At 69.6% G+C, this 230686-nt stretch carries 196 protein-coding genes, 2 tRNA genes and 13 pseudogenes (2 of these 211 cut by a window edge); 113 read left to right on the top strand and 98 right to left on the bottom strand.

The window, feature by feature from the left end:
• The 23 genes from F0344_RS04780 to F0344_RS04890 form a co-directional block, all read left to right on the top strand.
• A protein-coding gene (locus F0344_RS04780; protein ID WP_185297574.1) for a hypothetical protein crosses the window boundary here: on the top strand, positions 1–170 show its end. The gene continues 1420 nt to the left of window position 1, outside the view; only the last 170 of its 1590 coding nucleotides appear in the window; the start codon falls outside the window, past its left edge; it ends in the stop codon at positions 168–170.
• A 388-nt stretch (positions 171–558) separates the two neighbouring features.
• A complete protein-coding gene (locus tag F0344_RS04785; protein WP_185297575.1) occupies positions 559–1452 on the top strand; it encodes a hypothetical protein in 894 nt (297 codons plus the stop codon).
• Between the two features lie 56 nt (positions 1453–1508).
• Positions 1509–1694 (top strand): hypothetical protein, encoded by a 186-nt coding sequence (locus F0344_RS04790; protein WP_219732110.1) that lies wholly within the window; start codon positions 1509–1511, stop codon positions 1692–1694.
• 66 nt (positions 1695–1760) lie between these two features.
• Positions 1761–1946 (top strand): hypothetical protein, encoded by a 186-nt coding sequence (locus F0344_RS04795; RefSeq protein WP_185297577.1) that lies wholly within the window; start codon positions 1761–1763, stop codon positions 1944–1946.
• A 1-nt stretch (position 1947) separates the two neighbouring features.
• Entirely contained in the window at positions 1948–2100 is a 153-nt protein-coding gene (locus F0344_RS04800; protein ID WP_185297578.1) for a hypothetical protein, read from the top strand.
• Entirely contained in the window at positions 2097–2291 is a 195-nt protein-coding gene (locus tag F0344_RS04805; protein ID WP_185297579.1) for a hypothetical protein, read from the top strand. The genes F0344_RS04800 and F0344_RS04805 overlap by 4 nt, the downstream gene beginning before the upstream one ends.
• Positions 2292–2495: 204 nt before the next feature.
• Positions 2496–3230: a recombination directionality factor gene (locus F0344_RS04810; RefSeq protein WP_185297580.1), complete on the top strand. Its 735-nt coding sequence runs from the start codon at positions 2496–2498 to the stop codon at positions 3228–3230.
• Positions 3231–3467: 237 nt separating this feature from the next.
• Positions 3468–3758, top strand: a complete 291-nt coding sequence (locus tag F0344_RS04815) for a hypothetical protein (protein ID WP_185297581.1) — start codon at positions 3468–3470, stop codon at positions 3756–3758.
• 251 nt (positions 3759–4009) lie between these two features.
• The gene (locus tag F0344_RS04820) at positions 4010–4357 is read left to right on the top strand and encodes an HNH endonuclease (RefSeq protein WP_185297582.1); all 348 of its coding nucleotides are present in this window, start codon (positions 4010–4012) and stop codon (positions 4355–4357) included.
• A gap of 54 nt (positions 4358–4411) precedes the next feature.
• Positions 4412–6844 (top strand): phage/plasmid primase, P4 family, encoded by a 2433-nt coding sequence (locus F0344_RS04825; protein WP_185297583.1) that lies wholly within the window; start codon positions 4412–4414, stop codon positions 6842–6844.
• A gap of 105 nt (positions 6845–6949) precedes the next feature.
• The gene (locus F0344_RS04830; RefSeq protein WP_185297584.1) at positions 6950–7456 is read left to right on the top strand and encodes a DNA cytosine methyltransferase; all 507 of its coding nucleotides are present in this window, start codon (positions 6950–6952) and stop codon (positions 7454–7456) included.
• A gap of 55 nt (positions 7457–7511) precedes the next feature.
• Positions 7512–7997: a DNA (cytosine-5-)-methyltransferase gene (locus F0344_RS04835; protein WP_185297585.1), complete on the top strand. Its 486-nt coding sequence runs from the start codon at positions 7512–7514 to the stop codon at positions 7995–7997.
• A gap of 52 nt (positions 7998–8049) precedes the next feature.
• Positions 8050–9924, top strand: coding sequence for a DNA polymerase (locus F0344_RS04840; protein ID WP_185297586.1), 1875 nt, complete (start codon positions 8050–8052; stop codon positions 9922–9924).
• Positions 9925–10368: 444 nt separating this feature from the next.
• Positions 10369–11541 (top strand): sigma factor, encoded by a 1173-nt coding sequence (locus F0344_RS04845; RefSeq protein ID WP_185297587.1) that lies wholly within the window; start codon positions 10369–10371, stop codon positions 11539–11541.
• A gap of 238 nt (positions 11542–11779) precedes the next feature.
• Positions 11780–11866: transfer RNA gene (locus F0344_RS04850), tRNA-OTHER, on the top strand.
• Positions 11867–11900: 34 nt separating this feature from the next.
• Entirely contained in the window at positions 11901–12308 is a 408-nt protein-coding gene (locus F0344_RS04855; protein WP_185297588.1) for a hypothetical protein, read from the top strand.
• Positions 12305–12679 (top strand): hypothetical protein, encoded by a 375-nt coding sequence (locus F0344_RS04860; RefSeq protein WP_219732111.1) that lies wholly within the window; start codon positions 12305–12307, stop codon positions 12677–12679. The genes F0344_RS04855 and F0344_RS04860 overlap by 4 nt, the downstream gene beginning before the upstream one ends.
• Positions 12680–12974: 295 nt before the next feature.
• The gene (locus F0344_RS04865) at positions 12975–13220 is read left to right on the top strand and encodes a hypothetical protein (RefSeq protein WP_219732112.1); all 246 of its coding nucleotides are present in this window, start codon (positions 12975–12977) and stop codon (positions 13218–13220) included.
• Between the two features lie 271 nt (positions 13221–13491).
• Complete coding sequence (locus tag F0344_RS04870; protein WP_219732113.1) at positions 13492–13767, top strand: hypothetical protein; 276 nt, start codon at positions 13492–13494, stop codon at positions 13765–13767.
• Between the two features lie 65 nt (positions 13768–13832).
• Positions 13833–14009, top strand: coding sequence for a hypothetical protein (locus F0344_RS04875; protein ID WP_185297589.1), 177 nt, complete (start codon positions 13833–13835; stop codon positions 14007–14009).
• Between the two features lie 1411 nt (positions 14010–15420).
• On the top strand, positions 15421–16278 hold the full coding sequence (locus F0344_RS04880; protein WP_185297590.1) for a peptidase C14: 858 nt from the start codon (positions 15421–15423) through the stop codon (positions 16276–16278).
• Between the two features lie 101 nt (positions 16279–16379).
• Positions 16380–16748 carry a DUF732 domain-containing protein gene (locus F0344_RS04885; RefSeq protein WP_185297591.1) on the top strand — a complete coding sequence of 123 codons (369 nt, stop codon included), beginning with the start codon at positions 16380–16382 and terminating at the stop codon, positions 16746–16748.
• A gap of 122 nt (positions 16749–16870) precedes the next feature.
• Positions 16871–18112: a helix-turn-helix domain-containing protein gene (locus F0344_RS04890; protein ID WP_185297592.1), complete on the top strand. Its 1242-nt coding sequence runs from the start codon at positions 16871–16873 to the stop codon at positions 18110–18112.
• A 1072-nt stretch (positions 18113–19184) separates the two neighbouring features.
• Here the strand turns inward: F0344_RS04890 and F0344_RS04895 are convergent.
• The 3 genes and pseudogenes from F0344_RS04895 to rsgA form a co-directional block, all read right to left on the bottom strand.
• The gene (locus tag F0344_RS04895; protein ID WP_185297593.1) at positions 19185–19514 is read right to left on the bottom strand and encodes a hypothetical protein; all 330 of its coding nucleotides are present in this window, start codon (positions 19512–19514) and stop codon (positions 19185–19187) included.
• A gap of 108 nt (positions 19515–19622) precedes the next feature.
• Positions 19623–20111, bottom strand: a pseudogene (locus tag F0344_RS04900) (bifunctional transcriptional activator/DNA repair enzyme AdaA); the annotation flags it as partial.
• A gap of 75 nt (positions 20112–20186) precedes the next feature.
• A complete protein-coding gene (gene rsgA / locus F0344_RS04905) occupies positions 20187–21359 on the bottom strand; it encodes a ribosome small subunit-dependent GTPase A (RefSeq protein WP_185297594.1) in 1173 nt (390 codons plus the stop codon).
• Positions 21360–21717: 358 nt separating this feature from the next.
• Between rsgA and F0344_RS04910 the strand changes: the two genes are divergently transcribed.
• Positions 21718–22218 carry a DUF5949 family protein gene (locus tag F0344_RS04910; protein WP_185297595.1) on the top strand — a complete coding sequence of 167 codons (501 nt, stop codon included), beginning with the start codon at positions 21718–21720 and terminating at the stop codon, positions 22216–22218.
• A gap of 140 nt (positions 22219–22358) precedes the next feature.
• On the opposite strand, the gene F0344_RS04915 is transcribed toward F0344_RS04910, so the two are convergent.
• The 6 genes from F0344_RS04915 to F0344_RS04940 form a co-directional block, all read right to left on the bottom strand.
• Positions 22359–22769: a rodlin gene (locus tag F0344_RS04915; protein WP_185297596.1), complete on the bottom strand. Its 411-nt coding sequence runs from the start codon at positions 22767–22769 to the stop codon at positions 22359–22361.
• A gap of 119 nt (positions 22770–22888) precedes the next feature.
• Positions 22889–23089, bottom strand: a complete 201-nt coding sequence (locus tag F0344_RS04920; protein WP_185297597.1) for a hypothetical protein — start codon at positions 23087–23089, stop codon at positions 22889–22891.
• 222 nt (positions 23090–23311) lie between these two features.
• Complete coding sequence (locus F0344_RS04925) at positions 23312–23722, bottom strand: rodlin (protein WP_185297598.1); 411 nt, start codon at positions 23720–23722, stop codon at positions 23312–23314.
• Positions 23723–23909: 187 nt separating this feature from the next.
• A complete protein-coding gene (locus F0344_RS04930; RefSeq protein ID WP_185297599.1) occupies positions 23910–24200 on the bottom strand; it encodes a hypothetical protein in 291 nt (96 codons plus the stop codon).
• Between the two features lie 277 nt (positions 24201–24477).
• Positions 24478–24711: a chaplin gene (locus tag F0344_RS04935; RefSeq protein ID WP_185297600.1), complete on the bottom strand. Its 234-nt coding sequence runs from the start codon at positions 24709–24711 to the stop codon at positions 24478–24480.
• A 227-nt stretch (positions 24712–24938) separates the two neighbouring features.
• Positions 24939–25340, bottom strand: coding sequence for a rodlin (locus F0344_RS04940; RefSeq protein WP_185297601.1), 402 nt, complete (start codon positions 25338–25340; stop codon positions 24939–24941).
• 409 nt (positions 25341–25749) lie between these two features.
• Between F0344_RS04940 and F0344_RS36460 the strand changes: the two genes are divergently transcribed.
• A complete protein-coding gene (locus tag F0344_RS36460; protein WP_374940062.1) occupies positions 25750–26484 on the top strand; it encodes a chaplin in 735 nt (244 codons plus the stop codon).
• Between the two features lie 155 nt (positions 26485–26639).
• On the opposite strand, the gene F0344_RS04950 is transcribed toward F0344_RS36460, so the two are convergent.
• Positions 26640–27863, bottom strand: a complete 1224-nt coding sequence (locus F0344_RS04950) for an acetyl-CoA C-acetyltransferase (RefSeq protein ID WP_185297603.1) — start codon at positions 27861–27863, stop codon at positions 26640–26642.
• A 175-nt stretch (positions 27864–28038) separates the two neighbouring features.
• Positions 28039–28941 carry a LysR substrate-binding domain-containing protein gene (locus F0344_RS04955; RefSeq protein ID WP_185297604.1) on the bottom strand — a complete coding sequence of 301 codons (903 nt, stop codon included), beginning with the start codon at positions 28939–28941 and terminating at the stop codon, positions 28039–28041.
• 130 nt (positions 28942–29071) lie between these two features.
• On the opposite strand from F0344_RS04955, the gene F0344_RS04960 reads away from it, so the two are divergent.
• The 4 genes from F0344_RS04960 to F0344_RS04975 all read left to right on the top strand — a co-directional run bounded on the left by F0344_RS04960 (position 29072) and on the right by F0344_RS04975 (position 32901).
• Positions 29072–30019, top strand: coding sequence for a CoA transferase subunit A (locus tag F0344_RS04960; RefSeq protein ID WP_185297605.1), 948 nt, complete (start codon positions 29072–29074; stop codon positions 30017–30019).
• Between the two features lie 34 nt (positions 30020–30053).
• Entirely contained in the window at positions 30054–30833 is a 780-nt protein-coding gene (locus F0344_RS04965; RefSeq protein WP_185297606.1) for a CoA-transferase subunit beta, read from the top strand.
• 37 nt (positions 30834–30870) lie between these two features.
• A complete protein-coding gene (locus tag F0344_RS04970; protein ID WP_185297607.1) occupies positions 30871–32403 on the top strand; it encodes a 3-hydroxyacyl-CoA dehydrogenase in 1533 nt (510 codons plus the stop codon).
• Between the two features lie 105 nt (positions 32404–32508).
• Complete coding sequence (locus F0344_RS04975) at positions 32509–32901, top strand: VOC family protein (RefSeq protein WP_185297608.1); 393 nt, start codon at positions 32509–32511, stop codon at positions 32899–32901.
• On the opposite strand, the gene F0344_RS04980 is transcribed toward F0344_RS04975, so the two are convergent.
• Both F0344_RS04980 and F0344_RS04985 read right to left on the bottom strand, forming a co-directional pair.
• Positions 32841–33665: a DUF6597 domain-containing transcriptional factor gene (locus F0344_RS04980; protein WP_185297609.1), complete on the bottom strand. Its 825-nt coding sequence runs from the start codon at positions 33663–33665 to the stop codon at positions 32841–32843. The two genes, F0344_RS04975 and F0344_RS04980, sit on opposite strands and share 61 nt — an antisense overlap.
• A 14-nt stretch (positions 33666–33679) precedes the next feature.
• The gene (locus F0344_RS04985) at positions 33680–34741 is read right to left on the bottom strand and encodes a YihY/virulence factor BrkB family protein (protein ID WP_185297610.1); all 1062 of its coding nucleotides are present in this window, start codon (positions 34739–34741) and stop codon (positions 33680–33682) included.
• Between the two features lie 104 nt (positions 34742–34845).
• On the opposite strand from F0344_RS04985, the gene F0344_RS04990 reads away from it, so the two are divergent.
• From F0344_RS04990 to F0344_RS05055, 15 genes are all read left to right on the top strand, one after another.
• Positions 34846–36483, top strand: a complete 1638-nt coding sequence (locus F0344_RS04990; protein WP_185297611.1) for an acyl-CoA dehydrogenase family protein — start codon at positions 34846–34848, stop codon at positions 36481–36483.
• Between the two features lie 282 nt (positions 36484–36765).
• Positions 36766–37974: a GAF domain-containing protein gene (locus F0344_RS04995; RefSeq protein WP_185297612.1), complete on the top strand. Its 1209-nt coding sequence runs from the start codon at positions 36766–36768 to the stop codon at positions 37972–37974.
• 128 nt (positions 37975–38102) lie between these two features.
• Positions 38103–39347 carry a M23 family metallopeptidase gene (locus tag F0344_RS05000; protein ID WP_219732114.1) on the top strand — a complete coding sequence of 415 codons (1245 nt, stop codon included), beginning with the start codon at positions 38103–38105 and terminating at the stop codon, positions 39345–39347.
• 85 nt (positions 39348–39432) lie between these two features.
• A complete protein-coding gene (locus tag F0344_RS05005; protein WP_185302522.1) occupies positions 39433–40029 on the top strand; it encodes a GNAT family N-acetyltransferase in 597 nt (198 codons plus the stop codon).
• 131 nt (positions 40030–40160) lie between these two features.
• Positions 40161–40244, top strand: coding sequence for a putative leader peptide (locus F0344_RS36720; protein ID WP_316248393.1), 84 nt, complete (start codon positions 40161–40163; stop codon positions 40242–40244).
• Between the two features lie 115 nt (positions 40245–40359).
• Positions 40360–42057, top strand: coding sequence for a nitrite/sulfite reductase (locus tag F0344_RS05010; protein WP_185297613.1), 1698 nt, complete (start codon positions 40360–40362; stop codon positions 42055–42057).
• The gene (locus tag F0344_RS05015) at positions 42054–42233 is read left to right on the top strand and encodes an IS1 family transposase (protein WP_185297614.1); all 180 of its coding nucleotides are present in this window, start codon (positions 42054–42056) and stop codon (positions 42231–42233) included. Before F0344_RS05010 ends, F0344_RS05015 begins: the two co-directional genes overlap by 4 nt.
• A complete protein-coding gene (locus F0344_RS05020) occupies positions 42230–42946 on the top strand; it encodes a phosphoadenylyl-sulfate reductase (RefSeq protein WP_185297615.1) in 717 nt (238 codons plus the stop codon). The genes F0344_RS05015 and F0344_RS05020 overlap by 4 nt, the downstream gene beginning before the upstream one ends.
• Positions 42946–43515 (top strand): adenylyl-sulfate kinase, encoded by a 570-nt coding sequence (gene cysC, locus F0344_RS05025; RefSeq protein WP_185297616.1) that lies wholly within the window; start codon positions 42946–42948, stop codon positions 43513–43515. Before F0344_RS05020 ends, cysC begins: the two co-directional genes overlap by 1 nt.
• Entirely contained in the window at positions 43512–44447 is a 936-nt protein-coding gene (cysD, locus tag F0344_RS05030) for a sulfate adenylyltransferase subunit CysD (RefSeq protein ID WP_185297617.1), read from the top strand. The genes cysC and cysD overlap by 4 nt, the downstream gene beginning before the upstream one ends.
• A gap of 1 nt (position 44448) precedes the next feature.
• Positions 44449–45801 (top strand): sulfate adenylyltransferase subunit 1, encoded by a 1353-nt coding sequence (locus F0344_RS05035; protein WP_185297618.1) that lies wholly within the window; start codon positions 44449–44451, stop codon positions 45799–45801.
• A gap of 273 nt (positions 45802–46074) precedes the next feature.
• The gene (locus F0344_RS05040; RefSeq protein ID WP_185297619.1) at positions 46075–47190 is read left to right on the top strand and encodes an aliphatic sulfonate ABC transporter substrate-binding protein; all 1116 of its coding nucleotides are present in this window, start codon (positions 46075–46077) and stop codon (positions 47188–47190) included.
• A 50-nt stretch (positions 47191–47240) separates the two neighbouring features.
• Positions 47241–48032 (top strand): ABC transporter ATP-binding protein, encoded by a 792-nt coding sequence (locus F0344_RS05045; protein WP_185297620.1) that lies wholly within the window; start codon positions 47241–47243, stop codon positions 48030–48032.
• Positions 48019–48897 carry an ABC transporter permease gene (locus F0344_RS05050; RefSeq protein ID WP_185297621.1) on the top strand — a complete coding sequence of 293 codons (879 nt, stop codon included), beginning with the start codon at positions 48019–48021 and terminating at the stop codon, positions 48895–48897. Before F0344_RS05045 ends, F0344_RS05050 begins: the two co-directional genes overlap by 14 nt.
• A gap of 7 nt (positions 48898–48904) precedes the next feature.
• Entirely contained in the window at positions 48905–49663 is a 759-nt protein-coding gene (locus F0344_RS05055; RefSeq protein WP_185297622.1) for a sirohydrochlorin chelatase, read from the top strand.
• Between the two features lie 13 nt (positions 49664–49676).
• Here the strand turns inward: F0344_RS05055 and F0344_RS05060 are convergent, their stop codons facing one another.
• The 7 genes and pseudogenes from F0344_RS05060 to F0344_RS05090 all read right to left on the bottom strand — a co-directional run bounded on the left by F0344_RS05060 (position 49677) and on the right by F0344_RS05090 (position 54603).
• Entirely contained in the window at positions 49677–50309 is a 633-nt protein-coding gene (locus F0344_RS05060) for a mycothiol-dependent nitroreductase Rv2466c family protein (protein ID WP_185297623.1), read from the bottom strand.
• A 99-nt stretch (positions 50310–50408) separates the two neighbouring features.
• Entirely contained in the window at positions 50409–50792 is a 384-nt protein-coding gene (locus tag F0344_RS05065; protein WP_185297624.1) for a nuclear transport factor 2 family protein, read from the bottom strand.
• 192 nt (positions 50793–50984) lie between these two features.
• Complete coding sequence (locus tag F0344_RS05070; protein ID WP_185297625.1) at positions 50985–52187, bottom strand: S8 family peptidase; 1203 nt, start codon at positions 52185–52187, stop codon at positions 50985–50987.
• A 334-nt stretch (positions 52188–52521) separates the two neighbouring features.
• Entirely contained in the window at positions 52522–53730 is a 1209-nt protein-coding gene (gene mgt / locus F0344_RS05075) for a macrolide-inactivating glycosyltransferase (protein WP_185297626.1), read from the bottom strand.
• Between the two features lie 51 nt (positions 53731–53781).
• Positions 53782–53943: pseudogene (locus F0344_RS05080) on the bottom strand (sugar ABC transporter substrate-binding protein); the annotation flags it as partial.
• Between the two features lie 5 nt (positions 53944–53948).
• Entirely contained in the window at positions 53949–54182 is a 234-nt protein-coding gene (locus F0344_RS05085; RefSeq protein WP_185297627.1) for an excalibur calcium-binding domain-containing protein, read from the bottom strand.
• A gap of 1 nt (position 54183) precedes the next feature.
• Positions 54184–54603 (bottom strand): Ig-like domain-containing protein, encoded by a 420-nt coding sequence (locus tag F0344_RS05090; RefSeq protein ID WP_185297628.1) that lies wholly within the window; start codon positions 54601–54603, stop codon positions 54184–54186.
• 169 nt (positions 54604–54772) lie between these two features.
• Between F0344_RS05090 and F0344_RS05095 the strand changes: the two genes are divergently transcribed.
• On the top strand, positions 54773–55417 hold the full coding sequence (locus F0344_RS05095) for a hypothetical protein (RefSeq protein ID WP_185297629.1): 645 nt from the start codon (positions 54773–54775) through the stop codon (positions 55415–55417).
• A gap of 63 nt (positions 55418–55480) precedes the next feature.
• Here F0344_RS05095 and F0344_RS05100 read toward each other — a convergent pair whose 3' ends face one another.
• On the bottom strand, positions 55481–55642 hold the full coding sequence (locus F0344_RS05100; protein ID WP_185297630.1) for a hypothetical protein: 162 nt from the start codon (positions 55640–55642) through the stop codon (positions 55481–55483).
• The gene (locus F0344_RS05105) at positions 55635–55889 is read right to left on the bottom strand and encodes a hypothetical protein (RefSeq protein ID WP_185297631.1); all 255 of its coding nucleotides are present in this window, start codon (positions 55887–55889) and stop codon (positions 55635–55637) included. Before F0344_RS05105 ends, F0344_RS05100 begins: the two co-directional genes overlap by 8 nt.
• Before the next feature lie 316 nt (positions 55890–56205).
• Here F0344_RS05105 and F0344_RS05110 point away from each other — a divergent pair, with 316 nt between their 5' ends.
• A complete protein-coding gene (locus F0344_RS05110; protein WP_185297632.1) occupies positions 56206–57072 on the top strand; it encodes a phosphotransferase enzyme family protein in 867 nt (288 codons plus the stop codon).
• A gap of 49 nt (positions 57073–57121) precedes the next feature.
• On the opposite strand, the gene F0344_RS05115 is transcribed toward F0344_RS05110, so the two are convergent.
• Positions 57122–57850: a 3'-5' exonuclease gene (locus F0344_RS05115; protein WP_185297633.1), complete on the bottom strand. Its 729-nt coding sequence runs from the start codon at positions 57848–57850 to the stop codon at positions 57122–57124.
• A 100-nt stretch (positions 57851–57950) separates the two neighbouring features.
• On the bottom strand, positions 57951–59183 hold the full coding sequence (locus tag F0344_RS05120) for an SAV2148 family HEPN domain-containing protein (RefSeq protein ID WP_185297634.1): 1233 nt from the start codon (positions 59181–59183) through the stop codon (positions 57951–57953).
• 346 nt (positions 59184–59529) lie between these two features.
• Here F0344_RS05120 and glgX point away from each other — a divergent pair, with 346 nt between their 5' ends.
• Entirely contained in the window at positions 59530–61689 is a 2160-nt protein-coding gene (gene glgX, locus F0344_RS05125) for a glycogen debranching protein GlgX (RefSeq protein ID WP_185302523.1), read from the top strand.
• A 101-nt stretch (positions 61690–61790) separates the two neighbouring features.
• Positions 61791–64199 (top strand): malto-oligosyltrehalose synthase, encoded by a 2409-nt coding sequence (gene treY, locus F0344_RS05130; RefSeq protein WP_185297635.1) that lies wholly within the window; start codon positions 61791–61793, stop codon positions 64197–64199.
• On the opposite strand, the gene F0344_RS05135 is transcribed toward treY, so the two are convergent.
• The gene (locus tag F0344_RS05135; RefSeq protein ID WP_185297636.1) at positions 64102–65199 is read right to left on the bottom strand and encodes a cytochrome P450; all 1098 of its coding nucleotides are present in this window, start codon (positions 65197–65199) and stop codon (positions 64102–64104) included. The two genes, treY and F0344_RS05135, sit on opposite strands and share 98 nt — an antisense overlap.
• Positions 65200–65344: 145 nt before the next feature.
• Between F0344_RS05135 and F0344_RS05140 the strand changes: the two genes are divergently transcribed.
• Positions 65345–65515, top strand: coding sequence for a hypothetical protein (locus F0344_RS05140; RefSeq protein ID WP_185297637.1), 171 nt, complete (start codon positions 65345–65347; stop codon positions 65513–65515).
• Positions 65516–65867: 352 nt separating this feature from the next.
• Positions 65868–67226 (top strand): IS4 family transposase, encoded by a 1359-nt coding sequence (locus F0344_RS05145; RefSeq protein WP_258050223.1) that lies wholly within the window; start codon positions 65868–65870, stop codon positions 67224–67226.
• Between the two features lie 38 nt (positions 67227–67264).
• Here F0344_RS05145 and F0344_RS05150 read toward each other — a convergent pair whose 3' ends face one another.
• Positions 67265–67831 carry a DUF1707 and FHA domain-containing protein gene (locus tag F0344_RS05150; RefSeq protein WP_185297638.1) on the bottom strand — a complete coding sequence of 189 codons (567 nt, stop codon included), beginning with the start codon at positions 67829–67831 and terminating at the stop codon, positions 67265–67267.
• A gap of 149 nt (positions 67832–67980) precedes the next feature.
• On the opposite strand from F0344_RS05150, the gene F0344_RS05155 reads away from it, so the two are divergent.
• The 3 genes and pseudogenes from F0344_RS05155 to treZ all read left to right on the top strand — a co-directional run bounded on the left by F0344_RS05155 (position 67981) and on the right by treZ (position 71479).
• Positions 67981–68556 carry a GNAT family N-acetyltransferase gene (locus F0344_RS05155; protein WP_185297639.1) on the top strand — a complete coding sequence of 192 codons (576 nt, stop codon included), beginning with the start codon at positions 67981–67983 and terminating at the stop codon, positions 68554–68556.
• A 75-nt stretch (positions 68557–68631) separates the two neighbouring features.
• Positions 68632–69537 (top strand): annotated as a pseudogene (locus tag F0344_RS05160) (GNAT family N-acetyltransferase); the annotation flags it as partial.
• A 181-nt stretch (positions 69538–69718) separates the two neighbouring features.
• Complete coding sequence (treZ, locus tag F0344_RS05165; protein ID WP_185297640.1) at positions 69719–71479, top strand: malto-oligosyltrehalose trehalohydrolase; 1761 nt, start codon at positions 69719–69721, stop codon at positions 71477–71479.
• Between the two features lie 28 nt (positions 71480–71507).
• Here treZ and F0344_RS05170 read toward each other — a convergent pair whose 3' ends face one another.
• Positions 71508–72638: an aminopeptidase P family protein gene (locus F0344_RS05170; protein ID WP_185297641.1), complete on the bottom strand. Its 1131-nt coding sequence runs from the start codon at positions 72636–72638 to the stop codon at positions 71508–71510.
• Positions 72639–72876: 238 nt separating this feature from the next.
• On the opposite strand from F0344_RS05170, the gene F0344_RS05175 reads away from it, so the two are divergent.
• A complete protein-coding gene (locus F0344_RS05175) occupies positions 72877–73749 on the top strand; it encodes a DUF1963 domain-containing protein (RefSeq protein ID WP_185297642.1) in 873 nt (290 codons plus the stop codon).
• A gap of 233 nt (positions 73750–73982) precedes the next feature.
• Here the strand turns inward: F0344_RS05175 and F0344_RS05180 are convergent, their stop codons facing one another.
• The 3 genes from F0344_RS05180 to tdh are packed head-to-tail and all read right to left on the bottom strand — an operon-like array spanning position 73983 to position 77254.
• Positions 73983–74912 carry a LysR family transcriptional regulator gene (locus F0344_RS05180; protein ID WP_185297643.1) on the bottom strand — a complete coding sequence of 310 codons (930 nt, stop codon included), beginning with the start codon at positions 74910–74912 and terminating at the stop codon, positions 73983–73985.
• A 60-nt stretch (positions 74913–74972) separates the two neighbouring features.
• A complete protein-coding gene (locus tag F0344_RS05185; protein WP_185297644.1) occupies positions 74973–76166 on the bottom strand; it encodes a glycine C-acetyltransferase in 1194 nt (397 codons plus the stop codon).
• Positions 76167–76225: 59 nt separating this feature from the next.
• A complete protein-coding gene (gene tdh, locus F0344_RS05190) occupies positions 76226–77254 on the bottom strand; it encodes an L-threonine 3-dehydrogenase (protein WP_185297645.1) in 1029 nt (342 codons plus the stop codon).
• A gap of 409 nt (positions 77255–77663) precedes the next feature.
• Here tdh and F0344_RS36725 point away from each other — a divergent pair.
• A pseudogene (locus tag F0344_RS36725) lies at positions 77664–77780 on the top strand (family 16 glycoside hydrolase); the annotation flags it as partial.
• A gap of 140 nt (positions 77781–77920) precedes the next feature.
• Here F0344_RS36725 and F0344_RS05205 read toward each other — a convergent pair.
• From F0344_RS05205 to F0344_RS05215, 3 genes and pseudogenes are all read right to left on the bottom strand, one after another.
• Positions 77921–79084: a CU044_5270 family protein gene (locus F0344_RS05205; protein WP_185297647.1), complete on the bottom strand. Its 1164-nt coding sequence runs from the start codon at positions 79082–79084 to the stop codon at positions 77921–77923.
• Complete coding sequence (locus tag F0344_RS05210) at positions 79081–79707, bottom strand: RNA polymerase sigma factor (RefSeq protein ID WP_185297648.1); 627 nt, start codon at positions 79705–79707, stop codon at positions 79081–79083. Before F0344_RS05210 ends, F0344_RS05205 begins: the two co-directional genes overlap by 4 nt.
• 611 nt (positions 79708–80318) lie before the next feature.
• Positions 80319–80855: pseudogene (locus F0344_RS05215) on the bottom strand (GNAT family N-acetyltransferase).
• A gap of 336 nt (positions 80856–81191) precedes the next feature.
• Between F0344_RS05215 and F0344_RS05220 the strand changes: the two are divergent.
• Together F0344_RS05220 and F0344_RS05225 are read left to right on the top strand one after the other, a co-directional pair.
• Positions 81192–81265 (top strand) — tRNA-OTHER (locus tag F0344_RS05220).
• 169 nt (positions 81266–81434) lie between these two features.
• Entirely contained in the window at positions 81435–81941 is a 507-nt protein-coding gene (locus tag F0344_RS05225; RefSeq protein ID WP_185297649.1) for a hypothetical protein, read from the top strand.
• Positions 81942–82152: 211 nt separating this feature from the next.
• Here the strand turns inward: F0344_RS05225 and F0344_RS05230 are convergent, their stop codons facing one another.
• Together F0344_RS05230 and F0344_RS05235 are read right to left on the bottom strand one after the other, a co-directional pair.
• The gene (locus tag F0344_RS05230; RefSeq protein ID WP_185297650.1) at positions 82153–82434 is read right to left on the bottom strand and encodes a hypothetical protein; all 282 of its coding nucleotides are present in this window, start codon (positions 82432–82434) and stop codon (positions 82153–82155) included.
• Between the two features lie 2 nt (positions 82435–82436).
• Entirely contained in the window at positions 82437–83495 is a 1059-nt protein-coding gene (locus F0344_RS05235) for a vWA domain-containing protein (protein ID WP_185297651.1), read from the bottom strand.
• A 232-nt stretch (positions 83496–83727) separates the two neighbouring features.
• On the opposite strand from F0344_RS05235, the pseudogene F0344_RS35430 reads away from it, so the two are divergent.
• The 4 genes and pseudogenes from F0344_RS35430 to F0344_RS05250 all read left to right on the top strand — a co-directional run.
• Positions 83728–84095: pseudogene (locus tag F0344_RS35430) on the top strand (GNAT family N-acetyltransferase); the annotation flags it as partial.
• Between the two features lie 45 nt (positions 84096–84140).
• A pseudogene (locus F0344_RS05240) lies at positions 84141–84849 on the top strand (carbon-nitrogen hydrolase family protein).
• Positions 84850–85250: 401 nt separating this feature from the next.
• On the top strand, positions 85251–86537 hold the full coding sequence (locus F0344_RS05245) for an LAETG motif-containing sortase-dependent surface protein (protein ID WP_185297652.1): 1287 nt from the start codon (positions 85251–85253) through the stop codon (positions 86535–86537).
• A 218-nt stretch (positions 86538–86755) separates the two neighbouring features.
• Complete coding sequence (locus F0344_RS05250) at positions 86756–87307, top strand: AAA family ATPase (protein WP_185297653.1); 552 nt, start codon at positions 86756–86758, stop codon at positions 87305–87307.
• Positions 87308–87425: 118 nt separating this feature from the next.
• Here F0344_RS05250 and F0344_RS05255 read toward each other — a convergent pair whose 3' ends face one another.
• The 6 genes from F0344_RS05255 to F0344_RS05280 form a co-directional block, all read right to left on the bottom strand.
• On the bottom strand, positions 87426–88199 hold the full coding sequence (locus tag F0344_RS05255) for a class I SAM-dependent methyltransferase (protein ID WP_185297654.1): 774 nt from the start codon (positions 88197–88199) through the stop codon (positions 87426–87428).
• A 104-nt stretch (positions 88200–88303) separates the two neighbouring features.
• Positions 88304–88849 carry a TetR/AcrR family transcriptional regulator gene (locus F0344_RS05260; RefSeq protein ID WP_185297655.1) on the bottom strand — a complete coding sequence of 182 codons (546 nt, stop codon included), beginning with the start codon at positions 88847–88849 and terminating at the stop codon, positions 88304–88306.
• 10 nt (positions 88850–88859) lie between these two features.
• The gene (locus F0344_RS05265) at positions 88860–89447 is read right to left on the bottom strand and encodes a sugar O-acetyltransferase (RefSeq protein WP_185297656.1); all 588 of its coding nucleotides are present in this window, start codon (positions 89445–89447) and stop codon (positions 88860–88862) included.
• Positions 89448–89522: 75 nt separating this feature from the next.
• Positions 89523–90734 (bottom strand): glycosyltransferase, encoded by a 1212-nt coding sequence (locus tag F0344_RS05270; RefSeq protein ID WP_185297657.1) that lies wholly within the window; start codon positions 90732–90734, stop codon positions 89523–89525.
• Between the two features lie 86 nt (positions 90735–90820).
• On the bottom strand, positions 90821–91291 hold the full coding sequence (locus F0344_RS05275; protein ID WP_185297658.1) for a hypothetical protein: 471 nt from the start codon (positions 91289–91291) through the stop codon (positions 90821–90823).
• Positions 91292–91335: 44 nt separating this feature from the next.
• Positions 91336–91800, bottom strand: a complete 465-nt coding sequence (locus F0344_RS05280; protein WP_185297659.1) for an ATP-binding protein — start codon at positions 91798–91800, stop codon at positions 91336–91338.
• 468 nt (positions 91801–92268) lie between these two features.
• On the opposite strand from F0344_RS05280, the gene F0344_RS05285 reads away from it, so the two are divergent.
• From F0344_RS05285 to F0344_RS05300, 4 genes are all read left to right on the top strand, one after another.
• Positions 92269–93219 carry a MarR family transcriptional regulator gene (locus F0344_RS05285; RefSeq protein WP_185297660.1) on the top strand — a complete coding sequence of 317 codons (951 nt, stop codon included), beginning with the start codon at positions 92269–92271 and terminating at the stop codon, positions 93217–93219.
• A 139-nt stretch (positions 93220–93358) separates the two neighbouring features.
• Positions 93359–94210 (top strand): helix-turn-helix domain-containing protein, encoded by an 852-nt coding sequence (locus tag F0344_RS05290; RefSeq protein ID WP_185297661.1) that lies wholly within the window; start codon positions 93359–93361, stop codon positions 94208–94210.
• Positions 94207–94452: a DUF397 domain-containing protein gene (locus F0344_RS05295; RefSeq protein WP_185297662.1), complete on the top strand. Its 246-nt coding sequence runs from the start codon at positions 94207–94209 to the stop codon at positions 94450–94452. Before F0344_RS05290 ends, F0344_RS05295 begins: the two co-directional genes overlap by 4 nt.
• Before the next feature lie 121 nt (positions 94453–94573).
• Positions 94574–96988: a GTPase-associated protein 1-related protein gene (locus tag F0344_RS05300; RefSeq protein WP_185297663.1), complete on the top strand. Its 2415-nt coding sequence runs from the start codon at positions 94574–94576 to the stop codon at positions 96986–96988.
• Positions 96989–97154: 166 nt separating this feature from the next.
• Here F0344_RS05300 and F0344_RS05305 read toward each other — a convergent pair whose 3' ends face one another.
• The 20 genes from F0344_RS05305 to F0344_RS05400 all read right to left on the bottom strand — a co-directional run bounded on the left by F0344_RS05305 (position 97155) and on the right by F0344_RS05400 (position 126713).
• Positions 97155–98039: a peptidoglycan-binding protein gene (locus tag F0344_RS05305; protein WP_185297664.1), complete on the bottom strand. Its 885-nt coding sequence runs from the start codon at positions 98037–98039 to the stop codon at positions 97155–97157.
• Positions 98040–98066: 27 nt separating this feature from the next.
• On the bottom strand, positions 98067–99638 hold the full coding sequence (locus F0344_RS05310) for a DUF6519 domain-containing protein (RefSeq protein ID WP_185297665.1): 1572 nt from the start codon (positions 99636–99638) through the stop codon (positions 98067–98069).
• A 77-nt stretch (positions 99639–99715) separates the two neighbouring features.
• Positions 99716–101911 carry a hypothetical protein gene (locus F0344_RS05315; protein WP_185297666.1) on the bottom strand — a complete coding sequence of 732 codons (2196 nt, stop codon included), beginning with the start codon at positions 101909–101911 and terminating at the stop codon, positions 99716–99718.
• Positions 101912–101933: 22 nt separating this feature from the next.
• Positions 101934–105713: a putative baseplate assembly protein gene (locus tag F0344_RS05320; RefSeq protein ID WP_185297667.1), complete on the bottom strand. Its 3780-nt coding sequence runs from the start codon at positions 105711–105713 to the stop codon at positions 101934–101936.
• On the bottom strand, positions 105710–108952 hold the full coding sequence (locus F0344_RS05325) for a baseplate J/gp47 family protein (RefSeq protein ID WP_185297668.1): 3243 nt from the start codon (positions 108950–108952) through the stop codon (positions 105710–105712). The genes F0344_RS05320 and F0344_RS05325 overlap by 4 nt, the downstream gene beginning before the upstream one ends.
• Positions 108949–109332 (bottom strand): GPW/gp25 family protein, encoded by a 384-nt coding sequence (locus tag F0344_RS05330; RefSeq protein WP_185297669.1) that lies wholly within the window; start codon positions 109330–109332, stop codon positions 108949–108951. Before F0344_RS05330 ends, F0344_RS05325 begins: the two co-directional genes overlap by 4 nt.
• A complete protein-coding gene (locus F0344_RS05335) occupies positions 109323–109664 on the bottom strand; it encodes a hypothetical protein (RefSeq protein ID WP_185297670.1) in 342 nt (113 codons plus the stop codon). The genes F0344_RS05330 and F0344_RS05335 overlap by 10 nt, the downstream gene beginning before the upstream one ends.
• Before the next feature lie 21 nt (positions 109665–109685).
• Positions 109686–110213 carry a phage baseplate assembly protein V gene (locus tag F0344_RS05340; RefSeq protein ID WP_185297671.1) on the bottom strand — a complete coding sequence of 176 codons (528 nt, stop codon included), beginning with the start codon at positions 110211–110213 and terminating at the stop codon, positions 109686–109688.
• Positions 110214–110274: 61 nt separating this feature from the next.
• Positions 110275–111414, bottom strand: coding sequence for a hypothetical protein (locus F0344_RS05345; protein WP_185297672.1), 1140 nt, complete (start codon positions 111412–111414; stop codon positions 110275–110277).
• On the bottom strand, positions 111407–111790 hold the full coding sequence (locus F0344_RS05350; RefSeq protein ID WP_185297673.1) for a hypothetical protein: 384 nt from the start codon (positions 111788–111790) through the stop codon (positions 111407–111409). Before F0344_RS05350 ends, F0344_RS05345 begins: the two co-directional genes overlap by 8 nt.
• Before the next feature lie 5 nt (positions 111791–111795).
• Positions 111796–112482, bottom strand: coding sequence for a hypothetical protein (locus tag F0344_RS05355; RefSeq protein WP_185297674.1), 687 nt, complete (start codon positions 112480–112482; stop codon positions 111796–111798).
• The gene (locus tag F0344_RS05360) at positions 112479–113189 is read right to left on the bottom strand and encodes a hypothetical protein (protein ID WP_185297675.1); all 711 of its coding nucleotides are present in this window, start codon (positions 113187–113189) and stop codon (positions 112479–112481) included. The genes F0344_RS05355 and F0344_RS05360 overlap by 4 nt, the downstream gene beginning before the upstream one ends.
• 35 nt (positions 113190–113224) lie before the next feature.
• Entirely contained in the window at positions 113225–119575 is a 6351-nt protein-coding gene (locus F0344_RS05365; protein ID WP_185297676.1) for an eCIS core domain-containing protein, read from the bottom strand.
• Positions 119572–119859, bottom strand: coding sequence for a hypothetical protein (locus tag F0344_RS05370; RefSeq protein WP_185297677.1), 288 nt, complete (start codon positions 119857–119859; stop codon positions 119572–119574). Before F0344_RS05370 ends, F0344_RS05365 begins: the two co-directional genes overlap by 4 nt.
• A complete protein-coding gene (locus tag F0344_RS05375; protein ID WP_185297678.1) occupies positions 119850–121925 on the bottom strand; it encodes an ATP-binding protein in 2076 nt (691 codons plus the stop codon). The genes F0344_RS05370 and F0344_RS05375 overlap by 10 nt, the downstream gene beginning before the upstream one ends.
• Before the next feature lie 30 nt (positions 121926–121955).
• Positions 121956–122810: a DUF4255 domain-containing protein gene (locus tag F0344_RS05380; RefSeq protein ID WP_185297679.1), complete on the bottom strand. Its 855-nt coding sequence runs from the start codon at positions 122808–122810 to the stop codon at positions 121956–121958.
• 3 nt (positions 122811–122813) lie between these two features.
• Entirely contained in the window at positions 122814–123551 is a 738-nt protein-coding gene (locus F0344_RS05385) for a hypothetical protein (RefSeq protein ID WP_185297680.1), read from the bottom strand.
• On the bottom strand, positions 123544–124302 hold the full coding sequence (locus tag F0344_RS05390) for a T4 family baseplate hub assembly chaperone (protein ID WP_258049677.1): 759 nt from the start codon (positions 124300–124302) through the stop codon (positions 123544–123546). The genes F0344_RS05385 and F0344_RS05390 overlap by 8 nt, the downstream gene beginning before the upstream one ends.
• Before the next feature lie 8 nt (positions 124303–124310).
• On the bottom strand, positions 124311–124835 hold the full coding sequence (locus F0344_RS05395) for a phage tail protein (protein ID WP_033300128.1): 525 nt from the start codon (positions 124833–124835) through the stop codon (positions 124311–124313).
• 27 nt (positions 124836–124862) lie between these two features.
• Positions 124863–126713, bottom strand: a complete 1851-nt coding sequence (locus tag F0344_RS05400; protein ID WP_185297681.1) for a phage tail sheath C-terminal domain-containing protein — start codon at positions 126711–126713, stop codon at positions 124863–124865.
• A gap of 544 nt (positions 126714–127257) precedes the next feature.
• On the opposite strand from F0344_RS05400, the gene F0344_RS05405 reads away from it, so the two are divergent.
• Positions 127258–127719, top strand: coding sequence for a hypothetical protein (locus tag F0344_RS05405; protein ID WP_185297682.1), 462 nt, complete (start codon positions 127258–127260; stop codon positions 127717–127719).
• Between the two features lie 37 nt (positions 127720–127756).
• Here the strand turns inward: F0344_RS05405 and msrB are convergent, their stop codons facing one another.
• The 4 genes from msrB to F0344_RS05425 form a co-directional block, all read right to left on the bottom strand.
• Positions 127757–128164 (bottom strand): peptide-methionine (R)-S-oxide reductase MsrB, encoded by a 408-nt coding sequence (msrB, locus tag F0344_RS05410; protein WP_185297683.1) that lies wholly within the window; start codon positions 128162–128164, stop codon positions 127757–127759.
• A 10-nt stretch (positions 128165–128174) separates the two neighbouring features.
• Positions 128175–129569: a UDP-N-acetylmuramate--L-alanine ligase gene (gene murC, locus F0344_RS05415; RefSeq protein ID WP_185297684.1), complete on the bottom strand. Its 1395-nt coding sequence runs from the start codon at positions 129567–129569 to the stop codon at positions 128175–128177.
• Positions 129570–129609: 40 nt separating this feature from the next.
• A complete protein-coding gene (locus tag F0344_RS05420; protein WP_185297685.1) occupies positions 129610–130062 on the bottom strand; it encodes an indole-3-glycerol phosphate synthase in 453 nt (150 codons plus the stop codon).
• 213 nt (positions 130063–130275) lie between these two features.
• Positions 130276–131091: a pyrimidine reductase family protein gene (locus tag F0344_RS05425; RefSeq protein WP_258049679.1), complete on the bottom strand. Its 816-nt coding sequence runs from the start codon at positions 131089–131091 to the stop codon at positions 130276–130278.
• A gap of 37 nt (positions 131092–131128) precedes the next feature.
• On the opposite strand from F0344_RS05425, the gene zapE reads away from it, so the two are divergent.
• The 4 genes from zapE (at position 131129) to F0344_RS05445 (ending at position 135241) form a co-directional block, all read left to right on the top strand.
• Positions 131129–132223 carry a cell division protein ZapE gene (gene zapE, locus F0344_RS05430; protein ID WP_185297687.1) on the top strand — a complete coding sequence of 365 codons (1095 nt, stop codon included), beginning with the start codon at positions 131129–131131 and terminating at the stop codon, positions 132221–132223.
• An 85-nt stretch (positions 132224–132308) separates the two neighbouring features.
• Positions 132309–132734: an OsmC family protein gene (locus F0344_RS05435; protein WP_185297688.1), complete on the top strand. Its 426-nt coding sequence runs from the start codon at positions 132309–132311 to the stop codon at positions 132732–132734.
• A 132-nt stretch (positions 132735–132866) separates the two neighbouring features.
• Entirely contained in the window at positions 132867–134243 is a 1377-nt protein-coding gene (locus F0344_RS05440) for an alkaline phosphatase PhoX (protein ID WP_185297689.1), read from the top strand.
• A gap of 101 nt (positions 134244–134344) precedes the next feature.
• Positions 134345–135241 (top strand): polysaccharide deacetylase family protein, encoded by an 897-nt coding sequence (locus tag F0344_RS05445; RefSeq protein WP_185297690.1) that lies wholly within the window; start codon positions 134345–134347, stop codon positions 135239–135241.
• A 41-nt stretch (positions 135242–135282) separates the two neighbouring features.
• On the opposite strand, the gene F0344_RS05450 is transcribed toward F0344_RS05445, so the two are convergent.
• Both F0344_RS05450 and F0344_RS05455 read right to left on the bottom strand, forming a co-directional pair.
• A complete protein-coding gene (locus F0344_RS05450; RefSeq protein ID WP_185297691.1) occupies positions 135283–135468 on the bottom strand; it encodes a hypothetical protein in 186 nt (61 codons plus the stop codon).
• Between the two features lie 121 nt (positions 135469–135589).
• Positions 135590–136267: an AIM24 family protein gene (locus F0344_RS05455; RefSeq protein ID WP_185297692.1), complete on the bottom strand. Its 678-nt coding sequence runs from the start codon at positions 136265–136267 to the stop codon at positions 135590–135592.
• Positions 136268–136351: 84 nt separating this feature from the next.
• Here F0344_RS05455 and F0344_RS05460 point away from each other — a divergent pair, with 84 nt between their 5' ends.
• The 6 genes from F0344_RS05460 to F0344_RS05485 all read left to right on the top strand — a co-directional run bounded on the left by F0344_RS05460 (position 136352) and on the right by F0344_RS05485 (position 143116).
• Positions 136352–137098 (top strand): peptidyl-tRNA hydrolase, encoded by a 747-nt coding sequence (locus F0344_RS05460; RefSeq protein WP_185297693.1) that lies wholly within the window; start codon positions 136352–136354, stop codon positions 137096–137098.
• A 130-nt stretch (positions 137099–137228) separates the two neighbouring features.
• Positions 137229–137975 (top strand): DUF4142 domain-containing protein, encoded by a 747-nt coding sequence (locus F0344_RS05465; protein WP_185297694.1) that lies wholly within the window; start codon positions 137229–137231, stop codon positions 137973–137975.
• Between the two features lie 111 nt (positions 137976–138086).
• The gene (locus F0344_RS05470; RefSeq protein WP_185297695.1) at positions 138087–139415 is read left to right on the top strand and encodes a DUF692 domain-containing protein; all 1329 of its coding nucleotides are present in this window, start codon (positions 138087–138089) and stop codon (positions 139413–139415) included.
• Positions 139412–140461 (top strand): TIGR04222 domain-containing membrane protein, encoded by a 1050-nt coding sequence (locus F0344_RS05475; protein WP_185297696.1) that lies wholly within the window; start codon positions 139412–139414, stop codon positions 140459–140461. Before F0344_RS05470 ends, F0344_RS05475 begins: the two co-directional genes overlap by 4 nt.
• A 103-nt stretch (positions 140462–140564) precedes the next feature.
• A complete protein-coding gene (locus F0344_RS05480) occupies positions 140565–141359 on the top strand; it encodes a TIGR04222 domain-containing membrane protein (RefSeq protein ID WP_185297697.1) in 795 nt (264 codons plus the stop codon).
• 101 nt (positions 141360–141460) lie between these two features.
• On the top strand, positions 141461–143116 hold the full coding sequence (locus F0344_RS05485; RefSeq protein ID WP_258049680.1) for an alpha/beta hydrolase: 1656 nt from the start codon (positions 141461–141463) through the stop codon (positions 143114–143116).
• Positions 143117–143148: 32 nt separating this feature from the next.
• Here F0344_RS05485 and hemQ read toward each other — a convergent pair whose 3' ends face one another.
• Together hemQ and hemG are read right to left on the bottom strand one after the other, a co-directional pair.
• Positions 143149–143877 (bottom strand): hydrogen peroxide-dependent heme synthase, encoded by a 729-nt coding sequence (gene hemQ / locus F0344_RS05490; RefSeq protein ID WP_185297698.1) that lies wholly within the window; start codon positions 143875–143877, stop codon positions 143149–143151.
• Between the two features lie 4 nt (positions 143878–143881).
• Positions 143882–145345 (bottom strand): protoporphyrinogen oxidase, encoded by a 1464-nt coding sequence (gene hemG, locus F0344_RS05495; RefSeq protein ID WP_185297699.1) that lies wholly within the window; start codon positions 145343–145345, stop codon positions 143882–143884.
• A gap of 126 nt (positions 145346–145471) precedes the next feature.
• Between hemG and F0344_RS05500 the strand changes: the two genes are divergently transcribed.
• The 3 genes from F0344_RS05500 (at position 145472) to F0344_RS05510 (ending at position 149456) form a co-directional block, all read left to right on the top strand.
• Complete coding sequence (locus F0344_RS05500) at positions 145472–146467, top strand: DUF4349 domain-containing protein (RefSeq protein ID WP_185297700.1); 996 nt, start codon at positions 145472–145474, stop codon at positions 146465–146467.
• A gap of 53 nt (positions 146468–146520) precedes the next feature.
• Positions 146521–147903, top strand: coding sequence for an FAD-dependent oxidoreductase (locus F0344_RS05505; RefSeq protein ID WP_185297701.1), 1383 nt, complete (start codon positions 146521–146523; stop codon positions 147901–147903).
• Between the two features lie 194 nt (positions 147904–148097).
• Positions 148098–149456 (top strand): IS4 family transposase, encoded by a 1359-nt coding sequence (locus tag F0344_RS05510; protein ID WP_258050223.1) that lies wholly within the window; start codon positions 148098–148100, stop codon positions 149454–149456.
• 178 nt (positions 149457–149634) lie between these two features.
• Here the strand turns inward: F0344_RS05510 and hemE are convergent, their stop codons facing one another.
• Positions 149635–150708, bottom strand: coding sequence for a uroporphyrinogen decarboxylase (hemE, locus tag F0344_RS05515; RefSeq protein WP_185297702.1), 1074 nt, complete (start codon positions 150706–150708; stop codon positions 149635–149637).
• Positions 150709–150799: 91 nt separating this feature from the next.
• On the opposite strand from hemE, the gene F0344_RS05520 reads away from it, so the two are divergent.
• From F0344_RS05520 to F0344_RS05540, 5 genes are all read left to right on the top strand, one after another.
• The gene (locus tag F0344_RS05520; RefSeq protein WP_185297703.1) at positions 150800–151459 is read left to right on the top strand and encodes a DUF3000 domain-containing protein; all 660 of its coding nucleotides are present in this window, start codon (positions 150800–150802) and stop codon (positions 151457–151459) included.
• 208 nt (positions 151460–151667) lie between these two features.
• Positions 151668–152330: a response regulator transcription factor gene (locus F0344_RS05525; protein WP_185297704.1), complete on the top strand. Its 663-nt coding sequence runs from the start codon at positions 151668–151670 to the stop codon at positions 152328–152330.
• 119 nt (positions 152331–152449) lie between these two features.
• Positions 152450–153724 carry an HRDC domain-containing protein gene (locus tag F0344_RS05530; protein WP_185297705.1) on the top strand — a complete coding sequence of 425 codons (1275 nt, stop codon included), beginning with the start codon at positions 152450–152452 and terminating at the stop codon, positions 153722–153724.
• A 318-nt stretch (positions 153725–154042) separates the two neighbouring features.
• Positions 154043–155263 (top strand): thiolase family protein, encoded by a 1221-nt coding sequence (locus F0344_RS05535; RefSeq protein ID WP_185297706.1) that lies wholly within the window; start codon positions 154043–154045, stop codon positions 155261–155263.
• A complete protein-coding gene (locus F0344_RS05540; RefSeq protein ID WP_185297707.1) occupies positions 155260–157392 on the top strand; it encodes a 3-hydroxyacyl-CoA dehydrogenase NAD-binding domain-containing protein in 2133 nt (710 codons plus the stop codon). The genes F0344_RS05535 and F0344_RS05540 overlap by 4 nt, the downstream gene beginning before the upstream one ends.
• Before the next feature lie 88 nt (positions 157393–157480).
• Here F0344_RS05540 and F0344_RS35435 read toward each other — a convergent pair whose 3' ends face one another.
• Positions 157481–158224 (bottom strand): hypothetical protein, encoded by a 744-nt coding sequence (locus F0344_RS35435; RefSeq protein ID WP_258049681.1) that lies wholly within the window; start codon positions 158222–158224, stop codon positions 157481–157483.
• An 894-nt stretch (positions 158225–159118) separates the two neighbouring features.
• Here F0344_RS35435 and F0344_RS05550 point away from each other — a divergent pair.
• Positions 159119–160219, top strand: coding sequence for an LCP family protein (locus F0344_RS05550; RefSeq protein ID WP_185297708.1), 1101 nt, complete (start codon positions 159119–159121; stop codon positions 160217–160219).
• A gap of 39 nt (positions 160220–160258) precedes the next feature.
• Positions 160259–160690: an NTP pyrophosphohydrolase gene (locus F0344_RS05555; RefSeq protein ID WP_185297709.1), complete on the top strand. Its 432-nt coding sequence runs from the start codon at positions 160259–160261 to the stop codon at positions 160688–160690.
• On the opposite strand, the gene F0344_RS05560 is transcribed toward F0344_RS05555, so the two are convergent.
• The 9 genes from F0344_RS05560 to ngcE form a co-directional block, all read right to left on the bottom strand.
• Positions 160683–162164, bottom strand: a complete 1482-nt coding sequence (locus tag F0344_RS05560; protein ID WP_185302527.1) for an amino acid permease — start codon at positions 162162–162164, stop codon at positions 160683–160685. The genes F0344_RS05555 and F0344_RS05560 overlap by 8 nt on opposite strands.
• 293 nt (positions 162165–162457) lie before the next feature.
• A complete protein-coding gene (gene dxs, locus F0344_RS05565; protein ID WP_185297710.1) occupies positions 162458–164386 on the bottom strand; it encodes a 1-deoxy-D-xylulose-5-phosphate synthase in 1929 nt (642 codons plus the stop codon).
• Positions 164387–164589: 203 nt separating this feature from the next.
• Positions 164590–165867, bottom strand: coding sequence for a sugar ABC transporter permease (locus tag F0344_RS05570; RefSeq protein ID WP_185297711.1), 1278 nt, complete (start codon positions 165865–165867; stop codon positions 164590–164592).
• Positions 165864–166652 (bottom strand): ATP-binding cassette domain-containing protein, encoded by a 789-nt coding sequence (locus tag F0344_RS05575; RefSeq protein ID WP_185297712.1) that lies wholly within the window; start codon positions 166650–166652, stop codon positions 165864–165866. Before F0344_RS05575 ends, F0344_RS05570 begins: the two co-directional genes overlap by 4 nt.
• Positions 166653–166935: 283 nt before the next feature.
• Positions 166936–168048 carry a substrate-binding domain-containing protein gene (locus tag F0344_RS05580; RefSeq protein WP_185297713.1) on the bottom strand — a complete coding sequence of 371 codons (1113 nt, stop codon included), beginning with the start codon at positions 168046–168048 and terminating at the stop codon, positions 166936–166938.
• A gap of 120 nt (positions 168049–168168) precedes the next feature.
• Positions 168169–169368 (bottom strand): ROK family transcriptional regulator, encoded by a 1200-nt coding sequence (locus F0344_RS05585; protein ID WP_185297714.1) that lies wholly within the window; start codon positions 169366–169368, stop codon positions 168169–168171.
• 185 nt (positions 169369–169553) lie between these two features.
• Positions 169554–170489: a carbohydrate ABC transporter permease gene (locus F0344_RS05590; protein WP_185297715.1), complete on the bottom strand. Its 936-nt coding sequence runs from the start codon at positions 170487–170489 to the stop codon at positions 169554–169556.
• A 14-nt stretch (positions 170490–170503) separates the two neighbouring features.
• Positions 170504–171436: a carbohydrate ABC transporter permease gene (locus tag F0344_RS05595; RefSeq protein ID WP_185297716.1), complete on the bottom strand. Its 933-nt coding sequence runs from the start codon at positions 171434–171436 to the stop codon at positions 170504–170506.
• 36 nt (positions 171437–171472) lie between these two features.
• On the bottom strand, positions 171473–172921 hold the full coding sequence (ngcE, locus tag F0344_RS05600) for an N-acetylglucosamine/diacetylchitobiose ABC transporter substrate-binding protein (protein WP_185297717.1): 1449 nt from the start codon (positions 172919–172921) through the stop codon (positions 171473–171475).
• 588 nt (positions 172922–173509) lie between these two features.
• On the opposite strand from ngcE, the gene F0344_RS05605 reads away from it, so the two are divergent.
• The 3 genes from F0344_RS05605 (at position 173510) to F0344_RS05615 (ending at position 178976) form a co-directional block, all read left to right on the top strand.
• A complete protein-coding gene (locus F0344_RS05605) occupies positions 173510–177328 on the top strand; it encodes a GH92 family glycosyl hydrolase (protein ID WP_258049682.1) in 3819 nt (1272 codons plus the stop codon).
• Between the two features lie 315 nt (positions 177329–177643).
• Positions 177644–178276 carry a hypothetical protein gene (locus F0344_RS05610; protein ID WP_185297719.1) on the top strand — a complete coding sequence of 211 codons (633 nt, stop codon included), beginning with the start codon at positions 177644–177646 and terminating at the stop codon, positions 178274–178276.
• A 52-nt stretch (positions 178277–178328) separates the two neighbouring features.
• Positions 178329–178976 (top strand): class F sortase, encoded by a 648-nt coding sequence (locus F0344_RS05615; RefSeq protein WP_185297720.1) that lies wholly within the window; start codon positions 178329–178331, stop codon positions 178974–178976.
• A gap of 111 nt (positions 178977–179087) precedes the next feature.
• Here F0344_RS05615 and F0344_RS05620 read toward each other — a convergent pair.
• A pseudogene (locus tag F0344_RS05620) lies at positions 179088–179327 on the bottom strand (histidine phosphatase family protein); the annotation flags it as partial.
• Between the two features lie 633 nt (positions 179328–179960).
• On the opposite strand from F0344_RS05620, the gene F0344_RS05625 reads away from it, so the two are divergent.
• Positions 179961–180386, top strand: coding sequence for a hypothetical protein (locus F0344_RS05625; protein ID WP_185297721.1), 426 nt, complete (start codon positions 179961–179963; stop codon positions 180384–180386).
• Positions 180387–180467: 81 nt separating this feature from the next.
• On the opposite strand, the gene acnA is transcribed toward F0344_RS05625, so the two are convergent.
• Entirely contained in the window at positions 180468–183191 is a 2724-nt protein-coding gene (acnA, locus tag F0344_RS05630; RefSeq protein ID WP_185297722.1) for an aconitate hydratase AcnA, read from the bottom strand.
• 729 nt (positions 183192–183920) lie between these two features.
• On the opposite strand from acnA, the gene F0344_RS05635 reads away from it, so the two are divergent.
• The 7 genes from F0344_RS05635 to F0344_RS05665 all read left to right on the top strand — a co-directional run bounded on the left by F0344_RS05635 (position 183921) and on the right by F0344_RS05665 (position 190383).
• Positions 183921–184331 (top strand): VOC family protein, encoded by a 411-nt coding sequence (locus F0344_RS05635; RefSeq protein WP_185297723.1) that lies wholly within the window; start codon positions 183921–183923, stop codon positions 184329–184331.
• 233 nt (positions 184332–184564) lie between these two features.
• On the top strand, positions 184565–185026 hold the full coding sequence (locus tag F0344_RS05640) for a helix-turn-helix transcriptional regulator (RefSeq protein ID WP_185297724.1): 462 nt from the start codon (positions 184565–184567) through the stop codon (positions 185024–185026).
• 10 nt (positions 185027–185036) lie between these two features.
• Positions 185037–185663 carry a glyoxalase gene (locus tag F0344_RS05645; RefSeq protein WP_185297725.1) on the top strand — a complete coding sequence of 209 codons (627 nt, stop codon included), beginning with the start codon at positions 185037–185039 and terminating at the stop codon, positions 185661–185663.
• A 91-nt stretch (positions 185664–185754) separates the two neighbouring features.
• Positions 185755–186213 (top strand): pyridoxamine 5'-phosphate oxidase family protein, encoded by a 459-nt coding sequence (locus tag F0344_RS05650; protein ID WP_185297726.1) that lies wholly within the window; start codon positions 185755–185757, stop codon positions 186211–186213.
• Between the two features lie 191 nt (positions 186214–186404).
• The gene (locus F0344_RS05655; protein ID WP_185297727.1) at positions 186405–187934 is read left to right on the top strand and encodes a helix-turn-helix domain-containing protein; all 1530 of its coding nucleotides are present in this window, start codon (positions 186405–186407) and stop codon (positions 187932–187934) included.
• 1040 nt (positions 187935–188974) lie between these two features.
• Positions 188975–189358 (top strand): transposase, encoded by a 384-nt coding sequence (locus F0344_RS05660; protein WP_185297728.1) that lies wholly within the window; start codon positions 188975–188977, stop codon positions 189356–189358.
• 20 nt (positions 189359–189378) lie between these two features.
• Positions 189379–190383 carry an IS3 family transposase gene (locus F0344_RS05665; protein ID WP_185297729.1) on the top strand — a complete coding sequence of 335 codons (1005 nt, stop codon included), beginning with the start codon at positions 189379–189381 and terminating at the stop codon, positions 190381–190383.
• Between the two features lie 32 nt (positions 190384–190415).
• Here the strand turns inward: F0344_RS05665 and F0344_RS05670 are convergent.
• Positions 190416–190955 (bottom strand): annotated as a pseudogene (locus tag F0344_RS05670) (IS5 family transposase); the annotation flags it as partial.
• A 180-nt stretch (positions 190956–191135) separates the two neighbouring features.
• Here F0344_RS05670 and F0344_RS05675 point away from each other — a divergent pair.
• Positions 191136–191928 (top strand): annotated as a pseudogene (locus F0344_RS05675) (transposase); the annotation flags it as partial.
• On the opposite strand, the pseudogene F0344_RS36730 reads toward F0344_RS05675, so the two are convergent.
• From F0344_RS36730 to F0344_RS05690, 3 genes and pseudogenes are all read right to left on the bottom strand, one after another.
• Positions 191928–192095: pseudogene (locus tag F0344_RS36730) on the bottom strand (group II intron maturase-specific domain-containing protein); the annotation flags it as partial. The pseudogenes F0344_RS05675 and F0344_RS36730 sit on opposite strands and share 1 nt — an antisense overlap.
• A complete protein-coding gene (locus tag F0344_RS05685; RefSeq protein ID WP_185297730.1) occupies positions 192092–199465 on the bottom strand; it encodes a type I polyketide synthase in 7374 nt (2457 codons plus the stop codon). The gene F0344_RS05685 and the pseudogene F0344_RS36730, both read right to left, overlap by 4 nt.
• A gap of 709 nt (positions 199466–200174) precedes the next feature.
• Complete coding sequence (locus F0344_RS05690; RefSeq protein ID WP_185297731.1) at positions 200175–200465, bottom strand: Atu4866 domain-containing protein; 291 nt, start codon at positions 200463–200465, stop codon at positions 200175–200177.
• Positions 200466–200697: 232 nt separating this feature from the next.
• Here F0344_RS05690 and F0344_RS05695 point away from each other — a divergent pair, with 232 nt between their 5' ends.
• Positions 200698–201453, top strand: a complete 756-nt coding sequence (locus F0344_RS05695) for an Atu4866 domain-containing protein (protein ID WP_185297732.1) — start codon at positions 200698–200700, stop codon at positions 201451–201453.
• Between the two features lie 150 nt (positions 201454–201603).
• On the opposite strand, the gene F0344_RS05700 is transcribed toward F0344_RS05695, so the two are convergent.
• The 7 genes from F0344_RS05700 to F0344_RS05730 form a co-directional block, all read right to left on the bottom strand.
• A complete protein-coding gene (locus F0344_RS05700) occupies positions 201604–202029 on the bottom strand; it encodes an OsmC family peroxiredoxin (protein ID WP_185297733.1) in 426 nt (141 codons plus the stop codon).
• A gap of 474 nt (positions 202030–202503) precedes the next feature.
• Positions 202504–203175, bottom strand: coding sequence for a response regulator (locus tag F0344_RS05705; protein ID WP_185302528.1), 672 nt, complete (start codon positions 203173–203175; stop codon positions 202504–202506).
• 149 nt (positions 203176–203324) lie between these two features.
• Positions 203325–205397: a sensor histidine kinase gene (locus F0344_RS05710; protein WP_185297734.1), complete on the bottom strand. Its 2073-nt coding sequence runs from the start codon at positions 205395–205397 to the stop codon at positions 203325–203327.
• 221 nt (positions 205398–205618) lie between these two features.
• Positions 205619–205918: an Atu4866 domain-containing protein gene (locus F0344_RS05715; protein WP_258050241.1), complete on the bottom strand. Its 300-nt coding sequence runs from the start codon at positions 205916–205918 to the stop codon at positions 205619–205621.
• 179 nt (positions 205919–206097) lie between these two features.
• Positions 206098–206955 carry a helix-turn-helix transcriptional regulator gene (locus tag F0344_RS05720; protein WP_185297735.1) on the bottom strand — a complete coding sequence of 286 codons (858 nt, stop codon included), beginning with the start codon at positions 206953–206955 and terminating at the stop codon, positions 206098–206100.
• 220 nt (positions 206956–207175) lie between these two features.
• Positions 207176–208708: an HD domain-containing phosphohydrolase gene (locus F0344_RS36465; protein WP_185297736.1), complete on the bottom strand. Its 1533-nt coding sequence runs from the start codon at positions 208706–208708 to the stop codon at positions 207176–207178.
• Between the two features lie 113 nt (positions 208709–208821).
• Positions 208822–210216 (bottom strand): amidohydrolase family protein, encoded by a 1395-nt coding sequence (locus tag F0344_RS05730; RefSeq protein WP_185297737.1) that lies wholly within the window; start codon positions 210214–210216, stop codon positions 208822–208824.
• A 701-nt stretch (positions 210217–210917) separates the two neighbouring features.
• Between F0344_RS05730 and F0344_RS05735 the strand changes: the two genes are divergently transcribed.
• From F0344_RS05735 to F0344_RS05755, 5 genes are all read left to right on the top strand, one after another.
• Positions 210918–211331: a nuclear transport factor 2 family protein gene (locus F0344_RS05735; RefSeq protein ID WP_185297738.1), complete on the top strand. Its 414-nt coding sequence runs from the start codon at positions 210918–210920 to the stop codon at positions 211329–211331.
• A gap of 165 nt (positions 211332–211496) precedes the next feature.
• Entirely contained in the window at positions 211497–212564 is a 1068-nt protein-coding gene (locus F0344_RS05740) for a methyltransferase (RefSeq protein WP_185297739.1), read from the top strand.
• An 807-nt stretch (positions 212565–213371) separates the two neighbouring features.
• Positions 213372–213689 carry a hypothetical protein gene (locus tag F0344_RS05745; protein WP_185297740.1) on the top strand — a complete coding sequence of 106 codons (318 nt, stop codon included), beginning with the start codon at positions 213372–213374 and terminating at the stop codon, positions 213687–213689.
• Positions 213690–213733: 44 nt separating this feature from the next.
• Positions 213734–215311, top strand: a complete 1578-nt coding sequence (locus F0344_RS05750; RefSeq protein WP_185297741.1) for an alpha/beta hydrolase — start codon at positions 213734–213736, stop codon at positions 215309–215311.
• A gap of 202 nt (positions 215312–215513) precedes the next feature.
• Positions 215514–216428 (top strand): aldo/keto reductase, encoded by a 915-nt coding sequence (locus tag F0344_RS05755; RefSeq protein WP_185297742.1) that lies wholly within the window; start codon positions 215514–215516, stop codon positions 216426–216428.
• 147 nt (positions 216429–216575) lie between these two features.
• On the opposite strand, the gene F0344_RS05760 is transcribed toward F0344_RS05755, so the two are convergent.
• A complete protein-coding gene (locus tag F0344_RS05760) occupies positions 216576–217286 on the bottom strand; it encodes an SDR family NAD(P)-dependent oxidoreductase (protein WP_185297743.1) in 711 nt (236 codons plus the stop codon).
• A gap of 103 nt (positions 217287–217389) precedes the next feature.
• Here F0344_RS05760 and F0344_RS05765 point away from each other — a divergent pair, with 103 nt between their 5' ends.
• The 7 genes and pseudogenes from F0344_RS05765 to F0344_RS36475 all read left to right on the top strand — a co-directional run bounded on the left by F0344_RS05765 (position 217390) and on the right by F0344_RS36475 (position 226392).
• A complete protein-coding gene (locus F0344_RS05765) occupies positions 217390–218232 on the top strand; it encodes a helix-turn-helix domain-containing protein (RefSeq protein WP_185297744.1) in 843 nt (280 codons plus the stop codon).
• Between the two features lie 616 nt (positions 218233–218848).
• Positions 218849–219088: a helix-turn-helix domain-containing protein gene (locus tag F0344_RS36470; RefSeq protein WP_308460888.1), complete on the top strand. Its 240-nt coding sequence runs from the start codon at positions 218849–218851 to the stop codon at positions 219086–219088.
• 927 nt (positions 219089–220015) lie between these two features.
• Positions 220016–220798, top strand: a pseudogene (locus tag F0344_RS35455) (NPP1 family protein); the annotation flags it as partial.
• 66 nt (positions 220799–220864) lie between these two features.
• Complete coding sequence (locus F0344_RS35460) at positions 220865–222382, top strand: GDSL-type esterase/lipase family protein (protein ID WP_258050242.1); 1518 nt, start codon at positions 220865–220867, stop codon at positions 222380–222382.
• Between the two features lie 294 nt (positions 222383–222676).
• Positions 222677–225346, top strand: a complete 2670-nt coding sequence (locus tag F0344_RS05780; protein ID WP_185297746.1) for a phosphatidylinositol-specific phospholipase C domain-containing protein — start codon at positions 222677–222679, stop codon at positions 225344–225346.
• 450 nt (positions 225347–225796) lie between these two features.
• On the top strand, positions 225797–226225 hold the full coding sequence (locus F0344_RS05785; protein WP_185297747.1) for a hypothetical protein: 429 nt from the start codon (positions 225797–225799) through the stop codon (positions 226223–226225).
• Positions 226226–226263: 38 nt separating this feature from the next.
• Positions 226264–226392 carry a hypothetical protein gene (locus F0344_RS36475; RefSeq protein WP_308460889.1) on the top strand — a complete coding sequence of 43 codons (129 nt, stop codon included), beginning with the start codon at positions 226264–226266 and terminating at the stop codon, positions 226390–226392.
• 430 nt (positions 226393–226822) lie between these two features.
• Here F0344_RS36475 and F0344_RS05790 read toward each other — a convergent pair whose 3' ends face one another.
• From F0344_RS05790 to F0344_RS05800, 4 genes and pseudogenes are all read right to left on the bottom strand, one after another.
• Positions 226823–227395, bottom strand: coding sequence for a sigma-70 family RNA polymerase sigma factor (locus F0344_RS05790; RefSeq protein ID WP_185297748.1), 573 nt, complete (start codon positions 227393–227395; stop codon positions 226823–226825).
• A gap of 493 nt (positions 227396–227888) precedes the next feature.
• A pseudogene (locus F0344_RS35465) lies at positions 227889–228118 on the bottom strand (peroxiredoxin); the annotation flags it as partial.
• A gap of 387 nt (positions 228119–228505) precedes the next feature.
• Positions 228506–228652, bottom strand: a complete 147-nt coding sequence (locus F0344_RS05795) for a hypothetical protein (RefSeq protein WP_185297749.1) — start codon at positions 228650–228652, stop codon at positions 228506–228508.
• A 337-nt stretch (positions 228653–228989) separates the two neighbouring features.
• Complete coding sequence (locus tag F0344_RS05800; RefSeq protein WP_185297750.1) at positions 228990–229220, bottom strand: hypothetical protein; 231 nt, start codon at positions 229218–229220, stop codon at positions 228990–228992.
• Positions 229221–230170: 950 nt separating this feature from the next.
• Between F0344_RS05800 and F0344_RS05805 the strand changes: the two genes are divergently transcribed.
• A complete protein-coding gene (locus F0344_RS05805) occupies positions 230171–230563 on the top strand; it encodes a hypothetical protein (protein WP_185297751.1) in 393 nt (130 codons plus the stop codon).
• Between the two features lie 5 nt (positions 230564–230568).
• Positions 230569–230686: the beginning of a nucleotidyl transferase AbiEii/AbiGii toxin family protein gene (locus F0344_RS05810; RefSeq protein ID WP_185297752.1), read on the top strand. 491 nt of this gene lie beyond the right edge of the window; the window shows 118 of its 609 coding nt (coding positions 1–118); it begins with the start codon at positions 230569–230571; its stop codon lies beyond the right edge, outside the window.

Below are 230686 nucleotides of genomic sequence, written 5' to 3' on the forward strand. Positions count from 1 at the left end.
CGCGGAAGCTGTTCGAGACGGCGGGCAAGCGTCAGGCGAAGCTGACTGCCGCTCAAAAGCGCAAAACGAAGGCGGAGCTGTACACGCTCATTCGCGAAATGGTGGACACGTTCGGGCTGGATTACAGCGCCCTTGCGCCGGCTGAAGAGACGGAAGCCGAGAACGGGTGACCGACGAAACTCCGGCGGAGCACGAAGCTTCCGCATCTGCTGAGGTGGCGCAGTGCGCGCGTGATGGACACTGCGGGTGCTGGGACTGGAACCCGTCCGGTGTCGTCTGCTGCGGGTGCGGCACCGTGAAGCCCTGAGCAGCCTTCCCAGCCCTTAGAAGCCCCGTTGGTCTCCACGTACCGGCGGGGCTTCGTCACGTCCAAGCTCAGCGCCACGAGCCTTGACCTGGGGCGAGTGACGGAGTGACGGAGTTGTTCATTTTTCAGATTCACAACAACACCTATAAGAGCTAACCCCGGATCGGCTTCACTTCGTCACTCCGTCACCCGGTCCGCTGATCGGTATCTCACTCCCTTCGTACAGGTACACACCTACGAAGGGAGCGACCTTGCCGAAGGTTCGCACTGTTTACCGTGGCGGAAGCCGTTTCTACGTCCACCCTGAGGACCGGGAACTTGTTCACCCGGGCGTGACGTCCATCCTGGGAATGTCTGCAAAGCAGAACTTCCTAGCTCCGTGGCAGGCGAAGCTGACTGCCGAACTCGCCGTGGACTCCATCGACTTCATTGCAGACATGGCGGAGCGCGACCGTGAAGGCGCCGTGGATTATCTCAAGGGCGCTGCCCGCCGGTACACCAAGGTTCGCGCCGACATCGGCAGCGAGGCTCACGACATGTTCGAGCGCATGATTCGCGGCGAAGGCGGGCTTGCGGAGAAGCACCCCGCCGGCTCACCCCGCGCCGGTCAGTTCCGGGTTCGCGTCGCCCCCGACATGGAGCCCTACCGGCAGCACTTCGCGGAGTTCCTTGAGGCAGTCAACCCGGAGTTCGTCCGCGCTGAAGACGTGGTTTGGTCGGACACGTACGGCTACGCGGGTTCGTTTGACGTCTGGCTTTACGTGTGGCTGGACGAGAACGGCTACCCGACTCCTGACCGTTCCGGCACGCGTCACCTGATCCTTGGTGACTGGAAGACGGGCAAGAACACGTACCCGGACGTTGCGCTTCAGCTTGCTGCGTACGAGCGCGCCGACTACGTCATTGACCCGGACGGCAACCGTGAGCCCCTGCCGGAGTTCGACGGTTCGGCGGTGCTCCACATCACTGACGAGACCTGGGCGTTCAAGCCGGTTGTGACCGATGACGATGTCTTCGCCCAGTTCCTGCGGCTGCGCGGGACGTTCGAGTGGGACCGGGGCATGTCGCGGAAGGTGCTCGGCAAGCCGATCGCGAAGAAGACCAGCGGGAAGCTTGTCACCGGTACCCAGCGAAGGGCGCGCTAATGGCGGAACGATTCTTCCGCGTGCTACCCGGACGGTATCCGCTCCGGAACAGTGAAGTGCGCGTTCAGTTCCGGGAGCGTCGGCGCTTCGGTTCGGTGCTCGTGGACGAGATGCGTGCGTGGGTGGACGACACCCCGGACCCGAAGGCAGTGGTTGACCGCACGAAGCGTGCCATCATCCAGCGGCTTGCCCGCGATCTAGCCGTGAACGACTTGATGGGAGACACCCCGTACAAGCCCTGAGGGCGCCGGCCGGGTCTCTCACTCCCTTGATGGTGCCTGACAGCGACTCACTGAAGGGGCGCAGCGATGGCAAGCACAACAGGCACCATCAAGGACGCGTACGCGTTCGGCGGAAGCGTGACGCTGCATATGAACCCTGTGTACTGCGACGTGTCCCGGCCGTTGGCTGCGGGGCTGACACCTGACGAAGCACGGCTGTTGGGTCTCAAGCTCATCCGTCTGGCAGACACGGCAGAGAAGCAGGAGTGGTGACGTGACCCGCGAAGAAGCGCTTATCAAGGCGACCGACCACGTAGCCAAGCTTGCGACGAACGCGCGCGGCTATCAGGACGTCACCCTTGTCCAAAAGGTTGACGCTGTGGAACGGCTTGCCCGTTTCCTGATCGGAGAGGAAGACGCGGCATGATGGCGTTCCACAAGTCCACGCAAACCCCGTTCTGTGTGTACTTCACGCGGGAGGAAGCGGAGAACATCGCCAACGAGTGCGCCGAAGCCCTCAGCACCGCCTACCGGTTCAACACCCAACTCCCTGAGACGCAACGACTCTTCACCAAGCTTCGGGCACTGCTGGACAGTCCGGATAGGAAGCGCGCCTAGGCGTCGCTGAGCGTCCGCCGCAAGCAATCCTGACCAACTCCCCCACGCCTGCCCCTCAGTGCCTCACGCGGGCGCTGGGGGGCTTTCGTGCGTTCTGAGGCCCGTAGGTATCTCACTCCCTTACGAGTTCTCGGAAGAGCACATCGGTTGCCCGGGACGTGGCAAGTTCCGTCCCGGGCACCCTTCAAGAGGGAGCGGCCCTACATGGCGCGTAAGAGCATTTGGGCGAAGGACGAAGAGAACAAGCCGGCGGAGCGCAAGGTGTACACGGATGACACCGTGGGCCGACTCCACAACGGTTGTACGGAGTGGGACGAGACGAAGAAGAAGCACCTTCCCGTTTCGCTGGAGAAGTGGCGCGTCTCGACCGGTGACAAGGTCGTGGCTGACGCGGTCGCCCAGCTCTTCGGCGGTACTCCCGTGGAGAACGAGGAGAGCACTTCCGAGAACTTCATCGACGTTTTCACGGACGCGAAGAAGGTTCCGGTGATCATCGAACAGGAGGGGATCTATTGGGACATGAAGCAGTGGATCAACGGCAAGCTCGTGCACCACTGCGACGGCTTCAACTTCCTGTCTCACCCCCGGGACGAAAAGCTTGTGGGCGCGGAGTGCGGTTGCCCCGTGCTCTTCGCTGACCGGAAGCAGGCAGCAGACGACTACCAGGGGCCGAACCCTTCTATCAAGGTGACCTTCCGGTTTGCCGACGATCCGGAGCTTGGTCTTTTCTCTTTCCAGACCGGATCGTGGACGCTCTTCAAGATCATCCACGAGTCGGAAGGCGCGCTTGAGGACGTAGGCGAGACGGCTACCGGCGCGCTTGAGCTGGAGTACGTGGAGTACACCGCGAAGAAGGGGAAGATGCGTGGCAAGCTCGTCACGTACACGAAGCCGGTCATTCACATTGGCCGCGCGTACAACGATGCGATTGCCGAGTGACCGCCGAACTGACCACGTTCCGGGCGCCCGACGTTCCTATTGAGCCGTTCAGCTTCGCGGCGCGGGACTGGGACGAAGGGCGCGCGGGGGCATCCCTGCTCAGCCGCGTAATGGGTGGCGCGAGTGACGAAGCCGTTCGGGCTCCGCTTTGGCAGTACGCCCCGTACATGCGTCCTGCTGTGCTGGGTGAGCGTCGGCGCCGCTTCGGAGTGCAGGAAGCGACCGGTGACCCGGAGTATGTCTAAGCGCGGAACGGTCACTGACTACGCGGGCGAAGCCCTGTACCGGGGTGACCTGATCAACTACGCGTCGCGACGTGAGAACGGCGTGCGTGCGTCTGACGCGATCATTCGCGCGATCTACTTCGTGCGCGTTGAGGGGCGCAAGTTCCCCATGCTCAAGGTTCAGCCGACCGGCACGGACAGCGGGTTTGAGCCCCGCAAGAGTCTGCGCATGGAGCACGTGGCGACAACGCATGTGCGGTTGCTGCGCAGCAACGTGACCGGCGAACAGAACGAGAACACCTAGCAAACCGAAGAGCCCCGGGCGGAGCAACGAGCTTCGTACCGGGGCTCTTTGTCGTAATCACGAGATTGGGTCAGGTATGGCAACTCTGGTAATCGGCCCGGAGAGCGCCCCCGCGTTGGGAGACGTGCGCGCCCTGGGTACGGGGGACGTCGCGCTACTGCGGACCGGGGCAGATGAGCGGGAAGACTGGGGGCGCTACCTTGACGCGCTCTCCGCCGCTGTAACCCGTGGCGCTGAAGTGTGGTGGCGCCGTGACGCATGACGCGAAGTGCCCGTGCGGCCCGTGCAAGGCGAAGCGCCGCAAGGGATACATCAAGGACTACTACCGGAAACTTCCGAAGGACAAGCGGCACACCCTCACGCACCGCAAGCGCGCCCAGGACTACGGCGTTGAACACGAGCCGTACAGCCGCACAGAGATCATGCGCCGATGGGGCTACCGCTGCGCCTACTGCGACGCACGGGCCATGCACCTGGACCACGTCCACCCGCTCAGCAAGGGGGGCGCCGACAAGGCTTCCAACATCCTGCCTGCGTGCGCCGGCTGCAACTTGAGCAAGGGCGCGAAGACGCTTGCCGACTGGGCGCTGACGTTCTAGCGGGTATCTCACTCCCTTAGGGCTCCACGAGACACCGACGAAGGGAAGACGCTCGTGGAGTTCGCGGCCATTTTGGGCAAGTTCGATCAAGTGACTGAGGAAGCTGACGGCGGATATCTCGCGGTCTGCCCCGCACACAACGACTCGCGTCCGTCGCTGCGTATTTGGCGCGGAGACGATGACAAGGTGCGCATGACGTGCCGTGCCTCGTGTGAGACGAAGGACGTGATCAAGGCGGTTGGCCTTCCCTGGGCTGCGCTCTTCAACGCCACTGGGGAAGGCAACACCGTTCCGCGTGAGGCTCCGAAGCTCGTAACGGGCGTTCCGGTGACGAAGCTCCGCATGTGGCTGGACAGCCTGTACGTCAACTCTGTTGGCGACGCGGCGGATTACGCGGCTGACCGATTCGGGCTCACGCTGGACGACTTCACTCGGTTGGAGCTGGGCGCATCGGTTGCCGTGGCCGACCCGTACGCTACGCCCGACTTCATTTCTCAGTCGTTCGCGCGCTTTCCGCGTCTCGTGGTCCCCCTGACCGGTTTCGATGGAGTCACACGCGGCGCTCAGGGGCGAGACCTTAGCGGCAAGTGCCCGGGGCGTTGGCTGTCCCTGAGCAACCCTGAGGGGCAGCGCTGGGCACAGTACGGGGTCTTTCGCGGAGAGTCGGGTTACGGCGCCGTGATCGTCTCTGAGGGCCCTGGGGACGGGCTTACGTCCGTGGCTCTGGGATACGACGCGGTGTGCATTCGGGGTGCTGCTTTGGCGGGATCTCCGGACCTGTTGGCGGAGCTTGCCGAAGGGCTGAAGGGTTCTCAGGTCATCGCGGCTGGGGACAACGACGAAGCGGGACAGCGCTTCAACCGGGCGTTGGCTGACGGGTTGAAGCCGTACGGCATCGACGTCTACGCGTTGCCCATTCCTGACCTGGGCCCGAAGACGGACGTGACGAAGTGGCGGGAAGCGAACCCGGACATCTTCGCGCCTGCCTTTCACGCTGCGGTCAAATCGGCTCAGCCCGTCATTGACCGGGCGGTTGCTGAGGCAGCGCACCGTAAGGCGGAAGTTGCTCAGCGCACGGGGGCAACGGTCGTGTCCAGTGATCAGGGCGCCGACGCTGCCCGCATCCTGGGTGAGCTTGCCGCAACGTACGGCGAAGAAGCCGACGCGATGAACGCCTATGCGCTCGTGGCGTTCACGGAAGGCCGGATCAAGCACGCAACGGGGCTGGGCTTCTTCGTGTGGGACGGGGTGACCTGGGTCAAGTCGGCCACGCGCGTTCGGCAGGAGATTCACGCCATGGGTGCGGCGCTCGTGCTGGCAGGCTTCGTGAAGGAGTCGCGCGGCTTCACGTCAACGAGCAAGATCAATAACCTGTTGGAAGAGCTGCGCAGCGTGCCCAGCGTGTACGTGGACGCTGAGGAGTTCGACGCGAAGCCCCACCTGTTGAGCTTCGCTAACGGCGTGGTGGACCTTCGTACGGGCAAGCTCCGCGCGCACGACAAGGAAGACATGCTTACCGTGTCTCTCCCCCTGGACTATGACCCGGACGCGAAGGCTCCGCGCTGGGAACAGTTCATCGCGGAAATCTTCCCGGGCAACCCGGATCTCATTGACTACGTTCGCCGGCTCGTGGGCTACGGCATTACGGGGAACACGTCGGAACAGTGCTTTGCGGTGCTCTGGGGCAAGGGCGCCAACGGCAAATCCGTCTTCACGGAGACGCTGACGGACGTGTTCGGGCGCATCACGTCCACCACTCCGTTCGCCACGTTTGAGGACAAGGGCAACGGCGGGGGCATCCCGAATGACCTTGCTGCCCTTCGCGGTGCGCGTCTCGTTATGGCGTCCGAAGGCGAGTCGGGCAAGCCCATGTCGGAAGCCGTCTTGAAGCGCGTGACGGGCAAGGACAAGGTAACGGCAAGGTTCCTGAGGCAGGAGTTCTTTACCTTCGCGCCCACGTTTTTGATCATGCTCGCCACGAACCACAAGCCGAAGTTTCGGTCTCAGGACGAAGGGCTTTGGCGAAGGGTGAAGTTGATTCCTTTCGCCCGGTACTTCGCGCCGAACGAGCGGGATTACGACCTTGACAGGAAGCTTCGCGCTGAGGCCGCTGGGATTATCGCGTGGGCCGTGCGCGGGGCAGTCGAGTGGTACGCCCAGGGGCTTCGCGACCCGGACAGCATCACGGCAGCAACACGTGAGTACCGCGCGACGTCAGACGCTTTGGCGGGCTTCTTCCCGGGCGTGCTCGTTGAGGACGAGTCCAGCACGATGGCGGGCGCCGACGTGTACACCACGTACGTGGATTGGTGCGCCGAGGAAGGCTTGAAGGCTTCCGAAGTGTGGTCGCGCAAGGCGCTGTACGGAGCGATGGAAGAGCGCAATGTGATGAAGAAGAAGACCAACAAGGGGATCTCTCTCGTGGGCATCCGGCCGGCTGACGCACCTGCCACCGCTGCGGGTCCGGGGATCTTCGCGAAGAACTAGCACCCGGGGCCCTGACCTAATCACGCGATTGGGTCAGGGCCCTTCGCGCGTTCCGCACCCAGGTATCTCACTCCCTTAGGGCCAGACAACAAAGGGAGAGACAACGTGAGCATCCTCGAACTCTGCGCAGGCTACGGCGGGTTGGGAATTGCCGTGGAAGCGCTCACCGGAGACAAGGTCACGGTCGTCGCTGAGGTCCACAAGGCAGCGTGCGAAGTCATGGCGTACCGGTTCCCCGACGCGCCCAACATCGGAGACGTTCAGTACGCCCCGTGGGAAGCACTGCGCGGCGAAGTAGACACGATCACGGCGGGCTTCCCCTGCCAAGACATCAGCAACGCGGGCAAGCGAGAGGGTATCAAGGGTGAGCGTTCCGGGATTTGGTTCAACATCGCTGACGGAATTCGGATCATTCGACCGCGATACGTCTACTTGGAGAACGTCGGAGCGATCCGAAATCGGGGACAAGCAGCGGTGCTCAGTTCGCTTTCCGAAATCGGGTATGACGCGGTCTGGACGGCTATACGAGCTAGTGACATTGGAGCCCCGCACGAAAGGCTTCGTTGGTTCTGCGTTGCCACTCCTTCCGACCCCGACAGTATCGGACGCTAACCGGGGGCCCGATTTCGCGAAGGCAGACCGGCCCGGAGCTGGGGGCGATGACCTTGTGACAGCGATTGCGCGACTGTTCCCGCGTGATCGGGCGGACGTGCTCTTTAAGACTCCCACCGCGAACCTGGGCCGGAACGGCAGCGCGCAGCACCCGGACAAACGCAAGGCGGGCGGACACGGCCCGACCCTGGAAGACGAAGTTGTGTTCCTGCTGAACGTCACGCCTGAGGATGAGTTGCCCGATGACGGGCCGCACTCTCCTGCCGAGTGGTGGGGACCGTTCGCGCGCGCGGTGTATCGCTGGGAGCTGATCCGGCAGACAGCCGCGCCGGTCCCGGTTGTGCGTGGTCCCCGTGGCGGGGTGAAGCTCTCCCCCGATTTCGCTGAGTGGTTGATGGGGCTTGACCCGGGCTGGGTTACGAGCGTTCCGGGGCTTACGCACGCGGAGAAGTTGGAGCGCATCGGCAACGGCGTGGTCCCGCATCAGGCTTTCTACGCGTTCCGGGAGCTGAAGAAGACGTTGGACGCGCGCGAAGACTGACGAGTATCTGACTCCCTTCCTGGCTTGCGAGAGCTGGGAAGGGAGTTTTTTCATGATCACGTACTCACACGGGGTTAACGGTGAGCCGGTAACGATCTTCGTTCCCGAAACGGACGGCGACCTTCGCACCTTCATGGACTGGGCGCGAAGTCAGCCGGTTTTGGCGCTGGATACCGAGACGACCGGCCTTGACATTTTCGCGTCCGGCTATCGGCTGCGCACAGTCCAGTTCGGCACGACGCGTGAAGCATGGGTCATCCATTACGAGCTTGGTGGAAGGTTCGTTGAGGCAGCGCAGTACATCCTGAAACGCTGCCCGCGCTTCCTGATCCACAACGCGCCCTTTGACTGGCTTGTGTTGGATGCGCACGCGAACATCCCGCTTGAGTCGATGGCTCCGCGCACGACGGATACGAAGATCAAGGCCACCTTGATTGACCCGCGTCAGCCTCAGGAAGGCGGCATTGGGACGGGTCTCAAGCCTCTCAGCGCGCACTACGTGGACCCTCAGGCCCCGGACACTCAGGGCGACTTGACGGCCGTGTTCCGCTCGCTGGGGCTGACGAAGGCAACGGGTTGGGCGGGCATCGACCTTCGGCATCCGACTTACAACTTGTACGCGGGCTTGGACGTGATCTATACCGCGCGCCTCAACCCGGTTCTTGACGCGGAGCACGAGCGTCTAGGGGTCCGGCCGGCGCTCGTGGACTACGAGCACGAGATTGCCCACATGTGCGCCCACATGCAGCGCGCGGGGCTCGTGCTGGACCTTGAGTACGTGGACACGCTCCGCCGAATGCTGCGCGAGGAAGAAGAGAAGTACCTGACGGTTGCCGCCCGGTATGGCGTGGACTCCGTCAACTCCGGCGCCCAGGTCTCGGAAGCGCTGCTTGCTATGGGCGAGACGCTGACCGAGCAAACAGACGGCGGTGCCCTCAAGGTCGATAAGGCCGTGTTGCTGCCGCTCGCTGACCTTGACCGAGACTGGGTGAGCATCGGTGCGCGGGCACCAAACCCCCTTGCGGAAGCGGTACTTAGGGCGAAGCGCGCCGGTAAATGGGTCACTTCGTACGCCGATAAGTTCGCGGCCAACGTGGACCCGAACGGGTGCATTCACCCGACAATCAACACCCTTCAGGCACGCACGGGCCGCATGTCCATCACGGGGGACTTCGCCGCGCAGACACTGCCTTCGTCCGATTGGATGATCCGGCGGGCTGTTGTCGGGGACCATCCGGACCACATCTTCGGCAGCGTGGACTTCCAAGCCATTGAGATGCGCGTGTTGGCCGCGTTGGCTGACGTGAAGCGCATGAAGGCTGGATTTTGCGATCCGGACCCGGACCCAACGCTTTACCCGGACGGGTTCGACATCCACATGTACACAGCGCGGCTCATCAAGGGCGCTGCTGCCACGGGGCGGGATCGGAAGGTCTTCAAGGGGGCGGGCTTCGGCAAGGTCTACGGGGGTGGGATCTCCACGATTGCGCGGCAGACCGGAGCGACGGAAGCGGAGATTGCGCGTGCTGTTGCGGAGTACGACCGTGTGTTCCCGGAGATCAAGCGCGCGTCGTCGCGTTGGCAGCGGGAAGCACGCGCAACGGGCATGGTCACGGTCTCTGTCACCGGTCGCCGGCTGCCGCTTGACCGCCACCGCGCGTACGCCGTTGTCAACTACCAGTGCCAGTCAGCAGCTCGTGACGTGTTGGGCCAAGCCATGATCAACATGCGGGACGCGGGGCTCTTGGAATACATGAAGCTCCCCATTCACGATGAGATCGTGTTCAGCGCCCCGAAGTCGGACGCAAAGGACATTGCGCGCGAGTTTGAGCGCTGCATGACCATGGACCTGTACGGCGTTCCAGTCACGGCGGAAGCCGATCTAGGAGCGCACTCGTGGGGCTCCCTGTATGGCGCTGCCGCGTAGATCCAACCGTTCCTTCGGCGTGTCGGTCTCGCGCCGGTAACGATCGGAACCTGATCACGTGATTAGGTCTGACACCCCGCCTAAGCCCCGTTGCCTGTAACTCAAAGGTAACGGGGCTTCTGTCATATGCCGCACCCGTACCTCTCAAGGATGAGAAGCCGGTTACGCCTTCGAATCCACGGCAACTTCCCGCCGGCGCCGCAAGTCTCCCCCGGTACTCCAACAGAAAACGAAGGTCGTCACGTGACGATGTTCGGGCTATGTTCGAGGTGTTCGACAGACCGGAACTGATCAACCCCTGTCGGCAAGAGTCAGTGACCTGAGGTCACTTTCGCGTGCTTTGTGCTGCGCGGAATCTTGCCGTGGACGGTTGTGACTCCGGTCTCAGCTCTCCCAGGTCTCTGACTCCCTTACCCGGTTTCAAAGACCTGAGGGAGAGCCACAATGCTTACTTTCGCCACCATCCAGCGCGCCCAGAACAACGACCTTGCCGCCTGCACCGAAGTGATCCGGCACAGCGAAGAGCGCGTGATGATGCTCGCCACGAAGGCCGCTAACCGCATGGCGCCGCACGGTGGGGCAGGCTTCGCGAACTACCGGGAAGAGTTCGCCCAGGTCGCCCGCGTGGCGGTGTGGGAAGCCCTCAGCCGCTTCACGGACGAGACGGTTGAGGCGTTCGAGCGCTTCAGCTTCACGAGCATCAAGACGAAGCTTCTTGACGCGGTGCGCGCTGAGCGGAACGGCGGAGCTGGGGCGGACGAGAACGCCGTGAAGACCTTCGCGGCCATGGTGGAAGCAGCGGAAGGCGACGTCTACGCGGCAATGAAGATGTGCCAGACGTTGCCCCCCGCCGGTCGTCGTCTGAGCCCGGACCGTGCCGACGCTGCCCGCCTTGCCTGGCCGGGTGCCGTTTCGATTGACCGCCCGTTGGGTGGCTCGAACAGTTCCAGCGTGATGGCCAACTCGACCCTTGCGGACTTCCTGCCCGCCGTTGCCGACGAAGAGCCGGACGGTGAGATTCGCCCGAAGGTTGGCCACGGTGCAGCCCTGGAAGCGCTCCGCGTCCTCAAGCGTTACTGCCCGATTGGCCTCAGCCGCATGACCCCGGGCGAGTTTGCCGCGAATTTGCCCGCGCTCGTGGAGTCGCTGGAAGACGTCGTCACACTCCCCCGTGACCCTCAGACGCGCCGCTACGTGCTGGACGCGATGCGCGTGCTCCGCTCCGCTGTCTCCACCGCCACTGAAGGCGTCCTTGCCGATGACCTTCGGGACGTCAGCGACGACCGACGCGCCGAAGGTGCCGAACGCAACCACCGCGTCAACGCCGTACTCGACTCCATGGGCGCCAATCAGCGCATCGTCTTGCAGCACAGCTTCGGTATCGGGGGAGCTTCGGACTTCGGGGACGGAGACGAGACCGACCGCGACGGCATGACGGAAGCCCTGGGCATGACCTGGGTCAACGTGAAGGCGCACCGGACCAAGGGATACAAGGCGTTCGCGAAGCGCTACGTTGCCGCGCTCAAGGTTGCGGGCGAAGAGATCAAGGCTGCCGTTCTTGAGGCTGCTGCTGCCGCGAAGCTCACGAATCAAGGGCGGAACGGAACAGGTATCTGACTCCCTTACGGACCAACGAAGAAGAAGCCGACAACGAACGGGGCGCACGCCATGCAGACGTTTCCTCTCCCCACGGGCCACACGGTCACCACTCAGCGAGTCGGCAACGACATTGAGTTTGTGACGCGGGGACTGACAGGCAACGTGATCAGCAGCGTGCGCCACTCGTTCGCGGAGTCGGTCCCGCTCATCAAGCGCATGATGCGCGCGGTTTGAGGGACGGGGCTTCGGCCCCTTAGCCCCGGTAGCTCAGCGGCAGAGCAACCCAACCTAGGGCCCGTAAGGGTGCACGGGGAGCGCGCCGGTTCGAATCCGGTTCGGGGCACGCAAGACACAGCAACGACACGAAGGGGGCGCACATGCGCGTTTGGAGAGTTGCCCACGAGAACGCCCGGACTTCCGGATTCCCCGCCGGCCCTTACGCGTACGGCGGTGCGCTGGACGAAGCTACGGCGGAGCGAATCGATTCGATGCGCTGGGACCACTGCGGAACACGCCACCCTTGCCCCCGGGACGACAGCAGCCTTGGGGACATCGCGGAGCGCGAACGGTGCGGGTTCAACTCGCGCGAGGCGCTTGACGGCTGGTTCGACGGCTGGACGAAGACGCTTTCCGAGTGCGGGTTCCGCATCTGGGTTTACGACGCGCCCGATTGGGCTTGCCGCGTAGGGGAGCACGGACAGACGCTCTTTGTCGCGGACGAAGCCGTTGAGGTACGGACGGAGCCCTTTACGTGGGCTGTCGAACAGCTCCCCCTTCCCGCGTGAACAGCTACCGCATGACTTACGCAATGCACAAATTTCAGCAAGGCATCATGACGATAGGAGAGAACAACATGCAGGTCACCAACGAGACGAAGGCTGTTCTGATCGCGGACAAGGGGCGCGTGGTCGGCTTCGTGAAGTCCAACGAGCCGGGAAAGATCAGCCTTGCCGTCCCGGCTGACCGTGCCGTGATGACGCCGGCTCAGGCCCGACAGCTTGCCGCGTGGCTCATCGGGGAAGCGGAGAAGACGCGCGAGGCAGAAACTCAGGAGCAGCGCGCAAAGCGTCTGTACGGCGCCGCTGAGGCACGGCGACAGGCTGAGATCCGGGCCACTCTGGGCGGTTACCCGCGTCGGGGTCCGCGTGCCTTCTGAGCCGAAGGCGCCGCGTCCTACCGCCTCGTACAAGCGCGCCGAAGCCATGGCGCACCGACAAGACGCATGGCATACCGCGCAAGCACTGCTTCGCAAGGGTGATTGGTACGAAGGCGTGACGCCGGAAGACGCTCTTGCTCTTGCTCGGTGGCTTGCTGACGGCAACACCGACTGAGGACCGTGGGCCCGAACCTGATCGCGTGATTGGGTTCGGGCCCCGCCCATGGGGAGACATGATTCGCAGAATGATGGCGCGTGCGCAACGTGCCCAGGTGCGAAGACGCGAAGAGCGCGCGTGGCTCAAGGCGTGGCGGGACGGATGACACCTAACCCCTTCCTGCCCCTGAGCCCCGCTGCTGTCGATGTGCTGGACGACATGATTGACGCGTGGCGAGACAAGGACCGGCACGGCGAGTTGGTCAGCGAACAGGGCTACGGCCCGAAACGACTTGCCGCCTTCAACGAGCTGAGCGCCCTGATAGGCGACGCATGGCAAGCCCGCGTGAACTACCGAGACGTAGAAGAGAGCGACGACGCATGAAGAAGATGACTGCCGCCCTTGCCGTGTCCGCTGTCCTGGGCACTGCCGTACTGACCGGCTGCGCTGACGACAAGACGGAGTGCCAGACCTTCACGACGGTTGCGGCTGCTGCTCCGGCTCCGCGTCCCGCCCCTGCCCCCCGTCCGGCTCCGGCCCCGAAGTTCAACAAGCCGACCACGCCGAAGACTCCGCCTCGCACCGTGACCCCGGGACAGCCGGCGCAGCCCAACACACCCCGCACGACCACAACTTGTTGGGAGCGCGACGACCGTTGATCCTTGCTGTCCTTGTAGACCTTCCGGAGCACAACCCACGCGTCCGCCGCATCAAGAGCGTGTTTGAGGATGCGTGCTGGGCGCTGGACGTGGCGCCGGAGTTCGTTGACGTCACGTCGTACGACTCGCGCGCTGGACGCATAGACACCGTGCCCACCGTGTACGTGTACGACGCTGCCGACCCGTACGGAGAGCCGCTAGCCGAGCATCGGGGCGCGTTCACCGCTGATGACATCACAGGGCTACTTCAAAGGGGTGCGGCCCTAGCTTGACCTCATCACGTGATTACCTTAGATTCTTCCTTGTCAGACACCACAGCGAGGAAGGGCCGGGAATCATGTTCCGTCACCAGTGCAGCGAATGCGGCAAGACCGACTACCGACTCATCGCAGGAAGCGTCTACGGCTGCCCCGCCTGCAACAAGCGCGTCACGGCCGGAGACTTCCAGCTTGACGAAGGTGAGAGCATCGCCACGGACAGCGCGGGGTATCTCGTGATCCTGCTGCCCGCCTAGAACACCCTCCCCCGGACCTAATCCCCGTGATTAGGTCCGGGGCTTTTTGTGTTCCTGACACCCCGTCAGCTATGGCCAGAGCCTCACGCATTTCTTCCTGGCATATGTCAGCGGTCGGGCGTAGGGTTGGCCATCCGTTCGGACGCACGTTCGAGCGGGGCACACGATGTTCACACGTGCATCTCACGAAGGACACAGGCTAGGTCGGTTGTACGACCTAAGGAGGGGGACCAACGAGACTCTTGGACGAGTCGCGGGAGCGACTTCGATCACAACATGGAAGAACACATTCCGCGCTTCGGGGGCACCATGCATGACGTACCGTTCACACTCGCACTCACTATTTCCGTCCCCCTGGGGCGCTCTCACGAGTGGCTTCCTTGCCCCACTCTGGGTGATTCGATGAGCGAAGAACTCATCAAGACATGCGGCGAACTTCGGTCCGTCCTGAGCGCGCAAGGGCGCCTTGTGGCAAGGCTGTTGAGCGATCCGGCAGTGCCCCGCTACAAGGGCTTTCGCATCATTGGCCGGCGAAAAGACACAGGGCTTCTCGTCACCGGGGTCGAATGGGTTCGGTCGCCTGAAACATGTGAACTTGTCCCTTTCCATGTCGTCTGGACAGCATGCGAATACGTGCATCCCGGGGACCAGCAACTTGTTGCTTGAGCGTTACGGAAGATTGCATTCCGGAACCCTTTGCAGCATGCATCATTGAGACACAAGCAGTTGAACTTGCAACAGAACCAACGGGGTGCACCATGCCAGGAAAGATCACTTTCGCCGCGTCAACCGTCGTGTCCGCAGCATGTGCGTTCGGACTTGGGGCGCTAGCGTTCTCAGGTGCAAGCTCTGCCCCCTCAGCGCTGCCTGACACTCCCTCAGCAACTCCGTCCACGAACGCGCCCCTTGCGACGAAGGCTGACGACATCGCCGCGAAGCCGACCCCCACCGTGAGCGTGCGCGTGGAAGTTCGGACGGAATCCACGAAGGCGCGCACGAGCGCTCAGCCGACCCCGTCACGCACCCCCAGCCCGAAGGCGACCGCTGAGGTTAAGGCGGGCAGCAAAGGGCCCCTGAAGGACGCTCAGGCTGACGGCAAGATCCTTGACGACGTTGGCAACGTGCTCGTGCCCAGCTTGCCGGGTGTGCCGGATGAGTACCTTCCGTTCCCCGATGCGAGCGACGTGACGGAATACCCGTATGACCCTAACTGGGGTGACTCGCCCGAAGACGCGTCGGACCCGGGTGTTGTATGCGATCCGGAGCTAGCGGAACGGCTGGGCGTGGAACTCTCGCCTACGTGCTCCACGGAGAGCAGCGAGACCGATGACAGCGGGACCTTCGCCCCGTAAGTATCTGACTCCCTTACGGCCCCTTGAAGAGACAGCAACTCATCAAGGGAGCCAGCGAGTTGGACACGAAGACGATCACGAGAACACGGCGCGTCCTTGTTGGGGGGCGCTGGTTTCTCATCATCGGGTTTGTCTTCTACAGCCTCATGACCACGACACCCTTCGTCAGCGCGCACAGCGAATGGGCGTGGTCGGGCTGGGTGCTGGGGCTCATCGTGGACGCGGCCTTCATCATGGCGCTATCCGCTGAGTCCACGTTGGCGAAGTACGGCGTGACGAAGCTGGGGAAGTGGCCGATTGCCTTCCGCTGGGTCACGGGCCTCAGCAGCGTCTTCCTCAACGTGTGGCTCAGCGTGGAAGCGCGCGACTGGGTCGGGGTGGCGGTGCACCTGATCGCGCCCGCGCTCGTGATGCTGCTTGCTGAGGTGGGCCCGGTCTATATGAAGGCGCTTGCCGACGCGGAGCGGGACGCGGGACTTCCGTACACGGGTACGCCGAAGTTCACGCCCCTGAGCATCCCGGAGCCCCTGACGACCGTGGACTATGAAGAGATCAAGGCAAAGTGGCTGCGCGAGTACGGCAAGGCTCGCCACGACAGCGCCACCCCGCTTGAGGACCTGGGAACCCCGGAGACGGAGCCCCAGCGACTCCACACGCTGACTGGGTCGAACCCGATCAGCGCACGCTTCCTGAAAGAGCCGGAGCCGAAGCCGGACCCTATCGACGTCGCCCAGGACTTCGCTTCCGACGCTCCGCAGGATGAGCCGACGCGCATGCCCAACGCCGAAGCGAACAAGATCATTGAAGAAGGATGGCGCCACAAGCTCAGCGCCGTGGAAGTCGCAGCAGCCACCGGACGCCACCCCGCCACCATTCGGAAGAAGTACAAGCAGCTTGACGCGGAATTGACCGTGTGACCCCTCCCCCGGTACTGGCCTCAGGGTCGGTACCGGGGGCTTTGTCGTACCCGCACGTTACGATCCCGGTTCCAACACTGATCACTCACATGGGGGGAACCATGCGCCGCATACTCGTGCCCACTGCTATCGCTGTACTCGCTCTTGCCGGATGCTCCGCTGAGGAAGAACCGAAGACCGCTGAGGCGCCCAGCTCCGCCCCCGCCGTGTCCACCATCCCTTCGCCCGACGCGGGGCAGACGAAGACGCTCACGGACGCGCTGAGCACCATCAAGCCGGAGCTTGCCGAAGATGAGCAGCGCGCGGTGAACCGGGCCCGGAACGTGTGCAAGGACGTACAGGACGGCAAGGACGAAGCCACCGTGACGACGAACGCGGTAGAGCGCTTCAGTGGTGGATCAGCCGGCGAACTCACGGAAGCCCAGGGCGCTGAGATCGTGAAGGCGGTCAAGTCCGCGTTCTGCGCGTAACCCGCTCCCAACACGAGCCCCGCACCGACTGACCTTCGGGTTGGTTGGTACGGGGCTCACCTCGTTGAAACGGGGTGGCGGTGCTTGGGCGGGGGCATACCCTTACGGTGAGGTGATTGTCAATGACGTCTGGACTGGCTGACAACGTCCGTAAGTACCGTCGCACCGCTGGGTTCAGTCAAGAGGGGCTAGCCGAAGCGTCGGACCTATCGCTTAGCACCGTGCGCAAGGTCGAACAGGGCGGAGACGCACGCGTTGAGACCCTTCACGCGCTTGCCCGCGCCCTGGGTGTCACGACGTCCGCCTTGTTCGTCACGGAAGCCCCGCGCTCCGTCGTTGGTCCCCAGGATGACGCCAACCGGCAGCACCTAGCGGAGTTGCGCCGCGCCCTCATGCCCCCTATCGGGCTGTTGCCCCACGTGGCTGAGCTAACTGAAGCATCGGAGCTGGACGCCACGAAGCAGCGCGTCCGGGATGCGCGGGCGCTCTACGAACAGGATCGGTACTCGTCGGTTGCGAAGATGCTGCCCGGGTTGCTGCGAAGCTCCGAAGCGGCGGTTGCCGCCCTTGAGGGCGAAGACCAGCAGCACGCCGTGAAGGCACGTTCGCAGGTCCTACTCATGACCGGTCAGTTCCTGACTCAGGTCCGGCAGTACGACATGGGTTACTACGCGCTTGCCGAAGCGATCAAGCTAGCCAAGGAAAGCGACCAGACGCACACAGCGGCTACCGGGGTGGTCGGCATGTGCTGGCTGCTGTTGAGGCAAGACCGTTTTGACGAGTGCGAGGCGTTGGCCACTCAAACGGCAGCGGAGATCGAACCGCGCTTGTCTTCGGCCACAACCCAGCACCTTGCCATTTGGGGGGAACTGTGGCTGCGCGTAGCCGCTTCTGCGCGCCGCAACAACCGCCCCGACGAAGCGAAGCACGCCCGACGTATGGCCGCGTCCGCTGCTGAGGCAATGGGGCGAGAAGACATGAGCTTCCCGGACCACTGGGGCGGCTTCGGTCCGGCCACGGCGAAGATGAAGGCCATTGAGGACGCTCTACTTGACGGAGACGCGCGCGGGGTAATCCGGCAGGCAGGCGAAGAAGAGTTGAGCGCAAAGGGGCTTCGCATGCTGGGCGGGGTGACGGCGAACAACTGGAACCGTCATCGGCTGGACGTAGCCCGCGCCCATGTGTTGGCCGGCGCGCATCAAGACGCCGTTGACGAGCTGACGAGCATCAAGAGTCGCGCAGCAGGGTGGCTCACGCATCAACCCATGGCCGCGCACATCGTGACTGATCTTCTCGCCACCCGGAAGCGCACGCTGACGCAGGAAATGCGGGAAATGGCCGCACACCTGGGCGTCACGGGCTAGGTACTTCGCTGCGTGGTACTTCGCCGCGTGCGCCCCTGGAACTATGCGCCTGCGCAACTGGCTTGACGGCTCATCACTTCCTACGGTCCCGGTATGACGCAAAGGATTGAGGGCAGTCCAGCGCAGTCCCGCGCTGCTTCTGATGCCCCCGCACAAGAGGTCGAGTACACAACGTATGCGCCCGGGGGCGAGAAGTGCCGGGTGTGTACACAGCCGTTCGAGAGTCTCGAACTTGTCCGGCGCGCAGTACCTGCAACGGGGAAGCCTGCCGGGGTGCCTAGTGGACGGCCCTACGTCCATATCTCGTGCCCCGATCCGGCGGTGGTCGCGTGACTGCCCTGGAAAGCCCTCAGCAGCCGCGTCAGAACGCTTTACCGGCCCCGGAGCTAGTCAGCCTGCCGGAAGGCTCCATCGGCCCTGAAAAGGTCGTTCAGGCTGATTGGTGGAGCGAGTATGGCGGGGCGATCGGGCTTCACGGGTTGGTCGAGTTCCCGCCCATGCCGCCGCACCTTTGCCCGTACCGGGGTTGCCCCACGTGCGCGAAGCAGGGGGCGTGATGGTCAGCGCGAAGGACATCGGCAGACTCGTCACGGACGGCAAACGCGAAGGTGTCCTTAAGGACGTTGACCTTGAATGGATGGACCCGGCATCGCCACCGTATGAGCGCAAGGTCTACCGGCAAGCGTGGGTCCGTTTCGACGGGTCAGGCGAAGAGCAGATGTCGGTAACCAGGCTTGAGCGGGTGCGAAGGCGGTGACGCGTGAAAGGGCAGTGGCCCGCGTATGGACCGCTCTTGCGTGCCTCACATGGGCCGTGACAACCGCCCTGATCATCACCGGCCTACGCCCCACCTGACCCAAGGAAAAGCGCATGTCATGCCCGAACGAACGGGGCGAAGCTTGCTCCGGCTGCCCCTCATGTGAACCAACGCTGTACCTCCCCTCCCAGGACGTCTATCCCGGGCCGGGGCAGGAAGATCCTCAGTCGCAGGTGCGCAACGACCACCCGCACTGACCCTGACGGCCCCGTTCGTGACTCTTCCCCCGTGGAGCGCGAACGGGGCTTCCGCGTCTCAGCGAGTAGGGAGCGCCTTCCGCAACGCGCGTTCGATGGACCGCACCGCCGGACCGTAAGCGGGATCGTTAAGGCGCTCACCGCGCATGTCCGCTACTCGCCCGACGCATACAACGTGGTCAACCAACGAGCGCACGAGATTGCGAAGGTCTTCCTGCGTGACGTCTGGGCGGTCAACCATGGACAGCGCGTACCGGGCATCATTGCGCGCCGTGGTGATCACGTGGGCTTCTTCCGCGTCCGCGAAGATGTCCACTTCTCCGGGCGCCGCGAATTCGGGTTCGCCATTCGGTCCGGTCCACGGGAGCCGGCGGGAGTTCTCAGGCATGACGTCCACGCTACGCACGCCCAGGGGCCCGAACAGCCCTCAGCCGTGGGCAACTTCCCTGGGAAACGGACTGACCCGTACACGTTGGACATGCTAGAACTGTTAGTTGCGTCCCTTCGGAAAGCCGGACGCGAAGGCGATCTCGGTGACCGGCAGGTCCGTGGTCTGGAGGAGGACGCGCGCGGTGTGGGCGCGCTGGGCCCTGGCGAGCGCGACGGGCCCGGCGCCCAGCTCGGCGTTGAGCTGGCGCTGTACCTGCCGGGGGCTGTAGCCGAGCCGGCCGGCGAGACCGGGGACGCCCTCCCGGTCCACGACTCCGTCGCCGATCATGCGCATGGCACGGCCGACGACATCGGCCCGCACGTTCCACTCCGCCGAGCCGGGCACCGCGTCGGGCCGGCAGCGCCTGCAGGCCCGGAACCCGTTGCCCTGCGCCGCCGCCGCGGTCGGGTAGAAGCGCACGTTCTCGCGTTTGGGGGTGACGGCGGGGCAGCTCGGCCGGCAGTAGATGCCGGTGGTCGCGACGGCGAAGAAGAACTGCCCGTCGAACCTGGCGTCGCGGCTGCTCACCGCCTCGTACCTGGTCTGTTCGTCCATCACACCGTCCAGTGTGCGGCACCTTCCGGTGCCGCACTCGCGGTATTCGGACGTCGAACCCGGCAACACCACCCGCTACCGCATCTTGCCCCGCTTGAAGTCCTGGGCGGCCCGTCCCGCGGCCCCTCTGCGCTTCCATTCGCGCATGGTCTCCGCGCGGAGCCGGGCGTCGGTCTTCGCCGCGATCCGGTGGTTCTCGCGGAGCAGCTTGCGGTAGCTGTCGAGGCGCCGCTCGGCCAGTGCCCCGTCCTCGACGGCGCCGAGGACCGCGCAGCCCGGTTCGGCCTCATGGGCGCAGTCGTGGAATCGGCACTGCCGCGCCAGGTCCTCGATCTCGGAGAAGACCTGGCCGACACCGGCCTCCGCGTCCCAGAGCCCGACGCCGCGCAGGCCCGGGGTGTCGATGAGCACGCCGCCTCCCGGCAGGACGAGGAGGTTACGGGTCGTGGTGGTGTGCCGGCCCTTGCCGTCGACGCCACGAGCGGCCTTGACGTCCATCACGTCCTCACCGAGCAGGGTGTTGGCGAGGGTGGACTTGCCCGCGCCGGAGGTGCCGAGCAGCACGCTCGTCCCCCCGGAGACGACGGCACGGAACACGTCGACGCCCTCGCCGGTGGCTGAGCTGACGGTCAGCACCTGGACTCCGGGGGCGATGCCCTCGATGTCCTGGACGAGGTGGGAGAGCGTGACGCCGTCCGGCACCAGGTCGGCCTTGGTCAGCAGCACGACCGGCTGCGGGTCTGGCTTTCCGGAGGTTCCGGCGTCCCCGAGGAGCGCGGTACCACTGGAGCTGGACATCGCGAGGGCGAGGAACCGCTCCGCACGCCCGAGGTCGAGTTCGACCGCGAGCGAGACGCAGATGACGATGTGGTCGATGTTGGTGGCGAGCACCTGCCCTTCGGACCGCTCGGACGACGACGAGCGGACGAAGGCCGTACGCCGCGGGAGCAGCGTCCGTACGAACTGCGGGTCGCCTTCGGGGTCGACGGCCACCCAGTCGCCCGTGCAGATGACCCGCATCGGGTCGCGGGGCACCACGAAAGCGGTGTCCGCCCGCAACGGGCCGTGCGGAGTGACGAGGTCGCACTGGCCGCGGTCCACCCGGACCACGCGGCCGGGCAGCAGACCCTGCGCGGCGTACGGGGCGAACGCGTCGGCCCAGTCCTCGTCCCAGCCGTACGGAGACAGCGCGTGCGAGGAGGTCGTAACCGGAGAGGAGGTCGGAGCCGGAAGAGAGGAGAAAGACAAGGGAAACCCTTCACAGGGCGGCCCCGGCACCGCGTAAAAGGACGCGGGAGGAGTGAGAGAAGGTCAGCCGGTGGCCACGGGGGTGGGAATGATGCACTTCTGGCTGTGGGCAGCGCCCATCGCGACGACAGTCATCAATGTCCTCACCTCCTGGTTCTTCACGGCTGACGCACCGGACCGGGTGTTCCCGGCCCTCTGTGCGGACGTGTCCAACTCTAGCCGCGGGCCACTGGTCGACGTCAACGGAATTTCCCGCGGGACCGGAACGGATACGTTCCGTCGGAGTTATCCGGAAGGCTTCCTCGATCGGGTGATACGGGTGCACAACGACCGGTCTCAGGCCGTTATGGTGCCGAGCATGACCACACCCCAGACCGCCACCGGCACGTTCACACCGGCCCAGTTGGGCACCCAGATCCTCATCGGCTGGAGCGGCCGGCACCCGGAGGGCGACCACGACGTCGCGTTCCTGCTCACCTACTCGCTCGGCGACGGGCAGGACGGTCCGGAGGCCGGCGCGGCGGCCATGCGCACCGCACTGGAGCGCAGCGGTCTCACCGTCGGCGGCGAGCTCACCCGGGCGTCCGAAACACCGGGCCTCCAGGTGAAGCTCCTCGTCCAGGCCGGACAGGCCGTCCTGACGATGCCTCATTTCAAGGCGCAGTACCAGGTGCCGCAGGAGTGGCTGGCCGCCGCGGCGGCCCAGGGCGAGGTCTATGGAATGTTCGCCACCCGCCCGTGGCCGGAGGGCGTACCGGGCCGGCCGGTGAGCGAGGAGATGCTGCGTTCGTTCGCGGCCGACGAGGATGTCGTCAAGACGTCCGCGCTCTGCCTCCTGCCGGTGCGCAGCCTGGGCTGACCGGACCGCTACCGGCCGCCCGCCCGTGCACGGCGATGCCCACCACCCCCCGTGGAGTGGTGGGCATCGCCGTGCACGGTGCCGCACAGGGAAGTGCGGACGGCCGGGAGCGTGTCCGGACCGCCCGCACGGCAGGAACGTCAGTTGTTGCCGACGCCGTTGCCCGAGAGAACCGGGATGTCGTCCAGGATGTGCGACAGGGGCTCGTCGCCCTTCGCCTGGGTGGAGTTCTCGGTGCACTGCTGGTTCTGCGGCGAGGACAGGACGTTGATGTCCTGGACCGCGACCGGCACGAGCAGGCCGACGAGCGCGCCGACGTTGGCCTTGGCCGGCACAGCGATGCACGCCTTGTTCAGGGTGCCCTGGACCAGGTGGGTGTTCGGACTCCAGTCACCCTTGGTCACGGCGTTGCCGAACGCCTGCGAGGCGCCGTTGCCGTTGACCGACGTGGTGCCCCCGTCATTGCCGATCGCCATGGCCGAGGGGGCCGCAGCGGCGGACAGACCGACCAGGGACACGGCCACTGCCGCGCCGGCCATCATCTTCTTCATCAAGCTTCACCTTTCGGAGCGTCCCGTTGTGGAACGTACTGATCAACCCCGTTTCAAGGTTTCAGTTCCGCAGGACCACTCAAATGGGTTCGATCCGGCGCAAGGTCGACGCTTGGCGTTCACTCACGGCCGGGTTCTCCGGAGCTGCGGGCCGCTGGAACGAAACCGCCGACGGGGCGCGGTACGGGGTGGGAGGGCGTCTCTGACGCGACGCTGCGGCCGGCCGCGCACCACTCCGCGAACAGGCGGTCGTAGATCGGTGTGCTGTCCTCCGCGGGCCGCTGGCCGCCCGACGGGCGATGACTGTCGTACTGGTCCATGACATGCCTCTACCCCGTCCGGCGAATCCCGGCATCCCGGCCCTGGGCCATCCGGCCCAACCCCCGGACGCACGGCGTGGGGCCAGTTCGTCCCCGCCACCGGTGATCGGTGACCGTACGGACGAACTGGCCCCACGCGTTACGCACTTCGGACAGAGAGAATCCGGGCCGACCCTGATGAGTTCGAGGATCTCAGCGGCGTGAGCCCGGAACTACGCGGCCTCAGTTGTTGCCGACGCCATTGCCGGACAGGACCGGGATGTCGTCCAGGATGTGCGACAGGGCCTCGTCGCCCTTCGCCTGGGTGGAGTTCTCGGTGCACTGCTGGTTCTGCGGCGAGGACAGGACGTTGATGTCCTGGACCGCGATCGGCACGACGCCGACGAGCGAACCGATGTTGGCCTTGGCCGGCAGGCCGATGCAGGGCTTGTTGAGCGAGCCCTGGATGAGCGCGAACTGCGGGCTCCAGTCGCCGTGCGTGGCGGAGTTGCCGAAGGCCTGCGAGGCGCCGTTGCCGTTGATCGACGTGGTGCCGCCGTCGTTGGCGATGGCCATGGCGGAGGGGGCCGCCGCAGCGGAGACACCGACGACCGAAGCAGCGACAGCCGCCGAGGCCAGAATCTTCTTCATCATGAAATAATCCTTCCGAGGTATTCTCTTGCCCGCCTATCCGGAGCGTCCTGAACAACTCGCTCCGGCGGGATTAGTTGTGCTCATTCACTCGAACGGTGCTTTTCCTGCCGGGCTGCCTCTGAAAATGGGAGCCCGCACACCGGAGGAATTGAAGACCTGATCGGGGAAATCGCCGTCGCGCCGAAGGTCAGGCGCCGAGGGGCACGCCGCCGAGCAGCGGGGCAGCGCCCTTGGCCGCACCGGTCGCCTCGCCCGCCAGCTTGCCGACCGCACCGTCATCCTGCACCGACTCGGCCGCGCCGCCGACGGTGTCGACCAGCGGGTCGACTGCCTGCGGGGCCGCGGCCATGACCTGGTTCAGGCCGCTGTCGAGGCTGAAGTTGGGGGCCGTGGCCTCAGTGACGGCCAAGGCGGGAGCAGCCGTTCCGAGAGCAACCACGGAACCGGCAATGAACGCAGCTGTCTTCGCGTACTTCACTTTCAGGTTCCCTTCTGCGGCGGCATCTGTTTCGGTCGCGTTCCCGCGCCGCACCAGCCTTCTTTAGCTGTGACTTCTGCCGCTTTCATAAGGAGTAACGATCACGCAGCGGACGGGCAACTGTGTGCCGTCGAATTTCTCGGTCCGCCCGCCGGATTCGCTACGACTCCGGGAAAACGGAGCGGGCCCCGGACCGCGTATGCGGATGCTGTTGGTGCATCCGCGTATGCGGTCCGGGGCCCACCGAAGGCGAGTGATCAGCTCAGCTCGCCACCGTTCAGCTGTTGACGCAGGTGTTGCCGAAGGCCGGGTTCAGCAGACCGATGACGTTCACGGTGTTGCCGCAGACGTTGATCGGAACGTGGACCGGAACCTGCAGGACATTGCCGGACAGGACGCCCGGGGAGTTCGCGGCGACGGCCTCGGCACCGGAGTCGGCCATGGCCGGCGCAGCGGCGCCCATCGCCATGAGGGTTCCGGCGGCGACGGCGGCAACCTTGGTGTACTTCACTTTTCGTCCCTTTCTTGCAGCGGAGTCCGGAGCGGCCACGTCTTTCGTGCCGCACGAGCGCTGTCCTGATCGCCCGTGACTCCGAAGCTGTAATGCGTAACGACGTGACGCCGAGATCGAAACTCGATGACGAGCAGATTCTCGGAAAATCCCCCGATCGGCACAGCAGCAGGCCCGGTCCGCGCGGAGGAGAAAAGCCGTCGGTCCGGGCCTGCGGTGCGGCCGGGTCAGCTGTTGTTGGCGCCGTTCCCGGACAGGATCGGGATGTTGTCCAGGATGTGCGACAGCGCCTCGTCACCCTTGGCCTGGGTGGAGTTCTCGGTGCACTGCTGGTTCTGCGGCGAGGACAGGACGTTGATGTCCTGGACCGCGACCGGCACCAGGCCGACGAGCGAACCGACGTTGGCCTTCAGCGGCAGACCGACACACGGCTTGTTGAGCGAGCCCTGGACCAGACCGAACTGCGGGCTCCAGTCACCGTGGGTCTCGGCATTGCCGAACGCCTGCGAGGCGCCGTTGCCGTTGACCGAGGTCGTTCCTCCGTCGTCGCCGATCGCCATGGCCTGCGTAGCCGAGAGACCGAGGACGGAGGCGGCGACGGCACCCGTAGCCAGAACCTTCTTGATCACGATTAACCCTTCTCGTACCGATTGCCCCGTGTCGGAGCGCCCTGACCAACTCGCGGCGGCATGTTTGGTTCTGCCCGTTCACCCGAATGCCGCTATTCCATTATTCCGGCCCGCATGCGCTGTCAGCTATTCAGGCGCACGTTCGTACGCCTTGTGTTCGCAAGGAAAACGCGAACGCGCCGCCGCACGACCGCACACCGAGGCGGCGCCCGCTGCATTTGTCTGCACACCCGAACGCACATACGTCACCCGTTCGGGTGGTTACAGGATTTCCACGCATCTTCAAGTTTCCCACGCATTCCTCATTCGTTATGAGTGTCGTCCAACGTGCAGTTGGATCGCCCACACGGAATGTCCTGTGGGCTGTCCTAGGAAAGGACACATAATGCGGCAGGTTTTGAATAAAAGCATGATCGTCATGGCGGCGGCTTCGGGCATTCTGTCCGCGGCCGGCGGTTATGCACATGCCGACGCTTCGGCCGACGGAGCCGCTGTCGGTTCGCCGGGGGTCGGTTCGGGCAACGCCGTGCAGGTGCCCGTGCACGTCCCGGTCAACCTCTGCGGCAACACGGTGAACGTGATCGCCCTGCTCAACCCGGCATTCGGCAACTCGTGCGCGAACGTCGACTCCGGCAAGAGCGACGGCGGCGGCAACGGCGGCGGCCATGGCGGCGGCAGTGGTGCTTCCGCCGACGGTGCGGCCACCAACTCCCCCGGCGTGCTGTCGGGCAACCTGACCCAGGCCCCCGTGCACGTACCGGTCAACGCCTGCGGTAACACCGTCGACGTCGTCGGCGCGCTGAACCCGGCCATGGGCAACGACTGCGCCAACGTCAGCGGCCCGGACCACCGGCCGCCGACGGAGCCGCCCACCGAGGAGCCGCCCACCGGCAAGCCCCCCGTGGAGGAGCCCCCGGCCTACCAGCCGCCGGTGGAGCCGCCGGCCAACGAGCCGCCCGCCAACGAGCCGCCCGCCTCCGCGCCGCCGGTCGAGCAGCCTCCCGTCGACCACGGTCCGCAGCGCGGCGGTTCCCAGCTCGCCGAGACCGGCTCGGCCGGCCTCGGCCTCGCAGCCGGCGCCAGCGCCGTCCTGATGCTCGGCGGCGCGGTGCTGCTGCGCCGCACCCGCGGCTCGCAGATCTGAGCCCGGAACGCCGCAGGAAAGGAGGGGCCGGCCGGACAGCTGATGCTGTCCGGCCGGCCCTTCCCGTATCCCCGTGCGGAGGCTGTCAGCCGGAGCGGGTGGGTCAGGGGCTGTCCGCCCACGGTCCCCACGCAGGCCCGGCCGGGGACCCCGGGTCAGGGCGCGATGCGCTCGAAGACCGCGGCGAGGCCCTGGCCGCCGCCGATGCACATGGTCTCCAGCCCGTAGCGGGCTTCGCGGCGGTGCATCTCCCGGGTGAGGGTGGCGAGGATGCGGGCTCCTGTGGCGCCCACGGGGTGACCGAGGGAGACCCCGGAGCCGTTCACGTTGATGCGCTCGTGGTCCTTGTCGCCGAGGCCCAGTTCGCGGGTACAGGCGAGGACCTGGGCGGCGAACGCCTCGTTGAGCTCGATCAGGTCGAGGTCCGCGAGGGTCAGCCCGGCGCGGCCGAGTGCGGCGTGGGTGGCCGGGACGGGGCCGATGCCCATGGTCGAGGCGGGCACTCCGGCACGGGCGAAGGAGACGAGGCGTACCAGCGGGGTGAGGCCGAGCCGCTCGGCGGTGGCGGCGCTCGTCACCAGGCAGGCGGCCGCCGCGTCGTTCTGGCCGCTGGCGTTGCCCGCGGTGACGGTGGCGTCCGGGTCGGTCTTCCCCATGAGGGGGCGCAGCGCGGCAAGTTGCTCGGCGGTGGTGTCGGGGCGGGGGTGTTCGTCGGCGGTGACGACGGTCTCGCCCTTGCGGTTCCGTACGGTGACGGGGACGATCTCCGCTTCGTACCGTCCCTCGGCGGCCGCGCGGGCGGCGCGCTGTTGCGAGCGCAGCGCCAGCGCGTCCTGGTCCGCGCGGCTGACCGCGTACTCCCGGCGTAGGTTCTCCGCGGTTTCGATCATGCCGCCGGGGACGGGGTGGTGGACGCCGCCCGCCGTGACCCGTCCGCGGGCCAGGGAGTCGTGGAGCTGGAGACCGGGGCCCTTGATGCCCCAGCGTCCGTCGTGCGTGTAGTAGGGGGCGGCGCTCATCACGTCGACACCGCCCGCGATCACGAGGTCGCTGAAGCCGGCTCGGATCTGCATCGCCGCGTCGAGTACGGCCTGGAGCCCGGAGCCGCAGCGCCGGTCGATCTGGGCACCGGTGACGGAGACGGGCAGTCCGGCGTCGAGGGCGGCGACCCGGCCGATGGCGGGGGCGTCGGACGAGGGGTAGGCGTGCCCGAGGATCACTTCGTCGACCCGCTCGGGGTCGACGCCGGTGCGGGCGACGACCTCGGCGATGACGCGGGCGGCGAGCGAGGCGGGCGTCTGCCGTGCGAACGCTCCGCCGAAGCGGCCGATGGGCGTGCGCAGGGGTTCGCAGACGACGACATCGAGGTGGTCGGGCACGGCGGGGCCTTCCTGAGGGTGTGGCGTGGAGCGGCGTGACATGGCGTGGCGTGACATGGCGTGGTGCGGTGTGACGTTGCACGTCGACCCTCGCATCAGGGGACTGATGCGGTCCAATACCGAATTCGCCCTGATCCGAGACGGGCCGCGTCTCAATCGGGGCGGTTTTGGTGTCTCACCCCGCCGGGGCGGGGGTCGGCAGGGCTTCCTCCGCGACGGCGAGCACCGCGCGGAGTGCGGCGGAGGGGTTGTCCTCGCGCCAGGCCAGGGCCGCCTGGCGCCGGATCGGCGGCCCGTCGAGGGGCCGGTAGACCAGACCGTTCTGCTGGATGTGCCGACAGGAGGTGACGGTCAGGGTGACACCCACTCCGGCGGCGACCAGCGCCATGATCGTGTACGAGTCGGGGGCCTCCTGCACCACACGCGGGGTGAACCCGGCGGCCTCGCAGGCCTCGGTCATGGCGTCGCGCACGGTCGATCCGGTGTTGGCGGGGAACGAGACGAACGGCTCGTCGGCGAGCACCGCCAGCGGGACGCTGTCCCGTTGGGCGAGCCGGTGGTCCAAGGGCAGCGCGCAGATCAGTTCCTCCTCGTCGATCACCCGGTGGGTCACGCCCGGCCGCGTCACCGGCAGCCGGACGAAGCCGAGGTCGAGGGAGCCGTCGGCGACCCGGGACAGGGCGACGTTGGCGTATGTCTGGCCCGTCATGACGAGTTCGAGCCCTGGATGGGCGGCGCGCACGGCCCTGGTCAGCTGGGGCAGCGTCTCGTGGCTGGAGGCTCCGGCGAATCCGATGGTGACCCGCCCGTACTCACCGCGTCCGGCAGCCTTGGCCGCTCGTACCGCCTCGTCGAGATCGCCGAGCACGGCGCGTACCGGTGCGAGGAACGACTCGCCCGCACTGGTCAGGCGCACGGAACGGGTGTTGCGTACGAAGAGCTGCACACCGAGCTGTTTCTCCAGCTGCCGGATCTGCTGGCTAAGCGGGGGCTGGGCCATCTGGAGCCGTTTGGCGGCCCGGCCGAAGTGCAGTTCCTCGGCGACGGCGACGAACGCGGTCAGATGCCGCAGCTCCATGCCGTACCCCCCTCCCGCCTGGCGCATTCATTAGTCTCCGGTCTGGATACGACCCTAATTTGGTATTGGACAGCAATCAATGGCCCCTGGCACGGTGGAGCCTCCCGCACGCGTACGCCCGAGGAGCACCGTGGACAGGACCGACCGGCCGGACAAGGTCGTGACGATGAAGGCGGCGGTCGCCGACTTCGTGCGTGACGGGGACACCGTCTGCCTCGAAGGTTTCACCCATCTCATCCCGACCGCCGCGGGGCACGAGATCATCCGCCAGGGCCGCAAGGACCTCACCGTCGTCCGGATGACCGCCGACATCGTGGTGGACCAGATGCTCGCGGCGGGCTGTGTCTCGCGGCTCGTCTCCTCCTTCGTCGGCAACTCGTCCGCCGGCTCGCTGGGCAACCTGCGGCGCCGCATCGAGAGCGCCGATCCCGCGCCGCTCGCCTTCGAGGAGTACAGCCACTACGGGATGATCTGCCGCTATCTCGCCGGCTCCCAGCGACTGCCGTTCTATCCGTTGCGCTCCTACGGCGGCAGCGACCTGCCGAGCGTCAACAGCGATCTGCGCAAGGTGACGTCGCCCTACCCGGGGCCGGACGGCGAACCGGAACAGATCTATGTCGTGCCGCCGGTCAATCCAGATGTGACGATCATCCACGCGCAGCGGGCCGACCGCAGCGGCAACACCCAGATATGGGGCCTGACCGGCATCCAGGCGGAGGCGGTGTACGCGGCGAGGAAGGCGGTCGTCGTGGTCGAGGAACTCGTGGACGACGAAGTGATCCGCTCGGACCCGAACCGTACGCTCGTCCCCGCCCACGCCGTCCACGCCGTCGTGGTCTGCCCGCGCGGGGCACACCCGTCCTTCGCACAGGGGTACTACGACCGCGACAACGCCTTCTACCGGGCCTGGTCGCGGATCAGCCAGGACCCCGACCTCATCCGGGCGTGGCTGGAGGAGTGGGTGTTCGGGACGGCCGACCACGCGGAGTACGTGGCGAGACTGGGCGAGGAGTTCTGGGCGGGCCTGGCCGTCGGCGAGGCGCTGAGCCGGCCGGTCGACTACGGACGCCGACTGTGACGACCGCGCACACGGACACGAGAAGGAGCCGGTCATGACCCTCACCGCACAGGACGCCCCCGTCACCTCGTCGGAGCTGCTGTCCGTCGTGGCGTCCCGCGAACTCGTGGCTCGCCGCACGGTGTTCGCGGGCATCGGGCTGCCGACGCTCGCCACCGAGCTGGCACATCTGACGGTCGCCCCCGAGATCGAGGTGGTGTACGAGTCGGGAGTCTGCGGCGCGCACCCCTCCCACCTGCCGGAGACGATCGCGGACGCCGTCCTGATCACGGGGGCCGAGGCGGTCATCTCGATGCCGACGCTGTTCGGCTGCGTGCTCCAGGGCGGACACATCGACGTCGGATTTCTCGGGGCCGCCCAGATCGACCGCTGGGGCAACCTCAACACCTCGGTCATCGGCGACTGGGACAGCCCGTCGGTGCGGCTGCCGGGTTCCGGTGGCGGCGTCGAGGTGATGGCCAACGCGCGTGAGGTGTTCGTCGTGATGCGCCGCCACACCCGGCGTTCCTTCACCGATCCGCTGGACTTCTGCACGACCCCGGGGCCCGACCGGGCGCTCGCCGAGGGCATCCGGCCACTCGGAACCGGCGTCACCCGGGTCATCACCGAACTCGGCATCCTGGCCCGTGAGGGCATCGGCCACGAACTGCGGCTGGTCGCCGTCCAGCCGGGCGTCACCGTCGAGCAGGTCAGGGCCGCGACCGGCTGGGACCTCCAGGTCGCCGGTACGGTCACCACGATCGAACCCCCGACCGCCGAAGAACTGCGCCTGCTGCGCGAGGACGTCGACCCCGAACGCGTCTACCTTCGCTGAGCCGGAACCCGACCTACCGAAAGGACCGTCAACCGTTATGCGGATCAGGATCGTCGGCGCCGGGGCCATGGGCCGCGGCATCGCCCAGTGGGCGGCGACCGCAGGACACACCGTCGAGTTGTGCGACGTACGCGCCGAGGCGGTGAAGGACGCCGTGGAGTTCGTGACGGCCATGCTGGAGCGCGCCGTGCACAAGGGCCGGCTGTCGGCCGAGGAGTGCGCGGCCACCGTCGGGCGTCTCGTGCCGCTCGACGACCCGTGGGCGGCGGGCCCCGACGTGGAGCTCGTCATCGAGGCAGTACGGGAGGACCCGGCGACCAAGGCCGAGGTCTTCGGCAGGCTGGAGCGTGCGCTGCCCGCCTCGGCCGTGTTCGCGACGAACACCTCGTCCCTGTCGGTCACCGGGATCGCGGCGACGCTCCAGGACCCGACGCGCCTGGCAGGGCTGCACTTCTTCAACCCGGTGCCACTGATGAAGATCGTCGAGGTGGTGCCGGGCGCGGCCACCCGTCCGGAGATCCCGCCGGCCCTGACCGAGCTGGTCGAGAGCTGCGGGCACCGGGCCGTCACGGTCGCCGACACTCCCGGATTCCTGGTCAACCACGCGGGGCGCGGGCTGGTGACCGAGGCGCTGGCGCTGCTGGAGGAGTCGGTCTCGGATCCGGCTGGCATCGACCGGATCGCGCGCGAGGTGCTGGGGCTGCGGATGGGCCCGTTCGAGCTGATGGACCTCACCGGCCTCGATGTGACGGCCGCGGTGATCGACTCGATCTGGCAGGGCTTCCGTCACGAGGACCGGCTCCGGCCCTCCTACCTCACCCCGAACCGGGTCGCGGCGGGCCTGCACGGCCGCAAGACCGGACAGGGCTGGTTCGCGTACGGCCCCGATGCGCCCGCCCCGGCGGCCGAGCCGCGGGTCACGGGCGACGCGGACCGTCCGGTGTACGTCGTGGGCTCGGACCCGGAGGCGGATCGGCTGCGCGCCGAGCTGGCCGCCGCCGGGGCGCACGTGGCGTCAGGTCCGGTGCCTGCCGCGGACGCCGTCGTACTCGTTCCGGTGTGGGGCACCACCGTCGCCTCGGCGGTCGCCGCGCACGGTTTGCCCGCGGGCCGCACCTTCGGCGTGGACCCGCTGCCGTCGGCGCGGCGGCGCCGGGTGCTCGCCGTGACGCCCGCCGCGGACCCGGCGGCCGCGCGGGACGCCCGGGCGGTGCTCGCCCGGGCGGGGGACGGCGGGGAGCCCTGGGCCGTGTCGGTGGTACGGGACACGGCGGGGTCGGTCGCGCAGCGGCTGCTCGCCTCCGTGGTCTCCGTCGCCGCTTCGATCGCGGAGCGCTCCCTCGCCACGCCCGCCGATATCGATCTGGCCGTCACGGCCGGGCTCGGTTACCCCGTCGGGCCGCTGGCCTGGGGCGACCGGGTCGGCGCCGGGCGGATGCTGGAGCTGCACCGGGCGCTGCACGCCTCGACGGGCGACCCGCGCCACCGCCCGACCCGCTGGGTCACCGAGCGCGCCCGGCTCGGGCTGGCACTGACGGACCCGGGCCGCTCCCCCGCCGACTGCCTGTAGCGGGTGCGCCGGGCGCCCGGGGGGCACGCACTTCCCCGGGCGCCCGGTACGGGCATGACCGTTTCGTACAAGACCGCGGGGTGTCCGGCGGCCTAGGTTCGGTGCATGACTCCACGACTCGACGCGATCGGCATCACCACCGCGGACCTGGGCGCCTCGCTCGCCTTCTACCGCCGGCTCGGGCTCGACATCCCCGCCGGTGCCGAGTCCGCACCCCATGTCGAAGCGACGCTGCCGGGCGGAATGCGGCTGCTCTGGGACACCGAGGACGTGATCCGCTCCTTCGATCCCGCCTGGGCCGCCACGGCCGGCGGGGAGCGTCTGGGGCTCGCGTTCCTCTGCGACAGCCCGGCGGAGGTGGACTCCGTGTACGACACTCTGACCGGTGCGGGCTACGAGGGCCGTCTCGCGCCGTGGGACGCGGTGTGGGGACAGCGTTACGCGGTGGTGCTCGACCCGGACGGCAGTGCGGTTTCGCTCTTCGCTAACGCCTCGTAAGCCGTTCGCCGGTCGGCCGTGCGCCGGTCGCCCCTCTCCCCGTCGGCAGTCTCCCCGTCGGCCGTGCGCCGGTCGTCCGTCTCGCGCAGATGGTCGCTGAGCGTCGTGCCCGCCAGGTCCCGCATCTCACGGGCCAGATGTGCCTGGTCGGTGCAGCCCGCGGCGGAGGCCGCCTGGGCGTACGGCACCCCGGATCGTACGAGAGCCAGCGCGCGCTGCAGTCTCAGGACCCGGGCCAGCGTTTTGGGCCCGTAACCGAACGCGGCCAGAGAGCGGCGGTGCAGCTGGCGGGCACCCAGTCCCGCGGCCCTGGCCGTATCGGCGACGGAGCTGCCCTGCCGCAGCCGTGCGGCGACGGAGACGGTGAGCGGGTCCGGCGGTCCGGTGTCTGCGGCTCTGCGCAGGGCGAGGCCCTCCAGTGCGGCGGCGGGGTCGGCCGCCTCGTCGATCCGCTCGGTGAGCCGGCGTACGTGTGCGGCGGGCCAGAGGTCATCGAGGGCGACCCGCCGGTCCCGCAGTTCGTACGCGGGTACGCCGAAGAAGGTGGGCGCCGTCCCGGGGGCGAACCGGATGCCGGTGCACGGCCCGTCGTACGCGGCCGGCACCTGGAACGCGTGGGTGTCGGGGCCCGCGACGCGTAGCCTGCCGCCGGTCCAGAGCAGGTCCATGCAGCCGTCGGGGAGGACGGGGCGGGCGGTTCCGCCCTGCCGGTTCACCGTCCAGAGCACCGCGCCGGCGAGGCGCGACGCCCGCTCCTCGTACATCCGGGACCCCTTCCCTACGGGCCTGGTTTCGTCTCACGGTCGCGGGGGCCGTGCAGCCGGGACTTCACGTCGTCCGGCGGCAGGAACCGCGACCACCGCTCCGGGAACTCCGACGGCATGTACACATCGTCGTCCTCGTCCTCGTCGTCGTCCGCCTGCCCGCACGCGGCGGCGGACCAGGTGCGTGCCACGAACTCGGCCGCCTGGGCCGCCCTGGCCCGCTCGTGCGCGGCACGGGCCGCGGCGGTCGCGAGCGAGGGCCAGACCCGGTCGATGGCCGCGTTGACCGCGGCGCCCACCAGCACCGCGAACGCGGAGATACCGATCCACAGCAGGACAGCGATGGGGGCCGCCAACGAGCCGTAGATCGTGGGGCCTTCGACCGTGCTGGTGAGGTAGATGCGCAACAGGAAGCTGCCGACCACCCACATGCCGAGGGCCACCAGCGCCCCCGGCACGTCCTCGATCCACGGCGAACGGACCGGTACCGACACGTGGTAGAGCGTCGTGAGGAACGCGATGGTCAGCAGGATGACCAGGGGCCAGTACAGCACCGCTATGACTTCCGTGCCCCAGGGCACGAACTCCACGACCCGGTCGGGGCCGACCACGAGCACGGGCAGCACCACCGCGCCGAGCAGCAGCGCGATGACGTACAGCAGGAAGGCGAGCAGCCGGGTCTTGACGATGCCGCGCTCGCCGTCGAGCCCGTACATGACGGTGATCGTGTCGATGAAGACGTTCACCGCCCGTGAGCCGGACCAGAGGGCGATCGCGAAGCCGATGGAGATGACGTCGGGCCGGGCGCCCGTCGACACGTCGTCCAGCAGCGGCTTGGCGAAGTCGTTGACCCCACGCTGCGAGAGGACCGTCTGCGCCGCGTTGAGGATGTTCCGCTCGATGGAGGCGACCGTGGTGGTGGTCGTCCACTCGTCGACGTATCCGAGCAGCCCGATCAGGCCGAGCAGCAGCGGCGGCATGGACAGCAGGGTGAAGAACGCCGCCTCGGCCGCGAGGCCGAGGATGCGGTACTCGATGCACGAGTTGACGGTGTCCTTGAGCAATTGCCATGCCATCTGCCGCTTGGATACGTTGCGGTAGAGGACTCGAGCCCGGTGGAGCCGACCCGAGGGGCGCTCGGGTGTTTCTTTTGCTGCCTGCACCTCCTTACCGTAGCTGTATGGCAGCCACCACCCACACAGTGACCAACCAGGTTCCGCCGCTGGTCGGCTACGACGTCTTCCGAGCGGATCTCGCCCTCACCGAGGCCGTCGAGCGGCACGTCGCGCCGGATCTGCTTTCCTCGGTCCGCGAGGATCTCGGGACGCTCGGCCGGTCAGCGGGTTCCGCCCATGCGCAGGAGTGGGGTGCGAACGCGAACGAGAACCCGCCGAAACTGCGTACGCACGACCGGTACGGCCACCGCGTCGACGAGGTGGACTTCCATCCGTCCTGGCACCGGCTGCTGGGCCACGCGGTCTCGGCCGGGCTGACCGACGCCTGGGGCAGACCCGCGGGCCACGTCCGGCGCGCGGCCGGTTTCCTGGTGTGGACGCAGAACGACGCGGGCCACGGCTGCCCACTGTCCATGACCCACGCGGCGGTGCCGGCTCTGCGGACCGACCCGGCGCTGGCCGCCGCGTGGGAGCCGCTGCTGACGGCGAAGGTGTACGAGGAGGGTCTGCGGCCTCCCCTGGAGAAGGCCGGTGTGCTCGTCGGGATGGGCATGACCGAGAAGCAGGGCGGCACCGACGTGCGGTCCAACACGACGCGGGCCGAGCCGCTGGCCGGGGACGGTGAGTATCTGCTCACCGGCCACAAGTGGTTCTGTTCGGCGCCGATGTCCGACGCCTTCCTGGTGCTCGCGCAGGCTCCCGGAGGGCTGACCTGCTTCCTCCTGCCACGGGTCCTGGCGGACGGAACCCGAAATGTGTTCGCCATCCAGCGCCTCAAGGACAAACTGGGCAATAGGTCCAATGCATCCAGCGAGGTCGAGTTCGACGGCACGTGGGCCCGCCGGGTCGGGGAGGAGGGGCGCGGGGTGCGCACCATCATCGAGATGGTGGCGGCCACCCGGCTGGACTGCGTGGTCGGTTCGGCCGCGCTGATGCGGCAGGCGGTGGCGCAGGCGATCCATCACACGGCGTACCGCAGCGCGTTCGGCGGCCTCCTCGTCGAGAAGCCGCTGATGCGCAACGTACTGGCCGATCTGGCAGTGGAGTCGGAGGCGGCGACGACGCTCGCGCTGCGGCTGGCGGCCGCGTACGACGCCGACACGCCGCAGGAGCGGGCGTTCCTGCGGATCGCCGTGCCCACCGCCAAGTACTGGGTGACGAAGCGGTGCACGACCGTGGTGGGCGAGGCCCTGGAGTGCCTCGGCGGCAACGGGTACGTGGAGGAGTCGGGCATGCCCCGCCTGCTCCGCGAGGCTCCGCTCAACTCGATCTGGGAGGGCTCGGGGAACGTACAGGCGCTTGACGTGCTGCGGGCGCTGCAACGCGAACCGCAGGCGCTCGACGCGTTCCTCCAGGAGATCGGCAAGGCACGGGGCGCCGATCACCGCCTCGACAGGGCGATCAAGGACCTGCTCACCGAACTGGCGGACCTGGAAGCCATGGAGGCGCGGGCCAGGCGGCTGGTCGAGCGGATGGCGCTGGTGCTCCAGGGTTCGCTGCTGATCCGCTGGGCTCCGCCGGAGGTCGCCGACGCGTTCTGCGCGTCACGGCTGGGCGGGGACTGGGGGTCGGCCTTCGGGACGCTTCCGCACCAACTCGATCTGGCCTCGGTGGTGGAGCGCGCACGGGCCTACGACCGGTAGGACGGCCCGGGAGGAAGCCATGGAGGGTGGTGCTGCGCCGACACGGCACCACCCTCCACGCTTGTTCCACACCTGACCACGGGACACAGGGCCCCGCGCCGCGGTGTTCCGCCACTCTCGTCCTGAGCTGTACCCGCTGACCAGAGTTGCAAGGGGTTGCAAGGGTTGATGACATGCGGCCCGGGACAGCGGGAGGATGGACCCGTCCGGCCGCCCCGGCCGTACAGCGGGCCCCCACCCCGCGGATTGAACACGGGAAAGAGCGATGAGGGGGAACGAGTGATGCGGACCAGCCGAGCCGGGCAGCCGCGCGGGGCCGCCCCGCGTGCGGAGATCGACGCCTCGTGGGACCGGGTGGCGCGCAGCGGCGTCGACCCGGAGCAGTCGACCGAGAGCGAGCTGCTGGGATCGAACGAGATCGAGCACCGGCGCACCTCCTCCGCGCTCGGTGAGGTGATGCCGCTGCTGCGCGACAGTCTGGCCTCCATCGCGGACGCCTCGCAGCAGATCATGGTGCTCACCGATGCGGACGGCCGGGTGCTGTGGCGCCAGGGCCACCCGAGGGTGCTGCGCCAGGCCGACGGCGTCTGTCTGGAGGAAGGGGCCGCGTGGTCGGAGACGACCACGGGCACCAACGCCATCGGCACGGCCCTCGCCACGCGCAAGCCGATCCAGGTGCACTCGGCCGAGCACTTCGTGCGCTCGCTGCACAACTGGACCTGCGCCGCCGCCCCCGTACGCGATCCCCGGGACGGCAAGCTCGTCGGCATCCTGGACATCAGCGGACCGGCCCGCACCTTCCATCCGGCCACGCTGGCACTGGTCGACTCGGTGGCCAGGCTCACCGAGAGCGAGCTGCGGATGCGGCACATCGTCTCGATCGAGCGGCTGAGGTCGGTTGCCGCGCCGATTCTCTGCCGGCTGAGCGGCCGCGCCATGGCCGTCGACGGCCATGGCTGGCTGGCCGCGGTCACCGGGATGCCGCCGGTGGACCGGCTGCCTCTTCCGAAGTCCATGCGGGCGGGCCAGGTATGGCTGCCGTCGCTGGGCATGTGCCGGGTGGAGCCGCTGCCCGGCGGCTGGCTGCTGGAGGTGGCGGACGCGGACCTCGACGGCCCGCCGCGCCGGTTGGTGCTGGATCTGAGCAGGGCCCGGGGACTGTCGGTCCATGTGATCAACCCGGTGGGCACCTGGACGCAGCGGCTCTCGCCGCGCCACGCGGAGCTGCTGTACGCGCTGGCGCTGCACCCCGAGGGCCGCACGGCGGCGGAGCTGGCGCAGGATCTCTTCGGGGACGCGACGAGGACGGTGACGGTCCGGGCGGAGATCTCACGGCTGCGGCGCCATCTCGTGGAGGTGCTGGGGCACCGTCCGTACCGCTTCGGCGACGGGGTGGAGGTGGAGGTCGTGCACCCGGAGGATCCGGGTGATCTGCTGCCGCACTCGAAGGCGCCGGTGGTCGTGGGGGCGCGGGGCTCCGCGAGCCGGTAGGACGGCACCGCCAGGCCATCTTGTCATGTACAGAACTTGCCGCGACTCTGGTTCCCACCATGTATCCATGCGCGTAGACCTTTCCCTTCCTCCGGGAACGGCCTGTGCCCCGCCGGAGGAATCAGCTGATGTCGCATCGAAGACGCCCCACCTCGTCCCTCACGAGAATGGTGACGACCCTGGCACTGGCGGCGGCGAGCACGCTGCTCGCCGCCGGTTCGTCCACGGCCGCCGAACCGGCAGCGGTGGCGGCCGCCACCGGCCCCGAGGCCGCCGTGACCGACCACCTGCACGAGCGCGGGCAGCAGCGGGCCGGCGCCTTGGCCTCCGGTGACCGGCCGGTCGTCAAGGTGACGCGCGAGGCGGGGGCCTGGGCCCACGGCACCGCCGTCCTGGCCACGGAACCCGGGTCCGACCGGATGCCGGAGGGCTGGCTGTTCATCGCCCACCGGGACGGGGGCTCCTGGCAGGTCGCGTTCGACGGCGAACCGCGGTTCGCCGAGCTCTCGGCCCGCTCCACCCTCACGAGGGCCGCCGAGAAGCCGCTCTTCGCGGAGCAGGACGGCAGGCAGGTGTCCGCCGCGGGCAGGCCTGGCGTCACCACCGGAATCACCCCGCTCGCCGGCAGCGACTTCCGTACGGGCATGGCCCTGCCCTGGGCCAATGGCCAGACCTGGACCATGACCTCCGGGCCGCACGGCTGGGGAGGCTCGGAGGCCCCCTGGAGTTCGATGGACTTCGCGGGCGGCGACCAGACGGTGCGCGCGACGCGCGGAGGCACCGCGTACACCATGTGCACGGGCTGGATCCGGGTCATCCACGACCGCGGCTACTCCACGGACTACTACCACCTGTGGAGCAGCGTCAACGTCAACGGAGCCGCCGTGGGCGCCGGTGCCTACCTCGGCTACACGGGCACGGACGTCACCTGCGGCGGCGCGGCGTCCGGACGCCATGTCCACTTCGGGCTGCGGCAGAACAGCGCCTACGTCGGACTCGCCGGCCATGGGCTCGGCAAGTGGTCCATGGAGAACGGCGGCTCCGCCTACCAGGGCTCCGCGCTGCACGGCAGCGCGCGCGTGGTGGCCCCGGGCAACCTCTACAACTACGGCGCCCTCGGTCTGAACCAGGGCGTCATCGATGCCAACGGCGGCGGTTCGGTCAACAAGCGCACGGGCCCGGGCACCGGATACGGCCTCAGCGGATCGGTGGCGGACGGCGCCACGGTCACGGTCTCCTGCTCCAGCAACGGCACCTCGCACACGGGCCGCTACGGCACCTCGAGTCTCTGGAACAGACTCTCGGACGGTACGTGGGTGAGCGACGCGTACATGTGGACGGGCGTCAACGGAACCATCAACGGTTACTGCTGAGCCGCACCGGCGGCCAGGGCGGGTCCGGGGTCCCCGGACCCGCCTTGGCCGGAATCGAACGGCATGATTCCCTGGCCGTATGAGCATGAGCACCCCGTCGCGCCTCGCCGCTGCCACCACCCCGGTGACCATCTGGTCCCTGGAGCAGACCTCGCCCGCCGATCTGCGGCCCTCCGCCACCTCCGGCGACGAGGTGCGGGTCGTACGCTCCGAGCGGCCGTCGCCCGAGTTCAGCCGGTTCCTCTACACGGCGGTCGGCGGCGACATCCGGTGGACGGACCGGCTGGGAATGTCGTACGCACAGTGGCAGGAGACCCTGGACCGGCCCGGCGTCGAGACGTGGGTGGCGTACGAGAACGGCACCCCGGCCGGATACGTGGAGCTCGATCCGCAGGCCGAGGGCGTCGTGGAGATCATGTACTTCGGACTGATTCCGGCCTTCCGGGGACGGCGCATCGGCGGGCACCTCCTCTCGGTGGGCGTGGCACGCGCCTGGGACCTGGCCGAGCGCTGGCCGGAGCGGACACCGACGAAGCGGGTCTGGCTCCACACCTGCTCCGAGGACGGCCCGCACGCGATGGACAACTATCTGCGCCGGGGTTTCCGTCTCTTCGACACCCGGATCGAACAGGAGACCACGGTGGAGACGCCCGGTCCCTGGCCCGGCGCACACACCGCCTGAGGCGGCCCGGCGGCAGTGCGGAAGTGCGAGCGGGAGTGACGGACGACACAGGATCTCATTCTTCGAGACCATGTCGTCCACATCGTGGATCGTGGTGGACTGCCCCGAACTGCGCGTGACACGCTTCCGTCATGCCTGGAACTGGAATTGCCTTGGTGAGTCGGCGGCACGTCGACCTCGGCCGCATGTCCAGCGCCATCTGTCCGGCCGGCTGAGACACCCAGCACCGCCGAGATCCCGTTACCTCTGCTGACCCTGCGCACCGCCGCGCCTTCCGCGCGAGTGTGCAGGTCAGAGCCGCCCTCCCGCAGTCCCGAAGGACGTATTGTCATGGCCGCCACCCCGGAACAGCCTGCGACCACCGCGCCACGCCGCAAGCCCGGACGCCACCGCGGCGAGGGCCAGTGGGCGATGGGGCACTTCACCCCGCTCAACGGGAACGAGCAGTTCAAGAAGGACGACGACAGTCTCAACGTGCGGACACGTATTGAGACGATCTACTCCAAGCGCGGATTCGACTCGATCGACCCCAACGACCTTCGTGGACGGATGCGCTGGTGGGGTCTGTACACCCAGCGCAAGCCCGGCATCGACGGTGGCAAGACGGCGATCCTGGAGCCGGAGGAGCTGGACGACCGGTTCTTCATGCTCCGGGTCCGGATCGACGGCGGCCGGCTGACGGCCGCTCAGCTCCGGGTCATCGGCGAGATCTCGCAGGAGTACGCGCGGGGCACCGCCGACATCACCGACCGGCAGAACGTCCAGCTGCACTGGATCCGCATCGAGGACGTTCCCGCGATCTGGGAGAAGCTGGAGGCCGTCGGGCTCTCCACCACCGAGGCCTGCGGCGACTGCCCCCGTGTGATCATCGGGTCCCCGGTGGCGGGGATCGCCGCCGACGAGATCATCGACGGCACGCCGGCCGTCGACGAGATCCACGACCGGTACATCGGCAGCCCCGAGTTCTCGAACCTGCCCCGCAAGTTCAAGACCGCCATCTCCGGTTCGCCGGTGCAGGACGTGGTCCACGAGATCAACGACATCGCGTTCGTCGGCGTCGACCACCCCGAGCACGGCCCCGGCTTCGACGTCTGGGTCGGCGGCGGGCTCTCCACCAACCCGAGGCTCGCGGAACGGCTCGGCACCTGGGTGCCGCTCGACGAGGTCCCGGACGTCTGGGCCGGAGTCGTCGGCATCTTCCGCGACTACGGCTACCGCCGGCTGCGGACCCGCGCCCGCCTGAAGTTCCTGATGGCCGACTGGGGCCCCGTCAAGTTCCGTCAGGTACTGGAGGACGAGTACCTCAAGCGCCCGATGCTGGACGGCCCCGCCCCGGCCCAGCCCTCCTCCCGCTGGCGCGACCACATCGGTGTCCACAAGCAGCGGGACGGCCGGTTCTACGTCGGCTTCGCCCCGCGCGTCGGACGCGTGGACGGCTCCACCCTGTCGAAGATCGCCGACCTCGCGGCCGCGCACGGCTCGGACCGGCTCCGTACCACCGTCGAGCAGAAGATGCTCATCCTCGATGTGGAGCAGGACCAGCTCGACTCACTGGTCTCAGGTCTGGAAGCGCTCGACTTCCAGGTGAAGCCTTCGCCGTTCCGGCGGGGCACGATGGCCTGCACCGGCATCGAGTTCTGCAAGCTGGCGATCGTCGAGACGAAGGCGCGCGGTGCCTCGCTCATCGACGAACTGGAGCGCCGCATGCCGGACTTCGAGGAGCCGCTGACGATCAACATCAACGGCTGCCCGAACGCCTGCGCCCGCATCCAGACGGCCGACATCGGGCTCAAGGGCCAGCTCATGCTCGACGAGGACGGCAACCAGGTCGAGGGCTACCAGGTGCACCTCGGTGGCGCGCTCGGACTGGAAGCCGGATTCGGCCGCAAGGTCCGGGGTCTCAAGGTCACGTCGGCCGAACTGCCCGACTACGTCGAGCGCGTGCTCGGCCGTTTCCAGGAGGAGCGCGAGGCCGACGAGCGCTTCGCGACCTGGGCCGCCCGCGCCGGTGCGGAGTCGCTGTCATGAGCGAGCGAGCCGCCCCGTTCCACTGCCCGTACTGCGGCGACGAGGACCTGCGCCCGCACGAGACCGGGCACGGTGCCTGGGAATGTGCTTCCTGCAATCGCGCGTTCCAGCTGAAGTTCCTGGGGCTGCTGTCCCAGGGCCTGAAGCGCAACGACGTCGAGGGGAACGGGATATGACGGGCACTGCGCACTCCGCCCAGCTCACCGACGAGGCTCTGAGGGAACTGGCCGGGCAGGCGGGCCGGGAGCTGGAGAACGCCTCCGCACTCGACATCCTGACCTGGGCGACCGCCACGTTCGGAGCGCGGTTCTGCGTCACGTCCTCGATGGAGGACGCGGTGGTCGCGCATCTCGCCTCGCGCGTGGCTCCCGGTGTGGACGTGGTGTTCCTGGACACCGGCTACCACTTCCCGGAGACCATCGGGACACGGGACGCGGTGGACGCGGTGATGGACGTGAACGTCATCACGCTCACCCCCCGCCGGACGGTGGCCGAGCAGGACGCCGAGCACGGGCCGAAGCTGCACGACCGCGACCCCGACCTCTGCTGCGCGCTGCGGAAGGTCAAGCCCCTTCAGGACGGCCTCACTTCGTACACCGCGTGGGCGACCGGCCTGCGGCGCGACGAGTCCCCGACCCGGGCGAACACCCCGGTGGTCGGCTGGGACGACAAGCGCCGCAAGGTCAAGGTCTCGCCGATCGCCCGGTGGACGCAGGACGACGTGGACGGGTACGTCGCCGAACACGGCGTACTGACCAACCCGTTGCTCATGGACGGGTACGCCTCCGTGGGCTGCGCGCCCTGCACCCGGCGGGTGCTGGAGGGCGAGGACGCCCGGGCCGGCCGGTGGGCCGGAAGGGGCAAGACCGAGTGCGGGCTGCACGGCTGATGACAACGGATCAGGAGACTTCGATGAGCGTGACGGGGACAGGGGCCACCGTCTGGCTGACCGGTCTGCCGAGCGCGGGCAAGACGACCATCGCGTACGAGCTGGCGGGCCGGCTGCGCGGTGACGGGCACAAGGTGGAGGTGCTCGACGGTGACGAGATCCGGGAGTTCCTCTCCGCGGGGCTCGGCTTCTCCCGCGAGGACCGGCACACCAACGTCCAGCGGATCGGCTTCGTCGCCGAACTGCTGGCGGCGAACGGTGTCAAGGTGCTCGTCCCGGTCATCGCGCCGTACGCGGACAGCCGCGACGCCGTCCGCAAGCGCCACCGCACCGAGGGCACCGCATACCTGGAGGTGCACGTCGCCACCCCCGTCGAGGTGTGCTCCGAGCGGGATGTGAAGGGCCTCTACGCCAAGCAGGCAGCGGGCGAGATCAGCGGCCTCACCGGGGTCGACGACCCCTACGAGGCACCCGAGTCACCCGACCTGCGGATCGAATCGCACCAGCAGACCGTGCAGGAGTCCGCAAGCGCGCTTCGTGCGCTGCTCACCGAGAGGGGCCTGGCGTGAGCACCGTCGCCACTGTGCCGGAAGGCACCGTCCATCCTTACACGCTCAGCCACCTGGACTCCCTGGAGTCCGAGGCGGTGCACATCTTCCGCGAGGTGGCGGGGGAGTTCGAGCGGCCGGTGATCCTCTTCTCGGGCGGCAAGGACTCCATCCTGATGCTGCACCTGGCGCTCAAGGCGTTCGCGCCCGCGCCGGTGCCGTTCACACTGCTGCACGTCGACACCGGGCACAACTTCCCCGAGGTCCTGGAGTACCGGGACCGCACGGTCGAGAAGCACGGGCTGCGGCTGCACGTCGCCTCCGTGCAGGAGTACATCGACGCCGGGAAGCTCCGCGAGCGCCCCGACGGCACCCGCAACCCGCTCCAGACGGTCCCGCTGACCGAGGCCATCCAGCAACTGCGCTTCGACGCGGTGTTCGGTGGCGGACGGCGCGACGAGGAGAAGGCGCGCGCCAAGGAGCGGGTCTTCTCGCTGCGCGACGAGTTCTCGCAGTGGGACCCGCGCCGTCAGCGCCCCGAGCTGTGGCAGCTCTACAACGGCCGCCACGCCCCCGGTGAGCACGTCCGCGTCTTCCCGATCTCCAACTGGACCGAACTGGACGTCTGGCAGTACATCGAGCGCGAGGGCATCGAGCTCCCGGAGATCTACTTCGCCCATGAGCGCGAGGTCTTCAACCGCTCGGGGATGTGGCTGACCGCGGGCGAGTGGGGCGGTCCCAAGGACCACGAGCGCGTCGAGACCCGGCTGGTGCGCTACCGCACCGTCGGCGACATGTCCTGCACCGGCGCCGTCGACTCCAACGCCACCACGCTGGACGCCGTGATCACCGAGATCGCCGCCTCCCGTCTCACCGAGCGGGGCGCGACGCGGGCCGACGACAAGATGTCCGAGGCCGCGATGGAAGACCGCAAGCGCGAGGGGTACTTCTAACATGACCACACCCATCCAGCGGGCCGGCCAGGTGTCGGCCACCACGCTGCTTCGGTTCGCCACCGCGGGCTCGGTCGACGACGGCAAGTCCACGCTCGTGGGACGGCTTCTGCACGACTCGAAGTCGGTCCTCACCGACCAGCTGGAGGCCGTCGAGCACGCGTCCCGCAACCGTGGTCAGACGACGCCCGACCTGGCGCTGCTGACCGACGGGCTGCGGGCCGAGCGCGAGCAGGGCATCACCATCGACGTCGCGTACCGCTACTTCGCGACGCCCGCCCGCCGGTTCATCCTCGCCGACACCCCCGGCCATGTGCAGTACACCCGCAACATGGTCACCGGCGCCTCGACCGCCGACCTCGCGGTCGTCCTGGTCGACGCACGCAACGGCGTCATCGAGCAGACCCGCAGGCACGCCGCCGTCGCCGCGCTGCTCCGCGTCCCGCACGTGGTGCTGGCCGTCAACAAGATGGACCTCGTGGAGTACGCGGAGCCCGTGTTCGCCGCCATCGCCAAGGAGTTCACCGCCTACGCGGCGTCCCTCGGCGTCCCGGAGATCACCGCCGTCCCCATCTCGGCACTCGCCGGTGACAACGTCGTGGAACCCTCGGCCAACATGGACTGGTACGGCGGTCCGACCGTGCTGGAACACCTGGAAACGGTGCCGGTCAGCCATGACCTCACCGCCTGCCACGCCCGGTTCCCCGTGCAGTACGTCATCCGCCCGCAGACCGCCGAGCACCCCGACTACCGGGGTTACGCGGGGCAGATCGCGGCGGGCGCCTTCCGTGTCGGCGAGGCCGTCACGGTCCTGCCATCGGGCCGCACCTCCACCATCGCGGGGATCGACGCACTCGGCGAGAGCGTCGAGGAGGCATGGGCGCCCCGGTCCGTCACCATCCGGCTGGCCGACGACATCGACGTCTCGCGCGGCGACCTGATCGCCCCCACCGGGGACACACCCGCCGTCACCCAGGACGTCGAAGCGACCGTCTGCCACGTCGCCGACCAGCCGCTCTCGGTCGGCCAGCGGGTACTGCTCAAGCACACCACCCGCACGGTGAAGGCGATCGTCAAGGACATCCCGTCCCGGCTGACCCTCGACGACCTCTCCCAGCACCCCGCACCGGGGCAGCTGGTCGCCAACGACATCGGCCGGGTCGTCGTACGCACGGCCGAACCGCTCGCGCTCGACGCGTACGCCGACTCGCGGCGTACCGGATCGTTCCTGCTGATCGACCCCGCCGACGGCACCACGCTCTCCGCCGGCATGGCCGGTGCCTCGTTCGCCGAAGTGGCCGGTGCCGTGCCCGACGAGGCTCCGGCGGCCGACGACGCCGAGTGGGACTTCTGATGGGTACCGACGTCTTCTCGACCTTCGCGAAGGAGGGCGGCCGGGTCGGCAGCGGCGCCCTCGGGAGGGGGTGCCCCCTGCTCGAGCGCATTCGAGAGCTTGGGGGAGGTCAGGGCGGCGTCGGGCGATGTGCGTGATGACGTACGCGCACTGCCTGCGCGCCCGCTCGCACCAGCCGCACCACCCGTTCACACGAAGACCTGCCGCCCACCCGGCCGCGTCCCCGGACTCCCGGGGGACGTGAGCGCCGGGACGACGAGAGGAGAGCCTCCCGTGTCTGCCCCCCGTTCCACCGTCCGCCGCAGCCTTGCCGCTGCCGCCGCCCTGCCGCTGCTCGCCGTGGCGCTCACGGCCTGCGGCTACGGGTCCCAGGCCAAGGACGACGACGGCAAGAAGGCGAACGTCTCCGCCGGCGGCAGAAAACTCTCCGCGGACAGCGTGAAGATCGGCTACTTCCCGAACCTCACGCACGCCACCGCCCTGGTCGGTGTCCAGGAGGGGCTGATCGCCAAGGAGCTGGGCGGCACGGAGGTGAAGCCCTCGACGTTCAACGCGGGGCCCTCCGAGATCGAGGCGCTCAACGCGGGTTCCATCGACATCGGGTTCATCGGCCCCTCCCCCGCCATCAACGGCTTCTCCAAGTCCCGGGGCAAGAACCTGCGGATCGTCGGCGGTTCGGCCTCCGGCGGGGTGAAGCTGGTCGTGAACCCGAAGAAGATCAAGACGGTGGACGATCTCAGGGGGAAGAGGATCGCCACTCCTCAGCTCGGCAACACGCAGGACGTGGCGTTCCTGAACTGGATCTCCGAGAAGGGCTGGAGAGTCGACGCCCAGAGCGGCAAGGGCGACGTCTTCGTGGTCCGTTCGGACAACAAGGTGACGCCGGACGCCTTCAGGGGCGGCTCGCTCGACGGTGCGTGGGTGCCGGAGCCCACCGCGTCGAAGCTGGTCGCCGAGGGCGGGAAGGTCCTCCTCGACGAGTCGTCGCTGTGGCCCGGCAACAAGTTCGTGATCACGAACATCATCGTGTCGCAGACGTTCCTCTCGGAGCACCCGGACGTGGTCGAGGCGGTGCTGCGCGGTTCGGTGAACACCAACGCGTGGATCAACGCCAATCCGGACGAAGCGAAGGCGTCGGCCAACGCCGCGCTCAGGGAACTCAGCGGCAAGGCACTGGCGCCCGAGGTCATCGACCAGGCATGGAAGTCCATCCGGTTCACGGACGACCCGCTGGCCGCCACCCTCGACGCCCAGGCCGAACACGCCGTGAAGGCAGGTCTCCTGGAGGAGACGGACCTGACGGGGATCTACGACCTCACGCCGCTCAACAGGATTCTCGAGGCCGCGGGCAAGCCCGCGGTCAGCGACGCCGGTCTCGGCGTCAAGTAACCAGACCGCCCATCCGTTCCAGGATTCCAGGATTCCAGGAGGTGACGACCATGGCGACCACCACTCTCACCAAGGCCGAGGACCGTGCGACGGTCGAGCACGCCGCTCGTATCTCGCACGTCTCGAAGTCCTTCGCAGGGCCCACGGGTCAGCAGCTCGTCCTGGACGACATCACGCTCGATGTCGCTCCCGGCGAGTTCGTCACCCTCCTGGGAGCCTCCGGGTGCGGAAAGTCGACCCTGCTCAATCTGGTGGCCGGACTCGACCGCCCGACCGCGGGGTCCATCGAGACCCCGGGCGGGCGGCCGGCCCTGATGTTCCAGGAGCACGCCCTCTTCCCGTGGCTGACCGCCGGCAAGAACATCGAGCTCGCCCTGCGTCTGCGCGGGGTGCCGAAGCAGGACCGCCGTCCGGAGGCCGAGCGGCTGCTCGAACTCGTGCGGCTGGGCGGGGCGTTCGGCAAGCGGGTCCACGAACTCTCGGGCGGGATGCGGCAGCGCGTGGCGATGGCCCGCGCACTCGCCCAGGACAGCCGGCTCCTGCTGATGGACGAGCCGTTCGCCGCGCTCGACGCCATCACCCGTGATGTGCTGCACGACGAACTGACCCGGATCTGGCGCGAGACGAACGCCTCGGTCCTCTTCGTCACCCACAACGTGCGCGAGGCGGTGCGCCTCGCGCAGCGGGTCGTCCTGCTGTCGTCCCGGCCGGGCCGGATCGCCCGCGAGTGGTCGGTCGACATCGAGCATCCGCGCCGTATCGAGGACACCGCGGTGGCGGAGCTGTCCGTCGAGATCACCGAACAACTGCGTGGGGAGATCCGCCGACATGGCCAGCACTGACATCAAGACCGACGATCTGGCCGGTCTCGAAGCCGGCCTGGACGCGCTGGACGCCGTGCAGGTGCGGCGGACCTCGGTGCGCGAGGTCCTGGTCGGCAAGGTCCTGCCGCCGCTGCTCGCGGTGGTACTGGTGGTGGCGGCCTGGCAGCTGCTGGTCACCGCGCAGGTCACCGAGGACTACAAGCTGCCGTCGCCGTCCGCCGTCTGGGACAGCGCGGTCGAGATGTGGCTCCAGGGCACGCTCCTGGAGGTCATCTGGACCAGTGTCTCGCGTGGTCTGCTCGGGTTCCTGCTGGCCGTCGCCCTGGGCACGCCGCTGGGTCTGCTGGTCGCCCGGGTGAAGTTCGTCCGGTCCGCCATCGGCCCGATCCTGTCCGGGCTGCAGTCCCTGCCCTCGGTGGCCTGGGTCGCACCGGCCGTCATCTGGCTCGGACTCAACGACAAGATGATGTACGCCGTGATCCTGCTGGGCGCGGTCCCCTCGATCGCCAACGGCCTGGTCTCCGGCGTCGACCAGGTGCCTCCGCTGGTCATCCGGGCGGGCCGCACCCTCGGCGCGACCGGGCTGCGCGGCACCTGGCACATCGTGCTGCCGGCCGCGCTGCCCGGCTATCTGGCGGGCCTCAAGCAGGGCTGGGCCTTCTCCTGGCGTTCGCTGATGGCAGCCGAGATCATCGCGTCATCGCCCGATCTCGGGCTCGGTCTCGGGCAGTTGCTGGAGAACGGCCGCAACAACTTCGACATGCCGGGGATCTTCCTGTCGATCCTCCTCATCCTGTTCGTCGGCATCGCGATCGACCTGCTGATCTTCAGTCCGCTGGAGCGGTGGGTCCTGCGCAGCCGCGGCCTCCTCGTGCGGAGCTGAGCCGGCCATGTCCTCTCCTGTCCTCCTCGTCATCGCCCACGGCAGCCGCGATCCGCGGCACGCCGCGACCGTGCACGCGCTCACCGAGCGGGTACGGACACTCCGGCCGGGGCTGCGGGTCGAGACGGGCTTCCTGGAGTTCAACGCTCCTTCCGTGCCCCGGCTGCTGGAACGGCTGGCGGCGGAGGGCGCGGAGGACGTCGTCACGCTGCCCCTGCTCCTCACCCGGGCCTTCCACGCCAAGACCGATATTCCTTCGGTGCTGCGCGAGGCCCGGACCCGGCTGCCACGGATGCGCGTGCGCCAGGCCGAGGTCCTGGGCCCGTCGCCGCTGCTGAACGCGGCGCTGGAACAACGGTTGTACGAGGCCGGGGTCTCCCCCGGCGACAGAAGCTCGACCGGGCTCGTCCTGGCCTCGGCGGGCTCCACAGACCCGGAGGCGATCGCAGTGATCGCTGAAATCGCGCGGGAGCTGCGGCACACCGGTTGGTGCGCCGTGCGGCCTGCGTTCGCCTCCGCTGCTTCTCCGGGGGGCTATCCCCGTACCGAGGACGCCGTACGAGCGCTTCGCGCCGAGGGCGTACGAGGGGTGGCGGTGGCTCCGTACGTCATCGCCCCCGGCCGACTTCCGGACCGCATCCTCGCGGGCGCCGCCGAGGCGGACGTGGTCGCCGGTGTCCTGGGCGCCGCACCCGAGCTGGCGCGGCTGGTGGTGCGGCGGTACGAGGAGGCGCGGGTCGCCGAGCGGCTCGCGGTGGCCGGCTGACCGGTCCGGGCCGTCAGCGGTACGACAGGCTGCCGGTGCGGGCGCGCTTCAGCTCGGAGAAGCCGGAGTGGTTGGCGAGCACCCGGAAACTGTCGAAGAGCCGGACCGCCTCCTTGCCCCGGGGGATCGAACTGAGCACGGGCCCGAACCAGACGGTCCCGTCGACGTGGATCGTGGGGGTGCCGACGTAGGCGTCCGCCGCCGGGTCCTTCCCCCGTTCGTGGCTGAGGCGCACCTCTTCGTCGTACGTCTCCGAGTGCGCGGCGGACGCGAGGGCTGCGGGCAGACCCAGTTCGGCCAGCGCCTGAGCGGTCGCGTCGTCGAAGTCGTCGTTCTTCAGCTGGTGGATGCGGGTGCCGAGCGCGGTGTAGAGGTCGCGCAAGACGCCTTCGCCGTGACCGGCCGCCGCGGCGGCCGCGACCCGGACCGGACCGATCGACCTGTCGACGAGATCGCGGTACCAGCCGGGGAGTTCGTTGCCGGTGTTGTGGAGACGGAGGCTCATGAGACGGAAGCGGAGCTCGATGTCGCGCTGCTGCTCGACCTCCAGCATCCACCGGGAGGCGATCCAGGCGAACGGACAGGCGGGGTCGAAGTAGAAATCGACGACGGTTCTGCCCGTGGTGTCGTTGCGGTGCGAAGTCATACGCAGGAGCCTAGGCAGCCGTTGGCGTACTGACCTGGGCCAATCCAGGGCTCGTCGGCCGGGCCACTTCCGGTTCCCCCTCCGGGTGGCCGGTGGGCCTCAGATCTCGGCGAAGGGATCGTCGACGTACGGCGTGGCCTGGTGGAAGTAGAGCAGCCAGCCGTCGTCGGTGCGCCGCCACAGAGAACTGCGGTGGGAGTGCAGGCCCTTGGACTCGGTGTCGAAGGTGAGGTGCACGAAGTCGGTGCCGAGCTGCACGCCCTGCATCCGTGACGCCGTCAGCGGGCCGGGGCTCGAGGCATCGGCAGCGGTGAGTGCGGCGATGATCGAGTCCCGGTTCCAGAGCCGGCCGCTGGTGCCGATCTCTCGGAAGTCGGCGTGGAGCAGCGAGACGAGGAGCTCCGCGGATGCACGGACCACCGGGTCGAGGAGACGCAGTTCTCCGTCAATAACCGCGGCCACGGCGGGCGTCGGTTCGGTCACGTCTTCATCTCCACTGGTTCCGCGAGGGCGTCCCGGCCACGGGGCGTCGTGGCCATGGGCACACCATAGGACGGTACTCCCGGCCGGAGCGACCGCCGCGCCCCGTGGGGGAGGGCACGGCGGCCGCGGATTCGGTGCGGCCGGGCGGCGGCGCGTGCTCCGGCCGCCGCCCGGCCTTGGCTGGGGCGTCGGTTACTCGACGACCTTCAGCAGCTTGTTCGCCGTGCCCTCGGTCGCGTTGGTGATGGCGTCGGGGGTGGCTCCCCCGGTCAGCGCCGTGGCGACCTGCTCCGGGGTGGCGTCCTGGTGTCCGCCCAGGTAGACGGCGGCGGCACCCACGACGTGGGGGGTCGCCATCGACGTACCGGAGATGGTCTTCGTACCGGTGTCGCTGTCGTTCCACGTCGACGTGATGTCGGAGCCGGGAGCGTAGATGTCCACGACGGAGCCGAAGTTGGAGAACGACGACTGCTCGTCGTTCACCGTGGACGAGGCCACCGTGATGGCCTCCGGGACACGGGAGGGCGAACCCTCGCCCGCGTCGCTGGACTCGTTCCCGGCGGCCACCCCGAAGGTGACGCCGGAGGCGATGGCCTTCTGGACAGCGGCGTCGAGCGCCGGGTCGGCGCTGCCGCCGAGGCTCATGTTGGCGACGGACGGGCCCTCGTGGTTCGCGGTGACCCAGTCGATGCCCGCGACGACCTGCTCCGTGGTGCCGGAGCCCGCGTCGTCGAGCACGCGGACGGCCACGATCTTCGCCTTCTTGGCGACTCCGTGGGCCGCACCGGCTATGGTGCCGGCCACGTGCGTGCCGTGACCGTTGCCGTCATCGGCGTCGTCGTCGTTGTCCACGGCGTCGAAGCCCGAAGTGGCCCGGCCCTCGAAGTCGCTGTGCGTGACGCGGACACCGGTGTCGATGACGTACGCGGTGACGCCTTCGCCCGCCGCGTCCGGGTAGGTGTACGCCTTGTCGCCGGCGGTGCCGGTCTGGTCGATCCGGTCCAGACCCCAGGACGGCGGGTTGTCCTGGGTGGCGCTGGCCGTGAACTTCTTGTTCTGCACGACCTTGTCGACGGCCGGGTCGGCGGCGAGACGCCTGGCCTCGGTCTCCGTGAGTCCGCTCGCGGAGAAGCCGTTGAGGGCGGACCTGTAGTTCCGCTTGAGCTTGCCGCCGTACTCCTTGGCCAGTTCGGCCTTGTCCGCCTTCTCGTCCAGCATCACGATGTAGCTGCCGGACACGGCGGTGGCCGCGTCCGCGCCGTAGACCGTGCCCATCGCCGGGGCCGGTGAGGCTCCCGCGAACGAGGTGGACAGAAGGGTGACTCCGGCTGCGGCTGCCACTGCGGTGATCGCGGCGGTCAGCTTGATCCGGCGTGCGCGCTTGTGAATTGCCATGAAGAGGGATCTCCTCGTCATTCTTTGTGGGGGGATTGACCCTCGGCCGGAAGATCTCCGGGGGTTGGCTCGAAACCCTGACCGATTGACACGCTCAGATCAAGACCTTCATGCAGCTGTGACTTACTCAACAAGGTTTCGTAATAAGAAATCGGCCACGCCCGACCAAGTCGGACACGGCCGCCAACTGCCGCTGTGCGCACAGGGCTTGTATCGCGAGTACGGGTGTGGCTCCCCCGCCGGGACGGAGGGAGCCACACCCGCTTGGACCGAACGCGGCCAGGAGACGGCCTGATTGCGCCCCTGCTTTCGATTGGGAGGACGACGAAGGCCGCTAGAGGGGAAGTTCGGCCTCGATGAGGTCGGCCGCCTGCCGTGTGCCGCCCTCCCGCGCCATTTGCTCCCGCACCGCGGCGGCCCTGGCGGCCACTCGCGGATCATCGACGAGGGCGAGCACGGCCTCGCGCAGGGTCGCGGCGTTCGCGTCCTCCATCGGAAGGTGCCGGGCGACGCCGAGCGCCTGGAGCATGTCGGCGTTGCCGAACTGATCGACGGCCTGCGGAACGGCGACCATCGGGGTGCCGGTGGCGAGCCCCTCCTGGCTGCCGCCCGCGCCCGCGTGCGTGATGAAGGCGTCCGCCTGCCGGAGCACCGCGAGCTGCGGGACCCAGGAACGCACCTCCACGGTGGGGGGTACGTCCCCGAGTTCGGACGGGTCGACATGGGCGCCGATCTGGAGCACGACGTGCCAGCCGGGCAGCTCGCCGAAGGCCTCGGCACAGGCACGGTAGAAGGCGGGCTGCTTCGTGAACGAGGAGCCGAGGGAGACCAGCAGGACCTTCTCCGCACCGGCAGGACGCTGCCACTCCCCCTGATCGGCCCGGTCGCCCTGGCACGCGCCGACGAAGGTGTGGACGGTGCGGTCCACCCGGTCGGCGTGCGGCTGAAGCGCCTCGGGGATCAGGACGAGCGCACGGCGCGGCCGGGCCACGAAGTCGTCGGACGACAGATCACCGAGGCCGTTCTCCGCGAGCCAGGCAGCGAAGCGCGCGTAGTACGCCCTGCCCCGCTCGGTCTGCCTGAGCTCGGCGGTCATGGGCTCGCCGACCTCCTTCTCGTATCCCTCCCAGGGGACCAGGTTGGGCCAGAGGGAGACGGCGGGGACGCCCCAGCGGTGGGCGAGTATCCGGGCCGGGTAGGAGGTGATGTCGTGGAGGACCAGGTCCGGTTCATCGCCCGCGAAGGCGGCGGCGAGCTGAGGCAGCGCCTGGATGCCGTCGTTCAGGAAGGGTTCGATGTTGTCGATCAGCTCGGTGCCCCAGGCCTCCGGGTCGCCGTCGACGGGCAGCACGGAGGAGTAGAGCACCGGATCGGCCCCGGTGGCCGCGACCTTCTCGGCGAAGGCGCCGGGGGTGGCGGGGATGGCGTAACTGACGCGGTGCCCACGGGCGACGAGCTCCCGGATGACCTCGAGGCTCGGGTTCACGTGCCCGTGGGCGGCGATGGAGAACATGGCGATGTGGGCACGCGGGGATTCGGTCATGCGCACAATGTAAGCGAGACGAGACGTCTCGTCCAGCAATGGAGGTGCTCCCTAGCGCTGGTAGCGGGCCAGGACCCGGTTCCCGTCGTCGACCAGGCGTTTCCGTAGCTCCTCGATACCGATCGCCCCGCTGTAGAACTCCTGGAGGGCCGGGGTGGCGACCTTGTCCTTCCACTCGGGGTAGCCGCGCACGGACTGGGCGGGCGCCGGGCGATAGGTCAGCCGGCGTCGCAGCCGGTACCGTCCCCGTCTGCGTCGAGCCAGGGCGCGTAGCCCTGCTCCCCTTTCCTTACGGGGGCCCGTCCTCGAGCTTGCGCCTCGGCGCAGTTCTCGAATGCTCCGGGCCACCTTTTCCCGGGGGCGCCCAAGACTCTCCGTCGGGCACTGGCCTCACCTCGATGGCGATGACGCCGGTCACGGTCTCGGGGGCCTGCCTTACCTTCACGGACCATGTCACGCTGTCGGGCCGACGTAGCCTTGGTCCGCCGCGTAGGTCAGGGTTCCGTCGTCTGCGACTGTGGCCGTGCCGTGCTGGGGCGGCTTCACGATTCCTACCGCGGCGTCGCCGGCTTTGAAGTCGCCACCCCAGTCGCCTACCCCCACAGTCTCCCCATCAGGATCGTTCGCGTCTTCGAGGTGCACTTCCCAGAGCACGTTGACCTCGACTCCGCTGGTGGTTGTCTCCTTGCCCGCTTCGAAGTCCGGCCCCCTGCCTTGCGGGTGCCATTCGTGCCGCACCTTTTCCCCGCGAGCCCAGTTGCCGAACCAGTTGGAGGTGGCGGTGCCGCCCCACCAGCGACCTCCGCCGATAAGGCAGAGGATGGCGAACGACATGAAGTAAACGATCACGTTGTCAATGATCTTGGCTTTCACTTGACCCCCGCCTTGGGCTGCTCACTGCCCTGAGCGACGAACACCTTGCCACGCCTGGCACCACCTCCCCACCCCTTGGTCACAACTCCGTCACCACCGGAACATCCCGCTCCCCCTGCATCGCGCACAGCTACGGTCATGCCTCCACGAACCGCCCTTGGGAGACAACTTGAACACCCGCACCCTGGCCGCCGCGATTGCCTGTCTTGCCACTGTGGCACTCGTTGGCTGCGAACCGGCCACCACCGACCCGAAGCCTGCGGCGCCGGCGACCACCGAGCCCGCCACCGATGCCCCCGCCGCAACGCCGTCCGAGGAGGCGGCGGAGCCTGCCGAGTCGAAGGCCGTCCTGAACTTCGTCGGCATGGGCCTGCAGTCGGCGCAGGACAAGGCCCAGGCCGAAGGGTTCTACCTGCTGACCTCCCACGACAGTGCCGGCCGGGACAGGCTCCAGGCCCTCGACCGAAACTGGAAGGTCTGCTTCCAGAACGTCAAGGCAGGCAAGACGGTGGCCACGGACACCAAGCTGGACTTTGGCGCGGTGAAGCTTGAGGAGACATGCCCTGCCAATGACGCCAAGGCCCCCGAGGCGGCAGGTGACAAGATGCCGAACATGGTCGGGAAATCCGTCAAGGCGGCCCGCGGCGCCCTGGACTCGGGTACGTCGATCACAGCAACGGACGCGGCGGAAGACCGCATGGTCCTGATGGAGAGCAACTGGCAGGTGTGCACCCAGTCGCCGTCGGCTGGGGCTGCCCTGAACGGACAGCCCGTTGAGTTCACCGCGGTGAAGTTCGAGGAGACCTGCCCGTAGGCAAGCGGTCCGGGCACGCAGGCCAAACAGCAAAGAGGCCCCCTCCCGAAGGAGGGGGCCTGGTCACTCGGCTTCCTCGGCCGGCTGGATGTTCGGCTCCAGAAACAATCCGTTGTGCTGCGGCTCCGGCTGCTCTTCGACCAGGCCGAGGTCGACGGGCGTCGCCATGTCGGCTGCGCTGTTGTCGAGGCGCCGCTGGACGGGCCGAGGCGGGATGTCAGGCATCAAGTCTCCTGTAGAAGGCGGTGGCCGTCAGGGCTCCGAGTCCGAGCAGGCCGTGGGACTGGTCGGCAGGCGGCGGTTCCTCGGCAGTTGTGCGACGACAGACCAGCGCGTCCGGGTCGTTCTTCGGCGGCAGAAGGCTGTAGCCGTCGGGGTGGTTCGGGCCAGCGGGCCCAGCCGGACCTGGCGGTCCAGTGACCGTCTCGCCGTCCGTGCCGTCTTTCCCGTGCGTGCCGTCCTTGCCGTCCACGCCAGCGGGGGATCGGGATCAGCGCCGGGAGTACCAGGAACCAGGCGGCCCTGTCCCGTCAGGCCCGCTGGCCGCGGCCGGCCGTCCCTCGCGTGGGCCTTTGCGCCCGGACCGCTCCGTCGCGGTCGCCAGTGTCACGGATTCGACCCCTTTGCTCCATTGCGTCTGATTCATTCCGGTCTGGCCGCCCAGGTGGCCTCCGTCACCGTGCTGACGGCCCGTCCGTTCGGCAAGGTGGCCCGCGTGGGTGCCCTGCGTCGGTGGCCCGCGCCGGTGCCTGCGTCCGGTGGCCTGCGGGGATGCGAAAATCGAGAGCATGAACGAGATGCGTGCGCGCGAGGTACTGAGCGCCGCCGGGCTGCCCGGCGACGCCGAACTGATCGCGCTGGGCGAGAACGCGGTGTTCTCCGTCGGCGACCTGGTGGTCAAGGTCGGCCGGGACGCCACCCGCCACCCGGAACTCCGGGAGCGGGCGGAACGCGAACTTGCCGTCGCCCAGTGGCTCGCCGCGTCCGGTGTTCCCGCCGTCCGGGCCGCCGAGAACGGCGCACGGCTGGTCGAGGGTCACCCGGTGACCCTGTGGCACCGGCTCCGGCCTGCCGTACGTCCCACCGAGCCACGGGACCTGGCGCCGCTCCTCAGGCGTGTACACGCACTGGGCGCACCGGCGGACTTCGCACTGCCGCGCCGTGAGCTGCTCGGCGGCGTCGAGCGCTGGCTGCTGCTGGCGGGGGACGCGATCGATCCGGCCGACGCCGGCTTCCTGCGCGAGCGCCGCGACGGTTTCGAGGCGGCGGCCGCCGCCCTCACCCCGCATCTGCCGCCGGGCCCGATCCACGGCGACGCGCTCCCGCGCAATGTCCACATCGGCCCGGACGGACCGGTTCTGGTCGACCTGGAGACGTTCTCCACGGATCTGCGGGAGCACGATCTGGTGGTTCTGGCACTCTCGCGTGACCGGTACGGCCTGGCGGCCCCGGCCTACGACGCGTTCACAGCGGCGTACGGCTGGGACGTCCGGGAGTGGGACGGCTGCGCGGTCCTGCGGGGCGCCCGGGAGACGGCGAGCTGCGCCTGGGTCGCACAGCATGCCCCGGCCAACCCGAAGGCACTGGCCGAGTTCCGCCGGCGGGTCGCGTCGCTCCGCGACAACGATCCCGCGGTCCGCTGGTACCCGTTCTGATCCCTGGTCCGCTCACCGGAGGGCGAGCCGCCTCGGGCGCTCCACCCGCTCAGCGAGCCACGGGCGCCGGCTCGCGCAGCGGCCAGCGGCCGTCGATCACGGCGTCGGCCGTGCCCTTGCGGCGCAGGAACTGCTGGAAACCGGCCGCCCACTCCGCGTACCAGCCGATCTGGCGCTCGTGCAGTTCAACGGGGGTCAGCGCGGCCACCGAGCCGTGCCGCCCGGCTATCGCGTACGCCACGCGCACCGCGGCGAGCGCGTCCGCGCCCGCGTCGTGGGCGCCGCCGTGCACCACCCCGTACTCGAGGCAGACGGCCTCCAGCGTGCGCTTGCCCTTGCGGTAGCGGTCGACGGCGCGGTCGATGGTGTACGGGTCGATGACCGGGCCGAGCCCCTCCCCGCCGAGCCGGTCGCTCAGCGACGGCAGTCCGTGGCGCCGCAACTCGGCCGTGAGCAGCGTCAGGTCGAAGGCCGCGTTGTACGCGACGACCGGCACGCCCCGGCGCCAGCACTCCGCGAGGGTCTCCGCGATCTCGTCCGCCACCTCACGCGCGGGCCGGCCGTCGGCCGCCGCCCGCTCGCTGCTGATGCCGTGGATCGCCGATGCCTGTGCGGGAATCAGGATGCCCGGATCGGCCAGCCAGGTGCGCTGACGCAACGGCTCACCGTCCCGGCCGTCGACCTCGACGACCGCCGCCGTCACGATCCGCGCCTCCAGCGGCTCCGTACCTGTCGTCTCCAGGTCGAAGCCGACCAGTGGCTCCCTGTGCCAGCCCATCCCGTACCTCCTACGTGGTGCTCTCCCCCGGATGACGACCACCATCGCACGCACCACTGACAACGCTTCGGCGCGGTGGCCCCGAAGGCGCCCGGACGGCTCAGGACACCGGCCGGGAGTCCGTCCAGACCGACTCGAACTCCTCGCGGTACGTCTCGAAGAGACCGTGCTCGCTGTCCTGTCCCGCCCGGACCACCGCGCGGCCCCCGCCGCGCAGCACCAGGACGGGCGCCTCCATGCCGCGCGCGCGCCGCAGATAGGGCTGGACGACCCCGACCGCGTCGGACCCGTCACCGTCCACGAGGTACGCCGTGAAGCGGGGGGTCTCGTCGAAGACCTGGATCTCGAAGGCCCCCGGGTCCCGGAGCTTGGAGCGCACCCGGCGCATATGGAGGATGTTCATCTCCACCGAACGGCTCAGCTCGCCCTTCTTGAGCCCCAGTTCCCGCTCCCTGCGCTTGACCGCGCTGCTCGCCGGGTTGATGAAGAGCAGCCGCACCCGGCAGCCGGACTCGGCGAGTCTCACCAGCCGGCGGCCGGAGAAGTTCTGCACGAGCAGATTGAGCCCGATGCCGATCGCGTCGAGGCGGCGCGCCCCGCCGAACAGGTCCTCGGCGGGCAGCTGGCGCTGGAGCCGTACGCGGTCGGGGTGGACGGAGACCACGTCGGCGTACCGGTCCCCGACCAGTTCCTCGACGGCGTCCACGGGCAGCCGGTCGGCGGAGGGAACGGCGGCTCCGCTGCCCAGGATCTCCAGGAGGCGTGCGGAGGCCCGTTCGGCCTGGGCGAGCACCGCCTCGTTCAGGGCGCGGTTGCGGGAGACGACGTTGCGCGCCACCTCCAGCTCGTCGAGGGCCAGCTCGACTTCGCGGCGGTCGTCGAAGTAGGGCTCGAAGCAGGGCCAGTGCTGGACCATCAGCTCCCGCAGCTGCGGGAGCGTCAGGAAGCTGAGGACGTTGTCGTCGGCCGGGTCGAGCAGATAGCCCTTGCGGCGCGAGACCTCTCGGACGGCGACGGCCCGCTGCACCCATTCCTGCCCGGCGGGTCCCGCGGCGGCCACCACCCAGTCCTCACCGTGCACGGGCTCGTAGATGGGCCGCAGGACGGCGGCGACCACGGCACGCAGCCGCTGTTCGACGAGATTCAGCCAGATGTAGGCCCGCCCGGCACGCTGGGCGCGTGTGCGCACCTCGCTCCAGGCGTCAGCTCCCCAGTCCAGCTCCGCGCCTATCTCCATGGGCCGCGCAAGGGAGACCGCCCCTGGAGGGGCATCGGTCGATTCCCCCTCGTGACCTGGGCCACCTGGGGGTAGCTCGAAACCTCCCGAGCTCACCCGCGTACCGCCTTCCACTCCCCCACCAACGATCAAGGAAGGGTACTCCGAGCGGATGAGCCGGTGCAGCCGGATGCGCAGGCTGCTTTCCCAACTACCAGGGGGATCAGGCCTGTTCCCTCCGGTGAGATCGGGTGGAGTGAGGCGATTCATAGTGATTAGGCACCTCGCCCCGACCCTCCGGCGCACAGTCCGGCGCACGGGGCGAACGGTTTCCAGTCCGGGGCGGCACCAAAGGTGCCCGATGTTGACAGCACCGGCCGACGTGCTAGGCGCACGCCCTACTTTCGGGGAGTATCGGGAGGAAGACCCCGTAGCACCCGGATCAGAAATGGAAGAGTCATCTATGCAGGTCTGGCCGGGACAGGCGTATCCCCTCGGCGCCACCTACGACGGCGCCGGTACCAACTTCGCGGTCTTCTCGGAGGCCGCCAGCCGAATCGAGTTGTGCCTGCTGCACGACGACGGTTCAGAAACGGCGGTGGAGCTCCGCGAGACCGATGCCTTCGTCCGACATGCCTATCTGCCCGGTGTGATGCCGGGTCAGCAGTACGGCTTCAGGGTGCACGGACCGTACGAGCCACAGCGCGGACAGCGCTGCAATTCGGCGAAGCTGCTGCTCGACCCGTACGCGCGCGCGGTCTCCGGGAAGATCGAGTGGGGAGAGGCGGTCTACGGCTACCCGTTCGGCCGGCCCGACGCCCGTAACGACCTCGACTCCGCTCCGCACACCATGAGCTCGGTGGTGGTCAATCCGTACTTCGACTGGGGCGACGACCGGCCGCCCCGGACGGACTACCACCGCACGGTGATCTACGAGGCCCATGTGAAGGGCCTCACGATGCTGCATCCGGGGCTGCCGGAGGAGCTGCGCGGTACGTACGCGGGGCTCGCCCATCCTGAGGTCATCGCCCATCTGACGGAGCTGGGCGTGACCGCGATCGAGCTGATGCCGGTGCATCAGTTCGTGCAGGACCACCGGCTGGCGGACGCGGGTCTGGCCAACTACTGGGGCTACAACACCATCGGCTTCTTCGCCCCGCACAACGCGTACGCCTCCTGGGGCGACCGGGGCGAACAGGTGCTGGAGTTCAAGCAGGCCGTACGGGCGCTGCACAAGGCGGGCATCGAGGTGATCCTCGACGTGGTCTACAACCACACGGCCGAGGGCAACCACCTCGGGCCCACTCTCTCCTTCCGGGGCCTGGACAACGCCTCGTACTACCGGCTGGCAGACGACCAGCGGTACTACATGGACACCACCGGCACCGGGAACTCCCTCCTCATGCGGTCGCCGCACGTCCTGCAGCTGATCATGGACTCGCTGCGGTACTGGGTGACCGAGATGCACGTCGACGGGTTCCGCTTCGATCTGGCGGCGACCCTGGCCCGGCAGTTCCACGAGGTGGACCGGCTGTCCTCGTTCTTCGACCTGGTGCAGCAGGACCCGGTGGTCAGTCAGGTGAAACTGATCGCCGAGCCGTGGGACGTCGGCGAGGGCGGCTACCAGGTGGGTAACTTCCCGCCGCTGTGGACCGAGTGGAACGGCAAGTACCGCGACACGGTGCGGGACCTGTGGCGGGGCGAACCCCGGACGCTCGCCGAATTCGCCGGCCGGCTGACGGGCTCCTCCGACCTGTACCAGGACGACGGCCGGCGGCCGCTCGCCTCGATCAACTTCACCACCTGCCACGACGGCTTCACCCTGCACGACCTCGTCTCGTACAACGACAAGCGCAACGACGCCAACGGCGAGAACAACCGGGACGGCGAGAGCCACAACCGGTCCTGGAACTGCGGCGCCGAGGGCGAGACCGACGACAAGGAGGTCCTGGAGCTGCGCAACCGTCAGATGCGCAACTTCATCGCCACGCTGATGCTGTCGCAGGGTGTGCCGATGCTGAGTCACGGGGACGAGTTCGCCCGTACGCAGCACGGCAACAACAACGCCTACTGCCAGGACAACGAGCTGGCGTGGGTCCACTGGCCCGACCCCGACGACGCCCGCGCGGCCGACGGCGGGGAGGACGGGAGCGGCTCCGGTGCGGACACCGGGCTGCTGGAGTTCACCCGCGCCATGGTGTGGCTGCGCCGCGACCATCCGGTGTTCAGACGCCGGCGCTTCTTCCACGGGCGGCCGGTGGAGGGCACGCACGACGAGCTCTCCGACATCGCCTGGTTCACCCCCGAGGGTGAGGAGATGACACAGCGGGACTGGCAGGCCGCGCACGCCAAGGCCATGACGGTCTTTCTGAACGGGCACGCGATCTCGGAGCCCGGGCCGCGCGGCGAGCGGATCTCCGACGACTCGTTCCTGCTGATGTTCAATGCCGGAGCGGAGAGCCTGGAATTCGTCGTTCCGGTGAATCACGGGCGGCAGTGGCAGATCGTCGTGGACACGGCCCGCCCGGACGGTGTGCCGCCCGGGGCCGGGCCCAAGGTCTCGGCGGGTGAGCGGGTCACGCTGATCGGGCGCAGTCTGACGGTTCTGAAGCGACCGGCGTAGCGGGGCGGGGGCCCCTCCGGCGGGTGAATCCGATGCCGCCGGAGGGGGTCCTTGGGCACGGCCGTGACACAGGCGGCTCCCCCGTGGGTACTTACGTGTTCATGACGCCCACTGCCACGTACCGACTCCAGCTCCAACCGGACTTCCCCTTCTCCGCTGCCGGTAAGGCAGTGCCGTATCTCGCCGCGCTCGGGGTCTCCCATCTCCATCTGTCGCCCGTCCTGGAGGCCGTCCCCGGCTCACGGCACGGTTACGACGTCGTCGACCACAGCCTCGTACGCGCGGAACTGGGCGGCGAGGTGGGGCTGCGGCAGTTGTCCGCCACCGCCCGGGAGTACGGCCTCGGGCTGATCCTGGACATCGTGCCCAACCACATGGCCGCCGCGCCCCGCCACAACCGCCAGCTGTGGGAGGTGCTGCGCGAGGGGCGGACGTCCCCGTACGCGCGGTGGTTCGACATCGACTGGACGGCGGGCGGCGGCAAGGTGCTGCTGCCCGTGCTGGCGGGACCGCTCGGCGACGAGATCGGCCGCTTCGAGACCGGCCCGGCCCAGGACTGCGGTGCGCCGGTGCTGCGTTACGGCGAGCAGGAGTTCCCCCTGCGCGAGGGGACTGCCGGGCTGCCGCTGCCCGAGCTGCTGGACGCCCAGCACTACCGGCTCGCCTGGTGGCGCCTCGCCCGTACGGAACTCAACTACCGGCGGTTCTTCACCATCTCCGAACTGATCGGGGTACGCGTGGAGCATCCCGAGGTCTTCGCCGCCACACACGCCAAGATCCTCGAACTCCTGAGCGACGGCGTGGCCGACGGGCTGCGGATCGACCATCCGGACGGACTCGCCGAGCCCGCCGCCTATCTGGAGCGGCTGAACGAGGCGAGTGGCGGCCGCTGGACCGTGGTGGAGAAGATCCTCACCGGCTCCGAGACCCTTCCCGCCGGCTGGGCCGTCGCCGGGACGACGGGGTACGACGCGCTCCACCGGATCGACGGGCTGTTCACCGACCCGGCGGGGGCGGCGGACCTGCTCGGCCGGTACCGCGACTTCGCCGGGCCGCCGGGCGACCGCGGGGGCTACTGGACGGCGACGGTACGCCGGGCCGCGTACCGCGTGGTGAAACACGAACTGGTTGCCGAGACCCGGTGGCTGACCCGGCTCGCCACCGAGGTGTGCGCCCAGGACCCCGCCCTGCGCGACCACGCCCCGTGGGCGCTGCGCGCGGCCGTCACCGAACTGCTCGTGCGGGTTCCCGTCTACCGCCCGTACGTCACCGCGGGCGGCCCGGTCACCGCACTCGCGGAATCGGCTCTTCCGGCCGAGGCGGTACGGGACGCGAAGGCGGTGTTCTCCGTCCCCGAGGAGGCGAGGGCGGTGGACGTGGTGCGGGAACTGGCGCTGGGACGGCTCGGTGAGGGCGAGGCCCAGACCGCGTTCTGCGCCCGGTTCGCCCAGACGGCGTCCGCGCTGCACGCCAAGTCCGTCGAGGACACCGCCTTCTACCGCTACGTCCCGCTGATCTCCGCGACCGAGGTGGGCGGAGATCCGGGCATGCCCGCGGTGGCGCCCGAGGAGTTCCACGCGTTCTGCGCCCGGCTCGCCCGGGACTGGCCCGCGACGGGCACGGTGCTGACCACGCACGACACCAAACGGAGTGCCGATGTACGGGCCCGGATCGCGGTGCTCTCCGAGTGCCCGGAGCAGTGGTCGTCCCTGGTCGCGCAGGTGACCCGGGCCACCTCTCCGGCCGCTCCCGACCCGCAGCTGGCCTGGCAGGCGTGGCAGTCCGCGTACGGCTGCGCGGACCTGCCGGCGCAGGAGCTGGCGACGCGGCTGGAGCCCGCGCTGCTCAAGGCGGTGCGGGAGGCGGGTCTGTTCACCAGCTGGACCGAACCCGATCCGGCGTACGAGCGGGCGGTCTCGGACTTCGTGGCGGCGGGGCCCGGGAGCGATGCGGGTCCCGCGCAGGCGTTGCTGAGGCGGTTCGCCGCCGCGCTCGGCCCCCAGGTGCGGGCCAATGTGCTCGGCGCGGCCCTGGTGCAGCTGACCATGCCGGGGGTTCCGGACCTGTACCAGGGCACGGAGCGGGAGTACCTCGCCCTCGTCGACCCGGACAACCGCAGGCCGTTCCGGGAACCCGACCGGGAGGCCGACGAGAAGGCCGCGGTCACGGTGGCGGCCCTGGGCCTGCGCCGTGAGCGGCCGGAGCTCTTCGGGGAGTCGGGGACGTATGCCCCGCTGTCGGCGCACGGTCCGGCGGCGGCCCACTGTCTGGCCTTCGCCCGCTCGGGCGAGGTGGTCACGGCGGTGACCCGGCTGTCCCTGCGCCTGACGGAGGAGGGCGGCTGGCGCGGCACGGTGCTGACGCTGCCGGACGAGGGGCCGTGGCACGATCTGCTGGCGCCGGGGAGGGAGTTCACCGGTCCGGCGGTCGATGTGTCCGAGCTGTTCGCCGACCGTCCGGTGGCATTGCTCCGTAGGGCCGTACGAGAAGGGTCCGCGGACCTCGGGTGAGGAGCCCGGTGGCGGTGGGGCGGAAGCCTTCCGCCCAGCGGATGAGTGGCATGGCGTCGAGCAGGGCGTGCAGCCCCTGCTCGGCTTCCAGCCGGCCGAGGAGGACGGCGGGGCAGTGGGCGGGACCGGTGGTGAGGTGTCCGGGGTCGGGCCTGAACGGGTCGAAGCGGTCGGGTGCGGCGAACCGGTCGGGGTCGCGTCCCGCCGCGCCCATGAGGCAGGCGACGGCTGCCCCGGCGGGGAGTGTGCCGCCGCTGACCGGCACGTCGGTGAGGGTGCGGCGCAGGACGATCTGCACGGGCGGGTCGCGGCGCAGGGTCTCCGTCCAGGCGCCCACGATCAGGTCGGGGTCGGTGCCCAGGACCTCCAGGAGGCAGGGCTCGTCCAGGACGTTGGCGAGGAACGAGGCGAGGGCCGTCTCGCGGAGGGCGGTGTGCACGGTGCAGGTGGTGGCCGACGACCGGGCGATCCGGAGGTGGAGGTCGGCGCGGGACAACCGGGTGAGATCGGGATGGCGGAGCCCGGCCGCGGTGAGGGCGCCGCCGAGCGGGAGCCAGTGGCAGAACTCGGGGACGAGGTCCGCCTGCTCCCGGTCGGCTATCCGGCGTGCCAGGACGTAGGCGGTCCGCTCCAGGGCCTCGCTGCCGCGGGCCGGCTGTACCGCGGGCCGGTGCCGGGCACCGCGGGGCAGGGGAGCGCAGTCGAGGCTGCCCAGGCAGAGTCCCAGGGGGGCGGGGCCGCCCCGGGGAGCGCCTTCGTGCGGATATCCGGCGAACCGGGGGTCGGTGAGTGCGGCGGCCACATCCGCGTACCGGCTGAGCAGCCAGGCACCGAGGCCCCTGTCGTACGTCAGCGGGTGGTCCTCGCGCAGTGTGCGGTAGAGGCGCAGCCGGTACGGGTCCTGGTCCGCGCCGGGTGTCAGGATGCTCGGGCCCGCCGTTCCCGCCTGGGTGCGGGGGCTGTCGGTGCCGGCGGGTTCCGCGGGCGGGCCGATCTGCATCCGAACCCCCCGGGCTGCGTGCGTCGCCGTCGGACGCGTGTTCCTCCAGCCGACCACTGCCGGGCGCCGGGCGCAGGGGACGTGCGGCCGTTCGGGTGACGGTCGGCGGCGGCCGCCCGTGGGACAGCCGCCGCCCGTGCGCTCAGTGCGCTTGCTTCGCGGCGCCCGGCTCGCGACCGGTACCGCCGGGCCGTGCCGGGTGCGGACCGTCGGCCATGGCGCTCGGCGCCGGGCGGTCGGGCCACCAGCAGCGGTCACCGAGCAGGGCAAGGGCGGACCCGAGGTCGCCGCGGCCGACTCGGTCGCGGCGGCGTGACTGATGTTCCCGCCGGACCGTTCCCTCTCCTCGCGGGCCCGCTCGAGGTAGAAGAGCGAGTACGGCGTGGGCGTCGGCCGAACCGGCGGTTGCCGCGTCCGGGGCGCCGCTCCTGGCGGAGATGACGTGCTTCCCGCCCAGTAGTCCTGGGGCTGCCCCTACCCTTGGTGGCTCCCCCTAGGGGCAATGCCGTTCGGTTAGGGGTTCGGTCAGCGGCGCAAACTCTCGGCGTTTCGGCTGGTGATACGGGTGCAGCCCCTGTAGTGGTTCTCGGGTCCGCCAAGACTCGTGTTCCTCCACAAGGGCTGCAGTGTCTGATTCTGTCATTACGCATGCCCCCGGTGTCTTTGCCGTGGGGCACTTGGGCGAGTTGACCCAGGTTGTCCCGTTCGATCTAGTCGACGAGGCACTCGCATCCGCAGGTGGTCTGCAGCAGCGGGTTCGACGGCTGCCGTCGCGGGTGGTGGTCTACCTCCTGCTCGCAGGCGCACTGTTCACCGGGCTCGGCTGGACCGGGATCTGGTCCCGGCTGACCGCCTCACTGCCCGCGCCGCTGCCCGTGCCAGCGGGTTCATCGATCACGGCCGCGATGCGACGGGTCGGCCCCAAACCATTGAAAGCACTGTTCGACCTGGTCAAAGGCCCCGCAGCGGTGACCGCGACACAGACGACACGGTTCGCGGGCAGGCTGGTCGTCGCGATCGACGGAACCCAGCTCGCCCTGCCGGACACACCCGCGAACCTCGCGGTGTTCCCCAAGGCGAAGGCAGGACAGAACGGGCCGTCCGGATACCCGATGCTGCGCCTGGTCACGCTGGTGGCCTGCGGGACCCGAACCCTCATGGACGCCGTCTTCGGCACCGACGCGACCGGCGAGCTGACCTACGCCCGAGACCTGATCACCACCGCGGGCACGACCGGAGCACTACGGCCCGGGACGCTGCTTCTGGGTGACCGGAACTTCTCAGCCACCGCCTTCGTGCGCACGGTCGCGTCCACGGGCGCGGACTTCCTCATCCGCGCCAAGACCCACAGCACCGCGCTCAAGCTGCCGATCCTGCGTCGTCTGCCCGACGGAACGTTCCTGTCCCGCATAGGCGAAGTCACCGTCCGCGTCATCGACGCCACCATCACCCTCGCCCCCACCGACGGCGCCGACAAGCGTCCCGCCACCCACAGCACCTACCGGCTCGTCACCAGTCTGCTCGACCCCGACGAGGCACCCGCCACCGCTCTGGTCAGGCTCTACCGCGAACGCTGGGAGATCGAGACCAGCTACTGCGAGCTGAAATCGACCATCCTCGGCGGCAGAGTCCTGCGCGGCCGCTACCCGGCAGCCGTCACCCAGGAAACCTGGGCGCTTCTGGTCGCCTACCAGGCACTACGCACCGCGATGAGCGACGCCGTCCTGCACCGGCCCAACATCGACCCCGACCGCACCGCATTCACCATCGCGCTGAACACGGCACGTGACCAGATCATCCGTGCCGCCGGCATCATCCCCCACACCAGGATCGACCTCGTCGGCCGGATCGGCACCGCCATACTCAACGGCCTCCTACCCGCCCGCCGAGACCGGTCCCGGCCCCGCGTGAAGAAACGAGCGATCAGCTCCAAGTACCGCGCCGTCGGCCGCAACATCGACCACCGCACCCACAGGACCACCGTCCACATCGAGATCAACGCATTGCCAAGCCCACCGGACGGCTAACCGAACGGCATTGCCCCTAGGGGAAGCCTGACAGGGCCTCAGGACGGCGGCTTGGGGAGGGGGGCGGTGAGGCGGAAACTCATCCGTCCGAAGCTCACCTGGTCGCCGTCGCGCACCGGGACCGACCCGGTGACCCGCTGACCGTTGACACAGGTGCCGTTCGTCGAGCCGAGGTCGCGCAGGATCCACCGGCTGCCGTGCACGGTGAGTTCGGCGTGCATCCGGGAGACGGTCTCGTGGCTGAGCCGCAGCCCGTTCCCCGGGTCGCGGCCGATGAGCAGGGGGCGCGGCCCCGGTACGGGGAGCAGGAGTTTCGGCAGCCGCTCGGACGTCCAGGCCCTGCGCAGCCGTACGGAGAAGGCCGATGCGCCGCCGACGGCACGGAACAGTCCGCGCGTCCAGCGGCCCCCGGACTCCAGGTCACAGGTGAGTGCGTCGAGTTCCTCGGCGCGCCGGGCGACGAGGGCCAGTTCCATGCGTCGCATGAACGTGTCGTGCGAGAGCTTGCCCTGCGCCGCGCCGTCTCTGAGCACACCGAGAGCACGGTCGCGCTCGGCGTCGGACAGCCGCGCGGGATACGTGGGGAACTCGAAGGAGGACGTCACAGTGCTGATTGTCGGTCCGACCCGGCCGAGGTGTCCAGACGAACCCGTCTTTCCGCCCTGCTGACCTGCACGGCACGGTGTTGCCAACGTCTGCGCCCGCGGGCCGGCCACGGAGCAGTGGCCGGCCATTTCGCCTCGAAGGAGACTTTGTGCACGTAGCACCACCGGAACTGACCGTCCGTTCGCTCACCGGCCCGGACGAGCTCGGACTGTTCTGCCGCCTCTCGTACGTCCTGGACCACGAACTGGCGGACGCCGCCGGCCGCCGCCGCCCCGACTGGATGTGGGTGGCTCTGCACGGCGAGCGCGTCGTGGGCCGGGTGTCCTGGTGGACCTCGCGGGACGGCGGCGCCCCTCTCGCGCTGGACTTCTTCGACCTGGACGACACCCTGCCCGCGCAGGAGCGCCATGAGATCGGTGTGCGGCTGGTGGAGACGGCCACGGCGGCCGTCGTACCCGCCGGTGCGGAGCGCCCCGAGTACGGGCGGTTCATTCCGCCGGACTGGCGCGAGGACCCGATCATCGCGTACATCGGGGTGCTGCCCGCCCATCGCGGCAAGGGCTACATCGACGACGTCCTCGCCGAGGGCACCCGGGTGCTGGCGGCGACGGGCGTGGACCGGATCAGGGCGGCGACCGATCTCGGCAACGTCCCGATGGCGAAGTCCTTCGAGAGCCTGGGGTACGTGAACTTCGAGCGCGCGTTCAACATGGTCTGGGACTGACCGGCCAACGCCGCCCCGGTGGCGGGGCCGGACTCCGTCTGACCGGGAGCGCGCTTCGTCCCGGAGGACACTTCCATGACCGATCTGGTCATTCGCGCGCTCACTCGGAGCGACGCTTCTCTTTTCGACTCCCTGCCCGATGACGGCCTCGTCGGCCGCGCCGCGTTCGGACACCGCTATGCCACGGTCGCCGACGGCGGGGAGTACCGCCCCGAGTGGAGCTGGGTCGCCCTGCGTGACGGCACCGTCGTCGCCAAGGCCGCCTGGTGGTCGGGGCCCGAGGACACCGAGCCCGTACTCCTCAACTGGTTCGACTTCGCCGAGGGCGAGGACGAGGCGGGGACCGAACTGCTGCGCCGTTCCCCGTTGTACGCCGAGTACGAGCTGATCCTGCCCGCGAACTGGCGCGAGGTCCCGGCGGTCCGCGCGGCGGCCGAGGCGCGGATCGCCGCCGTCACGGCGGCCGGTATGACGCCGCTCGTCGAGCGGTACCGCTACCTCTGGACGCCGGACTGCGGAATTCCGGAGCGTCCGGGCCGGCTGGCCTTCCGCCCTGAGCCCGACGACGCGGTGATCCTCGACGTCCTGCTCCGCGTCCATTCCGACACGCTCGACGCCCACGCCCGGCGTGCCATCGAGGGTCCGGGGGGCCTCGATGCGGCGGCCCGGGAGGAGCTGGACTTCTTCAACTGGTGTCCCTCGCCGCGCTCCTGGTGGCAGCTCGCGTACACGGCGGACGGTGAGGTGGCCGGCATCCACGTGCCCGCGCACAACCCCTCGGGTCCGTGCATCGGCTTCATCGGGGTGGTACCCGAGGCGCGCGGGCACGGATACGGATACGACCTGCTCGTGGAGTGCACGCACTTCCTGGCGGGCCAGGGCGCCGAGTTCATCGCGGGCGCGACGGACCGGGGCAACGTGCCGATGGCAGCCGCGTTCGCGCGGGCGGGACACCCCGTGACGCAGGAGCGCGTCCACCTGGTCCAGGGACCTTGGGGTCGGAGGTGCCGGGCGGGGGCGGGCGAGTGGGTAGCGCCCGCCCCGGTCCGGGTACCAGCCGCACGAGGGACCTTCCCCCCCTTCCCCGGCCTCGCTACGTATGAGGGGAAGCCGGCAGGGCAATGATCAGGGGGGCAGCCGGTTGACGGACGAGGAGTGGCGCATGCGGTTCGAGGTGTGGGCACCCGACGCGGAGTCCGTCGGGCTCCGGGTGGCGGGCGGGACGCAGCCGATGGAGCGGGACGCGACGCGGCCCGGCTGGTGGACCGCCCTGGCGGAGGCCGGTGACGGCGAGCGTTACGGCTTCTCGGTGGACGGCGGGCCCGTGCTCCCCGACCCTCGCTCGCGCCGCCAGCCGGACGGGCCGGACGGCGAGAGCGCCGTGTACGACCAGAACACCCATGTATGGCGCAGCGAATGGGCGGGGCGCGGGCTGCCCGGCGCCGTCCTGTACGAACTGCACGTGGGGACGTACACCCCGGAGGGGACCTTCGACGCCGCCGCCGCGCGGCTCGGGCACCTCGCCGAGCTGGGCATCACCCATGTGTCGCTGATGCCCGTCTGTCCCTTCCCCGGCACCCATGGGTGGGGGTACGAAGGGGTGTCGCTGTGGGCCGTGCACGAACCGTACGGCGGTCCCGCCGGGCTGAAGCGCTTCGTCGACGCGGCGCACGGCCTGGGGCTCGGTGTCCTCCTGGACGTGGTCCACAACCACCTCGGCCCGTCGGGCAACTACCTCCCCGCGTTCGGCCCCTACTTCACCGACACCCATCACACGCCGTGGGGCTCGGCCGTGAACCTCGACGCGCCGGGTTCCGACGAGGTGCGGGCGTACCTGCTGGGGAGCGCGCTCGCCTGGCTGCGCGACTACCGTCTCGACGGGCTGCGGCTGGATGCCGTCCACGCCCTCGCCGACAGCCGGGCGCTCACCTTCCTGGAGGAGCTCTCCGCGGCGGTCGACGCGCTCGCGGCGGACACCGGCCGGCCGCTCTCGCTCGTCGCCGAGTCCGATCTCTGCGACCCGCGGACGACCACGCCACGCGCGGCCGGCGGCCTCGGACTGCACGCCCAGTGGAACGACGACTTCCATCACTCCCTGCACACCGCGCTCACGGGCGAGTCCCAGGGGTACTACGCCGACTTCGCAGCCGCCCCGCTCGCGGCCCTCGCCAAGACCGTGACCAGTGCCTTCTTCCACAACGGGACGTACTCCAGCTTCCGCGGCCGTACGCACGGCCGCCCCGTCGACGTCACCCGGACCGCCGCCCATCGCTTCGTCGGTTACGCGCAGACCCATGACCAGATCGGCAACCGGGCCCTGGGCGACCGGCTCGCCGCGTCCCTCTCCCCCGGCCTCCAGGCGTGCACGGCGGTACTGGTGCTCACCGGTCCCTTCACCCCGATGCTGTTCATGGGCGAGGAGTGGGGGGCCCGCACCCCCTGGCGGTTCTTCACCGACCACACCGACCCCGACCTTGCGGAGGCGGTCCGCAACGGCAGGCGCCGCGAGTTCGGGGCGCACGGCTGGGCGGAGGAGGAGATTCCCGACCCGCAGGACCCTGCCACCCGCGACCGCTCCTGCCTCGACTGGAGCGAACCGGAACGCGAGCCGCACGCCCGAATCCATGCCTGGTACCGCGAACTGATCGCGCTGCGCGGGGCGATGCCCGATCTGCGTGATCCGGACCTGGCGACGGTGAAGACGGCGTACGACGAGACCGACAGGTGGCTGGCGTACCGCAGGGGTGATCTGCGGATCGCCGTCAACCTCTCGGGGAAACCGGCCACCATCCCGCTGGGCGGTGGCCGGCACCGCAGTGGCGGGGGCAGGGTACTGGCGGCCTGGGAGCCGGTCGGGGCACCCGGTACGGACGGGCTGCTGCACCTGCCGCCGGAGTCGTGCGTGATCCTCGCCGACGACTGACGAGCGGTACGGCTCCGCCCGGCCCGGGCTACTCGACGATCGCCAGTTCGCGCGAGGTCGTGTTCAGCCTGCGCCCGCCGTCCTCGGTCACCGTCACGATGTCCTCGATGCGGACGCCGTAGCGGCCTGGGAGGTAGACACCCGGTTCCACGGAGAAGCACATCCCGGGCACCAGCGGCTGTTCCTCGCCCTCGATCATGTACGGCGGCTCGTGGGTGGTGACGCCGATGCCGTGGCCGGTGCGGTGGATGAACCGCTCGCCGTAGCCGAACTCGGTGATGACGGCACGGGCCGCCCGGTCGATCTCCTGGCAGGAGACCCCCGGCCTGACGGCACGGCAGCCCGCCTCCTGTGCCTCCCGCACGATGTCGTGGACGCGCTGCTCCTCGGCCGTCGGTTCGCCGACGTGGACCGTACGGGAGGTGTCGGAGCCGTACCCGTGCTTGAGGCCACCGAAATCCAGCACGACCATGTCACCCCGCTCGATGACGCGCTCACCCGCCTCGTGGTGCGGGTTGGCGCCGTTGGGGCCGGAGCCGACGACGGTGAAGTCGACCTGGGAGTGGCCGAAGTGCTTGAGGAGCGCCGACAGGTCGGCGGCCACGTCGGTCTCGCTGCGGCCGGAGAAGCGCACCTTGAGGATCTCGCCGTACGTGGCGTCCGCGGCGGCTCCGGCGGCCGTGAGGCGCTCCAGTTCGCGGGCGTCCTTCACGGCCCGGAGCATGGGCAGGGCTTCGGTCAGCGAGGTGTACGAGGTGTCCGGCAGAAGCTGTTGGATTCCGAGGAGATGCATGGCCCAGGCGTTGTCGCTGATCCCGAACCTGCCATCGGCGGCGAGCAGCGGGGCGGTGATGGCGTACGGGTCCTTGCCGTCGGTCCAGTCGCGGAGGGTGAGCGCGGGGGCTCCGGCGGCTTGTTCGGCGTCCGGTGCCTCCAGGGCCGGAACCACGAGGACTGGTTCCTGCCCCGCGGTCAGGACGAGGACGGTGAGGCGTTCGGTGATCGCGGTCGGCCGGTAGCCGGTGAGATGGTCGAGGTCGGGGCCGGGAGCGACGAGGAGGCCGGCGAGGCCCGCTTCGGCGGCGGCCTCGACGGCGCGCGCCATGCGCGCCCGGTAGTCGTCGGCGGTGAACGGCACGGGTGGGTTCGGGCTGGACATGCGGACCTCCTGGCGGCGCGACACGGCACACAGCATCCTGCCGGTCCGAGCACGCTCGTGCGAACGGGCCCGGGATCGCGGCTGGTCAGTGGGCGTGGCCGGGGCGTACGACGAGGTCGGCCAGGGCACGGCCGCGATCGACCAGGCGGGCGTCCGGTTCGCCGGATCGTCGGGGCAGGGGCCCCGTCCGTGCAGCCGGCCTGCCCGGCAGTCATCCCACGGGCCTACGGTTCTCCCCATGAACACCGAACTGCTCGGCCGGCTGCAGCCGTTCCGGGACGAAGCACTGAGGCGCGGCATACCGTCCGAGGACATCGAGCGATGGATCGCCACCGCCCGCCCGTCCGGGACGCTCGTCACGAACGGGGACGGGCCGGTCGTCGGCAGGTTCGGCGGCCCGGTGATGCTGCCCGTCGACACCCCCGACCCCTGGGAACCTTTGCTCGCCACCCTCGACTGCGCGGCCCTGCCCGAGGAGGTGACTGGTCTCCCGCTGCCGCCCGACGGCCACCTGCTGCTCTTCGGCTTCCCCGAGGTGGTGATCGCCCCGCACAGCACCGGTGAGGTCGTGTACATCCCGGCCGGGACGCCCGTCGAGGAGCGGAAGACGAAGAATCCGTGCGTCTACGGCGAAGAGGAGGACGACGTCGACGAGGACGCCCTCTTCGTCTACGAGCAGTTCCCGAAGGGCGATCTGCGCCTGTCGGCGGACGTCTCCCTGCCGTACCACCATCTGATCACGTCCCAGGAAACCCCCTTCGGCGCTCCGCTCCCCGGGCACCCCCGCTCCTACGAACTGGCCAAGGCGTGGAGGGACACAGCCGGCGGCATCACCATGGACGGGACACTGCACATCGGCGGGTACGGCTCCCACGAGTGCGTCGAAGCGGACCCCGTCGTATACGCCGCGGAGGCCGCTGCACGGGCGGTGGGGCCGACCGGGCCCGGCGACGCGGAGCTCTCCGCCCCAGAGGACTGGGTGCTGCTCGCCCAGTGGGACATCAGCCTCGACACGCGGGACAGTGCCACTCTGCACTGGGTGATCCCACTGCACGACCTGGCCGCACGGCGCTTCGAACGCACGCACGTCTCCTTCTTCTGGAACCCCTGACCCAAGGCGATCACGGCATGCCGGTCCCGTTGCACCCCTCGCCCAGGTGCCCCACCGCGAACACGCCGGGGCACGCGCAATGACGGAATCAGACACTGCAGCCCTTGCGGAGGAACACGCGTCTTGGTGGACCCGAGAACCACTGCAAGGGCTGCACTCGTAGGCACCAGCACAAACGCCGGGAGTCGCGCCGCTGATCGAATCCACGAACGGAACGGCATCACGGTTTGGTCCTACGGCGTACGGGCGGCCAGGCCTTCTTCCTTTGCGCCGGCCGCTCCCAGCGCGTCCAGCACCGGCCGGATCAAGGGGTGGCCCTCCGCCCCCTGGCGGACCGCCGCGAAGACGCGGCGGGTCGGTGCGCTGCCCTCCACCGGGCGGACGACCACGCCGGTCCGTTCCACCCCCCGCAACGCCGACCTCGGCACCAGGGCCACGCCCGCGCCCGCCCCCGCCAGCGCGACGACCGCGCGGAAGTCGTCCGACGAGTGTTCCAGCCTGGGTTCGAAGCCGGCGAACTCGCAGGCCAGGACCACCACGTCGTGGCAGGGGTTCCCCGGATACGGACCGATCCACGGATCCTTCGCGAGGTCCGCGACCGCCACCTGGTGCTGACCGGCCAGCCGGTGGTCCACGGGCAGCACCGCGTCGAAGGGCTCGGAGTACAGCGGGACCCTTGTCAGCCGTTCGTCGTCCGCCCCCGGCGCGCCCCGGTACTCGACAGCGACCGCCACATCCACCTGCCGGTCCAGCACCATCGGCACGCTCGCGTCGCCTTCGGCGTCCTGGACCCGGACCCGGATGCCGGGCGCGGTGAGGTTCAGGTCCGTGATGGCGGGGGCGAGGACGAGGCCGATGCCGGTGGCGAACGCGGCGACCGTCACCGTGCCGGCCACTCCGGCGCTGTACGCCGCGAGCTCCGCCTCGGCCCGTTCCAGCTGGGCCAGCACCACGTTGGTGTGGGTGAGCAGGATCTCCCCCGCCGCCGTGAGCCGCGCCCCGCGCGCCCCGCGTTCGACGAGCCGGTGGCCGGTCTCCTGCTCCAGGGCGGCGAGCTGCTGGGACACCGCGGACGGGGTCAGATACAGCGCGGCGGCCGCGGCGGTCACCGTGCGGTGGTCCGCCACCGCACGCAGAATTCGCAGCCGCCGTGCATCGATCATGTGCCCTATTGTCCCAGGTCCGGATCGTCCGGAGTCCCGTGGAGCCCCGGGCCGGATCCGTTACGCGTCCAGCGCCGCCCGCGCGTCGACGAACGCGTCCACGGCACGGTTCACGTCGTCCGTGGAGTGCGCGGCGGACAGCTGCACGCGGATGCGTGCCGCGCCCTGCGGAACGACCGGGTACGAGAACCCGATCACGTACACACCACGCTCGAGAAGCAGCTCCGCCATCCGGCCTGCCTTCGCCGCGTCCCCGAACATGACGGGGGCGATGGCGTGGTCGCCGGGCAGGACGTCGAAGCCCTCCTCGGTCATCCGGGTCCGGAAGAGCGCGGTGTTGGCGTTGAGCCGGTCGCGCAGCTCGCCCGCGGACTCCAGCAGGTCGATGACCTTGAGGGAGGCGGCGGCGATGACGGGCGCGAGCGAGTTGGAGAAGAGGTACGGACGCGAGCGCTGGCGCAGCAGGGCGACGATCTCGGCGCGGGCCGCGACATAGCCGCCGGAGGCGCCGCCGAGCGCCTTGCCGAGGGTGCCGGTGATGATGTCGACACGGTCCATCACGTCGTGCAGCTCGGGGGTGCCACGCCCGCCGGCGCCGACGAAGCCCACGGCGTGCGAGTCGTCGACCATGACCATGGCGTCGTAGCGGTCGGCCAGGTCGCAGATCTCGCGCAGCGGAGCGACGTAACCGTCCATGGAGAACACACCGTCGGTGACGACGAGCCGGCGCCGGGCTCCGGACGCCTCCTTGAGCTGCCGCTCCAGGTCGGCCATGTCGCGGTTGGCGTAGCGGAAGCGCTGCGCCTTGGAGAGCCGGATGCCGTCGATGATCGAGGCGTGGTTGAGGGCGTCGGAGATGACCGCGTCCTCGGCGCCGAGGAGGGTCTCGAAGACACCGCCGTTGGCGTCGAAGCAGGAGGAGTAGAGGATCGTGTCCTCCTGGCCGAGGAACGACGACAGCCGCTGCTCCAGCTCCTTGTGGACCTCCTGCGTACCGCAGATGAAGCGGACCGAGGCGAGCCCGTAGCCCCAGCGGTCCAGTGCCTCGTGCGCGGCGGCGACCACCTCGGGGTGGTCGGCGAGGCCGAGGTAGTTGTTGGCGCAGAAGTTGAGGACCTCGCCGGGGCGTCCGCCGGAGGTGACCGCGACGGTCGCGGACTGCGGTGTGCCGATCACGCGCTCGGGCTTGTGGAGCCCTGCTGCCTTGATCTCGTCGAGGGTGGTGCGCACGTCGTCACGTACGGAGTCGAACATCTGGGGTGTCTCCCGGCTCGTAGCTGGATACGTCGGTGGCTGGACTCGGGGCGCGTGGTTCAGGCGGTCCAGTCGAGGATGACCTTGCCACCGAGACCACTCGCCGCGTCGTCGAACGCCGCTTCGAAGTCGCGGTAGCCGTATCGTCCGGTGATCACGGGGGCGAGGTCCAGTCCGCCCTCCAGCAGCACGGACATCGCGTACCAGGTCTCGTACATCTCGCGGCCGTAGATGCCCTTGATGGTGATCATCGAGGTGACCACGCGGGACCAGTCGACGGCGAACTCCTCGGCGGGCAGTCCGAGCATCGCGATCCGGCCGCCGTGCGTCATGTTCGCGATCATGTCGCGCATCGCCTCGGGCCGGCCGGACATCTCCAGACCGATGTCGAAGCCCTCGCGGAGTCCGAGGTGCTTCTGTCCGTCGGCGATGGTCTCGTCGGCGACGTTGAGCGCGAGGCTCACGCCGACCTTCCGGGCCAGTTCGAGGCGGGCCTCGCTGACGTCGGTGATCATCACGTTGCGGGCGCCGGCGTGGCGGGCGACGGCCGCGGCCATGATGCCGATCGGTCCCGCACCGGTGATCAGCACGTCCTCGCCGACCAGCGGGAAGGACAGGGCGGTGTGCACGGCGTTGCCGAACGGGTCGAAGATCGCGGCGATGTCGAGGTCGACGGGGACCCGGTGCACCCAGACGTTGGACGCGGGCAGCGCGACGTACTCGGCGAACGCACCGTCCCGGCCGACGCCGAGACCGAGCGTGGAGCGGCAGAGGTGCCGGCGGCCGGCCAGGCAGTTGCGGCACTTGCCACAGACGAGGTGGCCCTCGCCGCTGACGAGGTCGCCGACCTTGATGTCGACGACGTCGGAGCCGAGCTCGGCGACCTCGCCGACGAATTCGTGGCCCAGGACGAGGGGGGTGCGCACGGCCTGCTGGGCCCAGCCGTCGTAGGCGCGGATGTGCAGGTCTGTGCCGCAGATGCCGGTGCGGAGCACCTTGATGAGTACGTCACCGGGACCGATCTCCGGCTCCGGCACGTCCATCAGCCAGAGCCCCGGTTCGGCCTTCTGCTTCACGAGTGCCTTCACGGCTGCGGCTCCCTGTGCCTGGTACGGCGTTGAGTACCCCGGGCCGCAAGCGTGGGGAAGACAGCCGGCGGCCCGGGGAAGACATGAGGTAGGGCAGGTAGCCGGTGCGCGTCGGACGTCCGGCTCCGCGCCCCACTCTCTGCCGTCAGGAAGCAATCTGCCGCACCCCGCGCCGCAGGTCCATCGAGGATTTCTTAAGCGCCCCCGCAGCTCCGCTTCACGCCGTGCGCAGGACCGCTCGTCACCGGCCGCGGTGCTCGGACCTCGGCGTACGGGCCGAGGAACAGGCGTCGCCGTCCTCGATCCGGTAGCGGAAGATCCCCGGCTCGGGCCGCACCTGGTGGACGGTGTCGAAGGAGAGGGGCCGGGGTGATGCCCTGGTATGTGAGGCCGCGTCTTCGAACCGCAGGTCACCGCCCCGACGGGCGGCGGCGCCCCCGAAACCGCGACGCCCGGCCCCGTCCGCCTCCAGGACCACGGAAGCAAGGTCCGCTACCGCAACATCTGGATCGAGCCGCTGATCTAGGCGTGCCGGCCTGCGAGTGGTCGGCTCAGAAAGCCGGAACCTGGACGGCCGGGGACTCTCACCCCCGGCCGCTCGGGAAGCGGCTGCGCCCCGGGCTCAGCGCGCGCCCCGACTCCAGCCCCCGGCTCCCTCCCGGCCCCTCAGATCTTGTTGCGGGCGCCCGGGCGCTCCTTCATCTCGTCGACGATCGCCCGCTCCGTTATGGCCGTGTGCCCAATCACCGTGCCGGCCTTGATGCCACTCCTGTCGCGCATCTGCACCGTGCGCTCCCCCAAGTAACTGAACGTCTTGGGGTCGAAAATCCACTCGCTACGGTCGCCGGAGTTCTCGTCGGTCCGGGCTATGGCGATCCCCTGACGGCCCACCGCGTCGGTCGTCTTCTCCACGACCATGACACCCGGGATCTTCGCCGCAGCCCGGTACAGCGCGGATGTCAGCTCCGCCGGCATCACCTGCTCCCTCACCAGGTCACCGATCGTCGTGAACGCCTGCTGGTCCGGACCGTTTCCCTGCCCCTTCGTCTCTCTGTAGATCTTCTTCAGCAGTTCGTCGGGGTCTGTGGTGAGGGTCTTGAGGTAGTCATAGCTGGGCGCGCCGAGCGTCGGCCTCGCGGCCGGTGCCTCCCTGTTGTCGTCCAGAGTCAGCCCCTCCCGCGACGTCGTGCCGCTGCCCGGCTCGATGAGCCAGCCCCTGCGCCCGTCCGGCGACATCCACACCTGGCGGGAATGCGGCTTCTGTACATAGGTCTCGGACTTCCCGTCGGCGTCCTGGCTCTCCGCCAGCCAGGAGACCTGGCTCTTGATGTAGACGAACTGGTCAGGCTTCGGCTCGGGCAACTTCTCGCGCGCCGCGGCTCCCGAGATCAGGGCGACCGTGCTGGTCAGCCCTCGCGTCGTGCCCTGTCCCGCCTGGACGACCGACGCGGGCACCGACTCGTCCGGCGGACCGGCGGCCTCGCTCCGGCCCTGACCAGTGAACTGGGCGACGCCGGCCACACCGGCCAGCACGGCCACCGCTACGCCCACCCCGATCAGCGCGGCCCGCCGGCCGGCACCGCGAGGCCGGCCAGAGCGCGTCTCCGTACCTGCCGTTGTCTCCGTACCTGCGCCTGCGTCTGGAAGCGGACTTGTACCTGTCTGTGCGGACTTCCGGGCATGCGCCTGCTGGATCTCGTTCATCAGGTGCTCCTCGAGCATGGTCATGCGGTCGTGGGACAGCACCGGATCGCCCGGCACCGGCAGCAGACCCGCCAGCTCCGCATGGTCGAGCGGCTCTGGGCGCCGCCGCCAAGGGGTGCGATTCATCGGTGCCTCTCCTCTTTCGACCGGACCGCATCGATGCGGTCACTCTGTACTTGTCCGCCCGCCCCGACCCGTTCCATCTTTTTCCGACGACGGCGCAGTTCCCCGTCCGTCAGTTTGCGCAGCCGGCTCCTCGCCCGTGACAGGCGGGAGCGAACCGTACCGACCGGCACTCCGAGCGCCTCGGCGGCCTCCGCGTAACCGAGCCCGGACCACACGCACAGGGCGAACACTTCGCGCTCGCCCCTGCGCAACTGCCCCATGGCAGCCTTGGCCGCGACCAGTTCCTCGGAGTCGGTCATCCTTCCGACCAGTTCGTCCGCGAAATCGGGAAGCGTGTCACGCAGCGGCAGTCTGGTCAGTGCTCGCTCGTGCCGCCGCGCCGCGCGCCCGGTGTTGCGCAGCACGTTGACCGCGATGCCCATCAGCCAGGGCCGCGGGCTGTCGCCTTCGTCCCGCAGTTTCTCGCGCAGCCGCCATGCCTCCAGGAAGGTCAGCGAGACTATGTCCTCGGCTGCCGCCCAGTCTCCGGTGGTCCGGACGGCGTGCCGGTAGATCAACTGGGCGTGGTCGCGGAACAACTCCCGAAAGGCCTCCGGGTCCCCCGCGCGGATGCGCGCATGCATCGAGTAGTTCACCTTCTGACTTGTCCGCCCACGCCGACCAGTTCCTGTGACCCGCGTCACATAGCGCCGAGTCTCAACTGGGGTGCCTGTTCGGCGCCGAGTTCTGGTTCATGACGCTGATGGTCGCCGGGGTGTCCATCCGGATATGGACTTGAGACGAGGAGACGTGGGTGCGCATGTTCGCGCTGCTGACTCTCGTCGCCGGGCTCACCGCCGGACCACTGTTTGCTCTTCCACGGTGTCCTTGCCGCGCTGGCGGGCGCGCTGGCCGGCGCGCTGGGTGTCATGGTGCTCGGTGCGCCCCTTCCCGTCGCAGCCCGGGTCTGCGGAATCGACATCGTGGTGACTGAACGGCAGTCGGCCTGCGGGAGGCGCGTCCGACGCAGACGCATCGCCAGCAGGTGGTCGTGACGAAGAGACCGCCCCGATCCTGTGGACTCTCCGTTGCGTTGCTCGCAACGCAACGTCCGCAAGGCGGGAGGGTGCGAGTCTTGCCGGCGATCCTCGGCCCGCTCGCCGCAGGACTGCTGATCAGCGGCGGACGCACCGAAGGACGTTCCGGGGGACGTTCCAGGGAACGCACCGTCTGGCTGAGCGTCGTGTCTGCGCGGTCAGCCGATCCGCCTGGCCAGCACCTGGCCGGGCCAGCTCTCGGACACGAAGCGGTCGGTGGGGGTGAAACCGTTGCGCTCGTAGAACGCGACCAATTCACCCCCGCCACCCGCCCAGCAGTCGACCCGCAACAGCTCCACGCCTGCCCGCCGCGTCTCCTCGGCGGCATGATCCAGCAAGGCCGCACCGACGCCCGTACCGGCGTACCGCCGGTCCGAGACGAGCAGTCTGACGTACCGCTCGGGCTCCTCGGCCGGCACGATGGGCATCTGCGGGCTCGGTCCGGAATCCAGCACGAGGGCTCCGACCGGCGTTCCCTCCAACTCCGCGATGTACGCTGAGTTCTCGATCGTCTACCGCTCGACCCGCGCCGCTCCGCCGGGCCAGGGCCTCTGCGAACACGGCGCCGTGCCCCACTGTTCGGTATTGCCACGCTCGTTCATCCAGACCACCGCGGAGTCGAGCATGCCGAGAATGGCCTGGACGTCCGCCGCGCTGCCGGGCCTGATACAGCGGGGGTGTGCCGTGTCGTTCACAGCGGAACCCTAGGCGCTGCGCTCGGCGCTCCGCCGATGGCGGGCCTCGTCACACTCGCGGCGGGGGATCCGTGGCGCGGGGGTCACGCACCGAGGCGAAAACCAGTCTGCGGTGGAGGGTGGGAGGTGTCGCTGGCGGCACCTCCCACCCTCCACCTCGCACCTGTTGTAGCGCTGTGCCGCGAACATGTAGGTGAGGACCTGTTCCGTCGTGTCGGCTGCGTAGCCTCTGCGGCGGTGGCTGGCGGATCAGTGACGGGTTGGACGATCCGTCGTCGCACCCACAACAATTCAACGGTGGAGCGTGCAGGCGGCCCGTATGGTCGAGAGCGGGATGGGGCCCGTAGCGCAGTGGTCGTCGCGCCTTCACAGCATGTGGGAGGACACCGGTTCGAATCCGGTCGGCCCCGTCCTGTTTCGCCTGCCCGCGCGTCGCGCCGGGCAGGGCTCAAGCGGCCCGGTCGTGTCTCGACCGGCTCGACCGGCTCGACCGGCTCGACCGGCCTTCGAGCCGTGCGGGATCTCAGCTTGAAATCCATCCTGTGGGAGCCTTCGGTGCCTAACTCGCATACTGGTCTGATGAGTCCGATCTCCACACGCCATCGGTTCCGGGACCCGCGCAGCACGAAGTGCGACTTCCTCGAGTCTGTCCTCGTGCGCTGCCCCGGCTGCGAGAAGGTTGCGCACGTCGGGACAGCGCCAGACCCGGCCGGAGTGCACGACCCCGACCTCTTCGCACCACGGCGTCTCGTCTGCCGGCACTGCGGGACGGCGAAGAACCGGGGTCGTGGAGGTGTGGCCTTGCACCGGGACCCGAACGAGCCGGCAACGGACCCGTACTTCGGCGTCCGTCTGTGGTTGCAGACCGAGACCCGGCACGGGTGGGTCTGGGCCTACAACCTGGAACACCTGGACCTGATCGGACGATTCGTCCGGGCGCCCCTACGTGAAGGGATCCCCTGGCACGACCACGGCCGGAAGATGACCGTGGTGGCCCGTCTGCCAGCATGGATACAGCAAGCCAAGAACCGCGACGAGGTACTGCGGGCGATCGCTCGCATCCACGCCTCACTGCTCCGCACCTGACCCAGGAATACCGAGCTGGTCACTCCCCGCATGACGCGTCTGCGCTTGGTGCCCTTCTCCTGATGGCTGCGGTGTGAGTGTGGTTCGCCGGATTCGAGCACCCTGCCGAGGGCCTGAACGGTGGCCCGTCTGCGGTTCTTCGTGCCGGGCGGCGGCCTGGGCCGGGCTTGGTGGGTTCGGGTGCACGGGCCGGCAGGCAGGCAGGGGTACTTCATGCGGAGCTCCTGAACCCGCGCAGCTCGACCGGCAGATCGGTCAGCGGGAACGACAGTCGCTGGAGGTCGTAACCGGCGTCCAGGACCAGGAGGGCATCGAGGTCACCGGGCCTCCACTGTCCGGCGGCCATCAGGCGCTCGCCGACGTCGCGAACCTGGCCGGCTGTGACCGCCGCGACGTCGGCACCCGGCTCCAGCCGGATCGCGTAACCCGCCGCGAGTACCAGGCGCCCGTCCCGCGCCCGTCCGCGCCCCGGGGCGAGGACCATGAACGACAATCTCAGAGCATGATGAGCAGACGCGTCTTCGCCTTGAGCTTCCTGTTCACTGAACGGCTCTGCACGTATACCTCCAGCTTGGGGTTGGTCCCCGCCTTCACAGAGACGGTCCCCCGGACCCCCGTACCGAACAGAAGGCTGCGCGCCGCATCGCCCGTGTACGCGCGGTCGGTGTCCTTCTCGACCACGATGACCTCCTTGTCGGGCTGGACCTGAACTCGGGTGCCCAGCTGGTAGTAGCAGGCTCCGCGCTCGTACGTCACGCCCGGGTGCGAATCGACGAAGGAGCGGATCTCGACCTCCGTGTCGACCTTCAGGAGGCGGTACTTGTCGGCCGGGATCGGTTCGAGGTTGGCCCGTACGTCGTCGACGGATATGTCCTGACCGACCGCGAACAGATTCTTCGTGCCGCGCACTCCCTGTTCGCGACCGCGGAGGAAGCTGGTGGCGGCAGCGCGCACCGTGCCGATCGCCTCCTCGACGCCCTCCTGGGAATCCGCGTCCCAGATCGCGATGTTCCCGGCCGGGAATCCGTAGTTCTGGGCGGTGCGCTTCGCCAGGGAGTTCGGGACGAGGATCGCTGACGTCCAGTGGCCCGGAAGCGCACCCATCTTCGCCGCGATCCTGTCGAGCCAGGGGCCGAGCACGGCCATGTCGCCGTCGTGTCGCCTGTCTCCGCCGGAGGCGTTCTCCTCGCCGTCCGTCACCACGATCTGGAGGAAGCTGTGCTCGCCGTACTCCTCCCAGATGTGGCCGAGGTCGTCCAGGGACTTCAGAGAAGCCTCGATGAGGGCAGTGGCGCCGTTGTTGACTCTGTAGAGGCCTCGCATGGACGGCAGATGCTTCACGTCCATGTCCCAGACCAGGTTCTCCACCTGGTGGTCGAAGGAGTAGAGGCTGATCCTGGTCTCGTGGCCGAGGCTGTCCGACTCGGACTTCAGACCTGCCACGAACTCGTCGACGACCCGGACGAGTTGGCTCTGGTGCTGACGCATGGAACCTGAACAGTCCACTACCAGCGCGACGTGATTCACCTTGTGCTGGATCTTGTTGGCGGACACGTTTTGCTCCCTCTCCGAGGCTCTCCGAGTGATGTCTTCACACTATGGGGAGGCACTGACAACGGAACTGTGACGAACGATCACCCGCCCGCTCCGCGGCGACCCCCGGTGGGTGGTGGCGTCAGTCACGGCGCGACGGCTTCAACCGGTTGCCGGCGCAAACCTCCTCACGTCACCGCGTCGGGCATACCGGCGGCCAGGGAACTCGGCTCGACCGGCGCGTCGTTGGGCGTGGACGCCGCTGCGCCGCGACCTCTCGGGGCTGGTGAGCCGGCACACGAGGCCAGCCGGAGAGCCCTTCGCGGACGCCCGGCGTCTGGTCGCGTACGACGGCCGTGACAACGCGGTGGCGGCGGTGACGGTGTGGTCGGCCGGTCCGGGCAGACCCCGGTTGCTCGAACCGATGGGCGTGCACCGGGAGCATCGCCGTCATGGTCACGGCGGAGCGATCACTGTCGCCGCGGCAGCCGCACTGCGGACGCTCGGCTCGTCGAGCGCGATCGTCTGCGCCCGAGCTCCCATACCGGCGCCTTCGCCACCTACATGTCAGCGGGCTTCCAGCGATGCCCTGAGGTCAGTGACCGGTACCGGGACGCGTAGTGGCAGGTGGCGAGCTCCTCTTCGGTGGGTGCCATGCTGACTTCCATGAAGATCGCGGCAGCCCAGTTCACCTGCGTCCCGGCTGACGTTCCGGCGAACGTCCGGCAGATGGCCGCCCTCGCCGCCGAGGCGCGTGTACAGGGTGCCGAGCTGGTGGTGTTCCCTGAGCTGGCACTCACGGGATACGAACTCGAAGCCGTGTCCGCCCGCCCTGATCTGTGGGTGCGGGCGGACGATCCACGCCTGGACGCGGTCCGGGCGTCTGGTGTCGCCGGTGTCGTGAACTGTGCCGCTGCCACCGGCGGTGAGCGAGCTGCCGTCGAGACGCTCGTCTTCGGGGCCGACGGCGAACTGATCACCACGTACCGCAAACAGCACTTGTTCGCGCACGAGCAGGGCGTATTCGCGGCAGGACGGCACGACGGGCGCTTCGAGCTCGGAGGGCTTCGTTTCTCCCTGGCCACGTGCTTCGACAACCACTTCTCCGCGCTGGTCTCCCGTGGTGCCGCCGACGGGTGTCAGGTGCACCTGGCCAGCTCGTTGTACGGCACGGGCGGTGGGGTGGAAGAGCTGGCGGCGGTGTATCCCGGCATCGCGAAGGACTTCGGTCTGTACGTCGTCGTGGCCAACCACGTCGGTCCGGCCGGCGCGTGGACCGGCTGTGGCCGCTCCGCACTGTGGGCCCCCGGGGGCGCCCTTCTCGCACAGGGCCGACGCCGACACGCCGATGGTGGTCATCGCCGAGGTCGGATAGCGCGCGCTTCGTCGCCCGCCTTGCCGGACCGCGAAGCCGACCATGGGTTCCGTCCCTGCGTGCCGTCCCTGCGTGCCGTCCCTGCGCTACGTGAATGCGCTACGTGAATGCGCTACGTGAATGCGCTGACCCTGCGGACAGCGATTCTGTCATCGGCTCAACTGCCTTGAGGCATACCCCCCATGGCATGTGGCGTTCCTCACAGCGAAAGTGCAGACAGCGAAAGCAACTGCACCCTTTCGTCATTTCTGTCTGCCCCCCGCGTGATGGCGCCCCCGGGACAGGTGAAGAATTCGTGGTGGCCGACCGCTGCCTCAGCCATACGATCAGTTCCAGTCGCATCTGCGTGTCCCATTCCGCAGCGACCCCTCTTCTCTTCTTTCGGACCATGAAGGGCTCTTGTGACGATTCGCCGGATTCTTGCCACAGCCGTCGCCGCCGCGGTGACCACACCCGTCCTCCTGCTGTCGGTCACCCCCGCGTTCGCCGATGGCAAGCCGGCAGCGCAGACGCAGGAGAAGCCAACCATCGCGGAGCTGGAGATGGCCGCCGCCGCAGCGAAGGCGGCCTACGAAGACGCCGTAGCGGCCGAGAGTGCCGCCAACGCGGCTCTGGAAGCGCTCGATTCCGACACCGCTCCCCTGACCGTGGCAGTGAAGGTGGCCAAGGCCGCTGCGGCAGCGGCCGGTACCGCGAAGGCCGACGCCGACCAGGCGGTCGTCGACGCCCGAGCCGCCGTCGACGCCCTCCCGGACACGGCCACCGCCGAGGAGAGGGCCGTCTTGACGACCGCTCTCACGGAGGCGGAAGCCGCCGCGGTAATCGCCGGTGAGGCCAAGGCGGCTGCCGATGCCGCAGTGGTGGAAGCCGTGGACGCGCGTGACGACGAGCTGGTCGCCGCGGTCCGGACGCTGGGTCAGGCGCAGAACGCCGTAAAGGTGGCGCTCGCCGACAAGACCGCCGCCGACGAGGCGCTGGCCAAGGCGAAGAAGGAGGCCGAGGAGGGCGAGGGTGGTGAGGACGGCGATGCCTGCGTCCCGGAGCCCCAGCTCACCACGGTCGTCACGGGTCTGCCGTCCGCGGTCGTCGCCGGCACGAAGGTCACCTTCAACCTCCGGGTGACCAACGGCACCGACAAGACGATGGACGAGGTCCTGCCGTTCGCCTATGTCCACGCGACCGACGGAAGCGGGCTCAACGACATCGACGACCTGGTGCGCCTGCAGTGGACCTCCGACTCGTCCTCGACGTGGAAGACCATCGACAACAAGAACTACATGGACGCCATCAGCCCGCTGAAGGCCGGCGCCCACGCCGACGTCAAGATGCGCCTGGCGATCGATGCCTCGGCCCCTGCGGGCAACGGCGTCACCTTCGTCGCCGGTGACTACTTCAACGAGGACGGAACCTGCGGCGGAAACCCGGACCTGGAGGGGTACGAGTTCCTCATCGCCGCTGCGGGCAGCAAGCCCGGCAAGGGTGACGCCAAGCCCAGCACGACCGCACCGGCCACCCCGGACCTCAGGCCGCAGAGCGGCGCGTCGGCAACCCCCGTGAGTGGCAGCCTCGCCGCCACGGGCTCGTCCTCCGTGACGTCCCAGCTCGCCCTCGCGAGCGGCGCGGCCGTGGCGATCGGCGCGGGCGCGGTGTTCGTCGCTCGCCGTCGTAAGGCCGGCTCCCACTCCTGACGTCCGAGACGGGGTGCCGACCACGGCACCCGGCCACGCGCGAACGCACAGCGGGCCCGACACCGTACGGTGTCGGGCCCGCTGTGCTGTGTGCGGCGCGTGCGCTGCGGTGCGGTGCGGCGTAGTGAGGGAGCACTTGCGGACTCTTCGTAGCGTGGAACGCAACGCAGAATCCGCAACCCAGCGGCCGGATCGCCGTCTGTACACGAGAGGTCCCCGTGGGCATCGAACTGGGTTCCGCAGTCGTCCTGATCACCGGCGTCATGGCGGCGGGGAAGTCCACCGTGGCGGAATTGCTGGCCGGGCAGCTGCCTCGTGCCGCCCACGTGCGCGGCGACGTCTTCCGACGGATGGTGGTGTCCGGCCGGGAGGAACTGCTGCCGGAAAAGACCGCCGAGGCCAGAGCCCAACTGGAACTACGCTACCGGCTGTCCGCGCTGGTGGCCGACGAGTACGCGGACCACGGTTGGACCGCGGTCGTGCAGGACATCGTCCTGGGGGAAGACCTGGACGGGTATGTCGCCAGGGTGCGTACACGACCCCTGTACGTTGTCGTGCTGGCTCCTTCCACGGCAACCGTGCAGAGTAGGGAAGCTCAGCGCCCGAAGACCGGATATGGCGCCGCTTGGACGGTCGACGCCCTCGACCGGACTCTACGCGAGGAGACGCCGCGTATCGGGCTCTGGCTGGACACGTCGGAGCAAACGCCGGTCCAGACAGTCTCATCGATTCTCGACAACCTCTCCGCCGCCCGAGTACGGGCCGACTGACCGAGGCTGACTCGGTGCCATTTCACTGAGAACACCTCACTGACTGCCTCCAACAAAGTAGCGTACGGTCAACAACGGCTCCACACACACCCGTTCGAGCATCTCCTCGGCGCAGGCCTCACTCGTCCGAGCCCGCAGCGCACGGCGGTACCTCGGCGACGAAGAACAAGAAGCTGGTCCTGGTCGAAAGAGCCTGGAAACCTTCGGGGTACAGCTCACGGGCGGCCGGGTCCGGCTGCGGCTCGCTGATGGCGGCGACACGGAAACCGGCGGCGGCGAAGGCGTCGCTCATCGCGTGCAACGGCCTGCGCCAGAACCTCATCGGGAAGGACTGTCCGTTGAACGTCCAGTCGAAGGTATAGCTGGTGGTCGCGAAATAGTCGGGCCGGGGCTCCTGGATCGTATAGGCCACGAAAGGGTGGTCCACCGATGCGATCAGCCGGCCACCGGGCCTGAGCACGCGCCGCAACTCGGCCAGCGTCGGCCCCCAGTCCTCCAGGTAGTGCAGCACCAGCGACGCGACCACGTCGTCGAACGCGCCGTCGGCGAACGGCAGACGGTCGTTCAGGTCGGCCACGTGCAGATCCGCGTCGTCACCGAGCCGGCGCCTGGCCAACGCCAGCATTCCGGCGCTGGAGTCGATGCCGGTGACGACGGCCCCGCGGTCGCGCAGTGCGGCGGACAGGGGGCCCGATCCGCAGCCGGCGTCCAGGATTCGGCGGCCTGCCACGGCTCCGGCGAGAGCCACCATCGCGGGCCGCTCGTGGTACGCGTTCAGAAGGCCGTTCTCGTTCTCCACCGCGTACGCCTCGGCGAAGCTGTCGTAGTCGTTCGCCCGGGCCGGTTCTGCGGGCTGCGCGGGGCTCTTGGCCACATCGGCTACTCGTTCCATCGTCGCACCCTAGTGGCCCATGACCCGCCGGTCCGGCCGTTCGCCCGTACGCCCGTGAGGCGCGGTGTCAGGGCCGCGCCCCACGGGCTGTCTGTGCACGCCGCCTATGCGGCGGCCGTGAGCCGCGCCACCGCAAGGCATGTCAACGCGCGGTCGTGGGGTGCGTCGTCCAGGGCGCGGTGGAGTGTCATCCCCTCGATCAGCGCGTCGAGTTGGCGAGCCGTGTCCGCGTCGAAGTGCTGCTCCAGCAGCTGACGACTGCGCCGCATCCACGCCTGGGTCAGCGACCGGTACTCCACGTGCCGGGCCGCGAGCGTGTACAGCTCCTGCGCGAGGACGAGATCGCGGCGTGGGCCCTCGGAGAGTGTGTGGATGAGGTCGGTGACCGCCTCGCGGGCCTGGTCGGTGGTGTCGGCGCCCCCGAGGTGCAGCGCGAAGACGACCTCGACATGTTGGGCGAACCCGGTGAACGCCTCCCGCAGCAGCTCCTCGATGCCCGAGAAGTGGTACGTCATCGAGCCGAGCGGCACCCCCGCTCGGGTGGCGATCTTGCGGTGGGAGACACCCGCGACGCCGTCGTCGGCGATCAGGTCCAGCGTGGCGGTGATGATCCGCTCGCGCCGCTGCGGATCGGTCTGTCCGGTGGCCATGACGTACGCCTCAGATGCTGCGGACGGGCCGCGCGGGATTGCCCACCGCGACGACGTCGGCGGGCACGTCCTTCGTGACCACCGCACCAGCCCCGATGACCGAGTTGTCACCGATCGTCACGCCGGGGCACACGATCGCTCCTCCGCCGAGCCAGACGTTGTCACCGATCGTGATCGGCAGCGCGGCTTCGAGCTTGTCGCGCCGGGGCTGAGGCTCCACGGGGTGCGTGGGCGTGAGGAGTTGTACGTTCGGGCCGATCTGGCAGTCCTCACCGATGGTGATCTGCGCGACGTCCAGCGCGGTCAGGTTGTAGTTGACGAACGTGCGGGCCCCGATGGCGATGTTGCTGCCGTAGTCGACGTGGAGCGGCGGGCGCACGTCGACACCCTCCCCCACGGAGCCGAGCAGGTCCGCCAGCACCGGCCGGGCGGCGGCGGTGTCCTCGATGTACGCCGCCTGGTAACGCGCCGCAAGCCGCATGGCGCGCTGCTGGAGGCGGGCGATCTCCGGGTCGTCGGCGATGTAGAGATCGCCCGCGAGCATCCGCTCCAGATTGGTACGCGGGTCGTCAGCGAAGTAGTCCGTCTCCGTCGTCATGCGTACGACCGTACACTGGGGGGTGTACGATCGTACGCTCCCTCGCTCCCTGAGGTCGTACGGTCCCTCACTCCTTCAGCGGGCCGCCGCCGTGTCCAGCAGGCGCTTCGCGGACTCCGCCGCCCCGTCCGTACGGATCGCGCCCGCCACCGACTTCGCCCGCTCGCGGGTTTCTGGGGTCAGAGCCGCCCCGAGCGCGGCCACCAGCGACTGGAAGGTCGGCGTCGGGCCGTCGTGCGCCGCGCCGATACCCAGGTCGGCCACCCGCCCCGCCCAGAACGACTGGTCCCCCGCCTGGGGTACGACCACCTGCGGCGCACCGGCGCGGGCGGCCGTCGTGGTGGTCCCCGCGCCGCCGTGGTGCACGACGGCGGCCACCCGGCCGAACAGTGCCTGCTGGTTGACCTCACCCACGGCGAAACAGTCGTCCCGGTCGTCGATCAGCCCCAGCTCCGCCCAGCCGCGCCCGACGAGTACCCGGCGGCCCTGTGCCCGGATCGCCTCGATCGCCACCCCGGCGATGCCCTCGGACACGCCGCGCATACTGCCGAAGCCCACGTAGACCGGTGGCGCACCCGCGTCCAGGAACGCCACCAACTCCTCCGGGAGCGGGCGCTCGTCCGGCATGATCCACGCACCGGTGTGTACGACGTCGAGGTCGGCGGTCTCCTGCCACGGGTCCAGCACCGGGTCCGCCGCCAGCCAAGGCTGTCCGGTGAAGATGAACGTGCAGACGTCATCCGCCGACGGCAGACCGACCGACTCCCGGTGCGCGTTGACCGACTCGCCGTGCAGCCTGTTGAAGAGCTGGGCGTTGAGCTCCCAGAGTGCCCGGTTGCCGGCCCCTTCCGGCGGGGCCGCCAGCCCCGGCAGCAGCGGCGCGGGCGGCGGTGCGCGGTGCGGTGTGGGCAGCAGGTACGAGCAGAAGGTCGCGTACACGTACGGGATGCCCAGCTTCTCGGCCGCCGACCGCGAGCCGAAATGCGCGAGCCCGGTGGCCAGGAGCACGTCACACCCCTCGGCCGCCGCCGTGACGGGCTCGAACTGCCCGGCCAGCTCGGCGACACGCCGGGCCGCCTCCGCCGGTGACCCCGGCGCCACCATCGTGCCCATCGGCGCACCGATGGGCACCAGCTCCACGCCGACACCGGCCAGCAGGTCCACGAACTCCTTGTCCGGCGGAGCGCACACCCGTACCTCCGCGCCGAGGGCCCGCACCTGCACGGCGAGTGCCACCAGCGGCTCGACATCCCCGCGCGACCCGTACGTCGTCAACAGCACACGCATTCCGGACTCCCGATTCCTCAGTCCCAACGGCTCAGGCCGACGATTCTGCGGTACGGCGGGGGCCTTGCCGCTAGGCCCTCGGTGCGCTACATGTTGAGAGTGGAAAGAGGTGGCCACTCCCCATCCACATCGACGGTCGGCGACAGCGTCAGCAGGTTGCGCCAGTCATTCATGAAGACGGCGGTCGCACCCTCGTAGCTCACTCCCGTGAACGGGTTGGAGTAGCACATGACGGCGACCCATCGCAGGGCGCGGTCCGCGTCGAGGCGGGCGAGATAGCCGACGTTGCCCATACCGCTCCCGCCGCCGGACATCCATCCCGATCCGTCCGGCAGCGGGCTCTCGAAATAGGTGTTCACGTCCGTGGTGCCGTCCGCCGCCAGGGCGATGGTCACGTCGAGCCGCTTCCCCAGGCGGAAGGGGATCGGCTGCCCGGCGTCCGGGTGATAGGCGCCGGGGCCGGGCACGTGCAGCTCCAGAGCGGTGTCGTCCCGCCTGTACAGGCCATCCGTGTACGGCATCTCCTCCGCCGCCCACAGCCGCTCGATCACTCCCACAGGGCCACCGCCTACCGTCTTCCCGTCCAACCGGACACCGGCGGTCAGTACAGCAGGTCCAGTTCCGCGCGAACCGTCTTGCCCGGTGCGCCGTGGCGGTCGCGCACGCCCCATCGGTCGGCCAGGGCATCGACCAGGACCAGGCCCCGGCCGGTCTCCGCGTCGAGCGGGGGTGGGGCGATGTCGGCGGGTGACGGCGGGCGGGCTTCGGTGCGGGTGTCGGAGACCTCGATGCCGAGCGTGCTGAGCGCCGGGCCGCGTGGGGTCAGGGTCAGTACGAGTTCGAAGTCCCGGCCCGGTACACGGCCGTGGATCGCGGCGTTGGCCGCCAGTTCCGCGACGAGCAGCGCGGCCGTGTCGGACACATCGCCGCCGTACGGGATGCCCCACCGGTCCAGCTCGAAGCGGGCGAACCGCCGGGCAAGGCGGGCGCCACGCGGGGTGGCGCTGAAGCGCTGGGTGAACTCACGGACTGAGCGGGGGCAATGGGTTGCCGGGGGTGCTTCCATACGACGAGCGTGGCTGCCGCACCGACCACCTCTCCAGATCGGGCGGCCGTACGCGGAGTGCGCGTACGGGTACGACCGCCGGACCGTCGGGGTCACGGACCGTGACTCGGGGCTCGCATCCCGAGACCCGAGACCTGAGATCCGAGACCCGGGCCGAGTTCCTCACTCTTTGGAGGGTACGCAGGAGGGTGCGCGGCCCGAAGCTCAAGCCCCGGGATTCGGGCATCGGGATACGAGACGCGAGGCCCGAGCTTCTTCCCAACCACCGGGTAAATAAAGCTGGTTAAGGAAAACCAACCCCACCTCCCCCACCCGTCACGGCGCGCAAGTACGACTAATCAGGAGCGGCTTGCGGCGCGCCCGCGCGGGTGCTTACGGTGCCGAGACACAGACAAACGACCCCGACACGGTGTTAGCGCACCGGGCCGGGGTCTCACCGCAAGATCGAGACATCAGAAGGTCGATCCCGTGGCTACCACAAACATTAGCCCTGCCCTGCGCCCGCACGCATCCCCGTCGCCGTACCCGATGGCCAAGCCCGGTTACGGCAAGCGATCCACCCCCGACCAGGCCCCTCGCCAGGCCGAGGACTTCGCCCTGCTGCCGGAGCGCGAGCGGTACATCGCGTCCTTCGTCGACCGGCTGCCCGAGGGGGCCGCGATGACGGTCAAGACCCTCGCCAAGCAGCTCCCCCGCTACGGTCAGCAGGCCGTCGGCACCGCACTCACCGCACTGTCGGTGGCGGGTCACCTGCGGCGCGTACGACGCCCGGCGGGCGTGGGAGACCAGGTCCGCTGGGTCTTCCGCACGTTCTGGTCCCGCACAGCGCGCGACAACGAGTGGTGGGCCGCCTTCATCGCCGCCGAGGACGGCAAGGGGGTGGCGGCGGTGCGCGAAACCACCCCGGCGCCCGCACCGGCGCCCGCACCGGTCGTTGCGGTCGTTGCGGTCGAGCCGCCTGCCCCGCAACCCGGCCACTCCCCCTCGCCCGCCTATCGTGCGCTCGCCCAACTCGGTTGCCGAGACGCCCGCTTGGCCCTTTCCGCCGAAGACTGCGTGGCCCTGGAGGGACTTGCCGCGGAGTGGCTGGCGCGGGGTGCGAGTGCGGAGTATCTGGCCCACGCCCTGACCGCCGGGCTCCCCGAAGCGGTGGACGTACCGCGCGGCTTCGTACGCCGCCGCCTCCGCGACAAGATGCCGCCGCGCCTGACCACTCCGACCGCTGCTCCCGTACGCCGGACGATGGTGGAGTGCACCGCGTGCGGCGTCCCGGGTCGCCCGGAGGCGCTCCCGGACGGACTGTGCCGCGCATGCCGCCCCACGCTCGCGACGGCTGCGGACTGCGTCGGCGACAGACCTGTGGGGCGTGACGTGCACGCCCTCGTCGACCAGTTGCGCGGGCTCGCGCGGACGCCGTGACGCCCCCACGCGCCAGGTCGGCGACCCGTACGCTGGGTCAGCGTACGGGTACACACGGTAGACACGCCCGGTCACCGAACGTGACGATGGATCAGTTGGGTTGGAGCGGTTGGGGGACAGGCGCGAAGGGTGACCGGAGATGGCCGACATCGGGGGCAGTACGGGTGGAGCTACGAGCGGTGGGGAGCCGGAATTCTCCGACAGCCTCAAAGCGTTCGGCGAGGTCGTCAAGGCGTTCCGCAAGCGGGCCGGTCTGACACAGGAGGAATTCGCACCGCTGGTCTGCTATTCGGTGCCGACGATCGCCTCCATCGAGCAGGGCCGCCGCTTCCCTCCCGCGGACTTCGTGGAACGCGCGGAGGTGGTGCTGGACGCGTTCGGCGCGATCCGGGGAGCGGCACGGCATCTGTCCCGGCGGCCGGGGCTCGCCACATGGTTCCGTCAGTGGGCGACGCTCGAGGCGGAGGCGGTGAGCCTCTATACGTACGAATGCCGTTTGGTCCCTGGGCTGTTGCAGACGGAGGCGTACGCGCGGACGTTGTTCGTGAACCAGCTGCCGCCGTTGGGTGACGACCAGGTCGAGGTGCAGATGGCTGCACGGACGGACCGGCAGCGACTTCTGAGGGAGCGGCCGAACACCTCGTACAGCTTCATTCTCGAAAGCCATCTGTTCGACCGGCAGACGGGCGGGCGTACTGTGACATGTGACCTCATCAGCCATGTAATCGAGTTGGCGGAGCTGCGGAACATCGAGATTCAGGTCATGCCGATCAAGCGTCACGACCATGCCGGATTGCACGGCCCCATGCAGCTCTGCGAAACGCCGAACAATCGATGGCTCGGTTACTGCGAGGGACAGGAGAGCGGTCTACTCATCACCGACCCCAAAGTGGTCAGCACGCTCCAGATGCGGTATGCCAGGATGCGGTCACAGGCTCTCTCCCTGGAGGACTCCCTGAGCCTGTTGCGGCAGATGCGAGGAGCGGTATGAGCACCACAGAACTGACCTGGTTCAAGAGCAGCTACAGCAGCGGCTCGGGCGACTCCTGCGTAGAAGTAGCTCTCTCCTGGCACAAGTCCAGTTACAGCAGCGGGTCCGGCGATGACTGCGTAGAAGTCGCCACCTGCCCCGACACCATCCACGTACGCGACTCCAAGGTGACCGAGGGTCCCCAGCTCGCCCTCACGCCCGGCTCCTGGACGAGCTTCGTCTCGTACGCCGCGGGAGCCTGAGACCGCACATCAGTGCGTCCCGTCTTGATAGCGTCGCCCTCACGGCTGCGGGACTTCCCCCCGCCCTCAGCCGTGGGGGAATTCTGGGGACGCTCGCGGCAGGGACGAAGAGGGCCGACGCATGAGCCTTGCACAGCTGCACTACACCTCCGCCGCGCCGGGGAGCGAGGCTTCAAGAGGGCGGTACACGGCGGTCGGTCCCGGGATCTCGGCGGCGATGCTCGACGAGATCGAGCCATTGATCGGTTACGAGTTTCCGGCCGATGTGCCCTTCCTGCCGACCGATGCGCAACTCTGGTCGCTGCCGCAGGCGTTCAGCTTCAGTGTGCTGTCCGACGGCAGTCGGCTGCTCTGCCGCACGGTGCCCGTGCGTGGAACGGGTTCGCCTCCGGTGCGGTTCCACGCCCATGCGGTGCATCTGCCGGCTGACACGCGGCTGACGGGCGGCCGGCTGCCGGTCGATGCGTGGCGGTCCCCGCAGTGGGTGTCCGTGACGCCCGGCGGCGCGATACCCGATCCCCTGAGCAGTCTTCCGCCGGGGCACGGGGCCGTGCGTGAGGGACTGGGCGACTTCGCCGTCTCCCGCAGTCCGTGGCTCGCGTCCGTCCTCGCCGATCTGCACCGGGTGAGCGAGGAGAGCCCGCCGGTGTCGCCGGTCGTGCTCGTCGAGCGGCAGAGTGCCGATGTGGCGCGGTGGATCGCACTGGCCGGGGCTGCTCTGCCGCAGGAGTGCGCCGAGCGGCTGACGTTCACGACGTACACCCGCAAGCCGGGGCTCGCACCGCACCGAGTTGTGGGCGTACTGCCCGATGACGTGCGGGAGTTGGAGGGCAGCGGGCTGCGTGTGCACACGTGCACCGGGGCCCGGCCCCAGCAGGCTTCCGGTGACGCCTGGGCGGAGACCGCGGCCCGCATCTGGCGGAGCCGGGCGCCTGAGTTGTTCCGGGAGGCGAGCGAGCTTCCCGGGGAACCCTTCGCCGCCGGTCCGCTGGCCGTGACCGCCCTGTGCGCGGGCATCACCCTCGGCGCGACCGAGCGTGCGGCAGCCGCCGACTGGGCCGCTGAGCGGCCGTACGCGCTGGATGCCAAACAGACGCGGCAACTGGTCGAGTCGCTGACGTCACCGGGCATCGACGACCGGACCGGGGCCGAGTTCGACGCTGTGGGACGGCTGTTCGGGGCGTTGGACGGGCGCGCGCCCGTCACGACGACCACGCCGCTCGCCGCGATGCTGGTGACGGAAGCGGTGCGCGGCGGGAACGGTTCACGGGAGCTGCCCGGGCGCTCCGCGTTCGCCGGTCCGGACGGTGCGGCGATCGGGACGGCGCTCGGCCCGGAGATCCTTGCGGAGCTGAGAACGCCCGCGACCAGTGGTGATGTGGCGCGGACGGTGCAGTTGCTGCGGGTGGCGCGGCTGCTGGACGTGGACTGTACGGAGTTCCTGCCCTCGGTCGTACGCCGGTTGGCGCCCGCGTTGCTGGCCGAGGACGATCCGGAGTTCGGGCCGGCGCTGCTGGAGTTGCTGGACGAACAGTTCGATGTGCGGACGGCGCTGCTCGGGGCGCTGGACCGGATCGCGCCGGACGATCCAGGAGCGGTGGAACGGCTGCTGGCCAGGGTCACGCTGCCGTTCACGGGGACGCAGTCGCTGCCGCATCTGCGGATGTGCGCCGAGGCCGCCGGGGCGCGGACGACGCTGGGCGGTGACCGGGCGGCCGTGTGGCACCGGGTGCTGCGGGCGGCCGGGCTGTCACCGTTCGCCGAGCCGATGGTGCTGCGCACCGCTGCCGGCCTGGTGTGGGGGGACCGCGCGCCGACGGCCGGAGAGGCCCGGCTGCTGCTCGACGCGGCCACGTCGGACGGGCACCGGACGGCCGGGACGTGGGCGCGGCTGGTCGATGCGGCGCTCGCGGCAACGTCGGACGACGAGGAGGCCGCCGCACTCACGCACGACCTGCTGCGCGGCTTCCCGCAGGAGATCGAGGGGCGGGTTCGGGGCGCGCTGCTGCTGCTGGACTTCGCGCGGGAGGTGGGTTCCGGGGTGGCCGAGGAAGGCTGGGTGGACCGGGCCAGGGCGCTGTGCGCGCAGGCTGAACCGGTCGAACCGGCCGTCCGGGAGCGGGCGTTCGGGGCCCTGGCCGTACGGCTGCTGGCCCATGGCCGTCCGGAGGCAGAGCTGTACGCGTTCGTGCACAGCGAGGACGCCGACCTGGTGGCGGCGTACGATCGGGCGGCCCGGGCGGAGGGGATCGCCCAGCGGCTGCGCACCGACGCCGTCTACGCGGCCGACTGCTTCGGGGTCTGGACGGCGTACCCGCACGCGGGCCCGGCGTGGAACACCACGGCCGACGCCCTGCTGCGCGACGTCCTGCGCCCTGCCGTGCGTACGTTCGCGCCCGCCCGCCTGAAGGAGGTCGAGCAGGCCGTGGAGAGCGCGGGCAGCAGCGGACGCGCGGACGCGTTCCGGGCGTGGAACCGGCCGAGCACCCTCGGACGGATCGGCCGGCGGATCTCGGGGCGGGTGCGGCGGGGCTGAGGCTCCTTCCTGATCACGGATACCGGCCTTCACCGTGAGCTCGGCCGTCGTCAGCCTGCCGGCCTCCCGATGGTGAACAGTTCGAACCGGTACCGGACCGGGTGCGTACGTCGATCGCCGGCCGGGCCGGAGTCCCGGTCCGGCCGGCGATGAACGACTCGGCGGGTCAGACGTTGGGCACCTTGAGCTTGTCCCAGCTCGACCTGCCCGGGGTGCCGTCCGCGTCGCTCCCGGAGAAGCCCAGCTTCCGCTGCCACGCGGCGTACGACTTGCGGTCGGCCGCCGACCAGGCCGGGCCGGGGCCGACCTCGTACCGTCCGCAGCCCTGGGCCACCAGTCTCTTTCCCATCGCCGTGATGACAGGGCTGCGACGGCCCACCCGGAAGAACGCCGCCCCGGGGAACGGCTCGTACGTCGCCGGGGGTTTCGGCGCGGGCGGTTTCGACGGGCCGTCGGGGCTGCCGCCCAGGCGTGACCTGATCCTGCCGCGCATCGAGTCCATCGTGAACCCTCGCGGGTCGATCTTCCCCGGCTGCCACTCCTTGTGACCGATCACCGAGCGGTACGTCCAGCCGTGGGCCCGGCAGATCGCGGCCGACGCCTTCTCGATGGCCTCCAGCTGCGCGGCGGGCCACAGGTCCTCGCCGTTGCCGAGGTTGACGCACTCGAAGCCGTAAAAGTGTCGGTTGCCGTCGGTGTTGGCCTCGTTGTCGGCAGGCAGCGCCGATTCGTTGACCACCGCACGCAGGACGTCGTCGTCACCGAGCCCGGCGTGGTTGGTGCGGCCGTGGCCGACCAGGTGGACCGAGCCGTCCTTGGCGATCACACCGTGGCACAGCGGACCCGGCAGGGTCGAATGGCCGTTGTAACAGAGCTCCACGGAGCTCCTGGTGCCCGAGCTCACGGTGTGATGGATCATCACACCGTGCACGGGACCCCACGGCCCCTTGTGGTTGCGGTTGTGCGTGCGCCAGCTCCGGTGCTCGACGACGTGCAGACCCTCGTTCCGAAGGGCCTTGAGCAATCGGTCGGCGGACAGAGGCGTTGCCATGGTGGTGTCCCTTCCCCAGGTGACGCGTCAGCTCCCGGGCTGATTGTCGTCGTCTTGCCCATCGGGCCGCGGTGCCGAACCGCCGACGGCGGCGGACTCCGCCGCCGTCGCCTCCGCCTCGGCCGCCGCCTCCGCGGCCAGCTCCTCCTCGTCGGCGGCGGGGATGACGGCAGCCAGCGGGGCGAACGTCATCCGCAGGTCGGCGACCGCGGCTTCCCCCAACACCCACGCCAGCGGCGCGTAGTGGACCTGGATTCCCTCCGGGGACCGCAGCAGCGGCCGTCGGGCGGCATCCGTCGGCCACTCGACACCGCCCGTGGCCGTACGGGCCGGAACGGTCCAGAAGTCCCCGGACCGGTACGTCCTGCCCGGCTCGAAGTACACGAGCACGCCGTCCTCCAGAGGCAGCCAGCCGCCCTCCTCGATCCGGACCGCGCCGCCCCGCAGCTTCGCCGCCGCCCGCTCGGTACGGCTCCGGCCGCTCCCGTGCCCCGAACCCCCGCGCTGGTCCCAGCGCCGCAGGAACGGGTGGAGTCCGGGGCGCCGCCCGACGGAGGAACCGGGCTCGTCCGAGAGCCGCACCCGTCGCCCCGGCAGGTCCACCTCCTCGACCCGCAGCAGCGGAAGCGGCTCGCCCCGGCTGGTGCGGGCGGTGTCCAGGCACTCCACCTGGTCCCCGACGTTCAGACCCAGTGAGTCGTCGCCACCCAGTGAGGCCAGCTCCACCCAGGTGCCGTCGATCTCGTCGACCGGGAAGGTCACCGAACCGTTCTCCCGCGACCATTTGAAAGTGGCGTCCTTCGCCGGGCCGCCCTCGTGGATCTCCACGCGGTACATCTGGTTCTCCCGGCCCCGGTAGCGGGCGTCCGGCTTCACCAGGCAGGGGTCCTCGTCCGCGTGCGCGGGGCGCTCGCTGCGCGCCGCCATGCGCGCGGTCGGCGCCTGCGCCGCCGCCCACCGCGCGAACGCCGCACGCACCTCGTCCTTCGGCGCCCCGTCCGCCAGCTCCAACTGCGCGCCGGGCAGGGGGAGCACCTGCCATACGGTCTTGAGCCGGGCCGCCGTGTCAGGCATCGCGGGCCCGAGCGCCACCTCGCGCAGCAGCGGGTCCTCGGCCGCGGTCACCGAACGCTCCCACACCTTGAGATAGGCCAGGTACGGGAATTGGGTGGGCAGCCGGTCGCCGTGGCGCTCCGCGTCCCGGTATCCGTCGGGCTGGTCCCAGTACGTCCAGGTCGCCGGGACCGCGGCCGGTGCCTCACCGTCGTCCGCGGCGCCGTGGTCCCCGGCCTCAGCCGGGACGCCCGGCTCCGGCCGGGTCGCGTCCAGCAGGATGCCGTCCACGTAGTAGCGGCCGCCGCCGATGGCCAGATCGTCCAGCTCACGGCCACCGCCCACGAAGCTCAGGCCGAAGCCGGTGGCGCCGCGCGGGCCGCCGTGCTGCCCGATCAGATCGGCCGCGGTCGTACGGGCCCGCACCAGCTGGATGGCGGCCTGCTCATTGGCGTCGGCGTCGAGCTGCACCCGGCCCTGCTGCGCGATGACCGCCGAGTAGTGCCGGTCCGGCCGGAAGGTGTTGCGGGAGATGTCTGCGTGCATGGGAAGGGGTCCCCCCTTGGAAGTTCATCGGTCGGAAGATCGGAAGAAGTCGTGTCGGTGACGGGGAAGGTTCCGGTTCAGGTGACGGGGAAGATCCCGGCGTCCGTACCGGCCGGCGTGTACTCGGCGAGCCGGGCCCGCAGGCTGTCCTCGCGCTGCGGTTCGTACAGGTCGTGGAAGACGCCCAGCTCGGAGCCGTCGTCGGCGCCCCTGCGGAGCTGCCACGGACCGGCGTCGGCGAGCCGCCCGTACGCGGGCGTGCCGTACCGCTCGCTGCTCAGCAACGGGCGCACCGGCTGTGCCTCCCCCTCGCCCACGGGATCGGGCAGGCAGCGGTGCCGGCGCGGGGTGCGGGAGCCGGGCGGCACGTACGAGTACCGCAGGCAGCCGATGCCGCGCCGGGCCACCCGCAGCTGCCCGGTGAAGATGCTGTTCTCGGCGATCTCCACCGCGTGGGTGTGGACCTCGCCGATGACCGTGGTGCGGTGGGCGTGCAGCACAGCATGTGCATGGCGGCAGTCCGGTGCGGAGAGCGCGGCCCGGTCGTGGCCGGTGGCGTCCAGGATGCTGTCGCGGATGTGGATCGGCAGCGGGTCGTGGCTCACCTCCTCACCGATCACCTCGATGGTGCCGAGGACGCTGCGGTCGACGGACACGCACGCTGTCGTCCGGTCCAGGACCAGGCTCGGCTCCTCGGGCGAGTGCGGGTCACAGCCGGGCTCCAGCGACCAGCCCGGTACGAGCGTGCAGTGCCGCAGCACGAGCGCACCGAGCGGGCCGCTGACATGGAGCCCGCGCCCGGTGATCAGCAGACCGTCCAGCACGATCCGGGGAGCATCGCCCTCTCCGTCCTCCTGCGCCCGGATGTTGAGCGCGTCGGGCCGGTTGCTGTACCAGTCGAGCAGCCGGATCACCGGACGGCAGCCCTCGGCGGCGCGCAGCTCCAGCCGGTCGCCGCGTTCGAGGTCGAAGTCGAGCTGCTCCTGGTAGGCGCCGCTGTGCGTGATCTCGATGACGCCCTCGGGGCCGCAGTGTCCCGCCCGCCGGTCGGTGCGCCACTGCTCGTACGCGTCCATGATCCGCTGGTGGTCCTGCCCGGGGCCCACCCGGTAGAGCCGTGCGGCGGGTGAGGTGACGCGCTCGCGCGGGTACTCGCCGCCGCCGGTGTCGTCACCGAAGGCGTAGTGGTAGGTGACCCAGACCCCTTGCCGGGGCGCCGAGCGGGAGCCGAAGGCGATCCGTCCCAGCACCGGGTCGACGGCCACCTGGCCGAGCTTGGGACGGTAGCGCCAGTCCGTCAGGTCCGCGACGACGATGTCCGACATCGGCACCGGCTCGTCCTGACCGTCGCGCCAGACCGCGAAGCTCTTGCCCGGCCCGTAGTAGTCCGCGAGCCGGTCGGCGAGCTGCCGCCGGGTGATGTACGCGGGCACGTTGTCGACCGTCGCGATGTGCGTGGCCGACGGTTCCGGCACCGGCAGGGTCACCAGCGGGCTGTCGTTGCCCAGGATCGAGAACGTGTACAGGCTGCGGGCGCGGTCGACGCAGTACGCCGGTGCCCGGGTCACGGAGTACGGCTTGAGGCGCCATACGAACAGCCCGACGCCGGCCGGGGTGTGGCCGCCCTTGCGGCGCATCGAACCGGCCCTGCGTACATCGGCCGACCGGGCCGACGTATCGAACGGGCCGCCCGTCAGGTCGAGTCGCGCACCGTCCCTCACGTCGGCCAGCCGGCCGCGCCCCAGCCTGCGTACGTCGTCGGGCGCCGCCCCCGTCCCGTACAGCCTGACGGGCTGCTGGTGGGAGACCAGCCGGGAGAACTCCACGGCCCTGGCCGGCCACCCGGCGACCTCCTGCGCCGTCTCCTCCAACAGCGCGAGGGTGCCCTTGCGGCGGCGGTTGGCGACGGTCGCGGCGACGTCGCGGCGGGGCGCGAGCGCCTCGGCGAGCCGCGTGCGGGCCTCGTCACCGCCCTCGTCACCGCCCCCGCCACCACCCCCGCCGCCGAGACCGCCGCCGAGACCGGCCGACTGGACGCGCTCGTACCCGGGAAGCGGGCGGTAGCCCACCAGGTCGCCGAGATACGGCAGTACCCAGGGCGCGGCCGTCTCCACGAACAGGTCCTCGTAGCTCTGTTCGACCCCGTCGCGCACCCGGTCGGCCTGTTCGGTGATCACCGCGAGCAGTGCGCGCAGCGGCCCGCCCTCCTCGGCGTCCCGCAGCCGGTGCCACTGCGGGAGCAGCTCCGCAAGCTTGTCCGGTTCCCTGCTCATGCGGCGCTCCCTTCCTGGGTGTTCATCGGGTGACCTCCGTGAGAGTGAGCGTGTCCGGGACTTCCGGTGACAGCAGGACGAGCTGGGCGGGCCGGACGCCGCGGAAGACGAACACCGCGCGGCCCTTCGCCAGGCGCCGGGTGTCGGTGATGTCCGGGTTGAGGCGCAGCAGTTCGGTGAGGGCGATGCCGTACCGGGCGGCGACCCCGGTGAGCGTCTCGCCCTCCGGTGCGGTCACCCGGTGCACGTCCTCGTCGTACGTGGCGAGCCGCGCCGGTACCGTCGTACGCGGTCGTGCGAGGGCGTCCGCGAGTCCGGGCAGACCGTCGGGGGTGAGGGTCGCGGGCACTGCGCCGAACACGTCCACGTCCACGTGGTCGACGCCGGGCACCGCGTGGGCCGTCGCCAGTACGTCCGACAGGTGCGCCGGGCTGCCCAGCTCGCGCCTGGCGCTGCCGAAGCGGGTCAGCAGGGCCTGGCGCAGGCGGGGTTCGACGACGTGCCAGCTGTGGTCGCGGGCCACCTTCACCTTCGCTGCGAGCAGCAGCAGGACCAGTTCGCGCACCTGCACCCGTACCGGCAGCCGGGGGTCCCCGTACCGGGTGAGTGAGGAGCGCAGCGCGGTGAGCACGTCGGAGTCCTCGGCGATGGGGATGTCGTCGACCCCGGCCACCGTCACATGCAGCATCCGCCGTCTGCCGTCGAAGATCTCACGCGCCACGGCCCGGCCGATCCCGCCGCGGGCGCGGGCGAAGTCCTCGTAGTCCGCGACCGACACCAGCCGGTCGAGGGCCGACACGGCGAGCGGCACCGTGGACCGGGTCGCGCCGGGGCCGTCCGCGTCCGCGCCGCCCGTGGCGGGCTGAGGATTGGTGACCCCGGTGACGCCGAGCGGCCGGTTGACCGCCTGGGTGATCCGGTCGGCCCGGACGTTGGCGGCCCGGCCGGTGCCGAAGCGGTAGCGGGCCCGGACGTTCTCGTGCCCACCGGGCAGCCGGGCCCCGTGCACCCCGTCGCCGAAGGTGACCGTGGTCCGGCCGCCCGCCACCCCGCTGACGTACACCCGATCGCGCGGTCCGCGTCCGGCGAGGCTGTCCACCTCGTGCCACAGCAGCCCGTCGACCCGTACGTCGAGGACGGGGACCGCCCCCAGCGCGTTGTCGGTGGGCAGCCAGGTGAGCGGTGACTGCCACAGGGCGAACGTCTGGTTGGTCCGGTCCGGGTCGCCGCTGCCGATCGGCTCCTCCCGGCTCTCGCCGTGCGTGGCCCCCACCACGTTGCCCCGCACCCGCACGGTGGCCCGCCGGTAGCGGTGGACCAGGTCCGTGGTCAGGGTGAGTCTCGTGTGCACGTGGTCGCCGGGCAGCAGCGGGTCGAGCACCTGCTCGACGTCCGCGACCGTCACCAGCTCGGTGGCCCGCCCCGCGGGGACGTCCGTGCGCTCCCCCGACACCATGAGCCGCCGCCCCGGGCGCAGCCCGTCGTACAGCTCGGCCAGTTCGAGCTCATTGCCGTGCACGTCCTCGCCGAGCGGCTCGTCGGCGAGCCGCAGTGCCTGTCCGCCCGCGTGCACGGTCGTGTCCCTGATCGTGGAGAGCAGCACATCGTGCTCGTCGAGCCAGGGGTCCGCCAGGGTCAGTTCCGTACCGCGTCCGGTGATGCCGAAGTCGGTGTACACGGCGGTGCGTACGGCGGTGACCCTGGTGGTGACGAACCTGAGCCTCTCGTCGCCCGGAATGCCGTCGGGGCCCTCGGCGCCCTTGCGGGGACGCTCGATCGCGACCCAGCTGCCGACCGTGACCGAGTCCTGCACCGAGTCGAGGGCGATCACCCGCCGGTCGGCGGGCTCCGGGACGGTGGCGATGCCGATGACCACATTGGCGGGTTCGCTGCCGACCGTGTACCGCACGGTCAGCTCGTAGCCCTCGTGCCTGACCTGTTCGTGGTCACCGGGCGCCAGTCGCCAGGTCCTGGTCTCACCGTTGTGGACGGCGACCTGGACCCGGCCGTCCTCCGCGGGCCGGGAGACGAACAGGGTCCGCTCGGGCAGCCCGGCGTGCAACTGGGCGGTGACGCCCGGCTCCTGCGAGTCGGCGGGCCGCCGGTTCAGCCAGCTCAGATCGTGGTCCTGGCCGGCCCGGGTCCTGACCGTGACCCGGCCGGGTCCCAGGTCGAACGTGGCCTCCGACGGTAGGTTCTCCGACTGCTGGACGGACGAACCCGTCTCGGTGTGCTGGAACTCCGCACGCACCGGGACCTTGCCCGCCGTGTCGAACACCACCCGCATCGTCGTCAGGGCGGAGCCGGTCAGCGGCCAGTCCGCCTGTCTGATCACCCGTCCCCGTGCGTCCTGCACGGGCCGCAGCGGCGCCATCGCGCCGAACGGCGCCACCGTCACCCGCATCGCCTGCACCTCGTGCAGGAGCGACGGCGCGGTGGGGGCGGACTGCCGCCACGCGGGATACATCCCGTCGGCGATCCGCGGGTCGAGCGCCGCCAGCAGCCGCGCCCCGAGATCGGAGCCCGGAGCCGACAGCCGGCCGGCACCGGCGCCGGCCGGCAGGGACCCCGCCCGGGAGCCTGCCCGTACGACCTCTCCGCGCAGCGCTGGAAGTACCGCGCCCAGCGCCCGCAGCGCGGCGGAACCGCCCGGCGCGGCAGCGCGCAGCCCCTCGGGGGCGGCCCTGACCGGCTCCAGCTCGGCTGCCCGCGCCCTGATGTCGCCGATCACCGCCTCCAGCTGCGCGAACCATGCGGCGACGTGCTCGTGCGCTCGCGCGACGACCTGTGCCTCGGCCAGCCGCTCGTGCGGTTCCGCGAGCGCGGCGGCGAGACGGGCGGGTGAGGTGAGGGAGTCCAGTTCGTCCCGCAGCGGTGCGAGCACCTGGGTGTCGAAGTCCTGGATGAACCGGCTGACCGGGCGCGGGTTGGGGTTGTCGGGGGCGGGCTCGCCGTCCTCGACCGCCCGGTCGTCCTCGGTGATCCACTCGCGCAGCAGGGCCACCAGTTCGCCCGGGGACGGCGGGGCGGACTGCTGGAGCGCGATCCCCGTCACGTCGTCCTCGCGGTCGACGCGGAGCCGGGCCACGGTACGGAGCAGTCGTTGCCCCTGCCCGCCGTCCTGCCCGCCGTCCTGCCAGCCCTTGAAGACGAACAGCAGCCGGTCCCCGGTCCCCAGACCGGTCGTGGTGCCCGCCACCTGGATCTCGGAACGCCGGGTCAGGTCCTCCTCGGTCAGCAGCGTGGGCCTGCGCCGGCGCACCGCGAGTTCGTTCCAGGACGCGCGGGCCGCGAGATCGGCATCGGTCTCGAAGACCTGGGAATCCTCCTGGGAGGTGAGCGGCACACTGTTGCTGCGCGCCCCGCGCGGGATGACCACCTCCACGTCCGCACCCCGCGGATCCTGGTCCAGGGTGTACGCGAGATGGGTGTCGGCGGCGATGCCCGGCCGCGGCCGGTGTCCCACCAGGCGCCCGAGCAGCGCCAGTGAGCGGTGTTCGTTCGCGGTGCGCAGATACGCCTCGTCCAATATCCGCTCGGAGTGGAACGTCAGCAGGTCGCCCACGACGGCCCACGCGTCGAGGAGACCGATCGCCGGATCGTCCGGGGTGCGGACCGTGAGCCCCCGCAGCGCCGGATAGGCGGGCGAGGCGAGCCGGTCCACCATGGCCGCCAGGAACGAGCCGTAGTCCCCGACCCGGTAGTCGAGTGCGGTACGCCCCGGCGGGTTGTACAGGGCCTCGGGAGCCCGGTGTTCGTCGTGTCCGCCACAGCCGCAGCCGCAGCCGCCCGTGCCGCTCATCGGCTACCTCCGGCGAGTTCGATGGTCAGCCGCCCGTTCTCGGGCCGGTCCGGGTCGTTGTCGCACCGTGCGATCTCCAGCGGGCCGAGCCGCAGCACGCCTGCCTCCAGGGCCGTGTCGTCCCCGTCGTCCCCGGCCACGTCGTCGAGGAGCCGGCGGAGCCGGGTCACCGTCACGCTCTCCACTCCTCGCACCGCGGCGGCCGCCGCCACCAGCCGGCTGAGCCGCACCGGTTCGCCGAACACCAGGGCATCGGGATGGAAGAAGCCGAGCCGCCCGTCCGGCAGCCGCCCACGGCCCATCAGCCGGTACAGCTCGGTCAGGATCCGGCCGTACTGATGACCGGGTGCCGCACATACCGACAGGGCGATGTCCAGCGCTACGGTGCTCGCGGGGCCTACCACGAGGTCGTGTCCGATCCGCCGGTAGCTCTCCAGCGCGTACGCCACCGAGTCGAGCAGCTCGGGTGCCGGTTCCCCGGCCCCCTGCGCGTCGACGGCGACATGGGCCTCCTGCACGCTGCCCGTCCAGCGGATGTCGGCCGCCGCCCGCTGCACCCCGGGCAGTGCGGAGGCCAGGGCGGCGTAGTCCTCGGCGGTCACCGCGCGCTGCCGGGTGCGTTTCAGGTCGAGCGGAGCCAACTGGCGTACCTGCTCGCTCGGTTCGGGCTCGGTGCCGCCCACGGCGGGCAGCGGATTGCGCACCCCGGCGACCGGCAGCGCCTCAGCCGTGTCCCCTCTTCTCTCGGGGTGCCGTGTGCTTCCTGCGCCCTCGGGGTGCCGTGTGTCCCCCGCGCCCTCGGGGTGCCGGTCACCCAGCAGCACCAGATGGTTGACGGCCTCCGCGCCCACGTTGCCCGCCGTGCCACCACCGAGCCGGTAGTGCAGCCCGAGCCGGGCGCCGGGCCGCGGCCGGGCACCGTGCCGCCCGTCGCCGAACCGCAGGGCGATCCGACCGTCGTCCTCCAGCTCGCCGACGAGATGCCGGTCCCGGTGCCCACTGGCGAGCAGATCCCGCCGCGCGGTCCACGTCTCGTCACCGTCCACAACCGTCACCGCGGGCAGCGCGGCCCGCGGATCCTGGACCAGGGCGGCGGCCGGCCCTCGCAGCACGGGCTCGTCCGGACGCAGCCCGGTCGCGTAGCCGGGGCCCCAGCTGTGCGCGATCTCCCAGGCGATGCCCGCGTCCAGCACCGCACCCGCGCGGGCCCGGGCCGTCAGCACATGGAGCCTGCGCAGCTTCGGCGCCAGCAGCCGCTCACTGCGGTGCAGCAGCTCGCGCAGCGCACGTACCGGGTGACGGTGCAATGCCACATGCTCCAGCGTCCGTAACCCGAAGAGCACGGTCAGCTCGTCGATCTCCGCCTCGGTCAGCCCGTCGCAGTCGCGGGCGCTGCGCCACAGCTCCACCAGCCGCTCCCGCACCCGCCCCGGCACAGCGGCCAGCCGGTCGGCCTGCCCGGCACAGACGTGCTCCGGCAGCGGGAAGGGCGCTGCCTGGACGACGGGAGAGCGCTGGAGCACCGGCCGGAACCGGGGCCGGATGCCCGGGTACACCACCTGCGCGAGCAGCGTGGCCAGTGCCTCCGCCTGCTCGTACGCGGTGCCCGGAACGACCTTCTCGCGCCGGCGCCCCGCCAGCTCCAGGCCGAGACCGGCGCGCGTCACCTGATCGTCGCCGACCTGCGTCGACAGTTCCCGTATCTGCTCGGCGGTGAGCAGCCGTCCGTGCCGGGTCTGTTCCAGACGTTCGCCCAGGAGCCGGGCCGTCGCGTTGCCCGCGTCGGAGTCCCCGCACCCGAAGCCGGACGGCTCGCAGGAACCGAGCACGGCGGGCTCCGGCGGCACGGCCACCGTCTCGGGCAGGGCCCCGCCGAACGTCAGTGACCTGCCGTGGTCGACGAGGATCACGTTGCCCCGCGCGACGCTCACGTCCGGCACGGGTTCACAGCCCGGCCCGCCGCGCGTCGACAGGCACACGGGAAACGCGAGCGCGTCCTCCCTGGCCCAGGTGATCTCAAGGACCGGCTGGTCGCACAACGTGTCCACGCCCGGGGTGACCGAGGTCAGGCGTACGGCCTGCCGGTGCGCGGGGTCCGCGTCGCCCGGCGTACCCGAACGCGCCCCGCGTACCTCCTCGAACAGCAGCAGGTCGCCCGGCGCCAGGGCCAGCGCCCGCACGGTGCACTTCTTGTCGGTCCACTCGTCCCGCAGCGTCGCCGACACCGCGCCCTTCGGCAGGGCGCACACCTCGTCGCCCCAGGTCCACAGGCGGATGGTGTTGTGCGCGGGACGCAGTTCGGCCGGCTCGCCGGCCACCACCGGCTCGAACACCTCCACCGACCCGCGCTCGGCCAGCATCGCCAGCTCACGGTCCTCGATGACGGTGCCGATCTCGGGCCGGTCGCGCGGCCCCAGCGTACGGACGTCGACCGCGGCGAAACGGAACGTACCCGGCAGCAGCGTCAGCCGCTTCGTCACCTCGACGGTGACCAGGGCACGGGCATTGCATCCGTCGTGCATCGGATAGTCGATCAGCCGCACGTGCCGGCGCACCGACACCCGCCTGCGGGCGGTGTCCAGATACGCCTCGGTGGCCACCGCGTCCTGCTGATAGCTGATCCGGTCCGCCATGTGCGCCAGCAGCTCGACGAGGGTGACGCCGAGGTCGGCGGGGTTGCGCTCGACCCAGTCGGGTGTGGTCAGCGCGAGCCGGTCCAGGATGAGCCGTCGTACGGAGTCGTAGTCGCGCGCCGTGTAGTCGATGACGGGCGCCTCGGTCCGGGGGCCGGTGTCACGGCCCGCCGCATCGTCCGCGCAGTCGAAGGGCGTGGGGCAGTCCGGCCGGAACTCGAACTCCGCCCGGAAGTACCGCTGGTCGAACCCGGGGAACGGTTCCGTACCCGGCCGCCCGTATGGATCGGTGTCCACGACCGACAGCTGGTAACGCGAAGTGTCCCCGGTGCGGTCGACCGTCACGACCAGCCGGTCGTCGAGCTCCGGGTCCTCCTCCCGCTCCACGGTCACCTCGACCGCCTCGATACCCGTGATCCGGCGGCCGCCGTCGATCCGGATGTTCTCCGGGCACAGCCCCTGCGGCGCCTTGCCGAGGAACGTCACCGTCAGCGTCAGACCGTCGTCCCCGGCCTCCACCGCGTCCACGCCGTCGAGCCGTGCCGCACGCACCATGCCTCGCCTGCCGTCCGTACGGCAGACCAAATCCCTGCTCGGGCTGCTCATGCGGGCCCGCTCCCTTCGAAGACCTCGTCGCGCCGGTTCCCGGTGGAGCGCACCACATAGCGCAGATACACCCGGACCACGTTCTCCTCGCTCACCACGTCCAGGGACTCCACATCGATCAGCTCGCCAAGCCAGCGCTGTAGCGCGGCCTCCACCGACAGCTCCAGGGCCGAAGCCAGCTCGGGGCTGTTCGGTGTGAACACCAGATCCAGCAGCCCGCAACCGAAGTCGGGCCGCATCACCCGCTCACCGGGGCTGGTGAACAGCAACTGCTCGACCAGATCCCGCACATGCTCGTCGTGCGCGGCGTGAGCCGTCCGCCCGCGCCGGTCGCTGCGGAACGGGAACGCGATGTCGCCGCGTACGGTCCTCATCGGCATGTCGCCCCCTGCCGCGCCGCGGTCACGACCGGTGGTCCCTGCGGTACGAGCGCCGAGCTGAAGCAGTTCGCCGCACTCGTGTGCAGCAGAACGGGCGCGCCGTCGATCAGCACGCCGCCCGTCTGCGGGCTCCACCGGACAGTGGTGCACGGGTGCGGCACCCCGTCGACGGTGTGCGGGCACCCGGTCACGACGAAGGTGTCGGAGGCGGTGTGCACGGGCAGCCCGTCCAGGCGCACGGCCGAGCGCGCCGAGGTGGCGGATGCCCGGCCGCCGTGCGGGCAGTGGAGTGTGGCGGCGGCGCTGACGATGGTCCCTGAGCTTGTGGACAAGAGTCCTCTCCCCGTTGTCTGTTACTGCTTCTTGGCCACGATCAGCCGGCCGTCGTTGATGTTGACCTCGCCGCCGTCCAGCACGATCGAGGCGCCCTGGCCGTTGGCGATCGTCACGCCCTTCTCGTCGACCTGGATGTACGCCCCCGTCGCGGCCTGGAGACGGATGCCGTTGCCGCCGGGCACATCGCCCAGGACGAACTTGTGCCGGTCGGAGGTCTGGATCACCACGTTCTGGTGCACCGGGCCGCCGGTGAGCGCATCGGGCGGCAGCTCGGTCCTGTCCCCGTACCAACAACCGGTCCAGATAGGAAAACTGACATCCCCCTGCTCGAACTCCACCCACACTCCCGCGCCTTCGGCCGGTACCGCGTACTGCCCCGACTGCGGCCCCGTGAACGGCAGGCACGGCAGGGCCCAGGTGGACGTCTCGTCCCCCAGGACGTCCGGCACCTTGACCGTCACCCGCCCGATCTTCAGCGGATCGTCATTGCTCACCACCCGCCCCCGGAACTTGCCGAGAAACCGGTTGTTGGGTCCAGCAGCCATGCGAAGTTCTCCTGGTCCTGATCCTGATCCTGGTCCTGTTCCTGTTCCGCTGTCGCGGCCGTTACGGTCGTACGGTGCCGCTCCGGGCGATGAGGCCCTCGCGCGAGAGCGTGAAGTTCTGCTGGTAGGAGCCCGGCCTGATGGTGTGGGTGACGGACTTGACGAAGTAGTCGCCGTCGTACGTCACCCCGGCGCCACGCACCCCGACGAGCTCGCGCGGCCGCAGGATGTAGCCGTGCCGGTTCACGTCCAGGGAACCGGAGCCGGAAATGGCATCGGCCGACAGCGCGGCGCGCGCCAGCAGCTCCGCCTGGGCCTGCGCCGACTCCTTCTTGGCCGTGCCGGACAGCGTCCTGCGTTTGAGTGCGGGAGTGGCGCGGCGTCCCAGCGGCGGGCGCAGCGGCCCGATGTCTGGCTGCGGCAGGAGCCGGCTGTCGCGAGTGGCGGGGTCCTGCACGCGTGCCTGCGGCTCCTCGCGGGCGGTCCCGTCGTACGCGAAAGTCAGCTGATCCACGGTCGAGTTGACGTCCATGTTCACGTTGAGCGCGTGCTGCCGCTGCCCGATCCGGGCCTCGGGACCCCAGACGGCAGTGGAGCGGCCGGGCCGGGGTCCGGGTTCCAGATAGAACGTGTAGCCGTTGGCGCGCGCCAGCTCGTTCACGTAACTCAGGTCGGTGCCCGACTGGTAGTCGACCCTCAGCCGCTCGCGCGGCGGCTGCTCGATCTGCTCCTGGAAGACGCGGGGCTCGATGCCGTAGTCGGCGTACTTGGCCAGGATGCGTGCGACCCGTCCGGAGGGCCTCAGATTGGGGTACCGGTCGGTGCGCTCCTCCAGATCCATGAGGAGGGTGAGATCCTCACCGGTCACCGTGAGGGTGGAGTGCCCCGGCTGATTGCTGGCGCCGACCTCCTGCCGCACGATGAGCCCGTCGAGCAGCACCCGGGCGGTGCCCTTCACGCTGACGCTGAGAATCACCCGGGTCTTCGGATCGAAGAACCCCTCGGGTAACAGCCTCCGTGACAGCGCCCCCTGCTTGGTGAGGTCGAAAGCCATCTGGAATCCGCTGCGTTCGCCCGCGGTGGCCGTGATCTGCGCCGACAGCAGCGCCTCGGTGACCTCGGGCGGAACGGGCCGGGTCAGCCGCGACCCCGTCTGCAGGGTGATGTGGATGGGCCCGCTCCCCACGGGCTGATCAGGCATACCGCGCCCCCGGCCCCGGGAAGCCCCCGGCATGCGGGATCGCGATGGTGCGGCCCGCCTCTTCGGTCAGCTCCTGCGGGTCGAGCACCGGATTGGCATCGGCGATCTGCCACCACTGCCCCGGGTCCCCGAAGTACCGCTGAGCCAGCAGATCCGGCCGGTCCCCGCTGCTGACGGTGTGCGGCGCGCTCTCCTCGGCCGCCGTCGCCGCCTCGCTGAGCGGCGGCAGCAACCGGCGTTTGGCGTACCGCACTTCGGTCCCGTCGGCCATCCGGTGCACGCCGATCTCGGCGTCGTGGTAGCGGCTGGAGCGGGAGTAGGGGTGGGCGCCGGGTATCGCGTCCAGCGCGTTCTCGTACGGTTCGATGTCGGCCATGTCCTTCAGCTCCTCCCCGTGACGGCATTGCCGCCGGCCAGCCCCAGCGAGCCGAGCCCGCCGCTGCGCGCGGCCCTGGCGAGCCGCTCCTTCTGCGCGAGATGCGCCATGTACAGATCGGCCCCGCGGTGCCCGGCGGGCAGATCGCTGACGCTGAGCACCTTCATGCCGATGCTCAGGCTCGCCCGGATCGGATTCAGGTTCACGTCGAACGCGGACTCGTTGATGGACAGTTCGGTGAGGCGCACGGGCATGACGCGCTTGCTGCCCCAGGTGAAGAGGGTGAGTGGCATCTCGATCGGGCTGATCTCGATGGTCCCCTTCTTGGAGAGCCGGCTCGCTTCCCGTAGCTGAGCGGTGGTCGGATGCACCAGCATTTCGAGGGTGGCCAGCTCGGGGTGGATCCCGTCGGGTGCGGCGACCTCCAACTGGTCGGTGGCATCGATCTCGGCGGTGAACTTCCAGGTCTCCTGAGCGGGCCCCTTGAGCCGAAGAGCCTCGTTCCGGTCCCCGGACCCGCTGCCCCCTCCCCCGGAGTCACCACCGGAGCCGGCCGATTGGGGCGCGAGGCTGCGTTCCAGGGTGTCGGGGTTGAACTGGAGGACGATGATGCGCTGGGGGGTGCCGCGTTCGGGGTCGACTACGACTATGCCGGAGCGGATGGGCTTGGGTATGTCTGCGTAGCGGGTCACAGGCGGGCCTCCAAGCGGGCGCGCAGCGGTGCGTAGTCGTACTCGGGAAAAGCGGTGGGGAACGCGTCAAGCATGGCTTCAAGGTTCTCGACGACGTGCCGCTCGAGGCCACACAGGGAGATATCAGAGAAGAGGTACTGCCAGCCGAAGGTTCCCTTGGTGACGGGGAGTACCTTCATGTATTCCACGTAGTCGAGGTCCAGGCGAACATAGTCAGTCGCGTGCCCCGGATACCGGCTCAGGTCCTTGTCGTAGTACCAGAGTTCCAGTGGATTGACATGAGGTTGAACCCTGACGGCCGTGAGCAGTCCTGCGCCGGAGCGGGGCGTGTCGTCAATCGTACGGAACTCTGCGACCAGCTGCTTCTCCGTGTCGGACGCTCTCTCCCAGGTGAGGTCGGGCGCATTCTTCAGCAGCGCGTCGTAGATGTTGCGCACACGGAACTCTCCGTGGATTTCTGGCGCTCTCTTGCGCTTCACTGATCGCCAGCGGCAAGCGAGCTCGGTGATCCATGGCGTCGCTTCGTCGAAACGGTGATCGAGAATCACATCCTTCCATTCCGATTGCTCGTCGAATTCTGAGGGCTTGCCGGCCGACGGGTCGGTGAAGGTTCCGACGCTCTCGAAGTCAATTTCGAGGATGTCAGATTCCAGTAGCCGGTCGAAGGATGCGTAGAGTGCCGACTCAATCGCCGAATATTCGCGCACGTATCAGATTCCTTGCTGGTTTCGGGTGGGACGGGTCACGGCTTCTTGTCGAAGGTGAGGTGCCCTTCCTGCGCGGCTCGCATGAGCTTGCGAATGTGTCCGTCCCAACCCTTCTTTCGGCGCCGCTTGATGCTTCTGAGCACCTTCAGGTCCGCCAGCAGGACAGACATGCCCGGAATGTCTCCGCTGTGGACTTCGGCGACATCCTCGATGTCCTCGGCTATACCCTTCGGGATATTCAGCATGTTCTGCATGCGAACGGCCGAGTCGTAATTCACATACACCCTGTCTCCGCCGCCCGGTGGCATTTCGAGGTCCGACCGCTCGTTGTAGTCGCGCGGCTGCTTCTCACGGACCCACGTGTTTTTCTGATAGTCGGGGTAGTAAGCACCCCACTCCGTCCTGAGGAACGAAGGGAATCCGCGAGGCTCCCCGGAGTGGTAGTTCACCTTGACGTCGTACCAGGCAATCTTATTCTTCCCGGAGCGGATCCACTGCTCGGCCGGCTTTTCAACCTCGTTCTTAAAGTTCTGGTTCACTCTATTGCGGGCCGGCACGAGATTTCGCCCGTCGGCGGTTCCGCCCAGCAGTTCTGTCAGCAAGTGCTGCCGGACCCAGAAGTTACTGGAGTCCGCGTTGAGGTCGTACTTGTTGATGTGACGGAACCCGATGGGCTCATCCTTCCGAATCTTGTCCGCTTTCTGTCCGCGCGTCTCCGCCCATGACTCATTGATGGCCTCCGCAGTGAAATCGGTGGCCAGTACGTTATTCATCTTCGACGGGGCACTCGGTTTGGGAAGCGGGGGATCCGGTTTACTGTGGTCGACCTTGGTCTCGTAGGTACTGAATCCCGGTGTCACGGGAACGGAAGGGTTGAGTCGCGCAATGACGGTGAACTTCTCACCCCCCTCCTTCTCCTTGTAGAGGGAGGTCAATCTGTAGTGCCTTCGCAAGCCGGCCAGTAGCGCCCGGTGGGTGTCGAACTCGATTCCTTGATCGAGACGCTCCTTGAGGATCTTCCGGATCTTCGCTGCTATCAACGCCAGGCGCGCGTTCTTCGCGGTGTCCGAATCCTCCTCGTTGTTCCTGTCCTGCTTCCTGTCGTCGTTGCCGTTGCCGTCCTTCGGCCTGTTCGGGCGACCGTTGTCACCCTTCGGTTTGCTCGGCCCGTCCTTATCGCCCGTCGGCCTGTTCGGATCTGTTTCCTTCGGTTTGTTCGGACCTGTGTCCTTCGGGTTGCCCGGGGTCTTGCCGTCTTCCTTGGGCTTGGTGGAGGCGCTGCCCTCTCCGGGCTTGCTATTGGCGTCTTCCTTCGACTTGGGCGCCGCGTACGGGTCGGTCTTCGGCGCCGGCTGCGGTTCCGGCGTCTGTTTGGGCTTCGCAGCCGGAGTCGGGCTGGTGTGCGGCTTCGTTTCGTCCTTGCCCGTCGGCTTGTTGCCGTCCGTCGGCGCCTTCTGTGTGCTGGGCGCCTGCTTGCCGGGGCTGGGGAATTTCTTCCCCGGGCCGGTCGTCGGGGGAATCTTCGGGGCGGCGGCCTCCGGCTTGGCGCTTGGGTGCGGAGACGACGTGGCCGGGCGGGTCCCCGGAGCAGCATTCGCCGGACGTGCGGCCGGAGTCTCCGGCCGCTTGGACGGGGTTGTCGGGCGCGGTGACGGCGTAGCCGGACGGGTCCCCGGAGTGGTGGGACGTCCGGCCGGAGTCGCCGGGCGGGCAGCCGGAGTGGTTGTCGGCTGGTTCTGGTCCTGCTTCGTGCCCGGCCCTCCCTTGTCGTCCGAGCCCGCGGCGCCCGGTCCCTTGTCGCCGCCCTTGTCCTTGCCGAGCTTGGCGGCGACGCCCTTGAGGCGCCTGCCCACCTTCGCCACGTACTTGCCGATGCCGCTCAGCAGCGCCTCGTAGGCAAGTTCGAGCAGCGCCACGATGCCCGCCGCGACGGCCTTCGCGAAGAGGATGCCCGCACCGCCCTGGCGGACGGCCTTGAGCCAGCTGATGACCGCGCCGATGGCGCGCAGGATCTCGCCGAGTGCGCCGATGGCCACCCGGATTGCGTCGATCACGGCCATCGCCCACCCCGCGCCCGGGATCAGTTTGGCGATGACCTTGGTGATCACGATCTCGCCGATGATGAAAGGGAGTTGGGGGACGATGGCGGCCCACGTTTCCTTGATGATCTTCTCAAGGGTGAAGCCACCCTTGATCAGCTTCTCGATGATGGCCTTCGGGATGCCGATGATCTCTTCGATCTTCGACTGGAACCAATGCTTGACGGCCGCCTGGACCTCCCGGAACAGGTGGTTCTTCGCTCCGTCCACCGCAGAGTTCTTGGCACCGCCGAGCCAGCCGCCCGGATCGCTGAGGAAGTCGACCGCGATGAGCATGAAGTCGCCGAGCGCGCTCAGCAGTTTGGCGGCAAAGTCCAGCACCGACTTGACCGCATCCACTACTGCCTTGATCACGTCCTGGAGCATCTTCTTGAGCAGGTCAAGGATGCTGCTCAGGAGCTTGCCGATGGCGTCCAGCAGATCCGTGATGATCTGCTTCAGCGCCGTGGCGAGCCTGTTCACGAAGGCGATCGCGGCCGCGATCAAGCCCGTGATGAACTTCCTGATGCGGTTGGCCAGTTCGATGATGGCCCGCACCATCGCCTTCGCGAACTCGATCAGATCGTTGATCAGATTCTTGATCGCGTCGACGATGAACTTGCGGGCCTCGTTGATCCAGCGCTCGACCGTCTCCTTGAAGTTCTTGATGAAGCCGACGACCGCGTCACGCGCCGCCTTGATGACGCGGACGATCGCGTCCTTGATCTCGATGACCTTCTGCTTGATCCAGTCGAAGGCCTTGCTGACCCAGTTGCCCGACTGCTCGACGCTGTCGTCGCGCTTCTTCTCCGCGTCCTTCTCGGCCTTGGTGTTCTCGTCCTGGATCTTCTTGTCGCTGTCGTCCTTCTCCTTGACGACGTCTTCGTCGGTCTTCTTCTCCTTGTCCTTGACGTCCGTGCGGACCTTCTCGTGCCGCTCGGTCTTCTTGGTGCCGAGGGTCTTGAGCTCCGCGTCCTGCTCCGTGCGCCAGTCGGCTCGCTCTGCGGTGACCTCGTTCAGGGCCTTATCGCGCTCGCCCGCCTGGCTCTCGGTGTTGGTCGCGATCTCGGCGTCGACCTTCGCCTTGTGCTTCTGCTGCGAGTCCCGGAAGTCCTTGTCCTTGGTCTGCCGGCCCTCGGACATGCCCTTCTGGCCCTCACCGAACGCGGCCTGGAACTGCGGCCCCTGTTCGTGCTCCGCCACTTCGGAGGCTGCCTCCGGGGGTACGGCTCCGGTTCCGGCGTTGCCGTCGGGAGCGCCCCCGTTGCCGCCCTGCCCGCCGGGGACCTTCGCCGTCATCTGCTCCTTGGGAGCATTGGGGTAGACCTGGTTCTCCCCCATCGGGCGGGCGGCGTCGTCCTTGCCCGTCGCCACCGTTTCCTGGCCCTTGGTGTCGACGGCCGCGCCCTGCTCACCGGCCGTCTGCTCGGCGGCGCCTTCCATCTCCACGCCCGGCGCGTTTCCCGCCTGGGCCTTCTTCAGCGCTTCGTCCTTGGTCGGCAGCCCGGCGAACTTGGCGGCCAGTTCGGACTCGTCGATGTCGGCGCCGAAGAAGTTGGCGACCTTGGCCAGTCCGAAGCCCAGGGCCATCTTGAAGGTGTCCCAGCCGCCCGGCTCCTCCGCCTTCTCCGCCTCGATCTGGCCCTCGGGCTCCTTGGCGCCCTTGACCTCGGCCTTCTCGTCCTTCGGGGGCTCGGACTTCTCCGCCGCGTCCTGGGAGTACTGGGCCGGCGCATCGGCCTTCGGCTTGCCCTGGAGCGTCTGCGGTGCGCCCGCCGGACGTTGCATCGAGGGCGGCGCGGCCGCGAGGGTCTTGTGCTCGTCGCCGACGGTGCGGTCCACGGAGCCACTCACACCGGTCATCGCCTGAAGCGCCTTGTGCGGCTTGAGCTTCGAGGCTGTGGACAGACCGGCTTCCGGGGCCACCCCGGAGAGGTTCGGGGCCGGTGCCGAGTCCTTCTTGCCCTTGCCCGGTGCGGCAGCCTTGGCCCCACCGCCACCTCCGCCGCCTGATCCCTTGGCGGCGGGAGCCGGCTTGGACGCTGCGGCCTTGGGAGCCGGTGCGGCCTTCGCCGCGGTCGGGGCGTCGGGAGCCCTCGTGGGTTCCGGGGCGGCGGTGGGTGCGGATGCCTTCGGTGCCTGCGTCTCCGTACGAGAAGCAGGCTCGCTGCTCGCCGGGCCGCTGTCCGGCGACTCGGTCGGTGCACCGCCGGACGTATCCACGTTGGACCCGCCGGAGACATGGGTGTCCCGTGCGGGTGAGGGGGCCTGCGCGTCCGCCGTCGGTTCGCTCCTGCCCGCCGGAGCCGCGTCGGTCTTCTTCTGCTCCTCCTTGGCCGCGGGTTCCGGCGCCGCCGCGTTACCTGCCACCGCCTGTGGGGATGCCTTCTCCTGCGCACCCGCCGACGTCTCGCCCCCGGCAGGAGTGCCCTTCTCCTCCTTGGCGGCCGCCTCCTTCGCATCACTCCCGGCCTCCGAGGTGCCCGGCGCCTCCTGCACCGCCGTCTGCGCGGCGACGGGACCCGCCTTCGGATCGGCGCCGCTCTTCGGATCGCGTGAGCCCGTCGCCGGCTTTACCTCGGCGGCCTGTTCCAGGGCGAGTCCGCCCAGCTGCGTGTCTCCCGGCCCGCCTTCGTCAGCCTCGGCCGACGGCTCCGTATCGGCTGGTGAGCCGACGATGTCCTCCTCGGTCTCGGTCTCCGCCGCAGCGTCCTCGGCGTCCTCCGCATCCCGCTCGGCCTGCACCTGGTCGGCCTTGGTCACCGGCGGTACGGGGAACGACGGGGCGGACGAGGAAGGGTCCAACTTGTCCGCGGTCGGCACGGCGGCGACATCGAGGTCCTGAGCGGGCAGGAAGTCCTCCGGTCGGAGCTTGACGTCCCAGGCGCTCGGCTCCCCACCGCCGACCTCGACCTCCGACTCGCTGCCGGAAGCGAATGGATCGTCGTCGGACTTCTCCTCCGGGCCGTCGAGGTCCTGGTTGCGTACGCCGTCGAGTGTGCTGAACGCACCGGGCAGCTGGTCTCCCTTGCCCGACGTGGTCGGCGAACCCGTCGGCTGCACCGAGCCGCGCTTGTCCTCCTGCTTCAGCTGCTGGCCCGCCACGAGCGCATCGACCGCGCCCGGACGGTTCTTGGCCGCGGACTCCTCCTTGCTCGCGGCCGGGGCGCCCTGCTGCTCCTGGTCCTCCTGGCCCTCCTGGCTGTCCTTGCCCTGGGCGGAGCCTGCGGGCTCCTTCCCGCCGCCCTCGGACGACGACTGCTGCTGAGGCGCGGCAGCCGGTGCCGCCGGAGCGGCCGACTCCTGGCCCTCCGACGCCGTACCTGCGCCGCCGCTTCCCGAGTCAGCGACCGGTTCCTGGTCCCGGTCCCGGCCCTCGTCCCGGCCCTCGTCCTGAACCTTCTCCGGGCCCGGCGCCGCCGCGGGCTGCTGCTCTTCCTCCCGCTGTTCCTCGGCGGCCCGCCGCTCGGTCTCGCGCTCGTACCACAGCTCCTGGACCGGATCGTTCTCGACGGTCGGGGCCTCGGATGAGTTCCGCTCCAGATCGTCGTAGGCCTCGACCTCGTCGACCAGGTCGAGCACCCGCTCATGCTCCGGACTGAGCAGCCTGGTCTCCAGGCGCTCCAGGACGCTGTCCCGCAACTCCTCCGGCAGTCTGACCAGTTGCTTGCGGGTGCGCTTCGACCGGTCCTCCGGGTCACCGCGCAGCGACCGTACGACCGAGTTGGCCAGCCGATCCACGAGCGTTGCCGGGTCGATCTGCTCCAGCCGGTTCCGGTCCGCGTCCACCGTCGCGTACCGCAGCCAGCCGGGCGTCGACCGCCCCTCCTCGACCTGGGTGTCTGGCTGCCCCTCCCGTACGGACTCCTGTGCAGCCGACTCCGCCTCGCGTTCCATCGCCTGCTGCGGCAGGCTCACTTCGCCCAGATCGCGCCCGGCGCGCAGCGCGCCGAGACCGTGCGGGTTCTGCACCGTGTGCAGCAGCTCATGGGCGAGCAGGCGCTGACCGTCCAGCGTGCCGGGACGGTAGGTCCCCTCGCGGAAGAAGATGTCCTGACCGACCGCGACCGCGTCCGCGCCGAGCATCTCGGTGAGCGCGCCCGCGTCCGGGTCGGTATGCAGCCGCACCCGGCTGAAGTCGTGCCCGAGCTGCTCCTCCAGCTCCCGCCGTACGCTCAGGTCCAGCGGCTGGCCCGCACCGCTGACGATGTTCTTCGGTTCGGGCGCACGGGATGCGGCCCGTTCCTTGCGCTTGCGACGCTTGGCGGACTGGTCGGACCGGGTTTCCTGCGAGTGGGACGTACTCATCGCGTCACCTCACCCCCGCCCGACAGGCCCGTGTGCACCGCGCGCGCCAGCTCCTGGCCGAGGCGCCGCGCGGAAACCGTCGCGGGCAGCGGGGGCAGCCCGGCCAGGGCGTCCAGCGCCTGCCCGCCGTTCGCGGCGAGGGGCACGCCCCGCTCCCGTAGGAGCCGGCCCAACTCGGCCTGGAACGCCTCCGAGACGCGTTCCGGGTCCACCCGTCCGAACCCGTCGAGCACCAGCTCGCCGATGTCCACCCGTACCGTGCGCTGCTGCTCGTTCAGACCCATCCGTGCACCTCCGAAGGTGTCAGGGAGCGGTCGAGCTTCAGGTACTCGGTACGGGCGGCCTCCAGCATGTGGCGCATCCGGAGCCTGTCCCCCTCCTCCGCGGCGAGGAAGGCCGCCGACAGCGCGATGTTGCGGATGGATCCGCCCGCCACGGTGAGCCGGGCCAGCAGCTCCGGGTCGACGCCCTTCACCGGCGCCCGCGCGGGCAGTACCCGGCGCCAGATCTCGGCCCGCTCGCTCTCGCCGGGGAACGGGAAGTCGACGACGAAGCGGATGCGGCGCATGAACGCCGTGTCCAGTGCCTGCTTCATGTTCGTCGTGAGGATCGCGAGTCCCCGGTACGCCTCCATCCGCATCAGCAGATAGCTGACTTCGAGGTTGGCGTACCGGTCGTGGCTGTCCTTGACCTCGCTGCGCTTGCCGAACAGCGCGTCGGCCTCGTCGAACAGGAGCAGCGCCCCGCCCTGCTCGGCGGCGTCGAAGACCTTGCGCAGATTCTTCTCGGTCTCACCGATGTACTTGCTGACCACCTGGGAGAGATCGATGACGAACAGGTCCAGGCCCAGCTCCTTCGCCATCACCTCGGCTGCGAGGGTCTTGCCCGTACCCGAGCCGCCCGCGAAGAGCGCGGTGACGCCCAGGCCCCGGCGCAGCGTCTCGGCGAAGCCCCACTCCTGGTACACGGTCGGCCGCTGCCGTACGTGCGCGGTGATCTCGCGCAGGACCCGCAACTGCCGCTCCGCCAGCACCAGATCGCCCCAGGCCGCCTGCGGCTCGATCCGGCGGCCCAGCTCGTCCATGCCCATCCGTGCCTCGGTCAGGCCGGCCTGCCAGGCGAGCCCGGTGGCATCCAGTTCGTCCTCGCCCGGCAGGTCCCGGGCCACGGCCGCTGCGGCCGAGCGGACCAGATGCGGTGGCAGTGAGAACTGCGCCACGAGGTCCCGCAGATCGGCCTCCCGTACGTCCGGAACGGCCGCGAACGCGTCGGTCCACACGCCGAGCTGCTCGTCGGCGTCCAGGGGCGGAACGGTGACGCGTTCACCGCGTGGACGTGCCGTCCGCCGTGGGTCGGCACTCGACACGACGAGGGGCACGGCCGCGCTCTCGACGAACATCTCGGTGGCGGCGGCCTGTTCGCTGTCCACCTCCGCGCTCTCCACCAGCAGCGCCGCGGGCAGCAGGATCGCCTCGCGCTGCCACAGCCGGGCGAGCAGGTCGCGCTGGGCAGGGGCGGCCGGGATGTCGGCGGCGGACATCTCGTAGAGACCGAGTCCCGAGCGGCGGGCCGCGACGGCGGCGATGTCCGCGCGGGTACGGAGATCGCCGCCGACCAGCTCGACGCGGAGCGGTGCCCCGCGCCCCGCGCCGGACCAGCCCGCCGCGACCCGGCTCGCCGCCAGCTCGTACGAGGCGGGCAGGGAGTCCGGCACGGTGATGCGGCGCAGCAGCCCGTGCAGCCGGGCGTCCAGGTACGGCGAGCCGACCAGGAAGTGCAGGATCCGTTCGTCGAGCCGGAGCCGGGACGTGGTCAGCCGGGTCTCGTCGTCGAGCTCGACGATCCGCCAGCGCCGCAACGGGGCGACGGGTGTGAGGGCGCTCCAGTGCGGATCGCGGAGCGCGGCGAGGGAGAGCGAGAAGGTGGGGTACGTACGCTCCGGGTCGCCGCAGGCCGCGGCGCACCGGGTGCCCGTCGTGGGCTCCAGCTCGGCTGCTGCGGCCAGCAGGACGATCTCCCGCTCGAACGCACTGAGCCCGAAGCAGGCGACGAGAGCGTCGAGGGTGGCGGGGCGGGCACTGTCCGAGGGAGTGACTCCGGTGCCGGTGCCGAGTCCGGGTCCGGGTCCGGATGTGGTGCCGGGTCCGGATGTGGTGCCGGGTCCGGCCACGGCTGTGCCGTCGGTGGGTGCGCCGGTGTCCGCGGCGTCGGCCGGGGCCGGGCGGCCCGTGGCGCGCCCGGCGTGGGCGTCGACACGGGCGAGTACGGCGTGGACGGCCGCCGAGAGCGCCCGTCCCTGCGCTTCGGCTTCCCGGCCCTCACTCCGACCGGCCCCTTCATGCGTACCCATGTCCTCACCCCCCGTGTTCAGCACTCCGGCTCAGCCCTTGTCGTCCGGCGCCGGCGTATCGCTCCCGGCCGTTCCCCGGGGCCGGGGCGGTGCCGCCCGCTTGGCCGGGGCCTTCTTCGGTGCGGCCTTCTTCGGTGCGGCCTTCTTCACCGGGGCCTTCTTCACGACGGCCTTCGGAGGTGCGGGATCGACGGGATCAACAGGAGCGACGGTTGCGGCAGGAGCCTCGTCCGTCGCAGAAGCCGAAGAAGCCACCGGCGCCCCGGGAGCCCCGGGAGCCCCGAACGGAAGCACCCGTACCGTGCGCTCCTCCACCCGCTTCGCCGGGACCGGCTTCTCGCGGCCCTCGATCACCACCAGCGACGCCTGGTAGGCCACCGACAGGGTGTAGGGGGTCTGGTGCAGCATCCCCCAGAGCTTGGACGTCTCGTCGACGTCCATGACCGTCGGCGTGAAGCGCACCCGCTGCAACGAGTCCGCCAGATCGCTGCCGGCCAGATACGGCCGCTCGGCGGCCAGCTCGATCAGCTCCCGCGGCAGCACCGGCATTTCGTGCAAGGTGCGGATCACGCACCCCAGCAGCCGCTGCCCGACCAGCTCCGCCTCCTCGCCGTACGCGCTGATCACGTAGTGCAGGTCCAGCGGCGCGGCGGCCCGGTTGCGCAAGGTGCCGTCGGCGGCGCGCGTCGGCAGGTTCTCGTTGCGCATACCGGCGTTCGGCGTCACCTGGTAGAGGAACACCGTGATGGTCGGCTCGCCCGGCGGCTCCGACGGCGGTTTTCGGGTCTCCACCTTGACCGCTATGTCCATCTCGGGTCCCAGGTTGCCCTCGATGAGCAGGGCGAGCGCCTGGGTGACCGTGGCGACGGCGAGTGCGTTGCTCATGCGTCAGTCCCTCTTCCCGCCGCGCGACAGGTAGTCGTCCAGAGTCAGTACGGGCGCCGGCCGGCCGGTCCGCTGTGCGGGGCGCCCGGCCGGTGAACCGTTCGCACCGGGCTGCGGTGCCGCGCTGACCTCCAGCCGGCCGATCTGTACGTGCACGACGCGTTCGGCCGGGCGCGACGCGCGCCGCCCCACCGAGCCGAGCACCGCGCCCCGCGCGGCTGCGGCGGCGGAGTCGCGCGGCGCGGGACGCGCGGCCGCACGCGCCGGTGGCGCGGCCACCGGGGCCGGGCCGGCCGTCAGGAGGGGCGCCGATGTCGCGTCGTCCGGCGCGGAGGGCCGTCCTCGGTGTACCGCACGCACACGCCCGGTCCCGTCGGGCCGGGCCGTCGGCGACGGGGCGGCCGGGGACCGCGGTGGTGGCGCCGGCACGGCGGGCGGGGCCGGCCGGCGGGCATCGCCCGGGGCCGGGACCTGCTCGGTCCGCACCACGGTGTGCCGCTCGGTGCGCACCTCCCGGTCCGGCCGCAGCGACCGGGGCCGGTCCGGGGCGATCGCCGGAGCGGAGGGGATCAGCGCGGCCGGCTCGTCCGGTTCGGGCGGCCCGTGGCGCAGGGCCTCGGCACGCTCGAACGGGCCGGCCGACCGCGGCCGTACCCGCACCCGCGTTCCGGGGTCGCGGGCGTCGTCGGCGGCGCCCGCCGGCGTGTACCGGACGAGCAGCCGGTCGAAGTAGTCAGGCATCGGTGCACAGCTCCAGGTAGTAACGACGCCGCATGGGGCCGAGCGCCAGGACGTCCGGCTCGGTCCACCCGTAGGCGGAGGCGAGCAGATGGACGTCCAGCAGCAAGTCCCTTGCCCAGGTGTCCAGTTCGGTCCACAGGTAGGAGGTGATGTCCAGTTCGGCCGGGGTGGCCTCACCGCATTCGGGGCACGCCACGTTCAGCGTCACCTCGGCCGTCGGGTCCGCCTCGGCGGCCTTCTCGGCGATGAGCCGCTCCACCCGTTCGGGCAGCAGAGCCGCCAACTGCTCCGCGGCGACCGGTTCCCCGCCGCGCAGGGCCCGCACCGTGCAGTCCGCCACCAGCAGTCGCCTGGCCTCGGCGGACGAGGCGGCCGCACCGGCCGCCGCGAGTCCGGCGACGGTGGGCAACCGGAACTCGACCACCCAGTCGTCCTCCGCCACCCGCAGCGGCCGGTCTCCCTCCGCCGGACGTACGCCCAGCGCCCCGGCGTCCAGTTCGAACTCCATGGCCTCACCGCAGGCGCCGCACTCGACGCGCACCTGCATCCGCTCACCGAACAGCGACCGGCGCAGCGCGAACAGATCCGCTTCCCGCTCGCCGACCGGCACCGACAGCAACTCGTCGGTACCGGCCCCCGGGCGGGCCGCCCGGTGCAGCAGCAGCGACTTCTCCGCCGCCCCCAGGGCCAGCCCGGTCTCCCAGACGGCCAGTAGCTCGGCGGGCCCCACCGGGGCTGTCCCAGGGATCACGGTGACGTTCAGGCCGGGTGGGTGAAGGACGGCTCGACCGGTTCCGGAATCTCGTAGTCCCGCTCCCAGCCCTCGCACTCCAGCTTCACGCTCTGGATGGCGACGGCATTGGCGTTCGCGTCGAGTTCCCCGATGACCTGGTACTCGCTGACCCACGCCCGGTAGAGCTTGTGGGAGACGGCCACCTGCCCGGCCTCGTTGAGGACCTGGATGATGATGTCCTTGCGGAAGTCCCGGAGCGAGACCTCCGAGCCGAGCCCGGCGCCGACCTGCCAGACCTTGTTGGCCCACCGGTCGAATTCGGGGTCGTGGGTGACACCGCGCTCGAGGGTGACGCCCTCGAATTCGGAGCGGCCCGGCGACTTGCGCGGGGAACTGGGGTCACCGCCGTGGCGGTGCTTGACCACCTCGGTAGTGCGTTTCAGGGGACTGATCTTACTGATGCCCGCGACCGTTCGACCGTCCCACAGAACCAGGAACTTGAAATTCTTGTAGGGGTCGAAGCGATGGGCGTTTATCTGGAACTCAGCCATCGGTGTCCTTCGTGTTCCTTTACTTGGTTACGAGAGTGAGAACTCGCCGGCGACCTGCTGGATCTTGACGATCACGAACTCCGCGGGCTTGACGGGCGCGATGCCGATCACGACGTTGACCACTCCGCGCTCGATGTCGGCGGCAGTGGTGGTGTCCTTGTCGCACTTCACGAAGTACGCCTCGCGCGGTGTGCCACCCTTGAACGCGCCCTGCCGGAACAGGTCGTGGAGATAGGCCGATGCCTTCAGCCGGATCTGCTGCCACAGCTGCTCGTCGTTGGGTTCGAAGACAACCCACTGCAGGCCGCGGAAGAGGCTCTCCTCGACATGCAGCGCGAGCCGGCGCACGGGGACGTACTTCCACTCGCTGTCGAGCGCGTCCGCGCCCTCCAGCGTGCGGGCGCCCCACACCAGCGGACCCACCACGGGGAAGGTGCGCAGGCAGTTCACGCCCAGCGGATTGAGCAGCCCGTTCTCCCGGTCGGTCAGCCTGACCGTCAGCGCCCGGACACCGGCGAGTCGCGCATCGGTCCCGGCGGGCGCCTTCCATACACCACGCTCGCCGTCGGTACGGGCGATGACCCCGGCGACGGCACCCGACGGCGGGAAGGAACGCAGCCGCCCGGTCAGCGGGTCCGTCAGCCGCAGATGCGGGAAGTACAGCCCCGCGTGGTTGCTGCGCACGGGCTCGAAGGCACCGATCCCGGCCCGTGCGGCGTCGACGCTGCCCCACGTGGAGGGGGAGTCGACGAGCAGGAAGATCCGTCGCTCCCGGCAGAGCTGCTCGGCCGCGGACAGCACGGTGACCATGTCCTCGGTGGACTCGTACGCCGAGAGTTCCGGCAGGGCCAGCAGGTTGACGTCGTCCACGTCGCGCAGCGCCTGCACGCCGGTCTTGCGCGCCTCGCTGCCGATGAGGTCGCGCGGCCCGGGCGGATCGCCGTCCTTGCCGCCTTCCAGCGGGAAGACGGGCGGGTTGACCGATGCCTCGAGACCCAGGTCGTTGGCGCACTCGCCGACGAAGCGGACGACGTCGTCCGGGTCGGTGGACCCGGCGACGACCTGGAGCCGCCGGCCGAAGGCGGTGACCTCGGCCCCGGCGAAGGTGTGCTTCCCCGGGGCGTCGGGCAGCGCGCGCAGCTTGCGTTCCAGCAGCAGCGCCAGTTCGGTGACGTCGGCCGGCGGCTCACCGTCGCGGTCGGGTTCGTAGAGCGTGAACTCACGCTCCACCTCACCGATCTTGACCTTGAGCTCGACTTCCAGACCCGGAAGTGCCGCCGCGAAGGGCTTGGAGACGGTGCCGGACGGGTCGGGCCGGTCCTCGTCGAGGGCCTTCACCCGGACGAGGGAGGAACCCGCGTTGACGACTGTCTCGACGAAGCGGCCGTGGCCGGCGTTCATCGAAAGGCCGGTGAAGGACTCGCGCGCTCCGCCGCGTGCGTCGAGGATCTGGAGATTGAACGTCTTGTCCGGAGCCGGGGTGTCGTGGTCAATGGCCACCCGCAGGCCCGAGCCCCAGACGCCGGGCTCCTTCGCGTGCACCTCCAGCACCGGGCACTCGCTGTGCCCCTCGGTGGAGTGGAGCGTGACGCACGCTTCCTCACCGGTGCCGGCCTTGGCCACCCGGACGACGACCGCCTGGCTACCGCCGTTGCCGAAGAACTGGTGCACCGCGTAGCCGACGGCGCTCTGCGAGGTGAGCCCGCCGAAGCGGCGCTCGAAATCGGCGAAACTGGTGACCCTCACCGGCTGGTTGAGCGGGCCCCGGCGGGTATGCCCGACGAACGCGGTCACCGAAGTGGTGACCGAGGCGATGGTACGGATACTGCTGGGAAGTTCTTCTATGTAAACGCCGGGATAGCCCATATGCGTCGGCATTCCCCCTCCATTCCCTTCGCGCACCAAGAGAGTGAGAGAGGACGTGAAGGAATTGCATGCATAAATCCGGCATGCACATTCCCCTTGTGTTTCCCCCGTCGTTCACCCCGTGCGATTTCGGTCTCGCAGGGCCACCCGCATGCAAATGCGCTCGTGGCTCCTGATGCATGAGTGCCTCTTGGGAGTCTGCATCCCGTCCGGAGCCCGGTCAAGAGAGCGTTTCGGTCATCCGGAAATAACGACATCCGATAGCGGCCACGCGGGCTTCACCATGGTCAGCGGATTACCGTAGCGGAATATGAAGACCAAATTCACGTTCGCTTCACAGGAAAACCAAGATCGTGCGGCGAAACCAGCCGTACGGGTCCGATCACGGCGCGCCGCCTTGCGACGCTCTCGCGAGGAGCAGTCATCCGTTCGGTTCCGGGCAGGGGTGCCCGGCCCCCGGCAGGGAGTCCGGGAACCACCGGTGCGAGCGGACAGGTACCGTAGGAGGACGATTTCGTGGGCCTCCTGGCGGGCTGCGTACACCCAGGAGGAACACATGACGACCAACCGCGGACGCAAGGACGTGATCCGGGACCGGATGGCGGCGACCGGCGAGTCGTACAACGTCGCCGCCCGCAACCTGAAGGCCATGAAGGACATGGGCGCCACCCGGGAGGCCCTCCTGGTCCAGCACTGGCTCCCTGCGGACTCGTTCGACGTCCCCTGCCCGTGCGGCGGGACCTGTGAGCCGGGCGAGACGTGCGACCACTGCCACGCCCGGCACCGGCATGTGAAGCGGTACCCGGGCAGCGTCACGGACGTGGAGACCTGGGCCGACCGTTACGAGTGCACCGGCTGCTCGTCCTCGTACACCATCACCGTCCAGCTGACCGGCCGCCCGTGGGGCGTCGTCGAGACGGTCATCCAGGGCGGCTCGGCGGAGTCCGTCGTCCGGGCCCGGGTCTTCCCACGCGTGGTGCATCCACTGCTGCGCCCCGCCGCCCCCGAAGAGGACTGACTCCGGGGGCGGCCGGAGGCGGCCGGGTGCGGCGCGATCAGCTCTCGTCGGGCGCCAGCGTCAGCGAGATCGAGTTGATGCAGTACCGCTGATCGGTGGGCGTCGGATAGCCCTCGCCCTCGAAGACGTGCCCCAGGTGCGAACCGCAGCGGGCGCAGCGCACCTCGGTGCGGACCATGCCGAGGCTGCTGTCCCGGATCAGCTCGACCGCCTCCGTGTCCTTCGGGTCGTAGAAGGACGGCCAGCCGCAGTGCGATTCGAACTTGGTGTCCGAGCGGAACAGCTCGGCGCCGCACGCCCGGCAGGAGTAGACGCCCTGGGTCCTGGTGTCGGTGTACTCGCCCCGGAAGGCGGGTTCGGTGCCGGCCTGGCGCAGCACCGCGTACTCGGCGGGCGACAGCTCCGCCCGCCATTGCTCGTCCGGCTTCTCGATCTCGTACGCCACGGTGGCTCCCTCAGCTCGACAGGTGGTCCAGGATCTGCGGGCCGAGGTCGGTGACGTCGCCCGCTCCCATGGTGAGAACCAGGTCGCCGGGCTTCGCCATTCCCGCGACGACCTCGGGGATCGTCGCCTGGTCGTGGACCGCGACGACATCCGCTCCCGCGGCCTTCGCGGCATCGACGATCAGGCTGCTGGTGATACCCGGGATCGGGTCCTCGCGGGCCGGGTAGATGTCCAGGACCACGGAGGCGTCGGCGAGCGCGAGAGCCTGGCCCATCTCGGTACCGAGCTCCTGGGTGCGGGAGAACAGGTGGGGCTGGAACACGACGAGCAGGCGGGCGTCGGACGCGGCGCCGCGCATCGCTTCCAGGTCGGCGGTCATCTCGGTGGGGTGGTGCGCGTACGAGTCGATGACCTGGACGCCCGCCGCCTCGCCCTTGAGCTGGAGGCGGCGCTTGACCCCGGTGTACTTGCCGAGGGCCGAGGCGAGGTTGTGGGCCGGGATGCCGAGGGCCACACCGGCGGCGAGGGCCGCCACCGCGTTGTGGGCGTAGTGGCTGCCCGGCACGGAGACGGTGAAGGTGAGGTACCTGCCCTTCAGGACGACCGTGACCTCGCTGGTCAGACCACGCGGGGTGACCTTGTGGACGCGCACGTCGGCGGTCGGCTCGGAGCCGTAGGTGACGACGTTCAGGCTGGAGATGTCGCGGACCCGCTGGACCAGCTCGACGGCGCCCGGCTGGTCGGCCGAGACGACCAGGGTGCCGCCGGGGACGACCTTGCCGACGAACGTCTCGAAGGAGTCGTAGATCTCGTCCATCGAGGCGTAGTTCGCGTGGTGGTCCAGCTCGACGTTGAGGACGATCGCGACCTCGGGGTCGTACTTCTGGAAGCTGCGGTCGCTCTCGTCGGCCTCGGCGACGAAGATCTCGCCCTCACCGTGCGTGGCGTTGGTACCGGGGCCCTCCAGGTCGCCGCCGATGGCGTACGAGGGGTTCAGGCCCAGCTCGGTCAGGGCGACGGCGAGCATCGACGTGGTGGTCGTCTTGCCGTGTGTACCGGCGACGGCGATCGCGCGCAGGCCCGCCATGAGGGAGGCGAGCGCGTCGGAGCGGTGCACGACCGGGACCGACAGCTCGGCGGCACGGACCAGCTCGGGGTTGTCGGAGCGGATGGCGCTGGAGACGACCACGCAGGTGGCGTCGTCGGCCAGATGGCCGACGGCGTGCCCGATGTGGACGGTCACCCCCAGCGCCCGCAGCGCCTCGGCGGTGGCGGACTCCTTGGAGTCGCTGCCCGCCACCTTCGCGCCCCGCTGGGCGAGGATCTTCGCGATGCCCGACATTCCGGCGCCGCCGATGCCGATGAAGTGCGGCCGTTCAAGGGCGGCAGGAATTCCGGGTGCCATGCGCGTGTCTCCAGGGTCGAGTCCAGTAACGGCCCCCAGCCTATTCGCTGTGCGCGAAGAGCTTGAGCACCGGTACGCCGACCCTGTGCCGGGCCCGGGAGGCCCAGTCGCGGTGGAAGAACTCCTCGACGTAGTGCGGTGCGGTCAGGACGATGACCTCGTCCGCGCTCGCCTCGTCGACGACGGTCTTCAGCTTGTCGAGGGGATGCTCCTCGACCACCTGTCCGACCGCGTCCGATCCGGCCTTGCGGAGCGCCTGGAGCGTGAACTCGAGAGCCAGTTCGGCGGGCTCCCGGGCCGCTCTTCCCTCCGGCTCCTCGCCCTCGCGGGTCGCTTCCTTCAGTTCGCCGATCGCCACGTCGTCGATCGCGCGCAAAAGTACGTCGGCCTGGTCGCCCCGCGGCTGCATCAGTACGACGAACGAGGTCTCCTCCTCGCCGTGGAGGGTGGTGACGAACTCCACGTCCTCCGGGGAGAGGGGCTTCTCGATCATCAAAACGCTTGTGAACACGACAGGCGCCCTTCCGCTTTGTCTCATCGACCGTGACGGTCGCTGCTGAAACCATCCTTCCCCGCGCTCGCACGGGGTCTGCAGGAGTAAGTGTGCCCACCGGAGGCTAACCGGAACAGGGAATTCCGTTACTTGTCAGAACTCGTGTCAACACGTACCGCCACTCCGGACGGAGGCGGCAGGCCCGGACACGTCTCAGCGGGACCGGTCACGGCGGTACCGGGTGAAGAGGAATCCGTCCTCCTCCAGCATCGAGGTCAAGGAGAATCGTTCCGGCACACCCACCGAGAGGCCCACCGCGATCCGCTGCGCGTCTCCCGCGGACAGCATCGGGGAGATCGTCAGACAGAGCTCGTCCAGCACGTCGGCCGCCACGAACTGGCCGAGCAGCCTTGGTCCGCCCTCCGTCAGCAGCCGGGTCAGACCGCGGGCGGCCAGCTCGCGTACCGCCCGCTCGGGAGCGACCACACCGCCCTCACCCGCGACGACGACCTCGGCGCCGGCACGCTCGGCCTCGTGGACCCGGTCGGCGGGCGCACCCGCGCCGGTCAGCACCAGCGTCGGGACGAGGGGCGAGGTGAACAGCGGGAGTGAGAAGTCCAGGTCCAGGCTCGCGCTCACCACGGCGATCGAGGGAGCGAGGCCCTGACCGGCCGCCGCGCGGCGCGCGGCGAACGCCTCCCGGGCCCTCGCCGGCCGGTAGCCCTCCAGGCGCGCGGTTTCCGCGCCGACGATCACCACGTCGGCCAGGCCGCGCAGGGTGCCGAAGATCCGCATGTCCGTCGGGCAGGAGATGCCCTGGGAGCGGCCGTCGTGCTGGGCCGCGCCGTCCAGGGTGGACACCATGTTGGCGCGCAGCCACGGACCGTCCCCCTCCGGATAGGCGTAGGCGTCGGCCAGCCGGTCGAGACTCCACTCGCCGTCGTCGGCCGCGGTCATCGAGGTGTCCGGTCCGGCCGTCCGGCCGGTCTCGTCGGTTGTCAGGTCCGTCACAGGGAGCAGGCGTCGCATGCGAAGCAGTCTGGCATGGCGCTTAAGGTGGCGAGTTGTGTCGTCATCCACCGCCGTTCCGGGGCAGAGCCCCATAGCTGAAGCGGCCCCGCTGTCCCTGTGCGCCCGTGAGCCGCGCGTTCCCGCCGACCGTCTGGTCGCCGAGATGGTGCCGCCGCCGCGTTTCGATTCGGTGCGCTTCGAGACGTACGTCCCCGACCCGAACCAGCCCAGCCAGAGGGAAGCGGTCCGTGTGCTGAGCGAGTTCGCGGGCGGGCTCGGCGGTGCGCACGCCACCGGGGCGGCCAGGCGGAAGTGGTTCGGCCGGAAGGCGCCCGTCGCTCCGGCCGGGCCACGCGGGGTCTATCTCGACGGCGGCTACGGCGTCGGCAAGACCCACCTGCTGGCCTCCCTCTGGCACGCCACGCCCGCGGCTCCTTCGCTGAAGGCGTTCGGCACGTTCGTCGAGCTGACCAATCTGGTCGGCGCGCTGGGCTTCCAGCAGACCGTGCAGACGCTCAGCGGGCACCGGCTGCTGTGCATCGACGAATTCGAGCTCGACGACCCGGGCGACACGGTGCTGGTCTCCTCGCTGCTGGGCCGGCTGGTCGAGGCGGGGGTGGCCCTGGCCGCCACCTCCAACACGCTGCCCGGCAAGCTCGGCGAGGGCCGCTTCGCCTCCGCCGACTTCCTCCGTGAGATCCAGGGTCTCTCCTCGCACTTCCGGCCGCTGCGGATCGACGGCGAGGACTACCGCCACCGCGGGCTGCCCGAGGCCCCGTCGCCCTTCTCCGACGAGCAGGTCACCAGGGCCGCGTACGCCACGCCGGACGCCGCCCTCGACGACTTCCCCGGCCTGCTCGACCACCTCGCCCGGGTCCACCCGAGCCGGTACGGGGCGATGACGGACGGCATCAGCGCGGTCTGCCTCACCGGGGTGGAGCCGGTGCCCGACCAGTCCACGGCACTGCGGCTCGTCGTCCTCGCCGACCGGCTCTACGACCGGGAGGTTCCGGTACTCGCCTCGGGGCTCCCCTTCGACAGGCTGTTCAGCGACGAGATGCTGAACGGCGGGTACCGGAAGAAGTACTTCCGGGCCATCTCCCGTCTCACGGCGCTGGCGCGTGACGCAAAGGGGCTGGTGGCGCAGTAGGTTCGGGGACGTACCACCGTACGGGGCACCTCCGGGAGCCCCGTACGTCCCGTATACCGCGCACACCGTTTGAAGGGATTCCAGCATGGCTACCACGCGTCAGGCGCACACGGTCTGGGAAGGCAGTCTGATCGAGGGGGAGGGCGTCGTCACCCTCGACTCCTCCGGCATCGGCGAGTACCCGGTCTCCTGGCCGTCGCGTGCGGAGCAGGCGAACGGCAAGACCAGCCCCGAGGAGCTCATCGCCGCGGCGCACTCCAGCTGCTTCTCGATGGCCCTCTCGGGCGGTCTGGCCAAGGCCGGCACCCCGCCGACCCGGCTGAACACCAAGGCCGAGGTGACCTTCCAGCCCGGTACGGGCATCACCGGCATCCACCTCACCGTTCAGGGCGAGGTCCCCGGCATGGACGAGGCGGACTTCGTGAAGGCCGCCGAGGGCGCCAAGGAGAACTGCCCGGTCAGTCAGGCGCTGACGGGTACGACGATCACGCTTTCCGCTTCCCTGGCCTGATCACACGGGGCCCTGGGACCACAGCTGTCCCGGGCGCCATCACGAGGCACAGTGGCCCGCATGGTTCCCGCGCGGCAACTCGCGTGGTACACACATGCGGGTCACACCTGTCCGCCAACAGGGAGTTGCCTCATGTCTTCAGACGCACGACGCCCCGCGACACGACGTCAGGTCCTGGCCGGCAGCGGCGCAGCCGCCGTCTCGGTCGCCTTCACCGGAGCGTTCTCCGAACTCTTCGCGGGCACCTCCGCCGCCGTGGGCCACAGCGGTTACGGCCCCCTCGTCCCCGATCCGGACGGACTGCTCGACCTGCCGAAAGGTTTCCGCTACCGGGTGCTGTCACGCCAGGGCGACGAGCTCCGTTCGGGCGAGGGTCTCGTCCCCGGCAACCACGACGGCATGGCCGCCTTCCGGGGCGACCGCGGCCGGGTGCACCTCGTGCGCAATCACGAGAACCGCGCCTCCGCCGCACTCGCGGTCCCCACGGTCGACGGCCTCACCTACGACCCCATGGGCAAGGGCGGCTGTACGGCCCTGGAGCTCGACAGCCGCAACAGGGTCCTCGGCGAACACGTCGCCATCGCCGGTACGGCGGTGAACTGCGCCGGCGGCCCGACCCCCTGGAACACCTGGCTGACCTGCGAGGAGACCGAGGACAAGGCCGGAACGAACGGCTACACCAAGGACCACGGCTTCGTCTTCGAGGTGGACGGCGCCGATCCGCGCCGTACCGGAGCCGTACCGCTCACCGCGATGGGCCGCTTCCAGCACGAGGCCGTCGCCGTCGATCCGCGCTGCGGGATCGTGTACGAGACGGAGGACGCGTTCCAGCGGCCTTTCGGGCTCTTCTACCGTTTCCTGCCCGAGAAGCCACTCGGCGGGCGCGGTTCGCTGCGGGCCGGTGGCGCGCTGGAGGCGATGCGGGTGCCGGGCGTGCCCGACCTCTCCGCCATCCAGGAGACCGGGGCGAGTTTCGGCGGGGTCGAGTGGGTCCCCGTACCCGATCCGCTCGCGGCGGAGACACCGATCCGGCTCCAGGACTTCGGACCGAAGGGCATCACGCACGCCCAGAAGCTGGAGGGCTGCTACTGGGGCGGCACGTCGGTCTACTTCGTCTCCAGCTTCGCGCGCCGCTCGGAGGGCTCGTCGGGCGACCACTACGGGCAGGTGTGGCGTTACGAGCCGCGGCGGCGCCGCCTCACCCTGGTGGTCGTCTTCGGCCCGGACACGGACATCCAGCTGCCCGGCGAGTCCCCCGACAACATCTGTCTGGCGCCCGACGGCGGGCTGATGGTGTGCGAGGACGGCAACGGGGCCCAGTACGTGCTGGGGGTGACCCGGCGGGGCGAGGTCTACACGCTGGCGCGCGGGCGGCAGAACACGGGGACTCCGCAGGAGCCGGAGTGGGGCGAATTCGCCGGGTCGGCCTTCTCGCCGGACGGCCTGACGATGTATCTGAACTGCTACACGCCCGGAACGACCTTCGCGGTGACGGGGCCGTGGCGATGACCGAGTGAATCCCGGGGCCCGTCTGCGGCGCGGGAGCGCCGTAGGCGGCTCACCACGGGTTGATCGGTTAGTTTCCGACAGTGATCAACTCTGTACGGAAAATGACGGCGATGACCGTTTTGGGGGTCGTGCTCGGGACCGGCCTCTTCGGATGCGGTAACCCGCGGGCGGCCCGTACCGAGACCCCCCGGGCCGCGTCCCCTGCACCCTCCGGCTCCCCTTCCTCGGCACCCTCCGCCCCGGCCGGCGCGCTCGCCTCCTCACCGGCCGGGCGGCAGGCGCCCACGAGGGCACCGGGACCGGCCGGCCTGACCCCCGTCTTCGAGCGCGGCCCGAGCGGGGGCGGTGAGGGCACCCGCTCCCGCGACAAGGTCGTGGCCCTGACCTTCGACGCGGACATGACCGCGGATCAGGGACCGCGCGCGGCTTCCGGCGAGCGCTTCGACAACCCGGAACTGATCGCCTCGCTGCGCCGGCTGAAGGTCCCGTCGACCATCTTCATGACCGGCCGGTGGGCGCAGGAGTACCCGTCGCAGGCCCGGTCGATCGGCACGGATCCCCTGTTCGAGATCGCCAACCACTCGTACCGGCACCACGCCTTCGCGTCTCCCTGCTACGGCCTGCCGGTCGTCGGGCAGGCGGACATGCGCGACGACGTGCGGCGCGCCTTCGCCGCGTTCCGGGAGGCGGGGGCGCGCAACGTCGTACCGTACTTCCGCTTCCCCGGCGGCTGCTACGACGAGGCGGCCCTGCGCACGCTGGCGTCGGAGAAGGTGACAGCGGTGCAGTGGGACGTCGTCAGCGGCGACGCGTTCGCGACGGACGCCGACGCGGTGGCCGAGCAGGTACTGGCAGGGGTGACGCCCGGATCGCTGGTGGTCATGCACTGCACGCGCAGCGCGGCGCCGGTGACCGACGAGGCGGTACGGCGGGTGGTGCCGGAGCTGCGCGCACGGGGCTACCGGTTCGTGAAAGTCTCCGAGCTGATGCGTGGCTGAGGACCCGGCCGGGCCCCAGCTCAGCCGGGCCGGGCCCCAGCTCAGCCGGAGCAGGCCGCGCGCTCCGCTTCCCGCCACTCGCACACCGGGCACAGCGTGATGCCCCTCACCGACTCCGGATACTCGGTCGGCTCGCGGCACAGTACGCATTCGGCGAACGGAGGGCCCTTGTCCGTGTTCTCGGCCTCCGGCTTCGGTGCGGGATTCCCGCCGCAGGCATCGTCCATACGTACGAGGGTAGTCACTCGCGCACCGCAGCGAGCCGGCGGACGAGGACCGCCGCCCCCGCGGCGATCACGAGGGCGCCGGCCAGGGGCAGGCCGCACCGGCGGCCCACGCCTCGCAGCCTCAGTTGGCCGACGCCTTCTCCGCCTTGACCTCGCTCGGCCGTACGATCACGAACCCCTCTCCCTGGAGCATCAGCTGGACGGCCTCGCCCGAGCCGCCGCGCACCATCGAGCCGAAGCTCTGCGAGCGGTGCAGGGACGTGGTGAGCCGCTCGCTCCAGCCGACGACCGCGTCCGTGTCCACGTACACCGGCTGCGCCGCCGTCACCGGGATCACCAGCGGGTCGCCCTCACATATCAGCCCGAGCTTCCCGTAGCCGCTGAAGACACTGTTGAAGAGGCCGCCGCCGGTCATCCCGGCCCCCTTCACGGTCTTGATCTCGTACCCCAGGGTGGCGTCGAAGCAGAGGACGTTGCGGCCGTTGACGGTCAGGACGTCACCCTGCTCCATCTCCACGATGAAGCAGTTCGCCGCCTCGTGGGCGAACCACGCCTCACCCTGGCCACGGACCGCCATGAGCGCCAGCCCCTCGCCGGTGACCGCTCGCTTGAGCATGCCACCGATGCCCTGGCCCTTGCGCTCGAACTGGAGATTGCCGCGAAAGGCGATCATCGAGCCCTGACGTGCGTGCATCTCGCCGTTGACGGCGTATTTGATGGACTTGCTGTTCTGCAGGGTCATTCCGGGGACGGTGGCCGCCTGGACCATGTGCTCGCTGGAAAAAAGATCGCTCTTCATGCCGAGCATCCTCACCCGGAGTGTTTCGTTCCGCCAAGAAGTTCCGCCGAGAAGCCGGTGCCGGGCGCCTGGCAGACTGGGCGGGTGAGCAGCAACGACCTCCCCGCGTCCGAGTCCCCCGTCGCCCCCGCCCTTACGGACAGCCCGTTCCGGACCGAGCCGACCGTCCGCGACGAGGCGCCGCAGTTCGTCCTGCCGCTGGTGGTGCACATCGAGAAGACGGCGCCGCCGGCCCGTACCGACGCCCTGCGGACCGCCGCCCGTGCCGTGCTCACGATCCTCTCCGACGAGCGCTCCCACGACGAGGGCGAGTGGGCGCAGCTCATGCGGGACTGGCAGGACGCCCGGATCCGCAAGGTGGTGCGCCGGGCGCGCGGCGCGGAGTGGCGCAAGGCGTCCGCGCTGCCAGGGATCACGGTCACCGGGGACAGCGCCGAGGTACGGGTCTTTCCGCCGGTGCCACTGGACGGCTGGCCGAAGGAACTGGCCAGACTCCAGGTGTCGGGCACGGACCTCGACGACCCCGAGCCCCCGGCCGCACCCGATCCGGCCGGTCCGGTGCTCTGGCTCAACCCCGACGTAGACATGTCGGCGGGCAAGACGATGGCCCAGGCAGGACACGGCGCCCAGCTCGCCTGGTGGGAACTGTCGGAGACCGAGCGCAAGGCATGGCGCGAGGCCGGCTTCCCGCTGTCGGTGGCCACCCCGGACCCGGCCCGCTGGCGGGAACTCACCGTGAGCGGCCTGCCGGTGGTGCGGGACGCCGGGTTCACCGAGATCGCGCCGGGCTCCTGCACGGTGGTCGCCGACCATCCCGCGCTGCGCCGCTGACTGAACATCCCTGCGCACACTTACGTACCTCCCGATACCGCCGTATCGGCATTACTGCCAAGTAGCCTGCACGGCGAGTCATTTGGCGATTGATTCGACGCTGTCACGCATCGGCCCGGGAGACACCTTGTTGCGACGCATCAATGGAACGGCCCTCATCATCGCGGCACTCGCCGCCACGCTCGGCGCGCTCGCCTTCCCCGTGTGGTCGTACGCCGACCGCTCGGGCACCGGCGAGGCCAAGCTCGACGCGTCGAGCGTCGCCACCCAGTGGGGCCCGCTCTCCGCGACCGACCGGGACTTCCTGATCAAGGTGCGGCTCGCCGGACTGTGGGAACTGCCCGCCGGGCAGCAGGCCATCCAGCGGGCCCCGAGCGAGGCGACGAAGGCGGCCGGGGACCACCTCGTCGTGGGGCACACCGACCTGGACCGGCGCGCCCGCGACGTGGCCGCCAAGCTCGGGATGGAGCTGCCGAACCAGCCCACCGCCCAGCAGCAGGGCTGGCTCCGGGAGCTCACCGCGGCGAGCGGCGAGGAGTACGAGCGGAAGTTCGCCAATCTGCTGCGGGCCGCGCACGGCAAGGTCTTCTCGCTGATCGCCCAGGTACGGCACACCACCCGTAACGCGCTGATACGGCAGCTGGCCTCGGACGCCAACCAGACGGTGCTCGATCACATCACCATGCTGGAGGGCACGGGATACGTCGACTTCGACGGGCTGGCACGCGAGGCGGCGGGTGCCTCGACGGCCGGCCCCTCGGGTCCTTCCGTCCCGTCCGGCGCGGGGATACCGCAGGTCCCGGTGCCGGTGACGCCGACCGGGGACCAGTCGTTCACCTCGCGCCCGGTGCCCCCCACCATGATGCCGATGCCCTGACGGGCGGCAGCCACGGGAACCTCAAATCAAGCTCTGAACGTCCCCCTGTTCGGATTCATCACCGCCCGCCGGGGCCATCACCCCCGCACGAAGCGGAACTGGGGGACACACATGAAGCTGGGAATCGGGATCGGCTGGCGGCCGGAGATCGCGGACGCCGTGGCGACGCTGCCCGGAATCGACTGGGTCGAAGCGGTCGCGGAGAACATCTGCACCGGCCACCCGCCGGAGGCCCTGATGCGGCTGAGGGAGCGGGGCGTCACCGTCGTTCCGCACGGCGTCTCGCTCGGGCTCGGCGGTGCGGACCGGCCTGATCCCGTGCGGCTGTCGGACCTGGCGGCGCGGGCCGAGCTGCTCGGTGCGCCGCTGGTGACGGAACACATCGCGTTCGTGCGCGGCGGGGGGCCGCTCACCGCGTCGCCGAGGCTCGAAGCGGGTCACCTGCTGCCGGTGCCCCGCACCTGGGACGCGCTGGACGTCCTGTGCGAGAACGTACGGATCGCGCAGGACTCGCTGCCCGTACCGCTGGCCCTGGAGAACATCGCGGCGCTGATCTCCTGGCCGGGCGAGGAGATGACCGAGGGGCAGTTCCTCGCCGAACTCGTCGCGCGCACCGGCGTCCGGCTGCTGATCGATGTCGCCAACCTGCACACCAACCACGTCAACCGCGGTGAGGACCCGGCCACCGCGCTCGACGAGCTGCCCGTCGAGGCCATCGCGTACGTGCATGTGGCGGGCGGTGTCCAGAAGGACGGCGTCTGGCACGACACGCACGCCCACCCCGTGACGCGACCCGTGCTCGACATCCTCACCGCGCTGCGCTCCCGGGTCGACCCGCCCGGCGTCCTGCTCGAGCGCGACGACGACTTCCCGCCCGCCGCCGAACTGGCGGGCGAGCTGAGCACGATCCGCACGACGCTGGAGGCAGCCGCAGCTGCCTCCGGGGACAGCGGGGACAGCGGGGACGGCCGGGCGCGGGCAGAGGCCGTGCGCCCGGTGCGGGCCGCCTCCCCGGGCGAGCGCGCCCGGAACCGCAGCGCCGTGGCCCAGACCGCCCTGCTCTCCGCACTCGTCACCGGAACACCCGCACCGGAGGGCTTCGACCAGCGGCGGCTCGGGGTGCAGAGCCGGGCCCTGGCCGCCAAGCGGGCCGGCGTGGTCGCGAAGGTGGCTCCGGAGCTCCCGGAGATCCTCGGCGACGGATACCGCGGCGCGTTCGTCGACTACGCGCGGACCCACCCGATGTCCGACGGGTACCGTCGCGACGCGGTGGACTTCGCGGAGCGGTTGCTGATCAACGGCCTCCCGGCGGACCACGCGGCCCGGCGGCGGCTGACCCGCTGGTGGCAGGAGTGCGTCGATCCGCGCCCGCCCCGCCGCTCCGTCCGACTCGTCCGCGCGGCCCGTGCCGCGCTCGCTCGTGGGGAAGTGACCCGATGAACGTTCTCGCCATCCTGCTGAATCTCGCCGTGATCACCACGTCGGTCCTTCTCATCGCCCGCGCCGTCGCCGCTCAGCGCCCCGTCGCGGGAGCCGACAGTCAGATCCACGACCTCTACGAGGCGGCGTTCCTCAACGGCGGCCCGGCCAGAGTGGTCGACACCGCACTGACCGCGATGCAGACGGACGGGCGGCTGGCCCTGGGCGGCCCCGGCATCGTCGCCGTCCTGCGGAACGAGGCCCGGGACCCGGTGGAACGGGCCGTGCTCCAGGAACTCGCCACGGCACCGACCGGCGCCCTGCACACGCTCCGTGCCGCGGTGATGCGTCACCCCGCCGTCCAGGAGACCGGCGACGGACTCGCGGCACGCGGGCTGCTCGTCGCCCCCGCCACGAACCGTCCGCTCCGGGTCCTGGGGCTCGTGCAGGGCCTCGCCTGCCTGCTGGCCCTGCCGGTCTGCTTCGTGCTCACCCTCGTCCAGTACGGCCTGCACGAGGGTTACGCGGACACCCCCTTCCCGTTCATCATCAAGGTGCTGCCCGTCCTCCTGGCCGGCTCCCTCGTCGGGATGCTCGTGGCCTCGTCCACCAGGAGGAGGATCACGAAGGCGGGCCGGCGGGCGGCCGAGGGCTACCGGGCCGCGCACGTCTACGTGATGACACCGGCCCTGCTGGTGGCCACGACGGGACTGCGCGCGCTGCCCGACCCGGTCCTCCAGGCCCAGCTGATCGCCGCCGCCCGGGTCCGGACCACCGGACGGCGCGGGTCCTCCATGACCACGGACTCCACGCTCTCCTCCTCGGCTCTCCTCGTACCCGCTGTGTGGTGCGCCGGGGCGGGTCCCGGCAGTGCGAGCTGCGGGAGTTCCAGCGGGGGCGGCTCGGGCGGCGGCGGGGGCGGCTGCGGCGGCGGAGGCGGCTGCGGCTCGGGCGGCGGGTCCTCGTGCAGCTCCGGCTCCAGCTGTGGTGGGAGCAGCGGAAGCAGCGGCGGGTCGAGCTGCGGTAGCAGTTCGGGCGGTTCCAGCTGCGGCGGCAGCAGTTCGTGAGCAACGGCCGGAACCGGCCACGCGTACCGGCCGCTGGACGGTGCCACGTCCGTATGGTGAACAGGGCATGGCGCGGCGGGTCCCCCTCGCATAGAAATCGGGCATGCTCTGGGTCCTGTTCCTGCTGGTCGCGTGGGCCGCGGCGGCCATGTCGTGCATCCGCCTCTGCCTCGCAACCGCGGCGTCGGCGCCTCCGGCCGCCGCCGTACCCGAACGCGCCCATCACGCACTGAATCTGTACGAGACGGCGTTCCTGGCCGGCGGCCCGCACCGGGTCGCCGATCTGGCGCTGGTCTCCATGCATCTGCGGCGCCGGCTGCTGCTCGCGCACACCGGCTGGGCGACCGTCGTCGACCCGGAGGGCCGCGACGAGGTCGAACGGACCGTCATACGGGCCATCGGGCCGCAGGGTCAGTCCCGGATAGCGCCGATACGGACCGCGGCGGCCGCCGCGGACGCCGTACGTGCTCTCGCCGACCGGCTCGTCGCGGCAGGCCTGGCCGTTCCGCACGGGACCCGTACGGGCGTGGCGTCGGCGGCGCGTGCGGTGCGCGCTTCGGCCGTTCTCGTCGTGGTGCTGGCCTGCGCCGCGGTGCTCCTGCCGGGCCGGGGACCGGACGGCGCGGGCCCGGTGGCCGCCTGGTTCGGGCTGCCGCTCGTCCTGACGCTGGGGTGTCTCGCGATCGCCCGCGTCGGGAACCATCCGTACAGCCCGTGGGCCTCCCCGTCCGGGCAGCAGTGGCTCGACTCCCTGCCCGCCCCGGTGTCCGGCGCCGACCGCGACCTGCTGGCCGCGGTGGCCGTCCACGGTGTGCGCGCCGTGCGGGACCCCGCGCTCCGCGCCGCCCTGACAGGGCGTCGCACGGGGTGGTCGGCCCATCCGGGGCATTACATGTGACATTGCGGTGTGGTGCTTTACTTCGCTGATCGCACGCCGGACCATCCCCCCTTCGGCTTCACGGGCCCCTCGGCCCCACCGGCTGCACGGAGGGAACGCGCGTGAAAGCAGCGGCGCTGTACGGAACGATCGTGTGCGTGGCCCTGACGCTGGTGTCCGCCCCCACGGCCCCGGCCGCTTCCCCCGCCGCCCCGGCATCCCCCGCCCCGGCGTCCCCCAGCCCCGCTCCCGGCCTCGGCACGGCACCCACGTCCGCCGAGGCCGCCGGCACCGAACTCGCCGCGGCCCGTGCCGCGGCCACCGGGATCTCCTTCGGGCCCTGCCCCGAGGAGGAGATGCTGCCCGACTCCCTCCGCTGCGGGACCGTCGCCGTCCCGCTCGACTACGCGGACCCGTACGGCCGCCAGGTCGAACTCGTCGTCAGCCGCGCCCGGGCGAGCGGGAAAGCGGACGAGCACCAGGGCTCCCTCGTCTACAACCCGGGCGGGCCCGGCGCGTCCAGCATCACCTTCCCGCTGGTCGGTGAGCTGCCGGAGTGGAAGGAGATCGCGCGCGCGTACGACGTCGTTGGCTACGCCCCGCGCGGCGTCATCCCGTCCGCCCCGCTCTCCTGCCAGGACCCCGCCGACTTCGCCGAAGCACCCTCCGACCTGCCGGTGCACCCCTCGGCGGCGTACAAGCAGCGGCGTATCGAGCGGGCGAAGGCGTACGCGGAGGGCTGCGCGCGCGACGCCGGTCCCTCGCTGCGGCACTACACCTCGCTCGACAACGCCCGTGACCTGGACGTCCTGCGCGCGGCGCTGGGCGAGCGGAAGCTGACGTTCATGGGGGCCTCGTACGGCACGTACCTCGGCGCGCTGTACGCCACGCTCTTCCCCTCGCACGTCCGGCGCATGGTGTTCGACTCGGCCGTGGATCCGGCCCCGGGCCAGATCTGGTACCGCTCGCACCTCGATCAGTCACTGGCCTTCGAATCCCGCTGGGAGGACTTCCGCATCTGGGTCGCCAAGCACGATGCGACGTATCACCTCGGAACCTCACCCGAGGCGGTGCGGCGCAGTTACGACACCGTGCGCAAGGCAGTCGCCGAGCGGCCCGCGGGCGGGAAGGTCGGGCCCGCGCAGTTGCACTCCGCGCTCCTGGGCGCCCTGTACTACGACGACTACTGGGCGATGCGGGCGACGGCTCTCTCGGAGTACGTACGCGGCAATCCGAAGCCGCTGGCCGACCAGGCGTCCCCCCGCGCCGCGGCGGCCAGGGACAACGAGAACGCCCACGCGGTCCACACGGCGGTCCGGTGCAACGACGCGCCGTGGCCGACGGACTGGCGGGTGTGGGACCGCGACCACACGGCAGTCGCCGCGATCGCTCCGTTCGAGACCTGGGCCGGTGCCTGGGCGAATCTGCCGTGCGCGTACTGGCCCGCACCCCGGCAGGAGCCCGTCGACGTCGGTACGGAGTGGGGCGAGCTGCCTCCGGTGCTGATCCTCGCGGCCGAACGCGACGCGGCGACTCCGTACGAGGGGGCGCTCGCCCTTCAGCGGCGGCTGCGCGGCGCGGCGCTCGTGACGGAGCGGGACTCCGGTTCACACGGTGTCGGCGGCTCCACGAACACGTGCGTCAACAAGCATCTGGAGACGTATCTGCTGACCGGAAGAACACCGGTGCGGCGCGCGGAGTGCGCGCCGCACCGGGAGCCGAACCCGGTGTCGCTGGAACGACGGGCGGGGCTGAGAACGCCGGTGCCCACCGTCTGATCTTCCGGGTTGGGGTGGTCGGGAATCGCTGGTTACGCGAGCCCGGCCACCAGGTCTGCGACCGACTTGCGACGCCCCGTGTAGAACGGGACCTCCTCGCGGACGTGGAGCCGCGCCTCGGAGGCGCGCAGGTGACGCATGAGGTCGACGATGCGGTACAGCTCGTCGGCCTCGAACGCGAGGAGCCACTCGTAGTCGCCGAGGGAGAAGGAAGCGACGGTGTTGGCGCGGACGTCGGGGTAGCCGCGGGCCATCTTGCCGTGGTCCGCGAGCATGCGTCGACGGTCCTCGTCCGGCAGCAGGTACCAGTCGTAGGAGCGCACGAAGGGGTAGACGCTGATGTAGTCGCGCGGCGTCTCGTCGGCCAGGAAGGCCGGGATGTGCGACTTGTTGAACTCGGCGGGGCGGTGCAGCGCCATGTTCGACCAGACCGGCTCGACGGCGCGGCCCAGCTTGGTACGCCGGAAGAGGTTGTACGCCTCCTGGAGTTCGTCGGAGGTCTCGGCGTGCCACCAGATCATGAGGTCGGCGTCGGCACGCAGCCCGGACACGTCGTACGTCCCGCGCACGGTGACGTCCTTCGCGGCGAGCTGGTCGAACAGCTCCTGGACCTCCTCGGCGTAGCCGGCGCGGTCCAGCGGCAGCACGTCGCGCAGCTTGAAGACCGACCACAGGGTGTAGCGGATGGCCTCGTTGAGGTCCTTGGCCTTCTTGCCGGCGTTCGCGGCCTTGCTTGATGTCGCACTCTCAGCAGCACTCATACGGCTATTGTCCCGCCTCGCTCCGAGTGCCCTGAACCAGGGGTGGGGTGTCGATGATCTCGTCCACCGCGCGGTGGGCACTCGCGATGCAGGCCGGGATGCCGACGCCGTCGTACACCGCCCCGCAGACCCGCAGACCCGGCAGCTTGGCCACTTCCTCGCGGATGCGGGCGACACGGGTGAGGTGACCGACCGGATACTGCGGGAGTCCGCCGATCCAGCGGGTGACCTGCGTGTCCACGGGCGTGGCCGCCAGTCCGGTCGCATCTGCGAGATCGCGCAGGCTCACGTCGACGAGCTCGGCGTCCTCGCGGTGCAGGTGGTCCTCCTCGCCGTATCTGCCGACGGACGTCCGCAGGACGAAGAGACCGGGCGCGGAGTCCGCCACCCACTGCCACTTGTTGCTGGAGAAGGTCGACGCCTTGATCGTGCGGCCGTCGACCGGCGGTACGAGGAAGCCGGAGCGCCCACGAAGTGCCTCGGTCGCCTCGATGTCGGTGCGCCGGAACGCCATGGTGACGAGGGCCATCGAGGCGTACTCGACCCCGGCCAGTTCGGCGGAGGCGGCCGGGGACTCGGCGGCGAGAAGGGTGGAGGCGGACCAGGCCGGGGTGGCCAGGACGATCCCGTCGGCGGTGATCACCCGGGTGTCGGTGCGGACGTCCCAGCCGGTGGCGGTCCGGGTCAGGCCGAGGACGGGTGTACGGGTGAGGATCTCGGCTCCCCCCGCGCGCACGGCGTCGGCGACGGCCTCGGGCAGGCTGCCGACGCCGCCGTCGATGCCCTGGAAGACCGGTCCCGTCACCTGCCGGGCGGCGGCCCGCTCCTGGACCCGCCGTACTCCGTCGAGGAGCGAGCCGCCCTCCTTCACCACCTCGAAGAGCTGCGGTACGGCGGCGCGCATGGAGATCCGGTAGGCGTCGCCCGCGTACACCCCGCCGAGCAGCGGCTCCACGAGCCGGTCGACGACCTCGCGGCCGAGCCGGTCGGCGACGTACGCGCCGACGGCGACGTCCTCGCCGACGGGCGTGGGCGTCAGGTCGCGTTCCTCGGCGATCCGGGCCAGGCCCGCCGGGGAGAGCACGCCGCCGAGCGCGGCAGGATCGCCGGGGACGCCCATGAGGTGGCCCGTGGGCATGGGGCGCAGGGCGTCGCGGGTCCACACCGACGCGGTGGCGGTGGCGGGTGGCTGGAGACGGCTGGCGAGTCCGACGGCTCCGGCCAGTTCGACGGCCTCGGGGCGGCGCGCGAGCATCGACTCCGCGCCCAGGTCGACGCGTGCACCCGCGACCTCGCCCGTCATGAGCTTCCCGCCGACGCGGTCCGTCGCCTCCAGGAGCGTGACCCGCAGCCCGGTGGCGAGCAGCCTGTGCGCGGCGGCCAGACCTGCGATGCCACCGCCGATGACGACGACGTGGCCCGTGCGCGTGTGCGCGCCCTGATGAGAACGCTGATGAGAAGCCTGCATGGGTCCACTCTCTCAAACCCGTACCGAGTCCCGACCGTGACCGCTTCGAAACCGCCTGCGGGCAACCCGCGCCGAGGCCCGCACGTCGAACCGGCAACGTCGACCACCAGCCTGGGGGGACCAGTTATGGACACCGAGCGACCCAAGGACCGACCACTCACGTCGGCACCTCCCGTACGTCGCGCACGGCGGACCCGGCAGACCGGCGCGGCGCTGGCGGCGGGGACGCTCGCCACCCTGCTGGCCGTCGGCGGCTGCGCCGGTGCCCGCGACAACGCAGGAGCGAGCGACAAGGGCATGGCGCAGTCCGACTCGAAGGCTGCGGGCGCCGGTGCGGCGGACAGGGCCGGGGGGAAGTCCACCGACGGGAACAAGGGCAAGGCCCGGGCCGACGAGCAGTCGTCGGCCGTCGCCCACGTCATCCGCACGGCCACGCTGTTCGTCGAGGTGAAGAACGTACCGAAGGCGGTCGCGTCGGCCCGGGCCACGGCGGAGGGGGCCGGAGGGTTCGTGTCGAACGAGGCGACGGAGCGGCTCGACGACGAGCACGAGAGCTCTCACCTCGTGCTGCGGGTGCCCGAGGACCGGTACCAGGAGGTCCTGCGGAGTCTTGCGGGCTCCGGGAAGCTGCTGTCGCGTACCTCCGACGCGAAGGACGTCACGGAGGAGGTCGTCGATGTCGAAAGCCGGATCGCCACCCAGAAGGCCAGCGTCACCCGGGTGCGGAAGCTGATGGACCAGGCCGAGAAGATCTCCGACGTGGTCACGCTGGAAGGGGAACTGAGCAGCCGTCAGGCGGCCCTGGAGTCGCTGCTCGCCCGGCAGGCCAAGCTGAGGGACCGCACCTCGATGGCGACGATCACGCTGGAGCTGGTGGAGCCGGATTCCCCGGTCGCGAAGCGGCACGACGACGATCCGGGCTTCCTGGACGCGCTGGGCGGGGGCTGGGACGCGTTCGTGGCGATGCTGCGCTGGATCGCCATGGCGATCGGGGCCTCGGCCCCGTTCCTCGCGGTGGCGGCGATCGTCCTGCTGGTCTGGCGCCGTCTGCGGCGCCGCACCGGGAAGCCCCCGGCCTCCGGCCCGTCCGCAGCGCCCGGGTCGGGCCCGTCCGGGGAGTAGCGCCGCCGCGCCGTACCGTTGGGGCTCAGGACATCGCGGTGAAGGGACCCGGCATGGCAGCGGAGCGACTGGTCGTCATCGGAGGTGACGCGGCGGGCATGTCCGCCGCGTCACAGGCCCGCAGGTTCAGGGGGCCCGACGAGCTGGGCATCGTCGCCTTCGAGCGGAGCCACTTCACCTCGTACTCCGCCTGCGGCATCCCGTACTGGGTGGGCGGCGACGTGGAGCAGCGGGACGACCTCATCGCCCGTACGCCCGAGGAGCACCGGGAACGCGGCATCGATCTGCGGATGCGCACCGAGGTGACGGAGATCGACGTCGCCGGACAGCGGGTGCGCTCCGTGGACCGGGAGAGCGGCGAGGCGTCCTGGACTGGCTTCGACAAGCTGGTGATCGCCACGGGGGCCCGACCGGTCCGCCCGGAACTGCCGGGGATGGACGCGGCGGGTGTCCACGGGGTGCAGACCCTTGACGACGGGCAGGCACTGCTGGACTCCCTGGACCGGGCGCCTGGCCGACGCGCGGTCGTCGTCGGCGCGGGGTACATCGGCGTCGAGATGGCGGAGGCGATGCTGAAGCGCGGCTTCGAGGTCACGGTGCTCAACCGCGGGCCGCAGCCGATGTCGACGCTCGATCCGGACATGGGCCGCCTGGTGCACGAGGCGATGGACGGCCTGGGCATCACGACGGTGAACGACGCCGCCGTCACCAAGATCCTCACCGGTCCCGACGGCCGGGTCACGGCCGTCGCCACGGACGCGGAGACCTACCCGGCCGATGTCGTGGTGCTCGGCATCGGCGTCACACCGGAGACCACGCTGGCCGGCGCGGCGGGCCTCCCGCTCGGTGCGCACGGCGGCCTGGTCACGGACCCGTCGATGCGTGTCACGGGCCACGAGAACATCTGGGCGGGCGGCGACTGCGTCGAGGTCCTGGACCTGGTCGCGGGGCGTCTGCGCCACATCGCGCTGGGCACCCACGCCAACAAGCACGGCCAGGTCATCGGGGCGAACGTGGGCGGCGGCTACGGGACGTTCCCCGGAGTCGTCGGTACGGCGGTGAGCAAGGTCTGCGATCTGGAGATCGCCAGGACCGGCCTGCGGGAGAAGGACGCGAAGGCCGTCGGGCTGCGGTTCGTCACCGCGACGATCGAGTCGACCGGCCGGGCGGGCTACTACCCGGGGGCGCGGCCGATGACGGTGAAGATGCTCGCGGAGTACCGCACGGGCCGGCTCCTCGGCGTGCAGATCGTGGGCCGCGAAGGGGCGGCGAAGCGGGTGGACATCGCGGCGGTGGCGCTCACCGCGCGGATGACGGTGGACCAGATGACGGCGCTCGACCTGGGGTACGCCCCGCCGTTCTCGCCGGTCTGGGACCCGATCCTGGTGGCGGCCCGCAAAGCGAACACGGCGGTACGTCGGGCGGGCAGCGCCTGACGTACCGGACGAGGTGCGACTAGGTCCAATGCCGTTCGGTTAGGGGTTCGGTCAGCGGCGCAAACTCTCGGCGTTTCGGCTGGTGATACGGGTGCAGCCCCTGTAGTGGTTCTCGGGTCCGCCAAGACTCGTGTTCCTCCACAAGGGCTGCAGTGTCTGATTCTGTCATTACGCATGCCCCCGGTGTCTTTGCCGTGGGGCACTTGGGCGAGTTGACCCAGGTTGTCCCGTTCGATCTCGTCGACGAGGCACTCGCATCCGCAGGTGGTCTGCAGCAGCGGGTTCGACGGCTGCCGTCGCGGGTGGTGGTCTACCTCCTGCTCGCAGGCGCACTGTTCACCGGGCTCGGCTGGACCGGGATCTGGTCCCGGCTGACCGCCTCACTGCCCGCGCCGCTGCCCGTGCCAGCGGGTTCATCGATCACGGCCGCGATGCGACGGGTCGGCCCCAAACCATTGAAAGCACTGTTCGACCTGGTCAAAGGCCCCGCAGCGGTGACCGCGACACAGACGACACGGTTCGCGGGCAGGCTGGTCGTCGCGATCGACGGAACCCAGCTCGCCCTGCCGGACACACCCGCGAACCTCGCGGTGTTCCCCAAGGCGAAGGCAGGACAGAACGGGCCGTCCGGATACCCGATGCTGCGCCTGGTCACGCTGGTGGCCTGCGGGACCCGAACCCTCATGGACGCCGTCTTCGGCACCGACGCGACCGGCGAGCTGACCTACGCCCGAGACCTGATCACCACCGCGGGCACGACCGGAGCACTACGGCCCGGGACGCTGCTTCTGGGTGACCGGAACTTCTCAGCCACCGCCTTCGTGCGCACGGTCGCGTCCACGGGCGCGGACTTCCTCATCCGCGCCAAGACCCACAGCACCGCGCTCAAGCTGCCGATCCTGCGTCGTCTGCCCGACGGAACGTTCCTGTCCCGCATAGGCGAAGTCACCGTCCGCGTCATCGACGCCACCATCACCCTCGCCCCCACCGACGGCGCCGACAAGCGTCCCGCCACCCACAGCACCTACCGGCTCGTCACCAGTCTGCTCGACCCCGACGAGGCACCCGCCACCGCTCTGGTCAGGCTCTACCGCGAACGCTGGGAGATCGAGACCAGCTACTGCGAGCTGAAATCGACCATCCTCGGCGGCAGAGTCCTGCGCGGCCGCTACCCGGCAGCCGTCACCCAGGAAACCTGGGCGCTTCTGGTCGCCTACCAGGCACTACGCACCGCGATGAGCGACGCCGTCCTGCACCGGCCCAACATCGACCCCGACCGCACCGCATTCACCATCGCGCTGAACACGGCACGTGACCAGATCATCCGTGCCGCCGGCATCATCCCCCACACCAGGATCGACCTCGTCGGCCGGATCGGCACCGCCATACTCAACGGCCTCCTACCCGCCCGCCGAGACCGGTCCCGGCCCCGCGTGAAGAAACGAGCGATCAGCTCCAAGTACCGCGCCGTCGGCCGCAACATCGACCACCGCACCCACAGGACCACCGTCCACATCGAGATCAACGCATTGCCAAGCCCACCGGACGGCTAACCGAACGGCATTGCGACTAGGTCCTGTCTGGAGTTCCAGCGCGGGAGAAGGAGCGGCGTCCGGTGCCGTCGAATCCAAGGCGGAGGAGGGAGCGATGGCGGAGCCCTCGCGACTGACGACAACGCCGGAGGCGGCGGTGCCGGACGCCGCGACGCCGCGGGGGAACTCCAGACAGGACCTAGCGTGCCGTCTGCGTGTGGACGTACTCGACGAGCCGGGTCAGCGCGTCCGGGTCCATCGACGGCATGACGCCGTGGCCCAGGTTGAAGATGTGGCCCTCCAGGCCCGCGGCCGCGTCCAGCACCTCGCGGGTCTTCTCCTCCACCACCGGGGTCGGCGCGAACAGCACCGCCGGGTCGAGGTTGCCCTGGAGCGCCTTGCCGGGGCCGACGCGGCGGGCGGCCTCGTCCAACGGGACCCGCCAGTCGACACCGACGACGTCCGCGCCGGCCTCTCCCATGAGGCCGAGGAGTTCACCGGTGCCGACACCGAAGTGGATGCGCGGGACGCCGTACGGCGCGATGGTGTCGAAGACCTTCGCGGAGGCCGGCATGACCGAGCGCCGGTAGTCGGCGGGGGCCAGGGCGCCCACCCAGGAGTCGAAGAGCTGGACCGCCGAGGCGCCCGCCTCGATCTGGACCTTCAGGAAGGCACCGGTGATCTCCGCGAGCCGGTCGAGCAGGTCGGCCCAGAGCTCCGGGTCGCCGTACATCATGGCCTTGGTGCGCTCGTGGTTGCGGGACGGGCCGCCCTCCACGAGGTAGCTCGCGAGAGTGAACGGCGCTCCGGCGAAACCGATGAGCGGAGTGGCGCCCAGCTCGGCGGTGAGCATGCCCATGGCCTCGGTGACGTACGGGACGTCCTCGGGCGTGAGGTCGCGCAGCCGGGCCAGATCGGCGCGGGTACGGACCGGTTCCGCGATCACCGGGCCGACACCGGGCTTGATGTCGAGGTCGATGCCGATGGCCTTGAGCGGGACGACGATGTCGCTGAAGAAGATCGCGGCGTCCACCTTGTGGCGGCGCACGGGCTGCAGGGTGATCTCGGCGACGAGCTCCGGCATCATGCAGGAGTCGAGCATCGCGATGCCCTCGCGGACCTTCAGGTACTCGGGAAGTGAGCGCCCCGCCTGTCGCATGAACCAGACCGGGGTGTGCGGCACGGGTTCACGCCGGCACGCCTTGAGGAACGCCGACTCATGGGTGGCGGATGACTTCGTCTGCTGGCCCGTCGGGCGATCGTTGGCACTCACACCAAGAATCTTCGCACGAAGCCGTGAGGAGCTTGTGCCCCCAGGGTGTCCCTCCCTGCGCGAGGCCCCGGTTCCGCCTACTCTTCCCCGCATGGCTCCGGCTCAGGGACAATATTCCGATCATTCCGATGGCGCTGACAGCAAGGACAGAACGGAGGAGGCATCCGTCCCGCCCGCGTTCCGGTCGGCGGTCGACGCGCTGCGCTCCGCGCGGCTGCGCCCAGAACTCGAGGTCGAGCCGACGAGGCCGCCCCAACGCCTCGCTCCGCACGCGTACGCCCTGGAGGCCGCGGTCGTCGACGGCGAGGACGACCTCGCCGACGGCCGTCTCGTACTCCTTCACGATCCGTCCGGGCACGACGCCTGGCAGGGCACCTTCCGCCTGGTGACGCTCGTACGGGCGGAGCTGGAGCCGGAGATGGCGGCGGATCCGCTGCTGCCCGAGGTGTGCTGGTCCTGGCTGACGGGTGCGCTGGACGCGCGGGGCCTGTCGTACGGGGAGGCCGGCGGCACCGTGACGCGCGCCGGATCGCACTACTTCGGTGCGCTCTCCTCACGTCGGCCCGCGACCCAGATCGAGATCAGGGCCTCCTGGACGCCCCGCGAGGGGCGCGGCGGCGTACCGGACGCGGCGGCGCACCTGGTCGCGTGGGGTGATCTGCTCTGCCAGATCGCCGGGCTGCCGCCGTCGGGGACTGCCGAGGCGACGGTGGTGACGTTGCCGCAGCGGCGCGGACCCCAGGTTTCGTAACACTGCGTCACATTGCTCGCACATTCACCGGCTCTCTTTTCGTACAATCGATCGCGCGTCCTATTTGCCCGAATTGTTACTCACCAAATCGTGATCTTCCTCTAAAGGAGGACGGGTCTGCTGCCGAAGAGGTCAATGACCCTTCAAGCACGGTTCGCCCCGGCTTCATCCCCGAGCCGGCCCGTCCCGCCACTCCCCAGGAGGCCTGGTGTCCGTTCTCCTCGAGCAGCCCGCAAGCCTGGTCGCCTACCGCCCGAACAAGCCGACGGCCATGGTCGTCGTCGCCGACCCCCGTGTCCGTTCCACCGTCACCCGGCACCTGTGGGCACTCGGAGTTCGTGACGTCATCGAGGCGTCGTCCATCGCGGAGGCCCGTCCCCGAATCGGCAACCCGCGCGACATCTGCGTTGCCGACGTCCACCTGCCCGATGGTTCCGGGCTGACCCTGCTGTCCGAGACCCGAGCCGCGGGCTGGCCGAACGGCCTCGCCCTCTCCGCCGCCGACGACATCGGTGCCGTACGCAACGCCCTCGCGGGCGGCGTGAAGGGCTACGTCGTCACCGGCACCCGTACCAACATCGGCCACCCCACCCGCCCCGGCGTCGCACCGATCGGCGCCAATGCCGCCCGCATGCACCGTCGGCCTCCCGGTTCCCCGAGCCACCCGGGCGGCTACCGCGAACTGTCAGGCCGTGAGGTGGAGGTGCTCCGCCTGGTCGCCGAAGGCCAGTCCAACAAGGCCATCGGCGTCTCGATGGGCCTCTCCGCCCTGACCGTCAAGTCCCATCTCGCCCGCATCGCCCGCAAGCTCGGCACCGGAGACCGCGCAGGAATGGTCGCCGTGGCCCTGCGAACGGGCATCATCCACTGACCGCCACCGCCCCGGCCGCCACGTGCACGGATGCGGCCCCGGCTGGAATACGTGCATCAGCGCCCGTCGACGGATCATTCCGTCGACGGGCGCTGGACATACACAGATACCCTTGACACGTGACCGACGCCCAAGAGACCGCAGAAGACACTTCACTGCGAACCACCGGGGGCGCCCCCCCGGACGACGTCGCCCCGGCGCCGATCCCCTTGCTCGAACCGCGCGAGGGCATTCCCCCGGTGGTGGCGTCCAACGACGCCCTGGCCCAGGTGATCGCCTCCTTCGCCGTGGGCACCGGCCCCGTGGCCGTGGACGCCGAGCGCGCCTCCGGGTACCGCTACGGCCAGCGCGCCTACCTCGTACAGCTGCGCCGCGAGGGCGCGGGCAGCGCCCTCGTCGACCCGGTCGGCTGTCCCGACCTGTCGGGCCTGGGCGCCGCCCTGTCCGGCAGTGAGTGGATCCTGCACGCGGCGACCCAGGACCTCCCCTGTCTCCGCGAAATAGGCATGATCCCCACCGGGCTCTTCGACACCGAACTCGCCGGACGACTGGCGGGTTTCCCGCGTGTCGGCCTCGGCGCGATGGTCGAGAGCGTGCTGGGGTACGCGCTGGAGAAGGGGCACTCGGCCGTCGACTGGTCCACCCGCCCCCTTCCCGACCCCTGGCTGCGTTACGCCGCTCTCGATGTCGAACTGCTGATCGATCTGCGCGACGCCCTGGAGGAGGAGCTCGAACAGCAGGGCAAGCTGGAGTGGGCGCGGGAGGAGTTCGAGGCGATCGCCTCGGCGCCGCCCGCACCCCCGCGCCAGGACCCGTGGCGCCGTACGTCCGGGATGCACAAGGTGCGCCGCCGCCGTCAGATGGCGGTCGTACGGGAACTGTGGAACACCCGGGACGAGGTCGCGCAGCGCCGTGACATCTCGCCCGGCAAGATCCTCGGCGACGGCGCGATCGTGGAGGCGGCGCTGGCGATCCCCCTCACCGTGCAGGCTCTGATGGCACTGCCGGGCTTCGGCCACCGCATGGGCCGCCGTCAGCTGGAGCAGTGGCAGGCTGCCGTGGACCGGGCCAGGGCACTGCCCGAGTCCGAGCTCCCGCAGCCCGGCCCGCAGCTCGCCGGCCCGCCGCCGCCCCGCTCCTGGGCGGACAAGGACCCGGCGGCCGCGGCCCGTCTCTCGGCGGCCCGTGCCGCGGTGTCGGAGCTCGCCGAGCGGCTGAACATGCCGCAGGAGAACCTGATCACGCCGGACACCGTGCGACGGGTCTGCTGGGAGCCCCCCCAGAGCCTGACGCCCTCCTCGCTGGAGGACACACTCGCCGGTCACGGGGCGCGGCGCTGGCAGATCGAGCAGGTCTCCCCGCTCCTTTTCCGGGCACTGGGCACCGACGCCTGATCCCTCCCCTCCTTCGCACCCGGAACGCCCCTGGTCCTCGGCCGGGGGCGTTCTGCTGACGCGCGGGTCCATAAGGGCCCGATCGCCCCTCCGGGAGCATCGAATTCACGCCAGGTTGACGGCGCTGCCCGATTTCGCCGTCGCCGGGCGCGATGATCACTGCCTGTGACGACCTTGCGGCGTCCGGGCGTGTGACCTTCACCGCTCCGGTCCCGGAGGGTGGGCAGTCTGGTTACCCGCAAGTAGCATGAGGGAGGCGGCGCGCTTTCCGAGTGCGCCCCGCAGCAGTGCCATCCCGCACCCTGGAGGAGAGCCACCGTGCCTCGTACCATCCGGGACGTCGTCTTCGTCGACGGCGTCCGCACCCCGTTCGGCAAAGCGGGCCCCAAGGGCATCTACCACGAGACCCGCGCCGACGATCTCGTCGTGAAGGCCATCCGGGAGCTGCTGCGACGCAACCCGGATCTGGACCCCGCGAAGATCGACGAGGTCGCCATCGCCGCGACCACGCAGATCGGCGACCAGGGCCTGACGCTCGGCCGCACCGCCGGAATCCTGGCCGGTCTGCCGCAGTCCGTCCCCGGTTACTCGATCGACCGCATGTGCGCCGGCGCGCTGACCGCCGTGACCGCGACGGCCGGTTCCATCGCCTTCGGCGCGTACGACGTCGTGGTCGCCGGCGGCGTCGAGCACATGGGCCGCCACCCGATGGGTGAGGGCGTGGACCCGAACCCGCGCTTCGTATCGGAGAAGCTGGTCGACGAGTCCGCCCTGTTCATGGGCATGACCGCCGAGAACCTGCACGACCGGTACCCCTCGATCACCAAGCAGCGCGCCGACGAGTACGCGGTGCGTTCGCAGGAGAAGGCCGCCAAGGCGTACGCCGACGGCAAGATCCAGCAGGACCTGGTGCCGGTCTCCGTGCGCCGCACCAACGCCGAGGCCGGTGAGACGGGCTGGGGCCTGGTCACCGCCGACGAGCCGATGCGCCCGGGCACCACGATGGAGTCCCTGGCCGGCCTGAAGACCCCGTTCCGCGCCCACGGCCGCGTGACGGCCGGTAACGCCGCAGGGCTCAACGACGGCGCCACCGCCTCGCTGCTCGCCGCCGAGGACGTCGCCCGCGAGATGGGCCTCCCGGTCAGGATGCGCCTCGTGTCGTACGCCTACGTGGGCGTCGAGCCGGAGGTCATGGGCTACGGCCCGATCCCGGCGACCGAGAAGGCCCTGGCCAAGGCCGGCCTGTCCATCTCCGACATCGGTCTCTTCGAGATCAACGAGGCGTTCGCCGTGCAGGTGCTCGCCTTCCTGGAGCACTACGGCATCGCCGACGACGACGCCCGCGTGAACCAGTACGGCGGCGCCATCGCCTACGGTCACCCGCTGGCCTCCTCCGGTGTGCGTCTGATGACTCAGCTGGCCCGCCAGTTCGAGGAGCACCCCGAGGTCCGCTACGGCCTGACGACCATGTGCGTCGGCTTCGGCATGGGCGCGACGGTCGTCTGGGAGAACCCGAACTTCGACGGAGGCAACAAGTGAGCACCACCACCACTGAGCTTCTGAAGGGTGCGGCCGAGCTGTTCCCCGGCGAGGTCGTCACACAGGCGCACGTACGCCACCTGGACCTTCCGGCCGGTGCGGGCCGTTTCGCCCTCATCACGCTGGACAACGGCCTGGACCACACCAAGCCGACCACCTTCGGACCGCAGTCGCTGGCGAACCTGAACGCCGCCATCGACCAGGTCGAGAAGGAGGCCGCCGAGGGCGCGATCACCGGCATCGGCCTCACCGGCAAGCCGTTCATCTTCGCGGTCGGCGCCGACCTCAAGGGTGTCGAGCTCCTGAAGGAGCACAAGGACGCGCTGGCCATCGGCAAGGGCGGCCACGACGTCTTCCGCCGCCTGTCCGGCCTCGCGGTCCCGACGTTCGCGTACTACAACGGCGCTGCCATGGGCGGCGGTGTCGAGGTCGGTCTGCACTGCTCGTACCGCACCGTCTCCAAGGCGCTCCCCGCCTTCTCGCTGCCAGAGGTCTTCCTCGGTCTGGTCCCCGGCTGGGGCGGCTGCGCGCTGCTCCCCAACCTGATCGGCGCCGACCGCGCCGTCACGGTGATCATCGAGAACTCGCTCAACCAGAACCGCCAGCTCAAGGGCAAGCAGGTCTTCGAGCTCGGGATCGCCGACGCCCTCTTCGAGGGAGCGGACTTCCTGGAGCAGTCGCTGATCTGGACCGCGTCCGTGCTGAACGGCACGCTCACGGTGGAGCGTCCCGACGTCGACCGCGGTGACGCCTGGGACCAGGCCGTCGCCCGCGGCCGGGCCATCGCCGACTCCAAGGTGCACGGGGCGGCCCCGGCCGCGTACCGCGCGCTGGACATCATCGCCGCCGCCAAGGACGGCGACCTCGGCGCCGGCTTCGACGCCGAGGACCAGGCCCTCGCGGACCTGATCATGGGTGGCGAGCTGCGCTCCGGCATCTACGCCTTCAACCTGGTGCAGAAGCGCGCCAAGCGCCCCGCCGGGGCCCCGGACAAGGCGCTGGCCCGTCCGGTCACCAAGGTCGGCGTGGTGGGTGCCGGCCTGATGGCCAGCCAGCTCGCGCTGCTCTTCCTGCGCCGCCTGGAGGTCCCGGTCGTCCTCACGGACATCGACCAGGCCCGGGTCGACAAGGGTGTGGGCTATGTCCACTCCGAGATCGACAAGCTGCTCGGCAAGGGCCGCATCAACCAGGACAAGGCCAACCGTTACAAGGGCCTGGTCTCCGGTGTGCTGGACAAGGCGGAGGGCTTCTCCGACGCCGACTTCATCATCGAGGCGGTCTTCGAGGAGATCGGCGTCAAGCAGCAGGTGTTCGCGGAGGTCGAGGCGGTCGCTCCGGCGCACGCGATCCTCGCCACCAACACCTCCTCGCTGTCGGTCACCGAGATGGCGTCGAAGCTGAAGAACCCCGAGCGGGTCGTCGGCTTCCACTTCTTCAACCCGGTCGCGATCCTGCCGCTGCTGGAGATCGTCCGCGGCGAGCGGACCGACGACGCCTCGCTGGCCACGGCCTTCGGTGTCGCGCGGAAGCTGAAGAAGACCGCGGTGCTGGTGAAGGACGCCCCGGCGTTCGTCGTCAACCGCATCCTCACCCGCTTCATGGGCGAGATCCAGAACGTCATCGACGAGGGCACCCCGGTCGCCGTCGCCGAGAAGGCCGTCGAGCCCCTCGGTCTGCCGATGTCCCCGCTGGTGCTCCTGGAGCTCGTCGGCCCGGCCATCGGCCTCCACGTCTCCGAGACCCTGAACCGCGCCTTCCCGGAGCGCTTCACGGTCTCCGAGAACCTCGCGTCGGTCGTCAAGGCCGGCAAGCGCGGCTTCTACGTCTACGACTCCGGTAAGCCGGAGCTGGACCCGGAGGTCGCCGCACTCCTCAAGCAGGGCGATGTCGTCCTGACCGAGGAGCAGGCCCGCGACCGCGTCCTGGACGCGGTGGCGCAGGAGATCGGCCTGATGCTGGACGAGGGTGTCGTCGCCGAGGCGCAGGACATCGACCTCTGCCTGATCACCGGCGCGGGCTGGCCCTTCCACCTGGGCGGCATCACGCCGTACCTGGACCGGGCGGGCGTCTCGGAGCGCGTCAACGGCAAGAAGTTCCTGGCACCGGGCGTGGCGAGCGTTCCGGCCTGACGTCCGATTTCCCTGTGGGCGGGCCGTACGGAATCATCTCCGTACGGCCCGTTTCCGTTCGGGGCTCGGGCAGGCGGGAAGAACCAGGTCATGCGGCGTCGTGCCGGAAAGCTGCCGAAGGGCTCCGCAGCGCCGTTCCACCGCGGATGGCAGGCTGACGGTCTGCGCTCTCGTCCTCCTCGGGGTGTCGCATCCGCTGCCGGTCACCCGAGCGACGCCCTTGGAGAGCGCGCCGGAGCGTCTGCGTATCGCGACCTGGAACATGTGCGGGGTCCGGCAGTGGAACTGTGAGGACACCGGGACCCGCACCGAGAAGATCCGGGCATTGAAACGACTGGCGGTCACCGACGGCGCGCGCGTGGTGATGTTGCAGGAGACCTGCGCCGAAGACCTCGCCGACGCGTGGAACGAGTTGGGAAAGGGCTGGCACAGCACCTCTCTGCCCTATGCCGACGCGGAGCTTCAGGCCGCCCTGGACGAACAAGGGCAGAATGCGGGTGTTCTTTTCGACATAGCGGTACGGCGGATTGTCGGCCGTGTCGGCACCGCCACGGCCGATGCTCTTGTAGCGGAAGAGTCCGCGACTGAACACACTGGCGGCGACATCCCATGTTCCCTCGACCCATTCGCCCTTCCTCTTCAGACGGTTGGTGTCGAAGCGGCTCTCGAATCCGGCCCAGTCGTAGCAGTAGCGACTCTGGTTGGAGTGCTCGGTGGCCTGCGGATAGAACGTGGTCTTCGCCGGGTTGACGAGCGTGCTGCCCGACTTCTTGTTCCGAAGCGCCAGTGCCTTCGTGGACATATGGCGCTTGTGCACGTTGATGAAGCGCACATAGGCGGAGCCCGTCAGCGTCAGCCAATCGCCGCTCCAGTGGGCGCCGGTGAGCGAACTGTGGGGAGTCAGCTCCTTGCCGAGCCGGGAGTTCGTTGAGCTGACCCTGGTGGACGCGAAGCCACTTCACCCGCGCGTCTGCGGGGAGCTCATCGATGAGGTCGTCGTCGGCCTCACTCAAGAACTCCTGGGCCGAGTACATGAAGGCGTCACGATAGTCGTCATCCGCATCGGGAAGGACCTTCAGATGCAGCATGAGGTCCGACTTGAGGCATGCGAGGTCGTACTTGCGTTTGTGCTCCCTGAACGAGCGCGAGCGGTGCTGTCCGAGGAAACGGCTCACGGACTGCACGGCGGCCACTCGGTCCATCAGGTTGCTGAGTTCGGTGTGCCGCTGCGTGATCGAGGGAGCGGCCCCACCGTCACGGCGACGCCAGAAATAGACGATGTCGGTGATGACATCGACCTTTCCAGCCTTGAAGTGCGCGAACATGTTGACCCAGGAGTCCTCGTAGAGGACGCCTTCGGGGAACTGGATGAAGTGGTAATCCCAGAAGGTGCGGCGGAAAACCTTGTTCCAGACCGTCCGGTCGTAGATCAACGCGTCGAAACGCGTGATGTGCGTGCCCCGACGGTCCGCTGCATAGGCCCCTTGTGCAAGGGGGATTGCCACGACGCGATGCCTACCGAGCCTCGGACCAGGGTCCGTCGAAGCCGATACCGGCCTGTACCACGGTGGGACAACGCTACAGAGTCTCATGGCTCCCGTACGTTCACTCGATCGACTGTCTATAGTTCTAATCCACCAGACAGCAGCGGACCGGCTCGCCCCCCACCCGAGTCCAACCCGACCACTTGCGCCCTCAGGGGCCACGAGTTGCGAGGACTCACAGAATGAGCCACGACGCCACGCCCCCGGGCCCGCGCGCCTCCCGGCGAGGGGACTCCGCCAAGCGCGGACGCAAGAAGGACCGCAAGCCCCGTCGCGGCCTCAAGATCGCCCTCGGGATCTTCCTCGTGCTCCTGCTCGCCGGCGGCGGCACCGCCTACTGGATGTACAGCAGCCTCGACGGCAACATCAAGGGCGTCGACATCAACAAGGCGCTCGGTGAGGACCGTCCCGAGAAGCTCCCGACGACCGGCCAGAACCTGCTGGTTCTGGGGTCGGACTCGCGGGCCGGTGCCGCGAACAAGAAGCTCGGTGGGGGCGGCAACGTCAGTGGGGCCCGTTCCGACACCGCCATGGTGGTGCACATACCCGAGGGCCGCACGAAGGCCGTCGCCGTGTCCATCCCCCGCGACACCCTGGTGACGCGGCCCGAGTGCACCACGGCCGACGGTTCGCCGCTGTCGTCGAAGGACCGCGTGATGTTCAACTCGGTGTACTCGCTGGCCGGTCCGGCCTGTGTGGTCAAGACCGTCGAGAAGATGTCCGGCGTCCGGATCGACCACTACCTGGAGATCAACTTCGCCGGGTTCAAGGACCTGGTCGACGCCATCGGGGGCGTCACGATCGACGTTCCCCAGGACATCGACGACAAGGCGTCCGGGCTGAACCTCACCGCCGGCCCGCAGAAGCTCAACGGCACCGAGTCCCTCGCCTACGTCCGTACGCGGCACGGCATCGGTGACGGCAGCGACCTCGGCCGCATCGGGCTCCAGCAGCAGTTCATGATGGCGCTGCTGAGCGAGATCAAGTCGCAGGACCTGCTGGGCAGCCCGACGACGACGTACAAGATCGCCAGTTCCGCCACGAAGTCGCTGACGACCGACGAGGGGCTCGCCTCGCTCAAGTCGCTCAGTGACTTCGCGCGTTCGATGAACGGCGTCGACCCGTCGTCGATGGAGACGATCATGCTTCCGGTTGCCTACGACGAGATCGACAGGAATCGGGTCGTGGCCGCCGAGCCGCAGGCCGGCACCCTCTGGAAGGCGATCCGCGAGGACTCGTCGATCCCGGAGTCCGCGAAGAAGTCCCCCGCCACCGGCGGCTGACGGACCGTGGGCCGGGCCGGCCCATGGCATTCTGCCGGGATGCCGACCGAAGGCCCGGCCACCGGGAACACGCTGCCGCTCGTGATCGTCGACGCTGCCAACGTCGTGGGGTCCGTACCGGACGGGTGGTGGCGGGACCGGCCGGGGGCGGCCGAACGGCTGCGGGACTCGCTCGTCCCGTACGCCGCGGACGGCCTGCCCGGGGTTCCGGGCCCCGTCGAGCTGGTGCTGGTAGTCGAAGGTGCGGCCCGGGTCGTCGGTCCCGTGCCCGGGGTACGGGTGGAGTCGGCGCCCGGCAGCGGTGACGACCTGATCGCCGGCATCGTCGCGACGGAGGCGGCCCGGAATCCGGACCGCCTCTGTGTCGTGGTCACCGCGGACCGGGGCCTGCGCCGGTGGGTCGAGGTGCACGGGGCGCGGTGTGCGGGGCCCCGTAGCGTACGCCCCACACCACCGTCGCGGCTCAACTGACCGTCTTGCGCTCCCCGTTGGTCTTCAGCCTGCTGTGCTTCCGTCCGTACAGGAAGTAGAAGGCGATACCGATCGCCATCCAGACCCCGAACCGCACCCAGGTCTCGGCCGGCAGGTTGAGCATCAGCCAGACCGACGCGGCCACCGAGAGGATCGGGACCAGCGGGACCCACGGGGTGCGGAAGGCGCGGTGCAGGTCGGGCCGCGTGCGGCGCAGGACGATCACGCCGAGGGCGACGACGACGAACGCGAAGAGCGTGCCGATGTTCACCAGCGTCGCCAGCTCGTTGATGCTGGTGAAGCCCGCGATGATCGCGATGAGCACCCCGAGCAGGATGGTCGGACGGTACGGCGTGCGGAAGCGCGGGTGCGTCACGGAGAAGAACCGCGGGAGCAGTCCGTCACGGCTCATCGCGAAGAACACCCGGGTCTGGCCGAGCAGCAGGATCATGCAGACCGTGGTGAGGCCGACCGCGGCGCCGAAGCTGATGACGCCCCCGTAGAAGGGGTGCCCCACGGACTTGAAGGCGTCGGCGAGCGGGGCGCTCACCGACAGTTCGCTGTAGTGCTGCATGCCGGTGACGACGATGGACACGGCCACGTAGAGCACGGTGCAGATCAGGAGCGAGCCCAGGATGCCGCGCGGCATGTCCCGCTGCGGAACCTTGGTCTCCTCGGCGGCGGTGGCCACCACGTCGAAGCCGATGAAGGCGAAGAAGACCACGGACGCGGCGGTGAAGATGCCCATGACGCCGAAGTTCGTGGGCTCGTAACCGAACATCAGCTGGACCAGGGGCGCGTCCAGACCGGCCCCGGCGGGCTGCTTCACTGCGTCGGGGATGAACGGCTTGTAGTTGTCGGCGTCGATGAAGAAGGACCCCGCGATGATCACGATCAGGACCACGGTCACCTTGATGATGACGACGATCGCGGTGACGCGTGCGGACAGCTTCATGCCGAACACCAGGATGACCGTGAGCGCCAGCACCAGCACGAAGGCCAGGATGTCGAAGCCGAAGCCCTCGGCGACGTCCGGCCCCGAGAGCGCCTCGGGCATCGTCCAGCCGATGTTGTCCATCAGGGAGCGGACGTAGCCCGACCAGCCGACGGCCACGACGGCCGTACCCAGGGCGAATTCCAGGATCAGGTCCCAGCCGATGGTCCACGCGACCAGTTCGCCGAGTGAGGCGTACGAGAAGGTGTACGCCGATCCGGCCACCGGGACGGTGGAGGCGAACTCCGCGTAACAGAGCGCGGCCAGTGCGCAGACGATGCCCGCGGCGACGAAGGCGAGCGCGGTGGCGGGGCCCGCGGTCTCCTTGGCGACCTTGCCCGTGAGGACGAAGATGCCGGTGCCGATGATGACACCGACGCCGAAGACCGTCAGGTCCACTGCCGAGAGGGACTTTCTGAGCCGGTGCTCCGGCTCCTCCGTATCCTTGATCGACTGTTCTACCGTTTTGGTGCGGAACATTGTGCTCACCGGTCTGCCTCCGTGATCGTTCTTCTCGTGCGTCGCCGGGGCCCTCGCGTTACCCGAACCACGGCCATGATCGAGAGGGCGCGCGGCAACGGGGCGGTCGCGCGGGGCGATTCACCCGATGGGGCCCGGGAGAGCGAAGACCACTGGGCCGTACGGAGTAGGCGCGGCCCGCGGGCGGCTCCGGTAGGGGCGGATCTCGGAACACGAACGGGAGGCGCGGAACACGAACGCGCCCCCCGGTCCGGTGGGACCGAGGGGCGTGGACGGGTGACGCGGTGATGCGCTCAGTCGCGAGCGGGCTCCACCGGAAGCGGCTCGGCGTCCCGGCTCCCGTACCGGCCGTCGAGCTTGGCGACCAGACCGGTGACCTGACGGGCGATGTCCGGGGCGGTCAGGCCGATCTCGGCCATGACCTCCTTGCGCGAGGCGTGGTCGAGGAAGACCGGCGGGATACCGAAGTCCCGCAGCGGTACGTCGACGCCGGCGTCGCGCAGCGCCTGGGCGACTGCGGAGCCGACACCGCCGGCGCGGCTGTTGTCCTCGACGGTGACGACGACGCGGTGCTGCTCGGCGAGCGGGGCCATGGCCTCGTCGACGGGCTTGACCCAGCGGGGGTCGACCACTGTGGTGGAGATGCCCTGGGCCTCCAGCAGCGTGGCGATCTCCAGGCACATCGGGGCGAGCGCTCCGATGGACACCAGCAGTACGTCGGGCCGCTCGGTGCCGGCCTCGCGCAGGACGTCCATCCCGCCGGCCTTGCCGACGGCCTTGACCGCCGGGCCGACCGCGCCCTTGGAGAAGCGGACCACGGTCGGGGCGTCGTCGACGTCGACGGCCTCGCGCAGCTGGGCGCGGACCTGGTCGGCGTCACGCGGGGCGGCGATCCGGAGGGTGGGCACGCACTGGAGGATCGACATGTCCCACATGCCGTTGTGCGAGGCGCCGTCCGTGCCGGTGACTCCCGCGCGGTCCAGGACGAAGGTGACCCCGCACTTGTGCAGGGCGACATCCATCAGGACCTGGTCGAAGGCCCGGTTGAGGAAGGTCGCGTAGACCGCGAAGACCGGGTGCAGTCCGCCGGTGGCGAGGCCGGCCGCGGAGACCGCGCCGTGCTGCTCGGCGATGCCGACGTCGTAGATCCGGTCCGGGAACGCCTCCTCGAACTTGCCGAGGCCGACGGGCTGGAGCATGGCCGCGGTGATCGCGACGATGTCCTTGCGCTCCTTGCCGAGCTTGACCATCTCCTCGCCGAACACGGAGGTCCAGTCGAGGCCGGAGGTGGAGATCGGCAGTCCGGTGTCCGGGTGGATCTTGCCGACGGCGTGGAAACGGTCGGCCTCGTCCTGGAGGGCCGGGGTGTAACCGCGGCCCTTCTCCGTGAGGCAGTGGACGATGACGGGTCCGCCGAAACGCTTCGCCCGCTGGAGCGCGGACTCCAGGGCCTCGATGTCGTGACCGTCGATCGGTCCGACGTACTTCAGGCCGAGGTCCTCGAACATGCCCTGCGGGGCGATGAAGTCCTTGAGGCCCTTCTTCGCGCCGTGCAGGGTCTCGTACAGCGGCCGCCCGACGACGGGGGTGCGTTCCAGGAGGTCCTTGCCACGGGCCAGGAAACGCTCGTACCCGTCCGTCGTACGGAGGGTGGCGAGGTGGTTCGCGAGGCCGCCGATGGTCGGGGCGTACGAGCGCTCGTTGTCGTTGACGACGATGACGAGGGGGCGGTCCTTGGCGGCGGCGATGTTGTTCAGCGCCTCCCAGGCCATGCCGCCGGTGAGCGCGCCGTCCCCGATGACCGCGACGACGTGGTCGTCCTTCTCCAGCACCTCGTTGGCCTTGGCGAGGCCGTCGGCCCAGCCGAGCACGGTCGAGGCGTGCGAGTTCTCGATGACGTCGTGCTCCGACTCGGCGCGGGAGGGGTAGCCGGAGAGGCCGCCCTTGCTCTTGAGCTTCGAGAAGTCCTGGCGGCCGGTGAGCAGCTTGTGCACATAGCTCTGGTGGCCGGTGTCGAAGAGGACCTTGTCCCGCGGCGACTCGAACACCCGGTGCAGGGCGATGGTCAGCTCGACCACGCCCAGGTTGGGGCCGAGGTGTCCGCCGGTCTTGGACACCGCGTCGACGAGGAACGTACGGATCTCCCCGGCGAGCTGCTCCAGCTGCTCAGCGGTGAGCCGGTCCAGGTCGCGCGGTCCACCGATGCGGGTCAGCAGATCCACCCGTGCCTCCTTGCGTTTGAGCTGGTCGAGCGTGCCGATCCGATGAGTCTAATGTTCCGCCGGCGCGCGCCGTCAGCGGGCGGTGCATTCCGTGTCACCCGATCGGATGACGTAGGCATCCCGCACGCGTGCGTGACACGCGGGGTGCGGACACGCACGAGCCCGGCACCTCGGAAGATGCCGGGCAGGTGCTGTCCGAGCGGTCAGGCGCGGCCGGCCGACTTCTGCGTCTTGCGTGTGACGGAGTCGATGACGACCGTGATGAGGAGGACGCCGCCGGTGATCATGTAGTTGATCGGGGTGGCGATGCCTTCCAGCGACAGCCCGTACTGGATCGAGACGATGACCATGACGCCGAGCAGCGCGTTCCAGGTCCTGCCGCGTCCGCCGAAGAGGCTGGTGCCGCCGATGACGGCCGCCGCGATGACGTTCATCAGCAGGTCGCCGGTGCCGGAGCCCTGGTTGACCGCCGCGATCTTGGAGGCCCAGAAGAGACCGCCGATCGCCGCGAACGTGCCCGCGATGGCGAAGACGGAGATCCGGATCGCCGTGACGTTGATGCCCGCGCGGCGGGACGCCTCGACGCTGCCGCCGAGCGCGAAGATCTTCCGGCCGTACGCCGTGCGGCGCAGGACGAAGTCCGTCGCCACCAGGACCACGAGGAAGAGGACCAGGGCCAGGGGCAGGCCCCGGTACTGGTTGAACATGACCGCGGCGGCGAAGGCGAACACCGCGAGCACGACGGTGCGCACGACGATGTCGGTGAGCGGCCTGGCCGGGATGCCGGCCGCCTCACGGCGGCGGCTGTCCAGGAACGCGGAGAGGAAGTAGCCCACGACGGCCACCGCGGCGAGGCCGTACGCGGCCGCGACATCGGCGAAGTAGTACGTGGTGAGGTGACCGACGACGCCGTCGCCGTCCAGGTTGATCGTGCCGGTGTCGCCGAGCAGCTGGAGCATGAAGCCCAGCCAGAACAGCAGACCGGCGAGGGTGACGGCGAAGGCGGGGGCGCCTATCCGGGCGAAGAAGAAGCCGTGGATCGCGCCGATGGCCGCGCCGCTGGCGATCGCGATCAGGACGGCCAGCCACTCGTTCATGCCCTGGGTGACGCTGAGCACCGCGACGAGTGCGCCGGAGACGCCGCTGACCGAGCCGACCGACAGGTCGATCTCACCGAGCAGCAGCACGAAGATGATGCCGACGGCCATCATACCGGTGGCGACCATCGCGACGGCGATGTCGCTGAGGTTCTTCGCGGAGAGGAACTCCGAGTTCAGGCTCTGGAAGACCACGCAGATGATGACCAGACCGATGATCACGGGGATCGAGCCGAGGTCACCCGCGCTCATCTTGCGCTTGAACTCGGTGAGGTATCCGGCGAGGCCCTGCTCACGTACGAGCAGCCGGGGGTCGACCGCGGTGGCGGCGCCCTTGGCGGCGTCCTGGTTCACGACGGGGGCTGCCGTCTTGTCGGTGCTCACTTCTGGACCTCCGCGTTGCGCGCCGCACGTCGGGTCACGGCGTTTTCCGTGGCGCCGGTGATGGCGGAGATGATCTCTTCCTGCGAGGTGGTCTTCACGTCGAAGACCCCGTTGTTGCGGCCCAGCCTGAGCACCGCCACCTTGTCGGCGACGGCCTTCACATCGGCCATGTTGTGGCTGATGAGGATGACCGCGTGGCCGCGCTCGCGCAGCCGCTCGACGAGGTCGAGGACCTGCGCGGTCTGCTCGACACCGAGAGCCGCGGTGGGCTCGTCGAGGATGACGAGCTTGGGCTCGCCGAGCATCGACCGGGCGATGGCCACGGTCTGGCGCTGACCGCCGGAGAGCGAGGCGATCGGGATACGGACGCTGGGGATGCGGATCGACAGCGTGCTGAGGAGCTCGCGGGAGCGGCGCTCCATCTCGACCTCGTTGAGCACGCCGAACTTACGGAGTTCGCGGCCGAGGTAGAGGTTGCCGACGACATCGATGTTGTCGCACAGCGCGAGGTCCTGATAGACGGTCGCGATGCCCAGGTTCTGGGCATCGTGCGGCTTGTTGATCTCGACGGCGTCGCCTTCCCACTCGATGACTCCGTCATCGATGGGGTGGACACCGGCGATCGTCTTGACCAGCGTTGATTTACCGGCGCCGTTGTCGCCGACGAGGGCGACCACCTCGCCGGCGTGGACCTCAAGCTGTACATCGGTGAGCGCCTGGACGGCACCGAATCGCTTGGAGACCCCTCGCAACGCCAACACGGGCGTAGCGGACACGTGAACCATCTCCTTCGCCGCCTGACCGGCGGGGATGCCGCGCCTGGGGGGAGGCGCGGTGGGTCGAGCAGAAGGGAACTGAGGGCGCGGCAGGGGCCGCTGGGAAGGGTTCCATCCGGCGCCCCGCCCGGCAGCGGGACAGTAGGTGGGCGGGGCACCGGACAGGCTTCGTGGGACCGGGCCGCTCGGGAATCGGCGGACTCGGGCCGGTGGGCGGCCTTCGCACCGTGTGTGTCACGGTGGCAGGCCGGCCGCCGTGGGCCCGGCCGGGAGCGGCCGGGCCCTCGTCGGACTACTTCAGGCCGAGCTTGTCGCAGGCGGCCTTGTACTTGGCCGTGCAGATCTCGTCGACCGTGTAGATGCCGTCCTTCAGGACGGTGTCCTGGATGTTGGCCTGGGTCAGCGAGACGACCGGGACCAGCACGGTGGGAACGGCCTTGTGGGTGGGGCTGTCCACCGTCGAGGTGGCGATCGAGTCGAGCTTCTCGCCCTTGGCCAGTGCGACGGCCATCTCGGCGGCGGCCGCGCCCTCGGGGGCGTACGGCTTGTAGACGCTCATGAACTGCTCACCGGCGACGATGCGCTGCACACCGGCGAGTTCGGCGTCCTGGCCGGTGACCGGCGGGAGCTTGGAGAGACCGGCGGCCTTGAGGGCGGTGATGATGCCGCCCGCCATGCCGTCGTTGGCGGAGTAGACGCCGACGATCTTGTCCTTGCCGAGAGCCGTGATCGCCGCCTCCATGTTGGCGTTGGCGTTCTCCGGCTTCCACTCCTTGGTGTCGTACTCCTTGCCGTACGTGACCTTGCCGTCGAGCTCGGCCTTGGCGCCCTTCTTGAACAGGGCGGCGTTCGGGTCGGTGATCGCACCGTTCATCATCACGATCGTGCCGCCGTCGGCCTTGTCGCCGAGGGCCTCCAGGAGGGCCTTGCCCTGGACGTGGCCGACCTCTTCGTTGTCGAAGGAGGTGTAGGCGTCGATCGGGCCCTCGGCGAGGCGGTCGAAGGCGACGACGGGGATGCCCGCGTCCTTGGCCTTCTTCACACCGTTGGCGATCGCCTTGGAGTCCACCGCGTCGATGATCAGCGCGTCGACCTTGTTGGTGATCATGGTCTCGACCTGCTGCGACTGCAGTGTGGCGTCCTGCTTGGCGTTGGCGTAGATGACCTTCGCCTTGCCGTTGGTGAGCTCGCTGACCTTCTCTTCGATGATCGGCTTGTCGAACTTCTCGTACCGGGCGGTCTGGTTCTCGGGAAGGAGCAGACCGATCTTGAGGTCGTCACCCTTCTTCGCCGAGTTCTTTTCGGCCTTGTCGCCGGACTCCTTGGCACTGCCGCAAGCGGCAAGCGAGACAGCCATGGCTGTAGCGGCAACGGCAACGGCGGCACGACGCATACGCGTGTTCATTCTCGAACCTCCCTGACGAGGCCGCGACGTTGCGGCCGAGGTGGCTGGAAGTCAACTCGGCCGCGAGGACGGCGTCAAGGAGTAAATCTTTAACGAGATGACAACGGTGCCATTCGTTATCTAAGTGAAGGCAGGAGCCCTCGGGGAGAGGGTGCTCTCCAAAAGGGTCGAATCACCCATCTCGTTGAGTACGAGGGCCAGCGCGCCCAGCACTTCCGCCCGCCCGCCGAGGGCTCCCGGAAGCACCGAAAGCTGCCGCGCCGCACTGGGAATGGCGTAGCGCGAGACCGAGTCGCGGATGGGCCCGAGGACCAGCTCCCCGGCCTCCGCGAGGGAGCCGCCGAGCACCACCCGGCTCGGGTTCAGCAGGTTGCACAGGTTGGCGACACCGCTGCCGATGTGCCGTCCGACGTCCCCGATGACCCGGCGGCACCCCGGATCGCCCTCACGGGCCAGCTGGACCACGCGTTCCATGGTCAGATCGGGCCCGTGGCTGGGCTGGAGCAGGGGCAGGACGTACCGGGCGGCGGCGAAGGTCTCCAGACAGCCGCGGTTGCCGCAGCGGCACACGGGGCCCGACTCGTCGAGCGTGATGTGCCCGATCTCGCCGGCCGTGCCGCCCGGGCCCCGGTAGATGGAGCCGTCTATCACCAGACCGGCGCCGACACCGCTCGCGACCTTGATGTACGCCAGGTCCCTGACCCCGCGCCCGCTCCCCCAGACCAGCTCGCCCAGCGCCCCGAGGTTGGCGTCGTTGTCGACGTACACCGGCACGCCGAGGCGTCCGGCCAGCTCCTCGCTGGGGTTGATGCCCGTCCAGCCGGGCAGGATCGAGGTGGAGCCCAGCGTGCCGGACTCGACGTCGATCGGCCCCGGCACGCCGAGCCCGACGCCGATCACCTTCCCAGGGGCGATGCCGGTGGCCTCGATCAGCCGGTTGACCAGCTGTTCGGCCCGGTCGAAGCCCTGGGCCGACGAGGCGTCCACGTCCAGCGGCTCGGACTCCTCGGCCAGCACCTGGTGCGCCAGGTTTCCCACGGCCACCCGGAGGTGCGTATGGCCGAAGTCCACGCCGACCACGATGCCCGCGTCGCCGCTGAGCGAGACGCTGCGGGCCCTGCGGCCGCCCGCCGAGGTCGGGGTGACCTCGACCGTGCCGCTGTCCTTCAGCTCGCGAACGATGTTGGAGACGGTGGCCGCCGAAAGGCCGGTGCCCCTGGCGATCTCCGCCTGGGTGAGCGATCCCGCCATTCGTACGGCCCGTACGACGCGCTCAAGGTTGGCCCGATGCAGAGATGTCTGCGACCCCGGAGTCTCCATCGACTCTCTCACTCCTGCCGGTTTCTCTAACATGTGAACCCTAAGCAGAGTCTCAGGGACCACCTCCCGTCAAGACCTGAGCGGGGAGGGCCTCGGTTGAGCGGGGCGCCGGAGAACGCCGAACGCCCGGGTCCGGCTGCTGGGAGGCAGCCGGACCCGGGCGCGTGGAGAGCGGGACCGTCGGACTACTTCATCGTTCCCGCGGTGAGGCCCGCCTGGATCTGACGCTGGAAGGAGAGGTAGACGACCAGCATCGGAAGCATCGCGATGGCGACACCGGCGAAGAGCACCGGCAGGTCCGTCGCGTACCCCTGCTGCTGCTGGAGCTGGATCAGGCCCTGCGTCAGCATGTACTTCTCCGACTCCCCCGAGGTCTGCGGCTGCATCAGGACCGAGGGCAGGATGTACTGGTTCCACTGGCCCAGCACGTTGAAGATGCCGATGCTCAGCAGGCCCGGCTTGGCCATCGGCATCATCACCTGGAAGAACACCCGGGTGTGCGAGGCGCCGTCGATGACCGCCGCTTCGTGGATCGCCGTGGGCAGCGTCCGGAAGAACGAGTGCATGAAGAAGACGGTGAACGGCAGCGAGTAGGCGACGTACACCAGGATCAGGCCTTGGTAGGTGTTCAGCATCGCGAACCGCTGCAGAGTGAAGAACAGCGGGACCAGCGCCAGGAACACCGGGAACATCGCGCCGCTGACGAAGAAGTAGTAGACGAGCCGGTTGCCCGGGAACTCGTACCGGGCCAGGACGTACGCCGCCATCGCGCCGAAGAGCATCGTCAGCGGCACCGAGAACGCCAGGACGATCAGCGTGTTGGTGAAGTAGTCGCCGATGCCCTTGTCCCAGGCCCGCCCGAAGACGTCGAAGGACCAGCTCGTCGGCCAGCCCAGCGCCGAGCCGCCGATCTGCGCGTCCGTCTTGAACGCGCTGAGGAGCAGCCACAGCAGCGGCAGGATGATCAGGACGGCCCACAGGATGAGGAAGCCGTGGGAGAAGACGTTGAGGGTCAGGCCCTCGGTCCTGCGGTCACCGGGACCGGGCGTCCTCTTGGAGCCCCGCTGACGGGGGATGCTGTCGCCGGTGGTGAGCGCCGGCTCCTTGATGGGTGTGCTCATTGCTTGACTCCCGCTCAGAACTCGATGCGCTCACGGCGGGTGGCACGCAGCGTGATGACGGAAATGATCATGGTGAGGATGAGCATCACGACGCCCATGGCACAGGCGTAGCCGCTCTTGCCGAAGTACAGGAAGTTACGCATCAGCACCGTCGCCATCACTTCACCGTGATGGTCGGGGCCGCCACCGAAGCCCGTACCCGGCGTCATCGTCGACGCGAGGACGAACATGTCCATCGCCACGATGCCGAGGTAGACCCATGCCGTCTGTACGGAGTCCCACAGGAGCGGGAGGGTCACCCGGAAGAACGTCTGGGCGCGGCCGGCCCCGTCCAGCAGGGCGGCCTCGTAGATCTCCTTGGGGATGGACTGCATCGCCGCGGAGAAGAGCACGAGGTAGAAGCCGACCCCGTGCCACACGATGATGACCATCAGGCACCAGAGCACGAGATCGGGGTCGTTCATCCACTCGATGGGGCTGTTGGCGTCGACCAGCCCCATCTTCATGAGCAGCCCGTTGAGCAGGCCCCCCTGATCGCTCCGGTACACCGCCTGGAACAGCACCGCGAGGATCGCGAGCGACAGCACCTGGGGGAAGAAGTAGATGATCTTGTAGAAGCCCGAACCCCTGACGCCGTGCACACCGCCGGCGGCACTCCGGCCGCCCACGTTCACCATGAAGGCGAAGAACAGGGCGATCAGGATGGTGACGACCGGGATGAACACCAGGAGCAGGATGTTGTGCCAAAGCGCTGTACGGAAGACATCGTCACGGAACAACTCGGTGTAGTTGTCCAGGCCGACGAAGTCGAATACGGGTGACTGCCCGGTCCAGTTGGTGAACGAGTACCCGACGGTCTGGATGTACGGCCAGATCACGAAGATCAGATACAGCGTCAACGGCGCGAGGAGAAAACCCGCGATAAATCTGTTCTGCCCTTTTCGCATGACATCCTGCCCCTGGTATTACGACGAGCCCCGAGATCAGTCGCGGTGGTTGTTCTTGCTGGCCGGGTCCTTGGCGGCCTTGTCCACCGCCGCCTGGGCCCGCTTCAGCCACTCGGCGGGCATGATGCGCTTGGACATCAGCTCGTTGGACGCGTTCTGGATGGAGACGTCCATCTCGCTGTACCAGTTGGGGTAGAGGTAGTTGAAGGAGTTGGCGTCGCCCGCCGCCTTCACCGCGTCGACCGTGGACTGGGTGCCCGGGCGCAGCTCGACGCTCGGGTCGACACCGTCCTTGAGGATGGTGAGCGAGTTGGCTTCCTTGGCGAACGTCGTCGACCACTCCTTGGAGAGCATCGAGCGCACGAACTCCTGCGCCTCGGCCATGTTCTTGGCCTTGGCGGGAATGATGAACGGCTCACCTGAACCGGCGCGGACCGCCTCGAAGGGAAGCACGCTGTCGGGCAGCAGCGGGATCGGCAGGAACTTCATGTCGAAGTCCGCCGGTGTCTGCTTGAGCTGCTCGTTCTCCAGCCAGGAGCCGGAGGGGATGAAGACGGCCTTGTACTGGTTCCACTTGGTCTGCGACTCGGTGTGGGTGAGACCGTTGGTGCCCGGCATCAGCAGGCCCTTCTCGACGATCTCGTACACCGCCTCGATGGCCGCCTTGGCCGCGTCGCTGCCGACGAACGCCTTGGGGTCGAGGTTGTCGATCGCCTTCATGGCGTCGAGACCGCCGGTCTTGGCGATCAGGTCCATGATCACGATGTTGATGTAGTACGGGTGCTTGCCCTGGTGCGCGAGGCCGCCGATGCCGTCGGCCTTGGCCTCCTTGCAGATCGCGAGGAAGTCGTCCCACGTCTTCGGCTCGGTCCAGCCCTTCTCCTTGAAGAGCTTGCCGGAGTACCAGAGACCCCAGAGGGTGTAGACGTAGTTCAGCGAGACGACCTTGCCGCCCTGCAGGCCCGTGTCGATGGTGCCGGGGATGAGGGTGTCCCGGACCTTCTTGGTGGGGTCGTCGAGGGACGGGGCGTCGAGGACCGGCGCGAGGTCGAGCAGCTGGCCGCCCTTGAAGAGCACGTCCAGCTTGATCTGCTGGGCGCCCGAGTTGTCGACGACGTCCGGCGGGGTGCCGGCGTTGAAGCGCGGCTGGAGCTTGCCGGTGATCTCCTGGGTGCCCAGGTGGGAGACCTTCGTGCCCCAGCGCTTGGCGAACAGCGCTTCCCATGCCTTGGCGTACTCGTCGCCGTAGCCGCCCTTGAAGACGACGACATCCAGGGCGCCGCCCTTGTTGACGCCGAAGGGGTTCTCCTTCGAGACCGGGCCCTTGCTCTTGGTGGACTTCGGGTCCTCTTCGCCGCCGCCGGAAGCGCACGCCGAAAGGAAGCTCATCGTCGGAACGGCAATCAGGCCGAGCGCCGCGGAGCGCTTGATCAGATTGCGGCGGCCGAGACCGCCGTTGTCGCTCTGCGCAGAGGTGGATCCCATGCTCAAGTCCTCGCCTTCTCCAGGACTCAGGCGGTGTATCGGTCACCCGTCGCTATCGCCTCAGGCGAAGGGTCCCGCCACCGCGGTCAGTTGCGCTTGGGTCGTGCAGATTTCCGGATCTTTCATGCGGTGGGGGTGCGGGGAGGCGTATCGCTTCGGACGCCCCCAGGCATCTCCCGCAACCGTCCCCCGTGCCCCCGAGTGCACCGCCGCGTGAAGCGGCCGTGCAGATGCCGACAGGTATAGTCCACTTGTCGCCAACTGAGCAAGATCGAGTGCGGGTTTGAGCAGCAGTCTTTCCCGAGTTGAGACCTCACCGCTACCCACGCCCTCCCCGTTCCGGCCGCGCCGGACCTCCGTCCGCATCCGGCCACCTCCGGCCGCGAGGTATCGATTTCCCCACGACTGCCGATTCGGGCGCGGTTTCCCCGGCAACACCCTTGACACCACTGCGCCCTTACCTCCCTACTGGACCCTGCGAATCGCGTTTGACAACGTTGTCGAACGCCTTTTCCAGGGGAGGAATCGCTCGGGATGATCCGGATGACCGGGACCAAGAGAGTCCATGCAGTCGCGACAAGAGTCCATATGAGAGCCCATGTCACCGCCCTCGTGGCGGCGGCTTCGCTCCTTGTGGTGGCCGCTCCATCCACCGCAGCCGCCCGGCCCTCCGCTGCTCCGGACCAACCGGTCGACAGCAGCCGGGAGTTCAGCACCTCGTTCGAAGCGGACGAAAGGCAGCCGGACTGGCGCAACACCGTCGAAGAGGGGCCGGACGGAAAGAACCGGTCGTCAGGTGTAGATGGCGGATTCTCCGCCGGAATACCGGGCAATGTCACCGACAAGGTGACGGACCTGCGCGCAAGTGGCGAGAACACCGGCAGCGGAGAGGTCAAAGAGAATCTCGTCGATGTCGAGTCCGGTACGAAGTGGCTGACGTTCACACCGTCCGGATGGGTTGAATTCGACCTGGCCGAACCGGTGAAAGTCGTGACATACGCACTCACTTCGGCCAACGACCATGACGCGCGTGACCCGCGTGACTGGACGCTCAAGGGCTCCACCGACGGCACGACGTGGAAGGACCTGGACACCCGGGCCGGCCAGACCTTCTCCGAACGTTTCCAGACAAAGTCATATGATTTCACCTCCGACGCGGCCTACCAGCACTTCCGTCTGGAGATCACGAAGAACAACGGCGCCTCGGACGTACTCCAGCTCGCCGACGTCCAGTTCTCCGACGGCGACACCTCCGCGCCCGTCCCTGACGAGATGCGCAGCCAGGCCGACCGCGGCCCGTCCGGCTCCCCCACCGCCAAGTCGGGCGCCGGGTTCAGCGGAAGGAAGGCGCTGCGCTACGCCGGTACGCACAAGCCGGACGGCCGGGCCTACTCGTACAACAAGGTCTTCGACGTGGACACGGCCGTCACGAAGGACACCGAGCTCTCCTACCTCGTCTACCCGCAGATGGGCGAGACGGACCTCGCCTACCCGGCGACGCACATCGCGGTCGACCTCGCCTTCACCGACGGCACCTACCTCAGTGGTCTCAAGGCGACCGACAGCCACGGCGGTGTGCTGACCCCGCAGGGCCAGGCCGACGCCAAGCGGCTGTACGTGAACCAGTGGAACAAGGTCGCCTCGCGCATCGGCACCGTCGCGGCGGGCAAGACCGTCGACCGTGTCCTGGTGGCGTACGACTCCCCCAAGGGCCCGTCGAAGTTCCAGGGCTGGATCGACGACATCAGGATCGCGCCGAAGGCGCCGGAGAAGCGCAAGGCCCACCTGGCGGACTACGCGCTGACCACCCGCGGCACGAACTCCAGCGGCGGGTTCTCGCGCGGCAACAACATTCCGGCCACCGCCGTCCCCCATGGTTTCAACTTCTGGACGCCGGTCACCAACGCCGGTTCGACGAGCTGGCTGTACGACTACGCCCGGGGCAACAACGAGGACAACCTCCCCGAGATCCAGGCGTTCAGCGCCAGCCACGAGCCGAGCCCCTGGATGGGCGACCGCCAGACCTTCCAGATGATGCCGTCGGCGGCCGAGGGCACGCCGGACGCCTCCCGCTCGGCGCGCGCGCTGCCGTTCCGCCACGAGAACGAGACAGCGAAGCCGCACTACTACGGTGTGACATTTGACAGTGGACTCAAGGCCGAGATGACGCCCACCGACCACGCGGCGCGTATGCGCTTCACCTACCCCGGTGACGACGCGAGCATGGTCTTCGACAACATCTCCAACGCCGGCGGGCTGACCCTCGACGCGAAGACCGGTTCCTTCACCGGCTTCTCCGACGTGAAGAGCGGCCTCTCGACCGGAGCCACCCGGCTCTTCGTCCACGGAGTCTTCGACGCGCCGGTCACCGGCAGCGGCAAGCTGAGCGGCGGTGGCGGCGCCGATGTGACCGGGTACTTCCGCTTCGACGCCGGCGAGGACCGTACGGTCGGGCTGCGCCTGGCGACCTCGCTCATCAGCGTGGACCAGGCCAAGCGGAACCTCGCCATGGAGATCCCGGAGTCCGCCTCCTTCGAGGAGACCAGGGACCGGGCGCGGAGCGCCTGGGACCGCATCCTGGGCAAGGTCGAGGTCGAGGGGGCGAACGCGGACCAGCTGACCACGCTCTACTCCAGCCTCTACCGGCTGTACCTGTACCCGAACTCGGGCTTCGAGAAGGTCGACGGGAAGGACAGGTACGCCAGCCCCTTCTCACCGCAGACCGGTCCCGACACCCCGACGCACACGGGCGCGAAGATCGTCGACGGCAAGGTCTACGTCAACAACGGCTTCTGGGACACCTACCGCACGACGTGGCCCGCCTACTCCTTCCTCACCCCGAAGAAGGCCGGCGAGATGGTGGACGGCTTCGTCCAGCAGTACAAGGACGGGGGCTGGGTCTCCCGTTGGTCGTCCCCGGGCTACGCGGACCTGATGACCGGTACCAGTTCGGACGTGGCGTTCGCCGACGCGTACGTCAAGGGCGTGAAGTTCGACGCGGAGGCCGCGTACGAGGCGGCCCTGAAGAACGCCACCGTCGTCCCGCCGTCCTCCGGCGTCGGCCGCAAGGGCATGGAGACCTCACCCTTCACCGGATACGCGGACACCTCGACCCACGAGGGACTTTCCTGGTCGCTGGAGGGCTACCTCAACGACTACGGCATCGCGCAGATGGGCAAGGCCCTCTACAAGAAGACGAAGAACGCGCGCTACAAGGAGGAGTCCGACTACTTCCTGAACCGTGCCCGCAACTACGTGAAGCTCTTCGACGACAAGGCCGGCTTCTTCCAGGGCAGGAACGCCAAGGGTGACTGGCGGGTCCCGTCCGAGCGGTACGACCCGCGGATCTGGGGCTACGACTACACCGAGACCAACGGCTGGGGCTACGCCTTCACCGCCCCGCAGGACAGCCGCGGTCTGGCCAACCTCTACGGCGGCCGCGCCGGCCTCGCCGAGAAGCTCGACACGTACTTCGACACACCGGAGACCGCGGGACCGCAGTTCGTCGGCTCGTACGGGGGCGTCATCCACGAGATGACGGAGGCCCGAGACGTACGGATGGGCATGTACGGCCACAGCAACCAGGTCGCCCACCACGCCACGTACATGTACGACGCGGCCTCGCAGCCGTGGAAGACGCAGGAGAAGGTCCGCGAGGTCCTCGGCCGCCTCTACACGGGCAGCGAGATCGGGCAGGGCTACCACGGCGACGAGGACAACGGCGAGCAGTCGGCCTGGTTCCTCTTCTCCTCGCTCGGCTTCTACCCGCTGGTGATGGGCAGTGGCGAGTACGCGATCGGCTCGCCGCTCTTCACGAAGACCACGGTGCACCTGGAGAACGGCCGCGACCTGGTCGTCAAGGCTCCGAAGAACAGCGCGAAGAACGTCTACGTTCAAGGCTTGAAGGTCAACGGCAAGAAGTGGAAGTCGACTTCACTGCCGCACGACCTGCTGGCCAAGGGTGGCGTGCTGGAGTTCGACATGGGCGCGAAGCCTTCCGCGTGGGGCACCGGCAAGAACGCGGCGCCGGTCTCGATCACCCAGGACGACGACGTACCGGACCCGAAGGCGGACGTGCTGAAGGGCGAGGGCGCCCTCTTCGACAACACCTCGGCCACGAAGGCCTCGGTCGAGTCGGTGGACCTGCCGGTGGCCTCGGCCACGAAGGCACTCCAGTACACGCTGACCTCGTCCGCCGCGAAGGACGCCCCGGCGGGCTGGGTACTCCAGGGCTCGTCGGACGGTACGACGTGGAAGGACCTCGACAAGCGGTCCGCCCAGTCGTTCGCCTGGGACAGGCAGACCCGGGTGTTCTCGGTCGGCCGGCCTGGCTCGTACACGGCGTACCGGCTGGTCGTCGACGGCACGGCGACGCTGGCGGAGATCGAGCTCCTCGGCCAGAAGTGACGGGTTGAACGCTCAACTGATGCACGGGGTGCCCCTTTCGGCGAGGTCTGCCGGAGGGGGCACCGCTCTGTCCGGCCTCGAAACGGCCTTGAAACGGCGTTGATACGGCTTCGCCATGGCCTTGATCCGACTCTGCTATGGCCTTGATCCGGCTCGGATCCGGCCCGGACGCCCGGTTTCCACTCCTGTGCTGTCGGCCGATCAGGGCACTTCTGACATGTTCTCGTGTCTTATCGGACTTTTACGATGATTCATGGCATCCCTTAGGCGATCAGGTGATCAGTACGACAATCATCTCGGCTTGAAGGAGCCTTCATGCGCATCTCCAGTTCCGTCCACTCCCGCAGCGTCCGCACGGGCGCCAAGGTGGCCGTCGCGGTCGCGGTCGCCGGCGCCACCCTGGCCGGAGCACCCGCCGCCTACGCCCTCCCCGGCGACAGCGGCAACATCGACATCCGCTCGGTCAGCTGGCACTCGCGCGGTGACCGCGACGGCGTCGAGGTCTGCAAGTTCGTGCTCGCGGCAAGCAACTTCGAGTCGTTCCCCTCGGTCCCCTGGACGATCACCGAGCAGCCCCCTACCGTGCCGCCAGGCAACACCCTGCTGGCCACTCTTCCGCTCATCAACGGCAGTGCGCGCAGTGAGCCGTACCTGCTCCCGGAGGGCACGTACAAGCTGGTGTGGGTCGTCCCGGCGGGCCCGAAGCAGAAGAGCTTCAAGGTCGAGTGCCCCGACCGCGGTCACGGCGGCGGCAAGCCCCACCACCCGCAGAAGCCGATCGGCGCGGTCCCCGCGGGCGGCGGCGGTGTCCCGGACATGGAGCCCATCAGCTCCGAGAGCGACTCGAGCGCCGGAACCGCCGCCGCGCTGGTGGCCGGGGCCGCCGGAGCCGCGGGCCTGATCATGGTTCGCCGGTCCGCTCGTCGCCGTGCCCGTGGCGAGGCGTAACGCCCGCTGCCGACGGCGACGACGAGGACCGACGCGCGCCTGCCGTCTCACCATGACGCTGTGCGTGACGTTCTCCCTGGTGGCCGGCATCGTCTGGGTGTCCTCGGACTCCTCCGATGACACCCGGTCGGCCACCGCCGCCCGCGGCAGCGACGCCGCGGGCGGCGGGCGGGAACCGTTCCGACGGGCACCCCACACACCGGAGGAGCACGTGCCCGCCTCGCACACCCCTCTGGTGCCCTCCCGCCCGATGAAGGTGGCCATTCCCGCCATCTTCATCGAGGCGCCGGTCGCCGGACTCGGCCTCGACAAGAAGGGCCGGCTCGAAGTCCCGCCGTTGAGCAGACCCAAGCTGACGGGCTGGTACGAGAAGGGGCCGTCACCCGGTGAGAACGGCACGGCCCTGCTCGTGGGCCACCGGGACACCCGGACCGGTCCCGCCATCTTCCTCAACCTCAACGCACTGCGCCGGGGCGACAAGGTCAACGTGGTGCGCGCGGACCGCAGGACCGCGGTGTTCACGGTCGATGCGGTGAAGACGTACACGAAGGACAAGTTCCCCGACGACACGGTGTACGGGGAGACCGGGCGGCCCGAACTCCGGCTGCTGACCTGCGGCGGGCGTTTCGACGCGAAGGCGGGCTACTCCGCGAACGTGGTGGTCTTCGCCCACCTCACCTCACTGAAGAAGGCGGCCTGAACGCCGCACGGGTTCGGGCCGGTACCTCGGGGACCAGGTGCCGGCCGCCCGCACGACCGTCGCGGGGCCGTCGGTGGGGCGGGTGCGAAGCCGTCGGCGGGGCCGTCGCGCTCAGGCCCCCGCTGCCCCGAACAGCCGTTCCGGCAGAGCCATGTTGAGCGTCGTGATGACCGGCTTGCCGTGCTCCGCACCGAGCCGGGAGACCGCCCCCGTGGCGAGCTGGAACAGCTCACCGCCGGCGGGGGCCAGCCGCAGATGGCGGGCGGTGAGCACGAGCAGGAAGTGGGAGTGCGCCAGGACGACGTCCGCGTGCCCGAGCCGTGAGGCCTCCGTCCGCACCTGCGCCGGCACCCCCTGTATCGATGGCGCGGCTGTCGCAGGTGCGAACGCGCGGGCCCACGATCGCACTTGCGGACGGCCGTTGCCCGATCCCCCTTGCGACGCGCCCCCGCGACTCCAGGTTGTCGCCCACGCCGCTGCCGAAGGACCTGGACCCGTACACCCATGCCCGCGCCTTCTACGGTGCCGAGTTGCGGCTGATGCGCGAGGCCGCCGGAATGTCCCAGGAGCAACTGGGCGAGTGCGTGTTCTGCTCGGGGGCGTGCATCGGCATGTTCGGGGCGGTGGCGCGCCGTCCGCAGGGCCGCTCCGCACACGATTGGGCGAGGGCTGCCGCACGGTCGCCGGAGGCATCCCTGGCTCGGATCGCCTCGGACCGACAGCCCGTGCTGGTGTTCCGGGCCGCCGGGTGGGCGGAATTCGTGCGGGCCTCAAGCGGTGGTCACATACCGTTGGGGTCCTGCCTGCACGTTTTGCCGAGGGGGGGACCTCATATCCGGCAGTTTTCCACCGCCACCATCGCCACCGCCACCGCCGCACCAGCACCAGCCGTGGGCGACCCCGCCCGGGTGGGGTAAGCCACCTCCGCGCAAGAGCGGCGGTGCGGGGCTGGCCATCGGCCTGTCCGTCGGGGGTGGGCTCTTCGTGCTGGCCCTCCTGGGCACCTTCCTGTACTTCCTGGGCGACGCCCTCACGGAGTCCGGGAAGCCGCGCAGAGCTCCGTCGGCCGAGTCGCTGCCCAGCCAGGAGCCCACGGTCACGGCCAGTCCTACGCCCGCCGGTACGGATGCCGAGGAGGACGTCCGGATCGCCGGGTGCACGGTGGACTCGGTGACGGCGTGGCCGTCCGCCCGGATGGAGATGGTCAACGGCTCCGGGGCCGCGGCGGATTACGTCGTGACCGTGGAGTTCGTGGACGGGGACGGCGCCCGGGTGACGGACGGAATCGTCGGGGTGGTCGGCCTCGCGCCGGGACGGACGGCGAAGAAGAAGGCGCAGGGGCTCGGCGAGGCCCCGCGCGACACGAAGTGCCGGATCACCGGTGTGCACCGGACTCCGGCGGCCGGCTGACCCTCTCGGGAAGCCGTGGAACAGGCCGAAGGGCCGCACCCCGTACGACGGGGTGCGGCCCTCAGTGGTGTGCGGTGCGCGCTAGTTGCGGATCAGGCTGCGGAGCACGTACTGCAGGATGCCGCCGTTGCGGTAGTAGTCCGCCTCGCCGGGGGTGTCGATGCGGACGACGCCGTCGAACTCCACTCCGGTGTCGGTGGTGACCTTCACCGTGCGCGGCGTGGTGCCGTTGTTGAGCTCGGTCACTCCGGTGAAGGAGAAGGTCTCCTCGCCGGTCAGGCCGAGGGACGCGGCCGTCCGGCCCTCCGGGAACTGCAGCGGCAGGACGCCCATGCCGATGAGGTTCGAGCGGTGGATGCGCTCGTACGACTCGGCGATGACGGCCTTGACGCCCAGAAGCGCGGTGCCCTTGGCCGCCCAGTCGCGGGACGAGCCGGAGCCGTACTCCTTGCCCGCCAGGATGACGAGCGGGGTGCCCGCGGCCTGGTAGTTCTGCGAGGCGTCGTAGATGAACGACACCGGCGCACCTTCATCGGACCGGGTGAAGTCGCGGGTGAAGCCGCCCTCGGTGCCCGGCGCGATCTGGTTGCGCAGGCGGATGTTGGCGAACGTGCCGCGGATCATGACCTCGTGGTTACCACGGCGCGAGCCGTAGGAGTTGAAGTCACGGCGCTCGATGCCGTGCTCCGTGAGGTACTTGCCGGCCGGGGTGTCGGCCTTGATCGCACCGGCCGGGGAGATGTGGTCGGTGGTGACCGAGTCGCCCAGCTTGGCGAGGACACGGGCGCCGGTGATGTCCTCGACCGGGGTCGTCTCCATCGTCATGCCGTCGAAGTACGGGGGCTTCCGCACGTAGGTGGACTCGGAGTCCCACTCGAAGGTGTTGCCGGTCGGGATCGACAGCGCCTGCCACTGGGCGTCGCCCGCGAAGACGTCCTGGTAGGACTTGTTGAACATGTCCTCGCCGATGGAGTTGGCGACGACGTCGTTGACCTCGGCCTCGGAGGGCCAGATGTCCTGGAGGTAGACGGGCTTGCCGTACTGGTCGACGCCGAGGGCGTCCTTGGTGATGTCGACCTTCATCGAACCGGCGAGAGCGTACGCGACGACCAGCGGCGGGGACGCCAGGTAGTTCATCTTGACGTCGGGGTTGATCCGGCCCTCGAAGTTACGGTTGCCGGAGAGCACCGAGGTCACGGCCAGGTCGTGCTCGTTGACCGCCTTGGAGACCTCGTCCGGCAGCGGGCCGGAGTTGCCGATGCAGGTGGTGCAGCCGTAGCCGACGAGGTTGAAGCCGACCTTGTCGAGGTACGGGGTCAGGCCCGCCTTGTCGAAGTAGTCGGTGACGACCTTCGAGCCCGGGGCGAGGGTGGTCTTGACCCACGGCTTGCGGGTCAGGCCCTTCTCCACGGCCTTCTTCGCGACGAGCGCGGCGGCGACCATGACGTACGGGTTCGAGGTGTTGGTGCACGAGGTGATCGCGGCGACGGTGACGGCGCCGTGGTCGAGCTCGTACGTCGTGCCGTCGGGGGCGGTCACGGTGACCGGGTTCGACGGGACGCCGTCGGGGGACACGGCCGGGGAGTCGGAGGCCGGGAAGGACTCCTTGCTCGCCTCCATGTCGTCCACGACGTAGTTGCGGACGTCCTGGGCGAACTGCTCCTTGGCGTTCGCGAGGACGATGCGGTCCTGCGGGCGCTTCGGGCCGGCGATGGAGGGGACGACCGTGGAGAGGTCGAGCTCCAGCCTCTCGGAGAAGTCCGGCTCGGCGGCCGGGTCCAGCCAGAGGCCCTGCTCCTTGGCGTACGCCTCGACGAGCGCGACCTGCTGGGCGTCGCGGCCGGTCAGACGGAGGTACTTCAGCGTCTCGTCGTCGATCGGGAAGATCGCGGCGGTGGAGCCGAACTCCGGCGACATGTTGCCGATGGTGGCGCGGTTGGCGAGGGAGGTCGCGGAGACGCCCTCACCGTAGAACTCGACGAACTTGCCGACGACGCCGTGCTTGCGGAGGATCTCGGTGATGGTCAGCACGAGGTCGGTGGCGGTGGTGCCGGCCGGGAGCTCGCCGGTCAGCTTGAAGCCGACGACGCGCGGGATGAGCATGGAGACCGGCTGGCCGAGCATCGCGGCCTCGGCCTCGATGCCGCCGACGCCCCAGCCCAGGACGCCGAGGCCGTTGACCATGGTGGTGTGCGAGTCGGTGCCGACGAGGGTGTCGGGGTACGCCTGGCCGTTGCGGACCATGACCGTACGGGCCAGGTGCTCGATGTTGACCTGGTGGACGATGCCGGTGCCCGGGGGAACGACCTTGAACTCGTCGAAGGCGGTCTGGCCCCAGCGCAGGAACTGGTAGCGCTCCTTGTTACGGCCGTACTCCAACTCGACGTTCTGCGCGAACGCCTCGTTGGTGCCGAACTTGTCGGCGATGACGGAGTGATCGATGACCAGCTCGGCCGGGGCCAGCGGGTTGATCTTCGCCGGGTCGCCGCCCAGCTCCTTCACGGCCTCACGCATGGTCGCGAGGTCCACGACGCAGGGGACGCCGGTGAAGTCCTGCATGATCACGCGGGCCGGCGTGAACTGGATCTCCTCGCTGGGCTGGGCCTGCGAGTCCCAGTTACCCAGCGACCGGATGTGGTCGGCGGTGATGTTCGCGCCGTCCTCGGTGCGGAGCAGGTTCTCCAACAGGATCTTCAGGCTGTAAGGGAGGCGCGCGGAGCCCTCGACCTTGTCCAGCTTGAAGATCTCGTACGACTCGTCGCCCACACGCAGTGTGCTGCGGGCGTCGAAGCTGTTCGCCGACACGACAGTCTCCTTCTTCAATGTGCGCGTACTACCGCGCCGCGCGTCATTGGCGGCCGGCGTCGCGTGGTGCCGCCTACGGCCCCACCATCCGCTAAGGCAAGAATTAGTTAGGTAACCCTTACCGGGCGGCGGCTGCGGTACGCCTCGGCAGATATCTCGATGTCGAGATAACTCTAGTACATCGCCGCCGCGCGGTCATGCCCGGGCGCCGTTGTCCTGTCTCACTTGATCGAGTCGCTGCCTCAACGCTGTCTCGATGAACCTACTCGCGCGGTGGTCAGCACGCCGACCAGGCGACGGCCGCGGCGGCCCCTGGCAGGCTGGGCACCGTGACCGACTCGATGGCACGCCCGGGACAGCCGGTGACCGTCCTGCGGGACGGCGGACTTCGGGCCGTGGTCGCAGTACCACCAGCCCTGCCGCTCAGGGGGAATGAGGACCGGGCTGATTGATCTGAATCCCAGCAGATCAAGCCGTCCGTGGCCTCAGCAGGGCTCAGTTGGCCGTCGGCACGCTCACGCCGACCCCGCAACGCCGTACGAGGAGTCCGAGAGCCCGGCGACTACTCCAGCGGCCTGGAGCCGGTCCGTTCCGGCAGCACGTGCCGGATGCGGCTCCGCAGGGCGTGACATGAGCGGATTCCGGGACTCGTGCCGTCATGCCGTCCGGACGTCACATCCGTCAGGAATCAAGAAGCGCCGCTTACAGGCCACGCCTAGCATCGGCTCCATGGACATCACCATTCATACGACCGCGCTCCCGCACGACGACCCGGACGCGTCCGTGGCCTTCTACCGCGACACCCTCGGTTTCGAGGTCCGCAGCGACGTCGGACAGGGCAGGATGCGCTGGATCACGGTCGGTCCCGCCGGTCAGCCCGGTACGTCCATCCTGCTGACACCACCGGCGGCCGACCCGGGAGTCACCGACGACGAGCGCCGCACCATCTCCGAGATGATGGCGAAGGGCACCTACGGCTGGATCCTGCTGGCCACGCCGGACCTCGACGGCGTGTTCGAGAAGGTGCAGGCGGGCGACACCGAGGTGGTCCAGGAGCCGACCGAGCAGCCGTACGGCATCCGCGACTGCGCGTTCCGCGACCCTGCGGGCAACCTGATCCGCATTCAGGAGCTCCGCTGACCCTTCCGATCGCCGATGCCGCCGTAGGCCCTTTCGCTGCGGCCGGTATCGCGATCTCCTGTGCACACCACGCGACCTCCAGGGCTCCGAGCAGGAGACCAGGCCGCAGCCCTCGACCGGCTCCTCGACCCCGGGGGAGCCGGTCGTCGCCGTTGAGCGCCTCGCCGGCCGTCCCCCGCCCCCCGGACGTCGGCGCCCAGGTGCGCACGGACCATCGATGAGGAGGAGTTCCCATGTGTCACCCCTCGTGGGCCCGCGCACGCACGGCGGCGCACCGGCTGAGCGAACTCGCGCGACTGCGCCGCGTCCGCGACCGGATCGACCGTGAGTACGCACAGCCGCTGAACGCCGAGGCGCTCGCCCTCGCCGCGAACATGCCGGCCGGGCACCTCGGCCGCCAGTTCCGGCTGGCCTACGGCGAGTCGGCGTACGCGTACCTGATGGCGCGTCGCGTCGAGCGCGCCACGGCACTGCTGCGAAGTGGCGACCTGGGCATCACCGAGGTCTCTTCCGCGGTCGGCTGCCCGTCACCGGGGACTTTCAGCGCCCGCTTCACCGAGCGGGTCGGCATATCGCCCGGCGACTGTCGGAGCGGCGCGAGGGGCACAGTCGCCGTGGGGACGCCCTCATGGGTGGCCGCGCAACTGACTGGACCGGTCAGGAATCAAGAAGCACCGCCCCCGCACCCCCACTAGCGTCATGACCATGGCATCCATCGAAACCATCACCCTGGACGTGGCCGACACCGCGGCCGCCGAGCACTTCTACACCACCGCCTTCGGCTTGGACACGCAGATCCGTCTGCGCGCCTCGGAGGCACCCACCACCGGCTTCCGTGGATTCACGCTGTCGCTCACGGTGTCCCAGCCTTCCACCGTCGACAGCTTCATCGAGACGGCCCTCGGCGCCGGCGCCACGACCGTGAAGCCCGCCGCGAAGTCGCTCTGGGGCTACGGCGGGGTCGTCCAGGCTCCCGACGGGACGATCTGGAAGATCGCGACGTCGGCGAAGAAGGACACCGGACCTGCCGGCCGGCAGATCGACGACATCGTGCTCCTGCTGGGCGTCGCGGACGTGGCCGCCAGCAAGCGGTTCCACGTCGGCCACGGGCTCGTCGTGGAGAAGAGCTTCGGCCGTATGTACGTCGAGTTCGCCGTGGGGTCGAGCCCCGTCAAGCTGGCGCTGTACCGGCGCCGGGCCCTGGCGAAGGATGCCGGCGTCTCCCCCGACGGCACGGGCTCCCACCGGCTGGCGATCGGCGGCGACGGCGGGCCGTTCACGGACCCCGACGGCTTCGCGTGGGAGGCCACGTCGCCGGCAGCCGAGTCCTGAGCTCTCGGCCGGCAGCCTGGAAACGATCCGCCCCGATGCACCGGACGAGCCCGGCGTACAAAACCGCATGGACGAAGTGACTGGAGGAAGCATGACGGACGCACCGCCCCGTGGACTTGAGGAGAGGCTGCGCGACACGCGCGCGCGGCTGGAGAGCGACATCGACGTGTGGGTCGCGACGTCGGGCACACCGGGCGGGGCCCACCTCGTCCCGCTCTCGTTCCTGTGGGACGGGACCGCGATCCTGGTCTCGACGCCGCGCACCTCGATCACCGGCCGCAACCTGCTGGCGGACGCCCGGGTACGCCTCAGCTTCGGACCGACCCGCGATGTCGTCATGGTCGACGGAATCGCCGAACCGGTGCGCATCGGGGACCTCGCTGCCGGGACGGGCGACGCGTTCGTGGCCAAGACCGGTTTCGATCCGCGCGAGCCCGACGAACAGGCGTACCAGTACTTCCTGATCCGCCCACAGCGCGTCCAGGCATGGCGTGAGGCGAACGAGATGCGGGGACGCCACCTCATGCGCGACGGCCGGTGGCTGGGCTGACCGCCACCGCCCGTACGGACGCGCTCGGCGTGCCGGTACGCCGAGCCTGACGGACCATTCGAAGGGGCGGGGCTGCGGCGCGGTTCACGACACCGGTTCGCGGCACAGTTCACGGCACCGACTGACGACACCGATTGCGCGACACCCGCCCTGCTGCGATCTTCATCTCATATCTGAGATAACGTGCGGGCATGGAAGACGACTACCTCGTACGCATCGGCAAGCTCATCCGTGACGCCCGTCAGCACCGGGGCTGGACACAGACGCAGCTGGCCGACGCGCTCGGCACCAGCCAGAGCGCGGTCAACCGGATCGAGCGCGGCAACCAGAACATCAGCCTTGAGATGATCGCCCGTATCGGCGAAGCTCTCGACAGCGAAATCGTGTCCCTCGGCTACGCCGGCCCCATGCACCTCCGCGTCGTGGGTGGCCGCCGGCTCTCCGGCTCCATCGACGTCAAGACGAGCAAGAACGCGTGCGTCGCGCTGCTCTGCGCCACGCTCCTCAACAAAGGCCGTACGGTGCTGCGCCGGGTGGCGCGCATCGAAGAGGTCTTCCGGCTGCTGGAGGTGCTGAACTCCATCGGGGTGCGCACCCGCTGGATCAACGACGGCGTGGACCTCGAGATCGTCCCGCCCGCCGATCTCGACCTCGCGTCGATCGACGCGGACGCCGCGCGCCGGACCCGGTCCATCATCATGTTCCTCGGCCCGCTGCTGCACCGGGTCGACCAGTTCACCCTGCCGTACGCCGGCGGCTGCGACCTCGGTACGCGCACCATCGAGCCCCACATGATCGCGCTGCGCCGGTTCGGTCTGGAGATCGCGGCGACCGACGGCCTCTACCACGCCCAGGTCGACCACGCGGTCTCCCCCGACCGCCCCATCGTGCTGACCGAACGCGGGGACACGGTGACCGAGAACGCGCTGCTCGCCGCCGCCCGGCACGACGGCACCACGATCATCCGCAACGCGTCCTCCAACTACATGGTCCAGGACCTGTGCTTCTTCCTCGAGGCACTGGGCGTCAAGGTCGAGGGCGTCGGAACGACGACGCTGACCGTGCACGGGGTCCCCCAGATCGACGTGGACGTCGACTACTTCCCGTCCGAGGACCCGGTCGAGGCGATGAGCCTGCTGGCCGCCGCGGTGGTGACGGAGTCCGAGCTGACGATCCGCCGGGTACCGATCGAGTTCCTGGAGATCGAGCTCGCGGTGCTGGAGGAGATGGGCGTCGACTGCGACCGGACGCCGGAGTACCCCGCCGACAACGGCCGCACCCGGCTGGTGGACCTGACCGTCCGCCCCTCCAAGCTGGAGGCGCCGATCGACAAGATCCACCCGATGCCGTTCCCCGGCCTCAACATCGACAACGTGCCGTTCTTCGCCGCCATCGCGGCCTCCGCGCACGGCCAGACCCTGATCCACGACTGGGTGTACGACAACCGGGCCATCTACCTGACCGACCTCAACCGCCTCGGCGGCAGGCTCCAGCTCCTGGACCCCCACCGCGTCCTGGTCGAGGGCCCCACCCGCTGGCGCGCCGCCGAGATGATGTGCCCGCCCGCCCTGCGACCGGCCGTGGTGGTCCTGCTCGCGATGATGGCGGCCGAGGGCACATCGGTCCTGCGCAACGTGTACGTGATCAACCGCGGTTACGAGGACCTGGCGGAGCGCCTGAACTCGGTGGGCGCCCAGATCGAGATCTTCCGCGACATCTGACCGGCGCGATGTCGTGCCCCTTGGAGGCAAGGGGCACGACACCTCAACATGCCAGCTGATCTGCGGGTACTCACCTTCACGACCCTCCATTGATCACTGTTGTTTTTCAGCACCTTGTGCAACGCACGTGCAAGATGATCTTGAATGGTTGACGACACGTCAGGGATATCTGAGCATCCGTCAGACTTTACGCAGAGTTGTCGTCGGAGTGGCCTCGCAACGTCCGAGTAGCGGCGGTGACGGTGGCGTCCCACGTCCCCGTCGGCGACCCGCAAGTGCGGTTCGTGTCGATGCATTCGCCGCCCACGAAGTATCGGGCCATGTTCGATCCGCATCTGTATGCGTTGGCCGCGGCGATCCGTGCGGCTCGGCCGGACGTCGGTGCAGCCGTCCCGGCGTTATAGGCGAGTAGACATTCATCCAGCGTCACGCTGTCCCGTCTCGAGCGCTTTGCCCCTACGGGCCTTGCTGGCGAACAATCTGACTGCTGGCGTTGCTGCCCCGTGGCGGTGCCCGCAGCGACAGAGTGGCGCCCCCGCATGCACGAGTAGGAACGGGCTGGTTTGCCGGGCCTGGAGATGCGCAATGCCTCCCAGGCCCGGTTACTGGAGCGGCCCAAGGAGAGCGGCCCGTCTGGATCAAACTGTTGGCGGGGCCTGTAGCCCTCCCCTTGTCGGTTCTCCTGAGGTTCCCCATGCCGGAGGTCGGCCTCAAGGTGTCCAGAGGGGGACCGGACGAGGGTCCGGAGGAGCTGACAACAGGGATGACACACCCCCGGGGACACCGAGCTTCGCCAGAGCCCAGTTGAGCGAGGCTGCCTCGGCATCGCACATGCGGGCGATCAGGCTCGTCTGCTCGGGCAAGAGGATCCTCCGGGGGATCACGATGGTCTCGCGGACCCTGTCGAGGGGCAGTCCGCGCTGGAAGCCCTGTCCGGCTCGACGGGGCGCGTCCTCGTCCCCCTCTCTGTCAGCCTTGGGTGAGACGTCTCGCTTCGGCGGGTTAGCCTGAGAGGGCACTGACAGGAGAACTATCCCCTCATGACCAGTACCAATCCCACGGGATCCGACCCGGCCCCCAGGCCGAAGCGCCGTTCGTTCAGTCCGGAGTACAAGCTGCGGATCGTCGCCGAGTACGACGCCGCGCCCAGGAACGAGAAGGGCGCGGTCCTGCGCCGCGAGCGCCTGTACCACTCGCACGTCACCGAGTGGCGGGCCGCGCGGGATGCCGGGGCCCTGGAAAAGCTGGTCGACAAGCGCACCAGCCCGGCGAGGCCGAAGAAGCCGGCCGCCGAGACGGAGAACGAGAAACTGCGCCGCCAGGTGGAACGGCTGGAGAAGGAACTGGCCCGGAACAAGGCCGCACTGGAAGTCATGGGAAAAGCTTCCGCGCTCTTGGAAATGATCTCCGAGAGCGCGGACTGAATCCTGCCGCCGGCCCTGTCGTGGACGAGGCGTTCACCGGCGTCGAGGCTCAGCTGGGCATCACGGCGGCCTGTCGGCTGACCGGGCGCTCTCGGGCCACCCATTACCGCCGGCTGCGGCCGGTACCACCGCGCAGAGCACGTGTCCCGCAGGTGCAGCCGTTGGCCCTGACAGCCGAAGAGCGTGCGGCCGTAGTGGAGTTGATGAACAGCGAGGAGTACGCCGAGCTTGCGCCCGCGCAGATCTGGGCGCGTGAGCTGGATGCCGGGCGCTATCACTGCTCGGTCTCGACGATGTACCGGATCCTGCGCGAGCGGGGGCAGTCCGGCGAGCGCCGGCGGCAGGCCACCCATCCCGCCAAGGCGGTGCCCGAGCTGGTCGCCACCGCGCCGTCGCAGGTGTTCACCTGGGACATCACCAAGGCGGCCGGACCGCTCAAGGGCGTCTGGTATCACGCGTACGTGATCATCGACATCTTCAGCCGGTACATCGTCGGCCACACCGTCGAGCGGGCCGAATCCGCGGTGCGTGCCGAGGAGCTGATCCGCGAGACGATCACCCGCAACGGCATCGTGCCCGAGACGGTGCACGCGGACCGCGGCACCTCGATGACGAGCAAGAAGGTCTCCCAGCTGCTGATCGACCTGGGTGTGTCGCGGTCGCACTCGCGGCCGAAGGTCTCCAACGACAATCCTTACAGCGAGGCCCAGTTCAAGACCACGAAGTACATGTCGGACTATCCCGAACGGTTCGACTCGCTGGCCCACGCCCGCGAGTGGTTCGACGCGTTCATCGCGTACTACAACCATGAGCACCGGCACTCGGGGATCGGCTGGCACACACCCGCCTCCGTGCACTTCGGGACCGCCGAGGAGGTCCGCGATCAGCGCGCGGTCACCCTCGCCGAGGCATACGCCCGCCACCCCGAACGCTTCGGCCGCCGCCCCCGACCACCCGAGATACCCCAAACGGCCTGGATCAACGACCCGGCCAAGCGCCGCGAACCCGCACCACAAACCCCATAGCGATACGACCGTCTCACTGGACTTGAAATCTTCCGCCGAGGTTTCGATTCCGCCGCGTGGGATTCGTGTCCCATGTGGAAATGGGACAGCATCGGCTTCAGTGCGAGACTGTCGTGGGTATTGGCCGCGGAGAGCCCGACGCGTAGGGGCAGTCCGTCCGCGTCGGACAGGATGTGCATCTTGGAACCGGGCTTACCGCGGTCCACGGGGCTCGGACCTGCAAGTTCGCCCCCTTTTTAGCCCGGACGTGCGCTGAGTCCAATACCGCCCGGGACAGATCGACCAGGCCCTGCTCGTCCAGAAGTTGAAGAACTCTCTGGTGCAGCCGGCCCCACACGCCGGCACGGGACCAGATGACGAACCGGCGGTGCACGGTCGACTTCGACGCCCCGAAGCACGGCGGTAAGGCCCGCCAGGCACAGCCGCTGACCAGCACATAGATGATCGCGGCGAACACCGCCTCATCATCGATGTTCGCCACCCTGCGGCCGCACCCGGGCGGCCGGCAGCAGCGGCTCGGCGATCTCCCACAAACCGACCGGAACAATCCAGTCCCATCGCCCACTCCTCATGGGAGTCGGCTACCCCAACTCACCATGTAGGACACAGCCTTAGCTTGTTCTTTTTCTACCGGTCTCGAACGGCGTCTCGAACTGGGTCGCTCACCAGGAGGTTCGCCGGACGTGGGGGCGGCCTTCGTCTGATCATGTGCTCCGACCAAGGTGCACGTGACCAAGACGAAGGCCGTGAGGATGAGTCTGCTGCCTGATGCTGTCCGAGGGGAAGCGTTCGCGGAAGCGTCACGCTTCCGGGGCGAGTTCTACGCGTGCCTGGCCGCACGGCGTGACGAGTTGTTCGAGCTGTCCGACGCGGTGTTGTGTGCTGACGGGGCGGTGAAGTCTCCGGTCGACTTGACGCTGTTGCCCGAGCATCGTCGTGGGCACGGAGCCATGTACGGGGCTTTGAACCATGGCCGGATCGACGTGGATCGGCTTCGGACGGTGCTGGCCGGGCTGTCGCTGCCTCGTTTCGATGGCGGGCGGTTGGTGATGGCGGTCGATGTGTCGCCGTGGCTTCGCTCGGACGCGCCGTGCTCGGCGGATCGGCTGTTCTGCCACGTCTACGGCCGCGCGAAAGCAGCCTCGCAGTTCATTCCGGGGTGGCCCTACTCCTTCGTCGCCGTGCTGGAGCCGGGTGCCACCTCCTGGACCGCGATCCTGGACGCCGTGCGGCTCGGCCCGGTCGACGACGCAACCGCTGTCACTGCCGTCCAGCTGCGAGGAGTCGTCGAGCGGCTCATCGCCGCGGGGCAGTGGCAGGCGGACCCACCGCTCGGCATGGCTCGATCACGAGGGCGAACTTCCCTTGGTGGAAGGCACGTTGATCCGGCTGAAGGTCGAGTATCTATCGAAGGAGCGGGATGCAGCACCTTGCTGCACGTTCCCGATGAGGAGGCGCTCACCTGGCGCTATCCCAAGCGAGATCCAACGCTTGTGGAATTTCTTGAAGGTCTTCAGCCGTCGGAACTTCTTTCGGACCCAGCGCATCAGGTAGTAGTTGATGCGCCTGAGGAGGGGATACAGCTCGGTTTGATAGAACGCACCGTAGTACTGCATCCAGCCACGGACGATCGGATTGATCCACCGTGCGAACTCGGTCAAGGTGTAGTCGATGTGCATATGGAGCCGCCACGAGCGGACTTCACCGCTCATCCGGGCAGGAGGCCGGCGAGATCCAGACTGCTCACCGCGGAATGCCGTTCGCTCTCCAGCCAGGTGCGGCGCAACCGTTCGGCCAGCGCCGTGACCGGCTCGTCGAGGGCTGTCTCGCACAGCAGTGGAAGGGTGTCGGCGAGGGGACCGACGAGCCGGTCCATGCCCTCGAAGCGTTCTTCACGCCGGGCACGGGCCACGTTGACCGCGATGTCCCGGCGCCCCGTCCACCGCCCCAGGCAGCGTACGTAGGCGGCGAGCAGCAGATGGAACAGGGACACCTCGTGTGCGGCGGCCAGCCGTTCCAGGCGGGCGGTGAGCGTCGCGTCGAGCGAGCCGTAGTGCTGCCGGAGAGGGCCCGAGGGGGGCGCGTCGGGATCACCGTCGTACGGCAGCCGCAGCGGTTCGCGCCTCCCTGCCAGGCGGTCCGCCCAGTAACGGCGGTCGGCGTCCGACGCGCCGGTGCCTGCGGACCGGGCGCTCGGCGCGGCGTATGCCGCGAAGCTCGGCGCGTCCGGCTCCGGGGCCGGACGCGCCCCCCGCCACAGCACGGCGTACAGCGACCACAGGTCCTCGGCCAGGATGTTCAGGCTGTAGCCGTCCACCGCCGCGTGATGCACCACCAGCAACAGGTGTGCGAAAGAGGGCTCCTGACGGAGCAGTACGGCCCGCACCGGCGGTTGCGCGGCGAGGTCGAAGGGCTGGTTGCACAGCACCGTCTCCAGTTCGGCCACCTGCTCCGCACCGCACTCGCGGACCTCGTACCAGGTCGACAGCGGCGCGGCGGGTGCCAGGCGCTGTACCGGCCCGATGCCGGAGTCGTCAACCCGCACGCGCAGCATGCCGTGCCGGTCCGCCAGTTCGGCCAGCGCCAGGCCCAGTACATGGGTGTCCAGGGGGCCGCGGACCGTCATCCGCAGGTGACCGCGGGCCGGTACGTCGGGGTGCAGCCGGCTGCTGGTGTGCAGAGCCAGTTGGACGGGGGTCAGGGGAAACGGGGCGGAGTGCGCCAAGGGCGCGGGAGAAGGCTCTCGCACCCCCTCCGTGTCCGCGACGGTCCTGGTGTACATGTCCAGATGGGCTGTCAGCTCGCGTACCGTCCGGTGTTCGAAGAACAGCGTGGCGGGCAGTTGCCGCCCCACTCTGCGTTCGAGCCGCTTGACGAGATCGACCGCGCCGAGCGAGTCCAGCCCCATCGAGAGGAACGGCGTGTCGTCGTCCACGGCGGTCTCCGGGACTCCCAGTGACCGCGACAGCAGCTCTCGCAGCACCGCGGTGGTGCCGGATCCGGAGGTCACCGCATCACGCGCGGCGGGCGGGTGTCCGGCCGTGGACCGTGGCGTGGGCAATGGCCCGTACGACTGCACAGGCCGGGTGGACGCGCGATCCGGCGGCACCGTCCGGTCGGCGAGCACCAGTTGAGCCAGGTCCGTGCCACAGGCGGACAGCAGGGCGGCCAGGGCCGGCGCGGTCGCCAGCGGGCGGCCTCCCCCATGAGTGAGGACATCACCGGCGAACGCCGTGGCGAGACCCGTCTGCGCGAACGGCCCGAAGTTCACCGACAGCCAGGGCCGCCCCGCCTGCCGCTCGGCGCCGGCGAACGCGTCCAGGAAGGAGTTCGCGGCCGCGTAGGAACCGAGCGCCCCGGCCAGTCCGGGCAGTACCGAGGAGACGGAGGAGAACGCCACGCACACCTCGGGGTGCCGGCCCCGCCGGCGCAGCGCCTCGGACAGCAGCACGGTACCGAGCGTCTTCGCTGCCATCGCCTCCACCGTCTCCGTCGCCCCGGTTGCGCGCAGACTGCCGGGCCGCACCACTCCGGCGGCGTGGAAGAGACCGTCCACCGGTGGCAGCGCCGCCACCAGCGCCTCGACGTCGTCGGGCACGGTGAGGTCGGCCCGGTGGTAGCGGGCGTCGGCGCCGAGACCGGTGAGTTCTTCCAGCAGACCGGCGGGCGGCTGCGGGGAACGCCCCGTGAGCCGGAGCACCGGCCGACCGCGGCCGGCGAGTTCCCGGGCGAGCGCGGAACCGAGGCCCCCGGCGCCGCCCGTGATCAGGAAGGTGCCGTCGGCGGGCAGCCGGTGCCGGCGGTCGGGCAGGTCCGCCGTCCGCACCGCGACGGTCCGCACCAGCCGCTGTCCGTCCCGCCAGGCGACGGCGCCGACCGCCTGCGGCGCCGTCACCTCGGCGAGGACGGCCGCAAGCCGCTGCCCGGTGTCGTCCAGTGAACAGAGGTCGACCCAGTTGGCCACCGCTCCAACATGCTCCGACGGCACGGCCAGCGCCAGACCGCCCAGTACCGCCTGTGCCGGGTCCGGTCGCTCGCGTCCGTGTCCGGTGACGTGTGCGTCCTCGGTCACGACCAGCAGCCGGTGGGCCTTCCTCGCGACGAACAGGGTGAGAGCCTCCCGGAACGCCCTGACCAGCTCACGCTGGATCCGGTCGAACTCCGCTGCCGTGCCGTGACCGGCCGGTCCGGCCAGGAGCAGCACCGTCTCGGGACGGGTGCCGGGAGGCACGTCCGTCTGTACGCCCTGTGCCGCGAGGCGTCGCGTGAGCTCGTGCACGGCCGTCGGGTCGGCGCCGGTCACCAGTACGGGTCCGCTGTGACGGTCCGTGGTCAGGGGATCGGTCCGCCAGGTGAGACGGCGCAGCAGTTCGTGCTGCCCGGCCCCGGGCCGGTAGCGGCGTCGCTGGCAGGGGTAAGGGGGCAGGGGAACCCGCCGGTGGCCCGCGTCGAGTTCCGTGCGGTTCAGCTCCGCACCGCGTGCCCACAAGCGCGCCACCGTCGTCAGCAGTTCCCGTGCCCCGCCCGCGACGCCGTCCGGGGACGCTCGCAGACGCTCCGGCTGACAGGGGGCGGACAGCACGAGCGCCTCTCGGTCGACACCGGCCGTGCCGGCACCGCGGTGCCTGGCCGCAGCCGCACGCACGAGACCGGTGAGGCTCTCCTGCGAGCCGATTTCCACGAACGTGTCGTAGCCCTCCTCCAGCAGCCGCGTCACGGCCTGCCCGAACAGCACGGGCCGCAGAGCGTGTGCACGCAGGTGGTCCGGGTCCATGGGCGGATGCCACTGGGCGGTGACCGTGCTCATCACCGGCCGGCCGGGAGCTGTGACCTCCACGGTGCGCGCCGCGTCGGCCAGGGCCTGGGCGATCGGTTCCATCAGGGGCGAGTGGAAGGCGCGCGACACCTCCAGCGTGCGGAGGGCAGCCCCCCGCGCGGAGAGTTCCTCCGCCGCCCGCGCGATCGCGCCGGGGCTACCGGAGAGCACCAGCCTGCCGGGACCGTTGTACGCGGCGACGGCGAGTTCCCCCGACGCCTCCGCGACCAGGGCGGCCACGCTCTCCTCGTCGGCTCCCCGCACGGCTGTCATCGCGCCCGGCGGAGTCGACGTCCCCATGAGCCGTCCGCGTTCCGCCGCGAATTCCAGCGCGTCGGCGAGCGACAGCATTCCGCCGGCGCAGGCCGCGGCGAGTTCGCCGACGCTGTGCCCGACCAGCGCGTCCGGCTGTACTCCCCAGGCCGACAACTGCCGGGCGAGCGCCACCCCGTGGGCCACGAGCAGCGGTTGCGCCACCTCGGTGGCGGCCTGGGCCGCCGCCTCCACGTCGGCGTCGACGCACCAGCCGGTCAGCTCCCGACCGTTCACCGCGCCGACCAGGGCGGACGCCTCTTCGAGTGTGTCGCGGTAGACCGGTGCCGTCGCGTGGAGCGCACGGCCCTGGCCGGGCCGGAGCGCGCCCTGGCCGGGAAACACGAAGACGGTCCGCGGACGGTTCGTGACCGTCCCCGTGACCGTTCCCGGGCGGGGATCACCGCTCGGAGCCATCGCCACGGCCAGGCGTTCCCGGAGATCGCCGTCGGCCACCACGGCGAGGCGGTGAGCACCCTCGTCGCGAGCGGTCGACGCGGCCAGGCACACATCGCCCTCGTCCAGCTCCGGGTGGACGGAGACGTGCTCCAGGAGACAGGACGCCCAGGCGTCCAGACCGGCCTTGCTGCCCGCCGACAGTGTCATCAGGTGAGGACCGCCGTCCCGGCGCGGACCGGGCTCCGCAGCCGGCGGCGCCTGCTCAAGCACCGCGTGCGCGTTCGTGCCGCCGAACCCGAAGGCGTTGACGCCGGCTCTGCGGGGGCCGGACGGGTCGGACGGGCTGGATGCGCCTGACGCGCCGGACGACGGCCAGGCGACCGGCTCGGTGACCAGCGCGAATCCGGACCGCTCGACCGCGGGCGACGGCGGCGTGTGATGGAGGGAGGCGGGCAGCCTGCCGTGTCCGAGCGCCACCTTCACCAGTGCGGGCAGGGCAGCCGCGTTCAGCAGATGTCCGATGTTCGTCTTCACCGAGCCGAGCAGCCGCGGCCGTCCGTCCGGAGCGGCCGGGAAGGCGTGCGCCAGGGACCGCAGCTCGATGGGATCGCCCACGGCCGTGCCCGTGCCGTGGGCCTCGACATAGGTGACGGACGCCGGGTCGACACCGCAGACCTCGTAAGCGCGGGTGATCACCTCCCGCTGCCGCAGGGGGTTGGGCGCCATCAGGCTCAGCGACGCGCCGTCGTTGTTGACCGCGGTGCTCCGCACGACGGCGAGGACCTCGTCGCCGTCCCGGTGGGCGTCCGGCAGGCGTCGCAGGACGAAGGCCGCGCCTCCCTCACCGGGTACGAACCCGTCGGCCGCCGCGCTGAAGGCGCGGCTGCGTCCGCCGGGCGACAGAGCCTGTGCGGCCTCCAGGGCCCGGTACCCGTCCGAGGTGAGGAGGAGGTTGACTCCGCCGACGACGGCGAGGTCGCACTCGCCGTCCGCGAGGCTGCGCCGCGCCAGGTGCAGGGCGACCAGACCCGACGAGCACGCGGTGTCCACGGCCAGCGCCGGGCCGTCCAGGTCCAGGCAGTGCGACACCCGGGCCGCCACCAGGTTGGGCAGATTGCCCGTCAGGGCCGTCGCGGACGGTGCCGGGGCGGAGCCGGCACCGTCCGCGAGGACCTGCCGGTAGCCACTGTCCGAGGCGGCGGCGAAGACACCGACCCGCAGGCCGACCCGTCGGGGTCCGGCGTAACCGGCTCGTTCCAGGGCCTCATGAGCCAGTTCGAGGAAGATCCGGGCCTGGGGGTCCAGCGTGCGTGCTTCCTCGTCGCCGATGCCGAAATGCCCGGCGTCGAAAGCGTAGGGGTCGTCGAGGAACGCCCCTCGGCGTCCGTCGGACACGGCGGGCGGCGGCCCGGCCGGCGCCTGCTCGGCGCGCGGGGCGCTCCAGCGGTCCGGTGGGACCTCGGTGACGGCGTCACGGCCGGCTGTCAGCAGTTCCCAGAACTCCTCCGGCGTGCTCGCACCGGGGAACCGGCAGGCCATCGCGACGACCGCTGTCGCGCTCGTGTCGCCCGCCGCGTGCGGTACCCCCCGTTCGGCCGCGGCCGGCCTCCCCGCCGCGTTCTTCCCCGTCGCTGCCAGCAGATGATCGGTGAGCGTGGCGACGGTGTCGTTGCGCATCACGGCGGGACCCAGGGTGATGCCCAGGTCCCGCTCCAGCTCGGCGAGCGTCTCCATCGCCTTCAGCGAGGTACCGCCCAGATCGGCGAACCGGTCCTGGTCTCCGAAGGACGCCTCGGACACTCCCAGCACGCGTGCCCAGGCGTCGCGCACCGTCTGCCGTACGTCACCGCGGTGGCGCGGTGCCGGGCGCGGGCCCTGCGGCCCGACCCGCGACCCGGCCGCGGCGTCGTCCGGGTGTCCGGACTGCGCGAGGGGCCGGTACGAACCCGCCTCGAAACGCGCCCGCATGCGATGCCTCCGCACCTTGCCGCTCGTGGTCCGCGGAAAGGCCGACGGTGGCAGCGCGAGAACGCGTACGTCGTCGTGGCGCAGCGCGGCACGGATCCGCCGTGCGACCTCGTCCAGGACCTCGGCGGCGCCGCGTGGCGGCCTGGCCCAGGGGACGAGGACGACGACCCGCTCGCCGCCGGTCGCCGGGTCGGTCGAGCCGATCACCACCGGGATTCCTGCCGGTAGTCCGGGGCTCGCGCTCGCGACCTCCTCCATGTCGGGGGCGTGGAAGGTCCGGCCGTTGAGAAAGAGGACGTCCTTGTGCCGCCCGCTGACACACAGCCTGCCGTCCCGCAGGAATCCCATGTCCCCGGTGCGCAGCCAGGTGCCGGTGAAGGATTCGGCCGTCGTCTCCGGCAACCGGTGGTAACCGCGGGCGACCTGCGGGCCGCTCACCTCGATGTGTCCCACCCGCCGGTCCCCCAGGAGCCGGCTGGCATTGTCGGTGATCCGGACCGAGCAGCCGGGCAGCGGTACGCCGACGTCCATCACCTCCAGGACGTCGCCGCCCGGTTCGCACTCCACGGCCCGGCCCCGGCTGAACGCCGCCCGCTCCAGGGCGACCGGAACGGCCACTTCGCCCAGCGGTGGGAAGGTGACCGCCAAGGTGGCCTCGGCCAGGCCGTACACGGGAGTCGCCGCCCGCGGGTCCAGCCCTGTCTGCCGCATCTTGGCGGCGAAGGCCCGCCACACCGTCGCGGAGATCGGTTCGGCGCCCACCAGGATCAGCCGTACGGAGCTCAGGTCGAGCCCGGAGAGCACCTCGTCGGGTATGCGCCGAACGGCCAGCGCGAGCGCGAAGTTGGCGGCCGACAGGACCGTGGCCCGGTGCCTGGCTGCCACGTCGACCCACAGGCGCGGACTCTTCGCGAACGAGAGCGGACCGATCTTCACCTGCTTCGCGTGCGCCGCCAACGGCGCCAGATGGGTACCGATGAGGCCCATGTCGTGGAAGTAGGGCATCCAGCTGACCAGGACGTCGCGTTCGGACAGGTCGGAGGCGACGATGATCTGACGCAGGTTGGCCACCACAGTGGCGTGGGTGAGCTCCACCCCCTTGGGGGCCCCGGTGCTGCCGGACGAGAACTGAAGAAATGCCAGGTCGCCGGGGACCGGCGTGGCGGGCCGACCAGGTGTGGGGCACTCCCGCAACGTCTCCAGCCGCAACACCTGGACCGGCTGTGGCAGTTCGCCGGCCACGTCCGCGCACGCCGCGTCCGCCACGATGGGCGGGCGGCCGAGGTGCTCCCACACCGGACCGACCCGCCGGGCGTCCGGTGCGAGCGGCACCGGGACCAGACCGGCCGCGAGGGCACCCCAGAACATAACCTGGAAGTCCTCGCTGCGTTCGGCGAGCAGGGGCACGCAGGTACCGGGCGCGACCCCCGCGTCGAGCAGGCCGCCCGCGACGCGCAGGGACTCGTCCAGGAGGTGCCGGAAGGTGACGGCCCTCTCACTGCCGTCGCCGCGGACGTGGACGACGACTTGTCCGGGAGCCTGACGGGCCGCGTCCAGCAGTACGTCCAGAAGCGTTTCGGGGTTCATGAGTCCGTTCGTTCGTGCGTGGGACGTTCGTGCCAGGGCGAGGGGGGAGGCGTCGCGGAGTTTCAAGTGTGCGGCAGACGACGGGCCCCCGAGGCCGCACCCCCTGTTCGTGGTGCCGGGGTGTGGGGGTTCGATCGATGAGCGGTCCGGTTGCAGACAGGGCCGTGATGAAGCCCCCACCACATGGACGGTGTGGCGCGCGGTCATACCGGTCGCCAGGCGCTGAGGAAGGGCCAGGTGCCGACGACGCGCGCCCTTGTCGAACGGCGGATGTCATGACCGTCCGTGGGCCTGCAGTGCCGGCGTCGGCGCACCCGGCCGCCCGGGCCGAGTCCGCGAGCATCTTGTCGGCTCCTTGGTGGTGTGCGGCGTCCTGGCCGGCGATGGCACTGCTCCATCACACGCCCTGCTCGACCCTCGCCTTTCGCCGTCGCTCACGTACACCTCTGATACGGCGTCCCTGGTGTACAGAGCGCCCGTGGAATCCGGGGGACCCGATCCGGCGGTGGCCGTGCGCGATGAGATGCGCGACGCCGTCGCGCGCTCGTGCGGGGCCGCGAGTGTTTCGTGGTCCGTACGGGAGGGCGGCTCACCCCGCCTGACCTGACGTACTGCTCGCCCTCTGTCCGCCGTCGGGCGTTGCACGACGGGCATCGCGCGTTCGCGGGTCTGGTGGTGACTGCTCAGGTCACCTGCGGTGGAACCCCGGTCATGGTCGGGCCCCCTTCCGGGCGCGCGGGTCGTCCTCGCGGTAGAGCACGAGATGCTCGTGGAACAGAACGCCGTCACGGACGTCGCCGGTGGCGGTGAAGCCGGTGTCGTCGACGTAGTCGAGGTGGCTGCCGGTGACGGTGTAACGGCCGGTGTAGGCGCTCCGGCGGCTGCCCCGGGCCTCGTCGTAACGGCCGTTCGGCAGCAGTTTTTGGCGGATGAAGCCGTCCGCGGTCACCCACATACCGACGTACGGGTGTGGATCGCGGGGCGTGTCGTTGCTGGTCATGACTCCACCCTCGGCCCTGCGGCGGGACACATCCAGGCCGCCGTTCACCTGGGTGAGGGGGGTCCTGGGTGCAGTGCACCTGGGGGAATGGCGGCCTGGTTCCGCCGGCGGACCGCGTCCAGGCTGTTGGTGCAGGAGCCGCCCGGCGCCCTCCGGCGCCCCGCCCGGCCCTGTGCGGCGCACTTCGCGCATCACCCGATCATCGCCCCGCACCCCTATCGAGGAGTAAGCAATGAGCACCACCGACACCGACACCGCGGGCTGGAACGCCAAGGCCCTCGACGAGATCCTCGCCGACGACACGGGACGTCCCGTGCTGTTCACCAACGCCCGCATCCTGACGATGGACCCGCTGATCGGGACCATGACCGGTGCCGACATCCTGTTCGTCGGCTCACTGATCGTGGCGGTCGGCCCGTCCCTGTTCACCGCGGCGGAGGACGACAACGCCATCGTCGTCGACGCCACCGGCATGACCGTCGTCCCCGCCGTCATCGACACCGTCGCCCTGGCCGGCGGCCGCGCCGAACGCGCGCAGCACATCGCGACACTGACCCCCGGCAACACCAGCGACCTGCTGGTCATACCCGAGGAACTCGCCACCGACGTACCCGGCGCGCTGGCCACCCTCATCTCCCACCCGCACCAGGTCCACGCACTGATCGCGGCCGGCCGGCCCGTACTGTGGGCCGGCAACGACGCCCCCGGCCGCGCCACCGCACCCGCCCTGGGCGTCCCCGCCTCCCCCGACCTCACCGGCAGCCCCCGCGTCGGCGTCTGGATCGACCAGGACGACTTCCTCCACCAGGAACTCACCGCCGACGGCCGCTACGACGAGACCCGCGGCGGCCGCCCCCACGCCTACCAGGGCCGGTACTGGATCGACGGCGACCGCATCGACTACCTCGACGACCTCGGCTTCTGGGCCGTGGGCTACTTCCACGGACACGAACTCCACCACGTCGGCTACATCATGCACCTCGCCTGAACCCCCACCCACCCCGAACGGCGCCGAACCCGGCCCGCGTGACCGCCTCGTGCACGGGCACAGGTGGTGCCGGCCCTGACGTCACTCAGGACAAGGGGTACCGCGCGCGCTCCCGCGGCGCGCGGTACCCCGAGAGACGTCGGGTCCGGTTCAGACGAGCTTGGCCGAGAGCGTGATCGTCGTGCCCGTCAGGGCTTTGCTGACCGGGCAGTTGGCCTTGGCGTCCTGCGCCGCGGCGACGAACGCGTCGTTGTCGATGCCGGAGACGGTGCCCTCGACGGTGAGGTGGATGCCGGTGACACCCTCGCCGGGCTGGAACGTCACATCGGCGGAGACGACGAGCCCGGTGGGCGGGGTGCCCGCTCCTTCGAGGCCGTGCGACAGGGCCATGGCGAAGCAACTGGAGTGGGCCGCGGCGATCAGTTCCTCCGGGCTGGTCTTGCCGTGCGCCTGCTCGGCGCGCGACGGCCAGGACACCGGCCGGTCACCGGTGCCGGAGGAGTCGAAGGTGACGATGCCGCCTCCGTTGAGGAGGTCACCTTCCCAGACGGTGTGTGCTGAGCGCGTGGTTGCCACGATGGGTCCTTTTCTCTCGCGGTGCGTAGAGGGGAGCAATGAGAGGCCCGGCGTTCCGGCCGCGGCCGGTGCGACGGGTCGTCGCAGCCGGTTCGCGTGCTGCCCGGCGGTCGGGCCCATGCTCCGCCTCCACAGATTCTGTGGGAGAACCGACCGGCGAACATCGGCTGATCGACCTATGTCGCTGGTCTACCCGCCTCGACGGGAAACGTCGTGAACGACGGGTGCGCACCGGGCTGGAGGTGATGGGAGACCACGCGCCCGCGTGTTCGCGGGTAGCACGTGACCACCCGAACCCGGGCGGATCGACGGCGGCGGTCCCACGATCCCGCGTCGGCCCCGCGGGTGTCGCCCCGTTTCCTGGCCGGCAGGTCGGTCGTGCCGGGCTCACGTCCCGCCCGGCGCCACCGCGCGGACGTGCGGGACGGACAGCGCCTACGGTCCCGCCGCCGCGCGGAGTGCGGCACGCCCTTCTCAGTCGGTCGGCATCCCCGACGGACGGATCAGTCCGCTCTCGTAGGCGAAGATGGTCGCCTGTACGCGGTCCCGCAGAGCCAGTTTGCTGAGCACCGCGCTCACATGCACTTTCACCGTGCCCACGGCCAGCTCCAGACGCGCTCCGATCTCCGCGTTGCTCAAGCCTGTGGCCACCAGCACCAGGATCTCGCGTTCGCGGAGGGTGAGGCGGTCCAGGACTTCGGCCACGTTCGCATGGACAGGGGCGCCGTGGGCGAAGGCCGCTATCAGACGTCGCGTGACCGCGGGCGCGAGGACACCGTCGCCGGAGGCGACGACCCGTATCGCGGACAGCAGGTCGTCCGGCTCGGAGTCCTTGAGCAGGAAGCCGGAGGCCCCGGCACGCAGCGCTTCATAGACATAGACGTCGAGATCGAACGTGGTGAGCACCAGGACTTTGGTGCGCCTGCTGTGACGTGTGATCAGCCGTGTGGCCGTCAGCCCGTCCATGCCGGGCATCCGGATGTCCATCAGCACCAGATCGGGAGCGAGGTCGGCCGCCATGGACACCGCCGCTTCCCCCTCCGCGGCCTCGCCGACCACGTCCATGTCGTCCTCGGCGCCCAGGATCGCCACGAAACCCGCGCGAACGACGGCCTGATCGTCCACGACCAGCAGCCGAATGCTGATGGCGCCTCTCCTTGCCTTGTCCGTGCGGGGCCCGCCGCCCGCGCACATCCTCCCACGGGGGTAGTGCGCAGGGCGTACCGAGTCGACGTGCCCTCGGCGGGCAGCCGGAACGTGGTCACCCGCGCAGTGGCGCATCGCGCCGGTTCCTCCTACGCGCGGGAAACACTCTGCCCGGCGGTGCCCCGAGGAGCGGTGGGCGCCTTGCCCGCGTCGAGGCTCCCAAGCAGTCGGCGCATGGTGGCCAGCGCCGCCCTCGACGCGGCGGCGACGTCGTCCAGGCTGCCCGCCTCTGCCGAGGAGATCACCCGGGTGGTCTGCTGGAACACCGTCTCCTGCAGGCCACCGGCGACCCGCTGCCGCTCGCTGTGGATCCGCTCCCTCGCTTGCCACAACAGTGCCGTGAGCAACGCGTCCTGACGGCTCAGCTCCCGCCTGCGGCGCCTGTGCATCAGCCACCCCGCTCCCCACACGGCCGTGAAGCCCAGACCGAGGGAGACGAACAGCAGGGCGAGGGTGAGGAACCCGTAGAAAAAGAGCGTGGGAAAAGATGCGATCGGCTCGCCGAGCAGCGTTCCGTCGGCGGCCAGGGTGGCTGTCATCGAGATCCCGAACACGAGGGTCGCCGTGGGGACCGACAGGTACGACAGTCGCGAGCCGGACGGGTATGTCGTAGGTGGCGTCGGGGGCCCGACATACCGGCCGGCGGGCGTGGTCGCGGGTGCCAGGACGCGGCCGTAGGCCGCCACGGCATAGACGGCGGCCAGTTCGACGGCCACGCCACCCACGAAGAAGGCCGCGCCGGACGGCGGCAGCAGATTGCCGCGGAGCAGCACCGGCCAAACCAGGGCGGTGGCGCCGACGGCCGCGAGGACCAGCCAGGGAGCACGCCGTCGCCACAACAGTGGCAGTGCGTGAACGGTCAGGACCAGCGCGAGCAGCAGGCACACCTGGACTCCGTGACCGGCGTTCCTCGCGTTCGTCAGGGCGACGCTCCACGACAACACGAGGGCCGAGCCGAAGACCGCCCCGTCCGCGATCCGCTGCTCGCGGAGGAAGTCGCGCCGCCGTCCCCCGACCGGCCGCCGTGCGGGCGGGGCGTCGGGGAGCAGGGCCTCCACGCGCCAGCCCCCGCCGGGGCGGGGCCCCGCGGACAACTGCCCCCCGAGGGCAGCGGCGCGCTGACGCATCCCCGCCACTCCGCGACCGGAGCCGAGGCCCAGTTCGTCGCCGCTGCTACCGCCGGGCGGCCTGCCGCTGTCGACGGTCAGCCGCAGGGCGTCCCCGGCCCGCTGCGCCCGGACGCCGACCGGCGCGCCCGGTGCGTAGCGCAGGGCGTTGGTCAGCGCCTCCCGGATGATGCCGTGGGCCGCCTCCGCCGCGGGGCCGGTGAGGTCGGCGGGCAGTGAGACGGAGATGGGACGGCCCAGCCTGCCGAAGCCGGCGATCAGGGCCTCGATGGGAACGGTCATCGACGCGGGAGCCGGTGTTTCACTCACGTGCATGACCGCCACGAGACGGCGCAGCGCCGACTGGGTCTCGCGGGCCGTGCGACTCGCGAACGCGAGTGCCTCGACGCCCAGTTCGGGTCTTTTTCCACCGAGCCTGCGGGCGGCCTCGACGGTCACCACGACCGAGGTGAGGTGATGCGCGCTGATGTCGTGCAACTCCTGCGCCAGCCGCTCCCGTTCCATATCGGCCGCCTGTGCACGTTCCTGCGCGGCGCCGGCCAGTCGTTCTTCCACCGTCTGCCGTTCCCGCAGCCGGTGCCGGCGGCCCGCGCCGAGAGCCGACACCATCAGGTAGAGGCCGACGGCGATGAGCCAGTCGGAGAAGGAGACGCCGTCGAAGCCGTGCCGCACGGCCGCCGGCAGGGGCTGGACGACTGCGGCGGTGGCGGTCGCGCCCAGAGCGACGGTCCAGTCGCTCACAGCGGTGGCGGAGAAGAGCGCCATCATGACCGCCAGCCCGGGTATCAGGCCAAGCATGTCGGGAGGTGTCAGGATCTGGCCCAGTACCGACACTGCGAGAATCGTGCCCAGGGCGGCGAGCGGCGTCCGGTCGCGTCGTGCGAGCGCCAGGACGGTCAGTACCGTGGCGGAGCAAGCGGTGATCCACGCGGTGGTGCTCGGCGGTTCCTCCAGCGTCGAGATCGTGAGGAACATCAGCGCCGTGTGCACGATCACGAACAGGGTCGGCAGAAGCCGGTGTCGGGTCATCCCCATCGACGCGAGTGTGGAGACGGCCGCGGGCATGCGGGCCGGCGGGCTCCCGCCCGCCGCTGGCTGTGAGCTGCCTGTCACGTTCCCGAACGGTCCGGACGGCGCCGCGGCCGCGTCCCCACGGGGTTCCGCCGAAGCGGCTACGGCAGCGGTGGGCCGCACCGGCTCGTCCGAACTCTCCGCTGTCGGGTATGGGCTCAGTCCCCGCCCCGAGGTGTTGTCCTTCAGCGTCGTCCCTCCCCGTTCCGCGCGTCACCGCCCTCGCGGTGGAAAATGTAGCCCCCATGGTGCAGTGCATCTCCGTCGAACGTCCCGTCCGCTGTGAACCCGGTGTCGTCCACGTACTCGATCCGGGTCCCGGAGACCTGGTAGGAACCCGTGTAAGCGCTCTCCCGGTCTCCACGGGCCTCGTCGTAGCGGCCGTTCGCGAGCAGTTCCTGGCGGATGTGCCCGTCGGCCGTCACCCACATTCCGACGTAGGGGTGCGGTGAGACGTCCGTCGCCGACGCCGGGCGCGTCCGCAATGCCGGGACGGGCGGTGGTGTCGCGGTGGACGGAGGCTGCGGGCGGCCGCGCTGTGCGGCCTCGTCGGAGACCAGGGGTCTCCCGCCGTCCGGTACGGCGGCGCAGGCGGTCAGACCTCCCGCGATGAGGACGGGGACACAGATGACACAGGCCAGGGCTCGGGAGCGGGTCCGCGCTCTCACTTGATCCGCTTCGGTGAGTCTTCCTGGTGCCCGGAGCGGGCGGTCGCCGCCAGCGAGCCGAGCAGGCGGAGCGCATCCGCGGTCCGGGTGCCCTCCTGCGCGTGGTAGACGACCAACTGCTGGCCAGGAGCGGATCGTACGTCGAAGGTCTGCATGCGCAGGGTGAGCTCACCGACGGCGGGGTGCAGCAGGACCTTCGCGGCATCACTCTTGCCCCGTGCGTCCCGCCTCTGCCAGAGGTCGGCGAACTCGCGGCTGCTCTCCGATGCCGTCCGCAGGACCTCATGGATCCTCGGGTCGTTCGGCCGGGCGCCCTCCAGGAAGCGGAATCCCGCGACCGCGTTGGCGGCGGCCTTGTCCCAGTCCGCGTGGAACGAGCGGACCGACGGGTCGAGGAACATGGACAGCAGCAGGTTCTCGCCGGGTTCGAGGTGGGGGAAGACGGCCCGTCCCAGCGTGTTCATGGCCAGGACGTCGTACGCCCGTCCCAGGAGCAGGGCCGGCGTGCGGTCCCACAGTTCGGCCATCGTCAGCAACTGGGGATCAGCTCGCTCGATGGTGCCCTCGTGGCGCGGGAGCGGGGTCATGCCCGCGATCCGGTACAGGTGCAGCCGGCCGTCGTTGTCCAGCAGCAGCGCGTCGCTCAGGGCGTCCAGGACCTGGGTGGACGGGCGTCGCTCACGGCCCTGCTCCAGCCGCAGGTAGTAGTCGACACTGATGCGGGCCAGCATCGCAACTTCTTCACGGCGCAGACCGGGGACGCGTCGACGCCCGTCCTCGGGCAGACCGACGTCTGACGGCGTCACCTGCGCGCGCCGACCTTGCAGGTAGTCACCCAGTTTCGAGGTCGTCATGTCAGCCAGGTTAGGCTCCTGAGCGGCCGCGAGCCTGGTCCCAGTGCCCCCAGGGTGGATCCGTCCCTCTGCCATGTCCCACCCTGTCCAGGTGTCCGAGCCCCTGTGGGACCGGCGCGAGCCGGCAGTCCACGGGACGCACGTCCTGGCGGACGCGGACCGACTCCGGCGGCCGGCGCTCCAGCCGCCGACGCGCGCGACCACGAGGGCCGGTCGGCGGTCAGGGCAGGAGCTGCTGCTCCATGGCGAAGACAGCCACCCCGGCCCGGGTCCGCCGTCCGGTCTTGTCGTAGATGTGCCCGAGGTGATGGCCCACGGTGCGGCTCGATATGGACAGCTCGGCGCCTATCTGCTGGTTGGTCAGTCCACGGGCGGCCAGCCGCAGCACCTCGACCTCCCGCGCCGTGAGCCCGGCCGGGCAGCGGAGCCGGGACTGCCGTGAACCCGCCGCCCGGAGCACGAGGTCGCAGGCGACAGGGTCCAGGGCGCCGGAGTCCGCCTCGCGCGTCAGATGTCCGACGGCTTCGTCGAGACTGAGGGCGTCCCGGTGCGCACGCGGTTCGGTCAGTGCGGCGAACACGTCGGCGGCGGCGAGGATGCGCGCCGAGGGAGAGGTACGGGTTCCGAACTCACCGCGGTGATAGCCGCTGCCGTCGAGGCGCTCGTGGTGCGCGGCGGCGATCGGTGCCAGCGCGGCGAGCCCGGGCACGCGCTCCAGCACACGCTGGGTCCAGTACGTGTGCATCCTCACCCGCTCCATGTCGGCGGTGCTCAAGGGCCCCGGCCGGTCCCACACGTCGGCGGAGATGCCGGCCCGCCCCAGGTCGTGGAGCAGGGCCGCGCAGCGCAGCCGGGTCACCTCGTCGGAGGCGAGACCGCCCAGACGGCCGGCGCCCTCCGCCAGCCGTGCGACGTGCTCGCTGTGTCCGACCAGCCATGTCCCCTTGAGGTCGACGAACCTGCCGAGAACCGCGCACAGGCCGGTGATCTCCCCGGCGGACACCATGACGTACGGGGGCGGTTCGACGGCCACCGCGGATGCGACGGCGTCGGGCTCACGGAGCGGGGCGAGCAGCTTCGCGGCGTCGGCTGCGAACGCCCGGGCCAGGTCGGGGTCCAGGTGGCCGCCGGCGCGCCTGACCACCGCCGAGACAGCGGCCGGTTCACCGCCCTTGGCATGGGCCAGGACGGCCTGCTCGGCCACGTGGACGACACGAGCGGCGAAGGACAGGTGTCCGCCTGCGATTCCGAGGGGGATGCCCTGTCCGTCCCAGCGCTCGTACACGTCGTTCAGCGCCGCGAGGGTCTGCGGCAGGACGCCGAGGCCCGAGCCGAGCGCCTGACTGGCCTCGCAGCCGTTGCGCATGGCCTCCACCCCGACCGTGGGCAGCACCTCGGTCAGTGTGTCCGTCAACCGCTGTGCGCTCTCGCGCGTCCAGCCACCGAGCCGGAGCAACTGATCGGCCAGGGGCACGTCCTCGCCCGGGTCGAGGTGCTTCAGCGCGCTCTGGAACGCCACCTCGTCGCCGAAGACCGTCGCGAGCTCGGGAGCGAAGGACGTGCAGCCGACCGAGCGCAGCAGTGCCGTCTCGTAGACCGCCCTGCAGGTCTCCCGGTCGCCCGCCAGGACGTCGCGGGCGAACACCGTGGCGACGACGCAGGTGCGCAGCCCCTTCTCGAAGGTCATGCCCGCGGCCAAGTCGCTTGTCAGGGAAAGCGCAGCCAGCACCTCGGCCAACCGAATGTCTTCCACCGCCCCAGCGTAACCGTCCCCCTCCCGTGTCCCGGACATGTTCACGCCCCGCTCCTCGCGCGCGGGGTGCGCGTCGGCGGCCGCGGCATGAGGAGCGGACTCTCTCGCGGCGCTCAGGCCGCAGGGGTGTTCAGGACGTACTCGCGAGAGGCGTGGACCTCGGCGCGCAGGGCGGGCAGGTCGACGTCGAGGACCTGGCCACTCCACTTGCGGGGTGCGCCGTTGATGAGGACGGCGCTGATATTGCGGGCGTCGGAGCCGAGCACGATGGTGCCCACCGCGTCGTTGAGCGGCATGTTGTTGAGGTCCTCAGCCTGGATGACCAGCAGGTCGGCCTTCTTGCCCGGGGCGAGCGAGCCGGTGACGCCTCCCAGGCCGTTGGTGCGGGCACCCTGGAGGGTGGCGAAGTCCAGGACGTCGTGAGTGGTGATCCGCTCCGGCTGCTGCTCGGTGCCGTGGACGGCGTTGACCGCGCGCATCCGCTGGATGGCGTGCAGGGCCCGCATCTGCGTGAACATGTCGCTGACCAGCGCCACCTCCACATCGATGCTCAACCCGGGCCGCACCCCGGCCGACAGGGCCTCGTCGATCGCGGGGATCGCAGTCTCCAGCCCGATCTGGGCATCCGAGGTCGGAGCCAGGGCGATCATCGTGCCGCTCTCCCCGATCGCCTTCCAGGCAGCATGGGTCAGGCCGGTGGCGTGGATGAGGGTGAGGTCCGGGCCGAGGAGGCCGTCCCTCGCCCACTTCAGGACGGCGGTGGAGGAGGAGGCGCCGAAGACGGCGTCGACGCTCACCCCGATGCCCAGATCCTTGGCGGTACGGGCGAGTTCGGGGCCGTAGGCGAGGGCGGGCCCGGCGATCTCGTCGGTGGCCAGAGCGGCCAGGCGCAGGGTCAGCAGCTGGTCGTCGCCGGCGAAGTACGTGTCCTTGAGGCGGGCCAGGTCACCCGGCCAATGCTTGTCCCAGTCCCCGAAGTGCGGGCCCATCGAGGCGTGCACCCCGCGGATGCCGGTGTCGATCAGCGCCTGGACGGCGGCGTCGGAGTGCTCGGGGGTGCGGGAGTTGTGGGAGAAGTCGAGCATGGTCGTGATGCCGCTGTCGATCGCCGTCAGCGCGGCCAACTTGGTCCCGACATACATGTCGTGCGGCCGGTAGACGGTGGCGTAGCCGGCGAGGGTCGACATCACGTAGGCGCCGAGGTCGTCGACGTCCGGCATGATCCGGCGCAGCTGCGTCTCCCAGGCGTGCCGGTGGGTATCGACGAAGCCCGGCGTGAGGATCGTGCCCGCAGCGTCGACGACCACCGCACCGTCCCGGTCCAGACCGGTACCGATCGCGGTGATCGTGTCACCCTCGACGAGCAGGTCGGCACCGTGCAGGACACCGAGGCCGGCATCCATGGTGACGATGGTCGCCCCGGCGAACAGGATGCGCCGCTGCGAGTCGGCGGACTGGCGCTGAAGCTGTTCGAGCACTGCAGGGCTGGTGGTGTCGGAGGAAGACAAAGGGTGTCCTGTTCATCAGGCCGGGGCGGGGGCCCATGCCGGGTGGGTGATGCCATCAGCCTCGGGCCATCCTGCAACGACAACCAGGCCGCCGTTTGCCCAGGTACGGCGCACCCAGGCTCACCACCGCCCTGCGCCGTCACGACCCGCAGGAGCCGGTCGCTGCCGTCGCGCGGCGTCCGCGTTCAGGCGGCTCTGCGGCACATCGAGTTGCCGGCGATGACCCTTGATACGTCGGGAATCCGGGGCCATGGCACCCGTGCCGCCGTCAGCTGGCGGCGGCACGGGCGCGCGCCCGGCCTTCGGGGGGAGTCCGGCCGACCGCACTGAGGCTTTCCGCGTACGAAGCGGAGCCTCCACCGCTGAGAACGACACCGGGCAGCAACCGGTCACACCTCACGAAAGTTCGCCGGGTGCAGCACCACGGTGAAGCCCGCACACCCCCGATGCCCTACGGCCCGCAAGTCGGCTGCCTGCTCCTCATGCGGGGCGCGTCGGCAGCCGCGACGTGAGGAACGGACGCCTTCCGAGGGCTGGACCAGCGACATAGGTCGATCAGCCGATGTCCGCGGGCCCGTTCACGAGGAAGGTCTACCGAGGCGGGCGCGTGCTCGGCCGCAGCGCCCGGAACCCGCGTTCTCGGGCCGCCGCGGGCTGCCGCGACGCGTCGGCCGCCCATCGACACAGCACGGAGGCACCACATGACCACGCACCAGCACGACGAACAGACCGCCACGGGGTGTGCGGTGGTGGAGGCGTTGTACAGCTCCCTCGCCGAGGGCGACGTCCCCGCGCTGCTCGCGGGACTCGACGAGCGAATCGAATGGGTCGTCCCGCCGGGTCTGCACTACGGGGGCACGTACAGGGGACGTGAGCAGGTACTTGAGAACGTCTTCTCCCGTTTCGTCACCGAGTGGCAGGACTTCACCGTCGCACCCGCGGAGATCATGCAAGCCGGGGACCGTGTCGTCGCGCTCGGCCACTACAGCGCCACGAACCTGGCCACCGGGAAGCCGATGCGGACGCGCTTCGTGCACATATGGCGACTGCGGGACGGCGTCCCCGTGCACTTCGAGACCGTCCTCGACACCCACACCATGGTCGCCGCGACGTGAACCGGCGCTGACCGGGCGCGACTGCGGCACCGAAGGCCCGGTGCCGCACATACAGCGCCGCATTCGCCGGTGGTCGACGCCGGGCACGAACCCGACCCCTCGCAGCGATCCGGCCGAGTGCCCTTGGCTCCGCACAGTTCCGAACCGAATCGAAAGACGCAGCTCATGACTTTGTTCGAACACGATTTCGTCGCGGCTGGTTCCGCCGAACCGCCCGGGGACGACACGGGGCGCATGCTCCAGATGATGACAGGGTATTGGGTCACCCAGGTGGTCCGGTCCGCGGCCGAGCTGCGCATAGCCGACCACCTGCACCCCGGTGGTGCCACGGCCGCCGACATCGCCGCGGCGGAGTCGCTGGACACGGATTCGACCTTCCGGTTCCTGCGGGCCTGCGCCTCGCTCGGACTCGCCACGTCGACGGACGGGGAGCGGTTCGTCAGTACGTCTCTGCTCGACACCCTGCGCACCGACGCCCCGGAATCCTTGCGGGACCTGGCACTGTGGGGTGGGGCCGAGTCGCACTGGCTGCCCTGGGGACGGCTGTCGGGTGCGATCCGCAGCGGCACCACCCAGGCGAAGGCCGCTCTCGGCGCCTCCTTCTTCGACTGGCTCGCCACCGTGCCCACGGAGGCCGAGGTGTTCACCAACGCCATGACCGCCATGACGCGCGGCCTGGCCCACCAGCTGGCGGACGTGATCCGGCTCAAGGGCACCGAGGTCGTCGTGGACGTCGGTGGTGCCGGCGGGAACCTCGTCCAGACGCTCATGCAGCGGCATCCCGGACTGACCGGGGCGGTCCTCGACCTCCCGCACGTGGGTGCCGAGGCGGACGCCTCCGCGTCGAGCCTGGGGGTCACGGACCGGTTCACCTTCGTCGGCGGTGACTTCTTCGAGAAGGTGCCGTCCGGGGACGTGCACCTGCTGAAGTTCGTCCTGCACGACTGGGACGACGACGCCTGCGTACGCATCCTGCGCAACTGCCGGGAGTCACTCGAACCGGGTGGACGCGTGCTGGTGATGGAACTCCTCGTGGACGAGGTGGGCACACCCGGCCTGCAGCCGCTGATGGACCTCAACATGATGGCGCTGTCGACCGGACGCGAGCGCAGCCTCCACGAGTTCGGGAACCTCTTCGAACGGGCCGGCCTGACGCTGACCAGAACGACGTCGTCGGCGTCCCTGGTCTCCGTCCTGGAACTCACGCCGTCCGACCCACGCCCGGGGCAGTGAGTTCCGCCCCCTGAGAAACCGGTGTCCGTGCACCGGCGGACGCGTCCGTGTGGGAGAACCGTGCACACGATGGCGGATCCGGTTCTCTCACGGCAGCGTCCGGGCCCGTGCCTCATCGGCTCGCCGCACCTTGCCCGGTGTCGGTTCACGGTCGCGGCCGCACACGCCACCGAAGCGGTCGGGGCGGGCGGGCACGACGGTGGCCGGACGGGAGAGTCCGCCCGCACATCGCCGGTTTCGTGACGAACGAGGCGCCCGTGGAACTCCGTTCAGCTCTGCTCGATCCGGCCTCGCCGGCCGGCCCAGCACGTCCCGGACCGGCCGGCGGGACGGAAGCGGCGGCGCCTCGAAAAAGTTCCCGGCGCCGGAAGCACCCATGGGGCACGTTCGAGTGACTGACACCGGTGCGGCCCCGGCGGCACGAGGCCGCGCGGTGAACCCGTCGGACAGCCGGTGTCCCCGACGAGGCCGGTCACTCGGCCCGCACAGGCCGAGAAGGTTACCGCGCGGAATCCCGCCGACCCTGTCTGTCGGACACCGCGCTCGCCGGTACTCGCCGTGCCCGTGGCCGGCCCCGGACACGCTCGGAACCGCGCTGCTCGCCCCCACGGCAACAAGGGGCAGGACCTCGTGTCCGGACGGGACGGACCAGTTCAGGTGGCCTCTGCGGGGACCAGGCCCCCACGGCACCGCAGGAGCGCCCTGGCCGGTTCCAGGCTCCCTGCCGATGCTCTATGCCCTACGGCCTAGGCCACCTTCCTTCCGGCGGCCGACGCCGTGTCGCCCGCTGCGCGAAAGGATCGTCACATGGATCGAATCGATGTCCTCACTGTCCTGGTGACCGCACTGGCCCTTGCCGCCATCGTGTGGTCCAAGCCGCTGAAGAAGCAGCCGTTCTGGCTCTTCCTCCTCCTGTGCCTCGTCTTCCACCCAGTGGCCACGGCGCTGCTCTCGGCGCTGGAACCGACCGCGGGTGCCGCCGGCCCCGTGACCGAGTGGACCTTCCTGTTCAGCGCGAACGTCCTGTTCGCCGCCCTCGTCGCGTCGGCCCACCGCGGAATCACGTCCTTTCGGAACGTACGCGCCGAGCGGCACTCCCCGTACCGCCAGGACATCGAGGTCTGAGCGTTCGACCTTTCCACCCGTTACGACTTCGGATCGGCAGAAGCATGTCTCCTCACCACCGCTCGTCCCGGACAGCCGTCGCCCTGGCGTCGCTGGCCGTACTGGCAGCCGCCGGGACCACGGCCTGCGACCCCGACGCCGGCGAGGCTTCCGGGCCGCCCCCGGTGCCTCGTACCCTCACCGAACAGAGACCGCACTGGACCGCGTGCTCTGCTCCGTCCACGGCCCAGGGCGGCGGTGACAAGCCCGAGAAGCTGCCGGACGGAACGACGTGGCAGTGCGGAACAGTGAAGGTGCCGTTGGACTACGCGAACCCCGGCGGCAAGACCATGGACCTCGCCCTCATCAGGGCGAAAGCCGCCCCGGCTCCCGGCAAGAAGCGCATCGGATCCCTGCTCTTCAACTTCGGTGGACCCGGCGGGTCCGGGGTCTCGACGCTTCCCCTCATGGCCGGCGACGACTACATGAAACTGCACAAGCGCTACGACCTGGTCTCCTTCGACCCGCGCGGGGTCGGGGACAGCGCCGGCGTGCGGTGCCTGGACACGAAGCCCATGGACGCGCGGCTGGCCGCGGACTCGACCCCGGACCACGCCGCGGAAGAGAAGACCTATACCCGCGGGGCACGTGCGTACGCCAGGTTCTGCGAAAGCAACTCGGGCGCGGTTCTGGAGCACGTCGGCACCCAGCAGGCCGCACGTGACCTGGAGCTGATGCGCCAGGTCCTGGGTGACGCGAAACTGAACTACTTCGGCATCTCCTACGGAACGCAGCTCGGTGGCGTCTACGCCCACCTCTTCCCTGAGAACGTCGGACGACTGGTCTTCGACGCCGTGGTCGATCCCACCGAGAACGTCCTCACCAGTGGACTCGGTCAGGCCAAGGGGTTCCAGGGCGCGCTGCGGAATTTCCTCAAGGACTGCGCGAAGCAGGACTCGTGCTTCTTCGAGGGCGATGATCCCGCTCAGGGTGAGAAGGAGATCGTCGAGCTGATCGAGCGCCTGGACAAGCGACCGCTGCCCACCGATTTCGAACGCCCCCTCACCCAGAGCCTCGCCCTCAACGGCATCGCCGCCGCCCTCTACGACAAGGAGGGCTGGTTGCTGCTCAGGGCCGCGCTGGGTGAGGCTGAGACGGGGAACGGCTCCACGCTGCTGGTGCTCTCCGACGCGCTCAACCAGCGTGCCGAGAACGGCAAGTACTCCAACATCAACGCCGCCAACACCGCGGTGAACTGCGCCGACTACAAGGACCGTTACACCGCCGCCGACGTACACCGGCATCTTCCCGACTTCCGCAAGGCGTCCGGTGTGTTCGGCGACTGGATGGCCTGGGGGCTGCTCCAGTGCACCGGTTGGCCCGTCGAAGGCCACGCGCCAACCGTCGACGTCGCGGCCGACGGCGCGGACCCCGTCCTCGTCATCGGCAACACCGGTGATCCCGCCACCCCCTACGAGGGAGCCGAGAGGATGGCGGACGAGCTGGGCGAAGGAGTCGGTGTCCGCCTCACCGTCGACGGTGAAGGCCACGGCACCTACGGCGTCAACGACTGCCTGACCGGGTTGGTCGACACGTACCTGCTCGACGGGGCGGTCCCGAAGAACGGCACCACCTGCTTGTGACGAACGTCGAGTGGCTTCGGCTCGGAAGCGGCGCTCCGGTATCACTTCACCCGACTCACGGCGATGCCGCCCGGCCGCTGTCGCCGTACGTTCGGCATGGCCCGAGGGCAGCGCCCGAGGACGGCCACCATGGCGTGATGTTCAGGTTCTGTGTCCGGCATCGGGTGGCTCGCCCCGGACCAACGATTGGATCATGAGAAACATGACTGATGTACAACAGCAGATCGACGAGTCCGGAACGGTCCGGATCGGGGACCGGACGATCAACCGCCTGTCGTTCGGCGCCATGCGCCTCGCCGACAAGGAGATCTGGGGACCGCCCGCGGACCGCGGGAACGCGGTACGCGTCGCGCGCCGTGCCGTCGAGCTCGGCGTCAACCACATCGACACCGCGGACTCCTACGCCTTCGGCGTGACCGAGGAGATCCTGCGCGAAGCACTTCACCCCTACCCCGACGACCTGTTGATCGCGACCAAGGCGGGTCAGGCTCAGGTACGGCCGGGGGTGTGGGAGCCCGTCGGACGCCCCGCCTATCTGCGACAGCAGTGCGAGGCCAGTCTCCGCCGCCTGGGCACGGAACGTATCGATCTCTTCTACCTGCACCGTGTCGACCCACTGGTGCCGTTCGACGACCAGATCGGCGCGATGAGGGAACTGCAGGACGAGGGCAAGATCGCCCACTTCGGACTGTCGAGCGTCACGGTCGACCAGATCGAGTCCGCACAGAAGATCATCGATGTGACAGCCGTGCAGAACATCTTCAACGTGGCGGCTCGCGTGGGAGAGGACGTCCTCGAACACTGCGAACGGGAGCAGATCCCCTTCATCGCGTGGTTTCCGATCATGAGTGGCGAGCTGGCCCTCGCCAACAGCGTCGTCGCCGAAGTGGCGGCGGAGCTGAACGCGACGCCCGCGCAGGTGGCTCTCGCCTGGCTGCTGAACCGGTCGAGCGTGCTCTGCCCCATCCCCGGCACGTCCTCGATCACTCATCTTGAGGAGAACGTCGCCGCGTCCGCGCTGCGGCTCACCGATGAGCACCTCGCCCGCCTGGCCCCGCTGCGGCTGGCCGAAGACGAACTCGCGCAGCTTCTCGCAGCCGGCTCGGCCCAGGAGTAGCCGCAGGCACAGCACTTGCCGCGCACCGGCCCATGCCCAGGTGCCGTGCCCTCACCGAAGACGTCGGTGAGGGCACGGCACCAGGCGATTCGCCGTCTGCTGCGGTACGGCCACGGTGCGTGGCCGGAGGCGGGACGGTCGGAGAAGTCACCAGGGCACGGAGCCGGTGGCGCCGACGAAGGCAGGGCTCGGCGTGCTGGTCCCCGCGGTGGCGGCGGCGACGATCACCGCGGCGCCCTCCTCGACGCTCTGGGTGCCCTGGTGGCCGTTCAGGTCGGTCGCCGTGAACCCGGGGTCCACCGAGACCACGCTGATCTGCGGGAGGGACTGCGCGTAGACGGCGGTCAGCATGTTGAGTGCGGCCTTGGAGGAGTTGTAGGCCAGCAGCGGCGCCCAGGCCGGGAGCAGATCGCTGTGGGCGGCCGGGTCGGCGTTGATCGTCAGCGAGCCCAGCCCGCTGGACACGTTCACGATCGCGGGCCGGGCCGCGGCCTGGAGCAGGGGCAGGAAGGCGCGGGTGGTGCGTACGACGCCGAAGACGTTGGTGTCGAAGACGTACTGCAGGTCGGCGGCGGTCAGCTCGCCGGCCGGGGCGGCGGGGCCGGCGATGCCCGCGTTGTTGACCAGGACGTCGACCCTTCCCGCCTCGGCACGCACCTGTGCGGCGGCTGCGGCGACGGACGCGTCGTCGGTGACGTCGACGAGCAGCGGACGTGCTCCAAGGGCCTTGGCGGCCTGCTGGCCGCGGTGGGCGTCGCGGGCTCCGGCGTAGACGGTGTGGCCCGCCTCGACGAGGCGGCGGGCAGTTTCGAATCCGAGGCCCTTGTTGGCCCCGGTGATCACGGTGACTGTTGTCATGCCGTTCAGCCTGCGCGGCACGGGCCGGGACAGGGAGAGCCCTCCTCAACGGGGGGTCGGCCAGTACCAGGCTGTTCACGCGAGAGGGACGGAGAATGGACGCATGAACGACGATCCTGTGGCCCTCGGTCAGGCCCTGCGCCACTGGCGTGACCGCACCGGTCCCGAAGACCTGGGCCTTCCCCGTGGCGGAGTGCGCCGGGCGCCCGGGCTGCGCCGCGAGGAGCTGGCCCAGCTCGCCGGACTGTCCGTCGACTACGTCGTCCGGCTGGAACGGGGCCGGGCCACCTCACCCTCCCCGCAGGTCCTCGCCTCCCTCGCCCGCGCCCTGCGCCTGAACGAGACCGAACGCGACCACCTTTACCTGCTGGCCGACCAGGCACCGCCCACCAGCGGCCAGGTCTCCCCGCACGTGCCGCCCAGCGTCCAGCGGCTTCTCGACCAGCTCAACGGCAGCCCGGTCAGCGTCCACGACGCCGCCTGGAACCTCATCTCCTGCAATCCCCTGTGGGCCGCCCTCATGGGCGACCCCTCCCCCTGGCGCGGCAAGGAACGCAACATCGCCTGGCGGCACTTCACCCGCCAGCCCACGCGCGTCGCCCACACCCCCGACCAACAGGACCGCTTCGAAACCGCCCTCGTCTCAGACCTGCGTTCCTCCGCCGCCCGCTACCCCGCGGACACCCGGCTCACAGCCCTCATCAACGACCTGCGCGGCGTCAGCAACCGCTTCGACGACCTCTGGGACTCCCACACGGTCGGCTTCCACACCACCGACAGCAAGACCGTCCACCACCCCGATCTCGGACCGGTCGCCATCGACTGCGACACCCTCACCGTCCCCGGCGACGACCTGCGCATCGCCGTCTGCTCCCCGCCCCTGGGTACTGCCACAGCCGACCAGTTCGCTCTGCTGAACTCCATCGGAACTCAGGTCCTCAGCTGACACGCTCGGCAGTCAGCAGTCGGCAGTCAGCGACATCTCTGACCGTGGACGCGTGGCACGCACACTCTGCCCTCGCGTTCGACCCGGTGCGCACCTGCCGCCCACGGAGCCGTCGCCGACCACGCTGTGCCGGGTACGGGATGCTCACGACCGGGCCGCGCGCCGAGGCCGTACGGCCGCCGGGTGCGCATGTCATCGATCTGACGCGGCTCGGCCTCGGGCTGCCCGACGTGGAGGGGGACGAAATGCCGGAGGGGGGCCGCGAGCGCGATACGAACCGCCCCACGGCCGGCACACTCCAGTGCGCCGAACGCTCGGTCATCGGCCGGATCGACCTGCGCCGGCCGGGACGTCCGGTTCCCCCCGGAAGGCGCCGCGTGAGCCGACGTTCACGATCGCGCCGCCGCTACCGCGTTCGAGCAGGTGGTGGGCCACGGCCCAGCTCAGGTCGGCCGCCGCGAGGAGGTTGACAGCCAGCGGCTGGCGGGCCTGGCCGACGCCCCGCGGCCGGGTCGGCGCAAGCCGGAGCTGGTGCTGTCCGAGGCTGAGCGCGCGGAGTTGACGCGCTGGGCGCGACGGGCGAAGACCGCTCAGTATCCGGCTGCGCGCGAAGACCGTGCTGCGGTGCGCGGAAGGCGGGACGAACAAGGAGATCGCCGCCGAACTCGGTGTCGCCCATGGAACGGTCAACCGATGGCGGTCGAGGTTCATCCGCTTGCGGCTGGACGGGCTGACCGATGAGCCGCGCCCCGGCCGGCCGCCCACCGACGCAAACCACCGCGGGGATGTCCGGACGCCGGAGCCCGGGATCCCGGGACGGCCGGCCCGCGGAGCATGTGAAGACACCTCTCCGTAATCGCAGTTGAACCTCTTCCCTCCTTTCCGCGTAGAGCTGATACGGGGCGCCGTGTCCGCGCCTTCGAAACTCCGCGCGAAAGGACCGCCCTTGCCCCCCCAGTTATCGGTGAACCGACGATCCGTCCTGCGAGTCGCAGGCATCATCGCCGCGACCACTCTCGGCAGGGTCGCCGTTCCGGCCCCGGCCGCCGCTCCAGCCGTGCGGACGGTCGGAGTACCGTGCGCTGCCGTCCGTTCGTTCCACGGCGGAGCTGCGCGCGCGGTCCGGACGAACTTCGCCGTCCACCACGTCGGCGCCACCGGGAACGGACCGGAGCGAAGGCCGAGGGCCCGGCTGTCCGGGCAGGACTGCGGCCGGGGAACGCGGGCGGCACTGCAGCCGCTGTGCGGCGCGGGCACCGACGGGGACGCCGGCGCTTCCGCGAGGGGCGCGACCGCGCCGGTGCCGGCCTGCGGGGTCCCGGGCACGAGTCCCAGCCGTCCGAAGACGCAGGCGGCGTAAGCCCCGTCACGATCAACACGGTGACCGGCCCGCCGGGTCACGCCGCGGTGAGTCCGACAGTGCGACGCGCAGGGAACGTCGAGTGCGCCAACCGGGCCCAGTGGGGTGCCGACTCATCCCCTCGTACCGATCGAGCACTCGTCCCCACCGTGCCAGGGCCTGTCCGCCCCCATAGCCCGCGCCTCCGACCACAGCCGAGAACCTCGGCGGAGACGGCACGAAGAGCAGCCCTGATTCCGCGTACGGCCGGCTCCCGCGACCGGGCCGTGCGTCCTCACCGAAACCCTTCGGACCACTGTGTCCGCTCGAGAATCCCGCCGTCGTCCCTCCTTTCCCATCACACCGTCTTTGAACTGAAAGGCAGTCATGCCCAGACTTCCCATGGGGCGCGGACCAGCGCGCCGCAAAACAGGCAGTACATCGATGTCAGGACGTGTCGGCAGACTCGGGAGCCTGGCTCTCAGCGGTGCTGTTCTGGCTTCGCTCTCCGTGGTCGTGACAGCCGGTCAGGCCCTGGCCGATCCGCCGCAAGCCCTTCCCCTGAACGCTCCGGCGGCCGACAGGAAATGGCAACCCGCCATGGACTACGACGTGAACGGCTGCTACGCCACACCGGCCATCGGCCCGGACGGAACACTGAACCCCGGCCTGAAAATGGGGGGAGCCGAGAACGGTCAATGCCGCGACGAGGTCGACCTGGACAACGACAACGCGTACTCGCGCTCGCGGTGCAACCAGAACGGCTGGTGCGCCTACATGTACGGGCTCTACTTCGAGAAGGACCAGGTATCTCTGGGTATCGGGAGCGCCGGTCACACCCATGACTGGGAACACGTCATCGTCTGGGTCAACGAAGGCCTCGATCCTGACCGGCCGGCGTACGTATCGACATCGGCGCACGGGGACTACTCGACCCGCCCGGCTGAGGACGTCGCCTTCGAGGGAACCCACCCCAAGATCGTCTATCACAAGGACGGGGGGTCCACACACGCCTTCCGCCTGGGCGACGCGGGCGAGGCACCCGAGAATCACAAGGGTGCCTGGCAGTATCCCGACCTGGTGGGCTGGGACGGCTACCCTCCCGACATCCGCGACAAGATGGTCGACCACGACTGGGGCGACGCGCGTCTGGCCCTCAGCGACACGGGCGACTCGTTCATGAACGACCTGGAGAAGGCCCAGCCCGAAGGTATCCAGTTCAACCCCGGTGAGGACTACGTCCCGCCGAGGAGCGACGACCCCGACACGCCGACGCTCCCTGACCTGAGAATCATGCCTCTGGGTGACTCGATCACCTATGGCGTCGGCAGTTCGACAAATGCCGGTTACCGCAGGCCTCTCCAGTACCTGCTGAAGATGCTGTCCCCCACCGTCTCCTTGAACATGGTCGGCACAAGACAGTCCGGACCGTCGGGCATGGACCGTGATCACGAAGGAGTGTCCGGCGACCGGATCGCGTCCATCGCTCAGCGGGCGTCGTGCTCGGTCACGAAGTACAAGCCCAATGTCGTCGCCCTTCATGCCGGCACCAACGACATGCGTGACGAGTTCGTGGGGGATCTGTCCTCCGCGCCGGAACGCCTGGCTGTTCTGATCGACCAGGTCGTCAGCGCATCGCCGCAGGCCACCGTTTTGGTGGCGACCCTCGTGCCCGCGACGAAGGCCAACCTGCAGCCGAGGATCGACGCCTACAACGCCGAGATCCGTCAGGTTGTCGAGCAGCGCCGCAACCGGGGATGGCACGTGCGTCTGGTGGACATGAGCGCCCTGGTAAAACCTGAGGACCTGTCCCAGCCGGCTCATCCCGGAGACAACGGATACCTCAAGATGGCGGTGGGCTGGGCAGGAGCGATCCTGGACGCCCATGAGGACGGGTGGTTGCAGGATCCTGCCGAACCGATCGCGGACAGGGCCTGCTCGAGCGACGAAACCGACGACGATGTGGACGTCCCGCTGGGTGACGGGTGGCGGGCTCTGGGAGTGATCGCTCCCGGTATGGACTCCCCCACGGGACGCACCGACATCGTCGAGCTCGACGGCGACGACCGGGGCGACTACGTGCGGATCGCGAACGACGGATCGGTACGAGCGGCCCTCAACACACCCGGATCCGTACCGGGCAAGCCCGACTGGGTGGAGCAGGGAACCATCTCCCCAGGACGCGGCCACTCCGCCGAAGCCGTCCGCTTCGCCGACGTGACCGGCGACGGACGCGACGACTACCTCCTGGTCGGCACGGAAGGATCGGTACGAGCCTGGCAGAACAACGGCCCCGGAGCAGCCGACGGCCCCTACCACTGGACCGACCTGGGAATCATCGCCCCCGGAGTCAGCGGCACCACCCGCGAAGCGCTCCGCTTCGCCGACGTCGACGGCGACGGACGCGACGACTACCTGCGCACCAGCGACTCCGGAGCAGTCCACGCCTACCTCAACACACCCACCAGCGCAGGAGCCATCCACTGGACGGAACACCTGCACTGGGCACCCGGAGTCTCCTACGGCACCCGCGACAAACTCCGGCTCGCCGACGTCAACGGCGACCGACGAGCCGACTACCTGATGGTCGACAGCACCGGACGAACCCACGCCTACATCAACGACGGAGGAGGCGGAGCCGGCGGCTTCACCCCCTACCTGAACTTCGCAAGCCCTACTTCTGCCCTGCCTGGGGCAAAGACGACCTTCCGTGACATCAGCGGCGACGGAAAAGCCGACTACGTCACCATTTACGACGGAGGATCTGTCAGCGCCTGGCTCAACAGGGGCGGAAACATCGGCGGCATCTAGTCGAAGCGTGAGAACCGAGGTGCGAGTCGAACAACGCACAAACGGGGCACGGTGACTGTCCGCCAGGCCAACCGGGCCGGCGCTCCACCGGGAGTGACCGGCAGGCTGGGAGCTTTTCGCGCCGAGGGGGGAGGGCCGCTCAGCTGCGCCCTTCCCCTCGGCGCACCCAGCCGAAGCAACCCGGATTCCGCGACATGGTTTTTCATTTCACATGCCGCCGGCAGGTTTCACTCCGGAAACCAAACGGGTTGCGGAACGCTGGAAAACACACAGCCATCCACAGGAAGAATGAGAATGTTCGACATCGCGAGCAGAACAGCCGCGGTCAGAGTCCTGACCGTCCTGCTCATCCTGTCCGCAATGGCGGTCGGTGGGACGAATTTCGCGCCACCAGCCTCCGCCGCAGACGCCGACTACCACAGCCTGGCCGAGAATGCACGACCCGACTGGATGCGGGATCTGCCCGATGAATCCAGTCTGGCAGAGCTTTCAGTTCCAGGAACGCATGACACCCTCGCCGTGTACGGCGGCTCGATCACCGAAACCCAGGAAAGTCATCACAACGACGACGGCATAGGGGGGGATGAGATCGGATTTCAGCTGGGAGCCGGAATCCGGGCCCTGGACATCAGGGTGCGCATCGTCAGCGGGGAGGACAACAAAGCAAGGTTCGCGATCCATCACGGCGCCGTCTACCAGAACGCAAACTTCGACGACGTGTTGCGCGAGGCCCGCACGTTTCTGAACGCACATCCAGAAGAAACCATCCTGCTGAACCTGAAAGCGGAGTGCGACGGCGGCAACTGCAAGGACGACGACCCCTGCACGACCTGCGACACCGACCTCGATCAGCGACGGCAGCAGATCTTCAACGACTACCGAAACGAAAACCCAGGACTTTTCTGGTCCCCGTCTGCAGCAGGCACAGGAGACGTGGAGATCCCCACCCTGGGAGAAGTCCGGGGAAAAATAACCCTTGTGAATTTCGTAAGCCCCCAGGGGGGAAACTACGGAAACTACGGGATGGAGCAACTGAATTATGCAACATGGGCCGTAGAGTCGGGAAAATCTCCGAACTGCTACGTCCAGAACACTTACAAGGTGACTACGATCGCCGACATCAATGACAAATGGGAACTCGCGCACGACCTCTTGGGGGTGACCAACCGACCGAACGACTGCCGAGACCCGCTCAAGCCGAATGACGACAAAATGTACCTAAACTTCACCAGTGCCTCCACTGGCGCATATCCGTCGACAGTGGCCGGCGGCACGCCTACGGCAACCGGGGTCAACGGATTCCTCTACCAGTGCCTCACCGGACAGAACAATCGTTGTGACACTCAGTCCGTCCGCCGGACAGGCGTGGTGATGATGGACTACCCGGGCGACGGACTGGTAGGCGAGATCATCCGGCGCAATTACTGGCTCGCGGACCGGGACATCCGCCTGATGCCACTGGGTGACTCGATCACTCAGGGATCGGGCAGCTCGACCAACTCCGGATACCGGGCTCCTCTGTGGGAAATGCTGAACGGCACGGCGAAGACCGTGGATTTCGTCGGGTCGCGCCAGCTCGGATCGCTTCAAGACCGTGACCACCAAGGCCAGTCCGGCCGTCGGATCGATGAGATCGCACAGAACGCGGCGTGTGACGTCCCCTCGCGCCGCCCCAATGTCGTCACGCTCCACGCCGGCACCAACGACATGAACCAGGAACACGATCTCACCGATGCCCCAGCCCGCATGGGGGCGCTCATCGACCAGATCCTGCGTGCGGCTCCCGAGACGACCGTCCTGGTGGCTTCGGTCATCCCGGCCTCGAAAGCGGGCCTTCAGCCCCGGATCGACGCCTTCAACCAAGCACTCACCCCGCTCGTACAGGAACGAAGTGCGGCGGGTGAACACGTCGCACTGGTGGACATGAGCGCCGTCACGACAGCGGATCTTCCCGACGGGGTCCATCCGAACGACGCCGGTTACGCCAAGATGGCTCGCGCATACTTCCGCGGCATCCGCCAGGCCGAGCAGGCGGGCTGGATCCAGCCCGCCGTACAGGGCACCAACGTGTTCTGCCCCCCTGTCGCGACCGACGGCGACCAGGACGAGGACGGCACGGCCCTGGGTGACGGGTGGCGGGCTCTGGGAGTGATCGCTCCCGGTATGGACTCCCCCACGGGACGCACCGACATCGTCGAGCTCGACGGCGACGACCGGGGCGACTACGTGCGGATCGCGAACGACGGATCGGTACGAGCGGCCCTCAACACACCCGGATCCGTACCGGGCAAGCCCGACTGGGTGGAGCAGGGAACCATCTCCCCAGGACGCGGCCACTCCGCCGAAGCCGTCCGCTTCGCCGACGTGACCGGCGACGGACGCGACGACTACCTCCTGGTCGGCACGGAAGGATCGGTACGAGCCTGGCAGAACAACGGCCCCGGAGCAGCCGACGGCCCCTACCACTGGACCGACCTGGGAATCATCGCCCCCGGAGTCAGCGGCACCACCCGCGAAGCGCTCCGCTTCGCCGACGTCGACGGCGACGGACGCGACGACTACCTGCGCACCAGCGACTCCGGAGCAGTCCACGCCTACCTCAACACACCCACCAGCGCAGGAGCCATCCACTGGACGGAACACCTGCACTGGGCACCCGGAGTCTCCTACGGCACCCGCGACAAACTCCGGCTCGCCGACGTCAACGGCGACCGACGAGCCGACTACCTGATGGTCGACAGCACCGGACGAACCCACGCCTACATCAACGACGGAGGAGGCGGAGCCGGCGGCTTCACCCCTCACATGAACTACTCCGCCGGCTACGGTGACAGCTATCCGGGCGAGCACGTCACCTTCCGCGACATCAGTGGCGACGGCAAGGCCGACTGTGTTGTGATCTATGACGCCGGCTCCGTCCGCGCCTGGCTCAACAGGGGCGGAAACCTCCCCGGCACGGCGTAGGTCGCGGCGCGGTGATGCCAGGGGCCGGTCGTGTCGGTGGTGCGGGATGAACTCGACGCGTTGCGCATCGCACTCGCGCACCCCAATACGACAGGGCGGGCCATGGGAGTCACGGTAAAGGACTGACCGGTTTCCCGGCCGGGAACGGATGAAGCAGTACCACCAGGATCCGTCTTCGGACGGATCCCGTCCGGAGCGAAAACGACGCGAGACAGACCGCTACTTGGTGACACGTAGCAGTCTGTCGACGTCGGCACTCCCTGCCTGGCCGACCTGCTCTCGGCCACCACCCGACCGCGGGCCGATCGTCGGCGGGCGGCATGGCGAAGTGGCGCATGCACTCGTCCCGCTGCCCGTCGTCCCGCTTGACCGCGAACGTCCACGCCAGCCTGGCCGTCTGCCGGTGAACTCGCACCTCGGAGAACGGTTTCGATCCGCCACCGCATTCGTATGCAGGCCCGCTCCGCGGTGATGGACTTCTCCGGGGCCGACCGGCACGCGGCGGCGGTGGACGGCCTCGGACGGCGCTACGAGCTCCCCCTGGCGGGACTGTTCACCCATTGGTACCGGGCCCTGCGCGTCGCGGAGACCGGGACCTTCGAGAAAGCAGAGGCCGCCTGCCGTGCCGCCGCGGCCGGCCTCGATGGCGCCGGCATGCCCGGTCTGGAGCGTGGGCTGCTGCCGCTGACGCTGCTCTGCCTGCGCATGCGGCACGGAGAGCCGTACGGAAGTGACCCGGACGCCGACTGGGGTCCGCACGAGCCGTGGGTCACGCCCCTGCGTCTCCTGGAGGACGGGCGTCACACCGAGGCGGGAAAGCTCCTGCGTAAGCTGCCGGACCCGCCTCGGGTCTGCTGTCGGAGGCTCTTTGGTACCTGACGGCGCGAGCCGCGATCAGTGTGTCCGACCACGCCACGATGGAACGTGCCCCCACCGCGCTCGCTCCCGCGTCGGAGGAACTCGCCGGTGCGGGAGGAAGCGCCATGCTGAGCGTGGGCCCGGAAAAGGTCTGGCTGGACGGGCTCGCCACCGCGTTGAGGGTGTGAGGGTCCGACCGGGTGTCTTCCCTCATCCGTGCGCCCGGCACCGCGGTACCGGGCGCCTACCGGACGCGGAAGGAAGTGAACGCTCGTTGATCCGGTGACCGAAATGGTTGTCCCCGACGCCCTCGGGCGGCACGGGAGCGGCAGGCCGCATCGCAATCTGGTTCCCCTGCGCCGAAGGTGCCCTGCAAGGCCGTCAGGGGTCGAGCCGGAGCGGCGGAACGGCGCGTTGCGGTCCCGCGGCCTCGGACACGGCGGTTCGCCTTTCGCATCCCGGTGTTAGGGACGGGCGTCTGACGCGGGGACCGCGGCAGGGCCGCACGCGGCGGCAGAACTTGACCGTCCACAGAAGGGGGTGGCGCGGCGTGGTTCCGTGGTGCCGGTGCACGTTTCGGGAATCGGGTGGTGCGCCGTGGGACGTGCGCGGACGCGCTCAGGTGTGGGTGACATCGCGGGCTCGGAGGACGGTGCGCAGGGTGCGCAGAGCGTAGTGACTGCGCGATTTGACGGTGCCGGCGGGGACATTGAGGTGTTCGGCGGCCTGGGCGACGGTGTAGCCGTGGTGGTGGAGAAGGGTGATGACTTCCCGGTGCGTGGGAGAGAGCTCGTCGAGAGCACCGAGGACGATCTGCGTGGTGAGGACGCGGTCGACGGCGTCTTCCACGGGAATATCAAGATTGTCGGTGGTATGCGTCTCGGGCGGACGGATGGCCCGGTTGCGGTGGTGATCGATGGACAGATTGCGCACCACGGTGAAGAGCCAAGGGCGGATGGTGAGAGGGTCGGTGGGAGTGGCGGAGAAGTGTTTCCAAGCACGGACAGCGGCTTCCTGGAAGAAGTCCTCGGCCCTGTGCCAGTCGCCACTGGTGAGACGTACCCCGTACCGCAAGAGGGCGGTGGCGTGGTGCTGGTAGACGGCGGCTACGAAGCCCTCGCGTTGCCCCGGGTACGTGCAGGAGGCACCGTCATCGGTCGCCGGCGTTCCAAGTGGCGAAATCGGCCTCATGGTGGGACACCCTTTGTTTCGTCGGTGAGAAGGTGTGCACTCGCGGTCGTCGGTGTGCGGCACCGCAGCGCACGGGACGGTGCCGACGCGTACCGGCCCCCCGGATGCCGTTGCCTACGCCGTGCTGTGCCGTGCTGTGCTGTGCTGCGCCGGGAACATGACCGGCGACGTGGAGCGTGGTGGACCGCTCCGGGCGGAAGCCACCGCAGGGGCCGCAGGCGCGCTGGAACTGTTCGGCACGGCCCGGTCCGGCCCCTGCGGCCCGATGAGGTGACGTGCGGGTGCCGTCGCGGGAACCACAGGTACCGAAGGAGCCGCCGGGCATCACCGAGCCTTTTCGGCGTTGCCTTCCCAGGTGCGGATGGCTCCCGCGATGGACGTCATCCGGTTCGGGCCGATGCGTGGTCTGCGGAAGAATGCCGGGACTTCGGCCGAACCATGCCTCGCTCGACGGGTGCGCGGGCTTGGACGAGCGTGTGGTTGACGGTCCGCTGGTGGGCGGGGTGGCCGCCTCTCCGAGGCCGTGCGGCAGCGCCACGGCGAAGCAACCGGCGTAGGCCGCGGCGATCCGCTCCTCCGGGCTGGTCCTTCCGTTCGCCTGCTCGGCGCGCGACAGCCACGACACCGGCCGGTCGACGGTGCCGGAGGAGCCGAAGTGACGACGCCGCCTCCGTCGAACAGGTCGCCCTCGCAGACCGTGTGTGCTGAGCGCGTGGTTGCCACGATGGGTCCTTTTCTCTTGCCGTGCGGAGAGGGAAGTCCGGGGAACCCGACGTCGCGGCTGCGGCCCGTGCGACCGGTCGCTCCGCGCAGCCCCACGGTCGGCTCGTGCTCCGCCTCCGCAGATCCTGCTGGAGAACCGGCCGGCGGACATCGGCTGATCGACCTATGTCGCTGGTCTACCCGCCTCGACGGGGAACGTCATGAACAGCGGGTGCGCACCGGGTCGGAGGCGGAGGGAAACCGTGCGTGCCACGCGTTCGCGGGCAGGACGACACCGTCCGGACCCGGGAGACCGATGGCGGTGGCCCCGCCCTCCCGCGTCGGTTCCGCGGGCAGTCGCCCGTTTCGAGGGCGTCATGTCGGTGCTCGAGCCCGCGGCGACAAGGATCAGGGGCTCGCGTTCGTGCCGGACGAGGCGACCCGGCTCCGGTTGGCCTCCGGCGGGCACCGGGGCTCCGACAGCGGCTGATGGGTGGTCATGCGCAAAAACTTGCCGACGAGCACCGCCCGGCCTTCCCGGTCGAGTTCGGTCACCGAAGGTGCCCTGTGCGACGACCGTTTCCCCCCTCGAAAGCGGTCAGGGCACCACTCGGAGAGCCACCCCAATACCGCTCCGCCCATGTCAGTAATGCCCTGGGCGGATCTTCGGGGCCGACCGTCCGGTCGACCGAACGCCATACCTGCTGGCCCCGACGGACCCGATGAAACGGGAAGCCTTGCGCACTCCGCCCAGACCGTCTTCCCTGGCCCGGGGGTGGTCGCGCAGGCGCCAGTCAGCGGCGAGCGCGTCAACGAGGAGCACTCTGCGGCCTCCGCCCTCGTCCGGATCGGGAGCCGGTCGCGCCAACCGGGCGGGGTGAAGGTCGGTCGGTCACCGCGATTCGGACGACGCCCAGGCTCTCGTGGTGGGAAAGGGGCGGGCGAAGCCCCCTGCGGGGACGCCGTGGAGGACGGCGTGCACGGCGAGTGCGGCGACGAACGGGAGCCGGGCGAGGCCGGCTCGGTCCTCGACGACGGTGACACCGCGGGACTCGAAGGCGGTGCGGGGGTTGGCTACGACCGGGAAGCCGCCAGGAAAGGCGTCCTGGTGCACGATGGTCACGCCACCCACCTACCGACCCACGGCGGCCGGCCCGGGCTATCTCTTGGGTCCCGCCCCGGCGCGACCTGCACCGCCATCGCGACGCCGCAGGAGATCGGTGACCTACCTCTGAAGCACAGGGGCCGTCCCCTCGACATGGCCGGCCATCCGTCGAGCTGGTGCAGCAGAAGCCGACGGGCGAGGTGCACGCCACGGTCCGTTCCCACGCCCCAAGCGCAACCCCTCGCGGCTGTGCTTCTCCAGCGGTTCAGCTCCACCCAGGCGCCTTCCGGGAGACCACTCCTGATGAAGCCGCTGCCCCTGCCCGCTCTGGACGCCCGCTCCACGTAGGCCAGTTGCATATCCACTCCACCGCCCGCGCTGGAAACGAGGCCGTTCGACGAGCCGTACTGCCTTGTAGAGCCGAAAGGCGCCCGTCAGCCGTGGGAGTCCCCTGGGACTTTTCTGGGACTTCCGGCCCCATCAACCGGCACGAGCGTGAAAACAGTCGAAAGGCCATTCGCGCAGGTCAGATCCCGTCGACCACCCATTACGGCAGGTCACAGCGCTCGCTGGTCTCTTCCGCGACATCTGAAAGCCTGCAAAAATGGCACCGACACACCCCTTCTGACCTGCACAAATGCGAGTCGAGGCCGGGTGCGACGGAGTCCCTGGGACTTTTCTGGGACTTTGAACCAGGAGCGATGGCTTCCGTGCACCGCGCTCTCCACATGATGAGTCATCGGAAGGATGTCGGTTTGAACGGATCCCAGAAAAGTCCTGGTCAGAGCCGGTTTCTCGGCTCATCGTCCTTCATGTAGACGTCCAGAACGTCAAGGCCGAGAGTCCGTCCTGCTCAGGGCTGAGCAGACTGCGGCAACCAGCTCACCCGGAAATCCGGTCCCGCTCACTCCGGACGCCGGCTCGCACATCATGACCCTCGCAACGTCTCCAGCCGCCATAATGGAGTCATGCCCTCCAGCCAACAGCACCCCGCACCCGCCCCCAGGGGCGTCTCGGGCGCGGACGCCGAGGACCTCGCGCTCTACCGGGAGAAGTTCCGCCGCCGTCTGCCGGAGTCGCTGGACGAGCTGCGCGGGCCGACCCACGGCCTCGTGGATCTGCCGCTGCACATGGCCTGGTCCGGGATGACTTCTTACGACCTGAGCAAGCCGCGCCAGCGTATGGGCCTGTATCGCACCGTCCTGCACGAGGGCCTGCACGACGACCTGCCCCGCTACCTCAACCAGGACCTGCTCCTCCAGCTGTGGCCGGTACTGCGCACCCTCGTCGGCCGCACCGTGCGCGCCGTATGGGAAGACGCCTTCCCCCAGCTCACCTCCCGCACCCGGGCAGCCGCGTGACCGACATGCCGGAGTTGCACACGCGGCTCCTGGCGGATGTGATCGCGCTCGGTTCCCCGTATCCACTGGTTCTCACCGGTGGATACGCCGTGCGGGCACACCGCCTCGTGAACCGCCCCAGCC

The sequence above is a fragment of the Streptomyces finlayi genome, assembly GCF_014216315.1.
In the GTDB taxonomy this organism is placed as follows: domain Bacteria; phylum Actinomycetota; class Actinomycetes; order Streptomycetales; family Streptomycetaceae; genus Streptomyces; species Streptomyces finlayi_A.

Coding starts and splice junctions, on each gene's coding strand:
- F0344_RS05085 (WP_185297627.1), bottom strand. CDS start 54,182: ATGGTCCGTGAAGGTAAGGCAGGCCCCCGAGACCGTGACCGGCGTCAT.
- F0344_RS05260 (WP_185297655.1), bottom strand. CDS start 88,849: ATGGCCACCGGACAGACCGATCCGCAGCGGCGCGAGCGGATCATCACC.
- F0344_RS05470 (WP_185297695.1), top strand. CDS start 138,087: ATGAAGCTGGGAATCGGGATCGGCTGGCGGCCGGAGATCGCGGACGCC.
- F0344_RS04970 (WP_185297607.1), top strand. CDS start 30,871: ATGCGGATCAGGATCGTCGGCGCCGGGGCCATGGGCCGCGGCATCGCC.
- F0344_RS05720 (WP_185297735.1), bottom strand. CDS start 206,955: ATGACGACCTCGAAACTGGGTGACTACCTGCAAGGTCGGCGCGCGCAG.
- F0344_RS05595 (WP_185297716.1), bottom strand. CDS start 171,436: ATGCGAAAAGGGCAGAACAGATTTATCGCGGGTTTTCTCCTCGCGCCG.
- F0344_RS05685 (WP_185297730.1), bottom strand. CDS start 199,465: ATGAACCCCGAAACGCTTCTGGACGTACTGCTGGACGCGGCCCGTCAG.
- F0344_RS05655 (WP_185297727.1), top strand. CDS start 186,405: ATGGAAGACGACTACCTCGTACGCATCGGCAAGCTCATCCGTGACGCC.
- F0344_RS05370 (WP_185297677.1), bottom strand. CDS start 119,859: ATGGGTCTGAACGAGCAGCAGCGCACGGTACGGGTGGACATCGGCGAG.
- F0344_RS05325 (WP_185297668.1), bottom strand. CDS start 108,952: ATGAGCAGCCCGAGCAGGGATTTGGTCTGCCGTACGGACGGCAGGCGA.
- F0344_RS05115 (WP_185297633.1), bottom strand. CDS start 57,850: ATGGGCTGGCACAGGGAGCCACTGGTCGGCTTCGACCTGGAGACGACA.
- F0344_RS05340 (WP_185297671.1), bottom strand. CDS start 110,213: ATGGCTGCTGGACCCAACAACCGGTTTCTCGGCAAGTTCCGGGGGCGG.
- F0344_RS05170 (WP_185297641.1), bottom strand. CDS start 72,638: ATGTCCAGCCCGAACCCACCCGTGCCGTTCACCGCCGACGACTACCGG.
- F0344_RS04890 (WP_185297592.1), top strand. CDS start 16,871: ATGACGTCTGGACTGGCTGACAACGTCCGTAAGTACCGTCGCACCGCT.
- F0344_RS05440 (WP_185297689.1), top strand. CDS start 132,867: ATGTCTTCAGACGCACGACGCCCCGCGACACGACGTCAGGTCCTGGCC.
- F0344_RS04855 (WP_185297588.1), top strand. CDS start 11,901: ATGCGCGTTTGGAGAGTTGCCCACGAGAACGCCCGGACTTCCGGATTC.
- F0344_RS05055 (WP_185297622.1), top strand. CDS start 48,905: ATGTCCTCTCCTGTCCTCCTCGTCATCGCCCACGGCAGCCGCGATCCG.
- F0344_RS04885 (WP_185297591.1), top strand. CDS start 16,380: ATGCGCCGCATACTCGTGCCCACTGCTATCGCTGTACTCGCTCTTGCC.
- F0344_RS05585 (WP_185297714.1), bottom strand. CDS start 169,368: ATGGAGACTCCGGGGTCGCAGACATCTCTGCATCGGGCCAACCTTGAG.
- F0344_RS36460 (WP_374940062.1), top strand. CDS start 25,750: ATGATCGTCATGGCGGCGGCTTCGGGCATTCTGTCCGCGGCCGGCGGT.
- F0344_RS05005 (WP_185302522.1), top strand. CDS start 39,433: ATGAGCACCCCGTCGCGCCTCGCCGCTGCCACCACCCCGGTGACCATC.
- F0344_RS05805 (WP_185297751.1), top strand. CDS start 230,171: ATGCCCTCCAGCCAACAGCACCCCGCACCCGCCCCCAGGGGCGTCTCG.
- F0344_RS05750 (WP_185297741.1), top strand. CDS start 213,734: ATGTCTCCTCACCACCGCTCGTCCCGGACAGCCGTCGCCCTGGCGTCG.
- F0344_RS05405 (WP_185297682.1), top strand. CDS start 127,258: ATGACGACCAACCGCGGACGCAAGGACGTGATCCGGGACCGGATGGCG.
- F0344_RS05330 (WP_185297669.1), bottom strand. CDS start 109,332: ATGCCGATGAGGACCGTACGCGGCGACATCGCGTTCCCGTTCCGCAGC.
- F0344_RS04795 (WP_185297577.1), top strand. CDS start 1,761: ATGGCAAGCACAACAGGCACCATCAAGGACGCGTACGCGTTCGGCGGA.
- F0344_RS04915 (WP_185297596.1), bottom strand. CDS start 22,769: ATGAAGAAGATGATGGCCGGCGCGGCAGTGGCCGTGTCCCTGGTCGGT.
- F0344_RS04955 (WP_185297604.1), bottom strand. CDS start 28,941: ATGGAGCTGCGGCATCTGACCGCGTTCGTCGCCGTCGCCGAGGAACTG.
- glgX (WP_185302523.1), top strand. CDS start 59,530: ATGCAGGTCTGGCCGGGACAGGCGTATCCCCTCGGCGCCACCTACGAC.
- F0344_RS05315 (WP_185297666.1), bottom strand. CDS start 101,911: ATGAGCAGGGAACCGGACAAGCTTGCGGAGCTGCTCCCGCAGTGGCAC.
- F0344_RS05400 (WP_185297681.1), bottom strand. CDS start 126,713: ATGCCGACGCATATGGGCTATCCCGGCGTTTACATAGAAGAACTTCCC.
- F0344_RS05425 (WP_258049679.1), bottom strand. CDS start 131,091: ATGCGACGCCTGCTCCCTGTGACGGACCTGACAACCGACGAGACCGGC.
- F0344_RS05660 (WP_185297728.1), top strand. CDS start 188,975: ATGACCAGTACCAATCCCACGGGATCCGACCCGGCCCCCAGGCCGAAG.
- F0344_RS05295 (WP_185297662.1), top strand. CDS start 94,207: ATGAGCACCACAGAACTGACCTGGTTCAAGAGCAGCTACAGCAGCGGC.
- murC (WP_185297684.1), bottom strand. CDS start 129,569: ATGGCACCCGGAATTCCTGCCGCCCTTGAACGGCCGCACTTCATCGGC.
- F0344_RS05505 (WP_185297701.1), top strand. CDS start 146,521: ATGGCAGCGGAGCGACTGGTCGTCATCGGAGGTGACGCGGCGGGCATG.
- F0344_RS04990 (WP_185297611.1), top strand. CDS start 34,846: ATGGCAGCCACCACCCACACAGTGACCAACCAGGTTCCGCCGCTGGTC.
- F0344_RS05020 (WP_185297615.1), top strand. CDS start 42,230: ATGACGGGCACTGCGCACTCCGCCCAGCTCACCGACGAGGCTCTGAGG.
- F0344_RS05420 (WP_185297685.1), bottom strand. CDS start 130,062: ATGATCGAGAAGCCCCTCTCCCCGGAGGACGTGGAGTTCGTCACCACC.
- F0344_RS05790 (WP_185297748.1), bottom strand. CDS start 227,395: ATGAGGCCGATTTCGCCACTTGGAACGCCGGCGACCGATGACGGTGCC.
- F0344_RS04815 (WP_185297581.1), top strand. CDS start 3,468: ATGTCTAAGCGCGGAACGGTCACTGACTACGCGGGCGAAGCCCTGTAC.
- F0344_RS05135 (WP_185297636.1), bottom strand. CDS start 65,199: ATGCAGATCGGCCCGCCCGCGGAACCCGCCGGCACCGACAGCCCCCGC.
- F0344_RS05350 (WP_185297673.1), bottom strand. CDS start 111,790: ATGGCCGACATCGAACCGTACGAGAACGCGCTGGACGCGATACCCGGC.
- F0344_RS05035 (WP_185297618.1), top strand. CDS start 44,449: ATGACCACACCCATCCAGCGGGCCGGCCAGGTGTCGGCCACCACGCTG.
- F0344_RS05455 (WP_185297692.1), bottom strand. CDS start 136,267: ATGAAGAGCGATCTTTTTTCCAGCGAGCACATGGTCCAGGCGGCCACC.
- F0344_RS04920 (WP_185297597.1), bottom strand. CDS start 23,089: ATGGACCAGTACGACAGTCATCGCCCGTCGGGCGGCCAGCGGCCCGCG.
- F0344_RS05785 (WP_185297747.1), top strand. CDS start 225,797: ATGCAGGCCCGCTCCGCGGTGATGGACTTCTCCGGGGCCGACCGGCAC.
- F0344_RS05375 (WP_185297678.1), bottom strand. CDS start 121,925: ATGGGTACGCATGAAGGGGCCGGTCGGAGTGAGGGCCGGGAAGCCGAA.
- F0344_RS04840 (WP_185297586.1), top strand. CDS start 8,050: ATGATCACGTACTCACACGGGGTTAACGGTGAGCCGGTAACGATCTTC.
- F0344_RS36475 (WP_308460889.1), top strand. CDS start 226,264: ATGGAACGTGCCCCCACCGCGCTCGCTCCCGCGTCGGAGGAACTCGCC.
- F0344_RS05760 (WP_185297743.1), bottom strand. CDS start 217,286: ATGACAACAGTCACCGTGATCACCGGGGCCAACAAGGGCCTCGGATTC.
- F0344_RS05635 (WP_185297723.1), top strand. CDS start 183,921: ATGGACATCACCATTCATACGACCGCGCTCCCGCACGACGACCCGGAC.
- F0344_RS05110 (WP_185297632.1), top strand. CDS start 56,206: ATGAACGAGATGCGTGCGCGCGAGGTACTGAGCGCCGCCGGGCTGCCC.
- F0344_RS05605 (WP_258049682.1), top strand. CDS start 173,510: ATGAGAGCCCATGTCACCGCCCTCGTGGCGGCGGCTTCGCTCCTTGTG.
- F0344_RS05385 (WP_185297680.1), bottom strand. CDS start 123,551: ATGCCTGACTACTTCGACCGGCTGCTCGTCCGGTACACGCCGGCGGGC.
- F0344_RS05755 (WP_185297742.1), top strand. CDS start 215,514: ATGACTGATGTACAACAGCAGATCGACGAGTCCGGAACGGTCCGGATC.
- F0344_RS04845 (WP_185297587.1), top strand. CDS start 10,369: ATGCTTACTTTCGCCACCATCCAGCGCGCCCAGAACAACGACCTTGCC.
- F0344_RS04805 (WP_185297579.1), top strand. CDS start 2,097: ATGATGGCGTTCCACAAGTCCACGCAAACCCCGTTCTGTGTGTACTTC.
- F0344_RS05060 (WP_185297623.1), bottom strand. CDS start 50,309: ATGACTTCGCACCGCAACGACACCACGGGCAGAACCGTCGTCGATTTC.
- hemG (WP_185297699.1), bottom strand. CDS start 145,345: ATGCAGGCTTCTCATCAGCGTTCTCATCAGGGCGCGCACACGCGCACG.
- F0344_RS05735 (WP_185297738.1), top strand. CDS start 210,918: ATGACCACGCACCAGCACGACGAACAGACCGCCACGGGGTGTGCGGTG.
- F0344_RS05610 (WP_185297719.1), top strand. CDS start 177,644: ATGCGCATCTCCAGTTCCGTCCACTCCCGCAGCGTCCGCACGGGCGCC.
- F0344_RS05300 (WP_185297663.1), top strand. CDS start 94,574: ATGAGCCTTGCACAGCTGCACTACACCTCCGCCGCGCCGGGGAGCGAG.
- F0344_RS05255 (WP_185297654.1), bottom strand. CDS start 88,199: ATGGAACGAGTAGCCGATGTGGCCAAGAGCCCCGCGCAGCCCGCAGAA.
- F0344_RS36720 (WP_316248393.1), top strand. CDS start 40,161: ATGCCTGGAACTGGAATTGCCTTGGTGAGTCGGCGGCACGTCGACCTC.
- F0344_RS05740 (WP_185297739.1), top strand. CDS start 211,497: ATGACTTTGTTCGAACACGATTTCGTCGCGGCTGGTTCCGCCGAACCG.
- F0344_RS05450 (WP_185297691.1), bottom strand. CDS start 135,468: ATGGACGATGCCTGCGGCGGGAATCCCGCACCGAAGCCGGAGGCCGAG.
- F0344_RS05520 (WP_185297703.1), top strand. CDS start 150,800: ATGGCTCCGGCTCAGGGACAATATTCCGATCATTCCGATGGCGCTGAC.
- F0344_RS05650 (WP_185297726.1), top strand. CDS start 185,755: ATGACGGACGCACCGCCCCGTGGACTTGAGGAGAGGCTGCGCGACACG.
- F0344_RS05345 (WP_185297672.1), bottom strand. CDS start 111,414: ATGCCTGATCAGCCCGTGGGGAGCGGGCCCATCCACATCACCCTGCAG.
- F0344_RS05310 (WP_185297665.1), bottom strand. CDS start 99,638: ATGCACGCAGACATCTCCCGCAACACCTTCCGGCCGGACCGGCACTAC.
- F0344_RS05175 (WP_185297642.1), top strand. CDS start 72,877: ATGAACACCGAACTGCTCGGCCGGCTGCAGCCGTTCCGGGACGAAGCA.
- F0344_RS04995 (WP_185297612.1), top strand. CDS start 36,766: ATGCGGACCAGCCGAGCCGGGCAGCCGCGCGGGGCCGCCCCGCGTGCG.
- F0344_RS04975 (WP_185297608.1), top strand. CDS start 32,509: ATGACTCCACGACTCGACGCGATCGGCATCACCACCGCGGACCTGGGC.
- F0344_RS05580 (WP_185297713.1), bottom strand. CDS start 168,048: ATGAACACGCGTATGCGTCGTGCCGCCGTTGCCGTTGCCGCTACAGCC.
- F0344_RS05305 (WP_185297664.1), bottom strand. CDS start 98,039: ATGGCAACGCCTCTGTCCGCCGACCGATTGCTCAAGGCCCTTCGGAAC.
- F0344_RS05550 (WP_185297708.1), top strand. CDS start 159,119: ATGAGCCACGACGCCACGCCCCCGGGCCCGCGCGCCTCCCGGCGAGGG.
- F0344_RS05710 (WP_185297734.1), bottom strand. CDS start 205,397: ATGGGGATGACCCGACACCGGCTTCTGCCGACCCTGTTCGTGATCGTG.
- F0344_RS04965 (WP_185297606.1), top strand. CDS start 30,054: ATGACCCTCACCGCACAGGACGCCCCCGTCACCTCGTCGGAGCTGCTG.
- F0344_RS05210 (WP_185297648.1), bottom strand. CDS start 79,707: ATGCATGCGCGCATCCGCGCGGGGGACCCGGAGGCCTTTCGGGAGTTG.
- F0344_RS05615 (WP_185297720.1), top strand. CDS start 178,329: ATGACGCTGTGCGTGACGTTCTCCCTGGTGGCCGGCATCGTCTGGGTG.
- F0344_RS05575 (WP_185297712.1), bottom strand. CDS start 166,652: ATGGTTCACGTGTCCGCTACGCCCGTGTTGGCGTTGCGAGGGGTCTCC.
- F0344_RS05690 (WP_185297731.1), bottom strand. CDS start 200,465: ATGACCAGCAACGACACGCCCCGCGATCCACACCCGTACGTCGGTATG.
- treY (WP_185297635.1), top strand. CDS start 61,791: ATGACGCCCACTGCCACGTACCGACTCCAGCTCCAACCGGACTTCCCC.
- F0344_RS05765 (WP_185297744.1), top strand. CDS start 217,390: ATGAACGACGATCCTGTGGCCCTCGGTCAGGCCCTGCGCCACTGGCGT.
- F0344_RS05395 (WP_033300128.1), bottom strand. CDS start 124,835: ATGGCTGAGTTCCAGATAAACGCCCATCGCTTCGACCCCTACAAGAAT.
- F0344_RS05045 (WP_185297620.1), top strand. CDS start 47,241: ATGGCGACCACCACTCTCACCAAGGCCGAGGACCGTGCGACGGTCGAG.
- treZ (WP_185297640.1), top strand. CDS start 69,719: ATGCGGTTCGAGGTGTGGGCACCCGACGCGGAGTCCGTCGGGCTCCGG.
- F0344_RS05590 (WP_185297715.1), bottom strand. CDS start 170,489: ATGAGCACACCCATCAAGGAGCCGGCGCTCACCACCGGCGACAGCATC.
- F0344_RS05010 (WP_185297613.1), top strand. CDS start 40,360: ATGGCCGCCACCCCGGAACAGCCTGCGACCACCGCGCCACGCCGCAAG.
- F0344_RS05560 (WP_185302527.1), bottom strand. CDS start 162,164: ATGTTCCGCACCAAAACGGTAGAACAGTCGATCAAGGATACGGAGGAG.
- F0344_RS05270 (WP_185297657.1), bottom strand. CDS start 90,734: ATGCGTGTGCTGTTGACGACGTACGGGTCGCGCGGGGATGTCGAGCCG.
- F0344_RS05265 (WP_185297656.1), bottom strand. CDS start 89,447: ATGACGACGGAGACGGACTACTTCGCTGACGACCCGCGTACCAATCTG.
- F0344_RS05500 (WP_185297700.1), top strand. CDS start 145,472: ATGGACACCGAGCGACCCAAGGACCGACCACTCACGTCGGCACCTCCC.
- F0344_RS04895 (WP_185297593.1), bottom strand. CDS start 19,514: ATGCCTGAGAACTCCCGCCGGCTCCCGTGGACCGGACCGAATGGCGAA.
- F0344_RS05100 (WP_185297630.1), bottom strand. CDS start 55,642: ATGCCTGACATCCCGCCTCGGCCCGTCCAGCGGCGCCTCGACAACAGC.
- F0344_RS05555 (WP_185297709.1), top strand. CDS start 160,259: ATGCCGACCGAAGGCCCGGCCACCGGGAACACGCTGCCGCTCGTGATC.
- F0344_RS05745 (WP_185297740.1), top strand. CDS start 213,372: ATGGATCGAATCGATGTCCTCACTGTCCTGGTGACCGCACTGGCCCTT.
- F0344_RS04810 (WP_185297580.1), top strand. CDS start 2,496: ATGGCGCGTAAGAGCATTTGGGCGAAGGACGAAGAGAACAAGCCGGCG.
- F0344_RS05640 (WP_185297724.1), top strand. CDS start 184,565: ATGTGTCACCCCTCGTGGGCCCGCGCACGCACGGCGGCGCACCGGCTG.
- F0344_RS05480 (WP_185297697.1), top strand. CDS start 140,565: ATGCTCTGGGTCCTGTTCCTGCTGGTCGCGTGGGCCGCGGCGGCCATG.
- ngcE (WP_185297717.1), bottom strand. CDS start 172,921: ATGGGATCCACCTCTGCGCAGAGCGACAACGGCGGTCTCGGCCGCCGC.
- F0344_RS05475 (WP_185297696.1), top strand. CDS start 139,412: ATGAACGTTCTCGCCATCCTGCTGAATCTCGCCGTGATCACCACGTCG.
- F0344_RS05320 (WP_185297667.1), bottom strand. CDS start 105,713: ATGAGCGGCACGGGCGGCTGCGGCTGCGGCTGTGGCGGACACGACGAA.
- F0344_RS35460 (WP_258050242.1), top strand. CDS start 220,865: ATGCCTCTGGGTGACTCGATCACCTATGGCGTCGGCAGTTCGACAAAT.
- mgt (WP_185297626.1), bottom strand. CDS start 53,730: ATGACCGAATCCCCGCGTGCCCACATCGCCATGTTCTCCATCGCCGCC.
- F0344_RS05280 (WP_185297659.1), bottom strand. CDS start 91,800: ATGGAAGCACCCCCGGCAACCCATTGCCCCCGCTCAGTCCGTGAGTTC.
- cysC (WP_185297616.1), top strand. CDS start 42,946: ATGACAACGGATCAGGAGACTTCGATGAGCGTGACGGGGACAGGGGCC.
- F0344_RS05225 (WP_185297649.1), top strand. CDS start 81,435: ATGAGTCCGATCTCCACACGCCATCGGTTCCGGGACCCGCGCAGCACG.
- F0344_RS05000 (WP_219732114.1), top strand. CDS start 38,103: ATGTCGCATCGAAGACGCCCCACCTCGTCCCTCACGAGAATGGTGACG.
- F0344_RS05050 (WP_185297621.1), top strand. CDS start 48,019: ATGGCCAGCACTGACATCAAGACCGACGATCTGGCCGGTCTCGAAGCC.
- F0344_RS04985 (WP_185297610.1), bottom strand. CDS start 34,741: ATGGCATGGCAATTGCTCAAGGACACCGTCAACTCGTGCATCGAGTAC.
- F0344_RS05070 (WP_185297625.1), bottom strand. CDS start 52,187: ATGGCAATTCACAAGCGCGCACGCCGGATCAAGCTGACCGCCGCGATC.
- F0344_RS05645 (WP_185297725.1), top strand. CDS start 185,037: ATGGCATCCATCGAAACCATCACCCTGGACGTGGCCGACACCGCGGCC.
- F0344_RS05380 (WP_185297679.1), bottom strand. CDS start 122,810: ATGAGCAACGCACTCGCCGTCGCCACGGTCACCCAGGCGCTCGCCCTG.
- F0344_RS05180 (WP_185297643.1), bottom strand. CDS start 74,912: ATGATCGATGCACGGCGGCTGCGAATTCTGCGTGCGGTGGCGGACCAC.
- F0344_RS05445 (WP_185297690.1), top strand. CDS start 134,345: ATGACGGCGATGACCGTTTTGGGGGTCGTGCTCGGGACCGGCCTCTTC.
- F0344_RS04925 (WP_185297598.1), bottom strand. CDS start 23,722: ATGATGAAGAAGATTCTGGCCTCGGCGGCTGTCGCTGCTTCGGTCGTC.
- F0344_RS05185 (WP_185297644.1), bottom strand. CDS start 76,166: ATGTTCGACTCCGTACGTGACGACGTGCGCACCACCCTCGACGAGATC.
- F0344_RS05695 (WP_185297732.1), top strand. CDS start 200,698: ATGAGCACCACCGACACCGACACCGCGGGCTGGAACGCCAAGGCCCTC.
- F0344_RS04910 (WP_185297595.1), top strand. CDS start 21,718: ATGACCACACCCCAGACCGCCACCGGCACGTTCACACCGGCCCAGTTG.
- F0344_RS04980 (WP_185297609.1), bottom strand. CDS start 33,665: ATGTACGAGGAGCGGGCGTCGCGCCTCGCCGGCGCGGTGCTCTGGACG.
- hemQ (WP_185297698.1), bottom strand. CDS start 143,877: ATGAGTGCTGCTGAGAGTGCGACATCAAGCAAGGCCGCGAACGCCGGC.
- F0344_RS05015 (WP_185297614.1), top strand. CDS start 42,054: ATGAGCGAGCGAGCCGCCCCGTTCCACTGCCCGTACTGCGGCGACGAG.
- F0344_RS04875 (WP_185297589.1), top strand. CDS start 13,833: ATGTTCCGTCACCAGTGCAGCGAATGCGGCAAGACCGACTACCGACTC.
- F0344_RS05435 (WP_185297688.1), top strand. CDS start 132,309: ATGGCTACCACGCGTCAGGCGCACACGGTCTGGGAAGGCAGTCTGATC.
- F0344_RS05290 (WP_185297661.1), top strand. CDS start 93,359: ATGGCCGACATCGGGGGCAGTACGGGTGGAGCTACGAGCGGTGGGGAG.
- F0344_RS05365 (WP_185297676.1), bottom strand. CDS start 119,575: ATGAGTACGTCCCACTCGCAGGAAACCCGGTCCGACCAGTCCGCCAAG.
- F0344_RS05205 (WP_185297647.1), bottom strand. CDS start 79,084: ATGAATCGCACCCCTTGGCGGCGGCGCCCAGAGCCGCTCGACCATGCG.
- F0344_RS05780 (WP_185297746.1), top strand. CDS start 222,677: ATGTTCGACATCGCGAGCAGAACAGCCGCGGTCAGAGTCCTGACCGTC.